Source organism: Acinetobacter sp. 12966, from assembly GCF_031196995.1.
GTDB lineage: Bacteria > Pseudomonadota > Gammaproteobacteria > Pseudomonadales > Moraxellaceae > Acinetobacter > Acinetobacter geminorum.
In genome coordinates this window covers 57,672-221,288 of record NZ_JAVIMC010000059.1, presented here as the reverse complement: position 1 = coordinate 221,288, position 163,617 = coordinate 57,672, and the positions used below count along the sequence as shown (strand labels likewise).

Sequence of the window (163,617 nt, the reverse complement as noted above, 5' to 3'; positions counted from 1 at the left end):
GATATCCGCTCTTTTTTATTTGCTAAAAATTATACTAAAAGCTTCTTAGCAACTTCTCCTAAACGTTTGCCTTGAGCTTCACACAGAATCTTTTCATCCTGGCTTAAGTTTTGGTCATGACGCGGTCCACTTACATGGCTAGCCCCATAGGGTGTTCCACCTGTTTTAGTGTTAGATAACGCTGGAATTGCATTTGGTAATCCCATAATCATCATCCCATGATGAAATAACGGCGGTAGCATAGTGAGTAAAGTACTTTCTTGCCCACCATGCATTGAACCAGAAGAAGTAAAAACACAAGCAGGTTTATTATGTAATGCCCCATTGAGCCAAAGACTCGTCGTTTGATCCCAAAAATATTTCATTTCACTTGCCATATTGCCAAAACGGGTTGGCGAACCTAACGCCAAACCTGCACAATTCGCTAGATCATCTAAGGTACAGTAAATATCCCCTTCGTCAGGAATGCTTGGCTCAGCGATTGTGACGACTGGAGCAATATTTGGCACTGTCCGAATTTTCACTGACATACCCGCAGACTCAACACCATTGGCAATTAAATGAGCCATTTCTTTAGTAGAACCATATTTGCTGTAATAGAGTACAAGAATGTAAGGTTGCATCGGTTTCATAAATTTTGTTAAAAAGAACACTATACGGGATTTTTTATTTTTTTGGCGAAACCAATTTTATGAAATTCTAGCGGTGATTGATGCTGTAGCACAAAAGATAACGCGAGCAAATTTCTTGAACTCGTCGGGTAAAAGGTTTATCTACTTTTGGTAAACCCTTGCCCAGACAACAGAAAGCCTACTTTTTTGAAAAAAGTTTATGGCTACAATTCTTTCTATAGCGCATAGTAAACTTACAGAATGTCTTTCATTCTATGAGTTATTGTTTTGCTCTAATCTACTATTTGAGTATTTAAGCTCATACTTTGATAAGTTATCAATCGCCCAACATGATGATTAAAAAAATCGGGATAGACGACGCATGTTACAACGTTTTTTAAGTAAGCTTCCTTTTTATAATAAGACCTGGTTTCAGTTCGTTTTATATGTATTTAAGCGTTTTGAAGCTGATCGGTGCCGCGAACAAGCTGGGTCTCTCACTTACACAACGCTATTTGCCGTTGTGCCGATGTTAACTGTCTTTTTAGTAATTATTTCTTCCATTAAAGCGTTAGAACCCGCAAGACAACAGCTCCAACATTTAATTTATAGTAATTTTTTACCAAAGAGCACGATCGCATTTGATAAAGCGCTAAATGCTTTTACAGAAAAATCTAGCAACTTAACCGTTATTGGTGTGCTGTTTTTATTCGTCACTACAGTTTTAATGCTCACCTCGATTGAAACTGTCTTTAACCGTATTTGGCGCGTTAAAGAAACCCGTAGTGGCATTGTGGGCTTTATGCGTTACTGGACGATCATCTCCTTAGGCCCAATTATTTTAGGAAGCGCATTCGTCATTTCATCTACAGTTGCCTCAATGAATGTTCTTAGCAATAACTTTGCTGGCTATCAACTTGATGGAGCGTTCATACTCTGGTTTATTTCTTTTCTATTAACTATTGTTGGTTTTTTCATTTTGTACTGGACGATTCCAAATCGAACAGTCCCTATATATTCAGCAGGTATAGCTGCCTGCTTAAGTGCTGTACTTTTTGAAATACTCAAAAACTTTTTTAGCTTTGTAATGTCAAATTTTACTAGCTATGAACTTATCTATGGTGCATTTGCAGCAGTACCCATTTTCCTTCTATGGATCTTTCTTTCTTGGAATATTATTTTATTAGGAGTAGAAGTAAGTTTTGCTTTAACTGCATTTCATTCAGGTAAAGAGCAAAAACGGCACCCTGTTCTAATGTTATTAGATGTTCTTGAGTTATTTTATAAAAAGCAAAAACTCGGTGAAAGCGTAAGTGACAAAGAAGCTTTAGAAATTTTAGGGCGTGGAGAAATTGGTCGTTGGCCAGCTTATGTACTTTTACTTGAAGAACAAAATTTGGTTAAACGCACCGATAAAGATGAATATGTTCTAGCGCGCAATTTGTCCCAAGTTGATTTCTGGAGTTTTTTTACAGCACTTCCATACCCATTACCTTTACGTCAAGATGTTCAAAATGTACACGATGACGATGAGTGGATGGAAAAAATTGGACCAGCTCTTGTCGAGTCTAATGATTATTTAGCTGCCAAACTTTCTATTCCACTTTCAACAATTTTTGAAGAGAAATAAGACAACAGAGCCATTCAATAATATAAACATTCATTCCTAGCTAATAAAAAACCCTATTATTGAAAAATAATAGGGTTTTTTATTAGCAACTTAGAATAAGTTATGCTTTTACAAAAGTTTCCCATGAAAAATCTTGCGTTGCTCCTTTTAATGTCATTTTCAACTGATCACCTGCATGTAATGGTCCAACACCAGCAGGTGAACCTGTCATAATCACATCACCCGGTTCTAGTGAAAATACCTGATTAATATCAGTTAACAGATCACCAATAGTAAACATTAATAGTGCAGTATTTCCATCTTGACGTAATTCATCATTAATATGGAAAGTGAATTTGGTCTCTTGCCAATCTGTAATTTCGCTCAAATCGACCCAGTCTGCCAAAACACAAGCACCATCAAAAGCTTTAGCACGCTCCCATGGGTGGCCTTTACTTTTCAGATCATTCTGTAAATCACGCATTGTTAAATCAAGGCCTAAAGTCACTGCCCCAACCGCTTTTAAAGCTTTTTCAGGGTCAGTTTCACCTTTCAAAAGTTGGTCAATACGTAAAACCAATTCACACTCAAAATGACAACTGCCCCAAGCCGGATTCCAAGAAATACCGTCATTTAAACCAATCAAGCTACTAGGCGGTTTAATAAATAATATAGGCCTTTCAGGCATAGCATTATTTAATTCTTTGACATGATCGGCGTAACTTCTGCCCACGCAAACGATTTTTGAAGGACGTGTATTCATGAGGCTTCCTTTGTTGTTGCGGCTAATAATTCTAAAAATTTATTTCTTAAATGTATTTTCAAATATGGTTTGATCTGAAACCTGTGCAAAGGCACGCTTTGGTACAATAATTACAGTTTTATTCTTTAGCTCAAGCATGTAGGTCAACTTACCTTTAGCAAAAGTTTGTACATCCGCATACTGCACTACTTGCTTACGGCCATTGGCATATAGCTCAAAATAATCTTGATATAGGTCGATTCCCTGCTCACTCTTTCCAAACTGGTAACGGACAAATTGACGCTTAAATAACATGGGTAAAAGCCAGTAACGCATCAGACCTTGCATCACCAGAAAAAACACGCCTAACCCGACATAATATCGTCCAACACCAGAGAGACCTAAATAAAATCCCCAAATAATAATTGCGATACTAATCGCAGGTGTAAGAAAACGGGTAAATTGCTTTTTCCCAAATGTCACTAATGAAAATCCATCTTGTGACTCTTCTAAATTCAAATAGTAACGTAAAGATAAAGCTGTTTTTTGCTCAGTCATTGCACTGCATCAATACTCAATAAATCGAAACTATTAGAGCATATTCATTTCAGCTTTAAAATGAATCACAGGCTATTTTTTATTTTGTTTAAAAGTGGAGCTTATTTGCAATTGGAGGATCAGTCTACGTTGCATATATAGAACGTAGATTCATATTTTTTGAGCTTATTTCAGTTTTTAAAATTTCTACAATAAGAGCATCACCTTCTTAGTGGAATGTCTCATGTCTTTTTTTGCAAAATTATTTGGCTTAAAGCAAAAAGCAACAGTCTCAAAAGATGTGGTTACCCAAACCACTCAAGAGCTCCCTCTTTTCAATCAGCCAAGCTTTTTAGAATTAATTAAAAAACGTCGTTCTATTTATTCGATCGGGAAAAACTTAAAATATACTCCTTCGGAACTTGAAGGGTTAATTCAAGAGGCAGTCAAACATAGCCCTTCAGCGTTTAATTCTCAATCATCTCGTGTCGTTATTTTATTTAATCAATCTCATCAAAACTTCTGGAATATTGTTTTAGATGTATTAAAAACTATTGTTCCTGCCGGAGCACTAGCAGGAACTGAACAAAAAATTCAAAGTTTTGCAGCGGGCGCTGGTACAGTTTTATTTTTTGAAGACCAAGATGTGATTAAAGGCCTACAAGAGCAATTTGAATTGTATGCTGATAATTTCCCAGTCTGGTCTGAACACTCAACAGCAATTGCACAATTTGCTGTGTGGAACGTATTGGCTGAACAAGGTATCGGAGCTTCATTACAACATTACAATCCAATTATCGATGAGAAAATTAATGCTGCTTTTGATATTCCTGCACAATGGAAACTAAGAGCCCAATTAGTATTTGGTTCAATTGAAGGCGAAGCAGGTGAAAAAGCTTTTATTGAAGACGAAAGCCGTTTTAAAACATTTGGCTAATTTTTTTCCACTTTAAATCACTTAAGAGCTGGTTGCCATGAGCACTAGCTTTTAAATTGAAATAATAAAAAACAGGCACAAAAAAACCGCTATATAGCGGTTAATTCTTCAAGTGGTGCGCTCAGAGAGATTCGAACTCCCGACCCCTTAGTTCGTAGCCAAGTGCTCTATCCAGCTGAGCTATAAGCGCGTACTTGATGTTGCGCATTATACGCATTTTTTAAGGCTTAGGAAGCCTTTTTTCATCTTTCTGTCATCAAACGTTTAGTTCTTAGCCATCACTCTAGTTTACATAGCTTTGTAGCTAAAATTATTGAAACTTTGCTCACCAAAGATGTATCTGAAATATTTTTTTTCAAATAAGTTTTATAGAGTTTTTGAAGCTTTTTGCCATCTATCTAGAAGATAAAGGCTACCATTTTAGTCAACATTATATAAATAATATATTTCTGGTTGAACCTAACCATTATAAGACTGTTTGAAATTTAACTAAGATAATGCTTCAAATAAGTGAAAATATGATTAAAAAAATAATTAGTTAAAATCATATAATATAAAAATTATTATTATTTTTATGTCTAAATTAAATAAATTATTATTTCTTTAAATATTATTTGATAACAAAAAATGTGACTAAAAATACACATTGACAGCTTTTGATATCTAACCAATACTAAATCGCAATTATTGAGATACACATCTCATTAATTATAAAGCGCAATAAATAATACTTACTTAAAAATACAAAATTATATAGGAAATAGACCAACATGTTCTTACTAACAAATCTCGTATCTTCGATATCAAAAATTACTCAAGATTTGGGTAATATTGTATCGGTAAACACAAACGTAAACACAGGTTCCGCTGTTAATGTAAACGTTTCTGATATAAACATTTCTGATGTAAATATCTCTACATCAGGTTTACTCTCTAATGTAATTTCAACGGTAACCAACACCCTGACAACAACCACAACAGGCTTAGTTTCTGATGTGGTTGGCACTGTAACCGGTACTGTCGGTTCTACAAATCCATTAGAAACAGTAACCAATGTTGTGGGTGGTGTAACTGGTGGTATTGATCTTGGAACCTCTCCAATTGCTCCAGTGATTGACGTTGTTCAAGGTGGTATCGACATTCTTCAGGGTGTCGAAAGCCTAAAAACTGAAATCATCAACACAGGTATCGACACTGTTGCTGATACTATCATTGGTGTTCTTCCTCAAACTGAACACCCTGTTTCTGAAATTGCTGATCTTGGCACTCTAACTTTTGAAACTTCTCGCGACACTGTAAATGGCACGCTTGAAGTCATTTCCGATCTAGTGGGTGGAGACATTCAAGGCGCAACTGAGTCTGCTACTGGTGTCGTTGAAACATTAATCACTAATGGTACAACTGCGACAGGTATTGTTACTGACGTTGTCGGAAGCATTACAGATGTCGTTGGCGGTGTAACTGGTGGCGTTGATGGCAACCCGATTGAAGTAATTACTGACATCATCGGCGGTGTAACTGGTGGTGTTAGCGGTAATCCACTTGAAGTAATTACTGACATTATCGGTGGTGTAACTGGTGGTGTTGACGGTAATCCGCTTGAAGTAATTACTGACATTATCGGTGGCGTAACTGGCGGTGTTAGCGGTAATCCGCTTGAAGTTGTGACTGATATTATCGGCGGCGTAACTGGCGGTATCGGTGGCGGCACATCTCCAATCGCTCCAGTGATTGATGTCGTTCAAGGCGGTATTGATATTCTACAAGGTGTAGAGAGCCTAAAAACTGAGATCATCAATACTGGTATCGACACTGTTGCTGATACTATTACTGGTATTCTTCCACAAACTGAATATCCTGTTTCAGACCTAGCTGATCTTGGCAATTTAACTTTCGAAACTTCTCGTGATACAGTAAATGGTGCTCTTGAAACTGTTTCTGATTTAGTCGGTGGTGATATTCAAGGTGCTACTGAATCTGCTACCGGTATTCTAGGCACGCTTATTACAAATGGCACAACAGCTACTGGAATTATTAATAACATTATCGGCGGCGCAACAAGTGGTGATAGCCCACTTGGCGTGGTAACCGACATTATTGGCGGTGTTAGTGGTAACCCTCTTGAAGTCGTAACTGACATCATCGGTGGCGTAACTGGCGGTGTTGACGGCAACCCACTTGAAGTAATTACTGACATTATCGGCGGTGTAACTGGTGGTGTTGACGGTAACCCACTTGAAGTAATTACTGACATCATCGGTGGCGTAACTGGTGGTGTTGATGGTAATCCACTTGAAGTAATTACTGACATTATTGGCGGTGTAACTGGCGGTATCGGTGGTGGAACTTCTCCAATCTCTCCAGTGATTGATGTTGTTCAAGGCGGTATTGATATCCTTCAGGGTGTAGAAAGCTTAAAAACTGAAATTATCAACACTGGCATTGATACAGTTGCAGATACAATTATCAGCATTCTTCCACAAGCAGAACATCCTGTTTCTGAACTTGCAGACCTCGGCACATTAACTTTCGAAACTTCTCGTGACACAGTAAATGGCACGCTTGAAGTCATTTCTGATCTAGTGGGTGGAGACATTCAAGGTGCTACTGAATCTGCTACCGGTATTCTCGATACGCTGATTACAAATGGCACAACTGCTACTGGCTTAGTAACAGAAATCATTGGTGGATTGACAGGAACTATTGGTGGGGTTACTGGTGGAGATAGCTCACTAGGCTTAGTCACTGATTTACTTGGCGGTTTAACTGGTGGCGTAGATGGTGATAGTTCTCTTGGCTTAGTGACCGACCTTCTAGGCGGCTTAACTGGTGGCGTTACTGGCGGTACAGACAACCCTATCGGCATCGTAACAGATATCGTGGGTAGCTTAACGGGCGGTGTGACTGGTGAAGGCGGATTAGATGTTATTTCTAATTTACTAGGTGGATTAACTAGTGGTAGCTTACTCGGTGGTGTAACTTCGACAGTATCAAGCGTAACTAATACAACGCATACTATCGTACCTACATCATTACTTACCGATAACTTCTTAGAAAACTCTTTCAATACTGTTTAATAAGTCATTAAAAGAAAGCCACTAATTACAAGTGGCTTTCTTTATTAATATATCTTTAAATATTAATTCATTTCTTCCCATCTATAATATTTCTTATGCGCCAGCTCTAACATTGCATAATCATTAGGTGTATCACCATAAGCATAAATTGTAGAATACTGAGTTAAATCATATTTGTTTTTTATTCTATTTACTTTTTCTAAATAACCACAATCACCATTAATAAAATCACCCGTCAAAATACCATCACGTATTTCAAGTTGATTACATATAACGTCTAAATCTAAAGATCGGCACCAGCTTTCTAAATAAACACCTAATGATGCAGATACAACAACAACCTGATCACCTTGTTGTTTATGCCAAAGAATACGTTCCAAAGCATTTTGACGCACACAGGTAGGAAGCACCTTTTTAGCAAACTCTTGTCCCATATATTTTAGGGAATTCGCATCATAGCCTACATATCCCACCTGACAGAGTTTAGTTCGGATAGTTTTATCGGTTACCCATCCAAGCTTATAACCCGCTATATAAGGTGCAAGTCGAATACCACCTAGTATTTGAGTTTTTTTATTTAAAGAAAATTTAAGGAATAGACTGAATGTATCGTTATGAGTGATCGTGCCATCAAAATCAAATAAAGCTAGATTCATTTATGATTATCTCTAATATAATTAAAAAGTTATAAATTTAGATTTTTTTAAAATTACTAAAAAACAAGCACAAAAAAACCGCTATAAAAGCGGTTAATTCTTCAAGTTGGTGCGCTCAGAGAGATTCGAACTCCCGACCCCTTAGTTCGTAGCCAAGTGCTCTATCCAGCTGAGCTATGAGCGCGTAACTTGTGTGCCTTTCAGCAATTCGTTCTATTTTACTTGGTGCGCTCAGAGAGATTCGAACTCCCGACCCCTTAGTTCGTAGCCAAGTGCTCTATCCAGCTGAGCTATGAGCGCATTAAGTAAATGGCGGTGAGAGAGGGATTCGAACCCTCGATACCAGTAATAGGTATGCTTCCTTAGCAGGGAAGTGATTTCAGCCACTCATCCACCTCACCGGAACGAGCCGCCATAATACAAACTAAAACCCTATTGTTCAAGTCATCATAGTGAAATTTTCTTGTTTTTTAGTTCAATGAATTATTTTTTAAGCAATTTTCTCATTATTTTCGTCTTTTTTGATCAAACGCTTGTTAAGATAGATATTATTTCTTCATCAAAATACTGTAGTGCATAACACATTATTGCAAACCTAAACGTGCAGTTCGGGTCTGCATGACTTATGCTAAACTTATCTGCCAAGCGTGAAACCAAACGACATGACAAAAAACTGGGCTGACCCCGAAGCGAAAGCTGAAGCTGAACGTTATGACAATCCTATTCCGAGCCGTACTCTTATTTTAGATACATTGGAACAATTGCAGACACCGCAATCTCATGCAGAACTTGTAGATCATTTTAATATTCATGACCAAAAAAGTATTGAAGCTCTAAGTCACCGCTTAAGTGCCATGGTTCGTGACGGTCAAATCATGAAAGACGGGTTTAAATTTCAGTTGGTGGCAGATCAACCAACCTATGAAGCAACTGTTTATATCAATAGTAAAGGTTTAGGTACGGCACATATTGATGATCAAACTGATCTTTTACTTCCTGAACGTGAATTACGTTTAGTATTTAATGGTGACCGAGTTAGAGTGCGCCAGACTTCGGTTGACCGTAAAGGTAAACCTTGGGGCTTTATCACAGAAGTTTTACAACATCGTGTTAAACAATTAATTGGTAAATTGTCGGTTCACGATGGCGAATATTTTATTCAACCCAACAATCCAAATCAGCACCAACCTATTCCTTTAGAAAAAGAACTCGTAACACACGCTAAAGCAAATGTTGGCGATATGCTACGTGTCGCAATAGACAGCTATCCAACTCGTGAAGAGTTTGCAACGGCGCATATTATTCAATCTATGGCCGACAAAGCCGATACAGAAATTATTATTCCACAAACCATTCTTGAATTTGGTTTGCCATATGAGTTTCCAGATCAGGTCTTAAAAGAAGCTGAAAGTTTTAAAGAACCATCCGCTCAAGATCGTGAAGGCCGCATTGATTTACGAGATTTAGCATTAGTTACGATCGATGGTGAAGATGCTCGAGATTTTGACGATGCTGTTTATGCAGAAAAACGTCCAGGGGGCGGTTATCGTGTAGTTGTCGCAATTGCTGATGTTAGCCATTATGTACGCTTAGACTCAGCCCTCAATGAGGAAGCTGAGGAACGTGGTACTTCGGTATACTTCCCGCACTTTGTATTACCAATGCTACCAGAAGCTTTGTCAAACGGCTTGTGTTCTCTGAACCCTCATGTAGACCGTTTATGTATGGTCTGCGACTTGAAACTCTCTCGTACAGGCCGTGTAACTGGTTACGATTTTTATCCGTCGGTTATGCATTCAAAAGCACGTTTGACCTATACACAGGTAGCCCAATATTTTGACGGCGCAACAGATGCGATTCCAAAAGATCGTGATGTTCATAAATCTTTAAATACGCTTTTCCAACTTTATCAGATTTTGAAAAATTTACGTGCCGACCGTCATGCAATGGAATTTGAAACCATTGAAACCTACATGACTTTTGATGAGCTAGGCGGGATTAAAGAGATTTTGCCACGTACACGTAATGAAGCCCATAAGCTCATTGAAGAATGCATGTTACTTGCTAACGTTGCTGCGGCTGAATATGCATTAGAACATGATGTTCCAATGTTATATCGCGTGCATGAAGCTCCTGAATTCTCACGTATTCAGAAAGTAAAAGACTTTGTTAAATTATTGGGTTTACCCTTCCCCGACCAACCAACTCAAGCAGACTATCAAAGAGTAATTGAAGCAACTAAAGATCGTATTGATGCACCGAGTATTCATGCCGTCTTATTACGCTCAATGATGCAAGCTTATTATGGCGCAAAAAATGCAGGGCACTATGGTTTGGCCTATGAAGCTTATACGCATTTCACTTCACCAATCCGTCGTTACCCAGACTTATTGTTACACCGCGCCATTAAAGCACATTTGAAACAAAAGCCTTATCCACTCTCTGGTGCGGCACTAGATGATGCAGGTGAACATTTCTCTCAAACCGAGCGCCGTGCTGATGAAGCATCTCGCAGCGTAACGACTTGGTTGAAATGTCACTACATGCAACAGCATCTAGGTGATGAATTTATTGGCATTGTAAGTGCGGTGACCGAATTTGGTTTATTCGTGACACTGAAAGATCTATATGTCGATGGCATGATTCATATTAGCCAACTCGGCGATGACTTCTTTATTTATGACCAAGCGAGCCAAAATCTAGTAGGTCAAAATCGTGGACAAGTCTTTGGTTTGGGTGATGAAGTTAAAATTCAGGTTGCTGGTGTCAATCTGGAAGAACGTAAAATTGACTTCCAGCTCATTAAGCAAGTTACCCATGCAGGCCGAGTAGTTCGTAGCCGTGCGCCGCGTACGACTAAAACTACTACGCAGGCGACTGAAGAAGTTTTCAGTAAACCAACTGTCAGTAGTGATGGTGAGCGACCTGTTCACAAAAAGAAAGAAAAAAGTAAGCCAAGTTCTTATACCAAGAAATCCGGTAAGAAAACTTCAGCAAAAGCCGAGACTAAATCAGAAAAGGTGAAGAAAAAATCTAAGCCTAAAAAGAAAAAGTCGAATGCAAAATCAAAGGCCGAATAGTTAAAAATAATTATCACAATTAAGAAATAAGTCTCCAATAGGAGGCTTATTTCTTTTTAAAAGGGTTATTTTACACATTAAGCTTGATTTCCGACTTGAGAGGACCTACATCTAATACCATGTTTAAAAAATAATGTGGCTATTAGCAATGACTTTACAGCAAGCGACTTTACCAACTCCGCGTTTTGATCAAATTGAACTAGAAAATTTAAAACAAGACATCCAACAAGCGATTCAAGCAGGTCAGGAATTTTTAAATACTCTTACAGCTGCGCCTACAGATACAGCTCAGCAACTTGCCGTACTTGAGCAAGTCGATACACTTGAAAATAATCTAAGTGAATCATGGGGCGTTTTATCGCATTTAAACGCTGTAATGAGCAATACAGAAACTAGAGAAGTCTATCAATCGTTATTACCAGCATTAAGTGAATATTACACTCAGCTTGGTCAACACACGGCGCTTTATCAAACTTATCAACACATCCATGATGGTCAAAGTTATACGTCTCTTAGCCCAGCCCAACAAAGTGCTATTCGTCTAGCTTTACGTGACTTTAAACTTTCAGGTGTAGCTTTAGAGGGTGAAGAGAAAAAACGTTATGCAGAGATTTCTGCGCGTCTTTCACAGCTTTCTTCTGATTTTTCAAACCACGTACTTGATGCAACACAAGCTTATTTTAAGCCACTTATCGAAGATCAGTTAAAAGGTCTTCCAGAAAGTAATATTGAGTTATTAAAACAGTATGGCAAACAACGTGAACTTGACCAAGCTGTCGCAACCCTAGATTTCCCAGCATATTTTGCAATCATGACTTATGCAGATGACCGTGAATTGCGTGAAGAGCTTTATAAAGCTTATGTGACGCGTGCATCTGATGAGTCTGAACAAACTGAGTTTGATAACAGCAAAATTATGGAAGAAATTTTGAGCCTTCGTCAGGAAATGGCAAAACTACTTGGTTTCAATAACTATGCTGAATATTCTCTTGCAAGCAAAATGGCACCAGACGTAAAAACAGTACATGAGTTTTTGGTTGACCTAGCAGAGCATGCGCGTGCTCCTGCGCTTCAAGAAGTTGCAGAACTTCAAGAAATTGCCAAACAAGATGGTGTTGATGATCTTAAACCTTGGGATACAACTTACTATTCTGAAAAGCTGAAACAGCAACAATTTAATTTATCTCAAGAAGCATTAAAACCTTATTTCCCTGCACCTAAAGTTATTCAGGGATTATTCCAGATTGTGCAGCGTCTATACGGCATTAACATTATTGAAAGACAAGCACCTGTCTGGCATCCAGATGCACGTTATTTTGAATTAGAAGACCAAGGTCAAGTGATTGGTGGCTTCTTCTTTGACATCTATGCACGTATAGGTAAACGTGGTGGCGCATGGATGAACGGCTTCCGCTCGCGCATGCAGACTCTTCATGGTTTACAAAAACCAATTTGCTATATGGTGTGTAATTTTACTCCTCCAGTAGGTGACCAACCTGCTTTATTGACTCATGACGAAGTGATTACTTTGTTCCATGAATTCGGACATGGTTTACATCATATGTTGACCGAAGTAGATAATATCTCGGTTGCAGGAACGCATGGGGTAGCTTGGGATGCAGTAGAACTACCAAGCCAGTTTATGGAATTCTGGTCATGGGATAAAGAAAGTCTAGATGTATTAAGTGAACACATCGATAGTAAACAGACTTTGCCACAAGAATTACTAGATGCTTTATTAAATGCTCGATTCTTCCAATCTGGTATGCAAACTTTACGTCAGCTTGAATTTGCATTGTTTGACTTAACCATTCATACCAAAACGCCTGCCCTGAACAGTGAGCAAATTCAGCAAACGTTAAACGACATTCGTAAGCAGTATGCAGTCGTTCCTACTGTCGACTACAACCGTTTCCAACATAGTTTTAGTCATATTTTTGCTGGTGGTTATGCTGCAGGTTATTACTCTTACAAATGGGCAGAAGTCTTAGCAAGTGATGCATTTGATCGTTTTGAAAATGAAGGTATTTTTAATACTCAAACGGGTAAAGAATTCCGTCAGGCAATTCTAGCTGTGGGAGGAAAAGACACTGCACTTGAGGCATTTGTTAATTTCCGTGGACGCGAGCCTAAAATTGACGCGTTGTTACGTCATCAAGGTTGGACGAATGACAACAAAACCGCTTAAACTATGGGCCTAAATTGATCGTGTGGTTAGGGTGATAAAGATGAAAAAACGTTTCATTGCTGGGGCAAAATGTCCAAAATGTGAAGCCATGGATCGAATTGTCATGCTAACCACCGCAGAAGACGAATGGATTGAATGTATCGAATGCGGTTATAGCGAAAATCGTCCGACTCATGTTGATGAGCCTGAAACGCCTGCTGAACCAGATGAAATTGGGGTGATACAGTTCAAGCCGCGTCGTCACGACTAAAGGTCTTAAATATGCCACTACAAAGAAAACAAAACTCAAAATTATTATGGATTTTAATTGGGGGCTTAAGCATTCTCGTAGTGCTTTTTTTTGCAGCGCAATGGTTTTTTAAAAAAACTGAGTCGTCAGCACCACTGGTTGATCCACAACCTGTCTCGACATCCGCTCCTGCTAAACCAGTTGACCCATTACCAAGTTCTGAACCCTTAGCTGAAAATGCAAGCTCTCAGCAACTTGTCAGTGAAAATGTGCTTAAAGAGCCTATCCCTGCACAAGAGTCTTTAGCAAAAGAAGAAGTATCTAAACTTGAAGATATTCATCGCCAGCTAAAAGATCAGGAAGCAACCTTAAAAGCTCAGCATGCTGATGCTGATCAATTAACTAAACTCAAAGAAGAACAAATTAAATTGCTCGAAGCTCAGCTTAAACAGCAATAGTTTTTCAATAGAATCTAAAAAAGCTGAAGCTATCCATCTTTAGCTTTCTAATGTTAAGAAGAAAATTAGATTTTTATCGAATGCAGAATACTCATATTGTATCATTCAAAAAAACACCCTCTTAAAGAGGGTGTTTTTTAATCAATATATTTACTTCAAATCATTAGATTAGTGATACCAACCGAATAATTTAAAGAAGTAAGGTGCATAAGCAATGATAAGCATTGCAGGCACCATTACAATTAGTGGAAGTACCCATCGCTCGAAGCGGTAGAAGAACGATTTATGGCGAACTTCTGCATCTGCTTCAGATACCTCATCGTCGCCAATTGCTTGCCTAGCTAATAAATGGTTTAGAGCAACGGGCGGAGTAATATAACCAAGTTCAAAACCAATTAAAGCAATCATCCAAAAATGTACGGGATCGATTCCGTATTTGTATGCTACTGGTGCTACGGTCGCTGAAATTAAAATAACGGCACCAAATGGATCCATAATCATACCGACAAATATCATCAGAACTACAATCAGAGAAATCACAACAAATAGACTACTAATATCCGTTGGGAAGGCCTCCATGATTTCAATTCTTTCTAAGAATCCACCAACACTTACAGATAATGCCATAAGGATAACTAATGCACCAATATGTCCTACAGTTTCACTGGTTGCTATATGTAAAGCTGATCGGAAAGAGACCCTTCGTTCAGGATTACGTGGATCATCAACAGGTTTGACTGCCGGAATAGGCTGTGAACCATCTGATGGAACCGTATAGACATTTAAGGTACTGTCCCAATGCCCTACTGGAGCTAATGGAGCAGGTTCTTTACGTAATTTATCGAATAACACCATTAATAATAAAATCACAGGCATCATTACTGGTGCAGTGAACTCATTCAAATCTGTTGCTAAAGCATGCTTGTAAAACAACCAAATTAAAATAAAAATTACAATATATGGAGATACAGGAACAAAAGCACGTAAAGATTTTGGGAAAGCGATTTTTACTGGCGCGATACGGAATTTTTGCTCAGCAAAAAATAAAGAAACTATCAAGAATAAAGTTGATGATAATAAGAATGTATATACCCCATAGTGATATAACATATCTGTTGTGACTTCTTTATTCAAAGATGCAACAACAACTATCAGCAAGCATGGTCGTAACACAACACCCAAAGAACCAGACATAGCTGTGGCTGCCAATGCAAATTGACGGCGACCACCTGCATTCCAGACTTCTTTATAAATAATTGCACCCGCTGCAATAACGAAAATACCTGAAGCTCCTGTATAAGCTGTTGGTAATGCGGCAGCAATTAGAATTAACCAAGTTAGTGTTTCTGGAGCAAGATTCCAAGGTCGAAGGATATTTAAAAATAAATCAACAATGCGTGTCTGTTTAAGTAACATCCCGGCCCAAATAAACAGAGCCAGATTTAAGAATATACTTGAAAACTCAACTAACTGGCCAAGGTAAATCCCCTGCCCCATTGGGTAATCCATAAAGAAAGTAAATGCGACACCAGTGATAATCGCCATATAGGCATAGAGCGGTACGCTTAAGAAAGCAAGCCCAAGATTTCCCCCTTCTTTCGTCGGAGTTGGAGATTTAATCAACTGGAATAAACTGATTAATGTCAAAGTCGCAAATAAAGTAATCCATAACCAATAAATCACTTGCATTTCAATTGCTACGGGCACCCCCGAACCAGTTACCGAATGATATTGGCTAATCGTTGATGATGTTAAAAGACCATTGGCAAATAACATTGCGATTGAATAAACACGAAAATCTATTCTAGTGGCAGGACTGCGTAAACCAATATGATGTGTCTTTAATGTAGCCGTTATTGCCGCTAATACAACCATCACAACTAAAAGCATTGCTCTATTTTCAGTACCAAATTTAAAGAGACCAAAAAAAGAGGTTTCTATCGTTCGATACGTACGGATACTTGGATGCGCATCCATATAAGTGATCGCTTTATCATAGAACTGATATTTTTCATCACATTGTTGCTGCGCTGCGAGTAGTGATGCACGGACATCACTTTCCGATGCCGCACCAAAGAAACTCGCGAAATCATCAGACGCGTTCGCTTTCATTTGTTCTTTTACTTGAGCCTCGATATTTGGATGTCGATCACAAGTTGGCTTTTCAGGCTCAGCACGCAAAAAAGAATATTGCATACCTGTAGCAGGGTCGCCATAAAGACGTTCCCCGATACGTAATAATTGTCCGTGGATCATTTCCCCGGTACCAATAATTAGCGTCATTAATAGCAAAATGAGGATGACGAATGTTGAGATCCATTCGTTCCAGATGTAACCTAGCAGACCTAATCCAGATCTTTTTTCTTGATGTTCTTGCATAAATATTCCAATTTTGTTCTCTCAAATCCCTAAAAAAATAAGGATTTGAGTCATGCAATTTTTCTTGGTCAGGGGTTAAATCCATCCCCCTTCTACCAATCCCTTTATTCAACGATCAAATTTGCATCAAACTTTGTTAATAAAGAATGACTAAAATTTCTTTTTTAACAGTTTGTATTGTCAATGTTTCTTTTTTAATCTCTGGAAAATCCAATAACATCCTCCAAAGATTGCTCCACCAATTGCCCCATATAGATGAGCTTCAGTTAAAACTGGACTCCCTATTAGTTGAGCAGTCCCTGTTTGCCCAAAAGTATTTTCCCATATGAGTTTGGCAATAATTAACCCTAAAACCAGCAAAGCAAAATTTCGCTCTTTACGATATTGCAGATAGACCAAAGCAACCGCTGTATATAGTCCATGTAAGACACCAGACAGACCTGCGTAAGCTTCGATATAAGGTAAATAAAAGTAGAACACCAAACTAATAAAGGGTGGCAACAGCAAAAGTAGACTTAGAAGATGCCATGCTTTTGTATGTGGAAAAATAAAGGGTAAACAAGCGAATGCCATCATATTTAAAAGGAAATGAACCCATCCAACGTGTACCCAATGTGCAGTCCACAAACGCCAGAATTCGCCAAGTAAACTTTCGCGCCAATAAATAAAAGTATCAGGAAACACCTGTAAACATGCAGATATGGAAATGCACACTGCGACCAAAAGCACTTTACTATTCAGTACATGATCCTTCATGGCACACTCCTTGAAATTAAACTTCTTACAATTATTGTAGAACTTAACAATAGACTCGCAAGAAGTTAGTCTTTCAAATATTCTTACTGCGCTGCTGGTGAAGCAGATGAATCCGCAGGAACCTCAGAAGCGGCTCCCCCATCAAACAACTCATCTAGCTCTGCTGCACCTTCATTTTTATCATCCCAGAAATGAGACATACCATTATCTCCGGTACGTACACCAGTATGCTCAGTCCAGTACCGGTCAGAGATACCACGTACAATAAGACCAGCCATACTATCGATTAACTTAAAGTTCGGATTGACAGGTTTGTCATCAGCTTGTGATGCTGCATAGGTTCTTAAGGCATCACGGATTTTTGCATCATCACCGCTTGCTTGAGCAGCCACAGCATATAAGGCATGAGATAGGCGAACACCTTTTTTCTCAGCAATCTGAATTGACTGTTTTAAAGTTTGGTATGGATCAGGTTTCCCTTCATCAGCACCTGGCAATAAAGTCCAGATAACAGCACGCGTTGCGTTAGGTGCGCCCCAGAATTTTTCATTATCTAGACAAACCATGCCACGCTCTACAATAGCAGCGATATCTTTAGGAACATTGACTGCACCGCCTGAGTTAATATCGTTGGTCACAGCCTGAAGACCACTGATCATGCCAAGTAAATAAACAGTTTGATCAGTATCATTACGCATCGTTGGGCAAGAATCACCTAAGTGATATTTATATTTAGATTCCCAACGATCAGCAAATAACTTATAACCCGTATATTGACGTTCAGCAGCAATTGCTGCCCAACGCTTTTGTGCAATACGTGCATCTTGAGCTTCTGTTACTTGACCAGCTTTTGATGCGCGCAAATAACGTAATTCTGCTTCTAAAGCCTGATTTTCCGCACATACGCCTGATGCTGCATACATTAATACTGCAACACGTGTCGGATCTGCACCCATCCCTTTAGTAGACATGATTGCAGGTGTTAACGCACTACCAGTATTACATACCATTTCAGCATCTTGCATTGCCAAAATAGGTGGAACGACGTGCTTTTCCGTAAAACCTAGAGCAACATTTGCTCCGGTTTTCACGACGTATGAACAACCTGATAAAACTGAAGCTGCAAGAAAACTCACCGCCAAACCTTGGCTTATTTTTTGGACTTTAGACATCTTCCTGTCCTCTATGTAATTTGTTTTTTCCTTTTCAGATGTACATTAGCAGATGCATATCTTGAATAAAAGAGTAATTACTCTAATTGTAGCGCTTATACTTTGACACACTTCACAGCAGATAAAATTGACAGTTTTTCGAGGAAACAGAAATTTTAGGCAAAAAAAAGTAGCATTGCGACGGTTCAGCACATGCTACTTATTAACTGGGATAAGCTTTTAACGGCTTATATTATTTTTGTTCTATATAATCCTTAAGTAAAGTTCCTGCTCTTCCTACTACTACAGCCATAACAACTGTAATTAACAGAAACATCCACATTGAAATCTCCATGAGAGACCTCCTTACTACAATCGCACCCAGTTATAAACTGGACACTTGATGAAATTAATCGATTAACCAATTTTAATAATTGACTGATCGACGACCTTGCATCCTCTGTCTCTTAACCTTGTTAAAATTAACTTTGTTAAGATGTTCCCTGAGTAAAGTTCCTGCTCTTCCTATCACCACTGCCAGAATTATGGCAATGACCAAGAACGACCATGTTGGCATCTCCATTTTGAGACCTCCGACACACTTTACGTTGGTGTTTGTACTTTAACCGATCAAATAGTTACCCATAGGTGAAATTGTCAGACAATTGTCTTTCCTTGGCTTTTTTCTATATTTTAATTAGACAATCCGAAGTTTAATAAAGAAAATAATTATTAAGCTTTTGTTTTTTATAATTTTTAAATAAATATACAATTGTAGAATTGTCTAACAATTAATAGAGTTTTTCTAGAACTTTTAATCTTTTCCACTGCTGAATGGGAAGCTGATCGAACCATACAATAGCTATATTCTTAGGAGTCTCTTCAAGATAAATAACTACAAATAACTGATAATCAATTATTTTAGTAATTTCCGCACGGTAAATTTCTTTTTTTGAGAAATATGCAACCGACCATAATTTTTGATCTAAATATTCAATTTGAGATATTTGTGCTTGCTTTAAAAAGAAAATAAAACCAATAAATAGAAGAATGACAGCACATAGCCACCATATCGGCGTTAATAACTGATAAAGCAAGATTGCTAAACCAAAACCAACAAAAAGCTGAAATATTACCGAGATACGGCTATATTTCAGCTCAAAATTTAATTCTTTTATCAAAACATTTTAGCCATGTACATACTGTTTTAGTTTATAAATAAATTCACGTAACTCAGTACGTGGAGGTTCAGAAACTTCCATGAACCAATCTAATAAATCTGGATCTTCTTGATCGACTAACTCTGCAAATAATGCTTTTTCTGCTGGATCAGCTTTTAAATAATAGTTTTTTACATACGGGTCAAAATAGACGTCAATTTCTTTTAAGCCGCGGCGTGCTCGATAAATTACTTTACGTTCTTCCAAGGTCATTTCGTCAGACATTTACGTCCCCATCTGTGTTGATAGTGCGCCTAGTTTACCTGATCACATCCTAAAGATCGCTAAAAATATCAAATTGACCAAATTTATCATCTTATCCGCATAATTGAGCATTCATCACATTGTTAGGCATAAAATGCTTACGTATGTTTAGGGCATAACATCACACCTGAACCAAGGAAGAAATACAAATGCAATCTGGTGCCATCCGTCCTATTCCAAATATGTTACCAAGACAATTATTCAATGAAGAACACGAAGCCTTCCGTGAGACAGTGCGTAAATTCTATGAAAAGGAAGTCGTTCCCAATATAGAGAAATATGAAAAACAGCAACATGTTGACCGAGATCTTTGGAATAAAGCTGGAGAATTAGGTCTTCTTTGCACCACAATGCCAGAGGAATATGGTGGCTCTGGGGTAGATCGCCTATACAGTATGATTCTTATTGAAGAACAAGCGTATGCGATGGACTCAAGTACTGGTTTTTCTCTACATTCCGATATTGTTGCTAATTACGTTAATAATTTTGGTAATGAAGAGCAAAAACAAAAATGGTTACCCAAAATGGCAACTGGAGAAGTTGTTACTGCTATTGCAATGACGGAACCAGGCACTGGTTCAGATTTACAAGCGGTAAGAACCACTGCCGTACTTGATGGTGATGAATATGTCATTAATGGTTCCAAAATTTTTATTACAAATGGCTACTTATGCGACATGGCCGTAGTCGTTTGTAAGACTGGTAATAGTGAGAAAGGTTCGGCGAACTTATCCCTAATTATTGTAGAAGCAGATCGTGCTGGTTTTAGTAAAGGTAAACCTCTAAACAAAATTGGTATGAAAGGCCAAGATACCTGCGAATTATTCTTTGATAACGTTCGCGTTCCTAAAGAAAACCTTTTAGGCATGGAAGGTATGGGCTTTATCATGCTCATGAAAGAATTAGCATGGGAACGAATGTTAGTTGCTATCATTTGTCAGGCAGGTGCTGAAGCAGCATTTGCACATACCGTTCAATATACAAAAGATCGTAAGGCGTTTGGTAAACCTATTGGTGCATTTCAAAATACGCGCTTTAAACTTGCGGAACTCAGAACAGAAATCGATTTCTGTCGTACTTATTTAGATCGTTGTATGGAATTACAACTTGAAGAAAAATTGAGTGTCGAAGCTGCAGCTGCTGCTAAATATAAAATTTCTGATATGTTCTCAAAGATTGTAGATGAATGTCTTCAGTTGCATGGGGGTTATGGCTATATGCTTGAATATCCAATTGCACGTGCATACATTGATCATCGAGCAAATCGAATTTATGCAGGTACAAATGAAATCATGAAAGAATTAATTTCAAGAACACTTTAATACCTTCATAAGAAAAGGGGCATTACGCCCCTTTTCTTATTTCATACAACTTAAGATACTAATTTTGGTTTACGCTCATTCGCATCAGAACGCTTATGAAAATGAAGAATGCCATCTTCAAATTTTGCATTTTTCAGAGACTTTCTATCTTCCAAATAGTTATTAGTCACCTGCCATGGAGCACGCTTACCTTGTTTAGGAAGTTCATGTGCTGCGCGGTTAATATAACCTGAAGATAGTTTACCCATTACAGTATCTTCTTCCATTACAGTCTTATCACCCGATGGAATCACTTCATCATAACTATTTTTGTCCATATAGTTTAATAAGCGACAAATATATTCGGCAGCGATATCTACTTTGAGTGTCCATGAGGCATTCACATAGCCAATAATCATAGCCATATTCGGTACATCACTTAGCATTATGCCGTTATACAGCATATGTTCAGATGAGTTGATTGGTTTCCCATCAAGAGTCGCCTGAACTCCGCCCATAATCTGAACTTGTAGTCCTGTTGCAGAAACAACGATATCAGCATCAAGATGTTTGCCAGATTTAAGTAAAATACCTTTTTCAGTAAATTTCTCGATCTGATCAGTTTCTACGCTCGCTTTGCCTTCACGTAAAATCTTAAACAAGTCACCATCTGGCACTACACATAAACGCTGATCCCAAGGATTGTATGAAGGCGTAAAATGCTTCATATCAACCTTACCTTTAAGCTGCACTTCAATTGCTTTTAAAAGTAAACGACGTACAGTTTTAGGATGTTTCTGAGACAGCGCATAAATAGCGCGCTGCATACCAATGTTGCGAGCACGGGTAAATTTATAAGCTGCCTCTTCAGACATAAATTTACGCGTTTTTTCATAGATAAAATCGATAGAAGGAACACTAGCAATATAGGTTGGTGAACGCTGCAACATGGTCACATGACCTGCTCCACCTTTAGCCATTGCTGGTACTAAAGTAATCGCTGTTGCACCACTACCAATAATAACCACTTTTTTGCCTGTGTAATCTAAGTTTTCAGGCCAATGCTGTGGGTGAATAAGCTGCCCTTTAAATGCTTCTTGATTTGGGAAAGAAGGCGCATAGCCCTGATCATAATTATAGTAACCTGTACAACCGACCACAAAGTTAGCAATCCAAGTCTGCTGTTTTTTATTGCTATCTTCGACTACAACCTGCCATTTTTTTGAAGCCGAATCATAATTAGCAGAAAGTACACGATGACCAAAATGAATTTTTTCTTTTAATTTATATTCATCAATTACTTCACCTAAATATCCTTTAATAGATGCACCATCAGCTAATACATTCGCTTTACACCATGGTTTAAAATTGAAACCAAAAGTAGACATATCTGAATCTGAACGGATACCAGGATAACGGAAAAGATCCCATGTTCCACCAAAAGACTCTCGACGTTCTAAAATCTCGAATTGTCGTTGTGGTGAATTTTTTGATAAATGGGCAGCGACTCCTATTCCTGAAATACCTGCGCCAATGATTAAAATATCAACTTGCTTTTCCATTTTATTTTTATACCCATTGTTGAGAATATAAGTTTATTAAAACACAATTTTGACAATACACAATGTCAAGTTTGACCGTTTATCTACTTTTTTATGTCACTTGAGGACATTTTTATAATTTATTTTGTGAGTAGAAATAAAAAAGACCGGTATAAAACCGGTCTTTTTTGAATAAAATCAATTATTCAGCTGAAGTGTTTACTTCACGATCTACAAGCTCAACGTAAGCCATCGGTGCTGCATCACCAGCACGGAAGCCCGCTTTAAGAACACGTAGATAACCGCCGTTACGTTCTTTGTAACGAGGGCCGAGTACGGTAAATAATTTACCAACAGTTGCAGCATTACGAGTACGAGCAAATGCTAAACGACGATTTGCTACAGTATCGTTTTTTGCTAGAGTGATTAAAGGCTCAGCAACACGACGTAATTCTTTAGCTTTAGGCACAGTTGTTTTGATCAACTCGTGTTCAAATAAAGAATTAGCCAAGTTTTGGAACATCGCTTTACGATGGCTGCTTGTACGGCCTAATTTCACACCACTATTACGATGACGCATGGTGATAGTCCTACTTAATTAACGGCTACGATAGGCAAAACGGTCGTCCATACGAAGACTAGCTGGTGGCCAGTTTTCAAGACGCATACCGAGTTGTAAGCCTTTCGACGCCAAAACATCTTTGATCTCTGTTAACGATTTTTTACCAAGGTTAGGAGTTTTTAACAACTCAACTTCAGTACGTTGAACAAGATCACCAATGTAGTAAATATTTTCTGCTTTCAAACAGTTAGCAGAACGAACAGTAAGCTCTAGATCATCTACTGGGCGAAGCAAGATTGGGTCAACTTCTTCACGAGGCTCTTGAGCAACTGGAGTTTGGTCTTTCTGAAGATCAACAAAAATTGCAATTTGTTGTTGCAAGATTGTTGCCGCTTTACGGATTGCTTCTTCAGGATCAACCGTTCCATTTGTTTCGAGGTCGATTACCAGTTTATCTAAGTCGGTACGTTGTTCTACACGCGCATTTTCAACGGTGTAAGAAACACGCTTAATTGGGCTATAAGAAGCATCTAATTGCAAACGACCAACAGGACGTGTTTCGCCTTCAGGGAAACGAGAATCAGATGTTTCATAACCACGACCTTGAGCAACTTTCAAGCGCATTTTTAATGAGCCTGAAGCACTTAAAGTACCGATTAAATGTTCTGGGTTAACCACTTCAACATTATGAGGTAAACGAAGGTCAGCAGCAGTAATATCGCCAGGACCTTGTTTCTCTAATGTTAAATATGCTTCATTTTGATCGAACAGCTTAATAGACAATCCTTTTAGGTTCAGCAAGAGCTCGACGATGTCCTGCTGCAAGCCTTCTAAAGTACTGTACTCGTGCTCGACACCTTCTATCTCAACTTCAACCACAGCAGCGCCAGGTAAAGAAGACAATAGAATGCGACGTAAAGCATTACCTAGAGTGTGGCCAAAACCACGCTCTAAAGGTTCTAGAATCACTTTTGCCGAGGTCCCGCTTACCGCTTCGACCTTGATCGCTTGCGGAGTTAGAAACTCGTTTGCAGTACGCGTCATTATTGCTACCTCAAGGATTATTTAGAATACAATTCTACAATCAAGCTTTCGTTGATTTCAGCAGGTAAATCAGAACGATCTGGTGCAGCTTTAAACGTACCTTCAAGCTTAGAATGATCAACTTCGATCCAAGCTGGAATACCACGTTGTGCAGCTAACTCAATCGCGTTTTTAATACGCAATTGTTGTTTAGCACCTTCGTGAACCGCAATTACATCACCAGCTTTAACTTGAATAGATGCGATGTTTACACGACGACCATTCAAAGTAATGCTACGGTGACTTACTAACTGACGAGCTTCTGCACGTGTAGAACCAAAACCCATGCGATAAACAACGTTATCAAGACGGCTTTCAAGCAATTTCAACAAGTTCTCACCTGTTGCGCCTTTAACACGAGCTGCTTCTTTATAGTAGTTACTAAATTGACGTTCTAACACACCGTAAATACGACGGACTTTTTGTTTTTCACGTAATTGTAGTGAATACTCAGATTGCTTACCACCGCGTGCCTGACCATGTTGACCAGGTGCTTTGTTAGCTTTTTTAGTTTTGACGTCAAATGGTTTAACGCCAGATTTAAGTTGCAGGTCTGTCCCTTCGCGGCGAGAGAGTTTGCATTTTGGACCAATATAACGAGCCATGAATGTTTCTCCTTACACGCGACGTTTTTTAGGTGGACGGCAACCGTTGTGAGGAATTGGAGTCACATCGGTAATGCTGTTAATCTTATAACCCACTGCGCCTAATGCACGAACCGCAGACTCACGACCTGGACCAGGACCTTTTACAAGGACATCCAGATTTTTCAAACCGTAATCTAAAGCTGCTTTACCAGCAACTTCAGCAGCTACCTGAGCAGCAAACGGAGTTGATTTACGTGAACCACGGAAGCCTTGTCCACCTGAGGTGGCCCAAGCCAATGCATTACCTTGACGATCAGTAATCGTAACAATGGTGTTATTAAAAGACGCGTGAATGTGTGCAACACCTTCAGAGACGGTACGAGTGACCTTCTTGCGTGTGCGAGTATCTTTAGCCATCTTTTAGCTTCCAGAAATCTTACTTTTTAATCGGTTTGCGCGGACCTTTACGGGTACGTGCGTTAGTTTTGGTGCGTTGACCACGGACAGGCAAGCTGCGACGATGGCGAAGGCCGCGGTAGCAACCCAAATCCATTAAACGTTTAATGTTCATGGAAATTTCGCGACGTAAGTCACCTTCGGTAGGAACCTTAGCAACTTCTGCACGAATCGCATCAAGCTGAGCATCGTCCAACTCACGGATCTTAGTAGTTTCAGTAATACCAACTGTAGCTAAGATATTCTTAGCAGTGTGGCGACCGATACCAAAGATGTAAGTGAGGGAGATAACAGCATGCTTGTTATCCGGAATGTTTACACCGGCAATACGAGCCATTCACTTTCTCCAAAAAGGCAGTAGAGATAATCAACCGCCCCACAAAAATCTTGAGGGGCGGATATTAACCCAATTCGCCTACTGAAATCAACAGGTCTTGATTAGATTAACCTTGACGCTGCTTATGACGAGGTTCTGCGCTACAAATTACGCGAATAACCCCATTACGACGGATAACTTTACAGCTACCACAAATTTTCTTTACAGAAGCTTGTACTTTCATGATGAAACCTCTAAGTGCGCTTATCCCTTAGGATGAGCAGTCGTTTTTCTCATTAATGTTTGATTATCATATTGATGAGATGTTAAATGCGCTTGTAGCTGAGCCATAAAGTCCATAACCACGACAACTACGATCAATAATGAGGTACCACCCAAATAGAATGGAATCCCAAAAGAACTTTGTAGAATCATTGGCATTAAACAAATGACCGTAATATAAATCGCACCAATAAACGTCAAACGATTAAGAATATGATCTAAGTAACGAGCAGTTTGCTCACCTGGGCGAATACCAGGCACATAAGCTCCGCTGCGTTTTAGATTTTCTGATACTTCCTTAGGGCTAAATACTAAAGCCGTATAAAAGTAACAGAAAAAGATAATTAACGCACCAAAGAGCACCAAATACAAAGGCTGTCCAGGCGACAATACTAAAGCTAAATCTTGTAAGCTGCTTTTAATAAAACCAGCATTTGGATCTGCACTTCCCACCCATTGACCAAGACTTGCTGGGAACAAGAGTAAAGAACTTGCAAAAATAGCAGGAATAACACCAGCCATATTAATTTTTAATGGCAAATGCGTCTGCTGTGCTGTAAATATACGACGCCCCTGTTGCTTTTGCGCATAGTTTACTGGAATGCGACGTTGTGCTTTTTCAATAAACACAATAGCTGCCAATACACCTAGAGACAAAAGACCAAAGATTACAAGACCAATCAAACTTGTCTGACCATTATCTACAGAAGAGATAGATTGCATAATTAAATTAGGCAAACCAGCAACAATACCTGCAAAAATAATCATTGAGATACCGTTACCAATACCTCTTTCTGTGATCTGTTCACCTAGCCACATTAGGAACATTGTTCCCGCAACCAAAGAAGTAACAGCTGGTACGTAAAATGCGAGGCCATTTGTCAAAGTAATACCTTGACCAATTAAGCCAGCACACATACCAACAGCCTGAACCACAGCAAGTAGTAATGTACCTTGACGCGTATACTGATTAATTTTACGCTTACCTTGCTCACCTTCCTTTTTCAAGGCTTCAAGTGATGGAATTACAGTAGACATTAACTGCACAATAATTGACGCAGAAATGTACGGCATAATCCCTAAAGCAAGAATAGACATTCGCTCTAAAGCACCGCCAGAAAACATATTGAATAGCCCAAGAATAGTTCCTTGGTTCGCATGAAATAAATTTTCTAACGCAGCATTATTAATGCCTGGTACTGGAATATGCGCTCCTAGTCGAAAGACCAGCAATGCACCGATTAGAAAACTCATCCGGCGAATAATTTCACGGTATTTCACGTGAAATGGCTGACCTTTCATCATGTTGACATGACCTGAAGAACTAGGAGACATAGACACTCGAGATTACTCCTCGACTTTACCGCCAGCTGCTTCAATCGCAGCTTTAGCGCCTTTAGTCAATGCAACACCTTGAACAGTGAATGCACGAGTGATTTCACCAGAAAGTACGATACGAGCACGAATTTGGTCACGACGAACAACATTCGCAGCTTTCAAAGTTTCTAGGCTAACGATGTCGCCTTCAACTTTGCTTAACTCAGATAAACGTACTTCAGCAGTTTTTAAAGCGATTTGGCTAGTGAAACCGAATTTAGGTAAACGACGATAAATCGCAGTTTGACCGCCTTCAAAGCCTGGACGAACGCCACCACTTTTACGTGATTTTTGACCTTTGACACCACGGCCACCAGTCTTACCAACGCCAGAACCGATACCACGGCCTAAACGACGGTGTTCACGTTTTGCACCTTCTGCAGGCGCAAGTTCATTTAAACGCAGAGTCATGGCTTATTCCTCTACACTAACCATATAGTAGACTTTGTTGATCATACCGCGGTTAGAAGGCGTATCTTGCACTTCTACAGTATGACCAATACGACGCAGACCTAAACCTTGTAAGCAAAGCTTGTGATTTTTCAAGCGATGTGAAGAAGATTTAGTCTGGGTAACTTTAATCGTTTTCATGATTGATTACCCTTGAATTTCTTCTACTGATTTACCACGTTTCGCAGCGACTTTCTCAGGAGAAGTCATATCACGCAAACCTTTGAAAGTTGCGTTTACTACGTTTGCAGCATTAGTAGAACCATAACATTTAGCAAGTACGTTATGTACACCTGCAGCTTCTAGAACGGCACGCATAGCGCCACCAGCGATTACGCCAGTACCTTCAGAAGCAGGTTGCATATATACACGGCTTGCACCATGACGAGCATTCACAGGGTGTTGTAAAGTAGTACCTGCAAGGTCTACAGTAATCATGTTGCGACGTGCAGCTTCAAGTGCTTTAGAAATAGCAGCTGGAACTTCACGAGCTTTACCACGACCAAAACCAACACGACCATTACCATCACCCACAACAGTTAATGCTGTGAAAGAGAAGATACGACCACCCTTAACAACTTTGGCTACACGATCAACGGCAACCAGCTTTTCAACAAGACCTTCGTTTTGTTCAACTTTAGCCATGATTAGAACTCCAAGCCGTTTTCACGAGCAGCATCAGCCAAGGCTTTGATACGACCATGATATTTAAAACCAGAACGGTCAAATGCAACTTTAGTTACACCAGCTGCTTTCGCACGCTCTGCGATTAAAGCGCCTACTTTAGTAGCCGCATCTACATTACCTGTAGTACCGCTACGTAAAGATGCATCCAAAGTTGAAGCTTGCGCTAAAACTTTGCCACCATCTGCTGAAATAACTTGAGCATAGATGTGACGCGGAGTGCGGTTTACACACAAACGAGTCGCACCCAATGCACGAATGTGCAAGCGTGTGCTTTTCGCACGACGCAAACGGGATTGTTTCTTTTCGTTCATAAGAACCTCGCGCCTTATTTCTTCTTAGCTTCTTTACGAAGAATGACTTCATCCGAATAACGAACACCTTTACCTTTATATGGTTCAGGAGAACGATATGCACGGATTTCTGCCGCTACTTGACCTAACAACTGCTTGTTTGCTGATTTCAAAATGATTTCAGTAGCAGTTGGAGTTTCCGCTGTTACACCTTCAGGTAAAGCGTAGTCAATTGGGTGTGAAAAACCAAGGTTAAGGTTTACAACAGTACCTTTAACCGCAGCTTTATAACCAACACCAACTAGCTGCAACTTACGTTCGAAGCCTTCACTAACCCCTTTAACAAGGTTATTCAATACAGCGCGAGCAGTACCAGCTTGCATCCAAGCATCTTTCGATTCTTTAACTGGAGCAAGTTGAAGTTTACCTTCTTCCTGTTTTAGCTCGACCAGCGCATGCAGGTTGAAAGACAATGTACCTTTGCTGCCTTTCACTTCGACCTGCCGGCCGTTCTGAGTAACTGCTACACCATTAGGTACAGTTACTGGGGCTTTAGCCACACGAGACATGAGGAATCACCTATTAAGAAACAAAAGCAATAACTTCACCACCAACGCCCGCAGCACGTGCAGCGCGATCAGTCATGATGCCTTTGCTTGTAGAAACAATTGCAATACCTAAACCTTGCTTAACGCTTGGAAGTTTATCTTTACCACGGTATTGGCGAAGACCTGGACGGCTTACGCGCTTAACCATTTCGATAACTGGTTTGCCTTCGAAATATTTTAAAGTAATTGTCAAAGTAGATTTTGTCTCTTCTTGAGCAACTTCCACATTTGAAATATAACCTTCTTGTTGAAGTACGTTTGCAATTGCAACTTTCAACTTAGAAGAAGGCATAGAAACAGTTTGTTTCTTAGCCATTTGTGCGTTACGAACACGTGTTAGCATGTCGGCAACGGTATCTTGCATACTCATTTAGTCGCTCCTTACCAGCTTGCCTTAACAACGCCTGGTACATCACCCTGCATTACTGTGTCACGTAATTTGTTACGGCTTAAACCGAACTTACGGAAGTAACCATGAGGACGACCAGTTAAACCACAACGGTTACGAAGACGTACCGGAGATGCATTACGTGGCAATGCTTGTAACTTTAACATCGCTTCGAAACGCTCTTCTTCACTTGCATTTACGTTTGCAATCGTAGCTTTTAATTCAGCACGTTTTGCAGCGTATTTAGCAACTGTTTTTTCGCGTTTCAATTCGCGATTAATCATACCTTTCTTAGCCATATCGACCTCTTATTTGAACGGGAAGCCGAATGCACGCATAAGCGCACGGCCTTCGTCATCGGTGCGAGCAGTCGTAGTAATAGTAATATCCATACCACGAATACGATCAATCTTATCGAAATCGATTTCAGGGAAAACGATTTGCTCTTTCAAACCCATTGAGTAGTTACCACGACCGTCAAATGATTTCGAAGAGAAACCACGGAAGTCACGGATACGAGGGATTGCGATTGAGATCAAACGGTCCAAGAATTCGTACATTTGGTCGCCACGTAAAGTAACTTTACAACCAATTGGCCAACCATCACGGATTTTGAAACCAGCGATAGATTTACGAGCAAGTGTAATTACTGGTTTTTGACCAGCAATTAATTGCATGTCGACTACAGCGCCATCTAATAATTTCTTATCAGTTGCAGCTGCGCCTACACCCATGTTTAGGGTAATTTTTGTGATGCGTGGAATTTCCATCACGTTCTTAATGCTAAGTTCTTCTTGTAACTTTGCTTTAAGTTCATCATTGTAACGTGCTTTAAGTCTGGCCATTGCCTTTTCAACCTATTACTTCGCTACCGCCACTGATTCACCATTTGATTTATAAACGCGAGTTTTCACGCCATCAATCACTTGGTAACCAACACGGTCAGCCTTCTGGGTTGTAGCATTTAAAATTGCCACGTTTGAAATATGAAGCGAAGCTTCTTGAGTAACGATACCGCCTTCAGCGCCAGTTACACGATTCGGCTTTTGATGCTTCTTCACTAAGTTAAGGCCTTCAACCTTAACGCGGTCTTCAGAAACAGACAATACAGTACCCTGTTTGCCTTTTTCTTTACCTGCGATCACGATAACTTGATCGCCTTTTTTAATCTTAGCCATGATTGCCTCTTATAGAACTTCAGGAGCCAATGAAATGATTTTCATGAACTGTTCAGTACGAAGTTCACGAGTCACTGGTCCGAAGATACGAGTAGCAATCGGAGCTTTGTTGTTGTTCAGGATAACTGCAGCATTATCATCAAAACGGATCACAGAACCATCTGGACGACGAATGCCGAATTTAGTACGAACTACAACCGCATTCATCACGTCACCTTTTTTAACACGTGCGCGTGGGATTGCTTCTTTTACAGTAACTTTAATAATGTCGCCAACAGAAGCATAACGACGATGTGAACCACCAAGTACTTTAATACATTGTACGCGGCGAGCACCACTGTTGTCTGCTACGTCGAGCATAGTTTCGGTTTGAATCATTGCCCTACTCCAAAACCGAGCATCACCGGTCACAATTTCGAAAGGCTCAAAGAGTACTCGAAATTGACCGATGATGCAACAAGAACGTCGAATTACTCAGCAGCTGCTTCAACTACTTCCACTAAAGTCCAAGCTTTAGTTTTAGAAATTGGGCGGCTTTCTTTAATGGTCACAACATCGCCAAGCTTAGCAACATTGTTTTCATCATGAGCGTGTAACTTAGTTGAACGGCGAATTGACTTGCCATACAACGGGTGTTGAACGCGGCGTTCGATAAGAACAACAATAGACTTGTCCATTTTGTCGCTTACTACTTTGCCGGTTAACGTGCGGACTGTTTTTTCACTCATTGTCCGTTCCCCTGTTTTTCGGTAAGGAGTGTCTTAATACGAGCAATTGTCTTACGAGCAACTTGCACTTCATGCGATTTACCCAACTGACCAGTTGCTTTCGCCATACGAAGACGGAATTGGTTAAGCTGTTGCTCATCGAGCAAAGCTTTCAACTCTTCTACCGATTTTTCACGTAGATCTTTAGTTTTCATTACATTACCGTCCGAGTCACGATAGTGGTTTTAAACGGAAGTTTAGCAGCAGCTAAAGCAAATGCTTCGCGCGCCAATTCTTCGTTCACACCTTCAATTTCGTACAGGATCTTACCTGGTTGGATCTGGCAAACCCAGTACTCCACGCTACCCTTACCTTTACCCATACGCACTTCAAGAGGCTTTTGAGTGATTGGCTTATCCGGGAATACGCGAATAAAGATTTTACCACCACGCTTAATACGGCGGCTAATAGTACGACGTGCAGCTTCAATCTGACGAGCAGTCATACGACCACGTTCAGTTGCTTTAATTGCAATCGAACCAAATGATACTGTACTACCACGATGCGCTAGACCAGTATTACGGCCTTTGTGCACCTTACGGAATTTGGTACGTTTAGGTTGCAACATGGATTATTCTCCCTTGTCAGCAGCACGGTCACCGCGACGACCACGACGCTCTTGACCTTCACCACGACCACGACCACGTTTAGCTGGACGATCTTCAGCAGGAGCAGGGTTCATGACTTGTTTCATGCCACCTAAAATCTCTCCACGGAAAATCCAAACTTTAACACCAATCGTACCGTAAGTTGTTTCTGCACGCATAGTTGCATAGTCAATGTCTGCACGCAATGTATGTAAAGGTACACGACCTTCACGATACCATTCTGTACGAGCAATCTCTGCACCACCTAAACGGCCAGACACTTCAACTTTGATACCTTTAGCACCAGCACGCATAGTGTTTTGAACCGCACGTTTCATAGCACGACGGAACATTACACGCTTTTCTAATTGAGAAGCGATTGCTTCAGCAACTAAACGCGCATCTAAGTCTGGGCGATCAATTTCGTTGATACTTACTTGCGCTGGAACACCCATAATACTGGTAAGTTCGCGCTGTAATTTTTCAATATCTTCGCCTTTTTTACCGATTACGATACCAGGACGAGCTGTGCTAATAGTTACTTTAGCAGCGCCTGATGGACGTTCGATAAGAATGTTGCTTACCATCGCATTCTTAAGTTTTTTAGTTAAAAACTCACGAACTTGAAGATCTTTAAGCAAGTATTCAGCGTATTGTTTCGGATTCGCATACCAGTTAGCGTTATGACGTTTCACAACACCTAGGCGGATACCGATTGGATGAACCTTCTGACCCATATCAAACCCCTACCTTAACGGTGATGTGACAAGTACGCTTAGTAATACGATCTGCACGGCCTTTAGCACGTGGCATAATACGTTTAAGGCTCATGCCTTCGTCAACGTAAATCGTAGAAACTTTAAGATCGTCAACATCTAAACTGTTATTGTGTTCAGCGTTTGCAATCGCAGATTCCAATGCTTTTTTTACTAAAACAGCAGCTTTTTTATTACTGAAGTTTAAGATATTTAAAGCATGCGCAACAGATTTGCCGCGAATAAGATCTGCAACCAAACGTGCTTTCTGTGCCGAGATAGCGGCACCGCGTAATTTAGCAGTTACTTCCATCATGACACCTATTAACGTTTAGATTTCTTGTCAACACCGTGACCACGATAGGTACGAGTTGGCGCGAATTCACCGAGTTTATGACCAACCATATGCTCAGTAACAATTACTGGAACGTGGTTACGACCATTATGAACAGAAATTGTTAAACCAACAAAATCCGGAAGGATCATCGAACGACGAGACCAAGTTTTAATCGGCTTGCGAGAGTTACTAGCAACAGCCGCTTCAACCTTAGCGAACAAGTGCGCATCGACGAATGGGCCTTTTTTCAGAGAACGAGGCATTAGTCAGATTCCTTTACTTGACGCGACGGTCGCGAATAATCATCTTAGTCGTACGCTTATTGGTACGTGTCTTGTACCCTTTAGCTTTTTGACCCCATGGGCTTACAGGTTGAATACCTTTGTTACGCCCTTCACCACCACCGTGCGGGTGATCAATCGGGTTCATCGCCATACCACGTACGGTAGGACGAACACCACGCCAGCGCGAAGCACCAGCTTTACCCAATGAACGAAGGTTGTTTTCTTGGTTAGAAACTTCACCAATTACAGCGCGGCATTCAACATGTACTTTACGCATTTCGCCTGAACGAAGACGAATGATTGCGTAAGAACCATCACGACCCAACAACTGAACAGATGCACCAGCAGAACGTGCTAATTGCGCGCCCTTACCAATTTTAAGTTCAACGTTATGAAGTGTAGAACCAATCGGCATATTACGAAGTGGCAAGCAGTTACCTGGACGAATTGGAGCATCGTTACCAGATTGTACTTTATCGCCAGCACGTAAGCCTTTAGGTGCGATGATATAACGACGCTCACCATCAGCATATTTCAACAAAGCAATATGTGCTGTACGGTTTGGATCGTATTCAATACGCTCTACAACAGCTGGGATGCTGTCTTTGTTACGTTTGAAGTCAACGATACGGTAGTGTTGTTTATGACCACCACCAACGTGACGAGTAGTAATGTGACCGTTGTTATTACGACCACCAGTACGTTTTTTAGCTTCAACCAACGGTGCGTAAGGAGCGCCTTTGTGAAGATGGTCATGAACCACTTTCTCTACAAAGCGACGTCCTGGAGACGTTGGCTTACATTTTTGAATCGGCATAATTTTCGTCCTTATTCCGCTGCGCTTTCAGCGGTATCGCCCAAGTCAGCCATTTCAACATCTTGGCCAGCTTTCAGGGTGACGTATGCTTTTTTAACATCAGAACGGCGTCCCAATGTACGACCAAAGCGCTTAGTCTTACCTTTAGTAATAGTTGTGTTAACTTTAACAACTTCTACACCAAAAAGTTTTTCAACTGCTTTTTTGATTTCAAGCTTAGTAGCATTGATGTCTACTTTAAATACTTGAACACCAACAGTATCACCTAATACTTGTGCCTTTTCTGAGAAGACTGGTCCTTTTAGGACTTGATAGATACGTTCGTTGTTCATCCGAGTTCTACCTCAATTTTCTTAGCAGCAGCTACAGACATCACAACTTTATCAAACGCGATCAAGCTTACAGGATCGATTGCAGTTGCATCTACCACATCTACATGCGGAAGGTTGCGTGCTGCAAGATATAAGTTCTCATCTACAGCGTCAGTAACGATTAATGCACGAGCAGCATTTAAGTCGTTAAGCTTTGCAAGCAATTCTTTAGTTTTTGGAGCCGCAACAGCAAACTCTTCAACCAATACAAGACGATCTTGGCGAACAAGTTCAGCTAAGATACATTGCATTGCACCGCGGTACATCTTACGGTTTACTTTTTGAGACCAATCTTGTGGACGAGCAGCAAAAGTTTTACCACCGCCAACCCAGATAGGGCTACGAATAGAACCCGCACGAGCACGACCAGTACCTTTTTGACGGAATGGCTTTTTACCACCGCCAGAAACGTCTGCACGTGATTTCTGAGCACGAGTACCTTGACGACCACCTGCTAAGTAAGCAGTAACAACTTGGTGTACAAGAGCTTCGTTAAATTCACGTCCGAAAGCAACTTCAGACAATTCAACAGCAGAGCCGGAAACAGTTTTCAAATTCACGGTATTTCCCCTCAGGCCTTGATGGTAGGACGTACAATCACGTCACCGCCAGTTGCACCAGGAATTGCACCTTTAACAACTAAAACAGAACGTTCAGCGTCAATAGATACGATTTCAAGACCTTGTACTGTTACGCGTTCGTCACCTAAGTGACCAGCCATTTTCTTGCCTTTGAACACGCGCCCAGGAGTCTGGTTTTGACCTGTAGAACCTAATACACGGTGAGAAACTGAGTTACCGTGAGTAGCGTCTTGAGTACGGAAGTTCCAACGTTTAACACCACCTTGGAAACCTTTACCTTTTGATTGACCAGTTACGTCAACAATTTGACCAACTGCGAACAAATCAACGCCAATAGTACCGCCAACTTCACGGCCTTCAAGCTCAGCTTCAGTAACACGGAACTCTTTAACTAAACGACCAGCAGCAACACCAGCTTTCGCGAAGTGACCTTTCTGAGCGCTAGTTACGCGAGATTCGCGACGTTCACCAGTAGTTACTTGAACAGCTTGATAACCATCAGTTTCAAGTGTTTTGATTTGCGTAATGCGGTTTGGATCGACTTCGATGACTGTAACAGGTACAGAAACACCTGCATCTGTAAAGATGCGAGTCATACCACATTTGCGACCGACTAAACCAATAGCCATGTGCATAAACCTCTAAAAAAGCGGCCTAATTAACTTAGAAGTTAATCAACCGAAAGCCTTAACCCAAAGCGATCTGAACATCAACACCAGCCGCAAGATCTAATTTCATCAATGCATCAACAGTTTTATCTGTAGGTTGAACGATGTCGATCAAACGTTTATAGGTGCGGATTTCGTACTGGTCACGCGCATCTTTGTTAACGTGCGGTGAAGTAAGAACGTTGAAGCGTTCGATGCGAGTAGGCATCGGAATTGGACCACAAACTTGTGCGCCAGTACGCTTAGCGGTTTCTACGATCTCTTGAGCAGATTGATCAATCAGACGATGATCAAAAGACTTCAAACGGATACGAATTCTCTGGTTAGACATACCAGTAAACTCCAAGCCAAACATATAAAGAATCACCTTTGACGCATCTCACCCATTGGTAAGTGTCAAAGGCAGTGAAAATCACTAAGGTCATGATCGATGCCACGACTGTAATGCACATTTACTACTTTCTTCGCAGTAAATGCCCCTCCTTTTGAGGGTCGCCCATTATAACGATTGTTTAAGTCTTATGCAATTCTCTTTTTCTATTTTTTGTTCAAAACACACTTTAACCTAGTATTCTCAACTCACTCTAGGCGTTTATGACAAATTCAATCGCTTTATTTAAGAGTTGATTACCTTGTTCAAATTTTTGTGCTTCTGAATATTGTAGTTCACTCACAGGCTGCACATATTCTCCATTAAAAATAGATAGCTCTTCTTCATTTTCAAGTAAGAGTTCTAAAGCTGCCGGTGTCATTTCTGGATGAAATTGAAAACCCAGCACATTTTTTCCAATTTGATACATCTGATTACGACAAGCTATATTCTCGGCTAAGTGTATGGCACCTTTGGGTATTTCAAATGTTTCGCTATGCCACTGCATCACCTTTATCTTTTCAGGCAATGGAAAACTGTCTTGAGGTAAATTTGCCACCCTCCGAACTGTCGACCAGCCAAGTTCCTGATAGCGGTTTCGACTGACTGCGGCGCCTAGTGCATTAGCAATTAGCTGCCCACCCAAACAGAGACCTATAGCAGGCTTTCCTGCTGCTAAATAACGACGCAACCATCTTTTCTCTATCTTAAGCCATGGATAATTCGCTTCATCATTTACACTCATGGTGCCACCCATGACTAATAATAAGTCAACCTCATCAATTTGTGGTAAAGCTTCTATTTCAAGTGACCGATCAACAGGAAGTGCAAAAAACTCCGTAGAACTAATAGTCGCGTGGTGAGCTTTTAAAAATGAATAACAACTCCCAAACCCCTCACCCGCGATATGTTGAAAATAATGAACTCTTAAATGCGACTTCATGCGCTTAAACCTATTGTTGTTAGAATGTTGTAGTGGTCTTTGCAAAAATAAAGCCAAGTTTTTGTTTTATAGGTCTACTGTAACGAAACCTCTTACAAAACTTTATAAATCTAGCGAAGAGTTTAAATTTCTCTTAATCTAACTTTATCATTTAAAACATAACGCACTATGAAAAAGCATAACGATTTCCAGACTCGCCTCATTCATGCCCCAAGAAAGGCTCCGCAATTCATTGAAACAGTGCAACCTCCCTTATTTCGCGCATCAACCATTATTTTCAAATCAACTTCGCACCTTTTTGATCGCCACTGGACTGACAAATATGACTATAGCTATGGAACACATGGCACCCCCACTACCTTCACCCTAGGCGACAATATTGCACAAATTGAAGGTGGTTTGCATTGTTTGCTTGCACCGAGTGGCCTATCCGCAATTAATATTGTGAATTCAGCATTTTTAAGCACTAATGATGAAGTATGGGTCCCAGACAATATATATGGACCAAATCTAGAACACTTAACCTACCTACAAAGTCAATATGGCATTATTGTTAAAGTATATAACCCCATTGACGCTGCAAGTTTTCAACCCACCGAAAGAAGTAAACTATTATGGTTGGAGGCTGCAGGTTCGGTTACTTTAGAATTCCCTGATCTTAAAAATCTAGTCAAGAAAGCTAAAAAACATGGTGTATTGACTGCTCTAGATAACACTTGGGGAGCTGGGCTTGCGTTTAATGCTTTTAATTTTTCTGATGAACATCTATCAGTCGATTTAACCGTTCATGCACTCACAAAATATCCAAGTGGTGGTGGTGACATCTTAATGGGTAGCATTGTAACTCATGATGAGAAACTTCATCACAGCTTATTCCGTACCCACGCCATTTTAGGTATTGCAGTTTCAGGAGATGATGCGGCTCAAGTTCAGCGCAGTCTTGCTCATATGTCTTTACGCTATGAACAACAATCAGCCAATGCTCAAACTTTACTTAAGTGGCTAAAGGACCAACGCCAATTTGCACAAGTTCTACACCCAAGTGATGAATCCTCACCAGGCCATCAATATTGGCAAGAAATATGCACAACTGGTCAAAGTGCAGGCTTAGTGAGTGTTATTTTTAAACCTGAATATGACATTACAGCAGTACGTCGTTTCTGCGATGCATTAGAGTTATTTAAGCTTGGCTTTAGCTGGGGTGGACCCATTAGCCTGATTATGCTTTATGATTTAAAAATGATGAGAAAACTTGAAAATACACATTTACAACAAGGATTATTGGTTCGATTCTGTATAGGACTAGAAGATCCGCAAGATTTGATACAAGATATCGAAAACGCATTGAAACAACTGTAAAACGACAACATTATAGTGACTCAAACCATAGGATAAAAATATATGGGTACACCGATTGTTATTGCTAAAAATATTAATGACACATCAAAAGAAATTGTTTTACTCCCCCAGTTTGCTAACCGTCATGGGCTTATTGCAGGTGCCACAGGTACAGGTAAAACAGTTACGTTAAAAGTTCTAGCAGAGAGTTTCTCTCGAATCGGCGTGCCGGTATTTCTTGCCGATGCTAAAGGCGATGTTTCGAGTCTCGCAAAAGCTGGTGAAGCTTCGGATAAATTTAATGAACGCTTAAAACTTTTACAAATTGATAGTGTTCCATTCGCAGCGAACCCAGTTGTTTTTTGGGATTTATTTGGTCAGCAAGGCCATCCTATCCGAACCACTATTTCTGAAATTGGGCCAATTTTATTGGCTCGCATACTCAACTTAAATGATACCCAAGAAGGTGTTTTATCCGCTGTATTCCGTATCGCAGATGACCAAGGGTTACTTTTAGTCGACTTTAAAGATTTAAAAGCCATGATCACTTTTGTGAGTGAACATGCAACTGAGTTTAAAGCCGAGTATGGCAATTTATCTCCAGCCAGCCTAGGCGCCATTCAGCGCAACTTACTCGCTCTTGCCGACCAAGGTGGAGAACAGTTCTTTGGGGAACCAGCTTTAAATATTCTGGATTTTATCCAAACCGATGCAAACGGACACGGCTATATCAATATTCTTGCTGCCGACAAGCTCATGAATACACCTAAGTTATATGCCACTTTCCTCTTATGGATGCTTTCAGAGCTATTTGAACAGCTACCAGAAGTCGGTGACATGGATAAACCTAAACTCGTGTTTTTCTTTGATGAAGCTCACTTATTATTTGATAATGCCAGCCAAGCACTCCAAGACAAGATTGAACAAGTTGTACGTTTAATCCGCTCCAAAGGGGTGGGTATCTACTTTATTACTCAAAACCCACTCGATTTACCCGAAAACGTTCTTGGTCAACTTGGTAATCGCGTTCAACATGCATTACGTGCATTCACCCCTAAAGATCAAAAAGCTGTAAAAACCGCAGCAGACACTTTCCGTGCTAATCCAGATTTTAAAGTTGATGAAGCTATTACCCAACTTGGTGTTGGTGAGGCATTAATTAGCTGTCTAGATGAGCAAGGTACACCACAAATTGTAGAACGTGGTTGGGTTATGCCTCCATACTCTGCATTTACACCGATCACTCCAGAAGAGCGTCAGACTTTAATCTCGCAAAGTATTATTGCTGGGGTTTATGAACAAGCTGTAGATCGTGATAGTGCCTATGAAATGCTACAGAATAAAGTTGCTGAACGCGAACAACAGCAGCAAGACGCCGAACTTGCAAAACAACAAGCTAAAGAACAAGAAACTTTAGCAAAACAGCAAGCTAAAGAGCAGGAACGTTTGGCACGTGAGCAATTAAAAGAGGAAGAAAGAGCAGCCCGTGAACGAGCTAAACTCACACAAGACATTGTGGGAACTTTTGCCAAAAGTGCTGCACGCAGTTTAGGAGGAAGTACCGGCCAAAAACTCGTAAGGGGCTTGCTCGGCTCTTTATTTGGTAAATAAAAATATTAAAAAAATTGCGTTAATTTTAGGGGATTTTATATCCCCTAATTTTTTTATGGTTTTTATAAAAAAGTTATTGCCATTAATTTTTTAAAGATGTATTTTAAATACATCTTATATAGCCAGATAAATAAGGTCTAGCCATGACTCCACAACAAATTGAACTTGTTAAATCTACTGTACCGGTTTTACGTGAACACGGCGTTACGCTAACTACATACTTTTATAAGCGCATGCTTAATAACAATCCCGAATTAAAAAATGTTTTTAATTTAGACGACCAAACCAGCTTACGTCAGCCACGTGCTCTTGCAGCTGCTGTGCTTGCTTATGCAGAAAATATTGAGAACCCTACTGTTCTAGCTAAAGCTGTTGAACGTATCACCACTAAACACGTGAGCTTAGATATCCAACCAGACCAATATGCAATTGTTGGAGACAACTTGCTTCATTCAATTAGTGAAGTACTCAACGTACCATTCGAATCAGAGCTTATCGAAGCGTGGAAACAAGCATACTTACAATTGGCTGATATCTTGATTGGTGTTGAAAAACAAAAATATGAGCAACTTGAAAGCTTAAAAGGTGGATGGGCTGGCTGGCGTTCATTTGAAATTACTCAAATTGATCCTCTGGAATCTGGCAAACGCTTCACTTTAAAAGCAACTGACCATGAAGACGTACTGACTAGCCCAGCAAATGCCTTTATTTCAGTTAAAGTACAAGTTCCCGAACAACAACTTGAACAACCGAAAGCGTTTAAATTTACTGAAGCTCAAGAAGATAACTCATATCATTTTGAAGTGCAGCCTGAAGAAAATCATACTGAGTTTTCGGTTGCTAATATTTTACTTGAGCATTATAGAGTGGGTGATCAAGTACAGGTTTCAGCTCCTTTAACGCTGTAATGTAAAAACCTCTTGCCTGAAAGTTTTCTTATTTAGACTTTCAGGCTAAGATGATCATCCTTTTAATCTCTTCCATTTTTGGTGATCATGCAGCTTAATAAATTTACCGATTATGCATTACGACTCTTAATGTATGTTGCACGCCCAAGTGATGCACCCTACACGATTGCAGAAATCGCGAAAGATTTGCATGTTTCACAAAACCATCTAGTTAAAGTTGTTCACTTCATGGGCAAGCAGGAATGGATTATTACCATTCGTGGAAAAGGCGGAGGAATTCGCTTAAATCCAGATGCACTTAACTCAAATTTAGGTTCAATCGTTCGGATATTACAGGGCGACAATCAAATCGTTGAATGTAATACGCCACCTTGCGTATTACGCAGTCACTGTGGTTTAAAAGGTATTTTAGATCAGGCTTTAGAAAGCTTTTATCAAAGCCTAGATCAATACACACTCGGAGAAGTTTTGCAGCAATCAAAATCCGCTCCTGCCAACTCCCCTATTGCATTTTTACAGATCTAACATCTATTGCTTTTAATAACTAGATTTATTGAAAATTAGCAAGAATACCCAAGCTCCTTTATACTAGGCGCGAGCCCTCTCATTTAAAAAGTTATTTTTTATGCGTCGTAGTGAAAAATCGAAAGACACCAAAGCCAGACTCGCACCCAAGCAAAAGATCAGCTATGAAAAGAAACCAGATCCAGCGATCACAGCATATGCTGTGCAATCACTCAACTGGTTACGCCAAGCTGAGTTTCTAATGAGTGCACCTAAATTGGCACTTTGTGTTGAAGATAGTGGCTACGAGATCGCTTTTGCAGGACGCTCAAATGCCGGCAAGTCTAGTGCTATCAATGCATTAACCAACAAAAAACAGCTAGCACGTGCCTCTAAAAAACCCGGCCGTACTCAAATGATTAACTTCTTTAGTCTAGGCAACCCCGATCAACGTTTAGTCGATCTTCCTGGCTATGGCTATGCAGCCGTACCTGAAGATATGAAACGAGTATGGCAAAAAGAATTAGAAAATTATCTAATCCATCGTAAAAGCTTACAAGGTTTAGTATTACTGATGGATATTCGCCATCCATTACAGCATTTCGACATGATGATGCTAGAGTGGGCTTATTCACGTCATCTATTTGTTCATATCCTTCTAACAAAAGCGGACAAGCTTAATCGTGGTCCTGCAAACAAAGTGCTATTAGAAGTTAAGCAACAACTGAAAAAAATGAAGCTTGATTTCTCGATTCAACTTTTCTCATCACTTAATAAATTAGGTTTAGAAGAGCTAGCAAGTGTTATGGCTGGACGCCTGCATTTTACGCTTGATCAAGAACCGGAATTTGACGTTGACGCGATCCCTGAAGCAAGCGATGAGGATGCTGAAGAGTAAATCGTCAAAACAGATACAATTTCTTTATTAAATTTATTTTCAAATTGGCCCCTATTGCTAAACACAAATGTAGGGGCTTTTTTTATACTCGTTATAACTTCATCGAGTTAAAAATCAGGATTAAATGATGAAATTGTTATCTTTTTTGAAGAACAAAGCTTTAGGTTCTTCTATTGACTATAAAATTCTTCCACGTAAAGTAAAATTTGACTGGAAAGACACCCCTGTTGACTGGATTCCAAATCAGCCTTTCGCAAGTTATTTTATTAATGAAATTAATAATATCTTGCCTGCCGGAGAATTCTGGTTCTGCCGTTTGTACAATAAGGTTTTACCTCAAATTAAAGACGAAAAACTTAAACAGGATGTCCAAGCATTTATCCGTCAGGAAGCTATGCACGCCAATGCCCATACGTCTGCTAATAAAGAATATTTAAGTGCACGTAATATTGATATCCAGCGAAATCTGGACATTATGAATTATCTATTTACTACAGCCTTAGCAGATAAACCTTTCGACAAAGAAGTTCCTCAATTTCTACAAGAGCAATGGGACCTTTTTCGTTTAGGCGTTATTGCAACTGTTGAACATATGACCTGTGTGTTGGGTAAATATGCACTCTATAACAAGCGCTGGGAAGAATTAGGTGCCGACCCTGAAATGGTTGACTTGGTAAAATGGCATGGTTCAGAGGAAATTGAACACCGTACAGTTGCTTTTGATTTATACCGCCATTTGGGTGGTGGTTATATTCCACGCTACTATTTAAGCCTCGCAGTAATTGTACTAGTGCTTGGATTATGGGTAGATGGCGCTGCACATATTATGAAACAAGATCCACGTTTTGCAGATGCGGCTAAATCTAGATTTTTCCCAGTATGGGTTGCAGTAGAATGGTATAAAATTAGCCGAAAAGATAATCAGGTTTTACCAAATCCAATCTGGCTTATTGCCCAACAAATTGATTACCTCATGCCTTGGTATGATCCAGTAAAAGAAGGTAGCACTGAAGATGCGGTAAATTATTTATCACAATCTCCAGCAGCAAAAAGAGCTGAATTACAAGCGGCTTAAAAATAAAAAAGCAGGATTTTAAATCCTGCTTTTTTATTTAGGAGATTAGACACTGATATCTTTATCTTTTGTATAACGGTCAACAACCACGCTAATCATCATATCACCCTGCACATTTACCACTGTTCTTACTGTATCCAATAGGCGGTCAATCGGAAGTAAAATTGCAATTGCTTCAGCCGGTAAACCTACAGACTGTAAAACCATAATCATGGTAACCATACCAGCACTCGGAATTCCAGGTGCACCCAGTGATGCAATCATTGCTGTCAAACACACAATAATTTGTTGTGTCAGGTTTAAGTCTAGCCCTACCAAATTTGCGACAAACAATGCAGCGGCTGCTTCATATAGTGCAGTGCCATCCATATTAAGCTGTGTACCTAAAGGAATCACAAAACCAGCTGTTTGCGGACGAACACCTAAGTTTTCCTGTGCGCATTTCATACTAAGTGGCATCGTGGCAGAACTAGAGCTGGTTGCAAATGCTGTAATTAGCGCTGTACGAGTTCCTTTGAAAAATGTCCAAGGACTCATGCGACCAAAAATCCAAAGTAGTAATGGTAAAACAACAGCACCATGAAAAATGGTAGTTCCCGTTACTACAACAGCAAACTCAGCCAAACGACTAAGTACCGAAATATCTTCCGTTGCCATTAACTTTGCTAATAAAGCAAAAATACCCAAAGGTGCGAGCTTCATTACCCAGCCGACTAGCATCATCATCATTTCAAAAAATTGATGACTCAATACGCGAATACTTTTAAAACGCTCACCGCCATGGACTAAAGCAACACCAACAAATAGTGCAAACACCACAACAGCTAAAACGTTACCATCGCTAAATGCCTTAAATGGATTAATTAATGTATTTTGAATAAAATTAGTGAAAAAACTTGCAGGATTTAAACTATCTGGTGCCTGATAGTTTTGCATAGACGTTTGGAAAATAGAGATATCTATACCACGCCCTACTTCAAATAGATGAGCACAACTTATACCTAAAATTAAAGCCAATGTTGTTGTGGTCAAACAACATAAAAAGGTAATTTTCCAGACTGGACCTAACTGCCCTCCCGCCTGCAAATTAGAGACACCCACAACAATCGAGCTAAAAATTAAAGGCACCAACAACATTTTAAGCAGTCCAATAAAGACACTACTTAATATGCCTAACCCATATAAACTATGTTTTACAAACGCAGTATCGGGATACAACGTTAATATAAAACCAAAGGCTAAGCCTAAAATGGCCGCAATAAGAATTTGTGTGTTTAAGTTCATATCAGCATTATTTTTTTCAGTTGGCAATCCTTTTGCAAATATGACATGAGCTCGCTATTCATACGAGCAATTTTTTGTCACATCGTTTCAATTAAAAATAAAAAAGCCATCTGATGAGATGGCTTTATAAATAAGTTTATTGCGTTTCAATTTCCCGCAAACGAATTAAACCCTCTTGTACGGTACTGCATACCAACTGACCATTTTGCCACATACGTCCAAAGTTTAAACCGCGAGAAGCTGCGCTGACCGTAGCTTCCATATCGTAAAGCATCCATTCGTCAGCACGCAGCGGGCGATGGAAATAAATTGCATGATCAATACTTGCACACTGCAAACTTGGAGAAATATAGCTTAAACCATGCGGTCTTAAAGCGGTTGTCATTAAGGTAAAGTCTGAATAAAACGCAACAATTGCTTGATGTAGAGCAATATCATCTAATTGTTTTGGAATACGGTCATGTGTGCGGATATAGTGCGCATTATACGGCGCTTCAGGTTGAGGCTGAAACGGATTTACTGGATCAATTGGGCGGATTTCTACATGGCGCTCACGCATGAAACTAGCACGAACATTTTCAGGTACGAAGTTTAAAATACCTTCTTTGAGCTCATTTTCAGATTTAAGAGTCTCTGGTGCTGGATATTCTGGTTCTTGATGTTGATAGTTCAAGCCTTCTTCGGGGTTAGCAAAAGAAACCATCGCCGAAAATATAACGCGTCCATGCTGGATTGCACGAACCTGACGACTTACGAAACTTTTCCCATCACGTAAACGGTCTACTTCATAAATAATTGGGGCATTAATATCGCCGCCATATAAAAAATATGCATGCAAAGAATGCGCTGGGCGATCGGTTGTATAAGAAGCCGCACGTAAGGCCTGCCCCAAAACCTGTCCACCAAAGACACGTTTACCGACAAGATTACGGCTTATGCCACGGTAAATATTTTCTTCTAGCTTCTCTAAAGTAAGAAGATCGACAAGTTCTTGGGTTAACGCATTCATGAGAGATACCTTCATATTTCAGGTAAAAAATCGTATTAAAGTACAGATGTGTAGAATCTATTGTGCCATAAAAAACTATTTGAACATGGAACAATCAGTCAACTTCTGATGAAGATTGCTCATATAACAGCTAAAAATACGATTTTTAACGATAAAATATGCCAAAAGCATTATAATTTATAAGAAAGTAGCATATTGTTTTTTTTAATAAATGCCGCAAAATAATTACCCTCTGCATTTGGTGCTGGGATTTGTCTTTAAGAAGTAGGAGTTCTTATGTCCAAGAGTGGGTTTGGTCAAATGTATCGTCGGCTTTCGAGTAAACTACTTGACCTCGTGGTAACACCACATGTTCTTGGGGAAGTTCCTACTGAACCAGTATCAGAAACAACAGAAACAGAAGCAAAAACTGACCGTCCAAAAGTGGTTTGTTACGTCTTACAAAACCACTCTCGAAGCAATGCTCTGGTGGTTGATGGAGAAACGCGTCGTTTAAATTTAAAACCTGCGTTAGACCCACTCATTGTAGGTACACATCAGGAAAAAGCATCAGTTTTATTTTTACAGCACAATGATGAAAATAATTTACTGAATCCGCCTCCTCATGCTTTTCCACCACGCTTATTAAAACTGATTGAAGTTTTACAAGAAAATCCTGAACTTGATATAGAGCTTGTTCCGGTTACAGTTTTATGGGGCCGTTCGCCAGATAAAGAAGATTCTTGGTTTAAATTATTATTTTCAGACACATGGGCAACACCAAGCACAGTTAAGCAACTAGTTAATATTGGTTTGCATGGCCGTCAGTCTTATTTAGAGTTTCATGAACCACAATCGCTACGTGAATTGGTTGAATATGCACAGCAGCATTATCCAAATCTTTCACCAGCAACTTATATTGTAAGTACATTAAATGATTATTTAGACCGTCAGCGTGAAGTCGTGTTAGGCCCCGATTTGTCAGATCGCCGCAATGTCATGCAATCGGTTGTTAAATCTCGTGATGTGCAAGAAGCAATCCGCCGTGAAAGTATTCGCGGAAAAGTGAGCATGCTTGAAGCTGAACGCCGTGCGATTGGCTATGTGAATGAAATCGTATCGGATTATTCACACTCAGCAGTGCGCTTTGCCGATCTTGCCTTAACACGCCTATGGACACAGCTTTATGACGGTGTAGAAGTACATAACTTTAGTACCGTTCGTGAACTGGCTAAAGACTATGAAGTTGTCTATACGCCTTGTCATCGCAGTCATATTGACTATTTACTATTGTCATATGTGATCTATAAGCGTGGCTTAATGGTTCCGTATATTGCTGCGGGTGACAACTTAAACTTACCTTTTGTTGGACAGCTTCTACGTGGTGGCGGTGCATTCTTCATTCGCCGCTCTTTCCGTGGAAATGGACTCTACACTACTGTATTTAAAGAATATCTATATAGTATTTTGTCACGCAACACGCCACTTGAATACTTTATTGAAGGTGGACGCTCACGTACTGGACGCTTATTACCGCCTAAAACCGGTATGCTTGCCATGACAGTTCACAGCCATTTACGTGGCCGTGCTAAACCGATCGTTTTCTTACCAACTTATATTGGTTATGAACGACTCATGGAAGGCTCAACTTACGTAGGCGAAATGCAAGGCAAGCCAAAAGAAGCCGAATCTATTTTTGGTATTGTGAAAACCTTACGAAAAATTGAACGTATTTTTGGTAAAGTCCACGTGAACTTTGGTGAACCTGTTTTCCTTGATGATCTGCTTAAGGAACATAATGCAGAAAATGTTTACATCGAGAAAAATGACGACCCAATTCCTCAAGCTGTTTCAGATGCAGTAAATAGCTCTGCACATGCAATTTTAGAAAACATTAACCGAGCTGTGGTGATTAACCCTGTCTCTTTACTTTCTATTATTTTGCTTGCAACTCCAAAGCATACACTTGATGAAGAGATCTGTATTAAGCAGCTTGAAGCTTACCGCAACTTGGCATCAAACTTCCCATATGACCAACGTATGGAAGTAACACCACTTTCTGGTAAAGAAATTATTGCGTATGGTTTAAAGCTTAAACTCATTAAACGCGTTCAGCATGCACTGGGCGATATTATTGCGATTGAAGATAACCAAGCTGTTCTTCTGACTTACTTCCGTAATAATATCTTGCACGCCTTTGTTTTACCTTCTCTAGTAGCATCACTTGTTGAACACAATGGGAAAATCAATCGTTCAGATTTAACTAATGTCATCTATACGCTCTATCCATTCTTGAAAGCTGAGTTATTCCTTAAATGGAAGAGCAGCGAGCTTAAGGCACAAGTTGAGCAATATGCAGATGCTCTAGTTCAATCTAACCTTATTCAACAAGACGATGAAGGTAATTTGATTAGCTCTGCGCCAAATACTGAAGAGCATAATCAGCTTGTTGTTTTAGCAACACCAGTTAAGCAAAGTCTTGAGCGTTACTACATGACACTTGCGCTCATTACTCAACGTGGTTCAGGTAATATCTCTGCTAAACAAGTTGAAGAGTTAAGTCATTTATTAGGACAACGTTTATCAGTTCTCTATGAATTTAATTCGCCAGAGTTCTTCGATAAAGCTTTATTCCAAAGCTTCTTAAAAGTACTTACACAACAAAATTACATTCGTACCAATGACCAAGGCCAAATTGAGTTTGATGATAATTTCCGTCAAATGGCTGCTGGCGCACAGTTGGTGCTTGATGAAGTAACCTTGCAAATGTTGCAGCATATCACCACCTTTACTGACGAAGAGTTGAAAGATGCTCTTGAAGCAATGGCATCTCAACAAGCTAAACGCCGTTTAAAACGTAAAAAAGCTTAAAGTCTTTAGTCAAAATAAAAGGCAACTTCGGTTGCCTTTTATTTTATTAGCGAATTGGACATTCAAAATAACGTGGATCATCCATACAACGTAAGCGCTTCATAAGCTGAACAAAATAAGCATCGTAGTAGCCTGAAAGAACATACTGATTACGTATTTTGGCAACCATTACATCATAACTTTGCTTTTCATAAAAAGAGACATCCACCCAATAATAAGCAGGTAAATGATTCTCCCATTGTGTCGCACGATTAGTCAGCAATTGGCTATTATGAACAAACCATCCTCTGATTTTTCGGCCAAAATTAGTAGGATAAGCTTGCGGTTTAATAATTAAATTGACACCGAAATATGCCAAAGGAAAATTGATGACTTGAGTATCTGGTCCAAATTCTTTTTGTAAGTTATATGGCAATAACCCATACACTGGTGCAGGAACAATATCGATTTTATTTTGCTTAAACTGCGCAATCGCGTTTGATAAATCAACATAAACTGGCTGAGCACCTACACTTCGTACCAATGCTTGTTGTGGTGGATTATTAGGTAGCACCCCAATACGTTGATTTCTTAATTGAGCGACTCTAGAGAGCTTCTTATTTTTTAGAACCATGTAAGCAGTTCCAATTGGAATCATTCCTACAGCTTCATAATTCTTAGAAACCAGCCTTTTCTCAATTGTAGGGTGATTTAAAAGCTGCAAAAAGCTTTTGGCCGTACGATTATTAGGAATAAGCCCTATACCTGCGGCACTTCCCATAAACTGGTTATAACGATAAGTATTGAAATTGGATGCAGCTAAACCTGAACATTTCCCATCATCAAAAGCTTGTATGGCCTGCTGTTCTTTTTGATAGGTAACAACTTTAAATTTGACTTGATATTGCTGGGCATATAGCCGAATGTCATTTAAACGGCGAGTAATATCCCCTTGGGACCCGATAGGATCATATGCACACCACACCTGATCATCAGCCCAACTCGCAGCAGCTGTTACGCTCAAAATAAGAGCTAAACAAATTTTTTTCACTTTCAACCTTTTTATCTTTATCGGCAATTTGACTGCCTCATCAGGTATTTATGTTCTTATTTAAAGTTTAATCAAAATTTCATTTAGTGCTATGAACATTTAAACATAATAAATAGTCATTAAAGCAAATCGGATGTTCTAACTGAAAACCTGTTGTAGATAAATGTTTTGCATAAATTCTTTTACCTGAAATTTGGTTTGATTCTAAAGTTAATTCTGGCAATCCCAATTGTTTTTGAAACCACACTATAACTTCATGCAAAGGTAATGGCTGATTATTAGTCACAATATAGCTTGCTTGATGACTTTCATAATCAGCCATAAAAGCCAAAAATCTTGCTAAATCATCAATATGTATTCGATTGCTATAATGTATATTTGGATAACTTTGATGATTTTCAGCCATTTTCTTTAAACGGGCAATGGAAGTTCCATAAATACCTGTAGGGCGAACAATTACAGATTGAGTTGGATAGTATTTTTGCCAGAGTAGCTCCATATTACGCAATATATGGCCTTGTGCATCATTTGGATGAATTTCACTAAAATCATCAATAATCTCTCCTGCATTTTCACCATATACCCGCGTAGAAGAGACAACGATTATTTTTTTTACTGGATGTATTTTTAATGCTTCTCGAATCGGTTCAACACTATCAACATAAGTTTGCTGATAGCCCTCAACCGTACTCTCATTTGGAGAAAGTAAAATATATACGACATCTACAGGTTCAATTTTACTTAAATCGAGCGTAAAAATATCCTGAACAAGATGTGTTGCGTAACTATCCGTTTTTACACTACGGCTGATTGTGGTAATTTGATGTTCTTTCTCAAATAGTTGTTTAGCAACACGCTGAGATGTTTTACCATAACCGATAAATAATATATGCATAGAAAACTCGTTGAGGGGACATGACTTCAGTCCATCAGTTACAAGGCGTTGGATCGGCTTCAGCAGCCCTGCTCGAAAAACTAAATATTTTTACCACAGATGATTTACTGTTTCATCTGCCACGTGATTATGAAGACCGCAGTACGATTATTCCAATGAATCAACTTGTGGTTGGGCGGAGCTATTTACTCGAAGGAGAAGTCAAATCAATTGATTTCCCCCCAGGAAAAAGAAAATCTATGGCAGCCTTGGTGCAAGATGAATTCGGTAAAGTCACCTTACGCTTTTATCATATTTATAAGAACCTGACTGATAAAATAAAACCCGGTCATCGCTTACGCATTTTTGGTGAAGTCCGTGTAGGTGCTCGCGGCCTTGAGATGTATCATCCTGAAATTCAGCTCATTCATGAACATACACCTCTACCAAAAACTCAGCTTACAGCAATTTATCCAAGTACGGATGGGTTAACTCAACCTAAATTACGTGAATACGTTAAACAAGCTTTAAAGCATCATAGTGACGCCTTACCAGAGCTACTCCCAAAACAATATACCAATGGCTATGCGCTTAAAGAGGCTTTGTATTACATTCATGAGCCTCCTGTGGATGCCAACATGCTGCAATTGGCTCAAGGCTCGCACCCTGCACAGCAACGACTTATTTTTGAAGAGTTGGTTGCACACCAAATTAGTTTACTTAATCGCCGTGCTTATATTCGCCAAATTGCATCACCTGCATTTTCAAGCAGTAAAGCATTAGCTAAAAAACTATTAGAAGCTTTACCATTTCAAATGACCAATGCACAAAAACGTGTATCTAAAGAAATTTTAAATGACTTAAAACAACACCAACCTATGCTACGCCTAGTACAAGGCGATGTAGGTGCTGGAAAGACCTTGGTTGCCGCTGTAGCCGCTTGCCATGCTTTAGAAGCAGATTGGCAGGTTGCATTAATGGCTCCGACTGAAATTCTTGCAGAACAGCATTATTTAAACTTTAAACGTTGGTTTGAACCATTAGGTGTAACCGTGGCATGGTTATCTGGCAAACAAAAAGGTAAAGCGCGTGCTCAAGCAGAGCAGCAAATTAAAGAAGGCCATGCGGAACTTATTGTTGGTACACATGCCCTATTTCAAGATAACGTCGGGTTTGCCAAATTAGGATTAGTGATTATTGATGAACAACATCGTTTTGGTGTAGATCAACGTTTAGCTTTACGTAATAAAGGTGCTGAGCAATTCACCCCACATCAACTCGTGATGACAGCTACTCCGATACCGAGAACACTGGCGATGAGTGCTTATGGTGACTTAGACACGTCAATTATTGATGAATTACCTCCAGGCCGTACTCCAATTCAAACCGTTACCATTCCGCTTGATCGTCGCGAGGAAGTACTGCAACGTATTGCTTCGAATTGTAGAGATGGGAAACAGGCCTATTGGGTATGCACACTGGTTGAACAGTCTGAAACTTTAGATGCTCAAGCAGCAGAAGCAACTTACCAAGAGATGAAAGAACGCTTTCCTGAACTCAACATTGGCTTGGTGCATGGCAAAATGAAAGCCGATGAAAAGCAAGCCGTCATGCAAGCATTTAAAAATAATGAATTGCAACTTCTTATCGCAACAACAGTGATTGAAGTTGGAGTAGACGTTCCTAACTCTTCCATTATGGTGATTGAAAATGCCGAGCGTTTAGGTCTTTCTCAGCTACACCAATTACGTGGCCGCGTAGGTCGAGGTGCTCAAGCTAGTTTTTGCGTACTTTTATATAAAACGCCTCTCTCTCAAAATGGACAAGAGAGACTTTCTATTTTAAGAGAAAGTAATGATGGCTTTGTAATTGCAGAAAAAGATCTGGAATTACGTGGGCCGGGTGAATTACTAGGAACTAAACAAACTGGGGATATGGGATTTAGGGTGGCCCGATTAGAGCGAGATGATCACTTACTGAGTCAGGCTCACTATGTAGCACAGCAAGTTTTAAAGGATTATCCAGAACAGGCAGATGCTCTATTAAAACGTTGGCTTCCTGAGGCGCCTCGCTACGCGTATGTTTAATTTTTTAAACTTTCAACCTCTTATTCAGTTATTTTCACCTTGCTCATTGTGTGAGTTAGGCATGCGAGAAAAATCCTCGCTCTGTAAAGACTGTTGGGAACAGCTACCTTGGCTTAAACAAACGATTCAACGTAATAATCAATCTGTTCTTGTGGCCTGTAATTATGCTTATCCGGTTAACCGGATCATTCAGCAGTATAAATATGAACAAAAGTTACATTATCAGATCTTATTAGGTGAAATTTTAAAACAATTAAAATTTCCCAAGGTACAAGCGATCGTACCCATGCCTATTTCCAATCAACGTTTAATTGAACGTGGCTTCAATCAGTCTTTGCTACTTGCCAATATCTTAAGCAAACACTTAAAAATACCTGTTTGGCAACCAATTCAACGCTTAAATGAACACGCTCAAAAAGGACTTTCTCGACTAGAACGCTTTGAAAATATCGAACAACAATTTTTACCCCATCATCAAGAGAAACGACGTTATCGCCGTGTTCTCATTATTGATGACGTGATAACCACGGGAAGCTCTGTAAATGCACTCAGTCAAGCACTTAAACAATTAGGCTGCACATCCATTCATACGGCGTGCCTAGCAGCAACGCCGAAGAGTTAAGCTATTGCAGTGTAGATAAATACTCTTCACACCAAGGAATGACAATTTCTCGGGTCAATGGTGCAAGTTGAGTTTCAGAATCATTTAAATCTATCCACTTCATTTCTGCAATTTCGGCTGCAATTTTAGGGGCCTGATCAAGCTGAACAAGATATAAATGACTCACCAAAATATGATCTGGCTCATTGGCAGCTGCTGTTTCGAAATGACCAATAAATTGCTCAATCACACAAGAGCTACCGACTTCTTCTAAGATTTCTCGCTGCATGGTGATCTCTGGTGCCTCATTAGGTTCAAGCTTGCCACCCACTTGCATAAAAGCATGTGTATTATGTTTTCTTACAAGCAACAACTGATTTTGCTCATTTAAGATCACTGCGGCAGCGACCGTAATTGTTTTCACCTATTTAACCTCGTTTATGGTTGAACATCTGCATTTGTCCATTTTGGAGCAGGAGCCTGATATTGCTCAAACTGTTGAAGAATATCTTCAATTTTGTCTGAGGCGATCAATTTATCAACGAACCGTGCTTGGCTGAATCCATTATCAACCGTGCCTTGAATCATTTTAAGTAAATCTTCATAAAAGCCCGCTACATTTAAGAAAGCACATGGCTTTTGATGAATACCTAATTGTGCCCAGGTCCATTGTTCAAAGATTTCTTCCAATGTACCAGCGCCGCCCGGCAAGGCAATAAAGCCATCTGAAAGATCAGCCATCTTGGTTTTACGCTCATGCATATTTTCAACCACATATAATCTGGTTAAACCCGGATGAGCTAACTCACGATCAACTAAAGCACGAGGGATCACGCCAATGACTTGTCCACCTGCTTGTAAGGCGCTATCGGCAACTACACCCATTAGGCCTGAGCGACCGCCACCATAAACCAAGGTTTTACCTTGTTTTGCAATAGCCTCGCCTGTAGCTTGGGCAATTTTTTGGAAAATTGGGTCTGAACCAAGAGATGAACCACAGAAAATACAAATTGATTTCATAGTGTAAAAAACCGTTTTATTGAACTGTCATGCTGACAAACTAAACTATCGATAGAGTTTTTTTTTACAAAATAGCGTATTGGCAAGTGTTTTTCGGCAAATCCTTGTCTAAAATACACCCATCCATTTCCATCAGACTGCGTGAGGAAAAAAGACACATGCTTGAAGCCTTTTATGCCACAGAACGCGGAAGTCTGGAAGATGCCACCATCAATGGTGGATTTGATCTACATCCCGAATTAGTCTGGGTTGATCTTATTGCACCCTCGCAAGAAGAGCAACAATGGGTATTAGATGCCTATGACCAAAATTTACCAACACTAAAGTCGCTTGAAGACATTTCATCTTCTGCACGATTTTACCGTGATGATGACGGTATTTTGCACATCAGTACTTATTTTTTAACGAAAAATAAAAATTATCAGGTGGACGGTGACGCAGAAGACTCATCACATATTTTAGCAATGGTGCAAACGGTCGCTTTCATTTTGCATAAAGACCGCCTCTTTACGATGCGCGGAGAAAAATTAGTTGCGTTTCGCGCCTTTCGGGCACGCGCTCGTCGAAATGACTATGACATGGACTATAAAGATCCAACGTGGATTTTATTAGGCCTTCTTGAAGCAAAACTCGATGAGCTTGCGGATATCTTAGAAGATATCCACAAAGATTTAGAAAAATACTCCACAGAGGTTCTTAATAACCACCAACGTGAAAAAATTCTAGATCTCGATGACATGATTACGCGCCTAGCTCAACAAGAAGATATGCTAGGAAAAGCACAGCTCTGTCTGATTGATTTACGACGAGTACTTACTTTTTTATCGCGTCCGCGAGCTTTAGGCAGTCATATCTATGATGCTGACATTCGAGAGCTCAGTGAAGATGTGCGTTCACTGGTAGAACATGATGCATTCTTATTCCAAAAAGTACGATTCTTACTTGATACGACGTCCGGATTCATTAACACCGAGCAGAATGACACGATTCGTCGATTCTCGATCTTACCAAGCATGTTAGCTCCTCCGATGCTTATCGCCAGTATTTACGGCATGAACACTGATGTATTACCTTTTGCACATGGTACGACCAGTTTCTTCGTTGTTTTACTCATTATTATGGGTTTCTTTATTGGGCCGATCATTTATTTCCGCTGGAAAAAATGGATCTAAGCTTTGTAATAAAATGCCAATTTCGAGCATAAAAAAGCACCTAAATATAGGTGCTTTTTTACATCAAAAACATCAGATCATTTGCAGGTCTTCCTGCAAATGACAGGCTTGAATGATCTTCAGCATTTTTTCAGGGACATTTTTAAAATGTAAACCAGTATTTTTTGGAGTCTCTCGTAACCATTGAACTAAAACAGCTAATGCCAAAGTACTACCATGCTCAAGCTCAGTTAAATCCACCACAAGTGGGAAGCTTTGCTGCTTCTTTATGATAGCCAAACCTGCTTGATACTGTTGTTCCGCATTTTCAAAATCAATTTTTCCCGAAACAACCAATTGTTGGTTGAGATACTGAACCACACGTCACCTACTTATTTCTTTTTGTTTTGATTAACAGCTGCGTCTGCATCAGGTTGGAACGTAGCAATTGCTTTATTTAAATCACCACCATTGCGTTTCACTGTTGCAGCAAACTGATTACGGAACTGTAATCCTAGATCAATACCAGAAACATTGATATTACGGATTTTCCATTGAGTGCCTTTGTCAGCTAACTGGAAAGAAACAGGAATTTTTTCACCATTGTGATTAAAGTCCAATGTCACTACAGGATTTTTACCCGCAGTTGCCTTGTAAGGACGCATGGTATAGCTTTGATTTGTATATTTAGCAAATGCGCTACCGTAATTTTCAATTAATGTATTACGGAAATTCGTTTCGAACTGAGCACGCTGTGCAGCTGTACTATACTGATTCGTCGCATAAGTACCCATCACAATACGAGTGAACGCTTGTGAATCAACATACGGGTCTAAGTTCTGACGTACAATTGATTTTACTAAAGCAGGATTGTTCTGCAACTTAGCATGATCTGCTTTTAAACGAGCGATCAAGCCATCAGCAACACGCTTGATAAAATCAGGTGGAGCTTCTGAAGGTGCAGCAAAAGCTGTACCTGCAATCATAGTAGACAAAAGACTTGCTGTCAGGGTTTGTTTAAACAACGTATTCACCTGGAACCACTCCTTCAAATAAACTCTTACTCAACAAATGACGGCTGTGCACTGCTGTCGGTACTTGCAGGAGCTTTCTCTTCTGCTGAGGATGAACCAGCGGCAACTTTACCTGCGCCACCACCAGTAATAAATTTACTAATTAAATCTTCTAAATCCATGGTTCCTTGAGTATTTGAAATTGTATCGCCACGTTTAAGATAGTTTAAACCACCACCTGGAACGACTTTCAAATATTTCTCACCCAACAAACCATTGGTTGCAACCATTATATAAGCATCTTCATCAATACTGGTGATGGAGGACATGTTACTGATCAGTTGCTGTTCCATTGCTTTTTGTTGCTCTGGAGAAGCCTGCGTATAATCAGAACTATAACGTAGTTCATCTAAAGCATTTTTTTGAACTTCTTTTAGCTGCTCAGCATTAAAACTTGTCAATTTTCCATCTAAACCAAAGGTTACGGTAGCCAAACGCGTAACTGGATCAAGGGTAATTGAATCAACACGACCAATTGTGACACCGCTCATCGTTACTTTAGCACGAGGCTTTAAACCATTGACGTTATCAAACTGAGCCTTCATGGTATAACTATCATTTAAGTTAGTACCAACAAGGCCACTAACTTTCATGGCTAAAAAGAACAAGGCAATACCGAAGATAATAACAAAGATACCTACGGCCAGCTCACTACTACGTGATTTCATTAAATCCCTCCGAACATGACCGCAGTCAACACGAAATCAAAACCTAAAACACATAATGAAGAATATACAACTGTTCTTGTCATTGCAGTTGCGATTCCTTCTGGAGTCGGATCACACGCATATCCTTGATATACCGCAATCCATGTACATAACAAAGCAAACACAATACTTTTGATAATGCCATTTACGACATCATGCCCAAATTGCACATTGTTTTGCATTCCGCTCCAGAATGAGCCTTCATCGACGCCAAGAAAATCGACACCTACCATTTTACCGCCCACAATACCAATCGCAGCAAAAATGACAGTTAGCATCGGTAAACTGACCACTCCCGCCCAAAGACGCGGTGATACGATTTGTTTTAATGGGTCAACCCCGATCATTTCCATGCTGGCAAGTTGCTCACTTTGCTTCATTGAACCAATTTCTGCTGTTAATGCAGAACCTGCTCGGCCAGCAAATAATAAAGCAGCAACCACAGGTGCCAATTCACGCAGCAATGTTAAAGACACCATGGTGCCTAGCATTGATTCACTGCCGACGTTCACTAAAATTGAGTATCCTTGTAAACCCAGTACCAAACCAATAAATAGGCCCGACACAGTGATAATTAACAAAGACATCACCCCTACCCGATGCATTTGGTAAATAAATCGTCCAAAACCACCAGATGAAGGAAAAGAAAAAACAATTTGTAAGAGCATTAGTGCCGCAACACCAATCCCTCGAATCCGCTCAATAACGAGTCTACCTAACCAGGCAATCGTATTCATGGACGAACCTCGTTATCTAAATAGGCTTGATGACTAAATTGGTATTCAACTGGTCCTTCTGCCGAACCTGTTAAGAATTGGCGCACAAATGGAGAAGCATATGCCTGTAATTCTTCTGGTGTTCCTTCCCCCTGAATTTTTCCTTCTGCTACAACATAAATGTAGTCAGCAATAGAAAGGGTTTCGGGAACGTCATGCGAAACAATAATTGTGGTTAAATCTAAAGCCTCTCGCAATGAACGGATTAAACGTGTCAAAACACCTTTTACAATAGGGTCTTGCCCTGCAAACGGTTCATCGTACATGATTAAATCAGGGTCAAGCGCGATCGCACGTGCTAAAGCAACACGACGGTTCATACCACCTGAGAGTTCTGTAGGCATTAATTGTTCAGAACCACGCAAGCCTACTGATTCCAGTTTTAATGCAACCAGTTCAGCAATTAGATTTTCAGGAAGCTTGGTATGTGCTCGAATCGGAAATGCCACATTTTCATAGACTGACATATCCGTAAATAAAGCACCGCTCTGAAATAACATTCCCATACGTGCACGGGCTGAAAAAAGTTCCTGACGAGACATTTTTGCAATATCTTTACCGTCGAGCAAAACTTCGCCCTGATCAGGAACTAACTGTCCACCGATCAGACGTAATAATGTTGTTTTACCTGTACCAGAAGGTCCCATAATGGCCGTAATCTGGCCACGACGTATATTTAAACTAATATTGTCATAAATGACGCGTTCCCCTCGATTAAAACTCAAATTTTTCACTTCAATAAGTGGTTGAGTCGAGAGAGGAGTTTTATTATTCATAATGGCAATCGTTCCTGCACTTTTATGCACGCATACTATAACACTGAAAATTGGCAAACTTGTTGTTATTTTGACAAAAGCAAAGCTAAGTTAGTTGGTAGAAATAGAAGAGGTATGTTCGTAAAAAGAGGTTAATTCAGAAATTTGAAACTGCTCAATAGAACTTCCAGTTATAAAAGCATAGGCAAAATAAACCCCATTACACAAAACAAGTGCAATAAAAAGATAAGGCAAGCCGTGCTGAACTAATAAGTTCTTCAACTGTGCCATTATTGTTTCTTTTCGTTTACTTTTACTCATTATTTAATAAAAAATTGAACCAATTCACACTTTGTTATTTTATAACAAAACTGAAAAATAAAAAAGGCCAGTATTTCTACTGGCCTTTCTTTAAACGAACTTTTGATTAACGGTCGAATTTACGACGCGGTTTATCATCAAAACTACGACGTGGGCGATCTTCACCACCGAAGCTACGTTTTGGACGATCTTCGCCACCAAACGCTGGACGCTCACCACGTGGTTTGTCATCGAAGCTACGACGCGGTTTATCGTTAAAACCACCTTCGCGACGTGGACGATCTGAGTTGAACTCACGACGTGGACGATCTTCGCCACCAAATGATGGACGCTCACCACGTGGTTTGTCATCAAAACTACGACGTGGACGATCTTCACCACCGAAACTACGTTTTGGACGATCACCAAAACCATTTTCACGACGTGGTTTGTAATCTACGCGGTTACCACGGTTGTCATCATTTGAGTCAAAACGCGGTTTATCGTTGAAACCACCTTCGCGACGCGGACGATCTGAGTTGAACTCACGACGTGGACGATCTTCAAAACCACCTTCACGGCGTGGGCGATCTGAATTGAACTCGCGACGTGGACGATCTTCACCACCGAATGGACGTTCACCACGTGGTTTGTCATCAAAGCTACGACGTGGACGGTCATCACGACCACCTTCACGGCGTTTGAAGTTGCTTTCGCCTTCAAAACGACGACCACCGCCAAAACCGCCACCACGACGACCATCACGACCACCGTTGCCGCCACGACCACGACCACCGCCATCACGACCTGAACGAGCAGGAGGTGGAGATGGCTCTAAGCCTTCAATTTCAGAAACACTTAAACGTGCATCTAAATAGTCTTCAAGCGCACGGATTTTACCGCGTTCACGATAAGTCGCTAAAGTAATTGCTTGACCTGTACGACCAGCACGACCTGTACGACCAATACGGTGTACATAGTCTTCATGTTTCATTGGTAAACCGAAGTTAATTACGTGAGAAATTGTCGGTACATCAAGACCACGTGCAGCAACATCTGTCGCTACCAAGATTTTTGCACGGCCTTCACGAATACTACGTAAACGACGGTTACGAACTGTTTGTGGCATTGCACCGTGAAGTGCAACTACAGAATGACCTGCTTCTGCAAGTTCTTCAGCCAACATATCTGTATCTTCTTGAGTGCTCGCGAATACAACCGCTTGATCAAGAGTTTCATCAGCCAACCAGTGAGTCAGAAGTTTCTTCTTGTGTTCGAAACCATCTGTCCAGTGTAAAGTTTGGGTGATGTCAGTGTTTGTACTGTGACCTGTTTCAATAGCAATACGCTCAGGTTCATTCATCATGCGCTCAGCAAGACGAATAATACGGTCAGCGAAAGTTGCAGAGAACATTAATGTTTGACGACGGTTACCAGCTAAATCGCTGATTGCTTCTAAATCTTCAGAGAAGCCGAGGTCTAACATACGGTCAGCTTCGTCAACGATTAAAGCTTCAACTTTATCTAACTTTAATTGACGACGGTTTACTAAATCTAATAAACGACCAGGAGTCGCAACAATAACTTGCGCGCCTTTAAGTTGTTGGATTTGCTTACCAAAAGGCATACCACCCATGATTGCAGCAATACGAACACCTTTCATGTGACGTACGAAAGCAATCGCATCTTGGCTAACTTGTTGAGCCAATTCACGTGTTGGGCATAAAACTAAAATGTTAGGTTGGGTCACAGCTTTCATACGTTCTTTGAACGGAACAAAAGTTTCTTGACCAGCTAAATTATGTAATGTCGGTAATAAAAATGCCGCAGTTTTACCAGAACCAGTCTGGCTAGATACTAGAAGGTCTTTTCCTTCTAAAGCTGCAGGAATAGATTGTTCTTGCACAGGAGTCGGGGTAGTAAAACCTAAACCTTCAAGCGCTTGTTGTAAGGTTTCATGCAAAGAAAATTCGGCAAAAGTTTTGCTCATAGAGAGTTTCACCCTAGTGGGTGCTCCATTTTTAATAAATACAAAATAGACATCGGCACAAAGCGGCAAAGCAAAGTTAGCTGAAACGTTTTTTCAGCAGCAATCCGAGTAACGACGATGTGGACTAAACGCACGCTTGATTACGGCCGAACCTGAAGAATCGCTGAGCGATCGGGGCGCAAGAAATGGTCCTCTCTATGGACAGCGTGCGCTTACAATGAATAGAACAGAATGTTCAGGTAATGAACGGAAATTTAAGTGCGTGGGCGGATTATAGCAGAAAGAAATTAAAAGTCATGTGTTTTAATCAACTTTCTTCATATTTATTGAACTCAGTAATATTTACCCATGGCTTAAAAAAATAAAACCCTCTGATAATAGAGGGTTTTATTTATAAATAATTAAATTATTTTGCGGCTTGAGCCCAAGCTGGAACTACAGTTTGCATTAAAGGTTTTAGCATTTTGAGTGAACTTGCAAGTACTTGACCATTTTCAAGAGACTCATTACCACCGCGTGCGTCAACCACTACACCACCTGCTTCTTTAATAATAAGCTCACCAGCAGCGATATCCCATGGTTTTAAACCAAGTTCAAAGAAACCATCAAAACGGCCAGCAGCAACATATGCTAAATCAAGGGCAGCTGAACCACCACGACGAATTTGTGCGCCTGCTTGAGTAACCGCTAATAATGAAGCAAAGTGTTGTTCTGCATAAGATACGATCTCACCAGCACGTTTAGCGCGGTAAGGATGGCCTACTGCCAAGAATGTATTTTCTAAAGTATCTTTTACATTTACACGAATACGGCGTTGGTTCATGACCGCACCGCGACCGCGACTTGCAGAGAATAATTCGTCACGTACTGGGTCGTAGATTACGCCGTGTTGAGTAACGCCTTTATGCTGAACTGCAATAGAGATACAGAAATGAGGGAAACCATTAATAAAGTTTTGCGTGCCATCAAGTGGGTCAATTACCCAGCACCAGTCTGCATCGTGGCCTTTGCCTTCTTGCAAACCGAACTCTTCACCTAAGAAGCTATGGTTTTTATAACTTTTACGTAATGTATCAATCGTCAATTGTTCCAAATAACGATCTACACGTGTTACCGGGCCATCAATGCCTTTCTCTTCAACTTGCAAATCGAGTTTATGACGATTTTGATGCGCTTTTAAAAGCTCTTGACCAACTGTTTGAGCCGCACGCGCAGCCATAACCACCATAGGTTCCATTGAACACCCACTACAATACAAATTTGAAGATTTTGACAAAGAATAATGCATAAAAGCGCATACATTTTAGCAAATGAATGCGCTTTAGGGGAAAAAATGTTTCAAAAATTTTATTAAAGGCTTAAACCACCTGATTTAGCTTAAGCCAAGCTCGTTCAATTGAGTTCAAAATACCTTTAGCATCTAAGCCACAATCTTGTAGCATTTGACCATGTGACGCTTGCTGCAAGAACAAATCTGGCAGACCTAAATTAATGATAGGTTTAACAATTTGTTCTTGTGCCATGAACTCATTTACTGCACTGCCTGCACCACCCATAATCGCGTGTTCTTCAACAGTTACAAATAATTGTGTATGTTCAGCCAAATCACGAATAATTTTTTCATCAAGTGGTTTCACAAAACGCATATTTACAACACGCACACCAACATCATGTTTTTGTGAAAATTGCTCAGCAGCTTCTATGGCAACCATAACGCGACTACCAAACGCTAAAATCGTAATCTGCTCATCACAAGCAGGTTTAATTTCAGCAACGACTTCTGCCTTACCTAATTCAATAGCAGTTAGCTCTTGCTGAATTTCAACGCCTACCCCAGCACCACGAGGGTAACGTACTGCTGCTGGCCCATTATAAGCATAGGCAGTATGCAACATCTGGCGGCATTCATTTTCATCTTTTGGTGCCATAATGACCATGTTCGGAACTGTACGCATATATGCATAGTCATATGCACCAGCATGAGTTGGACCATCTTCACCAACCAAACCAGCACGGTCAATGCCGAAAGTTACATCAAGATTTTGTAATGCAACATCATGAATAAGTTGGTCGTAACCACGTTGCAAGAATGTTGAATAGATTGCAACAACAGGTTTTAAACCTTCACAAGCCATTCCTGCTGCAAGTGTTACCGCATGCTGTTCAGCAATTGCAACATCGAAGAAACGTTTTGGAAATTCTTTAGCAAACTTAACCATGCCCGAGCCTTCGCACATAGCTGGAGTAATCGCTAATAAACGTTCATCCTGTGCAGCTTCGTCACACAACCATTGACCAAATACATCAGAATATTTTGGTGGCGTTTTACCTGCTGAAGTCGCATTAATTTTGCCAATCGCATGATAGGTAATTGGGTCAGCTTCTGCCGGAGTAAAGCCTTTACCTTTTTTAGTATAGACGTGGACTAAGCGTGGACCTTTACGCTTTTTCAATGCATTAAATACTTGAACGAGTTGATTTACATCATGTCCATCAAAAGGACCGAAGTAGTCAAAACCAATTGCTTTAAATAAATTATCGGCCGCATCTGTTGCCGATTGATGTAAACGAGAGTTGTACGTCCATTTCGGATGCGGCTGTACATAAGCCTCGCCATGTTCATCGACATTAACTAAATGACCTTTTTCCCAAATTGCAGCTAAATGCTTAGCAAAACCACCTGTACTGCAAGAAATCGACATGTCATTGTCATTAAGTACAACAATTAAATCGGCATCGTGTGCAACAGCATCGTTCATGGCTTCAAATGCCATACCTGCTGTCATTGCGCCATCACCCACAATACAAACCACTTCACATGGGTCATTTTGATAGCGACGTGCTAAAGACATTCCCAAACCTGCCGAAATTGCAGTTGATGAATGCCCTACGCCGAATGTATCAAAAACTGATTCTTCTCTAGCTGGAAATGCTGCTAAACCGTTCTTAGCACGGATTGTTGTCATTTTCTCACGGCGACCAGTCAAGACTTTATGGGGGTACGCCTGATGACCTACATCCCAAACTAATCGGTCATTTGGAGTATTAAAGCAATAATGCAGCGCAACCGTCAGCTCAACCACGCCGAGGTTAGCACCGAAATGGCCACCACTCTGGCCTGCTGCATATAAAATATATTGACGCAACTCATCAGCCACTTGAACCAATTGGCTATGCTCGAGCTGACGTAATTGTTGAGGATGATCAATTGCATCTAACAATGGCGTAACAGGGCGTTGAGTTGGAATTTCGGTATACAACATATGTGGCAAAGCCTTTATAAGCCTGGCAAATCCTAAGCTGGGTCAAAATGGGTCGATCATACAATCGAATGAAGTCACCTTCAATCAGCCACATTTGCGAACGAGGTCATGCAAAGCAGTCTCTCATACAGTATGGGTATGGTTGGCAGATTATCCTGAATAATCTGACTATTTATCAACTATTATCGTCTTCTTTATACAAAAAAGAAAACCTTAGTGCTCAAAATGATTATGACAATTCGACCAATCTCCCAGCATTACGCTATACTTTAAACCGTTTTCGGTTAAAAGATGAGTTAATCTGTGCCTATAGAGTTCATTGCAACATCAAAACTCCCGACTGCTTTTGGTGAATTCAATATTTCTGTGTTTCAAGATCCAGTATCAGGTGAAGAACATGTGGCACTGTCTAAAGGGTTAGAAAATCCACCCACAGGCCCTGTTTTAGTACGTGTTCATTCAGAATGCTTAACAGGTGATGCTTTTGCGTCATTAAAATGTGACTGCGGCCCTCAATTACAGGCAACTCAAAAGCTCATTAACGAAGCAGGTCAAGGCGTTATTTTATATTTACGCCAAGAAGGCCGTGGTATTGGGCTTACGAATAAAATTCGTGCGTATGCCTTACAAGATCAAGGTCATGACACGGTAGATGCAAATTTACTTTTAAATTTGCCAGCTGATGCGCGCCGTTATGACATGTGTAGCATTATGCTCGATCACTTAAAAGTAAAAGAAGTTAAGTTAATTACTAACAATCCTTTGAAAATTCAGGCACTCAAGGATCAAGGTATTAATGTGGTTGGTCGTGTTCCGTTAACGGTTGGACGTAATCCTTTTAATGAACAATATTTAAAAACTAAACGTGAACGCATGGATCACCTTTATCAAAAAGATGATTTCTAAAACAAAATTATAAACTTAAAAATAATTGGAAGGGATTTTTAAGACATTTCTCAAAAATCCCTTACTTTTTTTATGGTTTTGTGTTTTGATGTATCTATCTCCTATCTCAATCATCTTTGAGGGTCACTATGCAACATCCGACTTCAACAGATATTCAACGTGTCCGCGAATTTCTCCTCGATTTACAAGCCCGTATTTGTGCTGGTTTAGAACAACAAGAAAAAGCTGGCGGTGGTACGGGTGAATTCATTATTGATGATTGGGAACGTCCAGAAGGTGGTGGTGGTCGTTCACGAGTTTTACAAAATGGCACCGTGATTGAAAAGGGTGGTGTGATGTTTTCTCACATCAACATTAGTAAACTGCCCGCTTCTGCTACAGAAAGACATCCTCAAATTGCTGGTGCTAAAGCACAAGCGCTTGGTGTGTCATTAGTCATTCATCCCAAAAACCCAAACATTCCAACCTCCCATGCCAATGTACGTTTATTCGTTGCAGAGCCTGAAGGACAAGATCCAATTTGGTGGTTTGGTGGTGGTTTTGACTTAACACCATTCTATCCAGATGAACAGGATGTTATCGATTGGCATCAAGCCGCACATGACCTATGCCAGCCTTTTGGCGACAATGTCTACACTGAACATAAAAAATGGTGTGATGATTACTTCTATCTAAAACATCGAGATGAACAGCGTGGTGTCGGTGGTTTATTCTTTGATGATTTAAATTGCTGGGATTTCGAAACCTGCTTTAAATATATCCAAGCTGTAGGCAATGGTTATTTAAATGCCATTCTGCCAATTTTTGAAAAACATCGTGAACAGCCTTATACCGAAGCTCAACGAGAGTTCCAGCTTTACCGTCGTGGTCGTTATGTCGAATATAATTTAGTCTATGACCGCGGAACATTGTTTGGCTTACAAACAGGTGGACGTATCGAGTCTATTTTAGTCAGCCTGCCTAATCTTGCAGCTTGGTCGTATCGTCCAGAATGGGATGAAGACTCACCAGAGAAACGTTTAACCGACTATTACTTAAAACCTCGTGACTGGTTAAACCTAAAAGAAAAAGTTGCTTAATTTTTTGCTTTTCGGAGATTCTTTGGCTTCCACCCTAAAGAATCTCCTTTTTTATTTTCAATTTTCTGAATCTCATTCAAATATTTTTTCTTATTAAAATTTGGCTTATAGTGAGACCTGCTGAAAATTCAGTACAGACTTTATCTGCCTCATGCCATTTTAAAATTTTGGATATAAGAATGACCAAACAGTTTGCAGTAATTGGCAACCCCATCGAACAATCACGCTCTCCTGAATTGCATCATGCTTTCGCTCAAAAAACAGGTGTTGACCTAAATTACCAAAAACGTCTCGCGCCTCTTGATGGTTTTGAGCCGAGTATGCGTAGTTTCTTTGAAAATGGCGGGATTGGCATGAACGTTACCGTGCCGTTTAAAGAACAGGCGTTTGCTTTGTGTGATGTGCTGACTGAACGTGCTCAAATTGCCAAAGCTGTAAATACACTTTGGATGAAAGATGGCAAATTACATGGTGACAATACAGATGGCCAAGGCTTAGTTGCCGCAATTGAAGCTTTAGATTGGAACTTAGAAAATACAACTATTTTAATTTTAGGTGCTGGTGGTGCAACTCGTGGTGTTATTTACCCGCTTGTGCAGGCTGGCGCTAAAAAGATTGTGATTGCAAATCGGACTATTGCTCGTGCTGATCAACTTGTAGATGACTTAAAAGCAGCAGTCCCGCAAGCTCAATTACAAGCAATTTCTCTAAATGAGCTAGAAGGGAAATTTGATATTGTAATTAATGCAACTTCTGCAAGCCTGTCTGGTGATGCATTACAACTACCAGAAAATTTAGAGTTCAAATATGCCTATGAGATGGCCTATGGCAAGCCATCTAGCTTTCTTGATCAAGCCAAACAGCGCAATGTACCTTATGCGGAAGGTTTTGGCATGCTCGTTGGTCAGGCCATTGAAGCTTTCTATATTTGGAATGGCGTAAAGCCAGAATTAAAAGATTTTCTATAAGTCAAAAAAGAACCTACTTAAGTAGGTTCTTTTTATCTCAGCTATTATTTTTTTGCTGCAACCATCTGCTTATAAACATCTCGGAAAATCTCATAATCAATAAATTCATTATGTTCAGGTTTTAAATTCTGAATTGTTTTTTCCGTAAGTTGCTGTTTGCGAGCAGCGATATAAACTTTACCTAAAATATCAGCTGTTTCTGACAACAAGTGTTTTTCTTCGTCAGAACTACCATTTTGTTTTTCAAACTCTAATTGATACTGTTTTGAGAAAAGCTCTGCAGGTTGCTTATATTGTTTCTGTAGTTTTTGCCATGCTTCACGCCCAGCTTCACCTTGTATTGTTGTGATCACAATATGGTCCACAGCTCGGCCTAAGTCATTATCAAATTGGTCTTCTTGCTCAAGATGATGCTTTTTCTGCAACGCCTCAATACGTTCTAAAGCTTTACCTTGTGGGTTATAGGTTTCCTCTTCAGAGAACCAGTAAGCATAAACCTCGGCAATTTCTTGCAACTGTTGAACTGAATAATAATGAATATATGACGGTTTTTCGGCAGTCAATTTTGCAATAAACACAGCCTTATACGTCTTGTCATAAGCATGTGTTGCATCATAAGTTTGGTTAGCCAACAGCGCCAGAGTCGAGTCTAAATCTTGTACATCGCTATGAGCGCCAACTGGATGCTCAGAAACATCACTCTGCCCAAGTTTTTCACTAAACCCTTTTATGAAGTTTTCAAATAAAGAACCTTTGCTTGCTTCTGCAACTGATTTAGCTTGTTTAAGTTGCTGCTGATTAATTGGGGTCGCTCTACCATAATTGAGAATTTGCATGTCTGCTTTAATATTAAAGCGATGGTTAAATTCAGCTGGTGTATACGCAATATCATAATCCGCGTTGACTAAACGGCCCTTTTCATCCAGTCCGACATCAATCGCAACCGGATTTCTTTGTTTTGGTAAAGCTTGTTCAATTTCTGCCTTATGCTTGATCCATAGAGCTTTGAATGCTTCATCATCAACAAACTGGTTTTGATCATAAGCAGCAAAAGTTTGTTTCAATGCAGCTTGACGAGCTTTAATCTGAGTTTTTTCGGTATTTACAGCACTCTGATCAAGCACATCAATACCGTAAATTTGACAGTAATTAATATCACCTAAGGCAACTGGACTTTTTTGAGACTGTAATTCAACACACTGATCTTCTGTAAGTGAAGCCACTTCTTCATCTTGTGCGACTTCTTCAGCATCTGCTACAGCAACATCTTCCGCTTGGGCCGTATCAGAAGCTTCCTCTTCAACTGCCCCATCTTGAGCTGCACTTGATTGGTCTTCATCACCATATTCAGAATCTAAGGCATTACCAAAATGAGCATTAATAAGTGAATAAAGTTGCTGGCTAACTGCGGCTGCATCTTCAGAAGAAACTTTTTGCCCATCAGCATTACCCTCTTTACTCTTCGCTTCCGAAGCAGCTAATTCAGTTGCTATAGTTTCGGCAATCTTTTCTTCATCAAAACCAAAAACATTTTTTTGCAGATATTTAGCATTGACCTGACTATAGAGCTCTGATTGTAGCAATAACGCTTCAACCGTATCTTTTAAACGAATTTTTTCTACAATTCCCGCTTTACGCTCAGCGTCACTAACTGATAAACGCTGTAAATTTTGTGGTTCAGCCAAACGATAAGATACAGCGCCAGAAGCTTTCGCATATTCAACGAATTTCTTCATGTCGACATTCGTAAACAAATTTTTATACTTTGAAAAATCCACATACGCTAAATTATTTTGATTATCTTTATTGACCAGATAAGGCATTAATCCAAAATAATTAACGTAAAATTTATAATCTTTCAGATCAAGTACCATTGGCAATTTTGCCTGTACCAAAAGTGTCGGTTTTTCATACCTTGCTGTAAGGTTTAAAGACCCCATTTTTTGACGATAATGAACCGAACCATCGTAACTAAATTCAAGATCATTTAATAAATTAATTAATACGGCGTTTACTTTTTCTGAGCGTGATTCACCAGAAATACCCGAATCCGTCTGCTCATTTGCAATTGCGGCATACAGCGCCTGCTTCTGTTTTTTATTCAAATTAATTTTTTGTTCACGTAAATATTGATCTACTTTTTTTTGCACTGCAGCATCTAGCTGCGCTGTTTTTTCTACATTATTTATTTTTTTTGACTGGTTTGGATCAACACTAACTTTAAAATTCCCACGATAGTCATAGCTTGGGTATTCATACATTGCATTCATACCCTGAATGACTTTTTGATCTAACTGAGTAGATGCTACAGATGGACGTAGGTTATGCTGCGCACAAGCGGTCAAACCCAAACTAAACAAACATAAACTGAGATATTTTAAATACATAACCTTTTTTAAAACCTTATCGCTTTATCTTTTTAGCAAAACTTGCTAAAAATAAGAAAATTAGTTGTTTTTTCACATAAAAGTATAAGTCCTGAATGTAGCAGAAATTATAATTTCAGGTGTATTTATTTTCGACAAAATTCGCTTTTCTGACATTTCTTTCGGGTGCGATTAACATTGTATTTTTATCATGCGAGTGAATAATCAAATCATCGATACAGATAATCCCACAATGATTCAAAATTAGGATTAAAGCCATGCCAGCATATAAAGCCCCGCTACACGATATCCGCTTCTTAATGAATGAAGTACTAGATTACCCTGCTCACTATAAAACTTTATCAAATGGTGAAAATGCAGATCCAGATACTGTTGATATGATTCTTGAAGGTGCGGCAGATTATTGTGAAAACGTATTGTCGCCACTTAACCAATCTGGTGATGAAGAAGGTTGCCATTTTGACAACGGCGAAGTAACTACTCCTAAAGGCTTTAAAGAAGCTTATGACCAATTCGTAATGGGCGGTTGGCAAGGTCTTTCTTACCCAGAAGAATTTGGTGGTCAAGGCCTTCCAATGTCTTTAAACCTGATTAAATCAGAGATGATGGGTACTGCAAATTGGTCATTTACCATGTACCCAGGTTTAAGTTCTGGTTGTATGAACACTATTTTGCAATTCGGGACTGATGAGCAAAAACAAACATATATGCCTAAGCTTGTTGAAGGCACTTGGAGCGGCACAATGTGCTTAACCGAACCTCAATGTGGTACAGACTTAGGTCAGGTAAAAACTAAAGCTGAACCTCAAGCAGACGGTAGTTACAAAATCACCGGTACAAAAATCTTCATTTCTGCTGGTGAACATGATTTAACTGAAAACATCATTCACATCGTACTTGCACGCCTTCCGGATGCACCTGCTGGTACTCGCGGTATCTCATTATTCATCGTACCAAAATTCATGCCTACAGCTGATGGCGGTGTTGGTGAACGTAATACAGTTGCTTGTGGTTCAATCGAACACAAAATGGGGATCCGTGCATCTGCAACTGCGGTACTCAACTTTGATAATGCAACTGGTTATTTAATCGGTGAAGTAAACAAAGGCCTACATGCAATGTTTACCTTCATGAATACAGCACGTATTGGTACTGCTGTTCAAGGTATTGCACACGCTGAGTTATCTTTCCAAGGCGCATTACCATATGCCAAAGATCGTATGTCAATGCGTGCGCTTTCTGGTAAAAAAGATCCAGATAAAGTTGCTGATGCAATCATTCACCATGCAGACGTACGCCGTATGCTGTTAACTCAAAAAGCAATCGCTGAAGGCGGTCGCTCTATGATTTACTACGCTGCTCAAATCGCTGACAAAATGACAGATGCTTTAGCACGTGGTGATCAAGCTGCTTTTGAAGACTACGATGATAAACTTGGTTTCTATACACCAATTTTAAAAGGTTTCTTAACTGAACTTGGTTTAGAAGCTGCTAACCACGGTATGCAAGTTTACGGTGGCCATGGCTACATTAAAGAATGGGGTATGGAGCAAATCGCACGTGATGCACGTATTGCGACTTTGTATGAAGGAACAACTGGCGTTCAAGCACTCGACTTGATTGGCCGTAAAGTGTTGTTAAGTTCAAAAGGTAAAGTGGTTCGTGAATACACTGCTGAAATCCTAAAATTCTGTGCTGCCCATGCACGTAATAAATATTTACGTCGTTTTGCTTGGGACTTAACTAAGCTTTGTGCTCAGTGGAACACTTTAACAGTTCGTATCATGCTTGCTGCACGTAAAGACCGTGACATCGTATCTTCTGCTTCTGTAGATTTCTTGATGTTCTCAGGCTACGTGATGATGGCTTATTTCTGGGCTCAACAAGCTGTGGTTGCTTCTGAGAAATTAGAAGCAGGTAACGGCCAAGAAACTGCTGAATTCTATAAAGCAAAAATCAAAGTTGCTGATTTCTACTTCGACCGTTTATTACCACGTGCTCAAGGTCATGCAGAATCAATGGTGACTACATCTCGCACATTAACATCATTACCAGTGGAACACTTTAGCTTCGATTACTAATCATTGTTAAATAGTGAAACGAAAAAGAGCGCAGTATAAATTGCGCTCTTTTCATATAAAGAGGTATCTATTCTTTAGTTAAAACATAAGCCTGATTTGGAACAAAATAGTTTTGCTCTAAAAATTCACGATTTTTTCCATAGTCGCTATAAAGTAATTTTTCTAAATTTGTGATCAATCTTTGATTTGAATCAAGATTAAAATAAAAATTAACTTTAGATAATGGACATTGAATCGTTAACTCACGCTCTTTTTCATCTACTTTCCAATTTAGAGTAGGACATAACTGATTTACAGCAGCACTTTTAGCACCGTCCTTACTTCCCACACGACCAAAATGGACAACATTCCAATAAGCTGACCCATTTGGTAATAAATTTAAAATATATTCTGCTTCGCCTGATTCACAATCAGCAAAAGCATCCTCGCATGAAATACGAGTGTGATATCGCCCTACATATTGCAATGAGGCTGTGTTTAATTTTTGGGTTTGATCTGAGGTATCTTCAGGTAAAAAAGTTCGTCCAGCGACATAATCCAATGTTTTTATAGACGTACTACTTTTTATTAAGTTTTCTTCATGATTAGAACTTGTAGTTGAGTGATCTTTTGAGTTGGTATGGCTTATATCGCAAGCACTGAGTGTCATGCACATCGCAGCCACTACAACCACATGCTTAACTGAAAAACGAGACCACTTCAAAGACATATACATTATTCACAGATAACAGCAACAGCTCTATTTACACTTCAAATCAAGTATTAGCTGATTGCCGCTTTAAACTCTTAAGCCCTGAAAGGGTGCATTTTAGTAGATGTTAGTTTCGTTCATTTCAATCCTTTACATATTTTAACTATTTTACTTTTTAAAGGACTTTAAACCCGTTATTTCGTCTCCATATTTTTATTAAACAAGAGCAATAGCTTCTTGTAACTTTTATCTTTAAGGAGAATTAGATGGCCAGTTCTGGTTTATATCGCTCGAACCGACACAGCATGATCGCCGGTGTAATGGGTGGTATTGCTGAACGTTTTGGTTGGAACGTAACTTTATTACGTGTCATTTTTGTTTTGATCTCAATTATGAGTGCTGCCTTTCCAGGAATTTTAGTTTATCTGGTTTTATGGTTAGTGATTCCAAAAAAACAGCCAGAACATATTGAAGGCTATCGACAATCCGTCCGAACAGTAAATGAAGAACAAGTACGTTAATTAATAACTTTGGTCGCTACGGTTGCAGCCCCTAATCAACCGTAGCTTTTTTTATTCTAAAAATTATAACTTTCGATTTAACTGTTGCTGTAATGCAGCAATCATATCTGCACGGCTAATCATTCCTATAAGCTTGCGATCTTCAACCACAGGAATGTAATTAAAAGACTTTTCAACAAAGTATGGCACCAAATCTTGAATAGGTTGAGTTGGCAGTACGGTAATCACTCTACGGCTCATAATTTGTTTTACATAATGCTGCCAAGAATTTCTTGGGTCGGCTGCGCCTTTAAACCATTCTACGACTTCATATAACGCTAAAGTTCCGACCAAATGATTTTCTGTATTTACTACAGGTAGGCTCATTAAGTTCACTTGTTTAAACTTATCGAGTGCCTGATGAATATCATCATCTTCATGTAGTTTAATCACATCACGGCTCATAATATCCTGACAGATATATTTATTTACCATACGCTCATTGGCATGTTCCTGAGCTTCTAAAATGATTTTTTCTAAGTCGTATTGGCTAATATCTAAAAGTTCAGTGTGATGCCCTAATGCATACTCAATATCTTTCGGCTGAATCGATACTTTTTGAGTTGGCGTTGGGTCCTTACTTCGCTCATTTAAATGCGCGGTAACCGGATAATGTCGCCCAATCAATCGATTAAAGAAAACAGCAAACCCAAGTAGAAGTAACGAATTGAGTAAAACTGGATAAAAAATAAAGTAAAAGCCCAACTTATGAATTGTGGCCCCACCTAGTACTGCTGTAATCGCAACCGCTCCACTCGGTGGGTGCAAAGAGTCGGTGGTCATCATTAAAAAAATGGCAAAACCAACTGCAACACTAAAAGCTGTGGTTAAATCCGGAATCCACTGCGCACAAGCAACCCCAATAATTCCAGCCAACGTATTACCGACAATAACATTCCATGGTTGGGCCAAAGGACTAGTCGGCACAGCAAACAATAGAACAGATGAGGCGCCCATTGGGGCGATGTACCATGCATTAATTCCACCGAGAACATACCAGCTAATTAAGGAGGAAATTGCTAAACCACACAAAGCCCCAATACCGCAAAGTAACCGTTCTTTTAAGGGTAAAACTTTAAAATTTGGCTTTAAAATCTGTAACCATTCTCGCTGTATAACACTCACAGTACACCTTAGGGGATATGCCGTCATTTATAACGGGCAAAAGTATACGCCCAAAGCCACATAAAGTGCATTTAAATTATACCTTTTAACTATCAGAAAACTTATTAAACCTATTCTTACTATTCTAAAACTTTAATATTCCATCAATTTTTCATTTAAATAACGCCAATAACGCTTCGGCAAATATTGCACATGAAGTTTTATATTTTGCCGTTCAGTAATATTAACGCTCTTAAAATAATCCTTCCAAAGCTGATCATATAAAACTTCCTGCTCATCAAGCTCAAGCTGAAAGCTTTGGCTCATTCCATTTTTTAAATTACGATCAACATCCGAGGCTTCTAATGAAACTTCATGTATTTCACGTAAATCATAATAGATTCCAAACTTGCGTTGTTCGTCATAAATAAGCCAACGTTGATCTTGATAACGCCGTTTAAAATGAGGCTGAATAAGCGGTAAAACATTAAAATCAGGACGTACTAAACTTAAAAAAAGTTCATCCTTGGTTTTCTTAAACCGAATAAAAGCCTCCATCCGATGCTTCTCTCGCCCGACCTTTTTCGTCCACTGCACAATCGCTAAAATACTAGGATTTGAATAATCTTTTTCAATGGAAACATGGCTAGTAAACACATAGATACAATAATCAAATAAGTGCTGATAGGCGTCTAAAGATTCAGATAAAGAGGCAAAATAAAATTGTTTTAACGAAGATGGTGTAAGCTTTTTTTGTAACGCTGACCACACACGTTCGGCATGTTGCTCGTTATTTGCAATCTCAATTTTATCGGCAAATAAGCCATGCTGAGCTGCATCATTCAGGCAAAGCCTGACCTGTAATTCTTTAAATTGAAATGCACGAAAAACACAGCTCAGCAGCCCAACCATTGAACCATCAAAATAGTAAGCCACTTCCTCATTAAACATGGCTAAAACCCAAGGCTTAATTGTGGCGAGAGTTGCTGCACATATTTCGAGGAACCCTGCGTTAAAATCTGTTGCCGAATGTAGCCAGAAGATAGTTCTTTTTGGAATTTTGGACTGTCTTCGCAGCGAATAAAGAATTTTGCACGCTGATAGGCCACGCCTAGTTTTTTTAATAAATCAATATGGATTTTTCCAAAACGGCGAGCTTGCACAATTTTCTTCGCCGATTTCACACCAATGCCTGGTACACGCAAAATCATCCGATAATCAGCACGATTTAAATCTACCGGAAACTGTTCGGGATGCCTTAATGCCCAGCTTAATTTTGGGTCTACATCAAGGTCTAAGTTTGGGTGTTTTTCATTGACGATTTCATTAACCTCAAAACCATAAAAACGCATCAACCAATCGCTTTGATAGAGTCGGTTTTCACGAAGTAATGGCGGTGCAGAACCTACTGCGGGTAAATAATTATTTTCATTATTAATTGGGATATAGCCAGAAAAATAGACGCGTTTGAGTTTAAATTCTTTGTAGTGCTTGTCTGCCATAAACAAGACATCTTGGTCTGACTCTTGATGAGCACCAACAACCATTTGCGTAGTCTGCCCTGCCGGCACATATTTCGGTACATGCTTAATGATTTGCCGTTCATCTTTAAGCTGAATCAGTCTATCACGGACCAAACCTAAATCTTTTTGCACTTCCTGATGTGATTTTTCTGGTGCAAAAGTTTTTAGACCAATTTCGGTCGGCATCTCTAAATTAATACTCATCCGGTCAGCATATAAACCTGCTTCATGAATCAGTTCAGGAGATGCCCCCCGGAATGGTTTTTAGATGAATATAACCATTAAAGTTTTCTTCAAGACGCAACTTCTTTACGACTTGAAGCATACGCTCCATCGTGTGATCTGCCGATTTAAAAATGCCTGAGCTTAAAAATAAGCCTTCGATATAATTACGGCGATAAAAATTAATGGTTAAATCTACAACCTCTTGCACCGTAAATGCTGCACGTTGGACGTCATTGGAACGGCGTGAAACGCAATAGGCGCAATCAAAAATACATACATTACTAAATAGAATTTTTAAGAGAGATACACAGCGGCCATCTTCAGTATAGCTATGGCAAATTCCTGAATGGCTGGCATCACCCAAACCTTTATCTTTATTTTTACGGTCACTGCCACTTGATGAACAAGACACATCATATTTAGCAGCATCAGCAAGAATCTGTAGTTTTTCCCGAATGCGATCAGACATATCAAACGACTCATTTATGGCATCGTTTAAAAAATATCATTTTGCATTCTTAAATTTAATCCAGTGAAGTACGCTCGGCGTCATGAGGTGACGTTTAAAATAATCTGTCTTAATTAACGTATTCTTCAAGCTGCTTTACACGCTTTTCATACTCTTGCATTGGGCAATATGAATACATCGGTGAGCCAATGTATGAGCCTGCATTATTACATTCCTGATCTACATAGGCTTTCCAAAGTCGCTGAGATTTTAAAATATCTTGGTAACGCTCTGGTTGTTTGTATTCTTCGCTTTGTGTACGAATTTGATCAATCAGAGCAACAATTTTTTCTTCATAAGTCTTTTTAGCTTGTTCAGAACAGCTATGCACAACCATGTTGTTAATACTTTCAAGCTTCATTTCTTTAATGGTCTGGTCTACACATTGGTTGTATTCATCTTGCTCATCAGTTTCGGTTTGCGCGTAAAGCCACGGACTACAGAAAAGACTGGATAAAACAATAAGTTTGCAGCAAAATTTCAACATAACTTCTTCTCAGTTCTATAATTTTTAATATGCTTCAATATAACAAAAAAATGATTATTCACGCACTTGCGCTTGCACCCATCCCATTGCTGAGTTTATCTGCCTTAGGGGTAATAATATTAAATGCTGAGTTCAACCTTTATTCGATTGCAGTTATTTTTCTAGCCCACTTCTTATTTTATTTACTTTTTTATGGCCTTCTGGTTATTCCTTTTGCATATATCATTTCCTATTTTCTCGCCCGTAAAAATCGTTTAAATCTGATGAGTATTTTCATCAGCGCAACTGCGATCTGGATTTTGATTGGCCCTATTACACGTTTGATTTTTGTCGGATCATTCCCTTCCCCTTGGTGGCATATTTATAAGATCTACAGTTTCTATCTGATGATCTTATTTACAGGCTTTTGCTATTGGTTAGGCTTAAAGTGGCTAAGCCAGAAAAACAAATGACCGAATCATGTATTCCCTTGATTAAGCCTTTGCCACTCCCCTACAAAATCCTTATACTTAGGGGCAATTTTTCTCATAAATTCGTGGATGCTACATGAGTCGCGCCATCTCGCACATTGATACATTTCAGGGCTTAATTCTTGCCCTACAAAACTATTGGGCCGAACAAGGCTGCGTCGTACTACAACCTTACGACATGGAAATGGGCGCTGGAACATTCCACACCGCAACATTCTTACGTGCTTTAGGGCCTGAAACTTGGAATGCTGCATACGTTCAACCTTCACGTCGTCCAAAAGATGGCCGCTATGGTGAAAACCCGAACCGTTTGCAACACTACTATCAGTTCCAAGTGGTACTTAAGCCAAATCCAGACAATATCCAACAGCTTTATCTCGATTCTTTAAAAGCAATCGGGATTGATACGCTTACTCACGACATCCGTTTCGTAGAAGATAACTGGGAATCTCCAACGCTAGGTGCTTGGGGCTTAGGTTGGGAAGTTTGGCTTAACGGTATGGAAGTAACTCAGTTCACTTACTTCCAACAAGTCGGTGGTGTTGAATGTTACCCAGTAACAGGCGAAATCACTTACGGTTTAGAACGTCTTGCAATGTACCTTCAAGGTGTTGACTCGGTTTATGACCTTGTTTGGACTAAAGGCCAATTCGGCACGGTAACTTACGGCGACGTATTCCACCAAAATGAAGTTGAGCAATCGACTTATAACTTTGAATACGCTCCAGTTGAAAAACTATTTGAACTGTTTGATTTTTACGAATCAGAAGCAAACCGTTTAATTGAAGCAAAACTTTCTCTTCCTGCTTATGAGCAAGTCGTTAAAGCTTCTCATACCTTTAACTTGCTTGATGCACGTGGTGCAATTTCTGTGACTGAGCGTCAACGTTACATTTTACGTGTACGTACTTTAGCGCGTGCTATTGCACAAAGTTATGTACAAGCGCGTGCAGAACTTGGCTTCCCAATGGCAGAACCACACCTACGTGATGAAGTATTGGCACAGCTAAAAGCACAAGCTGAAAGTGAAGCGGCAAAGGCGGAGAAAAACTAATGAGCAAACATACTGTTTTATTCGAACTTGGCTGTGAAGAGCTTCCACCAAAAAGCTTAAAAACGTTACGTGATGCATTACAGGCAGAAACGGTAAAAGGCTTAAAAGATGCTGGCTTAAACTTCGCATCAATTGAAGCTTATGCGGCACCACGTCGTTTAGCGCTTAAAATTGTTGATATCGATGCTGCTCAAGCGGACACTCAAAAACGTTTTGATGGTCCTGCTGTTCAAGCAGCTTACGATGCAGAAGGCAAACCGACTAAAGCACTCGAAGGCTTTATGCGTGGCCAAGGTATTACTGTTGATCAGCTTTCTACTTTCCAAGCAGGTAAAGTTGAAAAAGTTTGCTATTTAAAAGATGTAAAAGGTCAAAGCCTTGACGCTTTACTTCCACAGATTTTACAAACTGCATTAGACAATTTACCAATTGCTAAGCGTATGCGTTCTGCTGCAAGCCGTACCGAGTTTGTGCGTCCGGTTAAATGGGTTCTTTTACTCAAAGACGACCAAATTGTTGACGCAACTATTCAAGATCACAAAGCTGGTAATGTGACTTATGGTCACCGTTTCCACGCACCAGAAGCAGTGACTTTAGCGCATGCAAATGACTATTTAGCTGCTTTAGAAAAAGCTTACGTTGTTGCGAACTTTGAAAAACGTCAAGCAACCATTCAAGAACAAGTGAAAAAGTTAGCTGATGAAGTTAACGCGACTGCGATTGTTCCAACTGACTTACTTGATGAAGTAACAAGCCTCGTTGAATGGCCTGTAGCTTTACGTGCAACTTTTGAAGAACGCTACTTAGCTGTTCCTCAAGAAGCTCTTATTACGACAATGCAAGACAACCAGAAGTATTTCTGTTTGATCAATGCAGAAGGTAAATTACAGCCTTACTTTATTACTGTTTCAAATATTGAGTCTAAAGATCCGACTCAAATTATTGAAGGTAACGAAAAAGTTGTTCGCCCTCGTTTGTCTGATGCTGAATTCTTCTTCTTACAAGATCAAAAGCAACCGCTTGCATCTCGTAAAGAAAAATTAGCAAACATGGTATTCCAAGCACAGCTTGGTACGCTTTGGGACAAATCAACACGTATTGCAAAACTTGCAGTTGCATTATCTTCAATCACTGGTGCAAACCCAGCTGATGCTGAAAAAGCTGCATTACTTGCTAAATGCGACTTAACCTCTGAGCTTGTTGGTGAATTCCCAGAACTTCAAGGTATTGCGGGTACTTACTACGCGCGTATTGAAGGCGAAAACACTGAAGTTTCAGAAGCTTTAGGTGAACAATACTTACCAAAATTTGCAGGTGATGTTTTACCTAAAACCAAAACAGGTACAACTATTGCTCTTGCTGATCGTTTAGATACGCTGGTTGGTATTTTCGGTATTGGACAAGCGCCTACAGGTTCTAAAGACCCGTTTGCTCTTCGTCGTTCAGCAATTGGTATCTTACGTTTAATCATTGAAAATGAGCTAGACGTAACAATTGAAGAGTTAGTGAATCTTGCACTTCAAGGTTATGGCGATATCGTTAAAGACCACGACAAAACTCGCGCTGATGCTGTTGCGTTCTTGGAAGGTCGTTACCGTGCTAAGTATGAAGACCAAGGCGTTGCTGTTGACGTACTTCAAGCCGTTCAAGCTCTTGCACCAAAATCTCCACTTGATTTTGACAAGCGCGTAAATGCTGTTAACCACTTCCGTACATTACCTGAAGCTGCTGCACTTGCTGCTGCAAACAAACGTGTTGCTAATATTCTTGCAAAAGAAGCAGCACCAGAAGGTTCTGTCGTTGAAGCAAGCTTGGTTGAAGATGCTGAAAAAGCATTATTCGCTGAACTTCAAGCAGTTACCCCTGCTGTTGAACCATTACTTGCAGCAAAAGACTATACTGCTGCCCTTTCTAAGCTTGCAGCACTTCGCGCGCCGATTGATGCATTCTTTGATGGTGTAATGGTAATGGCAGATGATGCTGATCTAAAGGCAAACCGTTTACGTTTATTGGCTCAGTTACGTAACTTGTTTACTGCTGTTGCTGATGTAAGTGTGTTGCAGGGCTAATTAGCTCATTATTAAATAAAGGGATCTTTTAGAGATCCCTTTATTTTTTTAGTTAAACAAATGCTTTAATCTCTTCTAAACTTTTCGATGGCTCAAACCACATAAAATCATAATCGGCCACATCATGAATATAAAACGGATCATTTTTCATGATTTCTTCGGCTTCTTGAATCGAAGAGCTTAGAACTAAAATTACACCACCTACTCTATTTTCCCGGCGTCCCGACGCTAAAAATTTCTTTTGCTCATAGTACTGATCTAAAAATGCAATATGCTCTTTGAGTACAGCATCAACTTCGGCTAATGGTTTTTTATAAGTCAGGGTAACAACAATCATCTCATTCTCTTAAAGTAAGCAGCACATGACATAACATCAATCTACAGATCCTTTAATTATCTATAGCTTATTCGATAGTACGCCTATTCCCCCAATTCATCCATACCAAGCTCCCCACAATAATCACTCCACCTAACAGCACCATCATTGATGGTTTTTCATTTAAGAAAACAACGGCTAAACTCATCGCGACAATCGGCGAGCAATATAAAAAATTCGATGCAATCGTTAATGGCATATTTTTAAGTACATATCCCCAAAGAACATAAGCCATCGCACTTGGGAAAATACCCAATAAGACAACCGACATATTGGCTTGCCAAGTAGCATGTAAAATTTCATTGGGTAAGTGAACACTATAAAATAGTAAAGGAATAGTCCCGAACCAAATGATGTAGCACATCATGCTCAAGGCATCATAGTTTAAAGCAAATTTTTTATATAAATTAAAATAAAGGCCCCACGCAATTGCAGCTAAAACAATCAATAAACTATAAGGGCTCGGTACACCAAAACCATGATCTCCACTAACCACCAACACGGCGCCGCAAAGCCCCAATAAAATACATAGCCACTGTTTGAACCGAATTTGCTCTTTAAAAACTAAAGCTGAAATAATAAAGGTAAATAACGGAATAGACTGACTTAAAATGCTGGAGGCAACCGCAGTCACATATTGTTGCCCTGTATTTATCAGCAAATGATGCAGTGTTACAGAGAAAAATCCTAACACCCCAAGCGCAGGAGCATCTTTCCACTTTAAAGGCTGAATGCCTTTTTTTATGACCAAAAGCAGCAAAAAAAACGATGCAATCAAAAAGCGAAGTAAGGCAATGTGCTGCGGGGTATATGAATGCAAAGCACTATGCACACCAATAGGTGAATAGCCCCAGCAAAAGACGGTCACAGCAATACATAAATAGAGCTTAAATGCGGGAGGCTGGGTTTCGGCAGCAAGAGAAATTGCCATGTTAAATCTGCACTAATGAAATGGAACTCTTTCATCATATGCGCATGGATAGTTCAATAAAATTAACTTATATTGAGTTTAATATTCATTAAAAGTGAATGATAAAACATGGATATCTCTCAATTAAAGATGTTCCAAACCGTGGTTGAATGCGGAACAATGGCAAAGGCATCAATGCAACTGCATTGTGTACCATCCAACATTACGACACGGATTAAACAACTCGAAGAAGAGCTTGGTGCACCTTTATTTTATCGGGAAGGAAAAAGTTTAAAACTCACTCCATCAGGAGAAATCTTTATAGATTATTGCCATAAAATTTTAGCGCTATGCGATGAGGCAAAACGAAGTATTCATCCAGATGCACCACCTTCTGGCCCATTAAAAATTGGAGCAATTGAATCTTCTGCCACAACACGTTTACCCAATTTACTTGCGAAATATCATCAACGTTTTCCAGAAGTTTCCATTCAAATTATTACCGGCACATGGAAACAGCTATTAGTCGATATTTCTCAGCACAAACTTGATGGGGCAATTGTCGCAGGTAATATTGAGTTTCCGATGCTCAATAAACTCAACATTTACCAAGAAGACATGGTCTTAATCGCATCTCACTCTTTGGGAGAAATTCATTGCCAAGAAGATTTGATTGGCAAAGAAATTTTTATGTGGACTGAAGGCTGTCCTTACCGTGCAGCCCTCGAAGAATGGCTTAAACTTAAGAATATCTCTCTTCCCATCACCAGCATTACCAGCTATGCCACGATTATTGGCTGTGTCAGTGCAGGCTCAGGGGTAGCTTTAGTGCCTAAAAGTATTTATGAGCAATATAAGAATTTGGCTCATATCCAAAGTTATAAATTTGAATATCTTGCCTTTATGCAAAATCACTTTTTCTGGCACAAAAATGTGAGCAACCATAAAGCCAGAGACATGTTTATAGAATTGATTAAGACTGAATTTAGTTTATGAATCATTGCAATGATTCGTTTAGCGCTATTAAATGATGATTTATCGTAATCAAATCGTATGGGTTTTATCTCATTGCAGTACAAGCTTTATTTTTAACAGTAAGATCACCACTTCATGTTTTGATTCTGGTTGGGGAGATTGATCCATATGAAAACCTTACAAGTGTTATGCGTTGCAAGTTCTATATTGGCTTCATCAACCTTATTTGCAGAAACAACACAGCCACAGCAAGTTGTTGAAACGACACCTAAAACACAACCTTATGGTGACAATCCTAGCTTAGGGCGCGTACTATTGTATAAAACAGGCAAAGGTATACAAAATTTAGGAAACTCTATTCAAGGTGCTTCTGAAAAAACATCGAATAAAATTAGTGAGAAATGGCAAAATACCAAAGAATTCACTGCTGAAAAAGCAGAAGTGGTTCAACAAAAAGCAGATACCGCCAAAGTATTTACCGAACAGAAAATAGAGCAAGCCAAACAAAATATTACCAGTAGCCGAAATGGTGAAAATATTCCGATCGAGCAAGGTGAATTAAGTAAATCGAGCACAACAGCTAACTAATTTTTTGGATAGCGCGATAACTTCGCGCTCTTATAAACACAGATATTCATCTAGAAATAATGTCATTAACTATAAGAAAGCTAGGAATCTGCCTTATGAATAGTCAAAAACTCCTCTTTACAACACTATGCTGCTTAGCATTAACTGCATGTGCGACCTCTACACCTCCTTCTTCATCTTATTCTCAGGCACAAGTTTTAGAACAAGATACAAATATCGAGGCTTATCCCTCTACCACAGGTAATGTAGCCAAACTCATTAAACAAGATAAACAGGCTTGTATGATTGAATTTACTGGCTATTTAGGGGGCGGACATGTAACTGAGCACTGGACTTTTAATAATAATGGTCTGATTTCAGCGACCTCATCGACTATGCAGTATCCTGATGAATCAGGCATATTAAATCAGGCAACCAACTCTACAACCAAAAGTTCAACGACATTTAATATTCAAGATCCAGAAATTCAGAATAATTTCAAGAAACTCCAAAACAACTTTAATCCAGCAAATCTAGCAAAGTGTAATTAATACTTTTACATAAAAAGCCCGTTGCAGAAGTTACCCTTTGCAACGGGTTATAGCCATTTATAAATTTCTTGGACCTAATTTAAAAAATTATAAATAAGCTATTTAATTAATAGTCAAACCATTTGTTGCTGCCAGTAAATCAATACGAGGGAAAACCAATCCCGTTCTTGGATCAGTAATTGGTTTACCGGTCGTTTTTAAACGACTAATCGTTTGATCAATACTTTCTGTCGGACTCACACGATTTGCTCGTAATAAAGCAATTGCACCTGCCACATGTGGTGTCGCTTGAGATGTACCACCCATGGTGTAACCACCCGCCGTGATCATTGCTCCCGGTGCCAATAAGGTCACAAGACTACCACCATTACTAAAGCACGCTACCTTATCTGCCGCTGTGGTTGGGTCCGAACATTTCACAGGGTTCCCCCATGACACACCACCAATATTACTATCATAAACAGCACCTACTCTTACTGCACCAGCTACACAAGCAGGAGATGAGATGCCATCTGAAAATGCATCATTACCTGAAGCGACTACAGGCACCACACCAGCAGCTCGTGCATTGGCAAATGCCGTTCCATAACTGCTATCACTACACTCAGAGGTATATTTAACACCCGGTACGCCAAGGCTCAAGTTAACTGCTTTAATATTATAGGTTTGTGCATTATTTACAGCCCAGTTAATCCCTGCGAGGATATCACTATCATAAGCTGTGCTTACCCATTTACCTTGGGATCTCACTTTTCTAAAGACATCAATGCCTATAATTTTGGTCTTGGTAGCAACCTTAGATACGATCCCTGAAACATTACTACCATGCCCATCATCATCTAAAGCGCCATCATCTGGTGCACTATCAAATGAATAAACCACTCGACATGTGTTTGATGGTGTATTTACTGCCGTACAGCCAAAATCAGAGTGAAGATAATTCACACCTGTATCAATCACCGCCACACTAGAGCCTTCGCCCGTAAAACCATTGGTATTGGCTTGTGGTTGATTAATTAAAGGTAAACTTTCATTGGTCGTAGTCTGGTTAATACGGTTCGGATAAACCGCTTTAACATTTGGATCATTTAATAAAGTCACCAAAGCTTCGCGATTACTAATTCGATAGAAAGCTAAAGGCAAATTATTGTAGTCCCGAAGTACTTGTACACCACCAGCACGGTTAAACCTTGCCTGTATATTCTTTTTATTTGTTGCAATATAACTCCGCCGTTCTAAACCGGAAGGCACACTCACCGAAGGAATATTGTATTCGACGATTAAATCATTCGAATCATTATTAACCAAGGCATCCAAATCAATTTTGCCCTGAAATACTTTTTGTTTTGCTGCTTGATTTAACCGCTGTTTAGCACCTTTAGAGTCCAAAGGAAGAGCGGATGCAGTTGTACTTAATATTGTACATAGACCTAATAGAAATAACGTTTTACTTTGCATTATTTTTCTCCGTAGTTTTTCAACTAACAATTTGCTTATTTCGCTTTTATTTCATTTGCTGGATCTTTTTCTGGATCAATCGGTTGAATAGAAAGATCACTTTTTGTGTCATAAAAAGGGACGGTATCAGCTGATACCGATTGAGGATGAGTTGAATGTTGAGATAGATTTTTAGGTTGAGTAGGCTCCTTAAGTTTAGAAAGAAAGGACGCGGTGTCTGGTTGTGGCGAATTCGACTCATGTAAAGCAGAATTGAACACATCAGATGCACCACTTGTTGGCTTAAGATAGAGAACAACGGCGACCAAGCCGACCAATACAAGAAGGGAAGCAATAATTTTCATCTGTCATATCTCTGTTTTTTTGTTTATAGATATCTATTTTTATTTTTGATTATTCGAAATAAAGTGCCATTTCTTTCAATATATTTCATGTGAAATTTCTATTTCATGAAATATACAAACCTGAGAAAAGCCAAAGTACCTTTTCTCGAATAAGCAAAAATACAGTTCTGCCCTTACATTTATATTTCTGGCAGAAGATGGTTCAAAAAAGTGCTAAAAAAGCACTCCATTCTCATAATAAGCAATAATTATGCCGTTTCCTCTAATAAATAATTAGATTCACATCACATTTAAAGATATAAAGAACAAGTCAGGAAAAAACGAAAGACAAGCGAGCTTAATTAGAATATCTAACAAATAAATGTTCTTTTTCACTTTATTATTAATTTTTATTAATCTTCACAATTTATCCCTAGTCTGTTTACTCAACGTAACACTGTTGTAACATTTTGATGAAGTTAGTTCCCAAGCCCATATTTCCTTGGCTATGATTCGTTTGCGTTTATGAAATACCTCACTAAAAGGGTATATTCTTTGAAGGATATCGCAATGAAAATGATGAAAACAGCTATCGTTACTGCAAGTGTTCTTGCTTCTGCCTCTATTTTTGCACAAAGTGCGGGCGTTAATGCAGGTGCTTCTGCTCAAGTAAATGTACAACCGGGTGGTCTTGTTAGTGGCGTAGCCAATACAGTCAAAAATACTGCACATACTGTGGGTAGCACAGCAAAGCATGCTGGTCATGTAGCGGCTGACACTACAGTTAAAGCAACAAAAAAAACAACAGGAAAAGTGACTGAACTTTCTTCTAAAGCTGCAAATGGTACAAAACATTTTGCTGCCGAAGCTGCGACAGGTACTAAAAATGTAGCAACTAAAGCTGCAAACGGTACTAAACATTTTGCTACCGAAGCAGTAACAGGTACTAAAAATGTAGCGACTAAAGCTGCAAACGGTACTAAAAATCTAGCAGTTGAAGCGAAAGCTGATACAAAAGCAAGTGTTGATGCTGTAAAAGCTAAAGTTGCAGAAAAACAAGCCGACCAAAAAGAATTTACTGCTGAAAAACAAGCTAATGCTCAAGCACATGTAGATACTGTAAAAACTCGTGTAGCTCAAAACCAAGCCGAGCAAAAAGAGTTTGTAGCTGACACAAAAGCAGATGCTCAAGCGAAGTTAAATGCAGCTCAACCAGCACATGCAATTAATGCTCAAACTGGTTTAAATGTTGGTGTTAACGTTGGTCCTGTTGGAGTTAACACAAATGCAAATATAAACGCTGGTGCTCAAGCATCTACACAAAAAGCTGAAAAGAAATCTTGGGTTAAAGGTCTTTTCGGTAATAACTAATCCGTTATAAATAAAAAAGGGCAATTAATTGCCCTTTTTTATTTCTCAAAAAACAAGTATTCAATTCGCTTCAGTTAAAACTAAGCCCGCACGCAAACCAAGCTTCACATTTGGATTTGGAAATAAAATCCAGACCTGATCTTGCTCAACCACATAATTACCAGAAGGTTGAGTTGCAATGATTTCACCTTTGGTAAAAGTCGAAAAATTCGGAGCTTCAGCAGATAAATTCATCTGGAAGTCTTCATCTTTTTTAATTAAAGAATCAGACACCTTAAAGACTCGAATTTTTGTTTTATTGCGTAGCGGTAAGGCTTGCTCAGAAACTACATTACGAATAACTTCATCAACTGCAGCAAATTGGCTCAAGTCATTTTGCCCAAATGGTAAGGCTTTGCCTAACTCTAAAGTTGCGCTCGCCGCTTTAAAATTCTCACTCGTAAAATGTGTAAACGTTTTACCTACTGCATTGTGATAAACCAAAGCATCTAAATCGGCTGCTTCAAGACTTGCTGTTAAATCAGCATCATAGCCATGCGTTTGATAGGGAAATAAAGCAAACGTTGGTAACAATGAAGCACGAATTGCTGTATGTAAATCATAGTGATAGCGTTTAGCGTCACTTGCACTTTCTTGAAAGAAGTTTGTGACAACTTGCTCTAAAACTTCAGCACGCTTTGCTTCTTCAGTCACGGGTAGAGTTTTATACCCGCCACAAAACATTCGATTTACATCATCATACACATAGCGTTTGCCTTGACGCATTGCATAGGGGTTAGCCAATACAAGCAGCAACCTCACAGCAAGGTTTAAACGCCCTGCAAATAAATCCGTGCAAAGATGAGATAACAATTCAATTGGTGCTGTTTCATTACCATGCACTCCAGCTGACAGTACGACAGCTTTGTCGTACTGTGCGTTTGGGGTGCATTCAAGAAGTCCTTCACCCAACCAACGCCAAGAAAAATTATTTTGTTTTCCTTCGCGAGTTGTAGGCTGCTCACCTTGTAAGGTTAATGCTAGAAAATCTTGCATGTCACCTCCTCATTATTTTTGGAAAGGATAAACCGAACCCAAACCTAAAATTTTGGTCAGTTCGTCAAGTGCCATACGGCTTTCCATTAACAAATGCGGATCAGCCAAATCTTCTTGTGCTAAACGATCACGATAATGTTTATCAACCCATTGATTGAGTGTGCCAAACAATTGATCATTCATTAGAACTTTTGGATTTACGGCATTTAACTCAGTTTCGTTTAAAGCTACACGTAAACGCAGACAAGCTGGACCACCACCGTTACGCATACTTTCACGTAAGTCATATACCTGAATAGCATCAATTGGTGTGCCCATTTGAATCATGTCATTTAAATAGCCCCACACTGCTGCATTTTGACGAGACTCTTCTGGTACAACAATAGTCATTCCACCATCTGGACGAGTCAAAATTTGGCTATTAAATAAATAGGTTGCTACGGCATCGTCTACAGTAACGCGGTTTTCAGGCACTTCAATCGAAATAAAGTCTTCACCGATGCTTGCCATTTTTTTACGAATTTCAGCAAAAGCCTGATCTTGATTTAAAAAGGCATGTTGGTGATGGAATAAAACCTGTTGGTTACTTACCGCGATCACATCGTTATGGAAAACGCCCTGATCAATTACATCCGGATTTTGCTGAACAAAAACGGTATGTGCATCATCTAAACGGTGCAAACGTGCAATTGCTTCACTTGCCTCGCGCGTTTGTCGAGCCGGATAGCGTTTTGGTCCCGGCAAGCCATTATTTAAATGTTGTTGACCATAAACAAACACCTGAACACCGCGCTTAGCATAATCACCCCCTAAGCGGTTATGATTGGCTGCACCTTCGTCACCAAACAAAGCCACTTGTGGCAATGCTTCGTGATGTACAAAGTGGCGTTCATTTTTAAAGATGGCTTGTAAAACTTGGCTTGTAGTTTCAGCTTCAATTGAACGGTGAAACTTATTGTTCAGGTTCGCTGCTGTGAAATGCACACGCTCATCTTGGCTATCTGCCGAAGGTGAAACAGTAGCCGCATTGGCAGTCCACATTGGAGAAGCTGAACTTAAAGATGACAATAGTTCAGGTGAATGACGCATTGCTTGAGCAATAACGCTAATGTCATCACCTGTAAAGCCTAAACGGCGTAACATTGGAACATGTGGACGCTCATGCGGAGCAAGTACACCTTGTTTCATTCCCATGTCAGCCAAGGCTTTCATCTTTAGCAAACCTTGTTTCGCTGCTAATTTTGGATTCGAGGTATTATTACGGTTTTTTGTCGATGCTTCATTACCAAACGACAAACCCGCGTAGTGATGTGTTGGTCCCACTAAACCATCGAAGTTTACTTCATATCCTTTCATTTTTTTCTTTCCCTAGTGTTTAAGGCAACACAATCCCTGGAGATAATTTTTCTGGTAAAGTTAAGCTGTCACTTTCAAGTGATGCCATTGGCCAAGCACAATAGTCGGCAGCGTAAAAAGCACTCGCGCGGTGATTACCTGACGCCCCTACACCACCAAACGGTGCAGCACTTGAAGCCCCAGTTAATGGCTTATTCCAATTCACAATACCGGCACGTGCTTCAATGAGTAAGTCATCAAACAGTTCGCGTTTTGGTGAAACCAAACCAACTGACAAGCCAAAACGAGTTGCGTTAGCAATTTTTAATGCTTCATCAAAGTTGTCATAACGTTGAATAGTCGTAAGCGGACCAAAATATTCTTCATCTGGAATATCTTTCACGCCTGTTACATCAACAATGCCTGGCGTAAGTAACGAACTATCTTCTTGTGGACGCGTCATGGCTAATAAACTTTTTGCACCCAGCTCAAGTAATTTTTGCTGAGCATGCATCATGTTTGTTGCAGCAACTGACGAGATTACCCCACCCATAAATGGTTGTTGTTCATCATTCCAATGACCAACTTTTAGGTTTTTAGCAACTTCAACAAAACGTTGAATAAATGCATCACCTTCAGCACCATTTTTTACCAAAATACGGCGCGCACATGTACAACGCTGACCTGCCGAAACAAAAGCAGATTGAATAGCAAGATTAACTACTGCATCAACATCGATAATTTCATCAATAATCAATGCATTATTGCCGCCCATTTCAAGCGCAAGAATTTTTTCAGGTGCACCTGCCATTTGCTTATGTAAGTGATAACCAGTGTTTGCACTTCCGGTAAACAATAAACCATCAATTTCATGTGAAGCAGCTAGCGCTTCACCCGTGGTACGTCCACCTTGAACCAAGTTCATCACACCATTTGGCAGGCCAGCTTGCTGCCAAAGTTTTACAGTTTCTTCAGCAGTCCATGGCGTTAATTCACTTGGTTTAAATACAACTGTGTTGCCAGCAAGTAATGCAGGAACAATATGCCCATTTGGTAGATGGCCCGGGAAGTTATATGGACCGAAAACCGCAAGTACACCATGCGGACGATGACGTAAAGATGCCACACCATCAGCCATTTCAGTTGAGCTTTCGCCTGTACGCTGGTGGTAAGCACGAATCGAAATCGCAACTTTGCCAATCATTGATTGAACTTCAGTTAACGTTTCCCAAAATGGCTTACTGGTTTCTTGGCTAATGACTTCTGCTAAATGCTTTTTATTTTCTTCAAGCAAAGCGGCAAATTTTTCAACAATCGCTACACGTTCTGCAAGTGGTAAACGCGCCCAAGCTGGAAACGCAGTACGCGCTGCCTGACAAGCTTGCTCTACATCAGTAGCAGTAGCCTCGGCACCTGACCATACAGTTTGGTTATCAACTGGATTTGTTTTTTCAAATGTTGCACCGCTGCCTTGTAACCAGACACCGTTTATAAATAAAGAGTTTGACATCAGGATACTTCCATTGGATTTAGTGATAACACACGAACAACGTGACCTTCTTGTACACCGAGTTTTTCAGCTTGTTCATGTGTTAAATTTATTGTGTTATCAACAAGATCAAGCTTTAACAACATTGCCTTATAGTCATGATAATTATCATTGGCAATGAGATATTGGGTCTTACCGACCACAGCTTCACTTATAATTTTGACGTTTAGTAACTGACTTTCTTTTACTGCTCGCAATTCATCAATATTGGCTTCAATGGTTGGACCCGCATCAAAAATATCGACATATCCTTGATAGCGTAAGCCTTCCGACTCAAGCACATGATAAGCAGGTAAAGTTTGTGGATGCATTTTTCCAATTACCTCTTGCGCATCTTTTGGCAAGAGATCTACATAGACTGGGAAACGTGGCATAAGCTCTGCAATAAACACTTTTTGCCCAATTCCACTTAAATAGTCTGCTGTTGAAAAATCCATATTAAAGAAATGGTGACCAATAGCATCCCAAAATGGAGAACATCCATTTTCGTCTGAGAAACCACGCATTTCAGCAATTAACTTTTTCTCGAAATATTGCTTAAAGGCAGCGATAAACATAAAACGGATTTTCGATAAGAATTTACCGTTTTGGTTTTCACGACGCTCTGGATCTAAAAATAATGTACAGAGTTCACTACTACCTGTTCTGTCATTACTTAAAAATAAAGTAGGTAATGACTTATACACATTTAATGCTTTTGAAGCGTGTACTTGAGTACCAACATGAAAGTTGTACCAAGGTTCAATGAGTCCAACAGCAACTTCGATTGCACTTAACCCAATAACACGTTGAGCTTCTGTATCTTCAAGAACAAACAGATAACCTTGTTCACTTTTATGGACATTGCCATTTAAAGTATTGCGAGTACGTGAAATTCGAGCCGAAAGTGTATCCATATTTTGTGGCAAGGAAGTCAGGCCTACACCCGACTTACCTGCTAATTTATAAATATCTTCAAGGTCTCGAAACTCGGCATGACGGACGATCATCATGGCTAGCTTTCCTTTTTTTTTATTTAGCCAACTTTGCCAATGCGCGTTTTAAACGAGCAATTCCTTCATCAATATCTTGTTCAGGAATAATTAGAGACGGTGTAAAACGAACCACGTTAGGTCCTGCGATTAAAGCAAGTAAACCTTCTTCACCTGCCCATGTGGTAATGTCTTTCGCTTTCCCTGCATACTCAGCTTTTAATGCACAACCAATGAGTAAGCCTTGACCACGAATTTCTTCAAAAATCGGGTACTCAGCATTTAATTTATTTAATGCGTCGATGAAATATTGATGACGATGTTTTACACCCTCAAGCACTTCAGGTGTATTAATAAACTCAAATACTGCACCAGCAACCGCACTTGCTAACGGGTTACCACCATAAGTTGTACCATGTGTACCGACTGAAAAATGCGGAGCAAACTTATCGGTTGTTAGCATTGCACCTACTGGGAAACCACCACCTAGTGCTTTTGCAGTCGTTAATACATCTGGAATAACACCAGAGTTCATGTAAGCATACAGTGCACCTGTACGGCCAACACCGGTTTGTACTTCATCAAAAATAAGTAAGGCACCAAACTCATCACACAGTGCACGTAAACCCTTTAAAAATTCGATGTCAGCAGGAATAACGCCGCCTTCACCTTGGATTGGCTCAACAATCACGGCACAAGTTTGCTCATTAATGACCGCTTTTGCAGCTTCTAAATCATTAAAGGCAACATGGTTGATACCGTTTGGAAGAGGTGCAAAGTCTTGTGAATATTTAGGTTGACCACCTGCTGAAACGGTAAATAAGGTACGGCCGTGGAACGCATTGTTAAATGCCACAATGCCACTTTTGCCAGCAACGCCGCTGTCGAGTCCGACTTTACGCGCCAGTTTTAATGCCGCTTCGTTCGCTTCAGCACCTGAGTTACAGAAGAATACTTTATCTGCAAATGTATTTTCGGTGAGTTGTTTTGCAAGGCGTAGAACTGGTTCATTGGTATAACCGTTGCCTACATGCCAAATTTTTGTTGCTTGTTCTGTTAAAGCATTCACTGCCACTGGATGCGCATGACCTAATGCGTTTACTGCAATCCCGCCTGCAAAATCGATATATTCTTTATTTTCTTGATCCCAAATACGTGAACCTTCGCCACGTACCGGAATGAAATTTGCCGGTGCAAAAACTGGAACCATCCAGTCGTTAAAGTTGCTTCGAGTTACAGAAATTGGCTGTTCCATGCTTACCTCAGTATTTATTTAATATATTCGATAACACTTAAATTTGAATAATTCAGAAAAAGGGAATGAGCAAATAAACCCTATAACATCCTTTATATTTGCTCAAACCACTTTTTCTAAAGTAATTTCCGCAGATTAGCCTGGGAAAATACCGCGTTCTTTACGAGCTTTTAAGATACGCTCACATGCCAAGATGTAAGCTGCTGTACGTAAAGTACACGCGTTGCTGTTCGCTGTATTCCAAACGTCATCCATAGCTTGAACCATCAACTTGTCTAAACGCTCGTTGATTTCTTCTTCGCTCCAGAAGTAGCTCGCCATGTCTTGAACCCATTCGAAGTAACTTACAGTTACACCGCCGGCGTTACATACCACGTCAGGAACTACAACAATGCCACGCTCAACTAATACATCTTCAGCTTTAGGATATGTCGGGCCGTTTGCGCCTTCTAAAATCAACTTAGCTTTAAGTTTTTGAGCACGTTCAACAGTGATTTGGCCTTCCAATGCAGCTGGAACAATAATGTCAACTTCAGCTGTCCAGAAATCTTCGTCAGCAATTGATTGCGCGCCAGCAAAGCCACCAACACCTTGATTTGCATTTACGTGATCACGTAATGCTTCAAGATCAATACCATCAGCATTGAAAATTGTGCCAGTGTGGTCTTGAACGTGTGTAACTTTCGCTTTTGATTCAACAAATAAGAAAGCTGCTTCACTACCTACGTTACCAAAACCTTGAATAGCAACTTTCGCGCCTTCAATTGGCAAATTAATTTTTGCTGCTACTTCACGACCTGTAACGAATACGCCACGACCAGTTGCTTTCACACGACCTAAAGAACCGCCTAAGTGAACTGGTTTACCAGTTACAACACCAGTTACAGTGTGACCTTGGCTAGTAGAATAAGTATCCATCATCCAACCCATGATATTGGCATTAGTACCAACGTCTGGAGCAGGGATATCTTTTTGAGGCCCAATAATATGACCAATTTCAGTCGTATAACGACGAGTCAAACGCTCTAATTCACGAGTTGATAATTTACGTGGATCAACACGGATACCACCTTTTGCACCGCCAAATGGCAAGTTCAAAACAGCAGTTTTAATTGTCATCCATGCAGACAATGCCATTACTTCATTCAAATCAACATTTGGATGGTAACGAACACCGCCTTTACCCGGACCACGAGACAAGTTGTGTTGTACACGGTAGCCTTCAAAGTGCTGGATCGAACCGTCATCCATCACGATTGGCACGTCAACAATAAGCGCACGCTTAGGACGTTTTAAAGTATCGATATAATCAGCTAAGTGTTCTAAATATGGCGCTACACGGTCAATTTGTGCCAAGTAAGTTTGCCATGCATCGCTATGTTCGTTTACGTATGAAAGATCTGACATCTTTTTTCCTATATACCTTCATAGACTCAGATTTGATAAATCCGTAGTCTTTATTATTCAGCAACTAAAACCTTGCAATAACAAAGTCTTAGTTTATTTACTAAACCTTCTGCTCTTCTAAAGCATTAGGTTTTTTAAATTCCATTTGTTGATACTAAAAGTACGATCTACTTTTATATATCGATATCTTTTACAAGCTTTCTTTCATTTAACTTACTGTTTATAAAGCTATCTTTATAAAAGCAAAGTTTAACCACAACCCACTTAATCCAGTCGGCTGAAATATAAATACAAAAGAAATGGCATAACCGTTTGGGAGTTAAAAAGAACGATGATTTATAAAAAAATCATATGTCCATAAAAATTATTTTGACTAATCGATAGATCCCTCCATTAGTCTTTTTAAAAATAAACATTGTTCAATAATGCTACAGATTAATTATCTCTACACATACCGCTTAAAATTAAGCCGGAACATAGCTATAAAATCTTCCAATAAATATAGCATAGAGCACACCCATTTAGAACATTTTAAAATAAATAAGCAGAGAAAAAATAATCAAATCGCAGTAATCCTTATAATAAAAAAACAACAAATATTAAAAAAACCTTAACTTTAATAAAAAAAATTTATAGGAAACATAAAATCATAATTTAAAAAAATATAAAAAATTAAAATTATAAATAACAATAACTTAAAAATTAATCATCTTCGTAAAATTGTCAAAAAACTATACCCTCTCTACATTAAATCTATAATAAGTCCATTTCTAATTCATATTTCATAAAATCCCAAAAACCTCTTTATCAAATAACCAGGATAAACATAGACTTAATCAAATATTAATAATAAATAAATATTAATAAGAATCCGATAAATGGTAATTTCACAAAACAATATTTGTTTTCATGATCAAAAATAAAACTTCATTTAAAAAAAAAATATATAAATTCCTTCTTTTTTAACTTCCAGTAAGACACAAAAAAGGCCCCTTACGGGACCTTTAAAAAGACATTCTTTAGACTCTAGAAAGCTCAGCTCTGCACCAGATCTTTCTTTCGATAAAAAATGAAGTAGCTTGCATAGCATAGAAGTATAAAAACAATACAACAGATAAAACCAACTTGCATGGATTGGTCAAAGACCATACTGATGCAGGTAACGAGACAGAACAACCCACCCACAATTGGGGTAAGAGGGAAAAGAGGTGCCGCGAAACGCAAATCTTTTGCTGTTTTTCCTGACTTATACCACTGTCTACGGAAGTTAAACTGCGAAATACAAATGGCAATCCAAACCACAACCATCGTAAAAGCTGCAACCCCCAATAGATTCTTAAAAATTGTTTCTGGTGCGAATTGTTCTGAAAGCAATCCAGGAATTGCACCAAACATAGTTACAGTAATGGCAACAATCGGTGTTCCAGAAGGAGTTAATTTAGAAAATATTTTTGGTAACTGATTTTTCGCCGAAAGCGACCACATCATACGTGAAGCAGCAAACAAACCAGAATTTGCAGCAGAAAGTAAAGCCGTAATAATTACAAAGCGGATAATATCTTCTGCATATGGAATACCAATATAGTTAAATACCGTCACAAAAGGACTATTACTTACTTCATTTGCACTAAGGCCTGCAAGTTGAAACGGCAGCAATGAACTAATCACCACAATTGTACCAACAAAGAAAATTAGTAACCGCCAAATAGCCGCATTGATTGCTTTAGGAACTGTCTGTGCTGGATTCTCAGCTTCCCCCGCCGCTACCCCAATTAATTCTGTGCCCGAAAAAGCAAAGTTAACAATAAGCATAGTGGCAAAAATTGGGAAGAGACCGTTTGGGAACCAACCGTGGGCAGTCAGGTTACTAAATAATGGCGCTGTTTCATGTCCGTGGTAAGGAATAAAACCGAAAATTGCCAGTAGACCCAAACCAATAAAACAGATGATTGTAATAACTTTGACGAGTGCCAACCAGAATTCAGATTCGGCAAATAATCGAGTTGAACTGATATTAAGAAAAAAAACTAAGGCACCAAAAAAAAGAGTCCAAGCCCATACCGAGGTAGATGGAAACCACTCCTGCACCAATAGAGCCGCTGCAGTAAACTCAGTCCCCAAAGTTGCAGTCCAAGTTAACCAATAGAGCCAAGTAATCATATAGCCCGTACCAGGACCAATATAACGGCGGGCGTATTCACCAAAAGAACCTGATTCCGGCACATGAACCGCAAGCTCACCAAGGCATAACATCACGGTATAGGCAATTAAACCGCCCAAAAAATAAGAAATAATTGCGCCAATTGGGCCTGCTTGGGAAATTACATCACCAGACCCTAAAAAAAGACCTGTACCTATGGCACCGCCAAGGGAGATCATCACCAAATGTCGAGTACTCATTGCTCGTTTCAAAGGTGCAGAACTTCCATGTTGCGATGCATCATTATTCCGATAATTTAATGATTGCATATAAAAAACTGTAACGACAATTTAGTAAAAAATCATTTTAGGAGAAAAAAATAAATATGCAATTATCTTTGAATAGTGAACTTATTTTAACCAAGCTCTTTATGTAAAAATAAAATATATAGAAAAAACATTTAGTTATATTTTTTTATAGCTATATCTGTATTTTAATTAATCTTATATTATTTCTATAATTTATGTAGTAGAAAAACCCATTTATCTTTAAATATAGTATTTATATATATTACTGGTTATGCCTACTTTAAATACAGCAGATCACTATATAACAAACCTACTATTTATTTAAATAATGAGTTTTAAAATAATATACAAATAAGTTTATAAAAAAATATTTTTTAAGCAAAAAATAAAGCCCAAACCTAAAGGTCTGAGCTTTATTTAAACACTATAAAGGTTTAATAGCTGATGGTACTCAACTGTTCGGTAGATTGAATTGAACCTTCCGTAAACTCACACAGCCCTTGTTCATCACAAGATAAATTTAATTGCTTATAGCTAATCGCTAAAGAATCCGAATATTTTTTGATTACAAACGGACTCATATCCGATGTTAAGGGCTCTTCACGCTTGAAAAATTTAACAATCTTACGATCATTCATCGCTAACAAATAAATTTCATTATTTAATTCAATGTGCACTACACCAGTTTGCTCAGCCACAATTGGAACCAAATAAGATTTATTCGCCAGTAGAGTATCTACTGTATAACTTTCAAACTTTGAATTGATGAGGTTAAATACCAAAATTAAACCAAAGCTAGTCTGCAAGCCTTCTCTATAATTTGCATCTTCTTGAATTCGCTGCACTTTAATACCGAGCTTTTGAAAGTCCAACTCAGTTGCTTGATTTGTTTTTATCAGACTACGTGTAATAGCCTGTTTAAGGGGGTTATCAAAATAACGTTCATCTAACTGAAAATCATTTTGATGCAATATTTTTAACAGCATTTCATCATGATGAGTAAGAACATGGGCAAGTACATTACGGAAGTAAAACTTACTTTGTTTTTTGACCTTACGAACCTGCTGATAAAAATAGATTTCATCGAAATCATGTTCAATAAAATCATGTAATAAACTTGAACTAGCCAATACTGACAATGCTTCATGACCAGTAAATGGCAAATGAATCGTATGTAAGCTTGGTAACAGCCCTTTTATTTTTAAGTAATGTTCGCGATCAATTGAAAAGTAAGGGTCATAAACAATAATGTATTCACGCGCTATATTGACATCTTGTGGCTGAATCTGCATGTCCTTGTTTGCTACCGAATCAAAAAACTCAGCATAGCGTCGGTCTTCAACATGTTCAGGGTCAATTGAATATTGCGGTACAAATGCAATCACGCGGTTCATATTCAATAAATTAGAATACTTGATTGCCGCATAGCCGCCCATTGAACCGCCATAACCCACAATATTTTTAAAGCCTTCTAGAATAGGCGAAATTGCTTGTGCCAGCTCAATCATGCTTGCTTGAGGAAACCATGATTTTTGTTTTGGCATTACCCCAATAACATTATATTGGTATTTAATTAGAGACTTTTCAGCATTGATAGATAAGCCACTCGCTCGGGTAATCAAATCGCCAAAAGAGAGAACTAATGTATTAGAATCGCCTGGTAAAAAAATGGCTCTAATGTGTTCGTCTTCAAAAATAATTTGCTTATCCATGCTCACACCGAAAGAAAATTTACTCCCACATACAACGTCAAAAATGAAACAAAATAGGTGTTTTGCCAATTTATGATTGCGGAGTATCTTATTTTATAGATGCCAGTCAGATTAAAAAGCGCAAAATATGACACAATCCTTACATCCTGCCGCTCAAAAAGGCTTCAGTTCAGCTGCTGAACTATATCAGCAAGTTAGACCCAATTATCCCGCAGAAATAGTAAGTTGGCTGCAAAATTGCCTACAAATACAGGAAAAATCTACTGTTATTGATCTTGGATCGGGTACTGGCAAATTCTTACCCTACTTAAAACAAACATATGCTGATGTTATTGCAGTTGAGCCAATTGGCGAGATGTTACAGCAGCTTCAACAAGTTTATCCTGATATCAAAACATTACAGGCTTTTAGCCATTCAATTCCTGTAGAAGATCATAAAATTGATGCCATTATTTGTGCGCAATCTTTTCACTGGTTTGACAACCTCGATACCCTAACAGAAATGCATAGAGTATTAAAACCAGAAGGACATTTAGGGCTAGTTTGGAATCAACGAGACGAACGTACAGATTGGGTCAAGGCTTTAGCTGACTTCCTACTCCCACTTGAAGGTGACACACCTCGTTATCATAGTGAAAAGTGGAAACGCGTATTTGAACAACAAGATTTATTCGTATTTGATAGCCTACAAACATTCACACAGTCACAACACGGTTCTGTCGAACAAGTCGTAAGTAAACGTTTACTCTCTACGAGCTTTATTGCTGCAATGACTGAAAAAGATCAATTACAACTCAAAGCACTGTTTGAAAAAATTGTTTATGATTTTACTGGATTAGGTCCTCAAGATCAGATTGATTTTCCATATGTTACGTATGCATATCACTTTCAAAAAAGTACGTTACCCGTTAAATAATTAGTGAATAGGTTTGGTTGAAAGTTATGAAGAAAACACCTCAAATCATATTAATGTCTTTGCTTTGCTCTAGCCTATTTCTGACTGCTTGTAAAAAAGCGGATGAGCCTGCTAAGACGGAGCAACCTTCTGCCACCTCATCTACCGATCAGGTTTTAGAAAAACTAAATGAAAGACCTGTTAAGACCTTCCCTGCCACTGCTGATGATGCACACGATATTGCGCTGTTAGAGGATTATGATCGTCGCTTTACAGAAATGAGTGACGAGATGGAAAGTGAATTAGCAAAAATGCATGAAGCTGGAACCCTCACTACAGAGTTTGAGCAACAGCGTACTCTCGATAATGTGCGCTCTTCTCTGACCATGTTAAAAGATTTAGATTTAAAAACTGAGCAAGGTCGTTACATTCAGGGTCTACTTTATCAATATTGGGAAAACCAAGAAAAACACTTGAGTGATAAGCAAGCCAATAAAGATGAACAGATCAATGATCTTGCCGACTATTTACAAGCGCAAAATCAATTAAAATATTGGAAAGCATCGCAACAGAAATAAGCAATGTAGTGGTTATAAAAAAGCCTTCAAACTTATGAAGGCTTTTTTTAAATTATATATTTTGCTTTTCAACCCAATGAATTGCCTGAACGCGGAATAACTCACATGCACCATCACCCGTATCAGTCGGCGTAAGTGAGGATTTCCAAACTAAATTTTTGTCCTTAATCTCGACAAGGTCACCTTTTAGATAAACTAAATCACCACGTTTAACCTGTTTAATCTGCTGAGCAATTTCAGGATTTGCAGGAATGATGTGCATGTTAGATACCATTTGCATCGCTTGCTCTGCTGGAACAGGTAATTTAGGAATTTTCCAGTTTAAATAACGGTCATATTGTTTCACTGAAATATGACGTGCGATTTCAGGCTTGGCAAACAATCCCCAACTTACTGCATAGTCGATAGGAGAAAACTTAGCTTGTTCATCATTTTGATAAACTTTTGAACCCAAGATTCTGAAATTTCCTTGAAAAGGTTGTAATACAGAAATAGATTGATCTTTTTCTATCGGGCTCAAACCATTGGCAATATTATATTCACTTGAGGTCGATGCAAATGTTGAACTCATGCCAATCACGGCGAGTAAGCCCATCATCAAACTTTGTTTTTTCATCGTGTTACACCTCAAATATTGCTCGATCAAAGTGAATAGATCTTCAATTTATAATAGCTTTAAGCGATGAAAAAAATATCGAAATTTAGTAACAATACAGATCAATTTCGTCTATTTTTGTGCTGAATTAAACAGCTTGTTAATCTTCGAAATCTATTCTCAACGTTTCGAAACGAACCTTACCTTGTTGAACAGCTTGGGCAATTGCTTGTTGACCTTTCGTAAGTCTAGCTCCACCACTTTTTACATCAAGCAAAATAATATTGATGTCTTCTGCCGTACCATCGCCATCGCGAAAATCGGTATATCCATCAAAAATAATATAGTCCACCGGATCGCCCATGAATTTTGCATCGCTTGGTAAATACTGAAATTCAGGTAAAACCGGAGCAAATTGTTCTGCCATTTTTCCTTTCAACACCGCACGACTTGTATTTACACTTCTCTTTTGTGCTTGAGTAAGCGCTTGTTGATGCTCTAGTTCAAGTTCAGCAATATATTGCTCATATTCAGCCTTAATTCGTCCATTACGTGTATTTGATAAAATAATAGTAGTGATGATAATACCAATGCCAGCACCAATAAGCATGGCAAGCCATACAGACATAAATTTTCCTTAAAAAGCGCGAATTAAGATTACAGCTCTAATCATATCTAAAATAACGAAACAGCTTAAACTTTTGTCAAATGCAGTCATCTACTTCTCACAAAAAGATGCTAAGGTATAAAACATAAACAAATGTGCTGCTGAAAATAATTGGATTTATGAAAACGATACTTATTGCAAATCAAAAGGGCGGATGCGGAAAGACCATGACAGCCATTACGTTGGCAACAGCATTGGCACAAAAAGGATATAAAGTAGCATTAGCAGATTCGGACAATCAAAAATCGGCTTTACAATGGTTAAAACAGCGCCCTGATACTGTTGCAACGATTCAAAGCCTAGACTGGCGTCATGAAAAATCAATTGGTGATGCACCCAAAAATCTGGACTATTTAATTATTGATGCGCCTGGTGCTCTGTCAGGTGAGCATGCTGAACAGCTTATTAGTGAAGCGCATGCCATTATTACTCCACTTCAACCTTCATTTTTTGATATAGACAGTACTCGTCGTTTTTTAAAGCATTTACAAGACATTAAACGCATTCGTAAAGGTAAAGTTCAGATTTTACTTCTTGCAAATCGTGTAAAACCAAACAGTGCAAGCTCAAAAGATATCCAACAGTTCTTTGAAAAAATTGAACAGGAACCTGTTGCATGGATTGCTGAACGCACTGCGTATGGCAGCTTAGCAATGCAGGGCTTAAGCATTTTTGATAAACCGCAAAAGAACTTTATTAGTATCCAAAATCAATGGCAACCTGTTCTAAACAAGTTAATTGAAGATAAAGCTGAATGGTTTTAAAGGAATTTTAGCCTCTAAAACTGCATGTATAAGGTTCTTTACATTACGGCCTTAAAATTTGCCTCAGGTTATTTTTCAGTTAATATGACTTTATTCTATGTAGAAAATTAGAGAAATATTGTTCGTGCATCCATACGCTCCTAATTTACAGCGCGTTTTATTGTTTGGGCTGTTTTTTATTTTGATTTTTTTAGGATTTAATATCCTGAAATACTTTATTGTTCCTGTACTTTGGGCTGCTATCATTGCATATATGACTTGGCCTATTTATTTAAGAATTCAGCGCTTTTTTGGAGAAACCCGTAATACTTTAAATGCAACTCTAATGATTAGTCTGGTCATTTTGGTTGTTGGTGTACCGTTTACATGCGCTATTTTCATTTTGCAGCATGAAGGACGCAACTTATATTTTGACTTACAACGTCAGGTTTTTTCGGGCCATTTAAGCGTTCCAGATTTTATACGCGAGCTTCCTTTTGTAGGAAAAGAAATTTCTCGTACACTTAATGAATTAAACAACGATCCTAATAGCACCATTCAAAATATCGCAGCTTGGGTACAAAGTCATTTAAGTTATGGCCGTGTACTGCTCGGTGAGATTAGCAAAAATATTGTCAAACTTGGCTTTGCCGTATTTAGCCTATTTTTCTTCTACCGTGATGGTCAAATGATTTTGTCTCAAGTGAGTAAAGCTTTAGAAATGGTCATTGGCCCTCGTATTCATCACTATCTTGATACGATTTCCGAGACAACTCGTGCAGTAGTCTATGGCGTAGGTTTAACTGCAATTGCTCAAGCTGTTTTGGCTGGATTAAGTTACTTCGTAGCAGATGTACCAAACCCTATGGTACTCACTATTGCTACGTTCTTATTAGCTTTAATTCCATTTGGTACTCCAATTTCCTATTTAGGTGTCGGTCTATGGTTGTTCTCTCAGGGACAAACCATGGAGGCAATTGGTGTTGTGGTTTGGGGTGTGCTGATTGTCAGTAGCTCAGATAATGTGATTAGACCACTCGTCATTTCTGGTGCCACCAAAATTCCATTCTTATTAATTATGTTTGGCGTATTAGGCGGTATTGCGAGTTTTGGCTTGGTCGGTTTATTTATTGGCCCTGTAATTTTGGCTATTTTACTGGCAATTTGGCGTGAATGGTTGCATGAGACGATTGAACCTGAACCTATGCCAAAAACAACCATGATTTATGATTCTGAGAGTGAATCGTCCAATGACAAAGAGTGACATAGTAATTTAATTTAAAAATGTTTCTAGATACAAATTAACTATTTAAATTAACTTGTAGGTCAGACCTCTGTTTGTTTGAATCAAACAATCATATATATTTATAAGGACATCCAATCATGCAGATGTTTAATAAAATTAGCGCAGTTTGTGCGCTTACAGCCCTTTTTACGGTTGGCTGTAGTTCGGTAACTAAAACTGTATCTGACACAGCTCAAGCATTAACCTCAATGCATACAAAAAAAGTGGTCGACGTAAATGAAGTGACAGCTAACGGTATTGGCAAAAAAATAGGTACGATTAGCTTTCAAGATAGCGACAAAGGCTTAATTATTACCCCTGCTCTTGCTGATTTACCAAGTGGTACTCGTGGTTTCCATATTCATGAAAACGCTTCTTGTGCACCTGCTGTAAAAGATGGAAAACCTGGCGCTGCTTTAGCTGCGGGTAGCCACTATAACCCGAACCAAGCCCCTCATCATGGTACTCCAACCACTGGCCATTTAGGCGATCTACCTGTTTTAGTTGTCGATAATACAGGTGTTGCAACAACTGCCGTAATCGCCCCTCGATTGAAACTTGCTGATATTCAAGGTCGAGCGATTATGATCCACGCTGGTGGCGACAATTATTCAGACTCACCTCAACCTCTTGGCGGTGGCGGAGCACGAATTGCGTGTGGTGTGATTAAATAATTTATGTGTTTTTCAAATTGTGGGTATCTAAAAAGATATCCACAATTTTGTTAATTTATTGATCGTTACAACTTGATTTAAGTCTAATAAAATCTTAAAAAATGACTGACTTTTGTAGATAAAAAGAATAATATTTTTGAAGTAATAAAAATTTAAAGTTACATACTGCTTTCTCACGTATTCTCTAATTTAGAACAAAAGCCGTGAATTATCTGACCCAAATATTTAATAGCTTTAAGACAAACTCTATTTTAATTTATTGCCTGCAAATTCTGATTGTACTCACTGGCACAACTTTAGGTTTGCTTTGGCTGGGCTATAATCAACTTATTGTTCCTGTAACCTTAGGCGCAATTGCAGCAGCATTAACAGACTTTGATGATCGCTTAAGTATTCGATTACGCAACTTGGTCTATGTCTGCCTGCTCTTTTTTACAGTCAGTAGTATTCTTGGCTTTTTAGCACCTTACAAAATTTTCTTTATTTTATATCTCTCTATCTCAAGCGCTTTTTTCATATTACTAGGCGCCTTAGGGCAACGTTATGCCACGATTTCTTTTGGCACGATTCTGCTCTCTATTTATAGTATGTTCGGTTTAGGCGAATACGCACATTGGTATCAACAACCTACTTATTTTGTTTATGGTGCTCTCTGGTACGGTTTAACTTCTATTTTATTTTTTATTATTAAACCGACACTTCCCTTACAAGATAAGCTCTCACAAATTTTTAAAGAAATTTCTGTTCTACTACAAGCAAAAGCTCGTTTGTTTGATCCGGACAATAAAGAGAATGTTGAGCAGCTTTTATATGAATTATCGCTACAAAATACGCAAGTTGCCCAAAGTCTCAATCAAATACGCAGTTCACTACTTACTCGGCTCAAAGCTTCCAGAGTCAGTAATAAAAGCATCTATTGGCTAAACCTATATTTTTTCGCACGAGATATTCACGAGCAAGCCACTTCAAATTATTTACATTACGAACATATTCAACAGAATTTTAGCCGTAGTGATCTTATTTTCCGTTTCCAAAAAAACCTGCGTCTACAAGCACAAGCATGCCAAGACTTAGCTCAATGTATTTTATATAACCAGCCATATCAGCCTTCGCAAGAAAGTCAGAAAGTACTAGGACATTTGGAAAGTTCTTTAAAAGATTGGATACAACAACATCCTCAAAATTTTGAAGTTAAAAATTTAAAACTTATTTTTGATAATTTAAAAGGAATGCATGAACAGTTTGAACAACTACAATATGCCCAACCTGTTCCTGAAAATAACACTCAAACAAGACAAGAACACTTAAATTTACTTGATGACGATATTCAAGGATTTTCAGATCTTATCTTAAAACTTCGGCAACAACTTACACCACAGTCAGCGCTGTTTAGGCATGCAATACGGATTGCAGTGGTTTTTGCCGCAGGTTATGCAATTTCATTATTACCGTTTGCGCAGCATGGCTACTGGATTTTACTCACCAGTTTATTTGTCTGTCAGATTACTTATTTTGCGACTAAAAGCCGTCTTAAATTAAGAACGATTGGTACCTTACTCGGTGTTTTATTAGGAATACCTATTTTATATTTTGTGCCGAGTATTGAAGGCCAGCTCATCATTACAATTATTTGTGGAGTCTGCTTTTTTTACTTACGTCAAAAGAAATATGCTTTGGCTACGCTCATGGCTACCCTTATGGTGCTATTAATTTTCAACTTAAAAGGCGCTGGCTACAGTATTATTTTGCCTCGACTGATAGATACCTTATTAGGCTGCTTTATTGCATGGCTCGCCGTAAACTTTATTTGGCCCGACTGGAACTTTCGAAACATCCCCAATAATATTAATAAAAGCAGCAAAGCGACCTTAGATTATTTCAATGTGATTGTTGAGCAATATCAATATGGCAAAAATCAGGATATAGAGTACCGTCGAATTCGTCGTGCTGCGCATAACGCTCAGATTGAGCTATCCAACATGATTTCGAGCCTAAGCGCTGAACCCAACCCGAACCCTCAACTCATCCATTATGCTTTTCGTTATCTGGTTTATAGCCACAGCCAACTGAGTTACGTGGCAGCGTTAGGAAGCCAACGACAGAAAATTGATGATCAACAAGTATTACAACTCTTACTGGATTGTCAGCAAATTCTTAAACAGAGCTTATTTGATCCGGCTTATATTGATTTCAATTTCCTTGAGCAGACTTTAGCGCAAATTCAAAGCCTAACTACTCATGAGCACTTTTCAGAGAACTACACACTCGTATTAAAACAAATTAGTTTATTATTAGAAACCTTGCCTGAATTATTAATTCTCAAGGGTAAACTTTTAGAACAAGAGATTAAATAGACATAGATTTTTATTGAGGATAAAAATGCATTTCCCAAAAACTCCTTCGATTCTTTCTTTGATTTTAATAATGCTTAGTAATAATTCTTATGCGTTTGAAAGGAATGATTTAAAAAAGATTATCGAGTGTCAATCTGATTACGCAACCTATTCAGATTTTGGTTCCGAATATGACGAGAACTTAACAGCGCTTGGCTTTAAAAGAGTTGAAGATTCAGACCAACCTTTCATTTATTTGTATAAAACCAATCAACCTATTGAGCTATTTGGCTTAAAGACAAACGAAGTTGCTTTGGCTGGTCAAGGTATAACTGCTGTTTTTCGTAATGTAAATGTTCAGCAACTTTCAAAGAAATTTGATATCCCACAACATCCTGATTTTACAATGCTGCCTCTGTTTAGAGGGGTACGTACAATTAAAACAGAACCAGCCACTTCAGATTCGGTTACTTTTTACCATAATTTGAACTTATCAGAAATGAAAGGAAAAAAACCAATGGTACTGTTAGGTTGTACCTATGAAGCAGACCGTGAAGAAATGGAAAAAATGTTACAAGAATAAAAAAAATACCGGAATATCACTTCCGGTATTTTTTATTTAATTGTTGCCTTGTTGCAGTCTTTCTTTCATTTCCTGCTTCAAAGCACTTCGCGGTTGGCTAAACCAAAGAGCAATAAAGGTAAATGCAGATAATGCAAAAGCCCATAAATGAAATTGTGTATAGAGATAACGTATAAGCTCAATCATTGCAAAGAAGCTCATCATAAGTAACATTGAAACTGCTGCTGCAACTGTTCCTTTTGATACCTCAGATGACATGAGTGCAAAACGATACAAGACCGAGAAACTAATCCCTTCACCAAAACAAATTAGTGTCATGCCTGTAAGCAAACAAGGTATGAGATAGGTTTGCCACACCACACCTAATATTAAAATAAGTGTACCAGTGAGCATAATCGGTAAACCCATCATGACAGTTTTACCTAAGGACAAACGGTCAATAATTTTGATTAAGACAATGTTGCCTATAATCAAACCCAAAAATACGGGAAATTGAGCTAAGCCATATTGCACACTAGTGAGCTTTAACTCATCTACTAAAATGATTGGAGACAAAGCAATCCATAGCATTAAAGGCATACCCACTAAAGGTAATGCAAGGCTTAAACCTAAAAACCGGCGGTTGGTAAACACCTTTTTAAAATCATCAAAAAGATAACTAAAAGGTTGCTTGGTTACACTGACTTGCTGGCTTGGCATCTGTTTTTTCAATCCGATCCAACTGAGTAATGCCAATACTGCGATGGCGACAAAGCCCCAGTGCCAAGACACATAATCAATTAAGAAAGCGCCAAGTACAGGTCCTAGCAAGGGTGCAAGTAATGAGATATTTGCCATGAGTGCCATGACTTTAATCGCATCACGTTCAGCAAAGCTTTCTTGAATAGCCGCATATCCAACTGCTGAAATTACGGTTAAGCCAATTCCCTGCAAAAATCTTAAAGCTAGAAATTGCTCGATTTGCGTCGTAAGTAAAATTAAAAAACAGCATAGAGCAAAGAATAAAACTCCAGCTAATAGTACTTTTTTACGTCCGAGACGGTCCGACAAAGGACCAAGTAACCATGCAACAGATGCGCCACCTAATAAATAAAATGACATCGAAGACGGTGCCCAAGTTGCACTTACACCAAAGTCTTCAGTAATTGCCAACATGGCTGGCTGAATCAAGTCATTACCAATATAAACCGCAAATTCAAATAGCACTAAGGCCAAAGGAAACATCAACGTTGTACGGTTCAACGTTGTCGTTTGAATATTTTTCATGAGTTGTACACTTCAAAATAGCGGCCATATGTCTGTAGGACTACCTATAAAATAAGATGTAGTCATGACGATGACATGTATGGTCAATCAATCTTTAGTTAAGTTTTTATATGCCGTGAGAGTGCATGTTTAGAGTGTGAAACACCGTATTCACAAGGTGTCTAAAACGAGAAAAAATATATGGCGTGAGATTCGGTAATTTTTACCAATTGGCACAATTGCCGAGCGCAACAATAGCACTTTTTAAATTGATCAGCAATCATGCAATTTCAAGAAGCTTAAATTTTAGTTTTTTACACAAAAAGGCCTGCAAATTATGGTTGTGCACAAACTCAAAGTTATCCACATATTCGATAAAAAATTAAGCATTATGGACAGGGGTTAACTTGAAAGTCTGTGATTTCCTCTCCTTTTGTACATTGATAGCTTTGTTTTTTATTCACAATTTTCCAGATTTGCTGATCTCGTTTTAATAAATATTCAGTACGTGTTTTCGACACCGCATCTGGACTAGGCTCTGTTTGCAAAATAGTAACTTGCGCATTGGAAGGATCATCCGAAGCATTCATTTGCTGTGAAATATCTAAATTGCTTGCATTATTTAAAAGATCAGGTTGATCGAGTAATACAGCCTGTATAGGAGTATCAGCGAGTTGAGCAGAAGAATTTTGAGGTGGAGCACAAGCAGTTAATATACTTAGGCTGAAAATAATCAACAAACCATTCTTTTTCATCACTCTTCCCCTCTATTTACTCAAAATTAATGCTAAAGATAATAGGCCACTTTTTCCTTTTGAGCTTTGTAAATAGGCATAAATTTATTGATATTAATGAGATAGATTAATTTTCAATAAAAAGTCCACAATAATTATTGATTTTTTATCAACAATATTTTTCCTATTCATGCATTTTTCTACAACAGTAAATCTCATAGAGTATGCGTCAAATACAGGAATTTAATGAGAGCAACCTCCATGAGTAAGATTTTAGTGATTAATGGCGCTAAACAATTTGCCCACTCAAATGGTGAATTAAATGACACATTAACCACCCTAGCAACCACACATCTCACGGAACTCGGCCATGAAGTCCAAGTCACCCGTGCAGACAGCAATTATGATGCTGAAAGTGAAGTTGAAAAATACTTATGGGCAGATGTTGTTATTTATCAAATGCCAGGCTGGTGGATGGGCGCACCTTGGACAGTCAAAAAGTACATTGATGATGTCTTTACCACTGGTCATGGTTCACTTTATGCAAGTGATGGGCGTAGCCGTTCTGATGCCTCAAAAAAATATGGTTCAGGTGGTCTAATTCATGACAAAAAATATATGCTGTCATTGACTTGGAATGCTCCAATGGAAGCATTTGAAGATGCAGATCAATTCTTCCACGGCGTAGGTGTAGATGGTGTTTATTTACCATTTCATAAAGCCAATCAGTTCTTAGGCATGAGCACCCTTCCGACATTTATTGTAAATGACGTGATTAAAATGCCTGACGTTGATAGTTATGTTGAAGAATATAAAGCACACTTAAATACTGTATTTGCAGCAGTCTAATAAGGAGAAATCCATGCTAACCATTATTGCGGAAATTCGTACTAAATCGGGTGGACAGCATCGCCAGAACGTATTGGATGCCTTTCAAAAAATCATTCCAACTGTTTTAGCAGAAGATGGTTGTCATGGTTATGAACCTTTAGTTGACCACATCTCAAATGCAAGCTTCCAAAACAAAGACCCAGACATTATTGTGATGTTGGAAAAATGGGAAAGTGTTGCCCATCTTGAAACGCATTTAGCAACGCCTCATATGCAAGCGCATCATGAAGCAGTCAAAGATGATGTCGTTGACGTCAAAATTAAAATTTTAGAAAGCGGCGTATAATTTAGACTATAAAAAAAGACGATATATTTATCGTCTTTTTTATTTTTAAGAGCAAAGCTGGGTTTGAAAACCTCTAGAGCCTTTCCCTCTCGCGCATTGATAGCTCTTTTGCTTATTTTGCAATTGCCACTTTTCATCAACCAATTTAAATGAATATTCTGTTCGGATTGCAGAAACAGAATCATCCATTAAACCTGTTTGGATAACGGTAATACGGGAAACTGTTGGAGATTCTACTCGGTTAAATACTTGCTGAACTGAGGTATTATTGTGCTCTTTTACGATCTCAGGCTGGGCTTTAAGTACTTGTTGCATCGGAGTTTCCGAACCCACAAAAGGAATTAATTTACTGGTCGTCGCACACCCAGTGAAAAGCCCAGCACAAAGCGCTGAAATTAAAAATAAACGTTGCATTTTTATCACCAAAAACAAAAGCCATAGCTTTATGATGCTATGGCTTTGTCGGTTACTCTGTAGAAACTATGTAGTCCTACAAAATAGATCTAATTTAAAGATCAAACAATTTACCTGGGTTCATCAAACCATTCGGGTCAAATACTTTCTTCAAAGCTTTCATATATTCAATTTCTTCAGGCGAACGTGAATATTCCAAATATGGCTTTTTCGTCATGCCTACACCATGTTCAGCAGAGATTGAACCGTCGTATTTTTTAACGGTATCGAACACATATTTATTTACTACCTGACACTTCGCAAAGAACTCATCTTTGGTTAAGTTTTCAGGTTTTAAAATATTTAAGTGCAAGTTACCGTCACCAATATGGCCGAACCAGCAAATTTCAAAGTCTGGATAGTTTTCTTGAACAATCGCGTCAATTTCACGAATAAATGCAGGTACGTGAGTAATTAATACTGAGATATCATTTTTATATGGAATAAACGGCGCGATTGATTCAGAAATATCTTCGCGTAAACGCCATAAGCTTTCTACTTGGTCAAGGCTCTGGCTCATTACACCATCAAGTACCCAACCCTGCTCCATACAATGCTCGAAGATTTCCATTGCTTTATCGAGAATCGGATCATATGGTGCTTCAAACTCAAGTAATACATAGAACGGACATTGAGTTTCAAATGGGCGTTGTACATGTCCATGATCTAAAACTTTTTGCATTGCAAGTTCACCAAAGAACTCAAATGCAGTTAAGTCGATGTCTTTTTGGAAAGCATGTAATACAGGCATTACCGCATCAAAATCAGGAACACCTAAAACTAAAACTTGTAAGTTTTGTGGTTGACGCTCAAGTTTAATTTCAGCTTCGGTCACTAAACCTAACGTACCCTCACCACCAATAAACAAATGCTGTAATGCATAACCAGTTGCATTTTTAACCATACCTTTGTTTAAACGCAGGATGTCACCTTTACCAGTCACTACGGTTAAGCCAAGTACCCAGTTACGTGTCATGCCATATTTAATGACTTTAATACCGCCGGCATTTGTTCCGATATTACCGCCAATCTGACTAGAACCCGCTGACGCAAAGTCCACCGGATAATACATGCCTTGTTCTTCTGCATAATTCTGCAATTGCTCAGTCACAACACCAGCTTGCACTCGAACCATGCGGTCTGCCGGGAAGAACTCAAGAATTTGGTTCATTTTGTCCATGCTAATGACAATTTCACCATTGGTTGCTACCGCACCAGCAGAGAGACCAGTACGACCACCTGACGGTGTAATCGCAACATTAAACTGGTTCGCAAGCTTAACAACCGCCTGAACTTGTTCAGTCGTTGAAGGAAAAACGATGACCGATGGGTTCGGATTAAAATGCTTGGTATGATCTTTACCCCAGTTTTCGAGACTATCAGCATCAGTTTTAATACGGTTTTCACCGACAATTGCTGTTAATTGGGTGAGTAACTCAGGTGTTAAAGCGACTGGAGCATTCATCGTTTGCAGACCTAGCAAGAAGTAAACTGTGGTGGGACTATGACCTCATAATTCTCAAGGTTCTCACCTGAGCAAAGCCATAATGTTCAAGGAACTCCTATATTCTACATGTATCCGCGCAAGCGATAAAGTTCAGAATAGAGATACTGTCACTACAAAACATGTTTAACGTAAATAAATGCTTTCTATGGGGCTTTTAGAGAAAAATCACATTTATCCCCCTACCAAGCATATTTTAAAATGCTCGACAAGCCATAAACAGAAGTGATTAGACATAGATAAAATTGCCATAAGGCGATGGTATAAACGAAATATCTATAGCGCTGCCCAGTATGTTATTATACCGCCACCAAATTTGGCCTTTGTAGCGGAGCCGTAATGAGCCAACATCTTTCACTACCTAAAGATAAAATCCGTTTCCTTTTGTTAGAAGGCGTTCACCAAAACGCAGTCGATACTTTAAACGCTGCGGGTTACACCAATATTGACTATCGTAAAACTGCTCTTGAAGGCGAAGCACTTAAAGATGCAATTAAAGATGCTCACTTTATTGGTATTCGTTCGCGTACCCAATTGACTGAAGAAGTTTTCGAAGCTGCAAACAAATTGATCGCAGTAGGTTGTTTCTGTATCGGAACAAACCAAGTTGATCTTAAAGCAGCAATGGCACGTGGTATTCCTGTATTCAACGCACCGTATTCAAATACGCGTTCGGTTGCAGAGCTTGTACTTGCTGAAACGATTCTTCTTCTTCGCCGTGTTCCTGAAAAATCGGCGGCTTGTCATCGTGGTGGTTGGGACAAGTCTGCTGTCGGTTCTTTTGAAACTCGTGGCAAAACTTTAGGTATTGTGGGTTACGGTTCCATCGGTTCTCAACTTTCAGTTCTTGCTGAAAGCATGGGTATGCATGTTATTTATTATGATGCAGTAACCAAATTACCAATGGGTAATGCTCGCCAAGTTGGTTCTTTAGATGAACTTTTAGCAACTGCAGATGTTGTAACGTTGCATGTGCCAGATGTTCCCTCTACACGCAACTTCTTCACTAAAGAACAATTTGCGAAAATGAAAGAAGGCGCGATCTTCTTAAATGCTGCACGTGGTACATGTGTAGTGATTGAAGATTTAGCTGATGCAATCAAGTCTGGTCATATTGCTGGTGCAGCGGTTGACGTATTCCCGAAAGAACCAAAAGCAAATGGTGAAGAATTCCAGTCTCCACTTCGCGGCTTAGACAACGTGATTTTAACTCCTCACGTTGGTGGTTCAACCATGGAAGCGCAAGCAAACATTGGTTTAGAAGTTGCAGAGAAATTTGTTGCTTACTCTGACAAAGGTATGACACTTTCTGCGGTGAACTTCCCGGAAATCGCATTACCATTGACAGCTGGTCAACACCGTTTATTGCACATCCACAAAAACGTGCCAGGTGTATTGTCTAAAATCAACAACTTGTTTGCTGAACAAGGCATCAACATTTCTGGTCAGTCACTTATGACTAAAGGTGACATCGGTTACCTCGTTATGGATGTTGACGCTTCTGCTTCTCAAGAAGCTTTAGATATGTTGCATGAAGTTGAAGGTACAATTCGCGTGCGCGTATTGTTCTAATACGAACTGTAAATTCAAAAGCCACAGCATTGTCTGTGGCTTTTTTATGGGCATTTACATTATCATGTGAAAAGTATACCAATTGATCAAATAATAAAATGTCCACTTTAAACCAGAAATCTCAGCTACATGCTTTGGGTTTTCTTATTCTTGCTATGTTAAGCGTTCAAAGTAGCGCATCTTTAGCTAAAATTTTATTTCAGAACTTTCCTGTACTCACTGTTTCTGCAATGCGGCTATGTTTAGGTGCAATTATTCTTGCCATTATTTTTCAAATTTGGCGAATTAATTTTAGTCAGGTCCGCTGGAAAGCAATTTTAGCTTATGGATTTGCGCTTGCAGGCATGAACGCCTTATTTTATCTATCGATCGAACGCTTACCAATTGGAATTGCGGTTGCTTTTGAATTTATTGGCCCTTTAAGTGTAGCGTTATACCACGCACGTCAAAAATATGATTTTGTTTGGGTGAGCTTCGCAATTATTGGGCTGATTTTACTTTTCCCTTTCAATCAGGCTCATAGCTTAGATTGGATCGGCGTTTTATTTGCAATTAGTGCAGGGTCTTGTTGGGCGCTTTATATTATTGCCGGCCAGAAACCTTCTGGTATTTCAGGTAATCATACGGTGTGTTTAGGAATGAGTGTAGGTGCATGCATCTTATTACCCATTACCTTTTTTTCAGGCTCAATTGCACAAGTTATAGAACTTCCCTATCTTTTTTATTTTATTGGTTTGGCCATTTTAGCCAGTGCTCTTCCATTCTCTTTAGAAATGTTAGCACTGCGCAATTTGACACCTCTAAGCTTTGGAACATTGATGAGCCTAGAGCCCGCAGTTGCAGCACTATCTGGATTTATCTTCTTGGGTGAATATCTTTTATGGAATCAATGGCTAGCACTTACAACCATTATCACTGCCTCTGTTGGTTGTACCGTAACCACCCAAAAAGCTCGCCAAGAACGTGAAAAAGCCGCAAGTTAATTTAATGAAATCTGCCAGCTAAAACATAGTATTCGTTATAATTATCCACCATTATTTTTAGACATCAGATGAAGCGCTAGAGTATTTTCCATGCAAAATCTTCCAATTATTGCTGTGCTGTATATGATTTTGTCGATGGTTTCGTATCAAATCAGCGCTTCATTTGCCAAACAGCTCATTGCAACATTAGACCCTCTCACCGTTACAATTTTAAGGCTGAGCTTTGCAACAGTCATCGTCGCGATCATGTTTCGCTCTTGGAAAATCTGGTCACGCTTACCCTATTTAAAATGGCGTGATTTATTGATGTACTGCGCTTCTTTAGGCTTAATGAATATCCTATTTTATACCTCACTTGGAAAATTACCCCAAGGTATTGCTGTTGGATTAGAGTTTATTGGTCCATTGGGTCTTGCGCTTCTTTCTATTAAACAAAAGAGCGACTACATTTGGGTAGCACTTGCCATGTTAGGCATTGCACTCATGGTACCTTGGCAAAACCCTATTCAACACCATTTCTCGTATGTAGGTGCAGCATGTGCGCTAGGTGCTGGTCTTTGCTGGGCTTTCTATATCTATTTCGGTCATAAAGTTGTGACCCAAAATATCGGGATGCATGCATTAACGATTGGGATCGGTGTATCTGCACTTGCCTTATTGCCAATTGGAATCTGGCACAATGCTCCTGCATTAGTTGAAACACAGTACTGGGGCAAAGCCTTACTTATTGCGGTGTTAGCGACTGCAATTCCATATGCACTCGATTTAATGGCTCTCAAACAACTTAATAAATTAACTTACGGGACTCTAACGAGTTTAGCACCAGCATTGGCAGCATTAACGGGTTTCTTATTGCTTCACGAAGAAATCAGCATGCTGCAATGGGTGGCTTTGGCTTGCGTAATGCTGGCCTCTATTGGTGTTACTTTAAGAAGTACTAAAAAGGCTGCATAGGTTTACTCTACTGCTGTTTTTTATACTTTTTATATTCCTTTAAATATTTATTACCCAGCGTTTCTTTTTCGCTGTCTTTAAGAATTTTTCCGGCTTGCTGGAAAAATTTATGTTCTTCTTCTTTTAAATGATGATGGACTTTTTCACTCAACTGTTTAGCGGTTGCTAACCAGCTCGGGCTACTCATATCGGTTTTTTCAAGTTGTTCGACCAACTCATCCATTTCATGATGTTCAGATAAAGCATGTCTCGTAATATCTAAACCGACATCATCAAACATTAAAGGAATATAGAGGTAACGGTCTTCGGCAACTGAATGGGCATAAAGTTCATTTTTTAATGCTTCAAATAATTCTTTTCTTTCTTCGGTTAAACCGTGTGTCTGAATGAGTTGTTCAGAAAGGTTACGTTGATTTTCATGGCTTTCTCTTAATGCTTCGAAAATATTCATTCTCTTCCTCATTTTTTAGCTAAAAAATCTTTTTTATTTCAAGGTTTATCATACGTTGAAATTTATAATGTTTAAGTAGCTTAAAATGAGACTATTTTTTACACAGTTTTCTTTCTAGTAAATTTCTGTAATGATTTTTATATTTCTAGCTTAAAATGATACAAAAAAGTATGAACTGCATTTTAGGGACAGCTCATACTTTCAATCTTATTTAACCCGTAACAAACATTTGATAGCCCAAACGGCAAATCAGAATACTCACCAAGATTAAAAAGATAATACGCACAAAACCACTACCGTACTTAAGCGCGGTACGTACCCCAACAATAGAACCAAGTACGTTAGCCGCTGCCATCATTAAACCAATATGTAAAATAGCGTGACCAGTTGGGATGAGGAAACTCAGCGCAGCTAAGTTAGTCATAAAATTACCGATTTTTGACAAAGCTGAAGCATGCAAGAAATCAACTTGTAAAAAACGGATAAAGAAGAAAATAAAGAAACTACCTGTACCCGGCCCAAAAATACCATCGTAAAAACCAATCGCCAAACTACCGATACCAGCTAAAATTAACATTTTCGTGGTAATTTTTTGCTCGGTATGAACTTGACCGAAGTTCTTTTTAACTAGGGTATAAATCGCAATCACAATCAACATTACGAAAACGAAAGGACGCAAGACAGATTGAGGAATAAGTGATAAGCATGCCGCGCCGGCAAAAGAACTAATCAAGGCACAAATGGCAATAACTGCTAGAAGCTTCCATTGCAACTTTACTTTTTTAGCAAATGTATAAGCCGCCGATGCAGTACCAAAAATGGATGAGACTTTATTGGTACCAATCACCGTAGCAGTCGACATGTTAGGAAAAGTGCTCATGATCCCGGGAATCTGGATGAGTCCACCGCCGCCTACAGCAGCATCAATTGCTCCTGCAGTAAACGCAAAAAAGATCAAACTAAGGATAACATCCCATTCCATGCCCATGCTCTATACTCTACATCTACTACAAATTTAAGATACGCTTAGGTACCAACCGTTTTTTATCGGTAATCTCGGCCAAACCTAAACAGCGCTCACCCGAAAACACCAAAACTTCTGCTTCTGCAGAATGCTCAATATTGCTTTCTAAACCGTTGCAAAAATATTTTTCACGCCCTTCTGGAACCTGAATTTTTAAGAAATGGTCAACTGGAGCATAAACTGGAAGTAGCAAAGCTTCTCTTTGCTCTTCTGTTAAACTTTCCAGATATTCAATGGTATAACTCGGTATAAGCTCAAAATGTCCTGTTTGAGTCCGGTTTAGCATCGTTAAATGCCCACCACAACCAAGTGCTTCACCAATATCTTCACCTAATACACGGATGTATGTCCCTTTAGAACAGGTTACATCCAGAGTGATACTATTTTCGGTAAACTCAATAAGCTCTAAAGCATAAATCGTGACTGGACGCGCTTCACGCTCAATCTCAATACCTTTTCTCGCCAACTCATATAACGGCTTACCTTCTTTTTTCAAAGCCGAATACATGGGTGGAACTTGTTGAATATCGCCTCTAAACTTTTCTAAAGTTTGTTCAATAAGTTCTTGGCTAAGCACCGGAATAGGACGCTCTTGTAAAATCTCCCCTTCCACATCACCTGTTGTAGTGGTCTGTCCCAATCGAACAGTGGTTTGATAACGCTTTGTTGAGTCCAGCAAATAATGTGAGAACTTGGTCGCCTCTCCCAAACAAATCGGGAGCAAACCTGTCGCCAAGGGGTCTAACGCTCCAGTATGGCCTGCTTTTTGGGCGCGATATAACCAACGCACTTTTTGCAAAGCGGCATTTGAACTTAAGCCTAATGGTTTATTTAATAGAAATACACCACTGATATGGCGACGAGAAATTTTTTGATTTTTTGTCGTCATTTTTACTGGAACACAAAGCTAGAAAAAAGTGCCGACATGTTAGCAAATTCGGCAAGATATTTTCACAATATTTAGGTGCCTTTTCACTTATTTTATGGCACATTAATGAACGAGTAAAAAAACAACAAATTAAAACTTAAGGAAGATATCTTTATGCAAGGGATGCAGAAGAAGGTATTGTGGTGTGTGCTCGGATTTTTTATTTTGAGCCTCATTGCATGTGTATATTGGCTAAGCCCAGAATCAAAAAATACATCGACTCAACTAAATCAGAACGAAGCTAAAAGCTTAGCATCTATTCCACCTACAAATCATTCATCGCTAAATGCAGATGCTTACCATAGTAAAAGTCAGCAAGATACTGAAGTTAACTGTCAGTTAAAAATTGATAGTTCCCAACATTTGGTCGTTAATAGTCAAACACGTGACTGCTTTGAATATTTTATTACCCAATATGGAGAAAATGATTTAGAGCAAATTAAAAATCACTTTGGACAATTTATTCAGGGAAAATATTTAGAGCCCGCTCGCTCACAGATTCTGGATTTATGGACCCGCTACTTAAAATACCGTGAACAGCTTGCTCAAATCCAAACACCTCCATCAAAACAACAAGATAAAAATTATTTTCAAAAAATCTTTAATTCAATTCAAGATCTAAGAAAACGTTTCTTTTCGGCCGCTGAAATTGAAGGGCTCTTCTCAACTGAAGATATCTATCAGAACTACACGCTAGATCGTATGCAAATACTTGAGGACTCTTCTTTAAGCGAAATTGAAAAGGCTCAAAAGCTTAAAGAACGTTTCGAAGAACTTCCTGAAGACTGGCAGCAAAACCTACAAGAACTTTCTAAACTTGATGACTTACATGCACTGACCAAACAAATTAAAGCACGCCATGGTTCAGCAGAAGAGCTTAGACAAATGCGTACAGCACTCGTTGGAGCTGAAGCAACTCAAAGGCTAGAAACTTTAGATACGCAACGGAATGCTTGGCAACAAAGGGTCACAAGCTACCTAAGTGGGCGAGATGAAATTATTAAAAGTAACATGAGTGATAGTGCTAAAAGCCAAGCCATACAACAATTACGCCAACAACAATTTAACTCATCACAAGAACAATTAAGATTGCGAACTTTTGAAACGGTCCATGATCAGGGAGGTGAACTGCCATTTAATTATTAAGTCTTTCCTATTAGGGACTGGCTAAACAAGCACTAGCAGTAAGAAGCTGCTTTTCATACAAAATAAAAATAGTGAGTAAAAAATGAAAAGGAAGTTAACGTTTTTTTGCGCTGCAATACTCTCAGGATTGAGTATTTCAGCAGCCCATGCCACAAATGCTGAACAAGTTAAAAACTCGTTCGTTTATTCATCTTACGCACAAACCAAATATCCACTGGTTTTTAACCACGGTATGGCAGGTTTTAACCGAGTTGGAACAGATACACTTGGTCTCGATTACTGGTACCAAATCCTTCCGGATCTTGCTCGTAATGGAGGAAATGTCTGGGCAACCAGAGTGTCACCTTTTAACTCAACAGAAGTGCGTGGTGAACAACTTGCCCAGCAAGTAGAAGAGATTATTGCCATTACTGGTAAGCCTAAAGTCAACTTGATCGGTCATAGTCATGGGGGCCCGACAATTCGTTATGTGGCCGGTGTCATACCAGAAAAAGTTGCCTCACTCACCACGATAGGTGCACCTCATAAGGGATCACCAATGGCAGATGTTATCCTGAAAGTTGAGGGTACTCCTCTGTCTGGAATAGCAACATTAGTAAACTGGTTTTCAGCAGCAATTACTTGGGCAGGAGGACTAGACCCAACAAGCTATCCTCACGACTCTTTAGCAGGTGCTCATAGCTTATCAACTCAAGGTTCAGCTCAATTTAATGCTCAGTTCCCTATGGGTATACCAACTACGTCTTGTGGCGAGGGAGCATATCAAGAGAAAGGCATTTATATGTATTCTTTCTCGGGGAATAAAGCGCTGACCAACCCATTAGATCCATTTGATATTGCTCTTACAGGCAGCAGTTTAGTGGTCGATCCATTTGGTGATAATGATGGACTTGTTTCCCGATGCAGTGCCAAATTTGGTAAAACAATTCGTGATGATTACAACTGGAATCATTTAGATGAAGTGAACCAAGTGCTTGGTATACGTTCTATTTTTGCTTCCGATCCTGTCTCGGTTTACCGTCAACATGCAAATCGTCTGAAACTTCAAGGACTATAGTTTTTAAACAAAAAATGCGCCAAAAGGCGCATTTTTTTACTCGCTATAAGCTTACGCTTTACGAGCTGGTAATTTTTCACGAATACGTGCAGCTTTACCAGACAAGTCACGAAGGTAGTAAAGTTTAGCACGACGAACGTCACCACGACGTTTCACTTCGATTTTAGCAACAACTGGTGAGTGAGTTTGGAATACACGCTCAACACCAACACCGCTAGAAATTTTACGTACTGTGAACGCAGAGTTCAAACCACGGTTTTTCTTAGCGATTACAACACCTTCAAATGCTTGAAGACGTTCACGATCACCCTCTTTTACTTTTACTTGAACGATGACAGTGTCACCAGGAGCAAAAGCAGGGATATCAGATTTTAACTGTGCATTTTCAACAGCTTGAACTAAAGGATGTTTACCACTCATTGTGGGAATCTCCAATATGTGCGGAGTCAGAAGAGGTCTGAATTTCCGCTGGGGATAGAGGCTAAATCGCATATCAACCCGTTTATCTTTCCCTTTACGACAATATGTCTATAAAGAGCCTTTAAATTTACATAAAACTATTGTTTAAATAGAATTATGTTTTAACTCGAAGCATTGCTTCTCGTCTTGTTGCAGAACTTTCGTTCTTGAGAATAACGATTAAGAGTTACCGTTATTCACTTGCGTATCTTTTAGCCATTTTTTTTGCTGCTTAGTCAACTCTACGTTTTCAACCAATTCTGGTCGGCGCTCTAGAGTTCTTTGATATCGCTGCAAAAAACGCCATTTTTCAATATTGCCATGATGTCCAGATTTTAATACCTCTGGCACATCCAGCCCTTCAAAATGGTCAGGCTTTGTATATTGCGGACAATCTAAAAGACCGTCAACAAAAGAATCTTGTACTGCTGATTGTTCATCTGACATTACATTCGGCAAACGGCGAATAATACTGTCAAGTAACACCATAGCGGGCAGTTCACCACCAGATAAAACATAATCACCAATTGACCATTCTTGGTCAACATAATGCTGGATCAAACGTTCATCTACTCCCTCATAACGTCCACACAGTACGATTAAGCCGTCATAATCGACAAACTGCTGTACTGCCTGTTCATTTAAGGTTTTGCCTTGTGGGGACATATACACCACAGGGACATTAACATGTCCTGCTTGTGAGGCAAGCTGTTTGGCATATGAAATTGCTTTCGCCAAAGGCTCAGCCATCATCACCATACCGGGGCCACCACCAAATGGACGTTCATCCACTCTTCTGTAGTTTCCCTCAGCAAAATCACGAGGATTAATACAAGTGACTTGTACAATATCTCGTTTTGCCGCACGTCCGCTGATGCCGTAGGCTGTAATCGCTTCAAACATTTCAGGAAAAAGCGTAATGACTGCAAAAAACATCACAGACTCCTCTATTTTCCTGCTGTATTAATCCTAAAAGGATTAATAATCTACGCCCCAATTGACGTAAATACGACCAGCTTCAAGATCAACACGTTGTACTACATCTTTATGCCAAGGAATCATGCGCTCTTCTGAATCAATGCTGTCTGGGGTAGCATGTACCACCATCACATCATTAGCTCCAGTTTCAAACAACTCATGAATTTTCCCTAAGTTTACTTCCTGTTCTTCTTCATCAAGACCTAACACAGTTAAGCCTTTTAAATCTGACCAGTAGTACTCATCTACATCTGCTTTTGGCAGTTGAGACTTAGCAATCCAGATATTAGCGCCAACCAAGCTTTCCGCTCCAGTGCGATCACTCACACCTTTCAACGCAACAACCAGGCCTTTGCCATGTGGTTTCCAACGTTTTACATCTATTGTTTGCCAACCGGCCTTGGTCTCAATGTACCAAGGCAGGTAGTCAAACATGTTGCTCATAGGTTCTGTATTTGAATACACCCAGAGCCACCCATTCAATCCATAAGCTGAACGTAACTGTCCAATCTGAATACGATCTTCGGGAACATTCTGTGTTGATGTCATGGGCTACCTACTACAAAAATTATGCAGTAGCTTTTTTAGCTTGAGCAGCTAAAGAAGCAACACGTTCAGAAGGTTGAGCACCTTGAGAAACCCAGTGAGCAAAACGGTCTGCATCTAAACGAAGTTTTTCTGCTTGACCTTGTGCAGTCGGGTTAAAGAAACCGATACGCTCGATGAAACGACCATCACGTGCATTGCGGCTGTCAGTCACAACGATTTGATAGAATGGACGTTTTTTTGCGCCGCCACGTGCTAAACGAATAACAACCATGATAAAAGCCTTATAATTCTTACGGATTATCCCTGCGCCGACCATCGGCAACACTTCAAACCCCTTTCATAGAGGGCGACATTCTACGTGATTTTCGCCCTGAAAGAAAGATTATTTTTTGAGTTATCCGCAGTTTTGAATTTAAAATTACTGTAGCCAATTTGATGCGGCAGATAACGCACAATCGGTTGCACCTTTTGCCCAAAATTTTTGACCTTGATCATTAAGACAAATGATCCCATCACCAGCTTGAGAACTAGTAGCAATAGGTGTAGCAGTTAACACCCAGCTTGAATCAGTTATGCTAGCAAAAGCTAAGTTATATAAGGCTTGGCCTTGTTGAGGGCTGACACTAGACCCATAAATCGAAGTAATCGTCGCATTCGACGGATAACGATTGTGAACTACTTTTTCTGATTCTAATGTTTGGGCAATATTCATCATTTCAGATTGAACAGCTGTACGATGTCCTTTGCGTAAATACTGCAAATACGAAGGTGTCGCTATAGCTGCTAAAATTGCAATTATTGCTACTACAATCATGAGTTCTATTAAGGTAAAACCATTCTTCATTGCCAATTCTCACTATTTGTTTCACATACATTGCAAGTGACTGTTCCACCACAGTCATTATCAACAGCCGTAGGTGTTAAACTTTGGCAACGCAAACCTGAATTCTTAGCAATAAAATTAAAGTTTCTTGAATCTGTAGTTGTCGCTTTAATGACCCATGTTTGCCCATTTGCAGCAGCATTCGTCAATAAATTTCCTGTCGTCGTATCATCACTAATTTCAATTGTATAACCACCCCGTGGTAACGTTACAGATGTGGTCGTAAATCCTCTATAGGTAAAGTTCTTGGATTTATGTCGTTCCAACTGTTCTGCCAATTTTAGAATTTCACCTTTAGCAGCAGAGGCAGTCGCTCTGCGGCTATAACTTTGATATGAAGGGATAGCAATCGAAGCAAAAATAGCGACAATCACGATGACAACCATGAGCTCAATCAAGGTAACACCCTGATTAAAACGCAGAATATAATATTTATTCATCAGTCATCCCTTAGCGATAACGCTCATACCAACGCGTAGGAACTAAATGACTTGTACACTGCCACTCGCCTGTTCCACTCTCGTTTCCAGCCAGTTGTAATTTTCCACAACTATTAGTCACTGGAGGTTCATCTCTTTTTGGCACAAATGCTACGCCACGGATACCTGAGCCAATAACGTTTTTATTACATTCAGAAACTCCTGCTGGGCAGTTACTACCCGTTTGTGTTTGAAACCCGCTATCCTCTTCTTTATCACGATTAATCGTTCCATCAGAATTAAGACAGGCACCAAATGGTAAACAGTAAGTCTGTTGATCGGTTTCACCTACTACACGGGGTAAACATGGGTCTGCCGCTACGATACCTGTTCCCTGCGGGTCATAAACAGGCACAATTAAAGTCCCTGTAATTGCCATAGGCTCTTCAAAAGCTTTTAGCCCACCTTTAATACGGAAACTATTATTAGCTTTCTCGGTACCATCGCTCATACTAGAAAGCGAGCGATACCAACCATTTTGTCCCGCCCCAGTGTTGGGAAAGAAAATCTGTGCTACTCGAGTTTCTCCAGATCGTAAAATTTGTGGATTTTTTCGAAGCGTCGATCGAGTAATATCTTTTGTTTCAAGTTGGCTATCAGTCAAAGTCATTAAATTCTTTTTAATAAAGTCTTTATCGATAATTCCATAAACGTTGTTTACAGGTCTTCCGCTTAATGCCGTGCTCGGTGACATCCCCTCACGACCTGTAAGCGGATAAACATCTAAAGGTGTACTACGGTCACCTGAAGCAATACCTACAGTAATAAAAGTGCGGATTCCGTAATCGTGAATTGTCACTGTTGGCGGTTCATAAAAACGCGGCGCATTCCCAGCGGTATAGTCATTCGAAGCATCATAAGTTGAGTCATTCGTTGCTAAATTAGCTAATCGAACAACTCGCACCCCGAAACTGCTATAAGTTGAATTTGTTTTTGTCTGGTTATTATTAAGATCGATACGGAAAATTTGCCCGCCTAAATCGCCAAAATATAAATGGTCTACCAAACCATCAGCATCTCGATCCAAGGTACTAATGCGACTAACAATACTGTGCTTCATATTAGAGTTATCTATATTAGAGCCTGTATCACTAGTCCACCATAAGCGCTGCCCAGTTTTAGCATCAATAATATAAACAGCGTTTCCTTTTGCTTTTCCATTCGTAAAGCAAGAGTTACTCAAAGTAATATTCGGGTTTTCATAACATTGGTCGTAGCCACCAGCAACAATCATAACCCGTTTAATAACCCCGTTATAACGTATATTTGCAAGTACAGGTTTAGACCAACTCTGCCCCATACGACTATAATCAGTTTGATCTGCTCCTACTCTAAACAGGAGCTTAGGTGAAGCAGGATTTAAGACATTTAAGCCATAATAGCTGCTGCCCCCCATTCGCATACCACCATAAATATTCATTTGCTTTGCAGTTACTTTTGATACTGCTGAGCTACCGCTTCCCGTTGTAGTAATACTATATGCAGGGTCAGATACCCAAGCCCCATCCATACCGTGAGCAGGAGCTGAGGCATCACTTTGGCCAACCACTAAAGCTTTTGATGCAACGGGATCATTTAATATATCAGCGGGAACGAAAGCCATTTGTTCTACCCCTGTTGAGGCATCCACAATATGCAGACCACCTTCCATCGTTCCATAGAGAATGGATTGTTCACGCGCAGATGTTAAATTCCCATTTTCATCTAATGTTCCATTATAGGTAAGCTGTACCGGTAAAGAGTGAATGCTACCGCCCATCGATAAATAGGGTTCATTCGATGTAACTAATGACGAAGGTAAAGTCGTAGCGCTAATATCAGTTGAGTAACCTAGATAATTTAATATTTTTAATTTCAAGCTAATTGGGAAAGCTTTTAAAATATCTTGTCCAGTTGATGGATTAAATTTTCCTAAAACATAACTTGCTGTATTAGCCACACTATCAAAAGGATCAGTTCCTTCTGGTGGAGTAGCTGGAATTTTTAGCAAATTAGTTCCAGAAGTCGATATTTTCGTTAAGCTACCATCTGATGCGACGGCAGAAACATCAGTAAATAAGTTGCGGATTTTAGTTTGTACTGCGTAATAATATTTTGTGATATTTCCTTCTTCATCACGTGTTTCATTTTGTCCCGCAATTGGTAAAGGAACTTTTGCATATGAACCACCAAAAAAGACTTTACCTCCATCATTATAAGTAGAGCTATTCCAATAATCTTTTGTAGCCGTTCTAAATGCTCCAGTTGCGTTGTAAACCAACCCACCAGTATTAGCTTCAAAAGCACCAGCATTTGTTCCCGATAAAACAACATGATATTTCTTTAAATTTCCTCGCCATGTTAAGTAGGTGTTAGCTGGGTTTGGCTCAAAAGCACGTAAGTAACCATATTCCTGTAAATTTTTAGGATTTAATGCATCATAAGGAACTGAGATAGCACCTGTGGTTAAAGGTTCTAAAGGAACTTTATCTAAGTTATTAATAAATGCAATAACGCTGTCTGTTACACCTTGCGCACTTTGGGTAGGGAAAAATCCTCCATTTCCATAACCAGGTGCAGCGACCGCATTTGTGGTCTGATTCGGCGAACAATTATCATCACTTTTACGATCAGATTGGGTTCTCGAACTTAAACGACAGGCATTTTTTACATCAGAAGAACTTAAACTAGAAAAGTCACTACCAAAACCGACAAATGCTGTTTGAATAGAAACTCCAGCTGGGTTTTTTGTTTTATCAAATAATCTTTTTGCAAACTCACCCATACAGGCCCAACCAGAGTCTGCTGTCGTGTTAGATAAACCTCCAGAACAAGTAAAATCAGCTCCCAAAGTACTGCCTAGGGCAGTCGACATGACACTTGCCGAACGTGTATTTGTTGTTCGATTCGGTTCCCCATCTGACAAGAAATAAATACCCTGCCCATCACAGCTTTGGCGATTGGCCACCGCTGGCAAAGGAGATTGGTAAATAGCATTTAAATTAGAGGCATTTCTATCTACAACAATATTCGGATTGCTAGCTGTATCGTTTGATTTTGATTTTGGGATACCACTATCTGCATTTGCTACAGCATAATTAAAGGTGGTGTAGTAATAAGTATAAGAATAGGTCCAATCCGACGAAGTATCATAAGCAGTTGCCGCATCCACACCCGGATTAGAAGCTGACCAGTTACTCCAATAGTTATCAGAGCGACAAGGTTGCCATAGATTTGTGGTATCGATTTGTGAATCACGATAATTCGTACAATATGAGTATTCCGTTCTATTATCAGATTTTCGCACACGCTTTATATAGCTATCTTTTCGGATAGCATAATTCACCTCTGAATAAGTCGTTGTACCCATCAAATAAGCAGCGGCTTCCGCATAAGCATGAGCCGAAGGCGTTGACCCGCCAGCAGTTAAATTTGCAACAGCCTGTTTTAATTTATAACGCTGAGAACCCACTGTATTTAAAGTACTCGCGTCCCCTAAGGGAGCAGCGGCCACCAAAATTTGTCCACTTCGGCTATCACCATTTGCAGAGAAATTTCCCAACCCCACACGAGTATCATTTAAAACAGGATTATTACTTGCTAAAAAAGCATTCATACCATTTTTAAGCATGGCCAGACGGTTTTCACCATAACTATTGTTAGTCATACTTCCTGATGTATCCAACATCATCACAATGGTTTTTTTTCCAGCTGTAGGTGAAGCATAAATTTGTAAATCACTCGCCTGCACAACGGAGCTTGTCATTAGCCATGTAAAAGCAACCGAACTCGAACAGATGGCATACCATAAATTATTTGGCTTAAAATTCTTCAATTTTATTTTCACGATATTCCCCGTTATGAACCTGGTGCCGTAATTTGAGTGAGTTTATTGGTATAGTTAAATTCTTGAACTTGAGTACTAAAAGGCACGTTATGATTTGCCAAACACTCCGCCAATGTTTGTTTAGCCGTTAATGCGGTATCAAAATTATCACTAATTTTTGCCGAACTCGTGCTTAAGCAATCTCTTTGTAAAGTTTCAATAGAGGTAGAAGCATAGGCTGGTAAAAACGCAGTTGTGATCACTCGAATACGTTGCGTAGACAACATGCTTTTAGGAAGTTGCGTGCCTTCCGAGGTGTTTGTTCCTCGTGGTAAATTTGAACCTGGGATATCGCTAGCAGCATCTGTTGGAACACTTACAGCAACTTGGGTAACCACTGCTTGACGATTACTTCCATAGTCAGTTGTTAAATTGCAAAAACCCGCCACTCCGCCATCTTCGACAACCGCATTATTGGCACTTCCTGCTCGAAGTAAACTTGCACCTCTGGTTTGAGCAAAATTTGTTGCTGTAGAAACAGGCTTATAACAAAAGTTGTATTCTGCGCCTGGGTTACTTTCATGCTCTTTAAGCGCGGCGCCAATCACATTGGTAATATTAGTTAGGGTGGTAGGATTCATCTGCACAATGAGTTCTAAAGGTGTGTCAGATGACTGAAAATTTAATTGGCTAACTTGGCTATTCGTAGCAACTTTTAAAGAAACAATAGCCACTCTTATTGCTAAAACACCTACAGAAATAACAATCAATAAAATAATAAGTACAACAATAAGGGTTGCCCCTTTTTCTTTAGACCTACTTTTATGAATTAAATGGGTCATAGACTTTCCCCCATCGCGTTGCGTAGAGCAATTGTTAAGTTATAAGTGCGGCGTAAGAATCGAGTTGTATTATCAGAAGCATGCACGGTTTGATCTAACATAAAAAAAGATTGCTCAGGATCTATTGCTTTGCTTTGAGCATTATTAGTAGAGCGCGCTAATACAGATATTTGTATTGAAAGAATTCGTGGCGGCATCACAGATGGTGTGGCATCTCGTGCAGCCTGTGCAGCAGCGCGATATTGGGGAATGGTATAATAAGCAAAATTGCCAGCCGCATTTTTTGCACCAAACAGAACATGGAAATGATCAATACGCGGCAATACAATTTGACCAGCGTCGCCCAACCCAGCAATAGTGGTCGGTTGAGCTGTGGCTACAGCTGAGGGAGTATTTGCATCACATGCAAGAGCATAATCTTGCTGGGAACTACCATTACTATCCAGACGTAAAAAATAACGCTCTACAATTAAATCTCCTGCAAGTACATTCACACCTTCACAATTGGTCATATTCGTAGGCGCAATAAATTGGATAGTCAATTGATCACTTTGCACAACTGCATTTGAACTATTCTGTATATTTGAAAGACCTTTCCAATGATTACTCACGGTACTCACCGTATCGCCGGCACCACGACTGAGTAATGTGTCAGCAATATAGGTATTTGTTCCAACGTTAGGGACAAAATTAACATTGTTGTTATTTGTTGCAGTGGAGCCAGTTAATACAACACCACCCCAAGGGGTTGTATCAGTTAATATTGGATTGGTTACATTCCCATAATTTAGAAGGCGTATATCTCGGGCAATATATTCCAATCCAAAAATACCGCTATCTTGTATTTCAGCATTTGCTTTTTGTAGACGACTTGATAGAAGTCCACCAATAAATAATTGAGTCGCCGCGGCCACCAAAATTAGACCTAAAGCCAATGCCACCATCAGCTCAATTAATGTAAAGCCTCGTTGTTTCCACGATACAAATGAGTGAGCCATTAATATGCCTCCATCATTAAACAGTTCGAATTATTGACATAAACACCATTTGTACTCATACAACTCGACACATCCGCGCTAGTGACTCCCTCATTTGTTGTAATTACTGGAGCGGTTTTTCCCCAAAAAACAAACAAACATTGCCTCTGCTGGGCCATTGTGCTTGTAACCCCTGGGCAATTCGTCATTGTAATTTTCATGCCAAGTTGATCAGCATTTCTTGCTGCTTGATATGCATCAAATTGGGCAAGCTGAGAAGGTGTACAAGCTGCATTGAAACACAACGTAGGAGCTGCGGTGGTAGATGAATAGTTGCTATAACTACGGACAAATGCGGGATACTGACTAGCTTGAGAACTATTTACGCGAATGTTTTCTGCTAATCCTCTCATGATCATAATCGCTTGAGATTTGCTTAATGCCTCTGAAGAAGCATCCATAGCACGGACTTGCAAGGCAACATATCCTAAAACCCCTATCGCAATTAAAATTAGGGCAACCAACACTTCTAATAAACCCACCCCAACTTGAGCTTTTTGTTTAGAGCCCTGCATTAACATGTCTCCTCAGCTTTAAAAATTAATGTGCCAAGCTTTGTTAAAATAAGAATTTTCTTTTTATTTATTTTTGAATTACAGATAGATAAAAGTGTGTCTTGGGTGATATTGGTTATTACCCCATTCGCATTAAAAGTTAAAGTCGTCGCTGTTAACGAACTCTGCGTACCGTCAGCAGCGATATTTTTAAGCTCAAGACTGTTATTGGAATCAGCTTTCCAATTCAAGGAAGTGGGAGTATTTAAAGCTGTTGAATTCAGATTAATAGAAACATCCTGTCGACCAAGTATGGCTTGGTTCTTTGCTTCCGATAAAGTATTGATTAGATCTCGTTGGTTTCCATCTAGTCGTTTGCTTTCTAATAAATTCGACATAGATGGTGCAGCCATCATCGCAATAATAGCCATGACCGCAATCGTCACCATAAGCTCAACCAAGGTGAACCCATCTTGCGGAATAATTACCCTCATCCCCATACCCCAAATAAACTTTAAAATTTTTTATTTATTAATTAAATTTTACTTCTCATGTTTACAAAACAAATACAAAGCAGATAAAGGGTATAAAAAAACAGATAACTGTCATATCAACACTTATCTGTTTAATTTTTTAAAATCAGTATGTTAAATACATCACACTTTACGCTTGAGTCACATGAATGCGTAATTCTTTAGGAAGACTAAAGGTTATGTTCTCTTCACGCCCATCTAATTCTTTCGGTGCTTGAGCACCCCAATCTTGTAAACGTTGAATTACTTGTTTAATCAAGATTTCTGGCGCAGAGGCACCAGCAGTAACACCAATTTTACAAGTCTCATTGAACCATGACTGCTCTAATTGATCAGCGTTATCTACAAGGTAAGCGGCTTTACCCATACGCTCTGCAAGCTCACGCAATCGATTTGAATTTGATGAGTTAGGTGAACCTACAACCAATACGACATCACACTTCTCAGCTAAATCACGCACAGCATCTTGTCTGTTTTGAGTTGCATAGCAAATGTCATCTTTACGCGGACCTTGAATATGCGGAAATTTTGCACGCAAAGCATCAATAACCTTAGCTGTATCATCAATAGAAAGCGTTGTTTGAGTTACAAATGCAAGTTTCTCAGGATGTCGTACGGTAAGTGCAGCAACATCTTCTTCATCTTCAACCAGATAAATATCACCGCCTTTTAATTTGTCATATTGCCCCATTGTGCCTTCGACTTCCGGGTGCCCTTCATGACCAATTAAAATCGCTTCAGTACCTTCACGCGCATATTTAGTCACTTCAATATGAACTTTAGTCACTAAAGGACAAGTCGCATCGAAAACTTTTAAACCTCGGCGTTCAGCTTCTTGTTGAACTGCTTTTGAAACACCGTGCGCACTAAAAATTACAATTGAATCATCTGGCACTTGGTCCAGCTCATCAACGAAAACAGCCCCTCTTTGGCGTAAGTCATCTACCACAAATTTATTGTGTACAACTTCATGACGTACATAAATAGGAGGATTGAAACATTCTAAAGCCCGATTGACGATTGCTATGGCTCGATCAACACCGGCACAAAAACCACGCGGATTAGCTAACACAATTTCCATAACAGCCTCAAAATTAATAAAACAGGGGAATTTCTCTTGAATATTTGCAATTAAAACTATTCAGTTTAAACGCACGGTACACTACAATAGCGAAGATATTTTATCATATCAGGAAAAATATCATGTCGGGTCTATTGTTTGTCGTTTCTGCTGCATCAGGAACGGGCAAAACATCTTTGGTAAAAGCCCTGCTTGACCGTGTGAGCAATTTACATGTTTCAGTCTCGCATACAACCCGAGGTCAACGTCCCGGTGAGTTAGATGGTGTTCACTATCACTTCACTACAAAAGATGAATTTCTAGACCAAGTCAACCATGATGGATTTATCGAATACGCTGAGGTATTTGGTAACTACTATGGCACTTCTCAAGCTACTGTAAAACAACAGCTAGCTCAAGGACACGATGTCTTACTTGAAATTGATTGGCAAGGTGCAGAACAAGTACGCAAACTTTTCCCTGAATCCAAACAAATATTCATTTTACCCCCAACTCAATTTGATCTACGTCAGCGTTTATCTAATCGCGGCACTGACTCAGTTGAAGTCATTGAGCATCGTTTAAGCTGTGCAGTAGAAGATATGCAGCACTACACGAACTTTGATTACATCATTATCAATGATGATTTTAATAAAGCCTTACATGAGCTTGAAGCTGTAATTACAGCGAACCGTTTGGTGCTATCTCAGCAAGCAAAACGTCATCAAGCTTTAATTCAGGACTTGATTACTCCTCAACCAAAACAGGAATAACTTGAGTCTAGATCGAAAGCCTTTTATACTATTTAGTCTGTTCAAATTTACCATTCCAGAACGAGAACTTTTATGGCACGCGTCACCGTTGAAGATTGTTTAGATCATGTAGACAACCGTTTTGAGCTTGTGCTCGTTGCAAGTAAACGTGCTCGTCAATTGGCACGTCAAGGCATGGAGCCAACTGTAGAATGGGATAACGACAAACCGACTGTAGTTTCTTTGCGCGAAATCGCGGCAGGGCACGTTACGAAAGAAATTCTTAAACAACGTGAGCAAGATTACCAAACTTCTAGTCTTGATCTTGCCCTTTCTACAAACAGCTTGAATTTAGAAGGTTTTTCTTTCTAATTTACTCTGTTTCATAAAAAAACCATCGTTTTCCTGCGATGGTTTTTTATTTGGCTTTGCGCCATATTTAAAGATATTGAGAAAAGCAATTATTTTCATTGAAAAAAAAATACACTTTTTCAAATGAAAAAATTGACAAGTTCCGCAATATGCTTTTCATTAAGAAGCAGATAGATTTAGTTTTTCAGTAATAGGAAAAAGGGTGATTTATGCCAGGCGAAGAGGTCAGCCAAGCCAAGCAACAGCTCAAATTAATTATCGACCCTTACTTATCGGTAAGCGAAGTCGAAAAAGTGCTTGCTGCCTGCGATTTTGCCGATCTAGCGCATACTGGCATTACACGTAAAAGTGGAGAGCCCTATATTCTGCACCCTATCGCTGTAAGTTGCATTCTTGCAAACATGCGTTTAGATGCTGAAACTTTAATGGCAGCACTTTTGCATGATGTTATTGAAGATACTCAATATACAAAAGAAGATATTATTGAAAAGTTTGGCCTAACAGTTGCAGAGCTAGTCGATGGTGTAACCAAACTTAGCCAATCAAGCGATAAAGAATATAACAAGGCAGCTTCATTCCGAAAAATTCTGCAAGCAACCTTACAAGATCCACGTGTCATCATTATTAAATTAGCAGATCGCTATCACAATATGACAACTCTAGGTGCTTTACGTCCAGACAAACGTGCCCGCATTGCTCAAGAGACTTTTGATATATTTGTACCGATGGCAAGATTAGTCGGCATGAATGAAATGGGCGATAATCTAGAGAATCTTTGTTATCAAAACCTTGACCTTGATATGTTTGATAACGTTCAAAATGCTCTGCTTCAAACAAAACCCGAACGTTGTAAATATCAAAGTATCTGGGAACAAAACCTCGCTGAACTCCTTCATAATTATCATATTCAAGGCCGTATTAAAAAGAAAAATAACAATATCGAATTATTACGCCATTTCGTTAAAAACGAGATGGACCTCCAAGAGCTTACCCATAGTCATGCTTTTGAAATTGTTCTACAAAGCATTGCCGACTGTGACCGCTTAGAAGAAGCATTAAGAGAAAACTTTCAGGTTATCCAGTACCAAGACCATATTCGTCGACCATTACCCGGCGGTAATCAGTCTTTATTGATTAAACTTAAAGGCGAAAAAACCACACTATCTCTTACTATTCAAACTGAGCTCATGCGTAAAGCTGCCCGTTTTGGGGTAGTGTTAGGTGAAAATGCGCCGCAAACTTGCCGCTCTGCCATTCAGGCTTCAATGCAGAACTTAAATACATTGATTGACGGTGAATGTGCTAAAACAACTTTTAATGATTTGCTTGATTATCTGCATCAAGAAAAAATCTGGGTATATACACCACATGGTCAACTGCATGAGCTACCGCAAGGCGCTACCGTAGTTGATTTTGCTTATTCAGCAAGTTTATTTTTAGGTAACCACGCAGTTGGCGCAAAAGTCGATGGTGAGATTAAACCACTTTCCACCCCATTAGTTAGCGGTCAGGTTATCGAGATTATTACGGATGTTTTGGCAACACCAAACCCAGACTGGCTAAGCTTTATTAATACGCAAAAAGCACGTCGTGCATTACAGCATGTACTAAAAGATCAAGATATCGAAGAACAACGTCTTGTTGGTGCACAAGCGCTTTCTCGAGCACTAAAACTCTTTAATCGTTCAATCAATGATCTTTCCGAAGCTGATTGGCTAGATCTATTACAATGGCGCCATATCGATAATAAAAATACATTGTTTGAACAAATTGCGGTTGGTGATTTACTACCTCAGCTTGTAGCAAATCACCTGTTTGCTCATGATAAACATCCGCAAGTAGAAAACTCAGATCGACTTATTCAAAGTACGGAAGGAGTCGACGTTAAATATGCGCACTGCTGTAATCCTATTCTAGGCGATCCAATTCAAGGACATTTAACGCGTCGCGGATTAATTGTGCATCGTATTCGCTGTCATAACTTGCTACATGAACAGCATCTACATCCTGAAAATATCATGCCGCTTCAATGGAAAGCAGATGATGTAGATGATGTCCGTTTTACAGCCTACCTTGCTATTTATATGGCAATGAATGATGAACAAGTATCAGACCTGATCTATCAATGTCGTAAAAATAACGCTGGGGTAGAGATGGTTCACTCAAATGAGCAAAGAACTTTTGTGAATATTGTAGTGAATAACCGTAAACATATTGCAAAAGTCATTCGTGATTTACGCATGCACTATGGTTTCCCACGGATTGAACGTTTAGATGCTCCTGCTCCGCAAATGGAAATTTCAAAAGTAAGCTAATCAGCTACAAGAATTATTGGCCAGATTTATGTTTCTTTAACAAAATCAAACTTTCCAAATTCACTTAATCAATTAAATCGATGATACTTTTGTCCAAAGCTATCATCGATTATGATGGAAATAGATTTAATCAAGGAGAACCAAATGTCCCGCCAAGTCATTCATACTGAAAATGCCCCTGCTGCTATCGGCACATACTCTCAAGCTATTTTAGTAGACAATACGCTATATCTTTCAGGGCAAATTGGTTTAGACCCATACAGTATGGAACTTGTAGAAGGTATCGAATCTCAAATTCGCCGTGTATTTGATAATTTAAAAGCAGTTTGTGAAGCTGCTGGTGGTTCACTTGCAGATATTGCTAAGCTCAATATTTTTTTAACTGACCTATCAAATTTCCAACTCGTGAACCAAATTATGGGTGAATATTTTGCTCAACCCTACCCTGCACGTGCAGCTCTTGGTGTAGCAAGCTTGCCAAAAGGTGCATTAGTGGAAATGGATGGAATTGTAATTATTAATCAATAAGATATAAATTTTCAAACTATCCAACTTTAAATATTTAGTTTTTAAAACATGAACCACCTTTGTATAAAAATCTAAATTCTTTTTAGATTTCCGCTTAGGTGGTATTTTTTTATCCAAAATCCCAATAATGATAAATGAGATTTTAAATGAATTTCATTGACAAACGATAATAATTATCAATAATATCAATTATCGCATTTATATTTGGGGATCACTCCCATGTACGTTTGCTTGTGTCGTGGCATTACCGATCAGGATATTAAAGACGCTATTGAAAATGGCGCTGAAAGCTATCGTGAAATTCGCGATTTACTTGATCTTGGTACATGTTGTGGACGCTGTGCACCAGAGGCCCGCGCTATCATTAGCGAAGAATTAGCAGAAATCGCTGCTCGCATTTCTGTAGCTGCATAATAAAAATTAATATTTAACAAAATTTATTGACTCCTCCACCGCTTTTTTTGCGGAACATTCATAGTTCCTCATTCAAGCGGTTTTTTTTGGCATAAAAACACCCTTTCTAATATTGTGTTGTTTTTGATTGCGATTTTCATTTGCTGTTCCATAAATTACTCGCCATCGCTATGATTGTTCACTAAAATGAATTTATAGATTGCCTTAATTAAGTTTGAGGCAGAAATTGTTTTGGAGTAGCTACAATGAAAGGCAATCGTGATGTCATTAATCAGCTCAATCAAGTGCTGTATCATCATTTAACTGCAATTAATCAATACTTTTTACATTCGCGCATGTTTAATGACTGGGGAATTGAGCAGCTTGGTTCTGCTGAATATAAAGAATCAATTCGTCAAATGAAACATGCCGATAAAATCATTGAACGTATTTTATTTTTAGAAGGACTACCTAACCTCCAACATTTAGGTAAGCTTTATATTGGTCAACACACAGAAGAAGTTCTGCACTGTGACATTCGTAAAGTAAAAGAAAATATAGAAGCAATTCAAAAAGCGGTTGCTTTAGCTGAAACAGAGCAAGACTATGTCACCCGCGACCTTGTTCAAGAAATTTTAGAAAAAGAAGAAGAATATTGGGATTGGTTAGATACTCAAATTGATCTTATTGGCAGCGTAGGTATTGAAAACTATATCCAGAGCCAAATGTAATTTCTCATAAAAAATCCCCTTGAGTACAAGGGGATTTTTTTATTACTTTTCTTTTAATAACCCTGATAGCGTTATTTTTTGCTTATAGAGTCGCTGTAAAATAAATATTTGCTGCTGTGCCTGCTCCACTTTTCCATTATAAGCCAGTAATTTTGCGTATTTACGCAAGTTATATGGAGTAGGTTTATTCTTCACAAAATTTTCCCATTGATCCAAATTAGCTTCAGATAATAGTGTGTGGGGATTAAGTTCAATCCAACGTAAACGCTGCTCAAACTGCGTTAAAACAAAAATTTTACCGCTTCCCATAAATTCGGCATTTGGACGCTTATTATTAAAAAGCAAATTACTATTTAAAACATAGACATTATAATCACGTAAAATCGCAATAATAAGCAGTAAACTTACACCCCATGATAAGCGAAGAATATGTTTGTTGAGGATAATTCCTTTCAGAACAGGAGTCTGAGCTTGCACAATACCAAGCAGGAACCCACAAGTAAGCAAGAAATAAGCATAACGTTGTGGAAACTCTAACATGGCATGAATAAGTACTGTACATACCATCATAATCGCTATGATCGAGATGGCATTTTTAGCTTGTTGATTTAACCAAATAAACCAGCAAGCAAAGTAGGTAATGATTACAGCACCCAGTGGAATACCATTCCAGATAATTAGATCAAGCAGTACATTATGAGCACTGGTAGTCCACTCTCCTGTTGGGAAAGCATGATAAACCGTCATTTGTGCCACACTGGTTTGATTCCAACCATAACCCAACCAAGGGTGCTGCTGTACGGCAAGCAACATTTGTGACCAGATATTAAAGCGCAAATACCCAGAGCTTGCTCTTTCAACCAAACTACTTGCCTGAGTTACATCAGTACTTACCCATGCTTCAATTAAACTAGTAGCAAACGGCAATACTATGCCTGCCATTACAAAAAAACCAACACACCACAAAAAACCTTGAATAAATCCAAATCTTTTTTGTTTTCCAAATTGTTTAACTATCCAGTAGATGAATAAGAATGGAAAAACGATCCATGATGTTCGTGATTGACTTAAAGCAATTGTGAACAAAATAATCAGCGCTGAAGGCACTAATAACCAAAGTGTTACTTTATTTTTTTCATATAAATACAAACATCCTAATAATCCAATAATTAAGAATGTCGCCATGTTGTTGGGTTGACCAAAATTTCCGTAAGGACGGTTACCGATCAGATGAAGGCTATAAATTAAATGTGATTCAATATTCAGCCACTGGAAAATTGCTATAAGACTGGTTAATAGCGATGTAATAATTACTAATAAGCTAAAACCTGAAAAAATTTGCTCTCTCTTTTTTTGATCTAGAGATAGGTTGTAGCCAGCTAGGACCATAAACCAAAAACCTAATAAGTAAAATGAACTTAATAAGGCCGTACTTAAATCAAAAACTAAACCAAAGCCCCACTGCACAATAGGAATTAAAGTAAATGGCAGCAACAATAATTGTGCTCTCGGAATTTTAATATTTTGTTGGATTAGGGCCACCAATACACATAACCCAGCCCCAAAAGTACTCACTTCACTTGAGAACATGACCCAAGGGCTATAGTGAAATGGGGATAACCAAGCAAATCCTAGAAGGATTGCGGCAATAAATAATAATAGGACTTGCATAGAGAGGCGTTTAGTAACGATCAAGACTTGAGAGATTATACATGGAAGCTTCAGAAAAATTGTAAGAAAGCCAGAATAGGTTCGTAAAGCTGAAGATTCTCAAGTTAAATTACGGAATCTGCCTAGCCGGAATTAGATGTTCAGTTCCACCATATTCCCAAAAATTTGGAGCCATCCGACCAATATAACTCTCACAATTCCAACATGTTAGATCTTGTCCCAAATAAACTATAGTAATATATAGGAACATCGCCATCCATAAGCCCAGAAGAATCTTTGTAACCCCATAAAACTGTTGTAAATTGCGTTCACCACTTCTCTTTTGGGAAAAAGCAAATGCTATGAATAAGACACAAGCAATTTGTGAAGCTGGATATACCATACTTCCCGAGAACATAGCATCAACTAAGATTGCAGCTACCCCAGCTTTCGCGACAGGTGTAACTTCTTTAGCTCGGAATAATCCAAACAGTTGATAAATCATCCAAACTAAAAATATAACTCCAACTACTCCCCATTCAAAAACAAGCCTTAAATACAAGTTATGTATATGATGTCCATAACTATATTGAATTTTTGAGAGATAACCTCCACCCACCCCCAAAAATGGACTATTTTTCCATTGTTCAAACATAAATAACCACATTTCTGAACGTAAAGATGTCCCTGTACGCAATACTGTCATCGTATTTTTATCGGCCAGATAAATGACTCCCTTATGTACTAAAAATGCAAAAAGCATATATCCTATAGTCTGTAAAATCAGATTACGATTTTGCCTAGAAGAAATAAATAAAAATAATAAGCCTGTCATTACTGCTAATAAAGCTGATCTCGCTCCATCAAACAACCAAGCCAAGGTGAAGAAGAAGGTTACTGTCGGGTACAAATAATTAATATATCTATATTTTTCGGTTTTCAAAAAAATTGCAAAAAAGAATATAGGCACTATAACACTATCAAAAATACGTATCGTGCCAGAGTTAAATTGCCAATCAAACCATTGCTGATAAATAATAAAGTTAACTATAGAAATTAAAATAAATAAGCATGGAATAAGTGCTGAAATTACAATCAGAACCATACCATGTGTGATATTTTTTTCATCTTTAAAAGTATAAGCTAATGTAGATAATATGAATAACAATACTATTACCGACCAAAGCTCTTGAAACTGAAAAATATTATAATTAGTTAGCTGTATAACAATTAATATGCCTATAAGAAAAAAAATAGTTTGAGTGAAGATCGAATATTCTATTTTTTTTTCGAAAAATAAAGCTAATAAAGCACACAGTGCCAATGGAAACTGTAATAAGCGGAGCTCATCGTATTGAAAAACTGCCCAGCCTAATCGCCCTCCTAACACACTAAAAATCAAATACAATACTATTGAAAAATATAAGATATTATTTTTTTCCATTTCAAATACGTCCAATAAAAAAGAGAGGTTGAAACCTCTCTTTTTTATTAATTTAACTTATGAACCACGGCAGTTAGCTGGTAAATATTTCGGTTTCATATTCGCGCCAACAGCAGAACATGCCCACTGAACAGTACCAGTTGTATTATTATATGATGGCACTAGTTTAATACCATCAGTCGCTGTAACACCCCCACCAACAGCAGCTGTTGCTAGCACAGTAATAGTACCATTGCTAACAGCTAATGATGTAACATACTGAGTTGCATTACTAGAACAACCTGCAGCATCCGTATCAGCAGGAGCAGCATTTTTAGTTTGATAATATTCTGAAACTGAATTTTTACACGAACTTGCTGTAGAAATTAATTCTGTTACTTTTGAACGAGTCATATAATCCTGATAAGCAGGAATCGCTACAGCAGCCAAAATACCAATAATGGCAACCACGATCATAAGTTCGATTAACGTAAAACCTTTTTGTGCATTCATAGCCTTTTCCCCAAAGATTGTATGTATGTTTTTATATAAGCTTTTTCAGCTATCAACTATATTGCAGCATCCATGCCAACTCTTATTTTATTTAAAAAACAAATACTTAATAAAAATTCAACTATTCTTAAATATTAAATAGGTGTAAGTAATTGACAAAAAATGTCATATGAATTTTTATGAAAAAACTTCACGCATTAAAAAAAATAAATTACACAATTCAAATTTTATGTTTATTTATGTGAACAAAATCTCTTTAAAAATAAATAAGCAGGTGACATTTTTTGTCATCCATCTTAAGAAATAAAATTTAAAAAATATGAGATATAGAACTTTTAGAAAATAACTTAATTAATAATAATTGGAGCATTCCCCAATTCATTAGATTGATCAGGCATGTTTTCGTCATAAAACTTTGACAGCACCTCTCCAATTTGTTGTACGCCAATCACTACAGCTTGTTGATATTCTTTTTGTTTAAGCTTTTGTACTATTGCTTCACAAATCTGTTGCCAGACTTGCTCGTTAGTCGTATTTCTGATACCACGGTCAAATATAATTTCTACTGTTCGTTCACATAAATTTAAGTATAACAACACGCCACTATTTAAGGCGGTATCCCAAACACCTAATTCCGCAAATAATTGCTGTGCTCTTAATCGAGTATTTTGTCTGTAGGCTTGTGACACTGGAATATGACCTTCAATTACAACCTGTATTTCTCCAACATGCCCATGTTCTGCTTGCTGTACAGCATCTGCAATAGCTTGCTTATCTTGTTTTGAAAAATAACGACTACTAGCAGGTAAATAGCATAGATGTTTAAACCAACGTTTTATGCTTGGCTCTACAGATTCCTCAATTTTTGGTTGAGTAATAATTTGTGTTGTTTCTGATGTTGTTACCATGAGCCTGAAGCACCTCCACCGCCAAAACGGCCTCCGCCGCCACCATAGCCTCCGCCACCTCCGCCGAAGCCTCCTCCGCGTCCGCCACCGCCAGAACCACTTAAAATGGCCTGTAAAATAAGTTGGGCAATTGATGTAATGAGTAAAAAGAAAATACCAAAACCAAGTAGTAAGCTAGTGACCAACCCTGCCCCATTTACGAATCCTGCTACCGCAGCAGCCACACCTGCTGTAGATGCACTAAGCGGACGACCAACAATAAATGATCCCACAACCCCAGCAACAAGAATAAATAAAGCCATTGTAAGCGTTGTTTGTTTGGCTTGTTGTTCTTCGGCAGCTTGATGTTGGCGTTCTTTTAAATCTTGGGCAGCTTGCTGAGCTACTTCTGGGTCAAGATTTAAAATTCTTCCAATTTCATCCAGACCTGCATTTAAACCTTGTGCATATTGGGCTTGTTTAAAATAAGGGGTAATTTGATTTCGAATAATTCGACTTGCAACAATATCAGGTAATACCCCTTCTAAACCATAGCCAGTTAGTATTTGTATACGGCGGTCATTTACAGCGACTGCAATGAGTAATCCATTGTCACGTTTAGATGATCCTAATTGCCACTTTTCACCAACTCGTAACGCATAATCAAAGATATCTTCTTGGCCAGTGGTAGGAACAATAACGACACCAATCTGCGCTTTGCCTTGTTGGTACAAACTTAGAATTTTTTGATCAAGTTGCTGCTTCTCAGCCTCGCTTAAGATATTGGCTTGATCAATAACAGGCTGGTTTAAAGTTGGCAAACCACGAATTGATTCGCCATCAGCCATATCATTCGCAACTTGGACTTGAGGAGCAGAACTTGAAGCAGCTTGCCCTTCTAGTTTAGTTGCAGTAGCTTGAGTTTGTTGCTTTTGAATAATTTTGCCAGCAACTATTGCGTCTGCCTCATCGGTAGCAGTTGCAATATTACTTTCACTCCATGCCGTATTCTGAAAAAGAACACCACAACAGAGCAAAATTAAGGTCGAAATAAAGACCTTAATTTGCTTTGATTGAAGCAATAGAGTATTTCTCATACGGCACTCCTTTGATTTATAAAATTAATCAAAAGAAACTTTTGGAGCCTGTTGTGCGGATGCTTCTGCAGAGAAATTGGCTTTTGGATGCATACCAATTACTTTTGCTGTTACTGCCTGAGGGAACTGACGCACATATGAGTTATAGTCTTGTACTGTTGTAATGTAACGATTACGTGCAACAGCAATACGGTTTTCCGTACCCTCAAGCTGAACTTGTAATTCTTGGAATTGAGTATTGGCTTTCAAATCTGGGTAATTTTCCGAAACAGCAATGAGTCGAGATAATGCCCCTGTTAATTGACTTTGAGCCTGTTGATATTTTTCAAGTAAAGCTGGATCTTCTAAAACTTCTTTATCAACTTTTAAACCTGCAACATTAGAACGTGCCTGAGTTACTTCGGTTAATACTTGCTCTTCGTGCTTAGCATAGCCTTTAACAACGTTTACAAGGTTTGGTACCAAATCTGATCGACGTTGATATTGGTTCTGTACTTCAGACCACGCTGCTGTTACAGCCTCATCTTTTACTTGTAGAGTGTTATAGCCACATCCCGAAAACAGTAAGGTACTGGCAAGTGTTGTTGCGATTGCAAATTGTTTCAACGTTTTCATCGTCACTTTATCCTCAAGTTTTTCTTTATATTTTTAACCTCTTTACCTGATTGTATGATGAATTAGGCATTATTGTGTTGCTTTTATTTTATTGATTTAAAAAAACCGGATTTTTAAATCCGGTTATCTATTAGCTCAATCGCTGATCTTTTTCTTGTTCAAAACTTGCCATTTGATATTCTTCTGCTAAAGAGCTTTTCCAATAATTAACCATCCTGCCATAATCTTTTTGACTCGGATGAAAGTCTTTTTTGTAATATGCGAAGTATTCAGGCATTAACTGAATAAGCATCTTCATCAGCAAATATAATCCAAATAAATTACCCCCGATTTTAGGTAAGCTATTCCATTTATCTTGCCAAAATAAACGAGTTGTCCCATAAAAAGCGAGACTCGCAAATCCTGTAGTGACGCTGCGCATGAGTAAACGACGGATACGATCATCACCATATACATGTTGATAAACATCAAATGCAACCGAACGGTGTTCAATTTCTTCAATCGCATGCCATACCCAAAGTTTTAGCGCATCTTCATCTAGGGTTTTTAATAACTCTGGATGTTGTAAGACATATCCCCCAAGTAAAGCAGTGAAATGTTCAAATGCACAGGTCAACGCCAATTGCAGCTTAGGTGGAATTGTTCTTAAATATTTATCGCGCTCATTTAGCCAATTTTGAAAACTGTCCAGATTATAATCATCACGTCGCCAAGCTTCATTAAACTCGCCATGTGCTTTGGAATGCATGGCCTCTTGTCCAATAAACGCCGCAATTTGTGCTTGTAGCTGAGGATCTGAGACTTTATCACGCACATTACGTACACTATTTACAAAAAATTGCTCACCCACCGGAAACGTTGATGAGAGTGCAGTTAAAAAATGCGACATGAGGGGTGAATTTGCAAAATAGTGCCGCTTGATCGCCTTTGGATTAAATTCAAGACGACGCACTGTAATACCCAACGCTTTTCGACGATTTAAATATGATTTTTCTGCCGTCATACCTGCGATGTTCATATTCAACACCTACTGTATTGAAGAAGGAAGTTTCGAGTATGTCGCGAGCTTTAAACGCTAAAAAGGGCAAAAAAGCTTATTATATTTGCCAAAAACATCAAAGTGAGTAATGGTAGACAATAAAAAAGCCTACTTGAAGTAGGCTTTTTTCAGTTATTTAACAAATTAATTTATTAAACACCAAGGTAGTCTAAAATCCCTTCAGCAGCTTGACGACCTTCCCAAATCGCAGTCACAACAAGGTCTGAGCCACGCACCATATCACCACCAGCAAAGATTTTCGGGTTTGATGTTTGGAATTTGAATTCTTGCTTTTCAGCTGCGACAACACGGCCTGAACCATCAAGATTGATATTCACATTACCAAACCAGTCTGCTGGGCTTGGGCGAAAACCGAAAGCAAGTAAAACTGCATCAGCTGGTAATACTTCTTCAGAACCCGGAATTGGCTCAGGGCTACGACGGCCACGACTATCTGGTTCACCCATTTGTGTCGTTACCACTTTTACGCCTGTCACTTTGCCATTTTCACCAACAATTTCGACTGGTTGACGATTGAATAGGAATTTAACACCCTCTTCGTAGGCATTTTTTACTTCTCGCGCAGAGCCTGGCATGTTGCTTTCATCACGGCGGTATGCACAAGTTACATCGTGAGCACCTTGGCGTAAAGAAGTACGGTTACAGTCCATAGCGGTATCACCACCACCTAGAACAATCACCTTTTTCCCATCTAAGCTGATGTATTCACTTGGATCTTTCTCCCAACCTTGGCAACGGTTCACGTTAGAGATTAAGAAATCAAGTGCATCATAAACACCATCAAGATCTTCACCTGGGAAACCACCTTTCATGTAGGTATAAGTACCCATACCCATGAATACCGCATCATATTCTGCAAGTAATTCATCAATCGTGATGTCTTTACCAATTTCAGTATTTAAACGGAATTCGATGCCCATACCTGTGAAGATTTCACGGCGGCGTTTCATTACATCCTTTTCCATTTTAAATTCTGGAATACCGAATGTAAGTAAGCCACCAATTTCAGGACGCTTATCAAATACAACTGGTTTAACACCACCGCGAGCTAGAATATCCGCACAGCCTAAACCTGCTGGACCGGCACCAATAATTGCAACTTTTTTGTCAGTCCATTTTACACCTGACATATCTGGACGCCAGCCTAAAGCAAAGGCTGTGTCGTTGATATATTTTTCAGCATTACCAATGGTTACTGCACCAAAACCATCATTTAAGGTACAAGCACCTTCACACAAACGGTCTTGTGGGCATACGCGACCACATACCTCAGGTAATGTGTTGGTTTGATGACAAAGCTCAGCAGCTTGGAAAATTTGGCCTTCAGCGATCAGTTTTAACCAGTTTGGAATGTAGTTATGTACAGGACATTTCCACTCACAATACGGGTTACCACAGCCTAAACAACGGTGAGTCTGATTAGTGACAGTTTCCGATGTAAAAGGTTTATAAATTTCCACAAATTCTGCTTTGCGGACAGTAATATCTTTTTTCTCTGGATCTTGGCGTGGTACATCCAGAAATTGAAAGTCATTATTTAGGCGTTCTGCCATGTCTCTCTCCGTGGGTAGGCGCGGATTTCCTTGTTGCCCGCACCTGCCTATGTCTTTGCAGTCGTGGAATTATTGTGGGTCAGCTTGTGTTGTTTTCAAAAGCGTTTGCAAATTAGCAGCTTTTGGTTTCACAAGCCAGAATTTACGGCTGTAGAAATCGAACTCATTGCGGATTTTATAAGCCCAAGCACTACCAGTTTCTTTGATATGCTCATCGATAATACGCAACAAGAACTCTTTATGATCTTCCATAGATTCTGTTGAAATACGATTTAAATCAATCAATTCATGGTTGTAGTAATCTACGAAGTCATTATCGAGGTCAAGTACATAAGCAAAACCACCAGTCATGCCCGCACCAAAGTTATGGCCTACTTTACCAAGTACAGTCACAACACCACCTGTCATATATTCACAGCAGTGATCACCCGCACCTTCAATTACAGCAAATGCGCCAGAGTTACGAACTGCAAAACGCTCACCCGCTGTACCTGCTGCAAAAAGCTTACCGCCAGTTGCACCATACAAACAGGTATTACCAATAATTGCTGTGTTCTGTGTTTGGAAAGGTGAACCTTGTGGTGGGAAAATCGAAATACGACCACCCGCCATACCTTTACCTACATAGTCGTTTGCATCACCTTCAAGACGGATGTGTAAACCACCAGCATTCCAAACACCAAGCGACTGACCAGCTGTACCAGTTAAGTTCATTACAACTGGATGAGCTTCCATACCCAAGTTGCCGTAGCGACGAGCAATTTCACCCGAAACACGAGCACCGATTGAGCGGTCACAGTTCACGACGTTGAAGTTGAACTGACCACCAGCGCTTGACTCAATTGCAGGAAGCATTTCAGCGACCATTCTCTCAGCCAATACCCCTTTATCGAATGGTGCATTACCTTCTACTTGACAGTATTGTGCTTTACCTTCAGCAGAAGGATGAGAAGTTAACAGAGCACTTAAATCAAGGTGAGCATGTTTTTCAGTTTCACCTGGTAATACTTCAAGCAAATCAACACGACCAATTAAGTCTTTCAATGAAGAAACACCTAATGCAGCCAACCATTCACGAGTTTCTTCCGCGATAAAGTGGAAGAAGTTGATGAGCATTTCTGGCTCGCCAATGTAGTGTTCTTGACGCAAATGATCTTGTTGAGTTGCAACACCGGTTGCACAGTTATTTAAGTGACAAATACGGAGGTATTTACAACCTAAAGCGATCATTGGTGTTGAACCAAAGCCGAAACTTTCAGCACCTAAAATTGCTGCCTTGATCACGTCAAGACCAGTTTTTAAACCACCATCAGTTTGTACACGTACTTTTCCACGCAAGTCATTTACACGAAGTGCTTGGTGCGCCTCACTCAAACCCAATTCCCACGGAGAACCCGCGTGGTGAATTGAAGAAAGTGGAGATGCAGCCGTACCGCCGTCATAACCTGAAATGGTAATGAAGTCTGCATAAGCTTTTGCAACACCTGCAGCAATTGTTCCCACACCCGGCTCAGATACCAATTTCACCGATACCATGGCTTTCGGGTTAACTTGTTTCAAGTCAAAAATTAACTGAGACAAATCTTCAATTGAGTAAATGTCGTGATGTGGAGGAGGTGAAATTAGCGTTACACCCGGTACTGAGTAACGTAAACGTGCGATTAAACCATTTACTTTACCACCTGGTAACTGACCACCCTCACCCGGTTTTGCACCCTGAGCAACTTTAATTTGCAAGACTTCAGCAGAAGTTAGGTATGCAGGAGTTACACCAAAACGACCAGATGCGATCTGTTTGATTTTCGAGTTACGAATTGTTCCGTAACGAACAGGATCTTCACCGCCTTCACCAGAGTTAGAACGACCACCGATCGTGTTCATCGCGATTGCGATTGCTTCATGTGCTTCTGGAGACAGAGCACCTAAAGACATCCCTGCCGAGTCAAAGCGAGGCAAGATATCTTCAACTGATTCAACTTGTTCAACTGGAATTGAGTTCGTTGTTTTTAACTTAAATAAGTCACGAATAGTCGCCACTGGACGATTATTCACCAACTCAGCATATTCTTTAAAGTCTTCGTACTTACCAGAGCGAACGGCTTTGTGTAATGCGTTAATCACATCTGGGTTAAATGCATGGTACTCTTTATCAAATACGAATTTGAGCAAACCACCCTGATCAATTGGCTTACGATTTGACCAAGCTGTCGCTGCTAATTTTTTCTGGTCTTTTTCAAGATCAGCAAATGTTGCGCCCTGAATACGACTTGGAACACCTAAGAAACACTGATCTACCACTTCTGATGATAAACCTACTGCTTCAAATAACTGACCGCCACGATAAGAAGCAACTGTAGAGATACCCATTTTTGAAAGAACTTTTAGCAAGCCTTTCTCAATACCTTTACGGAAGTTTGCTTGCGCATGAATTGGGTCACCTAAAAGCTCACCTTTAGCGATCAAGTCATTGATCACGTCATATGCAAGATATGGGTAAACTGCGGTTGCACCAAAACCAAGTAATACCGCAAATTGATGCGGATCACGTGCAAAACCAGTTTCAACCATGATGTTTGCATCAGTACGTAGGCCAGTTTTGATGAGGTAATGATGTACCGCACCTGTTGCAAGTGCTGCGTTTGCTGGCAGTAAACCTTGACGGATATTTTTGTCTGTTAAAACAATTAAAGTTTTGCCATCACGAACCGCTTGCGCCGCTTCTTCACAGATACGCGTGATCGCAGCTTGCAAACCTTCTTCTTCGGCATAGTTTAAATTGATATCTACTGCTTCATAACCCGGACGCTCAATGCTACGGATTTGCTGCATTTTTGAATTTGACAAAACTGGGCTAGAGATGATGATACGGTCAGCATGCTCAGGGCCTTGCTCAAATACATTCTGCTCACGACCCAAACAGGTTTCAAGCGACATTACAATTGACTCACGTAGCGGGTCAATTGGCGGGTTTGTCACTTGAGCAAACTGTTGACGGAAGTAATCTGTTACGTGGCGTACTTGACGAGACAATACAGCCATTGGCGTATCATCACCCATAGAACCTACAGCTTCTTGTCCACTTTCAGCAATAGGACGCAGCAATTGATCGCGCTCTTCAAATGTCACCATAAACATTTTTTGAGCCGCTTTTAAAGCATCGCCAGTTAAACCTTTATCGACTAATTGCTCTTCAAGTGCTGGGTTTGCATTTAAACGAATCGCATGATCACGTAACCACTCACGGTACGGACGCATGTTTTTCAAATGTGTACTAACATCTTTAGTATCAAGTACTTTGCCTGTTAATGTATCAACTACCAAAATTTGGCCAGGGCCTACACGACCTTTAGAAACTACATCTTCAGGCTCATAACCCCAAACACCGATTTCAGATGCCAAGGTAATGTAATCATTTTTGGTAATTACCCAACGCGCAGGACGCAAACCATTACGATCAAGCATACAGATCGCATGACGGCCATCTTGAATAACAAGACCAGCTGGGCCATCCCAAGCTTCCATATGTTTAGAGTTGAACTCATAGAATGCGCGTAAGTCTGCATCTAAAGTTTCTACGTTTTGCCAAGCTGGTGGTACGAGCATACGTAAGGCACGGAATAAATCCATACCACCACCGACTAAGATCTCAAGCATATTATCCAAGCTTGAAGAATCCGAACCTGTACGGTTAACGATTGGGTTAAGCTCAGTAAGACCTGGTAATAATGGGTTTTCAAATTTAGGAGTACGCGCCAACGCCCAGTTACGGTTTGCTGTAATTGTGTTGATTTCACCATTATGCGCAAGGTAACGGAACGGCTGAGCCAACGGCCAACGCGGCAATGTATTAGTAGAGAAGCGTTGGTGGAATACCACGATATGTGATTTTAAACGCTCATCTGCTAAGTCTGTATAGAACTCAGCAATTGCAGCTGGCATCATCAAGCCTTTATAGCTGATTACTGTCGAACAAAGCGTAGTCACATAGAATGACGGATCATTTTGTAATTGTTGTTCTGCACGACGACGTGCCAAGAATAATTTACGGTTAAATTCGACTTCAGTCACACCCATTGGACAGTTCACAATGACCTGTTCAAAAGCTGGTAAAGATTGAAGCGCAATTTCACCTAGTGCATCGTTATTTGTAGGGACAACACGCCAAGCCAGTACACGTAAGCCATCTGACTCGATTTCTTTCGTTAAAATATTTTTAGAATGTTGCGCTAATGCCGGATCAGTATTTAAAAATACAGTACCCACAGCAAAAATTTCACTCAGTGTAATATCACTCAGTTTTTTTGCTTCATCACGGAAAAATTGCTTTGGCATCGCCAATAATAAGCCGCAACCATCTCCCGTCTTGCCATCTGCGGCAATACCACCACGGTGCGTCATGCAACTTAAACTGTGAATCGCGGTTTCAACTAGATGATGACTTGATTCACCCTTCATATGGGCGATCAGTCCAAAACCACAGTTATCCTTAAACTCATCAGGTTGATATAAACCTTGAGCGGGAGCTACAGTATTAGGCGATGGCATGTGCATAGCGTACCCTTCTTTCAATAAGGCTCTTTCGAGCGTCAAACAAACAACTTCTTTTTGCGATAGTGCCTACGGACGACAGTTAGCTCAATGTTTCACAAAAAAAATTTTGGGGCTGATAAGCCAATATACGCTGTTCCATTTTTACGTACACTGGTTTTTGCTAGAAAAATGTTTTGACTTATTTCGCACTCTTTTAAAGCAGTTCGACCCCTCGACTCTGCATAGAATTTACTCTTTAGAGCGCTAAAATAGTTTACAGCACATTAATAAGCACAAGAATAAAGCAAAAACCATGCCAATGTTATTTTTTACATCTAAGTATTTATAATTATTGAAGATAGATAGGTTTTATTCGCGTTATCATTTTAATAAATGACTAAATATGCACCACAGACGATCAAAAAATATATATAACCATTATTGTTGCACCATATTTGTGCAACATATCCTTATAACTAATTGCCTCGCGTGCCCTCATTTGTTGCATTTTTTGCTGTAGGTTCTGTTGTACGATTCTGTTGAGCCTTTTTAGGAACATCAACTGCCGAATTAGACTGATGTACATCCACAACATTTCCCTCAGCATCTCGGCGAATAATTGTTGTTCGAGTTGTAGAGTTTGTTGCGGGAGCAGCCACCTTAGGTTGTGTATTCGCAGCTCCACTTACGCCAGTCCCTATGAGTAAAGACTCATCAATTTCAGGCAAGGCAGCTGGACGTAAACGCACTTCATAAGTTTGACTCATTCCACCTTTCATTTCATCCGCACCTAAATCATTGACTAATGGTGCATAAGTTGAAAATTGTTGTGGTTGTGGTTTGATTGACGCAGGTAAATCAAGATTCAGTTGAGTTAATTGCTGAATTGCATCTTCAGAACGTTTAAATACGCCATACGTCAAAACATATTGTTCAGATTGCTTATCTCCACTTAAGCGGAAGTAGATAAATTTATTTCGCTCTGGACGATTTTTTAAAAAGTTTTTAATAATATCTTCATCAGACGCACGAAAAAGCTCAAGCGTCCATTGTTTCTTGTTTTCATTAATAAACTTTGTACCGCGGAACTCTGCCTCATGCTGACCAGACGCAACAGTACGGGTTGTTAAATCAAGAGGCCTCACTTCATCAGCTAGTGCCCCTAAATTTGCAGTTGTTGCTACCTTCTCTGGCTGGATTTGTACTGGGGCATCCGAATCAGCTGCTTTTTCAACTTCGACAAGCTTTTTACTATCAGTCATTACCCAGAAAATAAAAGCCAGAAACAAGCAGACAATACCACCCACCAACCAGATATATTGTTGAACATTCTGCCAAAGTGTACGTGATACAGTCATGTGTTACCTTAATTTATTATCCGTGTTGATTCGCCAAAATAGCTTGTTTCATGAGTTCAACATCAAAGTCCTTAGTAATTACTGCTTGACCAAGTTGTTTTAACAACACCAAACGTAATTGACCATTGAGAACTTTTTTATCATGTGCCATATATCCAAGGAATTCATCCAATGGAATTTTTGGACATGATATCGGCAAATTAGCGCGTTGAATAATTTTTTTTGTACGCTCTACATCATCGCTTGAAATCCAACCTAAACGTTGTGATAAATCAGCTGCCATCACCATGCCTGTCGCTACTGCTTCACCGTGCAACCAAGTACCATAGCCAAGATAAGATTCAATGGCATGACCGAAAGTATGACCCAAGTTGAGTAAAGCTCGTTCGCCTTGCTCTTTTTCATCGTTAGCAACAATACGCGCTTTATGAGCACATGAACGGTAAACAGCTTCCGCTAAAAGGCCAGCATCTCGCCCAATTAAACCATCCATATTCTGTTCTAACCAAACGAGAAAATCAGCGTCACCCAGCAAAGCATATTTAATAACTTCTGATAATCCAGCAGATAACTCTCGATCAGGTAAAGTATTGAGTTGAGCCATATCAGCCAAAACAACTTGAGGTTGCTGAAATGCGCCCAGCATATTTTTACCGAGTGGATGATTAATACCAGTTTTACCACCTACACTTGAATCTACTTGTGAAAGGAGCGTAGTTGGAACCTGAACAAAATAAACACCGCGCTGGAAACATGCCGATGCAAAGCCAGCCATATCACCAATAACACCACCGCCTAAAGCTAAAACCGTACAATCACGATTAAAACCAGCTTCAAGTAAAGCATCAAAAATCAAATTTAGATGTTGAATATCTTTATATTTCTCACCATCCGGCAAAATACAAGTCGCTACAGTTTTACCTAAACTTTTTAAAGCATCTTGATAATGAGATAAATATAAAGGTGCGACCGTTTCATTACTCACGATCATGATCTGTTGACCATGGAGATAAGGCTCAAGCAACTGTTTAGGATCAAGTTGACTGCCAATAAAAATAGGATAACGGCGTTCGCCTAATTCAACATGTAAAGTTTGCATGAGTTTATAAAACCACAAGTAAGTTTGGCTATTTTAGCGGGTTGGACAAAATAAGTTGCAAAATCTTTTGAGCAAGATCACGAGCAGCACCCTGATTGGTTTCAATCGTGTAATGAGCAACTTCACGATATAAAGGGTCACGTATTTTTAACAAATCTCGTAATTTTTGTTCAGGGTTTTCAACTTGTAATAAAGGTCTGTTTTTATCGCGGTAGGTCCGCTGTAATTGTAATTCTACAGGAGTGTAAAGATAAACAACGATACCACGTTGCTTTAGAAATTCGCGATTAGGTGCTTGAGTAATCGCACCTCCCCCTGTCGCCAACACCAAAGCCTTACGGGAAGTCAACTCATTTAACACTACAGTTTCACGAGTACGAAAACCTAACTCCCCTTCTTTCTCAAAAATCCAAGGAATAGTGGCGCCTGTTTTGCGTTCAATTTCATGATCACTATCTAAAAAATCACGCCCTAATATTTCGGCTAAATGACGTCCAACGGTTGTTTTTCCTGCCCCCATGGGCCCTACCAAATAAATATTTGGCAGGGTTTCAAACGCTTTGCTTGGCAAGGCGCCACCTATTTCAATTGCTTTCATTGAAAAATATATTAATGATTTCTCACCAAAGTGTCATTAACAATTCGTGGCGTAACGAAAATCAATAACTCTTGCTTATCATCAGATTTCACATCTTTTCTAAATAAACGTCCAACTACAGGCAGATCTCCAAAGAAAGGAACTTTGGTTTGTGAGTTAGTTGTAGTCTGCTCAAATACTCCACCTAAAATGACTGTTTCTCCATTATTCACCAGTACATTAGTATTGATATTATTTTTATTTAGAATCAACTCGCCATTTGGTGCCTCACCTGCCACGGAATCCTTAGAAATATCCAATTTCATTTGGATTTTACCATCTGGCGTAATACTTGGAGTAACATCTAGACTTAATAGTGCATCTTTGAATGATGTACTTGCTGTCGCTCCTGCAGCAGAATTAGTCGTGGTTTGATAAGGAACCTGCTGACCTGTCGCTACTCTCGCAGTTTGTTTATCTGTAGTCATGACTTTTGGTGTTGAGATAACTTCACCATAACCATCCGCCTGCAATGCCGATAACTCTAAATCCAACATAAAATCAGACATACTGATCAAACTAAAAGCTATACTACTAGCTCCAGCCGATGTAACACCCAAATCAACGTTTAAATTATCTGGCCGCTCAATCGTGTATTTCCCGTCGTCATCCGGCTCTCTTAAATTCCAAAGCGTTGTATCACTACCACCTACCAGTAAACTGTTATTACTGTTTACCCCTTGAGATAATATTCCCCATTTCACGCCAAGCTCTTTAGTAAAAGAAGTAGATGCTCTTACAATGCGCGCCTCAACCATAACCTGTTTAACTTGCACATCCAGCAAATCAATCATTTTACGAACTTTATCAATGTTCTGGGCTGTATCATTTACAATCAAAGTATTAGTACGCGTATCAGCAACAGCACTGCCTCGTGAGCTCAATAAACTTTCTAAAGCAAGAGAGTCTGAATTTGCGGTACGGTTTGCGACAGCTGTCTTACCATCACGAGTATCTTCAATTAGCTTAAGCACATCTGCTGCTTTTGCATAATTTAAGCGAATATAATCTGTTTGAATTGGTGCTAATTTAATACTTTGTGCTAACGCTTTTGCCTCATCATCTTCTGCTTTGATTAGCTCCGCAACTGGCGCAATCCAAATTACATTCCCATTTCTGCGTTTATCTAGATTTTTGGTTTTTAAAATAATATCAAGTGCCTGATCCCAAGGTACATCTTTTAGACGCAAAGTGATATTACCTTGTACACTATCAGCCGCAACCATATTAATGCCGGTAAAATCAGCCAGTAACTGCAGGACCCTACGAACTTCAATATCTTGAAAATCAAGAGAGAGCTTATTACCTGAATAATTAGCTTGCTTAGATGAAGCACTTACATTTTTATCCTGAGGACGCTTTAGGCTAATAGTTAATTTATTTTCTGCCTGATAAGCCATATATTCATAGCTACCAGTAGATTGAATGATAATAACACCATTGCCTTTATCATTATAAGATTCAATGGTCGAAACAGGCGTTGCAAAATCATTTACATTTAAGCGCTTAGCTAAATGTGTGGGAATTTTAGAACCTAATGTTTTTACTACAACTTTGCTACCTTGTTGTTGCACATCAACAGGAGTATTACTTCCCAACAGGTCTATAACGATGAGGCCTTCCCCTTGACTACCACGTTGGAAACCAATATTTGAAACACCTTGGGATTGCATCGTACTTGTTGATACAGGTTTAACTATGGCTTGTGTAGAATTAATCTTTAAAATAAAAGTGTTACCTTCAATACGAGTTGTAAAAGCACCAGCCTCTTTCAAATTTACTGTTAAGCGTGAACGCTGATCATCAGAGCTTACATCGACCGAACTCGCCTCATTTGTACCAATCGCTACTTTTGACTGTGTTAGATTCTGCTGCGCTTTATTAAAATCCAAAATCAAACGTGAAGGATTCTCAAGCTGATATGCCTGTGGTTGCGGCGGCAAACCATTAAACATAACCCGAATTTCTGTACCCTGTCCCGCTATTTGTGTCGGTACAATATTAGTCATGCTGACCTGTGCAGATGCAACCTGCATAACTGCAATTGCTACAGCCCCCATCGAAAACTGACGGAATACGTGATTCATTGTCTAACCATCCCCAATAAATAATCTTTAAAAATAATTTTTTCTTTGTTATTCCCTAAATTCTAGGGTGCAGGTCCAATTAACACTAAGGTTCTTGGTCTCTCCACATAACCTTCTCGCCCATCAGGAACAATTTCTACCAGATCAATCTGAGTCGGCCCAATATGGGTAATACGACCTTGATTCATCCCAATATAGTTCCCTACCTGCACTCGCTCAATTTGGTGATCAGGCGTTTGGATCAGAGCCATGACTTGTCCACGACTATTACGCATGCTTCCTTTCATATTTAAAGATTCTAATGCATAACTTTCGAGCGGTTGAGGTGCACGTGAGAAATTCGGATATACTCGTTTCCCTGCCATAATTTTTAGCTCAGCAGCAAGTGAGCTTGGTAAAAATGGGCTCTTTAACTGATGGGCTGCATAATTAAACTGTGGCACAGGAGTAAAAACAGGTGCTGGTTCTATGGCTTGTGGTGGTTGATTACGTATATCGGCCATTTGTTGATTTACAGCGTCGATTCTCGACTCACATCCAGCTAAAGCCAAGCATGCCAAAATAGAAAGAGAAAATTTTTTAAGTTTCATCGTAATTCTCCTATTTCAGCTGTGTGTTAGCAGTAGAAGAATCAGGGGCTACCGAAGAAGCCGAAGCATTTTTTTCCTGATGCTCAGGATTTTCTACAGCACCCATATAGCGATAAGTTTTTGCTTTGATAGAATAATTAAGCACAGGAATATCTGATTTACCATCCTTAACAGGAGCAGCTTCAACAACAAAATCATGCATCGTCACAATACGTGGCAACGCCGCAATACTGCTAACAAAAGCCCCGAAAGCGTGATAATCCCCAGTTGCTTCGATAGTAATAGGCTGTTCAATAAAAATTTCCTGCTTCACTTCACCTTCTAAGCGGATATTTTTAAACTTTAGACCAGAATTCACTCCCGTTAAGTTAATATCTTCAACTAAGCTTGGAATTTCGGTTTCTTTTGGCAATTGTTCTAACTGCTGATTGAAGTTGGCTTGCATCTCTTGAAGTTGAAGCTGGTATTGTTGCAAGTTGCGTAATTTTGAGTCTTTTTCTCGAAACTCATTTAATAAATTACTTTCTTGTGCTTGAGCATTATCAATTGCTTGTAGCTTTGGTTGAATAGCAACAAAATACCCCAAAGCCAATACAGCAAAGAAAATAAAAATCCAACACGTAATTTTCACAGATAATGGCCAGCTGCCATAACTGTTCATATCGAGCGTGTTAAATTGCTGAAGAAATTTTTCTAAGGTGATCTTTTTTTTCTTAGATGGAGCTTGTTCTAAAGACAGTTCATGAAGTTCATCAGGACTCATTTTGCTACCTCCTTATCCGTACCTACAGACGTATTAGCGGTATCATCTGTTGTAGTCACCCCCATTTCCCCTACATCAACAGTAACAACAAAACTGCCATAGCTATCTTCAACTCTAGGAAGCAAAGAACTTACAGCCTTATCTTTTTTCTCTTCGGTCGCCAAGAATGAATTCATAAAAGCGTTGCGATACCATGATGATGCCTCGAGATTACGTAATAACTCTGCAACAGTATTTGGACTTTCCGCTTTACCTTCAATGGTGAATTTATCTCCAGTTCGACTAAATTTAGTCAAATACATGGCTGCAGGAGTCACACGAACCAATTCATCCACTAAACGTACAACAACTGGACGCTGGCTTTGCAATCCTTGAATGAGCTTCATACGCTCAATAATTGCGTCACGCTGTTCTTGCAAGCCATTTAAGGTTTTAAGTTGTTGATCTAGATTCTGGTTTGTACTGATGATGAGCTGATTTGCTTGTTCTTGATCATTTAATTTTTGATTCAAATAAAACCACCCTGAAAATACAGTGGTTATCCCAAAAACAACGACCCCAAGACATAAAATAATAAATTGTTTTTTACGCTGCTCCCTAAGCCCATCTCGCCAAGGGAGTAAATTAATTGTTGCCATTAATCAAAACTCCTTAAAGCCAAGCCACATGCCACCATTAATGAAGAAGCATCATTTTCAATTTTTTGAATGTCGACTTGAGGAGAGAAACCCATTTGTAAAAACGGGTTGGCAATAGTGACTCGGTAACCGAGTTTTTGCTGCAACAATTTAGCAAGCCCTGGAATGTTGGCATTACCACCCGCTAGCAAAATATGGTCAATTTCATTGAATTGGGATGAAGAGAAGAAAAATTGTAGAGATCTAGCCGCTTGCTGAACTACAGCATCTAAAAATGGTTCTAAGATTTCGATGTCATAATCATCTGGCAAAGAACGTTCTTTTTTAGCGCGTCCCGCTTCTTCTAATGACAAACCATAACGGCTTTGAATTTCCAAAGTAAGCTGTTTACCGCCAAAGACTTGTTCACGGGTATAAATGATTTTGCCATTTTGCATAACCGATAATGTGGTCATGGTATGGCCAATATCTAAAATACCAATGGTATTTGCACCCATGGGTAAGCTATCAGCAAACACACTAAAAGCTCGCTCAACAGCATAACTTTCAACATCAGCAAGCTTAGGCGTTAAATCAACCAGTTCCAGTACTTCTACGCGTGTTTCAACATTTTCTGTTCGTGTTGCGACTAAAAGTACATTCACACGATTTGGATTCGGCAGTCGATCTGGTAAAACCTCAAAATCAAGGCTCACCTCATCTAAAGGGAACGGTATATATTGCTCCGCATCTAATCGAATCTGAACTTCACGCTCATCATCGTTCATATCTGCATCCATTTCGATGGTTTTATGAATAACCGTCGATGTTGGAACAGCAATTGCAGCGTTAGAGGTGTGGGGATTTGCTAAATTCATCGCCCGTTCTAAAGCTTCTGCAACTGCTTCTGGATTCAAGATATTTTTTTCAACTACACTGTTCTCAGGTAAAGGCGTCAAAGCATAGCTTTCTACCCAATATTTACCGTTCTTAACAGAGAGCTCTAACAACTTAACAGAAGTCGAACTAATATCGACGCCCATTAACCCCTTATTCGGTTTACGATATAACCTGAGCACACTATTGTCCTATTATTTTTTTATCCCCAAAAAAAATTACAAACCAATAATCTCGGTCTTTATTTTTACACGGATACAATATCTCATCTAACAATCCGCATGTCTAAAGGCTATACTGACCACAATTAGTTTGTATTCGATCTTATTAAAGCTTACTTATCATGAAAAAGCTATCCAGTTTGGGCTTCGTGCGTCCAATTTTTTTGATCATTATTATTATCTTAGTCTCACTTCCGATGGGCTTTTATGGCATGTATCTCTATATCGCCCCATCGCTTCCAGAAATGAGTTCACTAAAAAAAGCTCCCCTTTTAAAACCATTACAGGTCTACACTTCAGACAATCAACTGATTGCCGAGTACGGTGGTAAGCTTTCTATTCCTGTTGAATACAAACAAATCCCTCCTACTTTTATTCATGCATTTTTAGCAGCAGAAGACTCTTCTTTCTTTGAACATAGCGGGATCAGTTTTAAGGGTTTAGGTCGTGCTTTGAGCGAAAGTGTGACGGGTTCAGATGTGCAAACTGGTGGTTCAACAATCACTATGCAAGTTGCAAAGAACTATTATTTGAGTCCAGAAAGAACCCTAAAACGTAAAATAACCGAAATCTTTTTGGCTCGAAAAATTGAGCAAAATTTATCTAAAGAAGAAATTCTCAGCCTCTATGTGAATAAAATCTTCTTAGGGAAAAATGCGTATGGTATCGCGGCAGCAGCCAAAATTTATTACAACAAAAGCATTAATGAGCTCAGCATTGCTCAAATGGCGATGATCGCTGGTTTACCCAAAGCACCATCTAAATATAACCCTGTAGTTAATCCAGAACGCGCTCTCGAACGACGCAACTGGATTTTAGGACGTATGTTACAGTTGGGTTATATTTCTCAAGCAGAATATCAAAAAGCAGTTGCAGAACCGATCAATTTAAACATGCCCAATCGGGATTTAAATAATATTCATCCCTATGCTGGGGAAATGGTTCGTTCAGAACTTGTAAAGCATTTTGGTGAACAAGCCATTGATTCTGGCTATAAAGTCTACACAACAATTAATGCTAAACGCCAAGCGATTGCAGAAAAAGCTGTGCAAGATGGCCTTGAAGCTTATGACCGTCGCCATGGCTGGCGTGGTGCAGAAGCACATGACAAACCGTTAACTGAATTTAGAGCATATGCCAACACCTATCCTGCACAAGTTACTAAGGTAAATAGCAGCTCTTTTGAAGCATTAATGCAAGATGGCTCAACCGTTACGGTTCAATGGTCAGGCATGTCATGGGCACGCCCCTATCGCAATGCAAATAGCGTAGGTGGCTCTCCTTCACGTGCATCTCAAATTGTTAAAGTTAAAGATATTGTTCGTTTACGCCCAAATGACAATAAAACAGCTTGGTCTTTAGTTCAGGTTCCAAAAGTTCAAGGTCAACTCATTGCAATTAACCCGAATGATGGTTCAATTGAAGCAATCGTAGGTGGCTATAACTTCTATCAATCAAAATTTAACCGCGCCTTACAAGGCTGGCGTCAACCGGGTTCCACGATCAAGCCATTCCTCTATGCTTTAGCATTAGAAAGAGGTATGACCCCGTATAGCATGGTGAATGATAGCCCTATTACGATTGGCAAATGGACACCGCGAAACTCTGATGGCCGTTACTTAGGTATGATCCCATTACGTCGTGCTTTGTATTTGTCTCGTAATACCGTATCAGTAAGACTTCTACAAACAGTGGGTATTGAACGTACTCGTCAGTTATTCATGGATTTTGGCTTACAGGAAGACCAAATTCCACGTAACTACACCATTGCCTTAGGTACTCCTCAAGTACTACCAATTCAGATGGCAACTGGTTATGCAACGTTTGCAAACGGCGGCTACCGTGTTCAACCGCATTTCATTCAACGTATTGAAGATGCTTACGGCAAAGTCATTTATGAAGCCAAACCAGAATACGCGTGTATTCCATGTATTAATGCACCTGACACCACAAATGATGAGCAAAAACCTAAAACGACTGATGATGAAGTTATTGAAGTTACGAATAAAGACATAGAACAGAAAGAAAACGCAGCTAAGCAGCTTAATCTTAAACAGACTGACAAAAACAACAGTCAATATCGCCAAGCTCAACGTATTTTAAAATCAAGCTCTGCTTATGATATGGCGAACATCTTACGTGATGTAATTGAGCATGGTACAGGTCGTGCTGCGCTTAAAATTGGCCGTAGTGATTTAGGTGGTAAAACAGGTACTACGAATGATGCAAAAGATGCATGGTTTGCAGGTTTCAACGGCCAGTTAGTAACAGTAACATGGGTTGGATTTGACCAACCGACTACGCTTGGTCGCCGTGAATATGGTGGTATTGCTGCCTTACCAATCTGGATTAACTTTATGGGTCAAGCATTGCAAGGTACACCAGCATCTTGGGTTCGCTTAGACAAAGATGCTCAAGGTCCTATTTCACGTGACAAACAAGAAGCCGTTACTGAAATAGTCGACAAGAAAACTTATCGTGCAGCACCACCACTAGCGCGTCCGCTCTATCGCCCAGCACCGCCACAACCGAAACTTAACAATGACAATGACTTTTCCGACTTACCAGGTGAAGAAATTATTATTCCATCAAAAGCTGCGCCTCCTGCCATGAGACCTGCACAGGAGTCCACTCCTAAGCGAGAAAAAGATGCACTAGAGAATCTGATTAATCAGATTGAATAATAAAAAAGCCATCGTTAGATGGCTTTTTTATTGCATTTTTGAAAGACATAAATTTGAAATGATGCCATTACTTCCAATTGTAATTGCTGCTCTAACTGCAAGCGACGCTCAGGAGAAGCTTTATAAGCATAAGGCGTCATAGCAATCAGATTTTTTAGGGCCTGTTGATCAAGCACAAAAGGCGCATCAATAATTTGCTCTTGCTTTAGCTCAAACAAATCTTGCAGCTGCTCTACGAACTTTTCTGGTGTATGTGGATTCACTTGCTCAAATAAAGCTTCACGCATGGCATACAAATGTTCAGAAGCAGGCGTAACAACAATTAAATAGCCTTCATCTTTTAAAACACGCGCAATTTCTGCTTGCGGAATTGGGCTAAATAAACTGGTACAAGCATCCATACTCCGATCCAATACAGGTAAAGTTGCTCCTGTTCCCACCACCCAAGTTACTTCAGTGTTGAGTTTTGCCGCACGTTGTACCGCGTTTTTTGCAATATCAACTCCAACACACTGCTCAACGACTTGCTGCATAGCACTTGTATAGTAGCCCTCACCACATCCGATATCGAGTATTGCTTTTACATCTAGTTGCTTTAATAAAGCGACTACAGCCTGTTGTAAAGGCTGATAATAACCACTTTGTAAAAAAGCTCGTCGCGCATCTACTGACTCGGGTGTATCCCCTGGGTTTTTACTATGCTTATGTTGCACCACATGTAAATTGACATAGCCTTGTTTAGCTACATCATAACTATGTCCTTGCTCACATCGCCAAGTTCTTTCAGTTAAATTTAGGGGCTGACGACACACAGGACACATTAAAATTTGCTTAGCCACGTTTAATTATTCTCTTGTTCTTTTTGTTGTAAATAAGCCTTTGCATGCAGTCCCACAAAGGTGCGACCTGCATTTGTACCATTAATCCACTCATCTACCTGAAACAAATCAAACAGACCTACCTTCACTAAAGTTGGAATTGCAATCTTTAGTTCTTCCTCAATTTGTCCTCTTTGCCCTGCATTATATAATTCAATATTGTGCAGCATTGTCGCTACAGTTCCTGTTTGCACCTGACTTCCATCTTTAAGTACAACTTGAGGTAATACTTCGCCCTCTCCAACTACTTTTTGATTAATTACAGATAATTGGTCTAGACCAGCAACTTTTGTCATTTATCTCTCCAATAAAAAAAGCCAGTAGAACTGGCTTTATATTGACACTAAAATAAGATCTATCGCAATTTTAAAGTCATTAGACCTAAAACTACTAATATAATTGTAATAATCCAAAAACGGATCACAACTTGCGTTTCTTTCCAGCCCTGCTTTTCATAGTGATGATGCAGAGGCGCCATTAAAAACACACGTTTATTACGCATACGCAAAGAGCCGATTTGTAAGAATACAGATACTGCCTCCATTACAAATACACCACCCATAATTGCAAATACGATTTCTTGACGAACCATAACTGCAATTGTTCCAAGCATCGCACCTAAAGCTAAAGCACCAACATCACCCATAAATACTTGAGCAGGATGCGCGTTATACCAAAGGAATGCCAAACCTGCACCAATCATGGCAGAACAGATTACTACGAGTTCAGAGGTATATTTCACATATGGAATATGTAAGTAGTTAGCGAAACGGATGTCACCAGACAAGTAAGCAAATACGCCTAAGCCCGTAGCTACCATGACAACCGGCATGATTGCCAAGCCATCTAAACCATCTGTTAAGTTAACTGCGTTAGAAGCACCATTAATCACCAGATAGGTAAATACAATAAATGCCAAACCTAAAGGAACAATTGAGAGTGGAATTGAAAGATTCTTAAAGAATGGAATCAATAAATCCAGCATATTTGCGGTATGTTCTGCATTGGACTGTTGAGTTGCGATTAAATATAACGCAATACCAGCACCCAGCGATGCAACAGAAGTCCAGAAAAACTTCTTACGTGCAGGTAAACCCGCATTGTCTTTATAGCGAATTTTAATCCAGTCATCTGCCCAGCCTACAGCACCGAATACAACCATTACACCAAGCACAATCCAGACATAAGGGTTAGACAAATCAGCCCACAGCAAAGTACTAATACCAATTGAAAGTAGAATTAAGATTCCACCCATCGTTGGTGTACCCATTTTTTTAGCATGATTTTCAGGAGCAAACGAACTTACTGCCTGACCGTATTTTAACGCTTGTAATTTACGAATCATGATCGGGCCGAGGACCAGACCAATGGTCAGTGAAGTTAATACACTGAGTAAAGAACGTAATGTTAAATAACGAACGACCTGAAACGAGCTGTGATAGCCCGCAAGTTGTTCAAACAACCATAACAGCATTTAAAGTTTCTCCATCAAATCAGCCATCAACGTTTCCATATGAGTAAAGCGAGAACCTTTAAACAGGAAACTCATGGACTGGGGTTGATGTGTTTGGATTAGATTAATTAAAAATGGAAGCGCCTCAGCTTGTGTCTGAAATGCTTTCACTTTATTAGAATGAGAGTCTGCACCCTCGATAGCAGCTGGAGCGAACTGTCCAACTGCAATAATATGATCTAAAGGAAGTTCAGCAAGATCACGGCCTAAATCAT

The 163,617-nt window shown here is 39.3% G+C and carries 165 protein-coding genes, 4 tRNA genes and 4 pseudogenes (1 of these 173 cut by a window edge); 53 read left to right on the top strand and 120 right to left on the bottom strand.

The window, feature by feature from the left end:
• Positions 1-29 precede the first annotated feature (29 nt).
• On the bottom strand, positions 30-632 hold the full coding sequence (wrbA, locus tag RFW85_RS09700; protein WP_171545335.1) for an NAD(P)H:quinone oxidoreductase: 603 nt from the start codon (positions 630-632) through the stop codon (positions 30-32).
• A 361-nt stretch (positions 633-993) separates the two neighbouring features.
• Here wrbA and RFW85_RS09695 point away from each other — a divergent pair, with 361 nt between their 5' ends.
• Complete coding sequence (locus RFW85_RS09695; RefSeq protein WP_130172988.1) at positions 994-2,241, top strand: YihY family inner membrane protein; 1,248 nt, start codon at positions 994-996, stop codon at positions 2,239-2,241.
• Between the two features lie 100 nt (positions 2,242-2,341).
• Here RFW85_RS09695 and RFW85_RS09690 read toward each other — a convergent pair whose 3' ends face one another.
• Positions 2,342-2,983: a fumarylacetoacetate hydrolase family protein gene (locus RFW85_RS09690; RefSeq protein WP_309171487.1), complete on the bottom strand. Its 642-nt coding sequence runs from the start codon at positions 2,981-2,983 to the stop codon at positions 2,342-2,344.
• Positions 2,984-3,022: 39 nt separating this feature from the next.
• A complete protein-coding gene (locus RFW85_RS09685) occupies positions 3,023-3,520 on the bottom strand; it encodes a YcxB family protein (RefSeq protein WP_086399105.1) in 498 nt (165 codons plus the stop codon).
• 223 nt (positions 3,521-3,743) lie between these two features.
• Between RFW85_RS09685 and RFW85_RS09680 the strand changes: the two genes are divergently transcribed.
• Positions 3,744-4,436, top strand: a complete 693-nt coding sequence (locus tag RFW85_RS09680) for a nitroreductase family protein (protein ID WP_309171486.1) — start codon at positions 3,744-3,746, stop codon at positions 4,434-4,436.
• 113 nt (positions 4,437-4,549) lie between these two features.
• Here RFW85_RS09680 and RFW85_RS09675 read toward each other — a convergent pair.
• A tRNA-Arg gene (locus tag RFW85_RS09675) sits at positions 4,550-4,626 on the bottom strand.
• 88 nt (positions 4,627-4,714) lie between these two features.
• Complete coding sequence (locus RFW85_RS09670) at positions 4,715-4,834, bottom strand: hypothetical protein (RefSeq protein WP_228130857.1); 120 nt, start codon at positions 4,832-4,834, stop codon at positions 4,715-4,717.
• A 372-nt stretch (positions 4,835-5,206) separates the two neighbouring features.
• Between RFW85_RS09670 and RFW85_RS09665 the strand changes: the two genes are divergently transcribed.
• Positions 5,207-7,513, top strand: a complete 2,307-nt coding sequence (locus RFW85_RS09665; RefSeq protein ID WP_309171485.1) for a hypothetical protein — start codon at positions 5,207-5,209, stop codon at positions 7,511-7,513.
• A gap of 62 nt (positions 7,514-7,575) precedes the next feature.
• Here RFW85_RS09665 and RFW85_RS09660 read toward each other — a convergent pair whose 3' ends face one another.
• The 4 genes from RFW85_RS09660 to RFW85_RS09645 form a co-directional block, all read right to left on the bottom strand.
• On the bottom strand, positions 7,576-8,169 hold the full coding sequence (locus RFW85_RS09660) for an HAD-IB family hydrolase (protein WP_309171484.1): 594 nt from the start codon (positions 8,167-8,169) through the stop codon (positions 7,576-7,578).
• Between the two features lie 107 nt (positions 8,170-8,276).
• Positions 8,277-8,353: transfer RNA gene (locus tag RFW85_RS09655), tRNA-Arg, on the bottom strand.
• Positions 8,354-8,392: 39 nt separating this feature from the next.
• A tRNA-Arg gene (locus RFW85_RS09650) sits at positions 8,393-8,469 on the bottom strand.
• Positions 8,470-8,479: 10 nt separating this feature from the next.
• Positions 8,480-8,570 (bottom strand) — tRNA-Ser (locus tag RFW85_RS09645).
• 261 nt (positions 8,571-8,831) lie between these two features.
• Between RFW85_RS09645 and rnr the strand changes: the two genes are divergently transcribed.
• From rnr to RFW85_RS09625, 4 genes are all read left to right on the top strand, one after another.
• Positions 8,832-11,249, top strand: coding sequence for a ribonuclease R (gene rnr / locus RFW85_RS09640; protein WP_309171483.1), 2,418 nt, complete (start codon positions 8,832-8,834; stop codon positions 11,247-11,249).
• Positions 11,250-11,382: 133 nt separating this feature from the next.
• Entirely contained in the window at positions 11,383-13,437 is a 2,055-nt protein-coding gene (locus RFW85_RS09635) for a M3 family metallopeptidase (protein ID WP_309171482.1), read from the top strand.
• A 40-nt stretch (positions 13,438-13,477) separates the two neighbouring features.
• Positions 13,478-13,687, top strand: coding sequence for a YheV family putative zinc ribbon protein (locus RFW85_RS09630; protein ID WP_170249787.1), 210 nt, complete (start codon positions 13,478-13,480; stop codon positions 13,685-13,687).
• Between the two features lie 11 nt (positions 13,688-13,698).
• Positions 13,699-14,124, top strand: a complete 426-nt coding sequence (locus RFW85_RS09625; protein WP_309171481.1) for a hypothetical protein — start codon at positions 13,699-13,701, stop codon at positions 14,122-14,124.
• A 168-nt stretch (positions 14,125-14,292) separates the two neighbouring features.
• Here the strand turns inward: RFW85_RS09625 and RFW85_RS09620 are convergent, their stop codons facing one another.
• The 5 genes from RFW85_RS09620 to RFW85_RS09600 all read right to left on the bottom strand — a co-directional run bounded on the left by RFW85_RS09620 (position 14,293) and on the right by RFW85_RS09600 (position 19,855).
• Positions 14,293-16,503, bottom strand: a complete 2,211-nt coding sequence (locus RFW85_RS09620) for a TRAP transporter large permease subunit (protein ID WP_309171480.1) — start codon at positions 16,501-16,503, stop codon at positions 14,293-14,295.
• Between the two features lie 180 nt (positions 16,504-16,683).
• Entirely contained in the window at positions 16,684-17,259 is a 576-nt protein-coding gene (rrtA, locus tag RFW85_RS09615; RefSeq protein ID WP_005067290.1) for a rhombosortase, read from the bottom strand.
• A gap of 83 nt (positions 17,260-17,342) precedes the next feature.
• Entirely contained in the window at positions 17,343-18,431 is a 1,089-nt protein-coding gene (locus RFW85_RS09610; RefSeq protein WP_086265778.1) for a hypothetical protein, read from the bottom strand.
• A gap of 770 nt (positions 18,432-19,201) precedes the next feature.
• Positions 19,202-19,591 (bottom strand): hypothetical protein, encoded by a 390-nt coding sequence (locus tag RFW85_RS09605; protein WP_309171479.1) that lies wholly within the window; start codon positions 19,589-19,591, stop codon positions 19,202-19,204.
• 6 nt (positions 19,592-19,597) lie between these two features.
• Complete coding sequence (locus RFW85_RS09600; protein WP_002117064.1) at positions 19,598-19,855, bottom strand: succinate dehydrogenase assembly factor 2; 258 nt, start codon at positions 19,853-19,855, stop codon at positions 19,598-19,600.
• 188 nt (positions 19,856-20,043) lie between these two features.
• Between RFW85_RS09600 and RFW85_RS09595 the strand changes: the two genes are divergently transcribed.
• Positions 20,044-21,216 carry an acyl-CoA dehydrogenase family protein gene (locus RFW85_RS09595; RefSeq protein ID WP_170249094.1) on the top strand — a complete coding sequence of 391 codons (1,173 nt, stop codon included), beginning with the start codon at positions 20,044-20,046 and terminating at the stop codon, positions 21,214-21,216.
• 50 nt (positions 21,217-21,266) lie between these two features.
• On the opposite strand, the gene RFW85_RS09590 is transcribed toward RFW85_RS09595, so the two are convergent.
• The 30 genes from RFW85_RS09590 to RFW85_RS09445 all read right to left on the bottom strand — a co-directional run bounded on the left by RFW85_RS09590 (position 21,267) and on the right by RFW85_RS09445 (position 37,480).
• Positions 21,267-22,757, bottom strand: a complete 1,491-nt coding sequence (locus RFW85_RS09590) for an NAD(P)/FAD-dependent oxidoreductase (RefSeq protein ID WP_309171478.1) — start codon at positions 22,755-22,757, stop codon at positions 21,267-21,269.
• A 181-nt stretch (positions 22,758-22,938) separates the two neighbouring features.
• On the bottom strand, positions 22,939-23,316 hold the full coding sequence (gene rplQ / locus RFW85_RS09585; protein WP_002049717.1) for a 50S ribosomal protein L17: 378 nt from the start codon (positions 23,314-23,316) through the stop codon (positions 22,939-22,941).
• 18 nt (positions 23,317-23,334) lie between these two features.
• Positions 23,335-24,342, bottom strand: a complete 1,008-nt coding sequence (locus RFW85_RS09580) for a DNA-directed RNA polymerase subunit alpha (RefSeq protein WP_002116730.1) — start codon at positions 24,340-24,342, stop codon at positions 23,335-23,337.
• 17 nt (positions 24,343-24,359) lie between these two features.
• Positions 24,360-24,986: a 30S ribosomal protein S4 gene (gene rpsD / locus RFW85_RS09575; RefSeq protein WP_000135204.1), complete on the bottom strand. Its 627-nt coding sequence runs from the start codon at positions 24,984-24,986 to the stop codon at positions 24,360-24,362.
• Between the two features lie 12 nt (positions 24,987-24,998).
• Positions 24,999-25,385, bottom strand: coding sequence for a 30S ribosomal protein S11 (rpsK, locus tag RFW85_RS09570; RefSeq protein WP_001040166.1), 387 nt, complete (start codon positions 25,383-25,385; stop codon positions 24,999-25,001).
• A 19-nt stretch (positions 25,386-25,404) separates the two neighbouring features.
• Positions 25,405-25,761: a 30S ribosomal protein S13 gene (gene rpsM, locus RFW85_RS09565; protein ID WP_000090816.1), complete on the bottom strand. Its 357-nt coding sequence runs from the start codon at positions 25,759-25,761 to the stop codon at positions 25,405-25,407.
• A gap of 106 nt (positions 25,762-25,867) precedes the next feature.
• Complete coding sequence (rpmJ, locus tag RFW85_RS09560) at positions 25,868-25,984, bottom strand: 50S ribosomal protein L36 (RefSeq protein WP_000867907.1); 117 nt, start codon at positions 25,982-25,984, stop codon at positions 25,868-25,870.
• 20 nt (positions 25,985-26,004) lie between these two features.
• Positions 26,005-27,324, bottom strand: a complete 1,320-nt coding sequence (secY, locus tag RFW85_RS09555; protein ID WP_170249219.1) for a preprotein translocase subunit SecY — start codon at positions 27,322-27,324, stop codon at positions 26,005-26,007.
• A gap of 45 nt (positions 27,325-27,369) precedes the next feature.
• Positions 27,370-27,810, bottom strand: a complete 441-nt coding sequence (rplO, locus tag RFW85_RS09550; protein ID WP_002116985.1) for a 50S ribosomal protein L15 — start codon at positions 27,808-27,810, stop codon at positions 27,370-27,372.
• Between the two features lie 3 nt (positions 27,811-27,813).
• A complete protein-coding gene (rpmD, locus tag RFW85_RS09545) occupies positions 27,814-27,990 on the bottom strand; it encodes a 50S ribosomal protein L30 (protein WP_000849088.1) in 177 nt (58 codons plus the stop codon).
• Positions 27,991-27,996: 6 nt separating this feature from the next.
• On the bottom strand, positions 27,997-28,494 hold the full coding sequence (gene rpsE / locus RFW85_RS09540) for a 30S ribosomal protein S5 (RefSeq protein ID WP_001141025.1): 498 nt from the start codon (positions 28,492-28,494) through the stop codon (positions 27,997-27,999).
• A 2-nt stretch (positions 28,495-28,496) separates the two neighbouring features.
• On the bottom strand, positions 28,497-28,847 hold the full coding sequence (rplR, locus tag RFW85_RS09535) for a 50S ribosomal protein L18 (protein ID WP_002049741.1): 351 nt from the start codon (positions 28,845-28,847) through the stop codon (positions 28,497-28,499).
• A gap of 14 nt (positions 28,848-28,861) precedes the next feature.
• Positions 28,862-29,395, bottom strand: coding sequence for a 50S ribosomal protein L6 (gene rplF / locus RFW85_RS09530; RefSeq protein WP_002116801.1), 534 nt, complete (start codon positions 29,393-29,395; stop codon positions 28,862-28,864).
• Between the two features lie 13 nt (positions 29,396-29,408).
• Positions 29,409-29,804, bottom strand: coding sequence for a 30S ribosomal protein S8 (rpsH, locus tag RFW85_RS09525; protein ID WP_002049732.1), 396 nt, complete (start codon positions 29,802-29,804; stop codon positions 29,409-29,411).
• Positions 29,805-29,815: 11 nt separating this feature from the next.
• A complete protein-coding gene (rpsN, locus tag RFW85_RS09520) occupies positions 29,816-30,121 on the bottom strand; it encodes a 30S ribosomal protein S14 (RefSeq protein ID WP_002049689.1) in 306 nt (101 codons plus the stop codon).
• Between the two features lie 9 nt (positions 30,122-30,130).
• Complete coding sequence (gene rplE, locus RFW85_RS09515) at positions 30,131-30,667, bottom strand: 50S ribosomal protein L5 (RefSeq protein WP_044119300.1); 537 nt, start codon at positions 30,665-30,667, stop codon at positions 30,131-30,133.
• A gap of 15 nt (positions 30,668-30,682) precedes the next feature.
• Positions 30,683-31,000, bottom strand: a complete 318-nt coding sequence (rplX, locus tag RFW85_RS09510) for a 50S ribosomal protein L24 (RefSeq protein WP_002116820.1) — start codon at positions 30,998-31,000, stop codon at positions 30,683-30,685.
• Positions 31,001-31,009: 9 nt separating this feature from the next.
• A complete protein-coding gene (gene rplN / locus RFW85_RS09505; RefSeq protein ID WP_001982634.1) occupies positions 31,010-31,378 on the bottom strand; it encodes a 50S ribosomal protein L14 in 369 nt (122 codons plus the stop codon).
• Between the two features lie 92 nt (positions 31,379-31,470).
• Complete coding sequence (gene rpsQ / locus RFW85_RS09500; RefSeq protein WP_002116661.1) at positions 31,471-31,728, bottom strand: 30S ribosomal protein S17; 258 nt, start codon at positions 31,726-31,728, stop codon at positions 31,471-31,473.
• The gene (gene rpmC, locus RFW85_RS09495) at positions 31,725-31,922 is read right to left on the bottom strand and encodes a 50S ribosomal protein L29 (RefSeq protein ID WP_000849928.1); all 198 of its coding nucleotides are present in this window, start codon (positions 31,920-31,922) and stop codon (positions 31,725-31,727) included. Before rpmC ends, rpsQ begins: the two co-directional genes overlap by 4 nt.
• Positions 31,922-32,335, bottom strand: a complete 414-nt coding sequence (gene rplP / locus RFW85_RS09490) for a 50S ribosomal protein L16 (protein ID WP_002049688.1) — start codon at positions 32,333-32,335, stop codon at positions 31,922-31,924. Before rplP ends, rpmC begins: the two co-directional genes overlap by 1 nt.
• A 3-nt stretch (positions 32,336-32,338) precedes the next feature.
• On the bottom strand, positions 32,339-33,091 hold the full coding sequence (gene rpsC, locus RFW85_RS09485) for a 30S ribosomal protein S3 (protein ID WP_002049710.1): 753 nt from the start codon (positions 33,089-33,091) through the stop codon (positions 32,339-32,341).
• A 1-nt stretch (position 33,092) separates the two neighbouring features.
• Entirely contained in the window at positions 33,093-33,422 is a 330-nt protein-coding gene (rplV, locus tag RFW85_RS09480; protein ID WP_001982638.1) for a 50S ribosomal protein L22, read from the bottom strand.
• 11 nt (positions 33,423-33,433) lie between these two features.
• The gene (rpsS, locus tag RFW85_RS09475) at positions 33,434-33,709 is read right to left on the bottom strand and encodes a 30S ribosomal protein S19 (protein WP_001138119.1); all 276 of its coding nucleotides are present in this window, start codon (positions 33,707-33,709) and stop codon (positions 33,434-33,436) included.
• Between the two features lie 13 nt (positions 33,710-33,722).
• Positions 33,723-34,547 (bottom strand): 50S ribosomal protein L2, encoded by an 825-nt coding sequence (gene rplB / locus RFW85_RS09470; protein WP_002049686.1) that lies wholly within the window; start codon positions 34,545-34,547, stop codon positions 33,723-33,725.
• Between the two features lie 11 nt (positions 34,548-34,558).
• Complete coding sequence (gene rplW, locus RFW85_RS09465) at positions 34,559-34,879, bottom strand: 50S ribosomal protein L23 (protein WP_002049693.1); 321 nt, start codon at positions 34,877-34,879, stop codon at positions 34,559-34,561.
• The gene (gene rplD, locus RFW85_RS09460; protein WP_002049755.1) at positions 34,876-35,478 is read right to left on the bottom strand and encodes a 50S ribosomal protein L4; all 603 of its coding nucleotides are present in this window, start codon (positions 35,476-35,478) and stop codon (positions 34,876-34,878) included. Before rplD ends, rplW begins: the two co-directional genes overlap by 4 nt.
• Positions 35,479-35,489: 11 nt before the next feature.
• On the bottom strand, positions 35,490-36,128 hold the full coding sequence (rplC, locus tag RFW85_RS09455; RefSeq protein WP_170249096.1) for a 50S ribosomal protein L3: 639 nt from the start codon (positions 36,126-36,128) through the stop codon (positions 35,490-35,492).
• A gap of 58 nt (positions 36,129-36,186) precedes the next feature.
• Positions 36,187-36,498 carry a 30S ribosomal protein S10 gene (gene rpsJ, locus RFW85_RS09450; protein ID WP_000070912.1) on the bottom strand — a complete coding sequence of 104 codons (312 nt, stop codon included), beginning with the start codon at positions 36,496-36,498 and terminating at the stop codon, positions 36,187-36,189.
• 253 nt (positions 36,499-36,751) lie between these two features.
• Positions 36,752-37,480 (bottom strand): type 1 glutamine amidotransferase, encoded by a 729-nt coding sequence (locus RFW85_RS09445; RefSeq protein ID WP_309171477.1) that lies wholly within the window; start codon positions 37,478-37,480, stop codon positions 36,752-36,754.
• A gap of 168 nt (positions 37,481-37,648) precedes the next feature.
• Here RFW85_RS09445 and RFW85_RS09440 point away from each other — a divergent pair, with 168 nt between their 5' ends.
• From RFW85_RS09440 to RFW85_RS09410, 7 genes and pseudogenes are all read left to right on the top strand, one after another.
• Positions 37,649-38,839 (top strand): PLP-dependent transferase, encoded by a 1,191-nt coding sequence (locus tag RFW85_RS09440; protein ID WP_309171476.1) that lies wholly within the window; start codon positions 37,649-37,651, stop codon positions 38,837-38,839.
• Between the two features lie 42 nt (positions 38,840-38,881).
• Positions 38,882-40,429 (top strand): helicase HerA-like domain-containing protein, encoded by a 1,548-nt coding sequence (locus RFW85_RS09435; protein WP_309171475.1) that lies wholly within the window; start codon positions 38,882-38,884, stop codon positions 40,427-40,429.
• A pseudogene (locus RFW85_RS09430) lies at positions 40,419-40,570 on the top strand (hypothetical protein). Before RFW85_RS09435 ends, RFW85_RS09430 begins: the two are co-directional and overlap by 11 nt.
• Positions 40,571-40,572: 2 nt before the next feature.
• Entirely contained in the window at positions 40,573-41,337 is a 765-nt protein-coding gene (locus tag RFW85_RS09425; protein WP_014207751.1) for a globin domain-containing protein, read from the top strand.
• A gap of 87 nt (positions 41,338-41,424) precedes the next feature.
• Positions 41,425-41,862, top strand: coding sequence for an Rrf2 family transcriptional regulator (locus tag RFW85_RS09420; protein ID WP_002116968.1), 438 nt, complete (start codon positions 41,425-41,427; stop codon positions 41,860-41,862).
• A 100-nt stretch (positions 41,863-41,962) separates the two neighbouring features.
• Positions 41,963-42,739 carry a ribosome biogenesis GTP-binding protein YihA/YsxC gene (gene yihA / locus RFW85_RS09415; RefSeq protein WP_005067265.1) on the top strand — a complete coding sequence of 259 codons (777 nt, stop codon included), beginning with the start codon at positions 41,963-41,965 and terminating at the stop codon, positions 42,737-42,739.
• Positions 42,740-42,863: 124 nt separating this feature from the next.
• Positions 42,864-43,814 carry a metal-dependent hydrolase gene (locus RFW85_RS09410; RefSeq protein ID WP_130119849.1) on the top strand — a complete coding sequence of 317 codons (951 nt, stop codon included), beginning with the start codon at positions 42,864-42,866 and terminating at the stop codon, positions 43,812-43,814.
• Positions 43,815-43,859: 45 nt separating this feature from the next.
• Here RFW85_RS09410 and RFW85_RS09405 read toward each other — a convergent pair whose 3' ends face one another.
• Positions 43,860-45,125 (bottom strand): dicarboxylate/amino acid:cation symporter, encoded by a 1,266-nt coding sequence (locus RFW85_RS09405; RefSeq protein WP_031945274.1) that lies wholly within the window; start codon positions 45,123-45,125, stop codon positions 43,860-43,862.
• A 109-nt stretch (positions 45,126-45,234) separates the two neighbouring features.
• Positions 45,235-46,107 carry an acyl-CoA thioesterase II gene (locus RFW85_RS09400; protein ID WP_002116924.1) on the bottom strand — a complete coding sequence of 291 codons (873 nt, stop codon included), beginning with the start codon at positions 46,105-46,107 and terminating at the stop codon, positions 45,235-45,237.
• 276 nt (positions 46,108-46,383) lie between these two features.
• Between RFW85_RS09400 and plsB the strand changes: the two genes are divergently transcribed.
• A complete protein-coding gene (gene plsB / locus RFW85_RS09395) occupies positions 46,384-48,957 on the top strand; it encodes a glycerol-3-phosphate 1-O-acyltransferase PlsB (protein WP_309171474.1) in 2,574 nt (857 codons plus the stop codon).
• 46 nt (positions 48,958-49,003) lie between these two features.
• Here plsB and RFW85_RS09390 read toward each other — a convergent pair whose 3' ends face one another.
• Positions 49,004-49,987, bottom strand: coding sequence for a putative solute-binding protein (locus RFW85_RS09390; RefSeq protein ID WP_309171473.1), 984 nt, complete (start codon positions 49,985-49,987; stop codon positions 49,004-49,006).
• 79 nt (positions 49,988-50,066) lie between these two features.
• Positions 50,067-50,882 carry an NAD-dependent epimerase/dehydratase family protein gene (locus RFW85_RS09385; RefSeq protein WP_309171472.1) on the bottom strand — a complete coding sequence of 272 codons (816 nt, stop codon included), beginning with the start codon at positions 50,880-50,882 and terminating at the stop codon, positions 50,067-50,069.
• A 20-nt stretch (positions 50,883-50,902) separates the two neighbouring features.
• Between RFW85_RS09385 and recG the strand changes: the two genes are divergently transcribed.
• Positions 50,903-52,948: an ATP-dependent DNA helicase RecG gene (recG, locus tag RFW85_RS09380; RefSeq protein ID WP_309171471.1), complete on the top strand. Its 2,046-nt coding sequence runs from the start codon at positions 50,903-50,905 to the stop codon at positions 52,946-52,948.
• Complete coding sequence (locus RFW85_RS09375; protein WP_170249108.1) at positions 52,941-53,570, top strand: ComF family protein; 630 nt, start codon at positions 52,941-52,943, stop codon at positions 53,568-53,570. Before recG ends, RFW85_RS09375 begins: the two co-directional genes overlap by 8 nt.
• 1 nt (position 53,571) lies before the next feature.
• Here RFW85_RS09375 and RFW85_RS09370 read toward each other — a convergent pair whose 3' ends face one another.
• Positions 53,572-53,973 carry an NUDIX domain-containing protein gene (locus RFW85_RS09370; RefSeq protein ID WP_309171470.1) on the bottom strand — a complete coding sequence of 134 codons (402 nt, stop codon included), beginning with the start codon at positions 53,971-53,973 and terminating at the stop codon, positions 53,572-53,574.
• A gap of 14 nt (positions 53,974-53,987) precedes the next feature.
• Positions 53,988-54,569, bottom strand: a complete 582-nt coding sequence (locus RFW85_RS09365) for a TIGR00730 family Rossman fold protein (protein ID WP_068563868.1) — start codon at positions 54,567-54,569, stop codon at positions 53,988-53,990.
• A gap of 158 nt (positions 54,570-54,727) precedes the next feature.
• Between RFW85_RS09365 and RFW85_RS09360 the strand changes: the two genes are divergently transcribed.
• Entirely contained in the window at positions 54,728-55,741 is a 1,014-nt protein-coding gene (locus RFW85_RS09360; protein WP_068563869.1) for a magnesium and cobalt transport protein CorA, read from the top strand.
• A gap of 72 nt (positions 55,742-55,813) precedes the next feature.
• Here the strand turns inward: RFW85_RS09360 and RFW85_RS09355 are convergent, their stop codons facing one another.
• The 9 genes from RFW85_RS09355 to dxs all read right to left on the bottom strand — a co-directional run bounded on the left by RFW85_RS09355 (position 55,814) and on the right by dxs (position 64,584).
• Complete coding sequence (locus RFW85_RS09355; protein ID WP_005067244.1) at positions 55,814-56,101, bottom strand: lipid asymmetry maintenance protein MlaB; 288 nt, start codon at positions 56,099-56,101, stop codon at positions 55,814-55,816.
• An 11-nt stretch (positions 56,102-56,112) separates the two neighbouring features.
• Positions 56,113-56,754, bottom strand: coding sequence for a phospholipid-binding protein MlaC (locus RFW85_RS09350; RefSeq protein WP_002116826.1), 642 nt, complete (start codon positions 56,752-56,754; stop codon positions 56,113-56,115).
• A 26-nt stretch (positions 56,755-56,780) separates the two neighbouring features.
• Positions 56,781-57,461 carry an outer membrane lipid asymmetry maintenance protein MlaD gene (locus tag RFW85_RS09345; RefSeq protein ID WP_005067241.1) on the bottom strand — a complete coding sequence of 227 codons (681 nt, stop codon included), beginning with the start codon at positions 57,459-57,461 and terminating at the stop codon, positions 56,781-56,783.
• Positions 57,461-58,237 carry a lipid asymmetry maintenance ABC transporter permease subunit MlaE gene (mlaE, locus tag RFW85_RS09340; protein WP_002117010.1) on the bottom strand — a complete coding sequence of 259 codons (777 nt, stop codon included), beginning with the start codon at positions 58,235-58,237 and terminating at the stop codon, positions 57,461-57,463. The genes RFW85_RS09345 and mlaE overlap by 1 nt, the downstream gene beginning before the upstream one ends.
• The gene (locus tag RFW85_RS09335; protein WP_002116999.1) at positions 58,234-59,052 is read right to left on the bottom strand and encodes an ABC transporter ATP-binding protein; all 819 of its coding nucleotides are present in this window, start codon (positions 59,050-59,052) and stop codon (positions 58,234-58,236) included. Before RFW85_RS09335 ends, mlaE begins: the two co-directional genes overlap by 4 nt.
• A gap of 90 nt (positions 59,053-59,142) precedes the next feature.
• A complete protein-coding gene (locus tag RFW85_RS09330) occupies positions 59,143-59,352 on the bottom strand; it encodes a hypothetical protein (protein WP_005067237.1) in 210 nt (69 codons plus the stop codon).
• Positions 59,353-59,458: 106 nt separating this feature from the next.
• Positions 59,459-61,321 carry a DEAD/DEAH box helicase gene (locus RFW85_RS09325; RefSeq protein ID WP_016143582.1) on the bottom strand — a complete coding sequence of 621 codons (1,863 nt, stop codon included), beginning with the start codon at positions 61,319-61,321 and terminating at the stop codon, positions 59,459-59,461.
• 406 nt (positions 61,322-61,727) lie between these two features.
• Positions 61,728-62,558, bottom strand: coding sequence for an inositol monophosphatase family protein (locus RFW85_RS09320; RefSeq protein ID WP_005078362.1), 831 nt, complete (start codon positions 62,556-62,558; stop codon positions 61,728-61,730).
• A gap of 121 nt (positions 62,559-62,679) precedes the next feature.
• On the bottom strand, positions 62,680-64,584 hold the full coding sequence (dxs, locus tag RFW85_RS09315) for a 1-deoxy-D-xylulose-5-phosphate synthase (RefSeq protein WP_309171469.1): 1,905 nt from the start codon (positions 64,582-64,584) through the stop codon (positions 62,680-62,682).
• Between the two features lie 303 nt (positions 64,585-64,887).
• Between dxs and ribA the strand changes: the two genes are divergently transcribed.
• The 3 genes from ribA to aroE all read left to right on the top strand — a co-directional run bounded on the left by ribA (position 64,888) and on the right by aroE (position 67,537).
• Positions 64,888-65,490, top strand: coding sequence for a GTP cyclohydrolase II (ribA, locus tag RFW85_RS09310; RefSeq protein ID WP_002116908.1), 603 nt, complete (start codon positions 64,888-64,890; stop codon positions 65,488-65,490).
• Between the two features lie 128 nt (positions 65,491-65,618).
• Entirely contained in the window at positions 65,619-66,569 is a 951-nt protein-coding gene (hemF, locus tag RFW85_RS09305) for an oxygen-dependent coproporphyrinogen oxidase (RefSeq protein ID WP_309171468.1), read from the top strand.
• Between the two features lie 179 nt (positions 66,570-66,748).
• Complete coding sequence (gene aroE / locus RFW85_RS09300) at positions 66,749-67,537, top strand: shikimate dehydrogenase (protein ID WP_309171467.1); 789 nt, start codon at positions 66,749-66,751, stop codon at positions 67,535-67,537.
• A 44-nt stretch (positions 67,538-67,581) separates the two neighbouring features.
• Here the strand turns inward: aroE and RFW85_RS09295 are convergent, their stop codons facing one another.
• The gene (locus RFW85_RS09295) at positions 67,582-69,924 is read right to left on the bottom strand and encodes a hypothetical protein (protein WP_309171466.1); all 2,343 of its coding nucleotides are present in this window, start codon (positions 69,922-69,924) and stop codon (positions 67,582-67,584) included.
• A 257-nt stretch (positions 69,925-70,181) separates the two neighbouring features.
• Between RFW85_RS09295 and RFW85_RS09290 the strand changes: the two genes are divergently transcribed.
• Positions 70,182-72,005, top strand: coding sequence for an acyl-CoA dehydrogenase C-terminal domain-containing protein (locus tag RFW85_RS09290; protein ID WP_002116803.1), 1,824 nt, complete (start codon positions 70,182-70,184; stop codon positions 72,003-72,005).
• A gap of 67 nt (positions 72,006-72,072) precedes the next feature.
• Here RFW85_RS09290 and RFW85_RS09285 read toward each other — a convergent pair whose 3' ends face one another.
• Complete coding sequence (locus RFW85_RS09285) at positions 72,073-72,714, bottom strand: hypothetical protein (RefSeq protein ID WP_309171465.1); 642 nt, start codon at positions 72,712-72,714, stop codon at positions 72,073-72,075.
• Between the two features lie 248 nt (positions 72,715-72,962).
• Between RFW85_RS09285 and RFW85_RS09280 the strand changes: the two genes are divergently transcribed.
• The gene (locus RFW85_RS09280; RefSeq protein ID WP_002116779.1) at positions 72,963-73,217 is read left to right on the top strand and encodes a PspC domain-containing protein; all 255 of its coding nucleotides are present in this window, start codon (positions 72,963-72,965) and stop codon (positions 73,215-73,217) included.
• 63 nt (positions 73,218-73,280) lie between these two features.
• On the opposite strand, the gene RFW85_RS09275 is transcribed toward RFW85_RS09280, so the two are convergent.
• The 4 genes and pseudogenes from RFW85_RS09275 to RFW85_RS09260 all read right to left on the bottom strand — a co-directional run bounded on the left by RFW85_RS09275 (position 73,281) and on the right by RFW85_RS09260 (position 77,103).
• On the bottom strand, positions 73,281-74,381 hold the full coding sequence (locus RFW85_RS09275; protein WP_309171464.1) for an HPP family protein: 1,101 nt from the start codon (positions 74,379-74,381) through the stop codon (positions 73,281-73,283).
• 132 nt (positions 74,382-74,513) lie between these two features.
• Entirely contained in the window at positions 74,514-75,311 is a 798-nt protein-coding gene (locus tag RFW85_RS09270) for a TIGR03915 family putative DNA repair protein (RefSeq protein ID WP_309171463.1), read from the bottom strand.
• A gap of 2 nt (positions 75,312-75,313) precedes the next feature.
• Positions 75,314-76,577, bottom strand: a pseudogene (locus RFW85_RS09265) (putative DNA modification/repair radical SAM protein).
• Between the two features lie 109 nt (positions 76,578-76,686).
• Positions 76,687-77,103: a lysozyme inhibitor LprI family protein gene (locus tag RFW85_RS09260; RefSeq protein ID WP_000910993.1), complete on the bottom strand. Its 417-nt coding sequence runs from the start codon at positions 77,101-77,103 to the stop codon at positions 76,687-76,689.
• Positions 77,104-77,132: 29 nt separating this feature from the next.
• On the opposite strand from RFW85_RS09260, the gene RFW85_RS09255 reads away from it, so the two are divergent.
• From RFW85_RS09255 to glyS, 3 genes are all read left to right on the top strand, one after another.
• Entirely contained in the window at positions 77,133-77,555 is a 423-nt protein-coding gene (locus RFW85_RS09255) for a hypothetical protein (RefSeq protein ID WP_002019653.1), read from the top strand.
• Between the two features lie 94 nt (positions 77,556-77,649).
• On the top strand, positions 77,650-78,627 hold the full coding sequence (glyQ, locus tag RFW85_RS09250) for a glycine--tRNA ligase subunit alpha (RefSeq protein WP_002044989.1): 978 nt from the start codon (positions 77,650-77,652) through the stop codon (positions 78,625-78,627).
• A complete protein-coding gene (glyS, locus tag RFW85_RS09245; RefSeq protein ID WP_309171462.1) occupies positions 78,627-80,696 on the top strand; it encodes a glycine--tRNA ligase subunit beta in 2,070 nt (689 codons plus the stop codon). The genes glyQ and glyS overlap by 1 nt, the downstream gene beginning before the upstream one ends.
• A 52-nt stretch (positions 80,697-80,748) precedes the next feature.
• On the opposite strand, the gene RFW85_RS09240 is transcribed toward glyS, so the two are convergent.
• Entirely contained in the window at positions 80,749-81,033 is a 285-nt protein-coding gene (locus RFW85_RS09240) for a YciI family protein (protein WP_309171461.1), read from the bottom strand.
• A 67-nt stretch (positions 81,034-81,100) separates the two neighbouring features.
• Entirely contained in the window at positions 81,101-82,003 is a 903-nt protein-coding gene (locus RFW85_RS09235) for a DMT family transporter (RefSeq protein ID WP_309171460.1), read from the bottom strand.
• A gap of 108 nt (positions 82,004-82,111) precedes the next feature.
• Here RFW85_RS09235 and RFW85_RS09230 point away from each other — a divergent pair, with 108 nt between their 5' ends.
• From RFW85_RS09230 to RFW85_RS09220, 3 genes are all read left to right on the top strand, one after another.
• A complete protein-coding gene (locus RFW85_RS09230) occupies positions 82,112-82,978 on the top strand; it encodes a LysR family transcriptional regulator (RefSeq protein WP_309171459.1) in 867 nt (288 codons plus the stop codon).
• A gap of 147 nt (positions 82,979-83,125) precedes the next feature.
• Positions 83,126-83,545, top strand: coding sequence for a hypothetical protein (locus RFW85_RS09225; RefSeq protein WP_017481690.1), 420 nt, complete (start codon positions 83,126-83,128; stop codon positions 83,543-83,545).
• Positions 83,546-83,640: 95 nt separating this feature from the next.
• The gene (locus RFW85_RS09220) at positions 83,641-84,075 is read left to right on the top strand and encodes a hypothetical protein (protein WP_068530122.1); all 435 of its coding nucleotides are present in this window, start codon (positions 83,641-83,643) and stop codon (positions 84,073-84,075) included.
• 102 nt (positions 84,076-84,177) lie between these two features.
• On the opposite strand, the gene RFW85_RS09215 is transcribed toward RFW85_RS09220, so the two are convergent.
• Positions 84,178-85,533, bottom strand: a complete 1,356-nt coding sequence (locus RFW85_RS09215) for a S8 family serine peptidase (RefSeq protein WP_057068771.1) — start codon at positions 85,531-85,533, stop codon at positions 84,178-84,180.
• Positions 85,534-85,568: 35 nt separating this feature from the next.
• Positions 85,569-85,877 carry a hypothetical protein gene (locus RFW85_RS09210; protein WP_046811856.1) on the bottom strand — a complete coding sequence of 103 codons (309 nt, stop codon included), beginning with the start codon at positions 85,875-85,877 and terminating at the stop codon, positions 85,569-85,571.
• 549 nt (positions 85,878-86,426) lie between these two features.
• Here RFW85_RS09210 and RFW85_RS09205 point away from each other — a divergent pair.
• Entirely contained in the window at positions 86,427-87,227 is an 801-nt protein-coding gene (locus RFW85_RS09205) for a hypothetical protein (RefSeq protein WP_309171458.1), read from the top strand.
• 60 nt (positions 87,228-87,287) lie between these two features.
• Here the strand turns inward: RFW85_RS09205 and astE are convergent, their stop codons facing one another.
• From astE to RFW85_RS09165, 8 genes are all read right to left on the bottom strand, one after another.
• Positions 87,288-88,262: a succinylglutamate desuccinylase gene (astE, locus tag RFW85_RS09200; protein ID WP_309171457.1), complete on the bottom strand. Its 975-nt coding sequence runs from the start codon at positions 88,260-88,262 to the stop codon at positions 87,288-87,290.
• A 12-nt stretch (positions 88,263-88,274) separates the two neighbouring features.
• Positions 88,275-89,618 (bottom strand): N-succinylarginine dihydrolase, encoded by a 1,344-nt coding sequence (gene astB / locus RFW85_RS09195; RefSeq protein ID WP_130119867.1) that lies wholly within the window; start codon positions 89,616-89,618, stop codon positions 88,275-88,277.
• Between the two features lie 19 nt (positions 89,619-89,637).
• Positions 89,638-91,107, bottom strand: a complete 1,470-nt coding sequence (astD, locus tag RFW85_RS09190) for a succinylglutamate-semialdehyde dehydrogenase (protein WP_309171456.1) — start codon at positions 91,105-91,107, stop codon at positions 89,638-89,640.
• The gene (astA, locus tag RFW85_RS09185) at positions 91,107-92,138 is read right to left on the bottom strand and encodes an arginine N-succinyltransferase (protein ID WP_309171455.1); all 1,032 of its coding nucleotides are present in this window, start codon (positions 92,136-92,138) and stop codon (positions 91,107-91,109) included. The genes astD and astA overlap by 1 nt, the downstream gene beginning before the upstream one ends.
• Before the next feature lie 19 nt (positions 92,139-92,157).
• Complete coding sequence (locus RFW85_RS09180) at positions 92,158-93,372, bottom strand: aspartate aminotransferase family protein (RefSeq protein WP_309171454.1); 1,215 nt, start codon at positions 93,370-93,372, stop codon at positions 92,158-92,160.
• Positions 93,373-93,507: 135 nt separating this feature from the next.
• On the bottom strand, positions 93,508-94,779 hold the full coding sequence (locus RFW85_RS09175; protein WP_017481698.1) for a Glu/Leu/Phe/Val dehydrogenase: 1,272 nt from the start codon (positions 94,777-94,779) through the stop codon (positions 93,508-93,510).
• A 1,035-nt stretch (positions 94,780-95,814) separates the two neighbouring features.
• Positions 95,815-97,248, bottom strand: coding sequence for an amino acid permease (locus RFW85_RS09170; protein WP_309171453.1), 1,434 nt, complete (start codon positions 97,246-97,248; stop codon positions 95,815-95,817).
• A gap of 413 nt (positions 97,249-97,661) precedes the next feature.
• Complete coding sequence (locus RFW85_RS09165) at positions 97,662-98,939, bottom strand: hypothetical protein (RefSeq protein ID WP_309171452.1); 1,278 nt, start codon at positions 98,937-98,939, stop codon at positions 97,662-97,664.
• Between the two features lie 127 nt (positions 98,940-99,066).
• Here RFW85_RS09165 and RFW85_RS09160 point away from each other — a divergent pair, with 127 nt between their 5' ends.
• Positions 99,067-99,855: a class I SAM-dependent methyltransferase gene (locus RFW85_RS09160; protein WP_309171451.1), complete on the top strand. Its 789-nt coding sequence runs from the start codon at positions 99,067-99,069 to the stop codon at positions 99,853-99,855.
• A 26-nt stretch (positions 99,856-99,881) separates the two neighbouring features.
• Positions 99,882-100,412, top strand: a complete 531-nt coding sequence (locus tag RFW85_RS09155; RefSeq protein WP_005078420.1) for a hypothetical protein — start codon at positions 99,882-99,884, stop codon at positions 100,410-100,412.
• 52 nt (positions 100,413-100,464) lie between these two features.
• Here the strand turns inward: RFW85_RS09155 and RFW85_RS09150 are convergent, their stop codons facing one another.
• Together RFW85_RS09150 and RFW85_RS09145 are read right to left on the bottom strand one after the other, a co-directional pair.
• Positions 100,465-101,028 (bottom strand): hypothetical protein, encoded by a 564-nt coding sequence (locus RFW85_RS09150; protein ID WP_046811865.1) that lies wholly within the window; start codon positions 101,026-101,028, stop codon positions 100,465-100,467.
• Positions 101,029-101,167: 139 nt separating this feature from the next.
• Positions 101,168-101,635, bottom strand: coding sequence for a Holliday junction resolvase-like protein (locus tag RFW85_RS09145; RefSeq protein ID WP_046811866.1), 468 nt, complete (start codon positions 101,633-101,635; stop codon positions 101,168-101,170).
• 158 nt (positions 101,636-101,793) lie between these two features.
• Here RFW85_RS09145 and RFW85_RS09140 point away from each other — a divergent pair, with 158 nt between their 5' ends.
• From RFW85_RS09140 to RFW85_RS09120, 5 genes are all read left to right on the top strand, one after another.
• Entirely contained in the window at positions 101,794-102,438 is a 645-nt protein-coding gene (locus tag RFW85_RS09140) for a ParA family protein (RefSeq protein ID WP_005804567.1), read from the top strand.
• A 124-nt stretch (positions 102,439-102,562) separates the two neighbouring features.
• Positions 102,563-103,681 carry an AI-2E family transporter gene (locus RFW85_RS09135; RefSeq protein ID WP_170249154.1) on the top strand — a complete coding sequence of 373 codons (1,119 nt, stop codon included), beginning with the start codon at positions 102,563-102,565 and terminating at the stop codon, positions 103,679-103,681.
• Between the two features lie 125 nt (positions 103,682-103,806).
• A complete protein-coding gene (gene sodC / locus RFW85_RS09130; RefSeq protein ID WP_081309087.1) occupies positions 103,807-104,376 on the top strand; it encodes a superoxide dismutase family protein in 570 nt (189 codons plus the stop codon).
• A gap of 203 nt (positions 104,377-104,579) precedes the next feature.
• Positions 104,580-106,730, top strand: a complete 2,151-nt coding sequence (gene yccS / locus RFW85_RS09125; protein ID WP_202724352.1) for a YccS family putative transporter — start codon at positions 104,580-104,582, stop codon at positions 106,728-106,730.
• Positions 106,731-106,755: 25 nt separating this feature from the next.
• Entirely contained in the window at positions 106,756-107,292 is a 537-nt protein-coding gene (locus tag RFW85_RS09120) for a hypothetical protein (RefSeq protein WP_309171450.1), read from the top strand.
• Between the two features lie 36 nt (positions 107,293-107,328).
• On the opposite strand, the gene RFW85_RS09115 is transcribed toward RFW85_RS09120, so the two are convergent.
• Together RFW85_RS09115 and RFW85_RS09110 are read right to left on the bottom strand one after the other, a co-directional pair.
• The gene (locus RFW85_RS09115) at positions 107,329-108,558 is read right to left on the bottom strand and encodes an MFS transporter (RefSeq protein ID WP_309171449.1); all 1,230 of its coding nucleotides are present in this window, start codon (positions 108,556-108,558) and stop codon (positions 107,329-107,331) included.
• Positions 108,559-108,926: 368 nt separating this feature from the next.
• Complete coding sequence (locus tag RFW85_RS09110) at positions 108,927-109,295, bottom strand: hypothetical protein (protein WP_309171448.1); 369 nt, start codon at positions 109,293-109,295, stop codon at positions 108,927-108,929.
• Positions 109,296-109,532: 237 nt separating this feature from the next.
• Here RFW85_RS09110 and RFW85_RS09105 point away from each other — a divergent pair, with 237 nt between their 5' ends.
• Positions 109,533-110,120, top strand: coding sequence for an NAD(P)H-dependent oxidoreductase (locus tag RFW85_RS09105; RefSeq protein ID WP_309171447.1), 588 nt, complete (start codon positions 109,533-109,535; stop codon positions 110,118-110,120).
• A gap of 13 nt (positions 110,121-110,133) precedes the next feature.
• Positions 110,134-110,448 (top strand): putative quinol monooxygenase, encoded by a 315-nt coding sequence (locus tag RFW85_RS09100; RefSeq protein ID WP_170249162.1) that lies wholly within the window; start codon positions 110,134-110,136, stop codon positions 110,446-110,448.
• A gap of 45 nt (positions 110,449-110,493) precedes the next feature.
• Here RFW85_RS09100 and RFW85_RS09095 read toward each other — a convergent pair whose 3' ends face one another.
• A complete protein-coding gene (locus RFW85_RS09095; protein ID WP_017400479.1) occupies positions 110,494-110,862 on the bottom strand; it encodes a hypothetical protein in 369 nt (122 codons plus the stop codon).
• Between the two features lie 94 nt (positions 110,863-110,956).
• Complete coding sequence (locus tag RFW85_RS09090) at positions 110,957-112,366, bottom strand: FAD-binding oxidoreductase (RefSeq protein WP_309171446.1); 1,410 nt, start codon at positions 112,364-112,366, stop codon at positions 110,957-110,959.
• A 378-nt stretch (positions 112,367-112,744) separates the two neighbouring features.
• Here RFW85_RS09090 and serA point away from each other — a divergent pair, with 378 nt between their 5' ends.
• The 3 genes from serA (at position 112,745) to RFW85_RS09075 (ending at position 115,914) form a co-directional block, all read left to right on the top strand.
• The gene (gene serA / locus RFW85_RS09085) at positions 112,745-113,977 is read left to right on the top strand and encodes a phosphoglycerate dehydrogenase (RefSeq protein ID WP_309171445.1); all 1,233 of its coding nucleotides are present in this window, start codon (positions 112,745-112,747) and stop codon (positions 113,975-113,977) included.
• 98 nt (positions 113,978-114,075) lie between these two features.
• Positions 114,076-114,960 carry an EamA family transporter gene (locus RFW85_RS09080; protein ID WP_309171444.1) on the top strand — a complete coding sequence of 295 codons (885 nt, stop codon included), beginning with the start codon at positions 114,076-114,078 and terminating at the stop codon, positions 114,958-114,960.
• Between the two features lie 90 nt (positions 114,961-115,050).
• A complete protein-coding gene (locus RFW85_RS09075; RefSeq protein ID WP_309171443.1) occupies positions 115,051-115,914 on the top strand; it encodes an EamA family transporter in 864 nt (287 codons plus the stop codon).
• A 7-nt stretch (positions 115,915-115,921) separates the two neighbouring features.
• Here RFW85_RS09075 and RFW85_RS09070 read toward each other — a convergent pair whose 3' ends face one another.
• The 3 genes from RFW85_RS09070 to truB form a co-directional block, all read right to left on the bottom strand.
• Entirely contained in the window at positions 115,922-116,365 is a 444-nt protein-coding gene (locus tag RFW85_RS09070) for a hemerythrin domain-containing protein (protein ID WP_170249165.1), read from the bottom strand.
• A 211-nt stretch (positions 116,366-116,576) separates the two neighbouring features.
• A complete protein-coding gene (locus tag RFW85_RS09065; protein ID WP_000525218.1) occupies positions 116,577-117,353 on the bottom strand; it encodes a TSUP family transporter in 777 nt (258 codons plus the stop codon).
• Between the two features lie 19 nt (positions 117,354-117,372).
• Positions 117,373-118,278, bottom strand: coding sequence for a tRNA pseudouridine(55) synthase TruB (gene truB / locus RFW85_RS09060; protein WP_002116937.1), 906 nt, complete (start codon positions 118,276-118,278; stop codon positions 117,373-117,375).
• A 153-nt stretch (positions 118,279-118,431) separates the two neighbouring features.
• Here truB and RFW85_RS09055 point away from each other — a divergent pair, with 153 nt between their 5' ends.
• Together RFW85_RS09055 and RFW85_RS09050 are read left to right on the top strand one after the other, a co-directional pair.
• Positions 118,432-119,463: a lipase secretion chaperone gene (locus tag RFW85_RS09055; protein ID WP_309171442.1), complete on the top strand. Its 1,032-nt coding sequence runs from the start codon at positions 118,432-118,434 to the stop codon at positions 119,461-119,463.
• Between the two features lie 115 nt (positions 119,464-119,578).
• Positions 119,579-120,520 carry a triacylglycerol lipase gene (locus RFW85_RS09050; RefSeq protein ID WP_309171490.1) on the top strand — a complete coding sequence of 314 codons (942 nt, stop codon included), beginning with the start codon at positions 119,579-119,581 and terminating at the stop codon, positions 120,518-120,520.
• A gap of 51 nt (positions 120,521-120,571) precedes the next feature.
• On the opposite strand, the gene rplS is transcribed toward RFW85_RS09050, so the two are convergent.
• From rplS to ispH, 12 genes are all read right to left on the bottom strand, one after another.
• Positions 120,572-120,940, bottom strand: a complete 369-nt coding sequence (gene rplS / locus RFW85_RS09045) for a 50S ribosomal protein L19 (protein ID WP_002116654.1) — start codon at positions 120,938-120,940, stop codon at positions 120,572-120,574.
• Positions 120,941-121,159: 219 nt separating this feature from the next.
• Positions 121,160-121,915, bottom strand: a complete 756-nt coding sequence (trmD, locus tag RFW85_RS09040; RefSeq protein ID WP_170249168.1) for a tRNA (guanosine(37)-N1)-methyltransferase TrmD — start codon at positions 121,913-121,915, stop codon at positions 121,160-121,162.
• 42 nt (positions 121,916-121,957) lie between these two features.
• Positions 121,958-122,506: a ribosome maturation factor RimM gene (gene rimM, locus RFW85_RS09035; protein ID WP_002116736.1), complete on the bottom strand. Its 549-nt coding sequence runs from the start codon at positions 122,504-122,506 to the stop codon at positions 121,958-121,960.
• A gap of 19 nt (positions 122,507-122,525) precedes the next feature.
• Positions 122,526-122,777: a 30S ribosomal protein S16 gene (gene rpsP, locus RFW85_RS09030; protein ID WP_000260334.1), complete on the bottom strand. Its 252-nt coding sequence runs from the start codon at positions 122,775-122,777 to the stop codon at positions 122,526-122,528.
• Between the two features lie 147 nt (positions 122,778-122,924).
• Complete coding sequence (locus RFW85_RS09025; RefSeq protein WP_170249170.1) at positions 122,925-123,350, bottom strand: type IV pilin protein; 426 nt, start codon at positions 123,348-123,350, stop codon at positions 122,925-122,927.
• Entirely contained in the window at positions 123,347-123,829 is a 483-nt protein-coding gene (locus RFW85_RS09020; RefSeq protein WP_309171440.1) for a type IV pilin protein, read from the bottom strand. Before RFW85_RS09020 ends, RFW85_RS09025 begins: the two co-directional genes overlap by 4 nt.
• A 10-nt stretch (positions 123,830-123,839) precedes the next feature.
• Positions 123,840-127,694 carry a PilC/PilY family type IV pilus protein gene (locus tag RFW85_RS09015; RefSeq protein ID WP_309171439.1) on the bottom strand — a complete coding sequence of 1,285 codons (3,855 nt, stop codon included), beginning with the start codon at positions 127,692-127,694 and terminating at the stop codon, positions 123,840-123,842.
• An 11-nt stretch (positions 127,695-127,705) separates the two neighbouring features.
• Positions 127,706-128,515, bottom strand: coding sequence for a PilX N-terminal domain-containing pilus assembly protein (locus tag RFW85_RS09010; RefSeq protein WP_005067126.1), 810 nt, complete (start codon positions 128,513-128,515; stop codon positions 127,706-127,708).
• Positions 128,512-129,513 (bottom strand): PilW family protein, encoded by a 1,002-nt coding sequence (locus tag RFW85_RS09005; protein ID WP_032057268.1) that lies wholly within the window; start codon positions 129,511-129,513, stop codon positions 128,512-128,514. The genes RFW85_RS09010 and RFW85_RS09005 overlap by 4 nt, the downstream gene beginning before the upstream one ends.
• Positions 129,513-130,073, bottom strand: a complete 561-nt coding sequence (gene pilV / locus RFW85_RS09000; RefSeq protein ID WP_078219781.1) for a type IV pilus modification protein PilV — start codon at positions 130,071-130,073, stop codon at positions 129,513-129,515. Before pilV ends, RFW85_RS09005 begins: the two co-directional genes overlap by 1 nt.
• On the bottom strand, positions 130,067-130,540 hold the full coding sequence (locus RFW85_RS08995; RefSeq protein WP_309171438.1) for a GspH/FimT family pseudopilin: 474 nt from the start codon (positions 130,538-130,540) through the stop codon (positions 130,067-130,069). The genes pilV and RFW85_RS08995 overlap by 7 nt, the downstream gene beginning before the upstream one ends.
• Positions 130,541-130,709: 169 nt before the next feature.
• The gene (gene ispH, locus RFW85_RS08990) at positions 130,710-131,660 is read right to left on the bottom strand and encodes a 4-hydroxy-3-methylbut-2-enyl diphosphate reductase (RefSeq protein WP_002116992.1); all 951 of its coding nucleotides are present in this window, start codon (positions 131,658-131,660) and stop codon (positions 130,710-130,712) included.
• A 122-nt stretch (positions 131,661-131,782) separates the two neighbouring features.
• Here ispH and gmk point away from each other — a divergent pair, with 122 nt between their 5' ends.
• From gmk to RFW85_RS08965, 5 genes and pseudogenes are all read left to right on the top strand, one after another.
• Positions 131,783-132,412 carry a guanylate kinase gene (gene gmk / locus RFW85_RS08985; RefSeq protein WP_005804544.1) on the top strand — a complete coding sequence of 210 codons (630 nt, stop codon included), beginning with the start codon at positions 131,783-131,785 and terminating at the stop codon, positions 132,410-132,412.
• A gap of 72 nt (positions 132,413-132,484) precedes the next feature.
• The gene (gene rpoZ / locus RFW85_RS08980) at positions 132,485-132,763 is read left to right on the top strand and encodes a DNA-directed RNA polymerase subunit omega (RefSeq protein ID WP_002116990.1); all 279 of its coding nucleotides are present in this window, start codon (positions 132,485-132,487) and stop codon (positions 132,761-132,763) included.
• A 38-nt stretch (positions 132,764-132,801) separates the two neighbouring features.
• Positions 132,802-132,954 (top strand): annotated as a pseudogene (locus tag RFW85_RS08975) (hypothetical protein).
• A gap of 18 nt (positions 132,955-132,972) precedes the next feature.
• Positions 132,973-135,078 carry a bifunctional (p)ppGpp synthetase/guanosine-3',5'-bis(diphosphate) 3'-pyrophosphohydrolase gene (locus RFW85_RS08970; protein WP_002116807.1) on the top strand — a complete coding sequence of 702 codons (2,106 nt, stop codon included), beginning with the start codon at positions 132,973-132,975 and terminating at the stop codon, positions 135,076-135,078.
• A gap of 144 nt (positions 135,079-135,222) precedes the next feature.
• A complete protein-coding gene (locus RFW85_RS08965) occupies positions 135,223-135,606 on the top strand; it encodes a RidA family protein (RefSeq protein ID WP_170249180.1) in 384 nt (127 codons plus the stop codon).
• On the opposite strand, the pseudogene RFW85_RS08960 reads toward RFW85_RS08965, so the two are convergent.
• Positions 135,596-135,723, bottom strand: a pseudogene (locus RFW85_RS08960) (hypothetical protein). The gene RFW85_RS08965 and the pseudogene RFW85_RS08960 sit on opposite strands and share 11 nt — an antisense overlap.
• A 102-nt stretch (positions 135,724-135,825) precedes the next feature.
• Here RFW85_RS08960 and RFW85_RS08955 point away from each other — a divergent pair.
• Entirely contained in the window at positions 135,826-136,020 is a 195-nt protein-coding gene (locus tag RFW85_RS08955) for a bacterioferritin-associated ferredoxin (protein WP_000289091.1), read from the top strand.
• Positions 136,021-136,265: 245 nt separating this feature from the next.
• The gene (bfr, locus tag RFW85_RS08950; protein ID WP_016143648.1) at positions 136,266-136,730 is read left to right on the top strand and encodes a bacterioferritin; all 465 of its coding nucleotides are present in this window, start codon (positions 136,266-136,268) and stop codon (positions 136,728-136,730) included.
• A gap of 42 nt (positions 136,731-136,772) precedes the next feature.
• On the opposite strand, the gene RFW85_RS08945 is transcribed toward bfr, so the two are convergent.
• From RFW85_RS08945 to RFW85_RS08865, 17 genes are all read right to left on the bottom strand, one after another.
• Positions 136,773-138,401: a Wzy polymerase domain-containing protein gene (locus RFW85_RS08945; protein WP_309171437.1), complete on the bottom strand. Its 1,629-nt coding sequence runs from the start codon at positions 138,399-138,401 to the stop codon at positions 136,773-136,775.
• 109 nt (positions 138,402-138,510) lie between these two features.
• A complete protein-coding gene (locus RFW85_RS08940; protein ID WP_309171436.1) occupies positions 138,511-139,824 on the bottom strand; it encodes an O-antigen ligase family protein in 1,314 nt (437 codons plus the stop codon).
• 57 nt (positions 139,825-139,881) lie between these two features.
• Positions 139,882-140,316: a pilin gene (locus RFW85_RS08935; protein WP_309171435.1), complete on the bottom strand. Its 435-nt coding sequence runs from the start codon at positions 140,314-140,316 to the stop codon at positions 139,882-139,884.
• A gap of 347 nt (positions 140,317-140,663) precedes the next feature.
• Positions 140,664-141,224, bottom strand: coding sequence for a TPM domain-containing protein (locus tag RFW85_RS08930; protein ID WP_309171434.1), 561 nt, complete (start codon positions 141,222-141,224; stop codon positions 140,664-140,666).
• Complete coding sequence (locus RFW85_RS08925; RefSeq protein ID WP_309171433.1) at positions 141,218-142,300, bottom strand: TPM domain-containing protein; 1,083 nt, start codon at positions 142,298-142,300, stop codon at positions 141,218-141,220. The genes RFW85_RS08930 and RFW85_RS08925 overlap by 7 nt, the downstream gene beginning before the upstream one ends.
• Positions 142,301-142,324: 24 nt before the next feature.
• Positions 142,325-142,915 (bottom strand): LemA family protein, encoded by a 591-nt coding sequence (locus RFW85_RS08920; protein WP_002117090.1) that lies wholly within the window; start codon positions 142,913-142,915, stop codon positions 142,325-142,327.
• Positions 142,916-143,045: 130 nt separating this feature from the next.
• Positions 143,046-143,933: a metal-dependent hydrolase gene (locus RFW85_RS08915; RefSeq protein WP_309171432.1), complete on the bottom strand. Its 888-nt coding sequence runs from the start codon at positions 143,931-143,933 to the stop codon at positions 143,046-143,048.
• Between the two features lie 173 nt (positions 143,934-144,106).
• Positions 144,107-145,528 (bottom strand): glutamate synthase subunit beta, encoded by a 1,422-nt coding sequence (locus RFW85_RS08910; RefSeq protein WP_002117101.1) that lies wholly within the window; start codon positions 145,526-145,528, stop codon positions 144,107-144,109.
• 69 nt (positions 145,529-145,597) lie between these two features.
• A complete protein-coding gene (gltB, locus tag RFW85_RS08905; RefSeq protein ID WP_309171431.1) occupies positions 145,598-150,073 on the bottom strand; it encodes a glutamate synthase large subunit in 4,476 nt (1,491 codons plus the stop codon).
• Positions 150,074-150,534: 461 nt separating this feature from the next.
• Complete coding sequence (locus tag RFW85_RS08900) at positions 150,535-151,416, bottom strand: hypothetical protein (protein WP_309171430.1); 882 nt, start codon at positions 151,414-151,416, stop codon at positions 150,535-150,537.
• Positions 151,417-151,432: 16 nt separating this feature from the next.
• Positions 151,433-152,515, bottom strand: coding sequence for a 3-dehydroquinate synthase (gene aroB, locus RFW85_RS08895; protein WP_309171429.1), 1,083 nt, complete (start codon positions 152,513-152,515; stop codon positions 151,433-151,435).
• 28 nt (positions 152,516-152,543) lie between these two features.
• Positions 152,544-153,113 (bottom strand): shikimate kinase AroK, encoded by a 570-nt coding sequence (gene aroK, locus RFW85_RS08890; RefSeq protein WP_086264798.1) that lies wholly within the window; start codon positions 153,111-153,113, stop codon positions 152,544-152,546.
• Between the two features lie 11 nt (positions 153,114-153,124).
• On the bottom strand, positions 153,125-155,239 hold the full coding sequence (pilQ, locus tag RFW85_RS08885; RefSeq protein WP_309171428.1) for a type IV pilus secretin PilQ: 2,115 nt from the start codon (positions 155,237-155,239) through the stop codon (positions 153,125-153,127).
• A gap of 62 nt (positions 155,240-155,301) precedes the next feature.
• Entirely contained in the window at positions 155,302-155,829 is a 528-nt protein-coding gene (locus RFW85_RS08880; protein ID WP_086264796.1) for a pilus assembly protein PilP, read from the bottom strand.
• Between the two features lie 10 nt (positions 155,830-155,839).
• Positions 155,840-156,592, bottom strand: coding sequence for a type 4a pilus biogenesis protein PilO (locus RFW85_RS08875; protein ID WP_170249199.1), 753 nt, complete (start codon positions 156,590-156,592; stop codon positions 155,840-155,842).
• Positions 156,589-157,230, bottom strand: a complete 642-nt coding sequence (locus RFW85_RS08870; protein WP_309171427.1) for a PilN domain-containing protein — start codon at positions 157,228-157,230, stop codon at positions 156,589-156,591. The genes RFW85_RS08875 and RFW85_RS08870 overlap by 4 nt, the downstream gene beginning before the upstream one ends.
• Complete coding sequence (locus tag RFW85_RS08865) at positions 157,230-158,288, bottom strand: pilus assembly protein PilM (RefSeq protein ID WP_309171426.1); 1,059 nt, start codon at positions 158,286-158,288, stop codon at positions 157,230-157,232. The genes RFW85_RS08870 and RFW85_RS08865 overlap by 1 nt, the downstream gene beginning before the upstream one ends.
• 161 nt (positions 158,289-158,449) lie before the next feature.
• Here RFW85_RS08865 and ponA point away from each other — a divergent pair, with 161 nt between their 5' ends.
• Positions 158,450-161,011, top strand: coding sequence for a penicillin-binding protein PBP1a (ponA, locus tag RFW85_RS08860; RefSeq protein ID WP_309171425.1), 2,562 nt, complete (start codon positions 158,450-158,452; stop codon positions 161,009-161,011).
• A 14-nt stretch (positions 161,012-161,025) separates the two neighbouring features.
• Here ponA and RFW85_RS08855 read toward each other — a convergent pair whose 3' ends face one another.
• The 4 genes in view from RFW85_RS08855 to murF are tightly spaced (at most 59 nt apart) and all read right to left on the bottom strand, a layout consistent with a single transcriptional unit that may run on beyond the window.
• A complete protein-coding gene (locus RFW85_RS08855; protein ID WP_309171424.1) occupies positions 161,026-161,850 on the bottom strand; it encodes a putative RNA methyltransferase in 825 nt (274 codons plus the stop codon).
• Between the two features lie 2 nt (positions 161,851-161,852).
• Complete coding sequence (locus RFW85_RS08850; protein ID WP_017481735.1) at positions 161,853-162,185, bottom strand: hypothetical protein; 333 nt, start codon at positions 162,183-162,185, stop codon at positions 161,853-161,855.
• 59 nt (positions 162,186-162,244) lie between these two features.
• Entirely contained in the window at positions 162,245-163,363 is a 1,119-nt protein-coding gene (mraY, locus tag RFW85_RS08845; RefSeq protein WP_002116751.1) for a phospho-N-acetylmuramoyl-pentapeptide-transferase, read from the bottom strand.
• On the bottom strand, positions 163,364-163,617 hold the 3' end of the coding sequence (gene murF, locus RFW85_RS08840) for a UDP-N-acetylmuramoyl-tripeptide--D-alanyl-D-alanine ligase (RefSeq protein ID WP_309171423.1). Its footprint extends 1,147 nt past the window's final position; only the last 254 of its 1,401 coding nucleotides appear in the window; its start codon lies beyond the right edge, outside the window; the stop codon is at positions 163,364-163,366.

Bases quoted from the DNA above. Each gene is read 5' to 3' on its own strand.
- wrbA (WP_171545335.1), bottom strand. From the start codon at position 632: ATGAAACCGATGCAACCTTACATTCTTGTACTCTATTACAGCAAATAT.
- RFW85_RS09695 (WP_130172988.1), top strand. From the start codon at position 994: ATGTTACAACGTTTTTTAAGTAAGCTTCCTTTTTATAATAAGACCTGG.
- RFW85_RS09690 (WP_309171487.1), bottom strand. From the start codon at position 2,983: ATGAATACACGTCCTTCAAAAATCGTTTGCGTGGGCAGAAGTTACGCC.
- RFW85_RS09685 (WP_086399105.1), bottom strand. From the start codon at position 3,520: ATGACTGAGCAAAAAACAGCTTTATCTTTACGTTACTATTTGAATTTA.
- RFW85_RS09680 (WP_309171486.1), top strand. From the start codon at position 3,744: ATGTCTTTTTTTGCAAAATTATTTGGCTTAAAGCAAAAAGCAACAGTC.
- RFW85_RS09665 (WP_309171485.1), top strand. From the start codon at position 5,207: ATGTTCTTACTAACAAATCTCGTATCTTCGATATCAAAAATTACTCAA.
- RFW85_RS09660 (WP_309171484.1), bottom strand. From the start codon at position 8,169: ATGAATCTAGCTTTATTTGATTTTGATGGCACGATCACTCATAACGAT.
- rnr (WP_309171483.1), top strand. From the start codon at position 8,832: ATGACAAAAAACTGGGCTGACCCCGAAGCGAAAGCTGAAGCTGAACGT.
- RFW85_RS09635 (WP_309171482.1), top strand. From the start codon at position 11,383: ATGTGGCTATTAGCAATGACTTTACAGCAAGCGACTTTACCAACTCCG.
- RFW85_RS09630 (WP_170249787.1), top strand. From the start codon at position 13,478: ATGAAAAAACGTTTCATTGCTGGGGCAAAATGTCCAAAATGTGAAGCC.
- RFW85_RS09625 (WP_309171481.1), top strand. From the start codon at position 13,699: ATGCCACTACAAAGAAAACAAAACTCAAAATTATTATGGATTTTAATT.
- RFW85_RS09620 (WP_309171480.1), bottom strand. From the start codon at position 16,503: ATGCAAGAACATCAAGAAAAAAGATCTGGATTAGGTCTGCTAGGTTAC.
- rrtA (WP_005067290.1), bottom strand. From the start codon at position 17,259: ATGAAGGATCATGTACTGAATAGTAAAGTGCTTTTGGTCGCAGTGTGC.
- RFW85_RS09610 (WP_086265778.1), bottom strand. From the start codon at position 18,431: ATGTCTAAAGTCCAAAAAATAAGCCAAGGTTTGGCGGTGAGTTTTCTT.
- RFW85_RS09600 (WP_002117064.1), bottom strand. From the start codon at position 19,855: ATGTCTGACGAAATGACCTTGGAAGAACGTAAAGTAATTTATCGAGCA.
- RFW85_RS09595 (WP_170249094.1), top strand. From the start codon at position 20,044: ATGCAATCTGGTGCCATCCGTCCTATTCCAAATATGTTACCAAGACAA.
- RFW85_RS09590 (WP_309171478.1), bottom strand. From the start codon at position 22,757: ATGGAAAAGCAAGTTGATATTTTAATCATTGGCGCAGGTATTTCAGGA.
- rplQ (WP_002049717.1), bottom strand. From the start codon at position 23,316: ATGCGTCATCGTAATAGTGGTGTGAAATTAGGCCGTACAAGCAGCCAT.
- RFW85_RS09580 (WP_002116730.1), bottom strand. From the start codon at position 24,342: ATGACGCGTACTGCAAACGAGTTTCTAACTCCGCAAGCGATCAAGGTC.
- rpsD (WP_000135204.1), bottom strand. From the start codon at position 24,986: ATGGCTCGTTATATTGGTCCAAAATGCAAACTCTCTCGCCGCGAAGGG.
- rpsK (WP_001040166.1), bottom strand. From the start codon at position 25,385: ATGGCTAAAGATACTCGCACACGCAAGAAGGTCACTCGTACCGTCTCT.
- rpsM (WP_000090816.1), bottom strand. From the start codon at position 25,761: ATGGCTCGTATTGCCGGTGTAAACATTCCGGATAACAAGCATGCTGTT.
- rpmJ (WP_000867907.1), bottom strand. From the start codon at position 25,984: ATGAAAGTACAAGCTTCTGTAAAGAAAATTTGTGGTAGCTGTAAAGTT.
- secY (WP_170249219.1), bottom strand. From the start codon at position 27,324: ATGAAAGGTCAGCCATTTCACGTGAAATACCGTGAAATTATTCGCCGG.
- rplO (WP_002116985.1), bottom strand. From the start codon at position 27,810: ATGACTCTGCGTTTAAATGAACTTGCGCCTGCAGAAGGTGCAAAACGT.
- rpmD (WP_000849088.1), bottom strand. From the start codon at position 27,990: ATGAAAACGATTAAAGTTACCCAGACTAAATCTTCTTCACATCGCTTG.
- rpsE (WP_001141025.1), bottom strand. From the start codon at position 28,494: ATGGCTAAAGTTGAACAAAACGAAGGTCTTGTTGAAAAGCTGGTTGCC.
- rplR (WP_002049741.1), bottom strand. From the start codon at position 28,847: ATGAACGAAAAGAAACAATCCCGTTTGCGTCGTGCGAAAAGCACACGC.
- rplF (WP_002116801.1), bottom strand. From the start codon at position 29,395: ATGTCTCGTGTGGCTAAAGCCCCAGTAACTGTACCTAATGGTGTAGCA.
- rpsH (WP_002049732.1), bottom strand. From the start codon at position 29,804: ATGAGTATGCAAGATACCGTTGCCGACATGCTAACACGTGTTCGTAAC.
- rpsN (WP_002049689.1), bottom strand. From the start codon at position 30,121: ATGGCTAAGAAAGGTATGATTAATCGCGAATTGAAACGCGAAAAAACA.
- rplE (WP_044119300.1), bottom strand. From the start codon at position 30,667: ATGGCCAGACTTAAAGCACGTTACAATGATGAACTTAAAGCAAAGTTA.
- rplX (WP_002116820.1), bottom strand. From the start codon at position 31,000: ATGGCTAAGATTAAAAAAGGCGATCAAGTTATCGTGATCGCAGGTAAA.
- rplN (WP_001982634.1), bottom strand. From the start codon at position 31,378: ATGATTCAAACCGAAACTATGCTCGACGTAGCAGACAACAGTGGTGCT.
- rpsQ (WP_002116661.1), bottom strand. From the start codon at position 31,728: ATGAGTGAAAAAACAGTCCGCACGTTAACCGGCAAAGTAGTAAGCGAC.
- rpmC (WP_000849928.1), bottom strand. From the start codon at position 31,922: ATGAAAACTAAAGATCTACGTGAAAAATCGGTAGAAGAGTTGAAAGCT.
- rplP (WP_002049688.1), bottom strand. From the start codon at position 32,335: ATGTTGCAACCTAAACGTACCAAATTCCGTAAGGTGCACAAAGGCCGT.
- rpsC (WP_002049710.1), bottom strand. From the start codon at position 33,091: ATGGGTCAGAAGGTTCATCCAATCGGTATCCGCCTAGGTGTTGTGAAA.
- rplV (WP_001982638.1), bottom strand. From the start codon at position 33,422: ATGGAAGTAACTGCTAAATTACGCGGTGCCGCTATCTCGGCACAGAAA.
- rpsS (WP_001138119.1), bottom strand. From the start codon at position 33,709: ATGCCTCGTTCTCTGAAAAAAGGCCCATTCGTCGATGCGCACTTGTTC.
- rplB (WP_002049686.1), bottom strand. From the start codon at position 34,547: ATGCCGATTCAAAAATGTAAGCCAACGTCTCCAGGACGTCGCTTTGTA.
- rplW (WP_002049693.1), bottom strand. From the start codon at position 34,879: ATGAACAACGAACGTATCTATCAAGTCCTAAAAGGACCAGTCTTCTCA.
- rplC (WP_170249096.1), bottom strand. From the start codon at position 36,128: ATGGCTATTGGTTTAGTCGGTCGCAAATGTGGTATGACTCGCATCTTT.
- rpsJ (WP_000070912.1), bottom strand. From the start codon at position 36,498: ATGTCTAACCAGAGAATTCGTATCCGTTTGAAGTCTTTTGATCATCGT.
- RFW85_RS09445 (WP_309171477.1), bottom strand. From the start codon at position 37,480: ATGAAGTCGCATTTAAGAGTTCATTATTTTCAACATATCGCGGGTGAG.
- RFW85_RS09440 (WP_309171476.1), top strand. From the start codon at position 37,649: ATGAAAAAGCATAACGATTTCCAGACTCGCCTCATTCATGCCCCAAGA.
- RFW85_RS09435 (WP_309171475.1), top strand. From the start codon at position 38,882: ATGGGTACACCGATTGTTATTGCTAAAAATATTAATGACACATCAAAA.
- RFW85_RS09425 (WP_014207751.1), top strand. From the start codon at position 40,573: ATGACTCCACAACAAATTGAACTTGTTAAATCTACTGTACCGGTTTTA.
- RFW85_RS09420 (WP_002116968.1), top strand. From the start codon at position 41,425: ATGCAGCTTAATAAATTTACCGATTATGCATTACGACTCTTAATGTAT.
- yihA (WP_005067265.1), top strand. From the start codon at position 41,963: ATGCGTCGTAGTGAAAAATCGAAAGACACCAAAGCCAGACTCGCACCC.
- RFW85_RS09410 (WP_130119849.1), top strand. From the start codon at position 42,864: ATGATGAAATTGTTATCTTTTTTGAAGAACAAAGCTTTAGGTTCTTCT.
- RFW85_RS09400 (WP_002116924.1), bottom strand. From the start codon at position 46,107: ATGAATGCGTTAACCCAAGAACTTGTCGATCTTCTTACTTTAGAGAAG.
- plsB (WP_309171474.1), top strand. From the start codon at position 46,384: ATGTCCAAGAGTGGGTTTGGTCAAATGTATCGTCGGCTTTCGAGTAAA.
- RFW85_RS09385 (WP_309171472.1), bottom strand. From the start codon at position 50,882: ATGCATATATTATTTATCGGTTATGGTAAAACATCTCAGCGTGTTGCT.
- recG (WP_309171471.1), top strand. From the start codon at position 50,903: ATGACTTCAGTCCATCAGTTACAAGGCGTTGGATCGGCTTCAGCAGCC.
- RFW85_RS09375 (WP_170249108.1), top strand. From the start codon at position 52,941: ATGTTTAATTTTTTAAACTTTCAACCTCTTATTCAGTTATTTTCACCT.
- RFW85_RS09365 (WP_068563868.1), bottom strand. From the start codon at position 54,569: ATGAAATCAATTTGTATTTTCTGTGGTTCATCTCTTGGTTCAGACCCA.
- RFW85_RS09360 (WP_068563869.1), top strand. From the start codon at position 54,728: ATGCTTGAAGCCTTTTATGCCACAGAACGCGGAAGTCTGGAAGATGCC.
- RFW85_RS09345 (WP_005067241.1), bottom strand. From the start codon at position 57,461: ATGAAATCACGTAGTAGTGAGCTGGCCGTAGGTATCTTTGTTATTATC.
- mlaE (WP_002117010.1), bottom strand. From the start codon at position 58,237: ATGAATACGATTGCCTGGTTAGGTAGACTCGTTATTGAGCGGATTCGA.
- RFW85_RS09335 (WP_002116999.1), bottom strand. From the start codon at position 59,052: ATGAATAATAAAACTCCTCTCTCGACTCAACCACTTATTGAAGTGAAA.
- RFW85_RS09330 (WP_005067237.1), bottom strand. From the start codon at position 59,352: ATGAGTAAAAGTAAACGAAAAGAAACAATAATGGCACAGTTGAAGAAC.
- RFW85_RS09325 (WP_016143582.1), bottom strand. From the start codon at position 61,321: ATGAGCAAAACTTTTGCCGAATTTTCTTTGCATGAAACCTTACAACAA.
- RFW85_RS09320 (WP_005078362.1), bottom strand. From the start codon at position 62,558: ATGGAACCTATGGTGGTTATGGCTGCGCGTGCGGCTCAAACAGTTGGT.
- dxs (WP_309171469.1), bottom strand. From the start codon at position 64,584: ATGTTGTATACCGAAATTCCAACTCAACGCCCTGTTACGCCATTGTTA.
- hemF (WP_309171468.1), top strand. From the start codon at position 65,619: ATGCAACATCCGACTTCAACAGATATTCAACGTGTCCGCGAATTTCTC.
- aroE (WP_309171467.1), top strand. From the start codon at position 66,749: ATGACCAAACAGTTTGCAGTAATTGGCAACCCCATCGAACAATCACGC.
- RFW85_RS09295 (WP_309171466.1), bottom strand. From the start codon at position 69,924: ATGTATTTAAAATATCTCAGTTTATGTTTGTTTAGTTTGGGTTTGACC.
- RFW85_RS09290 (WP_002116803.1), top strand. From the start codon at position 70,182: ATGCCAGCATATAAAGCCCCGCTACACGATATCCGCTTCTTAATGAAT.
- RFW85_RS09285 (WP_309171465.1), bottom strand. From the start codon at position 72,714: ATGTCTTTGAAGTGGTCTCGTTTTTCAGTTAAGCATGTGGTTGTAGTG.
- RFW85_RS09280 (WP_002116779.1), top strand. From the start codon at position 72,963: ATGGCCAGTTCTGGTTTATATCGCTCGAACCGACACAGCATGATCGCC.
- RFW85_RS09270 (WP_309171463.1), bottom strand. From the start codon at position 75,311: ATGTTTAATGAGGAAGTGGCTTACTATTTTGATGGTTCAATGGTTGGG.
- RFW85_RS09260 (WP_000910993.1), bottom strand. From the start codon at position 77,103: ATGTTGAAATTTTGCTGCAAACTTATTGTTTTATCCAGTCTTTTCTGT.
- RFW85_RS09255 (WP_002019653.1), top strand. From the start codon at position 77,133: ATGCTTCAATATAACAAAAAAATGATTATTCACGCACTTGCGCTTGCA.
- glyQ (WP_002044989.1), top strand. From the start codon at position 77,650: ATGAGTCGCGCCATCTCGCACATTGATACATTTCAGGGCTTAATTCTT.
- glyS (WP_309171462.1), top strand. From the start codon at position 78,627: ATGAGCAAACATACTGTTTTATTCGAACTTGGCTGTGAAGAGCTTCCA.
- RFW85_RS09240 (WP_309171461.1), bottom strand. From the start codon at position 81,033: ATGATTGTTGTTACCCTGACTTATAAAAAACCATTAGCCGAAGTTGAT.
- RFW85_RS09235 (WP_309171460.1), bottom strand. From the start codon at position 82,003: ATGGCAATTTCTCTTGCTGCCGAAACCCAGCCTCCCGCATTTAAGCTC.
- RFW85_RS09230 (WP_309171459.1), top strand. From the start codon at position 82,112: ATGGATATCTCTCAATTAAAGATGTTCCAAACCGTGGTTGAATGCGGA.
- RFW85_RS09225 (WP_017481690.1), top strand. From the start codon at position 83,126: ATGAAAACCTTACAAGTGTTATGCGTTGCAAGTTCTATATTGGCTTCA.
- RFW85_RS09220 (WP_068530122.1), top strand. From the start codon at position 83,641: ATGAATAGTCAAAAACTCCTCTTTACAACACTATGCTGCTTAGCATTA.
- RFW85_RS09215 (WP_057068771.1), bottom strand. From the start codon at position 85,533: ATGCAAAGTAAAACGTTATTTCTATTAGGTCTATGTACAATATTAAGT.
- RFW85_RS09210 (WP_046811856.1), bottom strand. From the start codon at position 85,877: ATGAAAATTATTGCTTCCCTTCTTGTATTGGTCGGCTTGGTCGCCGTT.
- RFW85_RS09205 (WP_309171458.1), top strand. From the start codon at position 86,427: ATGAAAATGATGAAAACAGCTATCGTTACTGCAAGTGTTCTTGCTTCT.
- astE (WP_309171457.1), bottom strand. From the start codon at position 88,262: ATGCAAGATTTTCTAGCATTAACCTTACAAGGTGAGCAGCCTACAACT.
- astB (WP_130119867.1), bottom strand. From the start codon at position 89,618: ATGAAAGGATATGAAGTAAACTTCGATGGTTTAGTGGGACCAACACAT.
- astD (WP_309171456.1), bottom strand. From the start codon at position 91,107: ATGTCAAACTCTTTATTTATAAACGGTGTCTGGTTACAAGGCAGCGGT.
- astA (WP_309171455.1), bottom strand. From the start codon at position 92,138: ATGATGATCGTCCGTCATGCCGAGTTTCGAGACCTTGAAGATATTTAT.
- RFW85_RS09180 (WP_309171454.1), bottom strand. From the start codon at position 93,372: ATGGAACAGCCAATTTCTGTAACTCGAAGCAACTTTAACGACTGGATG.
- RFW85_RS09175 (WP_017481698.1), bottom strand. From the start codon at position 94,779: ATGTCAGATCTTTCATACGTAAACGAACATAGCGATGCATGGCAAACT.
- RFW85_RS09170 (WP_309171453.1), bottom strand. From the start codon at position 97,248: ATGCAATCATTAAATTATCGGAATAATGATGCATCGCAACATGGAAGT.
- RFW85_RS09165 (WP_309171452.1), bottom strand. From the start codon at position 98,939: ATGGATAAGCAAATTATTTTTGAAGACGAACACATTAGAGCCATTTTT.
- RFW85_RS09160 (WP_309171451.1), top strand. From the start codon at position 99,067: ATGACACAATCCTTACATCCTGCCGCTCAAAAAGGCTTCAGTTCAGCT.
- RFW85_RS09155 (WP_005078420.1), top strand. From the start codon at position 99,882: ATGAAGAAAACACCTCAAATCATATTAATGTCTTTGCTTTGCTCTAGC.
- RFW85_RS09150 (WP_046811865.1), bottom strand. From the start codon at position 101,028: ATGAAAAAACAAAGTTTGATGATGGGCTTACTCGCCGTGATTGGCATG.
- RFW85_RS09145 (WP_046811866.1), bottom strand. From the start codon at position 101,635: ATGTCTGTATGGCTTGCCATGCTTATTGGTGCTGGCATTGGTATTATC.
- RFW85_RS09140 (WP_005804567.1), top strand. From the start codon at position 101,794: ATGAAAACGATACTTATTGCAAATCAAAAGGGCGGATGCGGAAAGACC.
- sodC (WP_081309087.1), top strand. From the start codon at position 103,807: ATGTTTAATAAAATTAGCGCAGTTTGTGCGCTTACAGCCCTTTTTACG.
- RFW85_RS09120 (WP_309171450.1), top strand. From the start codon at position 106,756: ATGCATTTCCCAAAAACTCCTTCGATTCTTTCTTTGATTTTAATAATG.
- RFW85_RS09115 (WP_309171449.1), bottom strand. From the start codon at position 108,558: ATGAAAAATATTCAAACGACAACGTTGAACCGTACAACGTTGATGTTT.
- RFW85_RS09105 (WP_309171447.1), top strand. From the start codon at position 109,533: ATGAGTAAGATTTTAGTGATTAATGGCGCTAAACAATTTGCCCACTCA.
- RFW85_RS09100 (WP_170249162.1), top strand. From the start codon at position 110,134: ATGCTAACCATTATTGCGGAAATTCGTACTAAATCGGGTGGACAGCAT.
- RFW85_RS09095 (WP_017400479.1), bottom strand. From the start codon at position 110,862: ATGCAACGTTTATTTTTAATTTCAGCGCTTTGTGCTGGGCTTTTCACT.
- RFW85_RS09090 (WP_309171446.1), bottom strand. From the start codon at position 112,366: ATGAATGCTCCAGTCGCTTTAACACCTGAGTTACTCACCCAATTAACA.
- serA (WP_309171445.1), top strand. From the start codon at position 112,745: ATGAGCCAACATCTTTCACTACCTAAAGATAAAATCCGTTTCCTTTTG.
- RFW85_RS09080 (WP_309171444.1), top strand. From the start codon at position 114,076: ATGTCCACTTTAAACCAGAAATCTCAGCTACATGCTTTGGGTTTTCTT.
- RFW85_RS09075 (WP_309171443.1), top strand. From the start codon at position 115,051: ATGCAAAATCTTCCAATTATTGCTGTGCTGTATATGATTTTGTCGATG.
- RFW85_RS09070 (WP_170249165.1), bottom strand. From the start codon at position 116,365: ATGAATATTTTCGAAGCATTAAGAGAAAGCCATGAAAATCAACGTAAC.
- RFW85_RS09065 (WP_000525218.1), bottom strand. From the start codon at position 117,353: ATGGGCATGGAATGGGATGTTATCCTTAGTTTGATCTTTTTTGCGTTT.
- truB (WP_002116937.1), bottom strand. From the start codon at position 118,278: ATGACGACAAAAAATCAAAAAATTTCTCGTCGCCATATCAGTGGTGTA.
- RFW85_RS09055 (WP_309171442.1), top strand. From the start codon at position 118,432: ATGCAAGGGATGCAGAAGAAGGTATTGTGGTGTGTGCTCGGATTTTTT.
- rplS (WP_002116654.1), bottom strand. From the start codon at position 120,940: ATGAGTGGTAAACATCCTTTAGTTCAAGCTGTTGAAAATGCACAGTTA.
- trmD (WP_170249168.1), bottom strand. From the start codon at position 121,915: ATGTTTTTTGCAGTCATTACGCTTTTTCCTGAAATGTTTGAAGCGATT.
- rimM (WP_002116736.1), bottom strand. From the start codon at position 122,506: ATGACATCAACACAGAATGTTCCCGAAGATCGTATTCAGATTGGACAG.
- rpsP (WP_000260334.1), bottom strand. From the start codon at position 122,777: ATGGTTGTTATTCGTTTAGCACGTGGCGGCGCAAAAAAACGTCCATTC.
- RFW85_RS09025 (WP_170249170.1), bottom strand. From the start codon at position 123,350: ATGAAGAATGGTTTTACCTTAATAGAACTCATGATTGTAGTAGCAATA.
- RFW85_RS09020 (WP_309171440.1), bottom strand. From the start codon at position 123,829: ATGAATAAATATTATATTCTGCGTTTTAATCAGGGTGTTACCTTGATT.
- RFW85_RS09010 (WP_005067126.1), bottom strand. From the start codon at position 128,515: ATGACCCATTTAATTCATAAAAGTAGGTCTAAAGAAAAAGGGGCAACC.
- RFW85_RS09005 (WP_032057268.1), bottom strand. From the start codon at position 129,513: ATGGCTCACTCATTTGTATCGTGGAAACAACGAGGCTTTACATTAATT.
- pilV (WP_078219781.1), bottom strand. From the start codon at position 130,073: ATGTTAATGCAGGGCTCTAAACAAAAAGCTCAAGTTGGGGTGGGTTTA.
- RFW85_RS08995 (WP_309171438.1), bottom strand. From the start codon at position 130,540: ATGAGGGTAATTATTCCGCAAGATGGGTTCACCTTGGTTGAGCTTATG.
- ispH (WP_002116992.1), bottom strand. From the start codon at position 131,660: ATGGAAATTGTGTTAGCTAATCCGCGTGGTTTTTGTGCCGGTGTTGAT.
- gmk (WP_005804544.1), top strand. From the start codon at position 131,783: ATGTCGGGTCTATTGTTTGTCGTTTCTGCTGCATCAGGAACGGGCAAA.
- rpoZ (WP_002116990.1), top strand. From the start codon at position 132,485: ATGGCACGCGTCACCGTTGAAGATTGTTTAGATCATGTAGACAACCGT.
- RFW85_RS08970 (WP_002116807.1), top strand. From the start codon at position 132,973: ATGCCAGGCGAAGAGGTCAGCCAAGCCAAGCAACAGCTCAAATTAATT.
- RFW85_RS08965 (WP_170249180.1), top strand. From the start codon at position 135,223: ATGTCCCGCCAAGTCATTCATACTGAAAATGCCCCTGCTGCTATCGGC.
- RFW85_RS08955 (WP_000289091.1), top strand. From the start codon at position 135,826: ATGTACGTTTGCTTGTGTCGTGGCATTACCGATCAGGATATTAAAGAC.
- bfr (WP_016143648.1), top strand. From the start codon at position 136,266: ATGAAAGGCAATCGTGATGTCATTAATCAGCTCAATCAAGTGCTGTAT.
- RFW85_RS08945 (WP_309171437.1), bottom strand. From the start codon at position 138,401: ATGCAAGTCCTATTATTATTTATTGCCGCAATCCTTCTAGGATTTGCT.
- RFW85_RS08940 (WP_309171436.1), bottom strand. From the start codon at position 139,824: ATGGAAAAAAATAATATCTTATATTTTTCAATAGTATTGTATTTGATT.
- RFW85_RS08935 (WP_309171435.1), bottom strand. From the start codon at position 140,316: ATGAATGCACAAAAAGGTTTTACGTTAATCGAACTTATGATCGTGGTT.
- RFW85_RS08930 (WP_309171434.1), bottom strand. From the start codon at position 141,224: ATGGTAACAACATCAGAAACAACACAAATTATTACTCAACCAAAAATT.
- RFW85_RS08925 (WP_309171433.1), bottom strand. From the start codon at position 142,300: ATGAGAAATACTCTATTGCTTCAATCAAAGCAAATTAAGGTCTTTATT.
- RFW85_RS08920 (WP_002117090.1), bottom strand. From the start codon at position 142,915: ATGAAAACGTTGAAACAATTTGCAATCGCAACAACACTTGCCAGTACC.
- RFW85_RS08915 (WP_309171432.1), bottom strand. From the start codon at position 143,933: ATGAACATCGCAGGTATGACGGCAGAAAAATCATATTTAAATCGTCGA.
- RFW85_RS08910 (WP_002117101.1), bottom strand. From the start codon at position 145,528: ATGGCAGAACGCCTAAATAATGACTTTCAATTTCTGGATGTACCACGC.
- gltB (WP_309171431.1), bottom strand. From the start codon at position 150,073: ATGCCATCGCCTAATACTGTAGCTCCCGCTCAAGGTTTATATCAACCT.
- RFW85_RS08900 (WP_309171430.1), bottom strand. From the start codon at position 151,416: ATGACTGTATCACGTACACTTTGGCAGAATGTTCAACAATATATCTGG.
- aroB (WP_309171429.1), bottom strand. From the start codon at position 152,515: ATGCAAACTTTACATGTTGAATTAGGCGAACGCCGTTATCCTATTTTT.
- aroK (WP_086264798.1), bottom strand. From the start codon at position 153,113: ATGAAAGCAATTGAAATAGGTGGCGCCTTGCCAAGCAAAGCGTTTGAA.
- pilQ (WP_309171428.1), bottom strand. From the start codon at position 155,239: ATGAATCACGTATTCCGTCAGTTTTCGATGGGGGCTGTAGCAATTGCA.
- RFW85_RS08880 (WP_086264796.1), bottom strand. From the start codon at position 155,829: ATGAAACTTAAAAAATTTTCTCTTTCTATTTTGGCATGCTTGGCTTTA.
- RFW85_RS08875 (WP_170249199.1), bottom strand. From the start codon at position 156,592: ATGAGTCCTGATGAACTTCATGAACTGTCTTTAGAACAAGCTCCATCT.
- RFW85_RS08870 (WP_309171427.1), bottom strand. From the start codon at position 157,230: ATGGCAACAATTAATTTACTCCCTTGGCGAGATGGGCTTAGGGAGCAG.
- ponA (WP_309171425.1), top strand. From the start codon at position 158,450: ATGAAAAAGCTATCCAGTTTGGGCTTCGTGCGTCCAATTTTTTTGATC.
- RFW85_RS08850 (WP_017481735.1), bottom strand. From the start codon at position 162,185: ATGACAAAAGTTGCTGGTCTAGACCAATTATCTGTAATTAATCAAAAA.
- mraY (WP_002116751.1), bottom strand. From the start codon at position 163,363: ATGCTGTTATGGTTGTTTGAACAACTTGCGGGCTATCACAGCTCGTTT.